A 230,686-nucleotide genomic window follows, 5' to 3' on the forward strand; every position below is an offset into this window, starting at 1 on the left:
CCCTCTGGGAGGACGAACGACTGCGGTTGCTGGTGGGGACCCGGGCGGTGCGTCTGGACCTCCGCTCGCGTGAGGTACACATCGCGGACGGAACCGTCCTCCCCTATGACGACCTGGTTCTGGCGACCGGCTCCGACGCCTCACGGCTTCCCTTCCCGGGCGCCGATCACGCCCATGTCTACCGGACTCTGGAGGATGTGCACCGTCTCAAGCGGAGTATCTCTCAGCTGGGTAGGCGGCTCGGGCGCAAGCCCCGGGTAGTGGTGATCGGCGGTGGCCTCCTGGGGATCGAGGCGGCAGCAGGAGCGCTGGAGCTGGGGGCGGAATCCGCGGTGGTCAATCGCAGCGGATGGCTCATGAATGCGCAATTGGATGAGGGTGCGGGACAGGCGCTCGGCCGGCTGATCGCCGGCAAAGGATTCGCCGTCCACACCGGCACCTCCCCCACAGCGGTGCTGAGCGATGACAACGCGGTGACAGGCGTGCAGCTCGCCGATGGGAGGATCCTGGCTGCCGACCTCGTGGTCGCCGCCGTAGGAATCACGCCACGCGACGAGCTGGCGCGCCGGGCGAACGACGACGCTCTCGGCCTGGGCGAAGAGCAGCCTTTCGGCCTCGGGCCCCGTGGCGGCGTCGTGATCTCCGAGGACTGCTCCACCGGCGTCCCCGGAGTCTGGGCCGTTGGCGAGGTCGCCTGTTACGACGGGGAATGCGTCGGCCTGGTGGCTCCGGCCAACACCATGGCGGAAGTGGTGGCGGACCGTCTGCACGGGGGCACCGCGGTGTTCCCCGGTTTCGACACCGCCACGAAGCTCAAGCTGTCCGGCGTGGACGTGGCGAGCTTCGGCGACGCGTTCGCCACCGCGCCCGGTGCCCTGGAGATCGTGTACGCGGACCCGGCACGGGGCGTCTACCAGAAGATCGTGACCACGGACGATGCCCGGACCCTCCTGGGCGGGGTTTTCGTCGGCGACGCGGAACCGTACCAGGGCCTGAGGCCTCTTCTGGGCCGCGAACTCCCGGCCGAGCCCGGAGCGTTCCTCACGGCCGCAGGCGGCGGCGCCGCCCCCGAGACCGAGTTGCCGGACGACGCCATCCTGTGCTCCTGCAACAACGTCAGCGTCGGCTCGATCCGCGATGTGGTGGGCGGCTGCGGAGCGTGTGAGGGCGTGGCCCCGGTCCAGGAGCTCGGAGAACTCAAGAGCTGCACACGCGCGGGAACCCAGTGCGGTTCCTGCGTGCCGATGCTCAAGAAGCTGCTGGAGAAGGAACTGCACAAGGCCGGTGTGACCGTCTCCAAGGCACTCTGCGAGCACTTCGAACTGTCCAGGCAGGAGCTGTACGATTCGATCCGCGTCCTGCGGCTGATCTCGTTCGAGGACGTGCTGCACCGCTACGGCAGCGGCACGGGATGCGACATCTGCAAGCCGACCGTCGCCAACATCCTGGCCAGCCAGAACAACGCGTACGTCCTGGACTCGGGACGAGGGACTCTCCAGGACACCAACGACCGCGCCCTGGCGAACATGCAGAAGGATGGCAGCTACTCCGTGGTCCCGAGGATCCCGGGTGGAGAGATCACTCCGGAGAAGCTCGCCGTGATCGCCGCCGTCGCCCAGAAGTACAAGCTGTACACGAAGATCACGGGAGGACAGCGGATCGACCTGTTCGGCGCCAGGCTGGAGCAGCTGCCGGAGATCTGGAAGGAGCTGATCGACGCCGGGATGGAGTCCGGGCAGGCGTACGGCAAGAGCCTGCGCACCGTGAAGAGCTGCGTCGGCTCCAGCTGGTGCCGCTACGGTGTGCAGGACTCCGTGGGCATGGCGATCCGTCTGGAGCTGCGTTACCGGGGGCTGAGGAGCCCGCACAAGCTGAAGCTCGGCGTCTCCGGCTGTGCCCGCGAATGCGCGGAGGCCCGGGGCAAGGACGTCGGCGTGATCGCGACGGCTGACGGGTGGAATCTCTACGTGGGCGGCAACGGCGGAGCCACACCGGCCCACGCTCAGCTTCTGGCGCAGGACCTCGACGACGAAACACTCATCAGTTACATCGACCGCTACTTCATGTACTACATCCGGACCGCCGACCGGCTCCAGCGCACTGCACGCTGGCAGGAGGAGCTCGACGGCGGTCTGGACCACGTGCGCCAGGTCGTGGTGGAGGACTCTCTGGGCATCGCCTCCGAACTCGAATCCGCGATGGCCCAGCACGTGGAGTCCTATGAGGACGAATGGGCTGCCACACTGAAGGACCCGGAACGTCTGCGCCGATTCCGTTCCTTCGTCAACGCCCCGGACGCCGTGGACGGTTCGATCGTCCACGTCACGGAACGGGATCAGATCCGCCCGGCCACCGCCTCCGAAAAGGTTTCGCTCGGTGTGAGCATCCCCGTCCGTGCCCCGGGCCGGGGAGCGGAGGCCTGACATGAAACTGGACCTCGACCTCGAAGGGCACCACGTCCTCGTCCTCGGCGGCCACGACGATGCCCGCCAGGCCTTGAGCCGCTACCGGAGGGAAGGCGCGCTGGTGTCTCATTTCCCGGTCCCGGGTGATTTCCTCAGCGCGGAGCTGACGGTGCGGGTGGGACTGGTCGCCGTCGTCGGTGCCCTCGCCCAGCACCCGGAAGACGCCAGCGGCGACTGGCGCGGCATCGTGGAGCACTACCGCGCCGCCGGGGTACCCGTGGTCAGGGAACGCGCCGCCGGCAAGCGCGGCGCCGTCACGTTGGTGGGCGGCGGTTGCGGTTCCGCGGGGCTCCTGACCCAGGACGCCGTCGACGCCCTCCGCGATGCGGACACCGTGCTGTACGACCGGCTCGGCCCGTGGGAGGCGCTGCGTGAGCTGTGCACCGCCGAACTGGTGGACGTGGGAAAGCTGCCCGGCCATCACAAGGTGCCCCAGGAGGACATCAACACCCTGTTGGTGCAGTACGCGCAGGCCGGCCAGAACGTCGTGCGACTCAAGGGCGGTGACCCCTACGTCTTCGGCCGTGGGAGCGAAGAGCTGGCGGCGTGTACTGCGGCCGGCATTCCTGTCCAGGTGATCCCCGGCATCTCCAGCGCCATCGCGGTCCCGTCTGCCGCAGGCATACCCGTGACTTTGCGAGGGGTCAGCCACAGTTTCACCGTGGTGTCCGGTCACGCGCCTCTCACCGACGCCGAGCACCTGCACCTGGCCGGGCTGGGCGGGACGATCGTGGTGCTCATGGGGATGGCCACCCTCCCCCACCTGGCCGCCGGGCTGCGGCGGTCCGGCCTGTCGCCCTCCACGCCTCTGGCCGTCATAGAACGGGGGCACCGTCCGGATCAACGCGTGACCTTGACAGAATTGGGACGGGCGGAGCGGGACACCGGCGGCTGCGGAAATCCGGCCGTGATCGTGATCGGCGATGTGGTCCGGCAATGCGGCACCGCGGACACCGGATTCAAGACCCTGGTGACCGCGCTGGAATCCGTCTGACAATGCAGCCACCCGAACGACAGGACACCATGGACCTCACGCCTCCCGAGCCCTCGGCCTCGGTGGAGCCCTCGCTCAAGGGATTCGCCGTGGGAGTGACCTCGCACCGCCGCTCCGAAGACCTCATCCAGGCCCTGGAACGCCGCGGCGCACGGGTCCTGCATGCCCCGGCGCTGGCGATCGCGCCGGCGGATCAGGACGGCGACTTGATCAGGGACAGCCTAGGGATCATCGAGGCCCGGCCTGATTTCTGCATCGTCACGACCGCCTACGGTATGAGGCGCTGGCTGGAAGTGGCGGACACAGCCGGGCTCGGCGAAGATCTGCAGGAAGTTCTCAGCGCCTCCTCGCTCTACGTTCGGGGGCCCAAGGCGCGCGGTGCTGTCCGGGCCGCGGGCCTTGCGGATGTGGGCATCGCCCATGACGAGACCACGGCCACCCTGGTGGACCTTCTCCTGCATGACTGCGGTGGCCGGCTCGACGGGCGACGGGTGGTGATGCAGTTGCACGGCTATACGGACACCACGCAGCTGGCCCGCCTGCGTGCCGCCGGCGCGGAGTTGCTCACGGTGGCCCCGTACCGTTGGGTGGCACCCGACTCGGGCGACCGGCTGGAGATCCTCATCGAAGCCATCTGCGATGGCACCTTGGACGTCGTCACGTTCACCAGCGCACCTGCGGTGGATGCGCTCTTCAGTACAGCCCACGAACTCGGCCGCTACGACGCCCTCCGCACGGCGTTCCGGGGGCCGGTGGCGACGGCCGCCGTCGGGCCGGTGACAGCAGCCCCGCTGGAGGATGCGGGTCTGTCCCCGTGGGTTCCCGAACGGTACCGCATGGGCGCTCTCATCAAACTGGTGACAGACAACCTGGTTCAGCGACAGGTGAAGACCCTGCTGACCGGCTGCGGCCCCGTGGAACTGAGAGGCCGTTCGGTGAGCGTGGCGGGCGAGGATGTCACCCTCGCGCCGACCGCGCTGCTGTTGTTCCGGGCCCTGTTCGAGGCCGGAGGCGCCGTGGTCTCACGGACCACCTTGGCCCAGCTGCTCGTCCAAGGGGCACCGGGACATGCACTCGACATGGCGGTGAACCGGCTGAGAAACGCCTTGCCTGATCCTTCGCTGGTCCAGACCGTGGTGAAGCGGGGTTACCGACTCCGGGTCTGAGCCGCACCACCCGGTCAGGCGACGGCCTTCTCCTCGACGGGCACCTCGCGCGCACCCTTCGGCAGCTTCAACCGCGCAAACAGGACCGCTCCGGCCAGCACGAAGAAGACCCCCAGCAGGTACGGCGCCACATGGGCGAGCCCACTGTACAGGAGGCCCGCGACGATCGGCGCGACCATCTGGATGGCCGAACCCACGGCCTGGAGCGCACCGGCCACACGGCCCTGCTCGTCGTCGCCCACCGAGCTGGAGATCAACCCGTCCAGCGGGGCCTGGGTCAGACCCTGGGAAGCCCCGAGCATGAGCACTCCCACGATGAGCAACCAGGGCTGGGCGAGCACCGAGGCGAGGATCACCAGCGCCGCGCACCCGACGGCCTGCCCCAGAATCCCGATGATGATCGTCTTCCGTTCACCGATCCTGGGCAGCAGCACGGCCAGCAAGCCACCCTGGACCACGATGTCCAGCACGCCGATGACCGCCACCAGCAACCCGATCTGCGTGGCGTTCCAGCCGACCGAGTCGATGGCCAGCACGCTGAAGTTGTTCGTGAAGAAGGCGAAGGGGATCATCAGCAACGCGAAGACCAGGAGCAGGCCACGCAGCGCGGGACGCCGGAAGGCGTCCGCGATGACCTTCACCGGATGCAGCTCCTCCAGGGCCAGCTTCGGGGAACGGTTCTCCGGGGCCAGGGACTCGGGCAGCAGGAAGATCGAGAGGATCGCCACGATCAGGGCGACGGCGGCCGTGGCGAAGACCGGCAGACGGATGTCGATGGCCGAGAGCAGACCTCCGAGGGCCGGTCCGATCATGAACCCGATGCCGTTGAGGGCGCCAAGGAGACCGAAACGCTTGGCACGGTCCTTGGGCGGGGTGATGTCCGCCGTATAGGCGAAGAGCGCTGGAAGGTCCCCGGCGGTGATGCCCTGGATGATGCGCCCGAGGAGCAGGATCCAGAGGGCCCCGCCGAACCCGAAGACCAGATAGCCGACCACAGCGCCGAAGGACGCGATGATGATGACCGGCCGGCGGCCCACACGGTCTGAGAACCCGCCGAGGAACGGTGCGGCGAGGAAGGCGCACAGGGCATTGACGCCTTCCAGGATCCCCACCCAGATGGCGAGATTCGGGTCGCCGTGCGGGAGGTACTCCTGGACGATGAACGGCATGACGGGAAGGACCACCGTCATGCCGATGACGGTGAGCATGGTCAGGACCACGAGCATGAACCAGGCCCGGCGCGGCGCCTGTGGCGAAGCGGGAAGTGCGGAATCGGAGGACATGAAGTCAGAGTAACACTGAAACTAGAGTCATTCTAGTTTTATAGCGACTATGCTGGATTGCATGGTCGAAACATCAGCCCCCGGACGCCGGGAACGCAAGAAAGCGGCAACCCGCAAGGCGATCGCCGACGCGGCACTCGAACTGTTCCTCGCCCGCGGCTTCGACGGCGTCACCATCAAGGAGGTGGCGGAGCGGGCCGATGTCTCCCTGGCCACGGTCTATGCCCACTTCCCCCAGAAGGAGGCCCTGGTCTACGACGAGGACGACGAGATCCGGGACGCCCTGCTGGCCGCGGTGAGCGACCGGGAACCGGGCATGACCATCTGCACGGCCATCCACCACTGGCTCCGCCAGGTCATGAAGGAACACGAGGAGTACGGCGCCGAGGTGGCCCGGTTCCACGCCATGATCATCGCGGCGCCCTCGCTCCGCGAGTATGAACGGTCCATGTGGATGCGGCACGAGACCGCCCTGACGGCCACGATCGCCGCGGAGCTCGGCCAGCCCGCCTCCCATCCGTTCATTGGCGTCTTCGCGCACTACGCCCTGGAGACCTGGGCCTTCCTGGACCGTACGGAAGATCCCGAGGCCTCCCTGGAGGCCACCTTCGCACTCCTGGAGCCGGGCTGGGCGGCTTTCGAGGAACGCCTCTCCGCGGAGCGCTGAACGAAGAGCACTGAACGAGGAACGCCGAACGGAACGGGTAGTCTGGCCGTCATGATGGGGAATGAGACGAAGAACACGGACGGCGACCCGCGGGAGGCGAAAGCCGAGGGCTCCTTCGGTCCGCTCCTGATCGGCGTCGGGCTTCTGGTGGTCGCCCTGGAGGCTTTCGTGACCAGTGGCTCCCACCCGGGCGTGTACGTCCTGGGAGCGCTCCTGGTGCTGGTGGGCTGCACCGAACGCCTGAGAGGAGCCCTGAGGGGCACACAGGACGCGCAGAGGCCCGCGAAGGCCCCCGCCCGGGAGCCCATCGATCGCTGAGACACCGGTGCCGCACCGGGTCCGGGCAAAGAAAAACCCCGGGTCAGCGGCCATTTCAGGCCGCCCACCCGGGGCGAAAAGCTCCTCCTGCTGGACTTGAACCAGCAACCCTTCGATTAACAGTCGAATGCTCTGCCAATTGAGCTAAGGAGGATCGAAGCGAGTAAGACATTACCAGAGCCCCGGCCCGAACATGAAATCGGCCCGGCGCCACCGGCCCCTCTCAGGCGTTCTGCCGCAAGGACCGGCGCTGCATCTCCAGGCTGAGCAGCTGCCGGTTCAGATCCTGCACCATGGCCGGGTCCGCGTCCGCCCCCATACGTTGCAACTGGCCCAGGAGATCGGCCTTCTGATGGGTGATGTCCAGCTCGAACAGCCGGGCCAGGATGTCCCGGCACGCCCTCAGCAATGCGTCCTCGTCGGCCGCGGGGATCATCGCCACCGCCAGTTCGGAAACCAGCGCGCGCAACGGTTCCGGAACCTCCTCACGGACCGCCTCGACCCACGTGACCGGGTCGGTGGTGCGGGCCGAGCCCACGGCGCGGATGGCGGTGTGGACGGCCTGGTAGGCGGGCACCACGAAGTGCGCCTGGGAGAACATCTGCCAGTGGCGCTCATCCAGGACCTGAGGTTGCTGCAAGGCGACCTCCAGGGCCTGGCGCTCCATGGCGGCCGCCGGGTCCCGCGGATCCGGCCTGCCGTACTGCGCGGAGGCATCCACCGTCTCCACGGCTGCCGCTCCCCCGCTCTCCGGAGACGACGACGGCGCCGCCGAGGCCCGCCGCGCGGCCGTCTGCACCGCGCGGGACACCTCCTCCATGGACATGCCCAGCCAGCCGGCCAGTTCGCGGGTGTACGCGGGACGCAACGACCCGTCCCGGATCCGGGCCACGATCGGCGCGGCCTCCCGCAGGGCCTGGACCCGTCCCTCCACGGTGTTGAGATTGTGCTTCTTCAGGCCCACTCGGATGGCGAACTCGAACAGCGGCCTGCGGCTGTCGATGAGATCCTTCACAGCCTGGTCGCCCCGGTGCTGCCGGAGTTCACAGGGGTCCGCGCCGGACGGCTCGACCGCCACGTAGGTCTGCGCCACGAATCGCTGGTCCTCCTCGAAAGCGCGCAGGGCCGCCTTCTGGCCCGCGGCGTCGCCGTCGAAGGTGAAGACCACTTCGCCGCCCGTGCCGTCGTCCGAGAGGAGACGGCGGACGATCTTGATGTGGTCCCCGCCGAAGGCCGTGCCACAGGTCGCGACGGCGGTGGTGACGCCCGCGAGGTGACAGGCCATGACGTCCGTGTAGCCCTCGACCACCACGAGCTGCCGGCCGCGCACGATGTCCCGTTTGGCCTTGTCGATCCCGTACAGGACCTGGGATTTCTTGTAGAGCGGGGTCTCCGGGGTGTTGAGGTACTTGGGGCCCTTGTCGTCCTCGAAGAGCTTGCGCGCACCGAAGCCGATGACGTCCCCGGTGATGTCCCGGATGGGCCAGATCAGGCGGCCCCGGAAGCGGTCGTACAGCCGGCCGGACCCTTCACGCCCCGTGGAGAACATGCCGGTCTGCACCAGTTCCTCATCGCGGAAGCCCTTGGTGCGCAGATGGCCGAGCAGCCCGTCCCAGCCCTGCGGGGCGAACCCGACGCCGAACGACTCCGCGGCCGCGCGGTCGAATCCGCGTTCGGCCAGGAAACGCCGGCCCTCGATGGCGCCCGGCGTCAGCAGCTGGGTGGCGAAGAACTCCGCGGCGATCTTGTGAGCGTCCAGGAGCTTCTGGCGCTTGCCCACGTCCTCGCGGCGCGGTCCGGTGCCGCCGTCCTCGTAGCGGAGCTCGATGCCGACCTTGGCCGCGAGCTTCTCCACCGTCTCGCTGAAGGAGAGGTGGTCCATCTTCTGCACGAAGGAGATGACGTCGCCGCTCTCACCGCATCCGAAGCAGTGGTACGTGCCCACTTGCGGGCGGACGTGGAAGCTGGGGCTGCGCTCGTCATGGAAAGGACAGAGTCCCTTGAAAGAGCCGATGCCCGCGCTGCGGAGGGTGACGTACCCGTCCACCACCTCTTTGATGTCGGTGCGCTGGCGGACCGCCTCGATGTCTTCCCTTTTGATCAGTCCAGCCACGGTTCCATCCTAGTCCGGCTGGCAAGCCGGGACGGCCGCGGTGGGTGGGACGGCCGCGGCTGGTGGGGCGGCCCGGGGACGGAGACCCGCGGGATCACCAGAGCGACGGCAGACTGCCCACGAGGCGTTCGTGCAGGCTCAGCGCCGATCCGTCCGTCAGCGACGCGACCTGGTCGATGACGACCCGGAAGCGGGCGTCGTCGCTGTCCGCAGCGCGCCAGTCGGCGGCGAACATGGGTTCCAGGTGCTTGTCCCCCGTGGCGGACAACGCGCTCACGAGAGCCCGGAGCACCTCCTGCTGCCGCTCGTAGATCGGCTGACGGTGGTCCGTGGTCATGACGAACGTGGTGGCCAGACCCTTCATGACGGCGATCTCCATGACCGTCTCGTCCGGCACCATCAGCTGACCGTTGTACCGGGTCAGAGGGTCCGGGCCGTAGACGGACCGGGTCGCCTCTAGAGCGCTCTGGCAGAACCGTCCGATCAGCTGGCTGGTCATGTTCTTCAGTGCGGCCATCGACTTCCGGCTGCCGTCGGCCTCCCGCACCCAGACGGCGGTCTTCTCGAGACGGCTCAGCGCCTCATCGACCTCGGCCGGATCGGCATGGGGCAGGTACCACTGCCGGGTGTAGCCCACCACGCGGGCGCGGTGGTCCGGGTTGTCCATCCAGCGCAGCTGGAAATGCCCGGCCACGACAGCGTCCTCCACATCGTGCACGGAATACGAGATGTCGTCGGCCAGGTCCATGACCTGGGCCTCGATGCAGGTCTGGCCTGCCGGGGCGTTGTCCCGGACCCAGTCGAAGATCGGCAGATCGTCCTCGTAGGCGCCGAACTTGCTCGTGCGGCGGCCGTGGATCACGGGCGCGTCGGCGGCCTGCCACGGGTACTTGCACGAGGCGTCCAGGCTGGCGCGCGTGAGATTGAGTCCGGCGGGGGTGCCGTCCGGGGCGAGCACCTTCGGCTCGAGACGGGTGAGAAGCCGCAGGGTCTGGGCGTTGCCCTCGAAGCCCCCGATGTCATGGGCGATGTCATTCAGGGCGGACTCGCCGTTGTGGCCGAACGGCGGATGCCCCAGATCGTGGGAGAGGCAGGCGGTGTCCACGACGTCGGGATCGCAGCCGAGCGCCCTGCCGAGTTCACGGCCCACCTGGGCCACTTCGAGGCTGTGGGTCAGGCGGGTCCGGACGAAGTCGTCCGTGTCCGGGGCGACCACCTGGGTCTTGGCCCCGAGCCTGCGGAGCGCGGAGGAATGGAGCACCCGCGCCCGGTCCCGCTCGAAGTCGGACCGGTAGGTGTTCTTGGCCGGCTCAGCGACCCAGCGTTCTGAGGCGTGGGCCGGGTACTGTGCGTCACTCACGCCCTCAGTCTAGTCAGAGCGGGCCCTTCTCCCCCGGCCCATGACGCCATGACCCACGGATTTTCCGCGGACTTCGTCTCAGAGCGGAACCGGGCCGGGGACCCGGGCCGGGTGACTCAGGTCCGGGCGAGCGTCCCGATGTCCTCCAGGAACGCTTCGCGGACTTCCTCGCTGACGGTCGCCCGGGTGTCGGCGATGGTCTCCAGGTAGTCGCGCGTCGTGGGACCGCGGCGGCCGGCTCCGGCGCCAGCGCCGAGCGCAGCACCGTCCGCGGCCGCGAGGGCCGAGCCGCCGGCGTCGTACACCGCTTTCTCCAGGGCCCGCTGGGACGCGCTGCGCGCAGCGAACTCGATGTCCGCCGGGGAGAACCCCTCGCTGCGGTCCACGAGAGCCTGGATGTCGACGTCCGCCAGCACGGTCGCGGGGATGAACCGCTGCCACATGGCGGTCCGCGCCTCCTCGTCCGGGAGGCCGATCGGGATCACGTAATCGAAGCGCCCGTGCCGCAGGAAAGCCGAGTCGAGGGACCGGATGAAGTTCGTGGCGCACACGAGGAGGCGGCCGGGCTGATCACGGAATGCCGGAATGATCTTGAGCAGTTCGTTCGTCACCCCCTGCAGAGGCGACGGCGGTTCGCCCGAGCGCTGGGCCGCGATCTCCTCCACCTCGTCGATGAACACCACCGCGTGCTCCAGCTCCGCGATCTCCAGGAACGTCTCGCGCAGGGCGCCGGCCAGGCCCGCGGGATCGGCCGCGAGACGGGACGGGAACACCTCCACGAACGGCCATTCCAGCCGGGAGGCGATCGCCTTGGCGAAGGTCGTCTTCCCGGTGCCGGGCGGGCCGAAGAGCACGACGGCGCGCGGTGGCACCACGCCGAACTCCTCCGCGAGCTCGCCTTCCGCCAGGGGCAGCACGAGCCGCCGATCCAGCAGCTGCTTCTCCCGGGTCATGCCCGCGACCTTCTCCCAGAGATCGCGCGGCAGGATCCGGCCGCCGAGCTGCTCAAGGGCCCCGAGCTCGGCGCGCTGGATGGGGATCCGCCGCTCGTAATAGCGCAGATCCGCCTTCACCTGGAAGCCGCGGTTCAGGAACGCCTCCACCCGGGTCTCCTGGGTGGGCATGAGCGCGGAGAGCTTGTTCAGGCCGAGGGACGCCATGCGCTGCTCGACGCCGGCGAGCAGCGAGGTGCCGATGCCCTGCCCGTGCCAGGACTGGAGCGTGGCCAGGAAGACGATCCAGCCCTGGTCATGCGCCGCACGCCCGACGGCGGCCCCCACCACCGTGTCCCCGTGCACGGCGACCACGGCGTGGTCCTTCTCGCAGGACGCGAGCACTTCGGCCAGATCGTAGACGGACTCCACGCCGGACGCCTTGAGGGATTCCCAGAGGTGCAGGATCCCCTCCACATCCGAGGCGTGGAAATCGCGGATCTTCCAGGTGGTCATGACATCAGCTCCTTCGCCGGCCTCTTCGCCAGGGTGCCGACATCATGCCACGGGCCACACCGGCGCGGCCAGAGTCGTTCGGCTAGAGCAACCAACCGTTCTCCGCGGCGATCCGTGCCGCATCACCGCGGGTCCGTCCACCTGTCTTCGCCATGGCCGCCGAAAGGTGATTGCGCACCGTGCCCTCCGAGAGGAACACCTCGCGCGCGATGTCGGCCACCGTCCCACCGCCCGCGGACACCCGGAGCACCTCGACCTCCCGCGCGGTGAGCGGAGATTCCCCCGCCACGAGCGACTCGGCGGCCAGGGACGGAGCGATGACCCGCAGCCCGGCGTGCACTCTGCGGACGGCGTCCGCGAGCTGACGGGCCGGGGTGTCCTTGACCACGAATCCGGCGGCCCCGGCCTGGAGCGCACGCCGGACATAACCGGGCCGGCCGAACGTCGTCACCATGAGCACGCGGCAATGCGGGGCTTCCCTGCGCAGTTGTTCCGCCGTGGCCAGTCCGTCCAGACCGGGCATCTGCACGTCCAGGAGCGCGACGTCGGCCCGCTCCTCCCGCACGGCGACAATCGCTGCTTCACCGTCCCCCGCCTCGGCCACCACCTCGATGTCGTTCTCGAGCCCCAGCAAGGCGGCGAGCGCACCCCGCACGAGGGCCTGGTCGTCCGCGATCACGAGGCGGATCGCACTGTCCTGCGCCATGCTCTACATCACCACCGTCAGGCGGAAGCCGCCCAGTTCCGAAGGGCCCGTGCTGAGGGTCCCTCCCGCCTGCCTGACCCGTTCGGCCAGACCGTCCAGTCCGGTGCCCCGTCCGCTCCAGTGCGACGTCGCAGTGTCCCGGGGTCCAGAGGAGAACGCGCGGCCGTCCCCGGAGGCTCCCGCGGCGACGGCGAGCGCGGGGCGCCACGCGCCGTCGTCGTCCACCTGCACGCCGTCCGCGGACAAGGTGACCCGGCAGCGTGCCGCACGGGAGTGGCGGACCACATTGGTGACGCCCTCGCGCACCACCCAGCCGAACAGCTCGCGGTGCGCCACGGGAACCTCATCCACGGACCCGGGCAGTTCCGCCTCGATGCCTGCGGACGCGAGCGCGCCGCGGGCCTGGGCCAGCTCCGCGACGACGTTCACGCCGCGGTACCCGGCCACCGTGGCCCGCACATCGGCGAGCGCTCCCCGGGTCAGGTCTTCGATGTCCTGCAGCTCGCGGGCGGCGCGGGCCGGGTCGGCTTCCAGCAGCCGGCCCGCGAGCTCGGCCTTCACGGCCACCACGGTCAGGGAGTGGCCCAGGATGTCGTGCATATCGCGCGCCATGCGGTCCCGTTCGGCGGCGACCGCCGCAACCGCGAGGTCCTTCCTGGTGGCTTCGAGCTGCTGCCGGAGCTGGATCTGCCGGGCGAAGGCCATCATCATGAACCCCAGGGACAGCACGAGCGACGCCTGCATGAACCCCGCCTCCGGCTGCCCGCCGGCCGACTGGAGCAGCAGCGAGCCGACGGCCAGGGCGAGGACCGACACCGCACGCCACCGGGCGGGCAGCGGCAGCATGGCTGCGGCGCAGGCCACGAACGTCCACGTCCACAGACCGGGAGGGCCGAGGGTGAGCACGACCAGGGCGTTGCTGGCCAGGAGCACCACCAGGACCACGGCCGCCGTACCGACGCGTTCTTCAGGCTTCTTCCGCGACCAGGCGTACAGCGGGCCGACGGCATAGCAGGCGAAGAAGAGCACGGTCAGTCCGGTGATCAGCAGCTTGTTCCCGAGCGAGTCGGCCGGGTCCGCCCAGACCGTGGCGTAGGTGGGCCACGTCCACAGCAGCAGGGAGAACCCGGCGCCGATGAGCCAGTTCCGGGGCCCGGCCCCGGAACGCCAGCTCACCCATCGGCCGGGTGTCTCCCGCGTCTCTTCCATGAGAACCAATCTAGAGCTCAGACGCGCTTGGTGTCTTTGCGGAAGGCCAGCGCGGCGCCGGTCACGAAGACGGCGAGCCAGACCACGGCGTTCACCACCCAGATCCAGTCCCACGTCTCGGTCAAGGGGCTGCGGGCGATCTGCCCGATCCCGTAGGCGGGAGAGAAGCGCGCGATGTCCGCGAAGGTGCTGCCCATGACTTCCAGGGGCATGAACAGCCCGCCGAGCATGGCCATGATCGCAAGCACCGGCCCGAGGAGCTGCATGACGTTCTGGCTCGGCATCAGATAGCCGACCATGAGGCCCAGTGCCGCGAAGACGAGGGAGCCGAGCCAGGCGGCGAGGCCAGCCACCACCAGGGTCACGCCATCCAAGTGCACGCCGAAGAGGGCGCCGATCACGAACTGCGCGACGACGGCGATCAGGCTCATGGCCAGGGCGGCCGCGGCCTTCACCAGGATGTACGCGCCGGGCCGCAGCGGCGTCAGCCTGAGCTGCCGGGACCATCCCTGAGCCCGTTCGACCGCCACCTGGGACCCGGACGCGGTGGCCGAGGTCATCGCGGCGTACACGGTCAGGCTGATGAGGATGTACTCGCCGTAGCTGTGGGTGCCGCCCGGGAGCATCTGGTTCTTGTTCGACAGGCCGAAGATCGCGAAGAACAGGGCCGGGATGGCGATGGTGAAGATCAGGGTGCGGCGGTTGCGGAGAAGCCGCTTGATCTCGATCCACAGGAAGGTGCCGTTGACGCCTCCCGCTGCGGGCTTGCGGTCGACCAGCTGAATGGCGGCCTGCGGGTCCCGTGCGGTGTCGGTGGTGGCGCTCATGCCTGGGCCTCGTTTCCGGTGAGGGTCGACTCGACGGCGGGTTCGGCGTCGTCGCTGGTGAGGGCCACGAAGGCGTCCTCGAGGTTGTTGGCGCTGACCTCGACGTCATGCGCGTCGGTCTCGGCCAGGAGGAAGCGGAGCACGGTGTCCGAATCCTGGGAGCGGATGGTGACCCGGGCGCCGTCGTACTCCACGGAATCCACCTCGGGGAGCCGGACCAGCCGCGGATCCTCGTGGCTCAGCGCAGCGCGGATGGTGCGGCCGGCGGCAAGGTTCTTGATCTCTGCGGCGGTGCCGTCCGCCACCACGCGGCCCTGGCGGACCAGGACGATCCGGTCGGCGTAGGCGTCGGCCTCGTCCAGGTAGTGCGTGGCGAAGACGACGGTGCGGCCCCGCTGGGCGTCCTGCCGGATGGCGTGCCAGAACTCGCGGCGACCGGTGACGTCCATGCCGGTGGTGGGTTCGTCCAGGATCATCAGCCCGGGGTCCGAGACCAGGGCCATCGCGAAGCGGAGGCGCTGCTGCTGACCGCCCGAGCACTTCTCCACCCGGCGGTCGGCGAGGCTCGTGATGCCGGCACGTTCCAGGACCTCCGCCACGGGACGTGGTGAGTCGAACATGGCGGCTGTGAGCTGGACCGTCTCCTTGACGGTGATGTCCCGCAGCAGGCCGCCCGTCTGCATGACGGCGGCCACCTGCCCCCGGGCGATCGCCTGACGCGGCGTGCCGCCGTAGACCTTGACACTGCCCTTCGTCGGCTCCGAGAGCCCCAGGATCATATCGATGGTGGTGGTCTTGCCCGCGCCGTTCGGGCCCAGGAAGGCCACCACTTCGCCGGGCTTCACTTGAAGGTCCAGGCCGCGGACGGCTTGCACCGTCCCGAAACTCTTGTGGAGGCCCTGGGCGTCCACGGCCAGTAGTTGGCTCATCGTGTTCTCGCATTCCCCGTCTGCCGGATGGATCCGGAAGAGCCTGTGCTCTCCCTCGGTATCCATTCGACCCTGGACGGGGTGCGAGGACCCCGGCCGTGCGTCACGTCCCGGGCATGACATCTGTCATGGCCGGGACGAGGCTGGCCGGGGACCGGGGGTGGCGGGGCGTCAGCCGCCCGAGACGTCCAGTTCGGCCGCCTTGATGGTGGCGCGCTGCTCCTCGTTCAGGCTGCGGCTCTCCAGCCAGCGGTCCGGCAGCGCGGTCTTCTTCGGGGTTCCGGCGCGGCCACGGGGGCCTTCGGCGTCGACTCCCGGGTACGGGGATTCCATGTCCAGCTGGTCGAGCAGCCCGCGCAGCGTCGCCAGGTCCGGCACCGCGGCGAGCTGGGCGCGCAGGTCTCCGCCCACGACGTAGCCCTTGAAGTACCAGGCCATGTGCTTGCGGATGTCTCGCAGGGCCTTGCCTTCGTCGCCGAAGGTGTCGATCATGAGTTCGGCGTGCCGGTACACGGCGTCCGCCACCTCGCGCAGGCCGGGGCGGATGCGATCCTCACGGCCGTCGAACGCGGCCTGCAGATCCCCGAAGAGCCACGGACGGCCCTGGCAGCCACGGCCCACCACCACGCCGTCGACGCCGGTCTGGCGCACCATGCGTTCGGCGTCCTCGGCGCTCCAGATGTCGCCGTTGCCCAGCACCGGGATGTCGGGCAGGGCCTCGCGCAGACGCGCGATCGAGTCCCAGTCGGCCTTGCCGGAGTAGAACTGACTCGCCGTGCGGCCGTGCAGCGCGACGGCGGCCACTCCGGCGTCGCGGGCGATGCGGCCGGCCTCGAGGTACGTGAGGTGGTCCTCGTCGATGCCCTTGCGCATCTTGATCGTCAGGGGGATGTCCCCCTTGGACGCCTCACGGACGGCGGTCTGGACGATCGCGGTGAACAGGTCGATCTTCCAGGGCAGCGCCGAACCACCGCCACGGCGGGTGACCTTCGGGACGGGGCAGCCGAAGTTCAGGTCGATGTGGTCGGCCCGGTCCTCCTCCACCAGCAGGCGGACGGCGGCGCCGACCGTGACGGGGTCCACGCCGTACAGCTGGACGGAGCGGACCTCCTCGTCGTCATCGTGTTCGATGATCCGCAGCGATTCCGGGGAGCGTTCCACGAGAGCCCGGGAGGTGACCATCTCCGCGACATAGAGACCGCCGCCGAACTCACGGCAGAGCCGACGGAAGGCCTTGTTGGTGATGCCGGCCATGGGCGCGAGCACCACAGGGGTGTCCACGGTGATGTCGCCGAGCTTCAGGGGCGGCAGCTCGATTCTGGTGGGAAGTGCTTCAAGGGTCACCCCACCATTCTCCCGCAACGGCGCAAATCGTGCGCGCCGCGCGTTCCTCAGAGGCCGGCGGACAGCCTCCGGAAGGCCTCGACCGCGAGCGACGACGCCGGGTGGCCGGGCTCGCCGTCGCCGTCCCCGGGGGTGGGGGTCACGTCCGCCGCCCAGGCTTCCAGCCCCACCCGGACGGCCGCGGTGGCCGCGGTGGCGTGGAGTCTGAGGAGCAGACTGTTCGCGGCGCCGAACCGGTCCGCCATGACGGCCAGGAGTTCGCGCTCCGAACGGGCGTTCACCACGGCCCACACCCCGGCCAGCTCAGCATCCTCCTCAGCGGCGATCAGGAGATTGCGCACGAGCTCCATCCCGTCCGCGGTTTCCCGGTCCTGAGGCGTGAGCGCATGGCGGATCGCCGCCGTCACGGCTTCTTTGCCGTCCGACCCTGCGGGCACGGCGCGCAACGCGTCCTGCCAACGTTCGGCCCCGATCTCCAGGAGCGGCGCGATGGCCTCTTCCTTGGTGCGGAAGTAGCGGTAGAAGGTGCGCAGGGAGATGGCGGCGCGCGCGGCGATCTCCTCGGCCGTGGTGGCCACGACCCCCTGCGCGGTGAAGAGCTCGGCCGCGGCGGCGGCGAGTTCCCTCCGGGTCTGGGCGCGACGGCGCTCCCTCAGGCTGGGCTGTTCTGTTTCCACCCCGTGATCGTAACCCAGCAACCCGAATGTCGGCACGCAATGCCGTATTGGCACGACGTGCCACAAAGCGTATGCTGACAGGACAGGGCCGGGCTGAGCCGCCCCGCCCACCCAGCGGCGACCGGCGCCCATTTCCCGGCCGCCCGGACCGAAAGGAACATCATGCTTCGTTATGCAGACCGCCGAGCCCTCGTCACCGGTGGCGGTTCTGGCATCGGACAAGCGACCGTGCTGCGCATGCTCTCCGAAGGCGGCGCCGTCGTCGCCGCCGATGTGAGCGAGGCCGGTCTGGCCGACACCGTGGCCAAGGCCGGCGACGCCGCCCCGCGCCTGAAGACCGTGGTCATGAACATCGCCGACGAGGCCTCGGTCAAGGCCGGCGTCTCCGAGGCCGTCGAGTTCCTGGGAGGCCTCGATGCTCTCGTCAACGCGGCAGGGGTCCTGCGCTCCTCCCACACGGAGCAGACCACCCTCGAATCCTTCGAGCAGGTCATCCGCGTCAACCTGGTCGGCACGTTCCTGGTGATCCGGGAGGCGATCCCCGCGCTCAAGGAGGGCACGGGTGCGGCCGTGGTGAACTTCAGTTCCACCTCCGCCGCCTTTGCGCACCCCTATATGGCGGCGTACGCGGCCAGCAAGGGCGGTGTGCAGTCCATGACCCATGCTCTCGCCGCGGAGTATGCTTCGGCGGGCATCCGCTTCACCGCGGTCCAGCCGGGCTCGATCTCCTCCGGCATGACCGACGGCAGCGGCCAGAGCCGTCAGAGCGTGGGCCCCGGCCTTCCGGAGGACGCCGACATGCGCCTCTTCCTGAAGCTCTCCCCCGCACTCGGCGAGGGCTTCGCGGGCCCCGAGACGGTGGCCGGCGTGGTCGCGATGCTCGCGAGCGAGGACGGCGCCTTCATCACGGGCACCGAGATCCGGATCGACGGCGGCACGCACTTCTGAGGCCCGCACCCTCCGCGAGGGCACGCCCCTCGGCCTTGCGTGCTCAGTTGTTGCGGGTGTTCGTCGGAAACACCCGCAACAACTGAGCACGCAACAGGCCGGGCCGGTACGGGGGCTAGCCTTCCAGGGCGCGGCGTTCGCGGCGCGTGAGGGGCTGTTCGGCGTCGACGGCGTGGCGGTGCAGATTGGTCGCCTTGACCACGAGCACCGCCACGAGCGTCGTGAGCGGGATGGCGAGGACCAGGCCGATCGAGCCGATCAAGGTGCGCACCACTTCCTCGGCCAGCTCGGCGCTCGTCAGGGTGTCCAGGAACGGCCGTTCGTAGAGCATCACGATGATCAAAACCGGCAGCGCGGCGCCCGCATAGGCGAAGGCGATCGTGTAGACGGTGGACGCGATGTGGTCCCGCCCGATCCGCATGGCCGAGGCGAACAGCTTGGGCGCCGAGGTGCCGGGAGAGAATTCGTAGAGCTCCCAGACGGCGGACGCCTGGGTGATGGTCACATCGTTGAGCGCGCCCAGGCTCGCCACGATGAGGCCGCACAGGATGACACTCGAGATCGAAATGGTCCCGCTCGTGTTGACCAGGGTGGACGCCTCGTGGCTGCCGATGCCCAGGAGCTTGGCGGCATCGGTCGCCCACAGTGCCAGGCCGGCGGTGACGAGCAGACCGAAGATCGTGCCGAGGAGCGCGGTGGAGGTTCTGGCCGAGAAACCGTGGGCGAAGTACAGCACCGCGATCAGGATGGCCGTCGACGCCGTGAGCGCGAGCGGCATGGCGGGCTTGCCGTCCACGAGACCCGGCAACAGGAAGAACGCAAGCACCAGATACGCCACGCCCAGCCCGAGCAGGGCGCGGAAACCCCGCCAGCGCGCCACCAGGATCACCACGGCCGCGTACAGCACGGCGAGGATCGCGATGGGCGCCGAGCGGACGAAGTCCACGAACACATAGGCCGGCGCATGCCCGGCCGACGCCCCCTGCACCTGCGAAAGGTTCAGGTAGCGGATGCCGTCACCGGGGTGGACGGAATCCGAGGCGGACACCTCCGGGTTGAACACCACCTGGACCGGCGAACCGCCGGCGTCCGGCTGCGTCACCGCCCAGAAGCAGGACGTCAGACGGCTGGCGCCGGGGGTGGAGCCGCTTTGGCCGGAGCCCTGGGAAGGGCTCGGCGAGGGACTCTGTCCCGAGCCTCCCTGCCCTGAATCCTGCTGCGCATCGGGGGAATTCCCGGAGCAGGACGCCTTGGTGACGCTCATGACCTTGCCCGTGTCGAAGCTGACCCCGGGCGCCGTCGAATACGGCGAGCTCAGGCGCAGGTCCTCATGCTTGCCGGAAGGCCACAGGAGCACCATGCCCAGCACCGTGAGCAGGGCGACCGGCCCCAGGATGGCGGCCAGGATCCACCCGGCCCGCCGCCGTGCCGCCGCCGCTTCCGCGGACGGCGCCACGCCGTCGTCGTGCGAGTGGCCCCCGCCGTGTGAATGTCCGGCACCCATGGGTCCGCTCCGCTCCTGTCGGTTCCGCCGTTACTTGTCGCTGACCACCAGGACGTCCGCACCCAGCTGCCGGGCCCCGCCCGACTCCAGGAGGGGCTCGACGGCGGCGCGCAACGCCGTCATCGAATCGTCCACTTCCAGCACCACGGGGTGCTGGTAGGCGATGAGGGAGAGAAGGTCACGGACCGCTTCGGCCGCGTCCTCGGCGTCCAGGGCGGGGTCGTGGCCCAGGAACACGTCGGTGGCGCCCTCCTGGAGCTCCTCCCCCCTGCCCGGTGCCGCGTAACTGATGGCGAAGGCGCGGATCTTCCCCTTGCGGGTGGGTGACACGGTGCTGCCGAACGCCGACTCCGGCTTGGCCCGGAGCACGATCGCGCCGTGGGCCCCGGAGAGGTCGTCGAGGAAGAGCCGCTGGACCGTGCCCAGGGACAGCTCGCCCGGGTCGTCCCAGGAGTGCACCTCCCGGTAGTAGCGGCCCACCACCTGCGTCAGCTCCACGGATCCCGTGGCGAGATCCATGATGATGTCGCTGCCCGCGTCCTCACCTTCCCCGTCGAACACGGGGAGCTTCAGCGCGCCCGCGGAGACCTCCACGAGGCGTGAGCGCTGGATGGGCTCGAGCCCGGCGGACGCCGCGAATCCGGCGCCGTCGGCGCCCACGGCGACCTTGGACCGGAGAGCCGTCACGCCCGACGGCGAGAGCTCGGCCTCACGGCGCAGCATCACCAGGAGGCTCGAACCGATGCCGTGTCCGCGGTGATCACGGGAGACCTCGATGTAGGACCAGAGCCGTTCGCTGTGCAGGGCGGTCTCGTAGACCACGCCCGCGGCGACCGGGATGGCGACACCGTCCACCACGTCCTCGGCCACGATGCACTGGCGCCACGGCTCACCGTTCGCGGTGTCTCCGTCGATGCTGCCCACGGACGGCGCGAAGGACGCCCGGAACTGCCCCGCCGCGGGGGAATCGGGATCCCCCCACAGCTGGAGCAGTTCCAGGTCGTCGCCTTCCCGCCAGGGACGGTACTGGATGGTCATGCTAGGCGCCCAGCAGCTTTCCGGCCAGGTAGGCCTCCAGCTGATCCAGGGAGACGCGCTCCTGGCTCATGGTGTCGCGTTCGCGGATGGTCACGGCGTTGTCCTCGAGGGTGTCGAAGTCGACGGTGATGCAGAACGGGGTGCCGATCTCGTCCTGGCGGCGGTAGCGGCGGCCGATCGCGCCCGCGTCGTCGAAGTCGATGTTCCAGTGCTTGCGCAGCTTGTCACCGAGTTCGCGGGCCAGCGGGGAGAGCTGCTCGTTGCGGGACAGCGGCAGCACTGCGGCCTTGACCGGAGCCAGGCGCGGGTCCAGCTTCAAGACGGTGCGCTTGTCCACGCCGCCCTTGGAGTTGGGGGCCTCGTCCTCGGTGTAGGCGTCGGCCAGGAAGGCCATCATGGAGCGGGTCAGGCCGAAGGACGGCTCGATCACGTACGGGACGTACCGCTCGCCGGAGGCCTGGTCGAAGTAGGAGAGGTCCTGCTTCGAGTGCTCGATGTGGTTCTTCAGGTCGAAGTCGGTGCGGTTGGCGACACCCATGAGCTCGCCCCAGCCGGAGCCGGCGAAGCCGAACTTGTACTCGATGTCGATGGTGCGGTCCGAGTAGTGCGCACGCTCGCCGTCCGGGACGTCGAAGCGGCGCATGTTCTCCGGGTCGATGCCCAGGTCAACGAACCAGTTCCAGCAGGCCTCGACCCATTCCTCGAACGCCGCCGGGGCGTCCGCCGGCGGGGTGAAGTACTCGATCTCCATCTGCTCGAACTCGCGGGTGCGGAAGATGAAGTTGCCGGGGGTGATCTCGTTGCGGAACGCCTTGCCGACCTGGCCGATGCCGAACGGCGGCTTCTTGCGGGCCGCGGTCACCACATTGGCGAAGTTCACGAAGATGCCCTGGGCCGTCTCGGGGCGCAGGTAGTGCTTGCCGGACTCATCGTCGATGGGGCCGAGGTAGGTCTTCATGAGACCCGAGAAGTTCTGGGGCTCGGTCCACTCACCGCGGGTGCCGCAATCGGGGCACACGATGTCGTCCATGCCGTTCTCCGGGGCGCGGCCCTTCTTCGCCTCGTACGCCTCCAGGAGGTGGTCCTGGCGGTGGCGCTTGTGGCAGGAGAGGCACTCGACCAGCGGGTCGGTGAAGGTGGCGACGTGGCCGGAGGCCTCCCAGACCTTGGACGGGAGGATCACGGAGGAGTCCAGGCCGACCATGTCGGCGCGGCCGCGGACGAAGGTCTGCCACCACTGGCGCTTGATGTTCTCCTTGAGCTCGGCGCCGAGGGGGCCGTAGTCCCACGCGGAGCGCGATCCACCGTAGATCTCACCGGCCTGGAAAACGAATCCGCGCCGCTTGGCGAGGGAGATGACCGAATCGAGGGTGGACTTTGCTGCCATATGAACAACTCCAGGGAAAGCGGGCCGCTGGGTGCGGTCCGGGTGCGGATACTCGTGCCGGTCCCCCGCAGGGGACACACGTCTTAGCCTACCGGCAGCACGTACGTCGGGCTGAATGTCCCCACGCCGCCCACCGGGGTGAGATCACCGTCCGGGCCGGGGACGAACACGCTCAGCCGGTGCCCTCGTTCCGCCGCGACGCACAGGTGCGGGGCGCCGTCGTCGTCGCGCGTCCAGGCCAGGTGACGGGGCCACGCGCCGCCGCAGGCAAGTGTCCGGAGCAGCCGCTCCTCCCCTTCTCCGCGCGCGACGACGGCGAGCGTGTCGCTCCCGCGCACGCCCACCACGAGTGCCCGCTCACCGGAGCCGGGGTGGCCGGTGATCTCGCTCGGATAGGCCTGCTCGTGACCGGGAGCCAACGCCACGGGCGCCCCGGCCAGGGTCCACGTGCCGTCCGCGGCACGGACCGCCCGGTGGAGTGCGGCGTCGAGTTCGCCGACGACCCAGAGCACCACCGCGCCGTCGGCGGCGGGCTCCTCCAGCAGCAGATGCCGCGGCCCGGTGCCGGGCGGGAGGTCCAGCCCGCCCACGAGTTCCGGGCCGTCCTCACCCAGGACGTACTCATCCACCCGGTCCCGGCCGAGGTCCGCCACGAGGAAGCGGTCCTCGCCCAGCGCGAGGGTCGAATGGGCGTGCGGGCCTTCCTGCCGGTCGGCCACGGGACCGGCGCCGACCTGCCCCGCGGCCACCTGCCCCACCGTCCACAAGGGTTCAGCACCCCACGGCTCATCCAAAGGGAGACCGGACACGGTGCCCGAGCCGTAATTGGCCACGAGAAGGAGCCCGCCGGCCACACCGAGGTGGCACGGCGACGATCCGCCGCTGCTCACCCGGGCTTTGACCACGAGGGTCTCCGGGTCCAGCTCGACCACCTGACCGGCGTCGAGCTCCTCCACGGCGAAGAGGCGGCCGCCCGGTCCGCGCAGCAGGAACGACGGGTTGCGCACGCCGGAGCTCGTGGCCAGCACCGTCAGCTCCCCTGCCGCCGGGTCCACCGACACGCGCTGCACCCCCTGGCCACGCCCGGAACCGTCCTCGGTGTAGCTGCCGAGATAGAGAGGGATGGTCATGGTTCCTCCGTGGGGTAGGGCATCATGGGGTTATGACTTCTCCTGAGCCGGACGGCATCGACACCATCGAGATCCGGGATTCGATGATCCGCCTGGGTCAGCTTCTCAAGCTCTCCTCCCTCGCCGACGACGGCGTGGAGGCGACCGAGCTGATCAAGAACGGGCTGGTCAAGGTCAACGGCGATATCGAGGACCGCCGGGGCCGTCAGCTGACGACGGGCGACGTGGTGACGGTCAACGGTCAGAGCGTCCGCGTCATCGCTGCGGGCTGAGCACCTCGAAGCCGAGGAACTCGGCGACATGCCCCACTTCCTGAGGGCTGATGCCGTGCCACACGCCGCTGTACTGCACCTTGGTGGCGCGGGCCTTGCCGAGCAGCCAGGCCGCGGTGAAGTCGATCCGGTCGCGTGGGATCACGGGATCCTGCGGGTCTCGGCCCCAGAAGAACGGCGTGCTGCCGTCGAGCTCCGCGTCCCGGAACCAGTCGGCGCCACCCTCCACGGCGAATCCTGAGAGCCCCACGATCGCCGCGAAGTCCCGCGGGCGCCTGCGCCACATGCTGGTGGCCATCGCCATGCCCATGGAGAACCCGAGCAGGCTCACGGAGCTGAACTCCTCGCGCACGCCGTCCAGCCAGTCGAGCACGTAATCGGTCGCGGCTTTCACGGCGTCGAAGGAGTAGTCGAGGGAACCGGTGAGCGGGAACCAGGTGAAGCCCGGACCCATCGTCAGGGGCGCACGCACGCTCGCGACCACGAATTCTTCGGGGAGCTGATCCGCCAGGCCGAACAGATCGGCTTCGTTGGCGCCGTAGCCGTGCAGGAGGACCAGGAGGGGCCGTCCCTGCCGCTGATCTTCGGGGACGGACCAGAGGACCGTGGGTTCGGGGAAGGCGGGGGCGTCAAGACTCATGGCTCGTATTCTGCCATCACGTCCTGATCGGCCCCGCCGAAGAGGACGGCGCGTTCCGGAAGCTACGGTGGCGTAACCGGGCCACGCAGGGGCATGATGGGAAGAATGAGCGACTCCTCTCAGTTATCTTCAGGGCCAGTATTTCCCGCGCCGGCTTCCTCTCCTCAGGCCCAGGAGCCGGGCGACGGCGGCCACCCGTGGTCCCGGTACGTGGCCCTCGGCGACTCCTTCACGGAGGGCATCGGCGATCCGGAGCCTGCGAGCCCGGGCGGCCACCGTGGCTGGGCGGACCGCGTGGCGGAGGAACTGAGCGCCGGACATCCGGACTTCGCGTACGCCAACCTCGCCATCCGCGGCCGTCTCCTGCAGCAGATCATCGATGAGCAGGTGGACCCCTGCCTGGACCTCAAGCCCGATCTGATCACCATCTCCGCCGGCGGCAACGACCTCATCCGCCCGGGCGGCGATCCCGACGCCCTCGCCAACACGCTGGACGCCGCCGTCGGCCGTCTCGCCTCCGAGGGCGCCACGGTGGTGCTGTTCAACGGCCCGGACACGGTGTCGACCGTGCTGAGCCCGCTCCGCGGCAAGGTGGCCATCTACAACGAGAACCTGCGCACCGTGGCCGCGCGCCATGACGCCGTGATCGCGGACATGTGGTCGCTGCGGCAGCTCGCCGGCTCGCAGTACTGGGACCAGGACCGCCTGCACTTCTCGCCGCTCGGCCACCACACCATCGCCACGATGGTCCTGGACGCCCTGAACGTCCAGCACAATCTGGAACCGCTGTCCCCGAAGCCGATGCCGGAGAAGACCTGGCGCACCGCGCGCACCGAGGACTTCCTGTGGGCCCGCGAGCACCTGTTCCCCTGGGTCCTGCGCCGGCTGCGGCACCAGTCGTCGGGCGATGGCATTCAGCCCAAGCGTCCCGTGGCGGGACCGGTGTTCCTGCCGGGTCAGGAGCTCTGACTCAGGACGCGTCCGGGGCCCGATCCTGGTATTGATCGTCCAGGTCCTGGTCCTGGTCCCGGGGCGCGCCCGGCTTCCGGAACGCGGTCCTCATGTGATCGCTCGTGAGGAAGTCGGCGATGCCGATCATGATGAGGCTGAACACGATCTGCTCGGTCACCATCCACAGCGGATACAGTCCGGGGATCGCGGCCATGACGAGCGTGACCACGGGGAAGATCTGCGCGAAGAGCCGGAGCCGCTGGTAAGCCCAGTACCAGCCCTTGGTCGCGCGCCACGCGAAGTAGAACAGGGTGGCCGTCATCCCGACGACCACCACGGTGCGCATCCAGACGGCGAACGGCACCGGCTCGCCGCTGCTCGACAGCACCAGCGCGACGACGACGGCCCCCACTCCCAGCACGAGCTCCAGCGCCAGGAGCCACAGCACCCACGTGAAGGCTCGCCGTGTCTTCGGATGGATCAGCTGCCGCTCCCCGATGCGGACGCCGGACTGGCGGCCTCCGGCGATGCGGTCGAGTCGGAGCAACAGGTTTTCCAGGGCCATGACGGGATTATCCCATCCGGACCTGCGGAGACCCCCTTCATCGACTGCTCCATAGGATGTCGTTTTCCCCGGATTTCGGGACGGAACGACATCCTATGGAGCAGTCGATGGGTTATGCAGGGCGGGTTGGGGCGGGCGGAGGTAGGCCCGCCTCAGGCGAACAGCGTCCGGCCGAGCAACGCGCCGAGCTGGCCGGCCTCCGTGAGGAAGCCGTCGTGCCCGATCTCCGAGGCGATCCGGTGCACCGTGACGTCGCCGGGCAGCGCGGCCGCCAGGGCCTCCGACTGCCGGGGCAGATACAGCCGGTCGGACTCCACCGCGGCCACGAAGAACTCGACCGGGCTGTCCGCCAGCGCCGCCTCCACTCCCCCGCGGCCCCGGCCGACGTCGTGACTCATGAGCGCTTCCGTCAGGGCGATGTAGCTGTTGGCGTCGAAACGGCGGACGAGCTTGCCGCCCTGATGGTCCAGGTAGCTCTCCACCTGATACCGGCCCCGTTCGGCGAGGGCGGAGGCGCTGAGCGGCGACTCGCCCTCCTGGGGTTTGCGGCTGAAGCGGGCTTCGAGCTCCGCCTCGCTGCGATAGGAGATGTGCGCGATCCGGCGCGCCAGGGCCAGTCCCGCCTCGGGCGCCGGGCCGTCGTAGTAGTCGCCGTCCCGGAAGGCCGGGTCCTGGCGGATGGCGAGGGTCTGCGCCTGGGCCAGGGCGATCTGCTCGGCGGTGCTGTGGGCGCCGACCGCGATCACGGCGCATTTCCGGACCCGCTGCGGGAAACCCGCCGCCCATTCCAGCGCGCGAGCGCCGCCCATGGAGCCACCGACCACCGCGAACCACTGCCGGATGCCCAGCTGATCCGCGAGCCGCGCCTCGGCGACCGCCGCGTCGCGGAGCGTGATGAACGGGAACCGGGAACCCCACGGTTTGCCATCGGGGGCGGGGCTGGACGGCCCCGTGCTGCCGTTGCAGCCGCCGATGATGTTCACGGCCACCACGAAGAACCGGTCCGTGTCGATCGCGTGGCCCGGACCGACCAGGCCGTCCCACCAGCCTTCCTCGTCCGTGTCCCCCTGCGCGACGTGCGCGCTTCCTGTGAGGGCGTGCTGGATCAGAACGGCGTTGCCGGCGTCCGGCGCGAGTGTCCCCCAGGTCTCGTACGCGAGGGTGACGTCCGGCAGCTTCCCGCCGGCCTCCAGCTCCAGCGGCCCGACGACGGCGGTGCGCTGCACACCGTGGCGTTCGCCGGCGTCGCGCTCCTCGCGGGTGGTGGTGTCCCGCGCAGTGGACAGTGGACGGGATGCAGCGATGGTCATGGGGCCTCTATTCCTGAGTTTGCCCGCGCCGGCCGGCGCTGGGCCGAGTCTTCACCCGGGGCACCCCACCGCAGGAGGAGGGTTGCCGGCCAGCGAACCGGGGTTTGGCGCTGGCACTCGTGACTCTCGGACCAGTGTAAAGGATCGGGAGAGGCCGTTTCTGAAGATGACGCTTCATGAGACGGCCTCTCAGGATTTATGTTCGCCCAGGAGGCGGCGAGGGCCGCGCATTCCGAAGAATGCGCGGCCCTGTGGATGTCCCGCGGATGTCCCGAAGGGCTCAGACCGCAGCCTTGGCGGCCCGGAAACCGGCGTCCAGATCGGCCAGGATGTCATCGATGTGCTCGATGCCCACGGCGAGACGGACCAGGCCCGGGGTGACGCCCGCGGCGCGCTGTCCGGCCTCGCTGAGCTGGGCGTGCGTGGTGGACGCGGGGTGGATGACGAGGGAACGCACATCACCCAGGTTCGCCACATGCGAGTGGAGTTCCAGCGCGTCCACGAACGCCTTGCCGGCTTCGAGCCCGCCCGCGATCTCGAACGCCACCACGGCGCCGATGCCGTTGGGGCCGTACTTGCGTCCCCGCTCGTACCACGGGCTGCTCGGCAGGCCTGCGTAGGCGACGCGTTCGACGTCGTCGCGCGCCTCCAGGAATTCAGCCACCTTCAGCGCGTTCTCCACGTGGCGCTCGACGCGGAGGCTCAGCGTCTCAAGACCCTGCGCGATGAGGAACGCGTTGAACGGGCTGACGGCGGATCCGAGGTCACGCAGCAGCTGCACGCGGGCCTTCAGGATGTAGCTGAGGTTGGCGCCCAGCGCACCGTCCGCGCCGAGGTCACGGGCGTAGACGAGTCCGTTGTAGCTCTCGTCCGGGGTGTTGAAGCCCGGGAACTTCTCCGGGTCCGCGCCGAAGTCGAACTTGCCGGAGTCCACGATCACGCCGGCGATCGCGCTGCCGTGGCCGCCCAGGTACTTGGTGGCCGAATGCACCACGATGTCCGCGCCCCACTCGAGAGGCCGGATGAGGTACGGGGTGGCAAGGGTGTTGTCCACGATCAGCGGGACGCCGGATTCGTGCGCCACGGAGGCCACGCCCTCGATGTCCAGGATGTCCTGCCGCGGGTTGGAGACCACCTCGGCGAAGAAGAGCTTGGTGTTCGGCCGCACGGCGGCGCGCCAGTGGTCCAGATTGTCCGGATCCTCGACGAAAGTGACCTCGATGCCGAACTTCTTCAGGGTGTTGGCCAGCAGGTTGTAGGTGCCGCCGTACAGGCTGGGGCTGGCCACCACGTGGTCGCCCGCCTCCGCGACGTTGAGGATGGCGAACGTCTCCGCGGCCTGGCCGGAGCTGAGCAGCAGGGCCGCCAGACCGCCTTCGAGACTGGCGATGCGCTGCTCGACGGCATCCTGCGTCGGGTTGCCGATGCGGGTGTAGATGGGCGCCAGCTCGGCGAGCGCGAAGCGGTTGGCGGCGCTCTCGGCACTCGGGAACACGAAGGACGTGGTCTGGTAGATCGGCAGGGCCCGCGCGCCGGTGACGGCGTCCGGCTCCTGTCCGACATGGATCTGGCGGGTTTCGAAGGACCAGTTGTTGGTCATGGCTTTCCTTAGATTTCAAGGGCCAGGAACGGTCTCCCCCACCATCGCGGCGTCAGCCTTCCTGAAGGAGAACCTGAAGGGAAAGAGACGGCGCCCACGGCCCGCGCTTGCGTGCCGGCGTGCATGCCGACCCGCCTGGTCTTCACCCGGGGCACCCCGCCGCGGACGGAGGGTTGCCGGCCAGCAAGCCGGGGCTCGATGCTGGCACTCATGACCTGCAACTCAGGGTAGGGGGACGGACGGAGCGCGGAAAAGGGGGCGCGTCACAGAACGTCCCAGAGGCCGCCGGCTGCGACGGGCAGGGCGGATGGGGAGGTCTGCCCATTCCCCTCCTCAGCGCGGTGGGGTTGACTTTGGACCATCACTCACCCGCACCATCGAGGAGTTTCATCATGGGGATTCAGACACATCAGGCACGGCGGTTCGGCCGGCGCCTCCTGGCGACCGCAGCCGCCGCCGGGCTCGCCCTGGCGGGCCTGCTGGCCTCGAGCGCTCCGGCGTCCGCCGGGACGCTGGAACAGCACGGCCAGGTCGTGAAGCAATGTTCCGGGATCAAGAAGAAAACCTATGCGGTGGCCGGAACCACCGCCACCATCCAGTACTGGTACTCCACCAACAACGGCGGCACGGCCTGCGCCATGCTCTACGACAACAAGGCCGGCGCCACCAACCTCCAGCTCAACATCGCCACGAGCTCGGTGTACTCCCACGACCACGGGATCTACGAGTACTACGCCGGCGGGGTCCAGCTCACGAACATGAGGGGCAAGTGCGTCGGCATCGCGGCCAATGTGTACAACAGGGCCGGGGACAAGGTCCTGGGCTACCGCCACGTCAGGGTCTGCGACTGAGCAAGCTCTGCAACTGCTCTGCAGGGCATCCCCAGCCAGGGACCTCTGCCGCCGGCCCAGCCGCTCCAGCACACCCTGAGCGCGCATTCCGGGCCCAGACACCCGGGCCCGGAACCGGGGATTTTCGCGCGGGCTCCCCGGGATCCGCCGCCGCCGCGTGACTTAGGTAACCCTAAGCTGAGTGCCTACTCACAAAGTGCAAGGATGATGCCATGCGCATGGATCACGTTTCTTACGCTTGTGAACGCGATGGCCTGGAGGCCACGGCGGAGCGCATTTCTGCCGCTCTTGGACTGCACGCGGTGCGCGGTGGGGTACACCCCCGTTTCGGCACCCGCAACATGATCTTCCCCTTGGCCGACCACAAATATCTTGAGGTCGTGGAAGTCCTGGACCACCCCGCTTCGGACAAGGCGCCGTTCGGCCAGGCCGTGCGGGCCCGCTCCGCGATGGGCGGTGGGTGGATGGGCTGGTGCGTCGCCGTGGACGACCTGGCCCCCTTCGAATCACGTCTGGGCCGTGAGGCCGTCCCCGGGAACCGCAAGTTCCCCGACGGCCGCGAGCTCATCTGGAAGCAGATCGGCATCCTAGGTCTCATCGCCGACCCGCAGGTGCCGTACATGCTCAAGTGGGAGGGTGATTCCACCCTCCACCCGTCGCTCGTGTACCCGAGCGACGTCCGGGTCTCCAGCCTCACCATCGCCGGTTCCGCGGAACGCGTGACCGAGTGGCTCGGTGAGGAAGTGGAGAACCCGCTGGAGGATGTCGCCGTGGAGTGGATCGCTCCGCACGGCACCCCCGGCATCATGTCCGTGACCTTTGAAACGGCGAACGGCTCCGTGACCCTCTGAGGCTCGCCCGCTCATGCCGCCTGAAGGCCGTCGTCTCCGCATCGCCCGGGGCGGCGGCCTTCGTCGTACCCTGCTCCGCCACTCTGTGCGTCACGCCCGCTGTCAGGGCGGCCCGTGTTCAGTACGATGAGTCCACCAGCGACGGCGCCACGCGCCGACGAGGGCGGCTCCCCGGAGGTCCGGGGAGCTGCCCACTGATCACGCCACGCTCACCGGCGCGGCGTGGTGTCAGAGCCCAGAGGGAGGGCCCATGAAGAGAACATCACTCGCAGCCGCACTCGCACTGCTGACCGTGCTGGTCACGTCCTGCACTCCCGACGGCGGGCAGCCCGCGCCGTCACCGTCGCCGACGCAGCGGGTCGTCCCGGCCGGCAACCCCGACCGCGACCAAGCCGCCGTCCGACGTCAGCTGGCCGCCGTCGATCCCTGCGCTTTGCTCGAGCCCCGCATCACCGCCGGCTTCGGCCAGAGGCCCGGGCTCGTCAGCACCACCCCGTTCGACTGCCGGGTCCAGGATGAGGGCGTGCAGGCCGTGAGCTACGCGGACAGCACCGCCTCCCAGCGGCACGGTCAGGAGCGGCTCGACCTCGGTGGCGTGGTGGCCTACCGCTCCACCAAGGCGACCGGCCGATGCACGATCAGCCTGCCCGTCGACTTCGACCACGCCATCACCCTCGCCCAGGATCCGACAGGCGCCTACGACTGCACACAGCCCGAGGCGTACGCCAAGGCCGTCGCTCCTCGCCTGCGGGACGATCCGGCGTCGTTCGCACGGAAGGACCCCCGGCCCGGAGTCTCCGTATGCGATGCCCTGTCCTCGGCCCTCGGCCCGCTCCCGACCGGGCAGGCCCTGGCGCCACGGAAGGCCTTCGCCAGCAGCCTCGCCGAATGCGGAGTCTGGCGGGACGCGGCGACCTCGGGCGGTGCGCCCGTCTACACCCGGCAGGCCCTCACGCTGGCCTACCGGCAGCCCCTGGCGGAACTGCGCACCGGGGGCGGCTGGCAGGACAGCGAGGTGCGGCCGATCGCGGGGACCGATGTCCTGTTCTGGAAGGATTCCGGAGCCGGCTGCACGCTCCTCTGGGACGCCTGGCCGAACCAGACGCCCGTGCGCGACCGTGTCGTCCAGGCGCAGGCCGAGGCGGCGACGTGCGCCGACGCCTCCGCGCTCGCGCAGAAGCTCATTCCCGTGCTCGCCAAGGCCGCGCCGCAGACCCTGGCGAAGACGGCCCTCGTGTACTCGGCGACGGAGCCGGACCTCGCTGCGGTCGGGGCGTGCTCCCACGTCGTGGACCAGGACCTCCGGAAGTGCGCGCCCGCCACGGGCGCCGCCGCGCCCTCGGACCCGCGGCAGACGGTCGCGCACGGCGCGGCGGATGCCGACACCCTGTGCACGGCCGCGGCCCCGACGGTCCGGAGGATCGCAGGGTCGACGCTGGAGGCAGTCACCGCCGTCCCGCCGGGCGACGGAGTGCTCAACTCCGGGATCCTCCCGGTGCTGTGCGAATTCGTCGAGCCGAGCCACAGTGTGGTGGTGCGGATCGGCGCCGTGACGGATCTGGCGCTGAACAGCAAGCTGCTCCTCACGCAGACCCGCACCGCCCGCGACACCGACTTCGCCGGGCATGCGGCCAAGACCAGCTCCCGGGAGGCGCTCCGCGGCGCGCCGGACACCCGGAGGACCGCCCTGATCGCGGACACCACGCAAGATGCCCCGGGCCTGCTGCTGGTCGAGATGTCGGCCCTGCCGGACCGCGGCCAGGGCACGGGCACGGTGTCACCGACGGCCCGGGAGCGCTTGAACGGCTTCGACAACCTGGCCACGGCGCTCAGCAAGGAACTGCTCGGCGCCCGCTGACGGCACGGGCACCCGTGCCCGGGCCGGGCGCCCGCGCCTAGCCCAGCCCGATCGCCTTGCCGAACAGGTCGTAGCCCACGAACGCCCCGACATCGAGCAGGGCATGCGCCACCACGAGCGGCATCACGCGCCGCCATTTCAGGTACACCCAGCCGAACACCAGCCCCATCACCACATTGCCGAGGAACGGCCCGAACCCCTGGTACAGGTGGTAGCTGCCCCGGAGCAGGGCGCTGGCCAGCACGATCCAGAGCGGTGAGAAGCGCAGCTGCCCGAGCCGCCGGAACAGGTAGCCGACCACCAGGGTCTCCTCCAGGACACCGTGCCGGATGCCCGACAGCACCAGGACCGGCACCGTCCACCAGTGGGCGTCCAGGGCGGCCGGTATGATCGCCGTCGTGACGCCGAGCGCCCGTCCCGCGGCGTACAGCGCCAGCGTCCCCGCTCCAAGGCCGACCGCGAGCGCCAGGCCGGTCCCGGCGTCGCGCACCGGATGCGCGAGGTCGAAGCCCATCCCCCGCCAGGGCTTCCGCCCGGCGACGCCGCGCCACGGCAGGAAGGTGGCGAGGAGGTAGAAGGCGAGCAGCACCGGCACCAGCGAGAACACGATGTCCAGCAGCTGATACAGCAGATCGAAGAACTCCCGCTGATTCCGGGAGGGGTTCAGGGTGGACGTCGCGGAGGAGAGCGGGCCGCGGCTCAGCTTGTCGGCGAGCTGCACCACCGAGTACACCGCGGACTGCCCCAGGGACAGCCCCAGCACGAGCGCGATCTCCCACCAGAGGCGCCGGCGTCGCCGCTCGTCCGCAAGAGGCTCCCAGTCCAGGGACGACGACGGCGGGGGCGGCTTCAGGCGCGGCATGTCACCACTGTAGTGACGCGTCGCGGACACGCGCACACTCCGCCGATCCCGCGGCGTCCCGTGGCCCGGCGGTGCGCCTAAGCTGGGCCTATGAGTGCGCCGCAGCAAATCATCATGATCCGGCACGGGCAGTCGGCGGCCAATGTGGACACCGGGATCTACAACCGGGTCCCGGACTACCGGATCCCGCTCACCGAGCTCGGAGTGGAACAGGCCCGCCAGGCGGGCGAGAAGATCCGCCGGCAGCTGGACGGCCAGCAGGTCTGCGTCTACGTCTCCCCGTACCTGAGGGCCTATCAGACGCTGGACGCCCTGGGACTGGGCGATCTGACCGAGCGCGTCATCGAGGAACCGCGTCTCCGGGAGCAGGACTGGGCGAACTTCCAGATCGCCGGCGACATCGCGGACCAGAAGGAGCTCCGGAACGCGTACGGCCACTTCTTCTACCGGTTCCGTGAGGGCGAGTCCGGGTCGGACGTCTACGACCGCATCTCCAGCTTCATGGAGACCCTGTACCGCCACTGGTCCAAGCCGAGCTACGCCCCCAACGCGCTCCTGGTCACGCACGGCCTCACCATGCGCCTGTTCTGCATGCGCTGGTTCCACTGGTCCGTCGAGTACTTCGAGTCGCTCAACAACCCGGGCAACGCCGAGATCCGCACCCTCATCCGCGAGGAGCACGGCAAGTACCGGCTGGACGCGCCGTTCAGCCAGTGGACGCAATGCCGCGAGACGGCGACCGTCCTGGACGCGCCGCCGCTGCACTTCTGAGGCGCGCCCACACGTTGTGAGACGCGCCGGCCGCCGCCAGACCCGAGGGCGATCCGGCCCTAGTGGACCGTCTCCTCCTCGGTCGGGACCGACGACGCGTGCCGGTGATCCGCAACGCCGTCCCGGGCCACGAGCACCTTGGTCCCACGGTCCTGGAACGCCTTGAGATCCTTGGCGGTGATCCCCTCGTCCGTGATGAGATTGCGCATCTGGAAGCCGTGCATCGTGGCGAAGGCCCTCTTGCCGATCTTCGAGGAGTCGGCCAGGATGTAGCCCTCCAGCGCCCGCTTGGCCATGAGCGAGTTCACCTGGGCTTCGCCCTCGTCGTTGATGGTGGGGCCGAGGATCGGGTCCACCCCGTTGACGCCGATGAACGCGATGTCCAGCGCGACCTTCTGCATGATGGTGTCCGTGAACGGTCCCACGAGTTCGTAGGAGCGCGGATTCAGGATGCCGCCGGTGACCATGATCTTGATGTTCGGGCGCACGGCGAGCTGCGACGCGATGTTGATGGCATTCGTGACCACGGTCAGCGTCGGCCGGTTGGACGGGGCATTGAGGTCGTCGCGGGTGGCCAGGACCTGCGCCAGGGCCGTGCTCGTGGTGCCGCCGCCCAGGCCCACCACCATGTACGGCTCCACCAGCGAGGACGCGGCGAGGGCGATCTGCTGCTTCGCCTCGGCGTTGTCATCGCGGTTGTAGCGGCCGGGCAGATCATAGGAGACCGAGCCCGTCGTGGCGCCGCCGCGGGTGCGGCTCAGGAGGCGCTGCTTGGCCAGCGAGTCCAGATCACGCCGAGCCGTGGCGGGAGAGACCCCCAGCTGGGTGACGATGTCCTCCACCTCGATCTGGCCACGCTCGGCCAGGAGGTCGAGGATCGCCGTCAATCGGTCTGTCCGGTTCATGAAGTACGCTCCGCAGTGTCGAAGAGAGTCAGAAGCCGGGCCACTTCTGGAATCAGTGCGGCCCGCCCTGCCCCCAGGTATTTCCGGGAATCCACAATATCCGGATGAGCTTCAAGGTACTCGCGCACAGCCCGTGTGAAGAAACCATTAAGGTGTGTCGACACGTTGATCTTCGTCATGCCCGCACGGATCGCCGCCTGGATGTTCGCGTCGGAGACGCCGGAGGAGCCGTGCAGCACGAGGGGGACGTCCAGCGCAGCATGCAGTGCTGCGATGCGTTCCAGGTTCAGCTGGGCGTCGCGGCTGGTCATCGCGTGCGAGGATCCGACGGCGACGGCCAGGGCGTCGACGCCGGTGGCCGCCACGAAGTCCCTGGCCTCCTGCGGGTCGGTCAGCACGCCGGGCGCGTGAGCCCCGTCCTTCCCTCCGACCTTGCCGAGCTCCGCCTCGACGTAGACGCCCGCGGCGTGCGCGTACTCCCGCACGCGAGCGGTCGAGGCGACGTTCTCCTCATAGTCGAGGTGCGCGCCGTCGTACATGATGGAGCCGAAGCCGAGGTCGACCGCCTGCCGCGCCAGATCCTCACTCTCGGCATGGTCCAAGTGCACGGCGAGGTCGACGCCGGCGGCGCGGGCCGCGGACAGGGTCGCGAGGGCGATGGGCTCCAGCCCGCCGTGGTACTTCGCGCAGTTCTCCGAGATCTGGAGGATGAGGGGCAGGCCTGCCTCCTCGGCCCCGGCGATGAGGCCTTCCACGGTTTCCAGGTGGATGACGTTGAACGCGCCCTGACCGCTCCCCCGCCCTGTGGCGCGGTCCATGATGGTGTGGGTGCTGACCAGGCTCATGCAAGTTCCTCCAGGGTGATGATCAGGTGTTGTTCCAGTTCGGTGTGCCGGGACGAGATCTCGCCCGCCCCGGGCATCAGGACCGCGGCCGCCGACCAGGACGTGGCGCGCCGCAGCAGGTCTTCGGGGTCGTCCAGGCCCTCGGCGAGCGCCGTCGCCAGGGCGGAGACCGCGGCGTCCCCCGCCCCGGTCGGATTGCCGCGCAGGGGTTCCGCGAGCCGGGCCCGCCAGCTGTGCCGAGGGTGGTCCGTGGAGAAGAGCCGCATGCCCTCGCTGCCGGAACTCACCACCACCGTGCGGGCGCCCAGTTCGAGGAGGCGCCGCGCCGCCGTGGGGAGATCGTCGCCGTCGAACGCTTCGAGCAGTTCATGGTGATTGGGCTTCAGCACGTCGGCGCCGGCACGCGCGGCGGCCAGGATGCCGGGGCCCGAGGTGTCAATGATGGCCGGGACACCGTGCTGGTGCGCGAGCGTCACCAGGGCCGGATAGAAGTCGCCGGGCGCCCCGGGCGGCAGGCTGCCGGACCCCACCAGGACCGCCGCGTCCTGCAGGGAGTCGACGACGGCGGCCGCAAGCCGCTGCCAGTCGGCGGCGGCCAGGGCGTGCCCGCTTTCGTTGAAGATGGTGGTGTCGCCGAGCGTCTCCTCGACGAAGGCCATGCTCCGCCGGGTCTCAGCCTCGACCGGGACCAGTCGGTGCGGGACCCCACTGGCTTCCAGCTCCTCGGCGAAGACCTCTCCGGTGGCGCCGCCGACCGGGGCGATGGCCAGCGTCGAGCGGCCCTGCTGATGGGCGACCCGCGAGACATTGAGTCCCTTGCCACCTGCGCGGGCCAAGGGCGGAGCGACGCGGTGGCTGGCCCCGTGCTCGATCCGCTCCAGGAAGTAACTCGTGTCCAGTGCCGGGTTCGGGGTGACGGTGACGACGCGGCCCGACGAGTTCCGCGAGTCCCGCGGGTCCGGCGCGTCCGGTGTCAGCAATGCGTCGCTCACGGCAACCGCACCTCCAGAAGACGGGCGCGTGCTTTCAGCGCCGAGCCGAGCATCCCGGCGTCCTGACCGAGTGACGCGGCGCGGATGACCGGGCGGCGCTGGAAGTCGAGGGCGTGATCCACGGCGTGGCGCAGCGGATCCAGCAGGGCCTCTCCGGCGGCGGAGAGGCCGCCGCCGATCACGACGGCCTCCGTTCCCAGGATCGAGACGCACTGGCAGATGCTGAACGCGAGCGCCTCCACCGCCTCGTTCCAGATCCTGAGAGCCTCGGGCTCGCCGGTGAGCGCCCGTTCGAGGACTTCACGGGCCCCGTCCACCGGGGTGCCGGTGAGCCGGACGTAGCGCTTGGCGATGGCCCCTGCGCTGCCGACCGATTCCAGGATGACACTGCCCTGACCCTCGGGGTCCGGCACCATGGAGTGCCCGATCTCGCCTGCGAAGCCGCCGGCCGAGACGGCGCGGCCACCCGTGAAGATCGCCGCGGCGATGCCGGTGCCCACCACCATGACCATGGCATCCTGGAATTCGCGGGCCGCGCCGAGCTCCATCTCGGCCGCACCCGCGCTGGAGACATCGTGGCCGAACGCGACCGGCATGCCGAGCATCTCCTCCGCCCGCTCACGGAAGGGGAAGTTCCGCCAGCCCAGATTGGCCGAGTAGATCCCGATCCCATGGGCCTCGTCCACGAGTCCGGGCACCGTGATCCCGACCGCTTCGAACGTTCCGACCGGGTACTGCCGGCTGTACTCGGCGAAGAGGTCGGCGATCCGCTCGAGGATGGCCTCCCCCGGACGGTCCGGGTCCAGCGGCGTCTTGTGCCGCCGCAGGGCGAGCACCGAGCCCGCGGCGTTGACGACCCCGGACTTCATGTCCGTGCCGCCCACGTCGAAGGCAAGTACCCCTGCGTCCGCGAATCCCAGTGCCATGCTTCCTGCCCGTCCGTCTTCCGACCGTACTGTCCTGCTGTTACTGCGGGGCCCGTGGAGGCCATCCCCGACGGCCCGCGCACCGGGGCGCACGGGCCATGGGACTCAATCCTCAGGCCTCAGGCCTCGTCGAGGATGACCGACCGCGTGAGGTTGCGCGGCAGGTCCGGGTTCAGGCCGCGGACGCGCGCACGCTCCAGCGTCACGCGGTGCACCCGGGCCAGATCGGCGAGGGGGTGCAGGCCCGAGGTGATGTACAGCGCGCCGGTCTTGGCGACGTCGGCGGCCAGGCCCTCCGGCTCCTCGCCGAACAGCCAGGTGACGCGGTTCGGGGCGGCGATGGAGATCGGGCCGTGACGGTACTCCATGGCCGGGTAGGACTCGGTCCAGCCCTGCACGGCCTCGCGCATCTTCAGGCCGGCCTCATGCGCCAGGCCCACGGTCCAGCCGCGCCCGAGGAAGGTGAACTGCTCGGCGTCGAGGAGTTCCTGGGACACCGGGGCGCTCACGGCGTCCTTCGCCTGTTCGATCGCCACGTCGAAGCTCTCGCCCAGGCTCGTCAGCAGGTACACGAGGGCGGTGGTGGCGAAGCGGGTCTGCACCACGGACTGCTCGTCCGCATACGGAAGGCCGATGACGACGTCGGCCAGGTCCACGATCGGCGAGTTGATGTCGCCGATGAGCGCGATCGTCCGGACCTTGCCCTTGAGCTGCGCCAGGACTTCCAGCACCTCGGTGGTGGTGCCGGAGCGGGTGATCGCGACGACGGCGTCATAGCCGCGCTCCGGGCTGTTGCTGTTCAGGAACGCCTCCGACGCTGCGAAGGCGTCCGTGACGCCGTGGCCTGCCGCTTCACGAGCGGTGGCGTAACTCTGCGCCATGAACCAGGAGGTGCCGCAGCCGATGACGGCGATCTTCTGGCCCTTGGCCGGCAGCAGCCCTTCCTCGCGGCTCTGCGCCTGCGCCTGCGCCCAGACCTGGGGCTGCGAGCTGAGTTCCTCGTCCATGTAGGCGCCGAGCACGGGCTCCGTCATCGTTGACTCCTTCTCTGTGGTGTCTCTGTGGTGATCGTCGGTCGGAACGAACCCCGGCATGAGTGGTAATCACCCCACTCATGATCAAACATGCGTGGACCGGGGTTCAATCAATCAGTTTTACGCTACTGCATCGACGCGGAAACGTCCACAGAACGCGCATAACGTTTCGTTCTGCGGTCACGGAGTTTCCGGCCCGATCCCGCGGAACCGCGCGGCGGGAGGGTGCTCGGCAAACAGGGCGCCTCTCCCTCGGGAGGCCGGCGCGACCGGCATCCGACATCGGACCGCGCTTTCGTGACGTCGATGATCACTCTGCAAGCGGCCCGCCGAGAGGTGCGCGAAGGTAAGCATCCTGTGCACAAATCGATCAGAACATGTCACAAACCTCTTGTGATCTGTCGCACATTGAACAATAGTTACCATTACCGCACTTTTTCGCTCAGAGAGGAGCATCCCTTGAGGATTCACAGACCCACGCGGCGGGGCATGGCCTGGTGCATGGCAGGGGCACTGGCACTCCCCCTCACCGGGCTGGCCGGGAGCCTGCCCGCCTGGGGTGACGCGCCGTCGTCGGCCCCCGAGCAGGCGGCTGTCGCCCCATCCGCCAAGACCAGACCGCCCACCCCGGGCAAGGACCAGGAGGTCCTGGTCACCGGGAAGCTCGCCGCGGTCGTGTCCACGACGTTCCCCCAGGTCATCAGCTATCTGGACCGCGACGGCGGCGGCACTCTCGCCGGAACCCGACAGCCGCTCAGCACGCTGAAGATCAACGGCACGGAGCAGAGCGTCACGGTCACCTCGCGCAAGACCGACGACACCACCATGACCTACACGCTCACCGTGCCGGGGCTGCCCGGCGTCGCGCTGGATGCGTCTCTTGGCCTCCAGGGCAACGCGGTCACGTTCCGCATCACGGCCATCCGGGACACGGCGGAGAACAGGGTCTCCACCGTCGAAATCCCGGGTCTCAAGCTCGTCACCGTATCCTCGGCGGAACCCGGGGCGCAGCTCGCCACCACGCGTCTCTCCACCAACCGCAACGCCACCGGCGACACCTTCACCCCCGTCACGGCCACCACGCCCGTCGACGCCAAGCCCAAGGGCTCCGCCTACGCTCTGGCGGGCACGGCGAAACTGGCCGCCGCCGTCGAAAGCAACTCGCTCTATGACGCGTCCTCCGGGCCCGCCAACCTCGACGGCAGCCGCTTCTTCAGCCAGGTCACCGCGGCGCCGGACGGTGGCCGCGAGGCCTCGATCGCAAGTGGCGCCTGGCTCTACCGCGCCGCCGGTTCCAGGACGACCGAAGAGCTCCCGTGGGCCAAGGTGGCGATCACCGCGGACGCCAACGCGGACCACCAGGTCGACTGGCAGGACGCCGCGATCGCGTTGCGCTCCATCGCCGTCCGCCCGAACAAGGGCGAGCAGACCGCGGACAACGTCATCACGCACATCCCTTTCAACTTCGCCTCCCAGGCCACGCACCCGTTCCTGCGCACCCTCGACGACGTCAAGCGGGTCTCCCTCGCGACCGACGGCCTGGGCCAGGTCGCCATGCTGAAGGGCTACACCTCCGAGGGCCACGACTCCGCCAACACGGACTACGGGAACAACTTCAATGAGCGGGCCGGCGGGCTGAAGGACCTCAACACCCTCGCGTCGGAAAGCGCCCGGTGGAACGCCAGGATCGGTGTTCACGTCAACGCCACGGAGATCTACCCCGAGGCCAAGTCGTTCAGCGAGGATCTGCTCAATGCCGACAAGAGCAAGGGCTGGAACTGGCTCGACCAGTCCTACGGCATCAACCAGCGCGCGGACATCAACACCGGCAAGCTCGCCACCCGCATCAAAGAACTCCGCGACGCCACGAACAAAAATCTGGACTTCGTGTATGTCGACGTCTACTACTCCTACGGCTGGGTCGCTCAGAAGATCCAGGACGAACTCGTGAAGAACGGGTTCCGCGTGGGCTCCGAATGGGCGTACTCGCTCAACCGCAACAACACCTGGTCCCACTGGGCCAACGATGAGAAGTACGGCGGCACGGACAACAAGGGCATCAACTCCCAGATCCTGCGCTTCGTGAACAACAGCCAGGCCGACGTCTGGAATCCTGACGTCCGTCTCGGCGGCAGCCACATCGTCGAATTCGAGGGCTGGACCGGCCAGAACGACTACAACGCGTTCACCAAGAACGTGTGGGAATCCAATCTGCCCACCAAGTTCCTGCAGCACCACGAGATCATGCGCTGGACCCCCGAGAGCGTCGACCTCAGCGACGGCGTCTCCGTCACCGGCTCCACGGCCGCTGACCGCACGATCACGGCGGACGGCGTCGCCGTGCTGAAGGGCCGCGACTACCTGCTGCCCTGGTCCTCCAAGGACAACGGCAAGGCCGACAAGCTGTACCACTACAGCGCCGCAGGCGGCTCCAGCACCTGGGCGCTCGGCAAGGGCTTCGCGAACGCCCACGAGCTGAGCGTCTACAAGCTCGGCGACAACGGACGGACGCTCGTCACCACCGTGCCCGTGGTGGACGGGCAGGTCACCCTCACCGCCGAAGCCGGGCAGCCCTACGTGCTCGTGCCGCGCGGCAAGGCGTCGCAGCTGCCCGCCACAGCGCAGTTCGGCTCCGGAACGCCGTTCCAGGACCCCGGCTTCAACGGCTCAGGCCTCGCGGCCTGGAACCCGCAGGGCTCCGTGCAACAGGTCCGGGACGCCAAGGGCCGCCGGTACGCCGAGCTCGGCTCCGGCGCCTCTTCCATCTCCCAGAAGCTCGGACAGCTCGCGACCGGGACCTTCTCCGTGAGCGCCTGGGTGGAGATCGAACCCGGCAAGACCCGGGACACCCGACTCACCGTCGACACCGGTCAGGGCAAGACTCAGGAGTACGCCCTCGACCGCTCCACCGCCCGCAACTACGTGGCGGGTGACGAGAAGAACGGCACGTTCTTCCAGCGCATCCGCGTCCTGGTGGACCTGCCGCAGGGCGGCCGGCCCACGGTCCGGCTTTCGGCGGACGACGGCGACGCGAAGGTCAGGGTGGACGACTTCCGGGCGGTGAAAACGGCTCCCTCGCAGGCCGGTTCGGCACAGACCGGCGCCGTGCTCAAGGAGGACTTCGAGAACGTCGACCAGGGCTGGTGGCCCTTCCTCAAGGGCGACGCCGGCGGCACCACCGACCCGCGCACCCACCTGAGCATCCGGAACGCGCCCTTCACGCAGCAGGGCTGGTACCGCAACACCGTGGACAAGACCCTGAACGGGAACTTCTCCCTGGTGGCGCACGAGGAGAACGACGGCCTGGTCTACCGGACCTCCGACTCCACCGTGAAGCTCACTCCCGGCCACAGCTACCGGGTGTCCTTCGCCTACCAGAACTCCCTGGCCGACCAGTACAGCTGGGTCTGGGGATACGACGCCAAGGCGCCGGTCACGGTCGAGAGCAAGCCCCTCCCCGCCCAGACCAAGACCACCCGCTTCGCGCAGGAGTTCACCGCCGGCAACTGCGGACGGTACTTCACCGGTCTGAGCCGCACAGGTTCCGCGGACGGCGCGGACTTCGTCCTGGACGACTTCCTGCTGGAGGACCTCGGCCCCGCCTCGGCGGTGCCTGCCTGCGCCACGGTGTCCGGCACGCTCGACGCCGACGTGATCCAGCAGGGCAAGGCCACCGAGTTCACCACGGTGCTGGAGAACAACGAACCCGCACCTGTGAGCGACGTGTCCGTCAGCCTCCAGCTCCCCGAGGGCTGGACCGCCGAGGCGAAGACCCCTGCGACGACAGCCACCCTCGCCGCCGGCGCGACGTTCACCACCACCTGGGCCGTCACCGCGCCGGCCAGTGCGGACGGGAGCTATTCGATCGGCGTCAAGGGGACGTACCGGACCACCGCGGATCCTCAGGGGCCACGGACGGCGAGCGCCGCCGTCGCGGTCAAGACACTGCCCAAGCCGCCGCAGCAGGACGTGTACGCGAGCGATCATGACTGGGTCAGTTCCAGCAATGGCTGGGGTCCCGTGGAGAAGGACCAGTCCAACGGTGAGCAGGGCGCCGGTGACGGCACGCCGATCACGCTCAACGGCGTCGTCTACCCGAAGGGGCTCGGCGCGCACGCACCGTCCACGGTGAAGTACTTCCTCGGCGGCTACTGCACCCGCTTCACGGCCGACGTCGGGATCGACGATGTGCAGAAGAGCCGCGGCTCCGTGATCTTCAGCGTCGTGGCGGACGGCAAGGTCAAGGCCGTCAGCCCGGTGATGCGGCCCGACTCGGCCACGGCGAAGCTGGACGTCGATCTCACGGGCGCCCAGTACGTTGAACTCGTGGCGGATCCGACCGCCGACGGCAATGGCAATGATCACGCGGACTGGGGTGGCGCCCGCTTCAGCTGCTCCGATCAGCGCCACGATGCCCCCGCCGCCGAGCTCTCCGGCACCGTCTACGCCTCGGACCTCTCGTGGGTCAGTGAGACGAACGGCTGGGGACCGGCCGAGCGGGACACCGCCAACGGCGAGGAGAACCCTGGCGACGGCCCGGCCCTGACGCTGGACGGCACCCGGTACGCCAAGGGCATCGGCGTCCACGCGGACTCGTCCGTGGTGCTCGACGTGCAGAAGAAGTGCACGGCCTTCACCGCCCTCGTGGGAGTGGACGACAAGAAACTCGGCAAGGGCCTGCAGGGCTCCGTCGTGTTCGTGGTCCTGGTGGACGGCGCGGAGAAGTTCCGCAGTGCGGTCCTCAGCGCACCGGATGCCGCGGTCCCCGTGAAGGTCGACGTCACGGGCGCCTCACGCGTCGAGCTGAAGGCCCTCACCAACGGGGACGACGGCGGCGACGACTGGGGTGACTGGGCGGACGCCCGCTTCACCTGCTGAGCCGTATCCTCCCCCTGCACGCGAAGTAACAGATGACGCCCCTAAAACTCGGTTTTAGGGGCGTCATCTGTTCTCTCGCGGAGGCGGCGCGGGCTCAGACGACTTGCACGCCCGCCTGCCAGACGGCGTGGGTGAGCGGCATGCCGGGACGGTAGGCCAGGTGGGTCGCACTCGGAGCGTTCAGCAGGTGCAGATCCGCGCGGTGCCCGACGGCGATCGACCCGACCGCACGACGCCCGTCGACGTCCTCGCCCACCTCGCGGTGCAGGGCCAGGGCGCCGCCGAACGTCGCGGCGCGCACGGCTTCGTGGACGCTGAGGCCCATCTGGAGCACCGCGGTGGTCACGCAGTAGTTCATGGCACTCGTGTAGCTGGTGCCGGGATTGAGGTTGGAGGCGATCGCCACCTGGACGCCCGCGTCCAGCAGGCGGCGGGCCGGGGCGAGGGGCTCCCGCGTGGAGAGGTCGCAGGCGGGCAGGCACGTGGCGACCGTTCCCCGGGGGCCGCGGCCGCCGTCGTAGGCCGCCCAGCTGTCCGCGAGCGCTGCGACGTCGGCGTCCTCGAGGTAGTTCACGTGGTCGACGCTCGCGGCGCCGAGCTCGACGGCGAGGCGCACGCCGGCGCCCGGGCCGAGCTGGTTGCCGTGCACGCGCAGTCCCAGACCGGCGGCGGCGCAGGCTTCGAGCACGCGGCGCGACTGGGCCTCGTCGAATGCCCCGCGCTCACAGAACACATCGGCCCAGCGGGCGTGCGGGGCGACGGCGGTGAGCATCGGCCCGACCACTTCCTCCACATAGGCCTCCGGCTCGACGCCCTTCGGGACGAGGTGTGCTCCGAGGAACGTGACCTCATCGGCCACCTGCGCGGTCACGCGGGCCAGCGCCTCCTCGTGCTCGGTGCTCAGCCCATACCCGGTCTTGGCCTCGAGATACGTGGTTCCGCCCCGCAGGGCCTCGGCACGGCGCGCCCGGGCGAGTTCGAGGAGTTCCTCATCGGAGGCGGCTCGCGTGGCGTTCATGGTGACGCCGATGCCGCCCGCGCTGTAACTCTCCCCCGCCATCCGCGCTTCGAATTCGGCGGTGCGGTCCCCGGCGAACACGAGGTGCGTGTGCGAATCCACCCAGCCGGGCAGCAGCGCGCGGCCCTCGGCGTCGTACACCTCGTCCGCGGCCGGGGCGTCGGCAGCCTGACCGACCCAGGCGATGCGTTCACCGTCGACGACGACGGCCGCGTCCTTGAGGACCCGGTGCTCGCCGTCCTGGGTCATGAGTTCGGCGATGTTGGTGATCAGGAGGCTCATGGTTCCCATTCTCCCGGGACACACCCGCCCCGTCCCGGACTCGCCTCCACCCGTGTCCGGTATCCCGGACCAAACCCGCCCCCCTTAACCATCGACTGCTCCATACGATGTCGTTTTCCTCGGATTTCCGGGGATTTCGACATCGTATGGAGCAGTCGATGAAAGAAGCAGGCGCGGGTCAGGAAGCCTCGGCCCGGGCTGCCACGAATGCCTGGACGCACGCTTCGACGTCCTCGGCGCTGTGCCGCGCGGAGAGCTGCACGCGGATGCGGGCCGCGCCACGGGGCACCACGGGGAAGCTGAACGCGGTCACAAACACACCGTGCTCCAGCATCGCCGAGGCGACCTTCGCCGCGAGGACGGCGTCGTGGAACATGACGGGGATGATCGCGTGCTCGCCGTCGAGCAGTTCGAAGCCCTCCTCCTGCATGCGACGGCGGAACAGCGCGGCGTTCTCGAAGAGTTTCTCGCGGAGTTCCCCGGAGTCCCGCACGAGTTCGAGCGCCTTGAGCGTCGCGGCGACGATGGCCGGAGCGAGCGAGTTGGAGAACAGGTACGGGCGGGCCTTCTGGCGCAGCATCGCGACGATCTCGGACCGGCCGGAGACGTAGCCACCGGACGCGCCGCCGAGCGCCTTGCCGAAGGTGCCCGTGTAGATGTCCACGCGGTCGCTGACACCGGCGTGCTCGGGGGTGCCGGCGCCCGTCGCACCCATGAAGCCGACGGCGTGCGAATCGTCCACCATGACCAGCGCGCCGTACTTGTCGGCCAGATCGCAGATCTCGCGGAGCGGGGCGAGGTAGCCGTCCATCGAGAAGACGCCGTCCGTCACGACCACCACGCGGCGCGCGGCCGGCTGGCCGGGCGCGTCCGACGTCGCCTCGCGGAGCTTGGCCTCCAGATCCGCCATGTCCTGGTTGGCGTAGCGGAAGCGGCGGGCCTTGGAGAGGCGGATGCCGTCGATGATCGAGGCGTGATTCAGCGCGTCGGAGACGATCGCGTCCTCCGGGCCGAAGAGGGATTCGAAGACGCCGCCGTTGGCGTCGAAGCAGCTCGAGAACAGGATCGTGTCCTCGGTGCCGAGGAACCGGGAGACCTGGCGTTCGAGTTCCAGGTGCAGGTCCTGGGTGCCGCAGATGAACCGGACGCTCGCCATGCCGAAGCCGTGACTGTCCATGGCGTCCTTGGCCGCGGCGATGATCTCCGGGTGATCCGCGAGACCCAGGTAGTTGTTCGCGCAGAAGTTGAGCACCTCGCGGGTGGGCTGGCCGAGCGGGCCGGCGGTGATCCGGTTGGACTGCGCCGAGGTGATGTTGCGCTCTTCCTTGAAGAGGCCGGCGGTGCGGAGATCGTCGAGCTCCGTGGCGAGCTGGTCCTTGATGAGGCCGTACATGATGGTCCTTTCGGCGGTGCCCGCGGGGCGGGCGCCCCCTTGCGAGCTTACGAGGGTGAGGTGCGTGCGGGAAGGCCTGGCGCGGGAAGGCCCGGTCCGCCGAGGACGACGGCGCGCGGAAGCCGTCGCGCGCCGTCGTCGTCAGTCAGCGGCGGGCGGTCAGAGGGTGCGCCAGTCGAGCACGACCTTGCCGCCGTGCCCGCCGCGCGCCGCTTCGAAGCCCTTCTCCCATTCCGTGGCGGGCAGGACGTCGGTGATGACGGCGGAGATGTTCCGGTGCAGCACCGGGTTGGAGGAGAGCATGGCGCTCATGGCGTACCAGGTCTCGAACATCTCGCGTCCGTAGATGCCCTTGAGGGTCAGCATGTGGGTGACGACCTTGCCCCAGTCGATGTCGATCGACTGGCTCGGCAGGCCGAGCATGGCGATCCGGCCGCCGTGGTTCATGTTCTCGATCATCTCGGGCAGCGCCGTCGGGTGTCCCGACATCTCGAGGCCGATGTCGAAGCCCTCGCGCATGCCGAGTTCCCGCTGCGCGTCGCTGATGCGAGTGGTGGAGACGTCGACGGCGAGGTCCACACCCAGGGAGCGGGCCAGTTCGAGGCGGCTCGGCGAGACATCGGTGATGGCGATCTTGCGGGCCCCGGCGTGCCGGGCGACCGCGATGGCCATGAGGCCGATGGGGCCGGCGCCGGTGATGAGGACGTCCTCGCCGACGAGCGGGAAGCTCAGGGCCGTGTGCACGGCGTTGCCGAAGGGGTCGAAGATGGCGCCGAGTTCCGGGGTGACGCTGGGGTCGTGGTGGACCCAGACGTTCTCCTCCGGGATGACGACGTACTCGGCGAAGGCGCCGTCACGCTGCACGCCCACGCTGGAGGTCCGGATGCACATCTGGCGACGGCCGGCGCGGCAGTTGCGGCAGATGCCGCAGACCACGTGCCCCTCACCGGAGACGCGGTCTCCCACCTTGACGTCCCGGACATCCTCGCCGATCTCCACGACCTCGCCGTAGAACTCGTGGCCCGCGATGAGCGGAGCATTGATGGTGCTCGCCGCCCAGGCGTCCCAGGACTGGATGTGCAGGTCGGTGCCGCAGATGCCGGTGGTGTGCACGCGGATCTTCACGTCCCCGGCACCGGTGCCGGGTTCGGGGCGGTCCACGAGTTCGAAGCCGGGCCGTGCCCCGGACTTGTACAGAGCCTTCATGAGTCCCATTACAAGCCGTCAAAAGGCTTAGAACAAGCTCAAGTATCTCATTCCTGAGTTAAGGATTTACTTAACTGTTTTGTCGAGGGCTGGCGGGATCTCTTCACCATGGCGTAACTTTGGTATTCCAAACTTAGTGAGCAGCGCCACACTCACGCCCTTTCCCCAAGGAGACTCCCCATGTGCACCCATGACCACGACAGCGCCGTCCAGCCGCCCAGCGACCTCCCCCGGCGCGGCGTCCTCGCCGGGGCCGCGGCCCTCGCGGGCATCACCGCGGCAGGCATCGCCGCACAGCTGGCGGCGGCGCCCGCGGCCCAGGCCTCCGACCGCCCCGCCGCTCCGGTGCACCGGGGACGCCCCGCGACGCCGGGCGCCGTGATCATCGAGGGCGGCACCGTCGTCGATCCGCTCACCGGTAGCGCGATCGAAGACGGCGTCCTGGTGCTCGACGACGGCAAGGTCGCCGCCGTCGGAAATCGGGATACCACTCGGCGAGCCGTCGCCGCCGTCGCCCGCCGCGCACAGCGCCTCCAGGCGCACGGGCGCTGGGTGGTGCCCGGACTGGTCGACGCACACGTGCACGCGAACGGTCTGGAGGATGTCCGGCTTCATCTGCAGAATGGCACCACGAGCGTCCGGAGCGGCAGCAGCAGCTTCTACCAGGACGTGGCCCTCGCCGCGCTGCCCGAATGGGCGCCGGGCCTGTCCCCGCGCATGCTCGCCGCCGGCTTGTTCGTCTCCCCGGACCAGGGCGATTCCATCCTGGCCGACCCGGATCTGGCGCCGCTGGCCGGACTGAAGAACGGTATCCGGGACGTGCAGGATCTGGCCTACTTCACGAGGGTCAACCTCGCCCGCGGCGCCCGGGTGATCAAGACCCGCGCCAATCCCCGGGCGGGCATCCCCGAGCAGGACCCCCGGGAACTCGTGTACGGGCGGGAGCAGATCGCCGCGATCGTCAAGGCCGCCCGCGGCGCCGGTGTGCTGTGCCACGCCTACAGCGCCGAAGGCATCGACGGCGCCGTGCGGGGCGGCGTGAAGAGCATCGAGCATGGCGTGTACCTGACGGAGGCCACCATCGCGGAGATGGTCCGCCGTGGCACGTACTTCACCCCCACCCTGCAGGCCGTCGACAGCATGGCGACCGACCCGAACCCGATCCTGGCCGCCCGCGGCAAGGAGTACACGCCGATCCACCAGGCCGCCGTCCGAGCGGCCCACGAGGCGGGCGTCACGATCGTGGCAGGCACCGACTCCTTCGGCACCGACGTGACGCCGCTGGGCACCGAAGTGCGGCGCCTTCACGAGGCAGGACTGTCCACGCTCGAATCCCTCCGTGCCGCGACGACCTACTCCGCCCGACTCCTGGGCCTGGAAGGCAAGGCCGGGAGGTTCACCGTGGGCGGCTTCGCCGACGCGGTCGTCGTGGACGCCGACCCGCTCAGCGACGGCACGGCCTTGGAGAAGGTCAACACCGTGGTGGCCCAGGGGGTCGTGGTCCGGAACGGGCTGTGAGGTGTGGCGGGGCGGGGTTCGATTGGGCGGGGGGTGGAACGAGAGGGCCGAGCCCGGAGGTCCACCTGTCCGGTCCCTCCTATGCCGACGTCGCTATCGGGCGCACGTATCCCGCCGACCTCGCTATCCAGGGTCCGAACTCGCTGCCGACAGTCGCGATGTCAGACGCCGGACAGCGAGCTCGGCCCCGGAATGCCGTCTGCCCCGCCCCGCAAGTCGCCGAGTCCGCCGTCCGTGCTGTGAGGTCGCTACATGATGTAGCGACCTCACAGCACGGACAGCGGACTCAGCCGGATCCAGCCACCGCCGAAACAACCACCCTTCAGCGCTCCTTCATCGTCACGCCAAACGATTTAGGATGTGCTCATGGATATCCGTCAGCTTCAGGTCCTGCGGGAACTCGGCGAACTCGGCAGCGTCAAAGCGGTCGCGGAGACCCTGATGGTCACGCCGTCGGCCGTGTCGCAGCAGCTCATGCTCCTGCAGCGCAGCGTGAAGGTGCCGCTGACGCGCAAGGACGGGCGCACGCTGGTCCTCACCGAGGCCGGCGAGGTGCTCGCGGGTGCGGGGGCCGCCGTCGTCGCGGCGATGGCGCAGGCACGTGCGGCGATCGATGCGTTCCAGGAGGCGCCCGACGCCTCCGTGACTGTGAGCGGATTCCACTCCGCGGGCCAGGCGCTGTTCGCACCGCTGGCGCGGGCCCTGTCCGGCGAGGGCCAGCCGCGCGTCCGGTTCACCGACGAGGACGTCGCGCAACAGGACTTCCCCGCACTCACCGCCCGGCACGACCTCGTCCTCGCCCACCGCATGGAGCACAGTCCGCCGTGGCCGCGGGACCGGGTCGCCGTGATCGAGCTGACGCGCGAGCCCCTGGATGTCGCACTGCCGGCGGGCCATCCGCTCGCGGACCACGAGGAGCTCACGGCCACGGACGTGGCGGGGGAACCATGGGTCACAAGTCGCCCGGGCTACTCCCCCGACGACGTCCTGACCGCCGTGGCGGCCCTGGCCAGCACGCCGCTGGAGATCGTGCACCGCATCAACGACTATTCGACCGTCGCAGCCCTGGTCGCCGACGGCGGAGTGCTGGGTCTGCTCCCCCGGTACACCTCGCGCGCGGCGCTGGGGCAGTCGCTGCCGGAGGGCATCGTGCTGCGGCCACTGCAGGGCCTGGACACCCGACGGTGCATCGATCTCCTCGCCCGGCCCGAGGCGCTGGAACGCCGCAGCGTCCGACGCGTGGCCGAGGCGTTCGGCGAGGTCATGGGCTCGCTCGTCGGCTGAAGACGAGCTGGTAGATGAGGCGCCCGGCCCCGAGGACTTGTGTGCTCAGTTGTTGCGGGTGTTTCCGGGAAACACCCGCAACAACTGAGCACACAACGCCTCAAAGGGCAAACATCAGGCCGTCTGACCCCGTTCGAAGTACTCCACCAGCTCCGGGTCGAGCGGCGGCACCGGCAACGCGGAACCGTCGCCGCGCAGCGATTCGGCCGCGAGAATGCCAGCCGCCACCGCCTGACGTGCCGCCACCGGAGACGTCTGGGTCTGACCGCCGTCGCGCACGAAGCGCAGGAACTCCCCGATCAGGAGCGGATCCGCGCCACCGTGTCCGCCGTCGCCGTCGAGGATCTCCACTTCGAGATCCGGCTCCGCGAATCCGTAGCTGGACCGTGTGTTCCAGACCTTGATGGTCTCCCCCGGCCCGTCGCCGAAGTTCTCCAGGCGCCCCTCCGTGCCGATCACGGTGTAGCTGCGCCAGTAGTCCGGCGTGAAGTGGCACTGTTCGTAGGAGGCGAGCACGCCGTTGTCGAGCACCATGTTCATCATGGAGATGTCCTCGACGTCGATCTCCTCGGCGAGGTCCGTCTGCGCCGCGGGCGGCCAGTTGTCCACGGAGAACCAGTCCCCCATGCGCCGGTCGGAGTTGTCCCGCCGGCTCGTGACATCGCCGTAGACCGCGAGCTTGCCGATCGCCGAGACCCGCGCCGTGTACCCGCCGGCGAGCCAGTGGATCACGTCCAGGTCGTGCGCGCCTTTCTGGAGCAGGAGCGTGTTCACGTTCCGGCGCTGGGCGTGCCAGTCCTTGAAGTAGTAATCCCCTCCGTTGCCCACGAAGTGCCGGCACCACACGGCCTTGACCTCGCCGATCAGACCCTGCTTGATGAGATCCCGCATCTGCGTCACCACCGGCATGTGCCGCATGTTGTGGCCGACGTACAGCCGGGTGCCGGTCTCGCGCGCTGTCGTGAGGATCGAGTCGGCCGCCTCCAGCGAGATGTCCAGCGGTTTCTCGCAGAACGTCGCGATCCCGGCCTTGAGCGTCTGGACCGCGACGGCGGCGTGCTGGCTGTCCGGGGTGAGGACCAGGACAGCGTCGACGCCGGAGTCCAGCACATCCTGGAGGTCGCCGGTCACCGTCACGTCGGGAAGCGCTCTGGCGGCGTCCGCCCGGCCCCGTTCGCTCGTGTCGCAGACGATGGTGACGCGCGATCCTTCGCCGGGCTTGTGGGCGTGACGCCACAGGCCGGAGCGCAGGCCGAAGCCGACGACGGCTACGGAGAGATCCATGAGGGTAGTTCCTTTGCTGTTGACCCGTCCCCTTGGTGAGGAGGTGGGTGATGTCGCCGGTCCGCTCAGACCGGCTTTCCTGTTGATGCGCGTTCCCAGACTTCCCAGGGGAAGTCGTGCAGCTCCCCCACGGGGCGCTGGTCCGTGGCGAGCTGCACCATGAGCTCGGCCACGCGGCCCAGCAGATTCCGGGGACCCACACTGGTGAGAGCCGGGCTGAGCCGTTCGCCGGCCAGGGTGTTGCCCACCCCGGCGATCGCGATGTCCTTGCCGACCACGAGTCCCAGACTCTGGGCCGCGTGGACGGCGCTGATGGCGATGTAGTCACTGGTGGCGTAGACGGCGCGTGGCCGGTCCTCCGGAGTCAGGAGCTTGAGGGCTCCGGCATACGCCGACTCCGGGGAGCCGTCGATGTCCGCCAGCCTGTTCTCCGGCGCGGTCCTGCCGCGGTCCGCGAGCGCCGAGTGGAACGCGGCGGCACGGCCGCGGTCCGTCCGGGAGGCGCCGGGACCCAGGCACGCGACGTCGTCCCACCCGTCCAGCAGGTGGTCGACCAGTTCGCGGCAGCCCCGCAGATCGTCCGAGCGGACCACGTCGAATCCATCCGGTTCCACGGTGCTGTCGAAGACCAGGAGTTTCAGCCCGCGGCTCGCCAGACCGGCGAGAGCGCTGCGCTGCGCCGGCTTCACGGCGTCGATGAACACCGCGTCCGCCTGGGTGCGTTCCAGCGCGACGTTCCAGTCGTCGTCCGCCATGATGAGCGGAGTGAGACCGTGGCTGCGCGCCTGGGTGCTGACCGCCTCGACGACCTCCAGAGACCAGGGGTCCTGGAGCATCGTCATGGAGAGCAGCACCGTCTGCGTCTTGCCGGTCCGCACCGCCCGGGCCGCCTGGTTGGGGCGGTAGCCGAGTTCCTCGGCCGCATCCCGGACCCGCCGGGTGGTCTCCTCCTTCACCCCCGGACCCTTGGAGCCGGAACCCCGGCCGGAGAGGACGTAGGAGACGGTGGCCGTGGAAACCCCGGCAAGATCAGCCACCATGCGGATGGTGGGACGGACCGTTGCGGGCGAGGCGTTCCCGGCGCCCGTGGAGGTGTCCGTTCCTGCCGCTGTGCGTTCGCTCATGATCTGACCTCTTCCCCCGGGACATCCCGGAACCGACTCGCCCCGCCCGTGCGGTGGACCTGCGGCAACTCTAGCCACAGGGCCCACCGCCCGGGTGTCACGCCATGCCTAGCGCCGGAAGACCGGCACGTCGGACGGGAGCTGGGACTGGTACTCGTCCCGGATCTTGTCGCCGCCGTCGTTCTTCCAGCGCTTCACCGCGTCCTGCAGATCGCCCACCTTGGCGCGGCCGGTGATGATGTCCACCACCTTGTCCCGCAGCTGCTTGGTGATCTTCGCGCCCACCTTGGAGTTGGTGTCCGAGTAGGTCCCGTTGGTCGGGTTGCGCCAGGCCAGCTCCAGCAGCTTCTTCTCCTGCTGGTAGATGTACTTGGTGTCATCGTCGAAGCCGGGGTTGAAGACGACGTTCTCCGGGCTGGACATGATGTTCAGCGCCGAGGCGAGGCCCGGGATGTTCGTGCTGCCGGACGAAGTGAAGACCGGGTTGCCCTCGCCGTCGACCGTGAAGTCCTGGCCTTCGGCGCCGAAGTTCTTCTGCATGTACTCGGCCGTGCCGAACGGCGCGGAGAGGTAGTTGATGAGGGCGAGCAGTTCGCGGATCTTGCCCTCATCGGCCTTCTTGAACGGCGTGAAGCCCACGGTGCCGTAGCCCATGTCGTAGGTCGGCTTGACCTTGCCGTCCGCGCTGAACGGCACCAGGATGTCGAACGCCTGGTCCTTGTTGAAGGCGCGGTAGGCCTTGAGATCGTGCGGGCCCACGAGGACCTGCGCGGCGACACTGCCGTTGGCGACACGGTTACGGATGTCCGGGACGTTCACGTCCGGGTAGAAGACCCCGGCGGCGAACATCTTCGCCACGAATTCCACACCCGCGTGATACTCGTCCGTCTCGTACAGATGGGTCAGGGTGCGGTCCTTGTTCACCGCCCAGCTGTTCGGGGCGCCGTACCACTCGGTGACCATGTGGAGCACGTTCACGTAGGCGGGCTCGAGGGCGTACTTCTTCTCGCCGGGCCGCGTGAGCTCCTTGGCCTTGGCCAGGAACTCGTCCGCGTTCGCGGCGGTCAGGCCGCCCACCTTGCCCCAGACGTCGCGGCGGCCGGACATGATCTGACCGAACGGCGTGCTCGGGATGGGGGCGCCCCAGATCTTGCCGTTGACGACGGCGGTCTTCCAGGAGTCCGGCTTGAGGGCGGCGAGGTTGGGGTACTCGAGGACGGCGTCACCGGAGAGGTACTTGGTGAGGTCCTGGAACTTCGCCTCCAGCATGGGGCCGACGTTCGGGATGCCCTGGTTCGGCGGGACCCACATCATGTCCGGCAGATCGTCGCTGGCGAGCACCGTGGCGAACTTCGCCGGGTACCCGTCACCGATGTCCTCGGCGATCTGCAGTTCCAGCTCGCCGCCCAGTGCCTGGTTGAGCCGCTGCCAGAAGGCGTTGTCCTTCATGCCGGGGCTCATGGTCTCGAAAGTCTCGGTGAGGCCCGTGACCTTGCCCTTGAGCGGCTTGTCCTTCACGGACACCACCGACTTGGGCAGCTTGAAGAACGCGGCCTGCAGGCCCTTGGCGTCGCCGGCCAGGTCCGGCGTGACGCCGGTGAATTCCTTGTAGGTGGGGAGCTTGACGCCGGCGGAGGCGGCCGCGCCGCCGCTTCCGCTGGAGCTGCCGCCCCCACAGGCCGAGAGACCCACGGTGGCGACGGCCAGGCCGGCCAGGCCCAGGAAACCGCGGCGGCTGACGCCGTGGGATGCGAGAGTGCTCATAGGGGTGCCTTTCGTTGACAGGTGAGCTGGAGAGGGAGGAGGGTCAGCCCTTCACCGCGCCCGTGAGGACGCCCTTGGTGAAGTGCTTCTGGAGGAAGGGGTAGACCATGAGGATGGGCACGAGCGCCACGACCACCACGGCCATCTGGATCGACTGGCTCGGCGGGACGGAGGAGACCCCCAGCCCGTCCGCGGCCCCGGAGCCCTGGACCACGAAGTTGCGGAGCAGAAGCTGGATGGGCCACTTCGCGTGGTCGTTGATGTAGAGGAGTGCGTTGAAGAACGAGTTCCAGAACGCCACCGCATAGAAGAGCCCGACGACGGCGATCACGGCCTTCGACAGCGGCAGCACGATGCGCCACAGGATCTGCCAGTCGCTCGCGCCGTCGATCCGCGCGCTTTCGATGAGCTCCGCGGGGATGTTCATGAAAAAGGAGCGCATCACCACGAAGTTGAAGGCGCCGAAGATGCCGGGCAGGATGAGCGACCACAGCGAGTCCAGCAGTCCGAGCTGCCGGATCATGAGGAAGCTCGGGATCAGGCCCGGGGCGAAGAGCAGGGTGAACAGGACGCCCAGGATCACCGGGCGGCCGAACAGCACGGAACGGCTCGTGGCGTAGGCCATGGTGATGGTCACGAAGAGCGCCAGCGCCGTGCCCACGATCGTGATGAAGGCGCTGACTCCGAGGGACCCGATGACCATGGGTCCGGCGAAGATCGTCTCGTAGGCCTTGATGGTGGGGCGTTCCGGCCAGAGGACGAATCCTCCGGCCTGGGCCAGCTGCTGGTCATCGGCCAGGGACGTGGACACGACCAGCAGGATGGGGATCAGGATGGAGGCGCTGAACAGCACCAGGATGACGGCCTTGACGATCTGGTAGAGCGCCGAGGGGCGTTCCTTCCAGGCGGGCCGGCGGGTATCGCGTTCCGCGGCGGCCCGTGAGCGGGCGGCTCGGCGCACCGCGAGGCTGCCGGGCGTCCCGGCGTCGTCCTGCGTCTCGGTGTTCTGCGAGGTGAGCGTGGTCATCAGCCGACCTTCCTGGCGAAGATCCCGTCCTCGCCGAACTTATGAGCCAGGGAGTTGGCGCCCCAGATGAGCAGGAGGCTGACCAGCCCCTTGGCGAGGCCCGCGGCGGCGCCGGAGCTCCAGCCGCCGCCCACCACGCCGGTGTAGTAGGTGAAGGTGTCCAGCACTTCGGCGGCGCCGGCGCCGACGGCGTCGCGCTGGAGGATGAACTGCTCGAAGCCGACCGAGAGGATGTCGCCGATCCGGAGGATGAGCAGCAGGACGATCACGGGCCGGAGGCCCGGCAGCGTGATGTGCCACATCCGGCGCCAGCGGCCGGCGCCGTCCGCGGCGGCCGCCTCGTAGAGGGAGACGTCGATGCTCGCGAGCGCCGCCAGGAAGATGATCATCGCCCAGCCGGCGTCCTTCCAGATCATCTGGGCGACCACCAGCACGGGGAACGTGTCCGGATTCGTCATGAACGGGATCGGGTCCATGCCGAACTGGCGCAGCGTGTTGTTCACGAATCCGGCCCCGCCCAGCATCTGCTGGAACAGCGCGATCACGAGGACCCAGGAGAGGAAGTGCGGCAGGTAGGCGATGCTCTGGAAGATGCGGCGGACCCTCATGCTCATGAGCGAGTCCACGATCAGCGCGAGCACGAGCGGCACCGGGAAGAGGAACACCAACTGCCAGGCGGCCAGGTAGAGCGTGTTCCAGAGGGCGTGCAGGAAGTCCGGGTTGTGGAACAGATCCACGAAGTTCTGCCAGCCGACCCACTCGCTGTCCGGGATGCCGAGATAGGGCTGGTAGTCCTGGAAGGCGATCACGTTGCCGAAGATCGGGATGTAGAAGAACAGCAGCAGGAAGACGATGCCGGGCACCATCATGAGCAGCATCTGCCGGTCCTGACGGAGTCGGACGCGGAACGGCTTCTTGCCGCCTCGGTCCGGGATCGACGACGGCGGCGGACCCTTTCGCTGGGCTGCGAGTGTCATGGGGCTCCTCGTGAGTCCAGGGCTGCCGGGGGCGCAGCCTGCGTTCTCAAAACGTTGTTAATCGATTAAGTCCTTAATCGATTAACTGATCGTATGTGACGCAGGTCTCAGGCGCAAGAGATGACGTGAAGAAGGTGAAAACGATGCCGCAGCCGCGGGTCACAGCCTCCCGGCGAGGTCCCGTCCGGCCTTCAGACCCGTGAAGATGCAGCCGCCCAGGAAGGTGCCCTCGAGGGCGTTGTACCCGTGAGCGCCACCGCCGCCGAATCCCGCCGCCTCCCCCACGGCGTACAGGCCGGGCACGGGATGACCGTCCTCGCCGAGCACGCGGGAGGCGAGGTCCGTCTGCAGCCCGCCCAGGCTCTTCCGGGTCAGGATGTGCAGTTTCACGGCCACCAGAACGTCCCGCGGATGACCCGCCTCATCGAGGAAGAGATGCGGTCTGGCCACCCGCACCAGCCGGTCCCCCAGGTACCGTCTCGCGTTGTGGACGCTCTGAGCCTGGGCGTCCTTGGAGAACGCGTTCCGGAACTCCGCGTCGCGCTGCCGGATGACGTCCAGGAGCGCGTCCTCGCGGACGGGCGCCTCGGGGGCGATCCGGTTCATGCCCCGTACGAGCGCCGCCACCGAATCCGCGGAGACGAAATCCGGGCCATGATCGACGAAGGCCTGCACCGGTCCGGGGATCCCCCCGCCTAGGCGAGTCTTGAGCAGGAGCTTGCGGTCGCGATGGGTGATGTCCGGGTTCTGCTCCGAGCCGGACAGCGCGAATTCCTTCGCCAGGATGCTCCGGCTGACGATGAACCAGGAGTGGTCGTGTTCCGCGAGTTCCGGGGTGTTGCGCAGCAGCCGCAGCGTGCCGAGGGTGTCATGCCCGGGGAGGCCCGGCGCCGGGAGGCGGCGTCCGAGCGCGTCGAGCCAGAGCGGTGACGGCCCGGGCAGGATCCGGATGCCGTGGGCGGGCCACACCGGGTCCCAGTTCCGTATGCCCTCCGTGTAATGCCACATCCGGTCCCGGTTCACGAGACGGGCCCCGGCGGCCTCGGCCGGCGCGTACATGCTACCGTCCACGTACGCGGGGACGCCCGTGATCATCTCGCGGGGCGGAGTGCCCAGCCGTGCGGGCCAGAACTGGCGCACCAGCCGGTGATTCCCGCCGATCCCGCCGCTTGCGAGCACGACCGCCTGCGCCCTCAGCTCGAACGTCCCCACCGTCCCGTCCGGACTGGCCGCACCGCGCGGCCCGGCGTCGTCGGCCAGAAGATCGCCCTGCACCCCGACGACGGCGCCGCCCTCCACGAGCAGCCCGCGCACCTTGTGGCGGTGCAGCAGCGTCGTTGCGCCGTTCTCGACGGCGGCGTGGGCTGCCGCTGCGAACGGCGACACGACGCCGGTTCCCGTGCCCCAGGCGATGTGGAAGCGCGGCACGGAGTTCCCATGGCCGCCCACACGGCCGTCGCCCCGCTCGGCCCAGCCCACCACAGGAGTCAGTTCGATGCCTGCCTCCCGGAGCCACGCCCGCTTCTCGCCCGTGGCGAATTCGACGTAGGCGCGGCCCCAGCGCTGGGCCCAGGCGTCCTGGTCACCCGGACCGTCCGTCCGGTCCCACGCGGCACTCCCCTGCCAGTCGCTCCAGGCGAGATCGAAGGAGTCTTTGACGCGGAGCCTGCGCTGCTCGGGGCTGTCCACCAGGAAGAGCCCGCCGAAGGACCACCAGGCCTGTCCCCCGAGATCCTGCGGCCCTTGCTGATCCAGGATGATCACTCGCTTGCCGGCCCGCGCGAGCTCCCGCGCCGCGACCAGTCCGGACAATCCGTGGCCCACCACGATGACGTCAGCGTCCATGCTGGCAGTCTACGCCGGGCTCACACCCCCGCGAAGGAACAGTTGGCGCCCTGAAAACGCCAGGATGAGGGCACGATGTGTTCCCTCGCGGCGAGGGTCGCGGCGAGGAGAGGGCGGAGTTCAGTCCAGGGCGGCCGGACGGAGGACGAGGACCGTGGCGTCGTCCGCCACCTCGCCGATCCGGGCCTGTTCGCGCCGCAGTTCGGCCAGGAGTTCCAGCGCCCCGACGGGCGTGCCGACACGGCGCAGGAACTCCTCCGCGGAACCCACGAGCGCCAGATCGACGGCGCGCCAGGCCCCGTCGCTGACGAGTGCCACGAGCGCCGGACGGGGCAGCCGCACGAGTTCGGCGTGCTGCGCGGCCTCGGGTTCGCGCCGCGCCACCCAGAGATTGCCGTCCGTGTTGCGCAGTTCCCGGTCACGGCGCAGCAGGCGGCGGCGTTCCTCGGGGTCCGGCTCCTGCCCGGCCAGGGCCTCGTCGACCCGGTGGTCCGCCTGCTCGGCAACCACCACGGTCACGCCGCCCTCCGAATCCTGGACCAGCACCCGGCAATCGGCCAGCGAGGCGATCTGCACGCCGTCGTCGTCCAGATGAGCGAGCGAGACGGCGGCGCTCGGGAAGCGCAGCCGCTCACCACCGACGAGGGGCTGCGCGACGGCGTCGATCCTCCGCAATGCGGCGGCCAGACGGTCCCGGGCGCTCAGCGAGCCGGACATCTCACCCGTCCCGACCCGCGCGAACGCCGTGGTCAGGGCCTGCATGAGCCATTGCGGATCGGTGGCGGCCGGCAGACCGAGAGGTTCCAGCAACGTGGTGGCACCGTCGATGATCCAGGCGTCCGGCCCGGCGAATCCACAGCCGTCCTCCTGGGGATGGGCGTCGCCCTCAGACTGGACGCGGGTCACGATCTCCCAGGAATGCCTCATGGGTCCATTAAAGGCCTGAGCGGCGCGGCCCCCAGGGGTGCCGCGCCGCTCGGGCCCGCATCAGCCGACTCTTCTCTGCCGGCGCGATCAGCCCTTGACGAGGTCGGGGTGCTGGGCGGCGACGACGTTCGGATGCGCCCGCACGCGGTACCGCAGGGCGTTGTCGCCGTAGGTCTCGAGGATCGGGCTGTCGTTGGGGTCCACCGAAAGGCCACGGGCCTTCTCCTGGAACTCCGGGCTGACGGCGAGCTGAGGCATCCGCGCGTCGAGCGCCGGGTTGTAGAAGAACGGCACTGAGATGCGATCCGTCCCGCGCAGCGGCGAGATGACCCGGTGCAGCGTCGCCTTGAGGTAGCCGTTCGTGGCGAGTTCGAGCATTTCGCCGATGTTGACCACGAAGCTCCCCGGCACCTGCGGCGCGTCGATCCACGTGCCGTCGTGCTCCACCTGGAGGCCGCCCTTGCCCGGCTCCACGAGCAGCAGGGTCAGCACGCCGCCGTCGCGGTGTGAGCCGACGCCCTGCTTGGGGTCCGGGTCAGACTCACCGGGGTAGCGGACGATCTTCAGGACCGGGAAGGCCCGGGAGGCGAAGGCTTCGTCGAAGGTGTCCTCGGGCGCGCCGAGCGACAGCGCCAGGGCACGGAGGAGCTCGAGGGAGATCTCGCTCAGACGGTCCATCCACTCGGTGATGATGCCGCGCATCTCGGGCAGCGCCTCGGGCCAGAGGTTCGGCCCTTCCAGCCGCCAGTAGTCGGCGACGCCGTCGCCTGCGGGGACCGCTTCCCGGTCGACGCCGACGTCGATCTGCTCGCGCCAGTCGACCTCACCGGCGGTCAGCTCGCCGCCCATGCGGGTGTAGCCGCGGAACTGCGGGCTGTGGATGTTCTCCAGCGCGAGCTTCTGCTCCTCGGGCAGTTCGAAGAAACGCCGGGAGATGTCGAGGATGGCGTCCGTCAGCTCCTGCGGGACGCCGTGGCCGGAGAGGTAGAGGAATCCCACCTCGTGCATCGCGTCGCGGAGGTCATCGCGGAAGCGGGCAGCCTCCTCCGGTCCAGCGCTCAGACGGGAGAAATCGAGGATGGGCAAAGTTTCGAGGGCCACCACATAATCCTTTTCGCGTTACATTGCAAGCTGAAGCCTGTATTGGCTCCAATATTACGCTCGCTCCCGGGACCCGCCCATCGGCACGTCACGGAAAGTCATGAAGTTGGCCCCGCCCCGTCCCGGGCGACTTCAGGAGTTCTTGTTAAACGATTGACAAGCGAGTGACGTGCATGACGATAATTCCTCGACGGGCCGAGAACGGTCCGCCGCATCGACAGCACATAGGGAGAAGACATGCGGTTAGCCCTCCACCAACGTCTCAGTGCAGTGATCGCGATCGGCCTCACCGCCGTCGCCGCCGGACCCGGAATCCCCGCCCACGCCCAGACCTTCGGCGGCAACGAGCTGCTGTCCTGGTCGGTCAGCTCGGCGCCGGCCGCGGGACTGAGCTCCGTCACGTTCCCGATCACCGTGGCCCCGGCGACGGCCCGCCGCGCGGGCACCTATTTCGCCATGCAGTACGGCTTCACCGGCCAGAGCGACGTCGGCTACACCGGCCTGCAGCCCCGACCGGACTCCCAGGGCTCGGGCCGGCTGCGCGGCGTCTTCTCCTCGTTCATCTCCGGGACCACCTCGACCGACCCCAACTGCACCCCCGGCGCCGACGGCGGTCCGGGCGTCAGCTGCGGACTGGAGTTCAACGCCGTCTACGGCCACACCTACAACATGGTGGTGCGTCAGACCGGCACGGACACCTGGAGCGGCACGGCCGTGGACACCACCACGGGGCAGAGCACTCACATCGGCAGCTACAAGCTGCCCGCCGGGTCCGGCAACCTCAAGCCGTCCCAGTCCGGATTCGTGGAGTATTACGACGTGCCGAGCTGCACCCAGCAGCAGAAATATGACGTCACCTTCGGGGCGCCGTCCTCCGGATCCCTGAGCGGCAAGGTCGCGTGGGTCAAGGAGTACGGCGACTGCCTCGGGCAGGGCAACACCACAGTGACCACGGTCGGCGCCGGCGTGCGGATCACGCGCGGCACTGTCGGCTGAGCGGACCGTTCCCAGGGCGGCGTCCCGCGACGGCGTCCCGGGAACGCCGACGGCTTGGAACGCAAACGGCCGGTGACCGGAGATCAGATCTCCGGCCACCGGCCGTCGTTCGTTCGGGTCGGGTCTAGCCCTCCACGCCCAGCTTCTCGAGGATCAGCTCGCGGACGCGGCCGGCGTCGGCCTGTCCACGGGTGGCCTTCATGACGCCGCCGACGATCGCACCGATCGCCTGCACCTTGCCGCCACGGATCTTCTCCGCGACATCCGGCTGTGCGGCCAGTGCGGCGTCGATGGCTTCCAGCAGGGGGCCGTCATCGGAGACCACGGCCAGGCCACGGGCCACCACGACCTCCTCCGGGGTGCCCTCGCCGGCCAGGACGCCGTCCAGGACCTGGGAGGCCATCTTGTTGTTGATCTTGCCGGCTTCGACCAGACCGTTGACCTGCACGATCACCTCTGGGGTGATGCCCAGCTCGCCCGGGTCCACCTCGGCGACCTTGGCGCGGCCCACCACTTCACCCATCCACCACTTGCGGGCGGCGGCGGGCTTGAGGCCGGCTGCGACGGTCTCCTCGATCAGGTCCATGACACCGGCGTTCACCACGTCCCGGAACTCCAGATCCGAGTAACCCCAGGCCGCCTTGAGGCGCTTGCGGTGCTCGGCGGGCGGCTCCGGCAGGGTCGCGCGCAGCTCCTCCACCCACTCACGGGACGCGACGACGGGAACAAGGTCGGGCTCCGGGAAGTAGCGGTAGTCGTCCGCGTCGCTCTTGGGGCGGCCCGACGTCGTCGTGCGCGTGTCCTCGTGCCAGTGGCGCGTCTCCTGCACGACCTTCTCGCCCGACTCCAGGACGGCGCCGTGGCGCTGGATCTCGAAGCGGACGGCGTGCTCGACGGCGCGCAGCGAGTTCACGTTCTTGGTCTCGGAGCGCGTGCCGAACTTCTCCTGGCCGATCGGCTTGAGGGAGACGTTGGCGTCGCAGCGGACGTTGCCGCGCTCCATGCGGGCGTCGGAGACGCCGAGGTTCTTCACGATCTCGCGGACGGCCGCCACATAGGCCTTGGCCAGTTCCGGAGCACGCTTGCCCGCGCCCTCGATCGGCTTGGTGACGATCTCCACGAGCGGCACGCCGGCACGGTTGTAGTCCACGAGCGAGTAGTCGGCGCCCTGGATACGGCCCGCCGCGCCACCCATGTGGGTCAGCTTGCCGGCGTCCTCCTCCATGTGGGCGCGCTCGATCTCCACGCGGAACACCTCGCCGTCCTCCAGCTCGATGTCGAGGTACCCGTCGAAGGCGATGGGCTCGTCGTACTGCGAGGTCTGGAAGTTCTTGGGGGTGTCCGGGTAGAAGTAGTTCTTCCGGGCGAAGCGGCACGTCTCGGCGATCTGGCAGTTCAGGGCCAGGCCGATCTTGATGGAGGACTCCACGGCGGCCTTGTTGACCACGGGCAGGACGCCGGGCAGGCCCAGGTCCACCTCGTTGACGTTCGTGTTGGGATCGTCCCCGAACTCGTTGGGGGCGGAGGAGAACATCTTGGTCTTGGTGTTCAGCTCGACGTGCACCTCGAAGCCGAGCACGGGCTCGTACTTCTCGAAGACGGAGTCGTAGTCCAGGATCTCGTCGGCGGACATTACTTGGCACCTCCCAGTACCGGGGCCTGCGCCAGCAGCGGGCCGCCCCACTTCTCTTCCAGCAGCTTCTCCAGGGCGCCGGCGGCGCGGTACAGGCGGACGTCCTGACGGGCCGGGGCGAGGAACTGGATGCCCACGGGCAGGCCGTCCTCATCCGCGAGACCACCGGGGATGGAGATGCCCGGGACACCGGCCATGTTCGCCGGGATGGTCGCGACGTCGTTGAGGTACATCGCCAGCGGGTCGTCGACCTTCTCGCCGAGCTTGAACGCCGTGGTGGGCGCCGTCGGGGAGATCAGCACATCGGCCTGGGCGAACGCGGCGTCGAAGTCACGCTGGATGAGCGTGCGGACCTTCTGGGCCGAGCCGTAGTAGGCGTCGTAGTAACCGGCGGACAGGGCGTAGGTGCCGAGGATGATGCGGCGCTTGACCTCGTCACCGAAGCCGGCGGCGCGGGTGGCGCCCATGACGCGCTCGATGGTCAGCGGGCCCTCTTCGGGGAGGACGCGCAGGCCGAAGCGCACGCCGTCGAACTTCGCCAGGTTGCTGGAGACCTCGGACGGCATGATCAGGTAGTAGGCGCCCAGCGCGTACTCAAAGTTGGGGCAGGAGACCTCGACGATCTCGGCGCCCGCGGCCTTGAGCAGCTCCAGGGACTCGTTGAAGCGGTTCTCGACGCCGGCCTGGTAGCCCTCGCCGTGGAGTTCCTTGATGATGCCGATCCGCATGCCCTTGACGTCGCCACTCGCAGCGGCGGCGGCCAGGCCGGTCCAGGACTCCTGCAGGGACGTGGAGTCGTACGGGTCATGCCCGCTGATGACCTCGTGCAGCAGTGCGGAGTCGAGCACGGTGCGGGACACCGGGCCGATCTGGTCCAGCGAGGACGCCATGGCGATCGCGCCGTAGCGGGACACGCCACCGTAGGTGGGCTTCACGCCGACCGAACCGGTCACCGAAGCGGGCTGACGGATGGAGCCACCGGTGTCCGTGCCGAGGGCCAGCGGCGCCTCGAACGCGGAGACAGCGGCGGCCGAACCGCCACCGGAACCGCCGGGGATGCGGTCCAGGTCCCAAGGGTTGCGGGTGGAACCGTACGCAGAGTGCTCCGTGGAGGAGCCCATGGCGAATTCGTCCAGGTTGGTCTTGCCGAGGATCGGCATCTTCGCGGCGCGCAGCTTCTTGATGACGGTGGCGTCGTACGGGCTGTGCCAGCCCTCGAGGATCTTGGACCCGGCGGTGGTGGGCTGGCCCACGGTCACGATCAGGTCCTTGACGGCGATCGGCACACCGGCGAGCGCGTGGAGGTCCTCGCCGTTGGCGCGGGCGGAGTCCACCTCGGCCGCGACGGAGAGCGCCTCCTCCGTGTTGACGTGCAGGAACGCGTTCACCTCGCCGTCGACGGCTGCGATGCGGTCCAGGTGCGCCTGGGTGACCTCGACGGCGGACAGTTCCTTGGCGGCGAGCTTCTCGGCGAGCTGCGCGGCGGTGGAGTGGATGATCTCCTGGGTCATGGCTTACTCCTCATCCAGGATTGCGGGGACCTTGAAACGGTTCTCGTCGGCGTCGGGCGCACCGGAGAGGGCCTGCTCCGCGGTCAGCACATGCCCCACCACGTCCTCGCGGAACACATTGCTCAGCGGGATGGGGTGCGAGGTGGCGGGCACATCGGCGCCGGCGACCTCACTGACGGACTTGACGGAGTCGACGATGACGGCCAGTTCGCCGGCCATACGATCGAGCTCCTCATTGCTCATCTCAATGTGAGCGAGACGCGCCAGATGCGCGACGTCGTCACGATTGATCGCAGCCATGGATCTCCCCTGCAATTGGTGAAAAGGTTTCTGGTCCAGTTTAGTCACTCCGCCGCGGCACGTCCGACCGCGGCGGGGGTGTGGTGCGGGCGCGGCGGCGGACCCACGGTTTCGGTGTCCGTATTTCCTTTGGGTGCGGCAATTGTGGCACCCAAAGGAAATACGGACACCGAATCAGGAACAACGGGTGAGGAGGTGTGGGCACGCCCGGTTCTCGCAAAAACTGGCGGACTCGCCGTCGTCGTGTCTGAACGCGCCCGAGTTCGCGTTCTGCGCCTCAATGGGGGCGCAGAACGCGAACTGGAGCGCAGAAACCGGGAGAAGCGCGCGGCCTCAGGCCTTCTGCGCGCGGCGGGACGTGCGCAGCACCACCAGCACGACGGCGGCCAGCGTGAGGGCCGTCGCCGCCCACTGGCCGGGCGACGGCCACGGTCCGAGTCCGGCGAGCGCCGCGGCAACCCCGACCACGGGCGGGACCGCGAGCCCGAGCAGCGCCGAGTAGGTGGCGCCGGCCGCGACGAGGATGCGGTGCTGCAGCAGGTACGCCGGCACGTACACCACGACACCGAGGATCACCAGGGAGAGCAGCGCGCCCGGGGAGATCGTCCCTCCGCCCAGGAGGTCCGCCCCGGCCCACACGAGCAACGGGAGGCACCCGAGTCCGAAGATCGGAAGGATCCGGGGCGCCATCGGGCCGGAGTACCCGGCGTTGGCGCGGGAGAAGTGGACGCCGTACCAGGCCATGGACAGCATGCCCGCGACGCCGGCTGCGATGCCGAGCCCCAGCGATTCGCCTTGCTGCCCCGGCGGTTTCTGCACCACGTACAGTGCCGCGCCCGCCACCGCGAGCAGCGCGACACCGAGGAACCACACCCCCGGGGACCGGCGGTTCAGCACCGCCTCGATCACCATGACCGTCAGCGGCGTGCCGACCATGATGAGCGCCGGAACAGCGGCCCCCGCGAAGTGGATCGCCGCCGTGGAGAAGATCGTGTAGGCGCTCACCCCGGTCAGTGCCAGGATCACGGTGGTGCCGCGCCGCATCCTCGGGACGGCGGCGCTGCCATCTGAAGGCCTGCCGCGGGTCACGAGCGCGCTCAGCAGGGCCAGACCCCCGACCGTGAAGACCGTCCGGCCGGCCGACGCCACGGCCACGGAGGTTCCGGTCAGGGTCAGGGCCACGAGAATCCACGTCGAGGCCAGGAGAAGGACCAGCAGAACGGAGTCGACGGCCAGCCGCCACGGCTTCATCGCCGCCTGTCCAGCCACGCGCACCCCTCCCCTGACGATTCGCCGCCGCCCACGACGACGGCGTTCACACCGGCGCCCGCCGGCCCGCCCAGTCAATCACGGGAGGCAGCCCAATCACTGGACGCCGCCGTCGTGGAGGATGCGCCGTCGCGGCGGGAGGGCGGCGAGCCGGCTACCGGTAGTCCGCGGCCCGCTCGCGGGCGACTTCGAGCAGTGTCGACTGGAAGGCGACCTCGGCCGGCGCGTAGACCTTGTCCTGACGCTGCGCCAGGAACACACGGCGGGACGGGGCGCCCGGGCCCAGGCTGATCACCTTGACGTCCGGATGCTGGAGCGCGACGGCGGTCTTCGGCACCATCGCCACGCCCATCCCGACGCTGACCATCGCCTGAGCCTCCTGGTAATCGTTCGCCAGGAACCCGATGGTGGGCTCGAATCCGGCGTCGTGGGCCGAACGCTGGAGCACCTCCACCACCGGATGCGACTCGGCGCGGACGATCCAGGACTCCTTCCTCAGCTCCTCCATGGAGATGACGTCCCGGTCGGCGAGCTGGTGGCTTCGGGACACGAGGAGCACCGTGCTTTCGTCGAAGACCTCGGTGATCCGGATCGAGTCGTCCTCGAACCGGTTCCAGGGGTAGTCCCACAGCAGGCACAGTCCCATGGCCCCCGAATGGAGACCTTTCAGCAATTCGTCGAAACGTGCGCTCCGCACGGACAGGCTGATGGCCGGATACCGCTTCTTGAAAGTCCGGAGGACCACCGGCAGGAAGGACCCGGCCAGCGTGGGGAAGGTGCCGATGGTCAAGGAGCCCCGCTTCAGGCCCGCGATCTCGGCGAGATCCGCTTGCGCCGCCTGCATCTGCGCCACGATCTTCCGGGCGTGGCCTGCCAGGAGCTGGCCGGCCTCCGTCGGCACCACGCCTCGGGATCTCCGGGTCAGGAGCGGCTGCCCGACCTCCTGTTCCAGCTTCCGCAATTGCTGAGAGACGGCAGACGGCGTGTACATCATGGCCTCGGCCGCGGCGGTCACCGATCCCTGCTCAACCACCTCCACCAGAAGCGCCAGGCGGCGGACATCGAACAATTCCTGAAAATCGTCGTTCAGCAATGCTTCACCCTCCTCGAAGATCGGTTCATTCTATACAGCGGACCCGCGCCGCCAGTGGTGACGGGCCCTGTTCTCGGATCGCTTCGATGCGCTTCCCGTCTCTGAGGCACCTCGCTCTCAATGAATGAAGAGACGCTACATAACCCCTCAATTATCCAACATTGTCTTCACATGTGATCTGCGTCAATCTCGAATCACCCGGGATTTCACTGACCACCACTGAAGGCAAGGACCATCTCATGAAGATCGAAGCAGAGTGGATGCGCGGAGGCACCAGCAAATGCTGGGTCTTCGAGAGCGCACAGCTCGGCGCGGCTCCGGCCGGACCGGACGTGCTGCTTCCACGCCTGTTCGGCAGCCCGGACAGTCGCCAGATCGACGGCGTCGGCGGCGCCACGTCGACCACCAGCAAGGCCGTCATCCTGGATCGCCCCGTCGACGGCGACGTGGACGTCGAGTTCACCTTCGCCCAGGTCGGCATCGAGGAGGCCACGGTCGACTGGGGCAGCAACTGCGGCAACTGCTCCGCCGTCGTCGGGCTGTACGCCATCGAAAAGGGCTGGGTGGTGCCCACCGGCGACGTCACCCGGATCGTCACCCGCAACACCAACACCGGGCAGATCATCGTCCAGGACGTGTCCACCCCGTCCGGCGCTCTGCCGATCGTCCCGCAGGCCGAGATGCCCGGCGTGCCGTTCCCGGGGTACCGCGTGGGCCTGGGCTTCCGGGACCCGGCCGGGAAGACGACCGGCGCGCTGCTCCCGACGGGTTCCCCCGTGGACACGCTGACCGTGGCCGGCACACCCTGGACCGTGTCGATGGTCGACGCCGGCGCACCGCTCGTGATCCTCCGCGCCGAGGATCTCGGCCTGGACCACGAGCGCCACGACGGCTGGAGCGCCACGGTCGTCCCGCAACTGGACGTCCTGGACGCCATCCGACGCGAGGCCGCGGTGCGCATGGGCATGGCCCGCACCCCGGAGGAGGCGGCGAGGGCCGTGCCCAAGCTCGCCGTCGTCGCGGCACCTGCATCCTCGGATCCGGACAGTGACCTCAGCGTCCTGATGCTCTCGATGGGCAAGCCCCACCCGGCCCTGGCCATCACCGGCAGCATCGCCCTGACTCTCGCCGCGCGGACGCCCGGCACGCTGCCCGCCGACGCGGTCCGCGCGACCCCCGGCGCCACCCTCCGGCTGCGAACGCCCGCCGGGGTCATCGAAACCTGGTCCGAGGAACGGAACGGCTCGCTGCTCGTCGGCGTCGACCGCACCGCCCGCACCATCGCCAGCACCGTCATCCACCTTCCGGAGGTCCTCGGCAGCGCCGTCGACACCTCCTTCGCCGGCGCCACTCAATGAGGAGAAAGCCATGAGCAACACCGCAGAAAAGACCAGACCCGCCTCCGGTGGGAGCACCCCGCCGACCCGGCCCGACCGGCGTCGCCGTATCCTTCTGGTGACGGTGGCAGCGATCGCAGCCGTGGGCCTGCTCGCCCTCCTGTTCGAAGGTGTCCTCTCCGGCCCCGCGGCGGCCACGGGATCGGAGAAGACCATGACCGCGACGCAGATCATCCCGCTCATCATCCTGGTGGTGATGTTCGTCGTCGCCACCAAATGGCCCCTCAACATCGGCGTGATGGGGCTCGTGGCGTCGTTCGGCGTCGGCTACTTCATGCTCGGCATGAGCGACAAGGAGATCCTCGCCGAATTCCCCGCCAACATCGTCCTGACGATCATCGGCGTCACGTACTTCTTCAGCATGGCCCAGCGGAACGGGACCATCGACATCATCGTCCAGGCCTGTGTGCGGATGGTCCGCGGCAAGACCATGCTCATGCCGTGGGTCTTCTTCCTCATGGCCGCCGCGCTGACGTCGCTCGGCACCTTCTCCCCCGCCGCCGTCGCGCTGCTGGCCCCCGCAGCCCTGGGTCTCGCCTATGAGTCACGCATCCACCCGGTGGTGATGGGGGCGTTCGTCATCAACGGCGCCCACGCCGGAGGCTTCTCGCCGCTGTCCGTGGCGGGCGTGCTGGTCCACGACATCGCCCTGAAGAACGGATTTCCCGTCGCCCAGGAGGCGCTGTTCCTGTCGAGCTTCACCGTCAACGTCATCCTGTCCGCCCTGACGCTCGTGGTCTTCAAGCTGATGGGCAAGCTGCGCGACCATCACGCCAACGGCTACACGGGCCCGGAGACCGGACAGCGCACCCGTCCGCACGGCCAGCAGGTCCTGACGCTGGTGCTGATCTTCGCCATCCTGGTGTGCACGCTGGGCTTCCACCTGCCGATCGGTTTCGTCGCCCTGTCCGCCGGACTCCTGTTGGCCTTCGTGAACATCAAGGAGCACACCACGTTCATCGGCGGTGTCTCCTGGTCCACCGTCCTCCTCGTGGCCGGCATGATCACCTACGTCTCGCTGCTGCAGCACCTCGGGGTCATCGACACCCTGGCCGAACTGGCCCTGGCCCTCGGCGCGCCCCTTCTGGTGGCCCTCGTGCTCTGCTACGTGATCGGCGTCGGCTCGGCGTTCGCGTCCTCGACGGCCCTGCTGACCGCGTTCATCCCGCTGGCCGGGCCGCTCCTGGCGACCAGTTCCCTGAGCGCCTCCGGCACCGTGGCCGCACTGGCCATCGCCGCCACCGTGGTGGATGTCTCGCCCTTCTCGACCGATGGCGCCCTCGTGGTCGCCAACGCCCGGGAAGACGACCGGCAGCGCGTCTACCGCCAGCTCATGATGTACGCGGGTGCCGTCGTCCTCACCGGCCCCGCCCTCGCCTGGGCGCTCCTGGTCCCCACGGGGATTCTGTGATCCAGCAGGCCTTCAACGACGCAGGACGGCGAGCGCATCATGGCACTCGCCGTCCTGTGGTGTTCCCGGAAGGGCCTCAGAGCACCTTGCCCTGGGCCGCCAGGAGCATCCGGGCGCGGTATTCCGGGGAGTCTGCCGGCTCGCTGGTGCCGAAAATGGCCCGGATCCAATGGCCGTCCGTGTTGTTCGGGAAGAGGATGAAGTCACGGCCGAAGCGCTCAGCGTCCTCGGCGGCGAGGGTGCGGCGCTCCTGGACAGACTTCACGTAGTAACGACGGCGGAAGTCGTTCAGGTTGTCACCGAGGAACGCGATGACCTGGTACTTGTCTGCGATGGCCTGTTGGGCCGGTTCCTTGTTGGATGACTCGCGTTGGAAGACGGCGTGCTCGTCATCGGCGAAGGCCAGGCCCGCGTGCCGCAGGTTCGCGACGCCGATCTGCTGGGTGTCCGGGCCCTGATCGCGCTGGGAGACGTAGAAGATCTCGACGCCGCGGCTTTCCGCGTACCGGGAGAATTCGACGGCGCCGGGCGTCGCGGTGGGGCCGTTCTCCCGGACCCAGGCGTCCCACAGTTCGTCGTCGAACGCCTGCTTGCCCGCGGCGATCAGCATCTCCCAGTACGGGTTGGAGGACAGGACGGTGTCGTCGACGTCGGAGATGAAGGCCAGCGGTTTGGCGCCCCGCCGCCGCTGCCCGACTCCCCGGAGGACGTTGTCGAGACGGTCGCGGGCGATGTTGAACGCCTGCCGGTACAGCATGTCGCGCTCGGCGGCGGTGACCCGCCACGCCACGGCCGCAGACAGGATGTTCTGCACTTCCGGCGACGCCTCGGCCTGGGCGGGTCCGGCGGTGAAAAGCGCCAGGCCTCCTGCCACTCCGCTGGCGCCCAGCCCCTTCAGCATGGTCCGGCGTTCAATTCCCATGGGTCCTCCTTGATCACAGTGACGCACGTCACGTCGGCTAGTAAACCAATGTTTATCGGGAGGCACCAGAATCCGCCGGAATATGTCTCACATCGGACCCGGAACCGCGAATGCGGGGTCACTCAAGGCCGGATGACGATGGTTCATCCGGCCTTGAGTGACCCCGCATTTCAGAAGCGAGAGGCTAGTGGCCGATGCCGATGGCCCCCGTCAGGACGCCGACGACCAGCATCACGAGGGACACCACCGCGGCGCGCCACAGGACCTTCTTGTGGTGGTCACCCAGCTCGACCTTGGCCAGGGAGACCAGCAGGAGGATGGCCGGGACCAGCGGCGACTGCATGTGGAACGGCTGACCGGTGATGGAGGCGCGGGCCATGTCCGCGGCGCTCAGGCCGTAGTGACCGGCGGTCTCGCTCAGGATCGGCAGCACGCCGAAGTAGAAGGCGTCGTTGCTCATGAAGAACGTCATCGGGATGCTCAGGAGACCGGTGATGATCGCCATGAACGGGCCCATGCTGGACGGGATGATCGCGACGAGCCACTCAGACATGGCCTTGACCATGCCCGTGCCATTCAGGACACCGGTCAGGACGGCGGCCGCCATGACCATGCTGACCACGGCCACGATCGACTGTCCGTGCGCCACGAGGGCCTTCGCCTGGTCCTTGACGTGCGGGAAGTTCACCAGGAGGGCGATGCCCGCACCGACCATGAAGATGTACGGCAGCGGCAGCACATCCATGACGAGCAGGACCATGATGGCCAGGGTGAGAGCGAAGTTGAACCAGATCAGCTTGGGACGCAGCGTCTCGCGGGTCGGATCCAGGGCGGTCTCGGCCAGGGTGCCGGAACCGTCGGACGAGCCACCGGCGGAGCCGCCGCCCGTGGTGATCTTCTGCAGCAGAGCCGTGCGGGTGCCGATGCGGCCACCGCTCGCCTTGGACAGAGCCGAGCCGTTCTTGACGTCGGCGACGTCGAGGGCGGTGCCGCCGTCGTACGACGCCGCGGCGCCCCAGCGCTCCGGCTCGGCGACCATGAGGCGCTTGCGCTCCATGAGACCCAGGCCCCAGGAGAACACGAGGACCACGACGAGGCCGGCCAGGAGGCCCGGGACCATCGGGACGAAGACGTCGGAGACGTTGATCTTCAGGGCGGACGCGGCGCGGGCGGTCGGACCGCCCCACGGCAGGATGTTCATGGTGCCGTTGGCGAGGCCGGCGACACAGGTCAGGACGACCGGGCTCATCTTCAGGCGCAGGTAGACCGGCAGCATCGCGGCCGTGGTGAGGATGAAGGTGGTGGAACCGTCGCCGTCCAGGGAGACGGCCATCGCCAGGACCGCGGTGCCCAGGACGACCTTGGCCGGGTCGTTGCCGAGCTTGCGGAGGATGAACCGGACCAGCGGGTCGAACAGACCCACGTCGATCATGGTGCCGAAGTAGATGATGGCGAACATGAGCAGTGCGGCCGTGGAGGTCATGGACTTCATGGACGTCATGACCATGTCCCCGATGCCCAGACCGGCCCCGGCGAAGAGGCCGAAGATGGTGGGCACCAGGATGAGCGCCAGCACTGGCGTCATCTTCTTGGTCATGATCAGAACCATGAAGACTGCGATCATGGCGAAGCCGAGCAGGACTAGCATCGCTGCGCTCCTTAGGTGAAAGTGTCGGGTGCGTCACACCGATGTGACGCTCGCCATAGACGCTAAGGTGGCGCGCGTCACGCGTCGGTCTTAAGCGCGCTTGATGCCGCTTGTGCTTGTTGAGCGCGTTCTGCTCATTTAGCTCAGGACGCTTTTGGGGTAGGCTCGCCGCCGAAGGGAGTGCGATGCGAACACTGAAGTTCTCCACGCAGACGCTGCTGCTGCAGATCGCGGTGGTGCTGCTGACGGTCCTCCTCTTCGCCCTGGCCTTCGGCGTCATCATGGTCGAGCGGATCACCCAGGAGGCCGAACAGCGCGCCCTCACCCTCGCCCGCACCATCGCGTCCCAGCCTCAGGTGCGGCAGGAGGTGGCCCGGATCAGCGCGGCCACCGGAACTCCCCCGTCCACCGTCCTGGACCGCGGCCCCCTGGAGTCCATCGCCGAATCGGCGCGGCAGAGGACGTCCGCCCTGTTCGTCGTCATCACGGACGAGACCGGCGTCCGCCTCGCCCATCCCGACCCGCAGCGGCTCGCCGAAAAAGTCAGCACCGACCCGTCCGAAGCCCTGGCGGGCAAAGAGGTCGTCACCCGCAACACGGGCACGCTCGGACCGTCGGCAGGAGCCAAGGTGCCCGTCTACGCTCCGGACACGACGGCGGGCGGGGGCGCCGCCGTCGTCGGCGTGGTGAGCGTCGGCTTCGCCCGGGAGCCGCTGGGCAGCGCGCTGCTCGGAGCGTCCGGACCGGTGATCGTGACCGCGTGCGGCGCCCTCGCCGCGGGAGTGGGCGCGTCGATGCTGCTGCGCAAGCGGCTGCGGCGGCTCACCCTCGGCATGGAGCCGGAGGATCTGACCACCCTGGTCCAGGACCAGGTCGCGGTGCTGGAGACCACGCATGAAGGCGTGATCGGGGTGTCCACGGGCGGCAGGGTGACCGTGGTCAACGCGACGGCGCAGGAGCTGCTCGGGCTCCCGGATCTGCAGGGGACCCCCTGGGCGGACGCCCCTGTCCCGGAGCAGCTGCGTGACCTGACACGGCAGGAGGCCGCCGAGGACGACGTGCTGGAACTCGTGGCCGGCGCGCGCGTCCTCCTGGCCACCGCCCGGAAGGCCGTGCACGACGGCGAGGACCTGGGCTGGGTGGTCTTCCTCCGCGACCGCACGGAGCTGGCCCAGCTCACCCGCCAATTGGAGTCGGTCAGCACCATGAGCTCCGCCCTCCGCGCGCAACGCCATGAGTTCGCCAACCAGTTGCACACCATCTCGGGGCTCCTCGACCTCGGCGACACCGCACGGGCCGCGGAGTACGCGCACCGTCTCGTGGAGACCGGCCCCCTGGAATTCCCGGTCGAGGGCCTGGAACGCCTGCCCGAGCCGTACCTTCAGGCGTTCATCGGGGCGAAGGGCATCCGGGCCCGAGAACGCGGCGTGACCCTGCGAGTCGGCGAGGACACCTTCATCCGGGGTTCGGTCAAGGCGCCGCACGACGTCACCACGGTGCTCGGGAACCTCATCGACAACGCCATCAACGCGGCGGTGTCCGGCACCCGTGTCGGCGCCGGGGGCCCTGGCGCCGACGAGGGCGCCGACGGCGAGCGCTGGGTGCGCGTGGACCTGCTGGACGAACCGGGCCCGGAACCTCTCGACGGCTCTCCGCGGCTGGGGACTCTGCACGCCGTGGTCGCCGATTCCGGGGACGGGGTGGCCGAACCCGACCGGCTCTTCGAGAAGGGCTACACCGCCTCCCGCGTTCCGGGTCACGGGCTGGGCCTGAAACTGGCGCTGGAGCTCGCGCAGCGCCGGGGCGGCGAGGTGACACTTCTCGACGCCGGGGGCCCGGGGCCCGGCTCCGCCTGCGACGGCGGTTCCGCCAGTACCCGTTCCGGCGCGGTCTTCGCCGTCCGCCTGCCCACCGCCATGATGTTCACCACCACGTCCGGGGAGGACACATGAGCCAGGATTTCACCGTGCTGATCGTCGATGACGACTTCCACGTCGCCACGCTGCACTCCAATTACGTCCAGGCCGTGCCCGGGTTCTCGGTGGTCGGCCACGCGGGCAACGCGCAGCAGGCCCTGCAGGCGTTCCACTCGCTGCGCCCGGACCTCGTGCTGCTGGACGTCTATCTGCCGGACGGCTCGGGGCTCGACGTGCTCCGCCAGCTCGATTGCGACGTCATGATGCTCAGCGCCGCGGCCGATCCCCTGTCCCTGCGGATGGCTTTCCGCCGCGGAGCCCTGGCGTATCTGCTCAAGCCGTTCGGCGGGGAGGAACTAGCTCAGCGCCTCCGCGCGTACGCACGGTACCGGCGACTGCTGGAGAAGACGACGGGCCTGGATCAGGAGGCCGTGGAGCGGGCCCGGCGTGCGCTGCTCAGCTCGGACGGGCCGGCGGTATCCTCACCGGCGCGGACGCGCAGCGCCACCGAACAGTCCATCCTGGAGGCCCTCGGCGGCATCGAGGGCGGACCTGCCGGGGAGGCGCTCTCGGCGCTGGAGGTCGCGGAGCGGGTCGGGGTGTCCCGCGCCACGGCGCAACGGTACCTGTCCTCGCTGGCCGACGACGGCGCCGTCGAGATCCAGCTCCGCTACGGCACCACCGGGCGACCGGAACACCGCTACGCGCGGCGGGCGTGAGCGTCGCTCAGGCGACATCCAGGCGGTAGACGAGCAGGCGGGCCTCCTTGTTGGGGGTCCACCAGTCACGCTCGGGGACGCGTTCGAAGCCCATCGAGCGGTACAGGCCGTGTGCGCTCTCCCAGCTCTCGCCCGTGGTGAGGGAGACGGCGGAGATGCCGGGCCGGCGTCGCGCCTCGGCGAGGATGGCCTCGACCATGGCCCGGCCGGCGCCGCTGCGCTGCACGCCAGGGTCCACGACCAGGAGACGGAATTCGAGCTCACCCGCACGGGCGATGTCCGACCAGGCGTCGCCCTCGACTGCCAGCGTGACCGAGCCGATCACGGCGCCGTCGCGCTCCGCCACCCAGATCTCGGCCACCTCGGCGCGCTCCGCGACCTTGCGGATGTGCTGGAGGTAAGGGAACTCGGGATCCGTGAAGTACCCCGCTGCGAGGTAGGCGTCCACCGTGATCCGGGCGATCTCCGGGTAGTCGGCGGGCAGGGCGGGGCGGATCAGAATCTCGGATGGCACCCATCAATGGTAGTCGTTTCATGAAGTGCTCGCTTGACAACCGTGGCTAGGATGGGCCAATGGTGCCCAGTTTCACATTCCGCCCGCCCCTGCCGTCCGACGTCGAAAGCCTCGCCGTCCTTCATGTGCGCTGCTGGCGCGAGGCCTACGGGCACCTGCTCCCCGAGGAGTTCTTCACCGAGGAACGTCTCGAGAGCCGACGCCGGCTCTGGGCGATGCTGACCGCGCCGCCAAGCGAAGCGCCGCAGCCGGGCCAGACCATCAGGGTGGCCGAGGCGGCCGGCGAAGTGGTCGGCTTCGCGGGTGGGGGTGCGCCCCTCGACCCCGAGGAGGCCTCCCTCGGCCAGAACCTCTCGATGCTGTACTTGCGGCAGGACTTCCACGGCAGCGGCGCAGGTCAGGCCCTGTTCGACGCCGTGCTCCCGTCCGGCCCGGCCTTCCTGTGGGTGGCCCAGGACAACCCTCGCGCCCAGGCGTTCTACCGCCGGAACGGCTTCGTCCTGGATGGCGTCGAGGACGTGCTGGAGGACTTCGGCGGCATCACGGAAGCGCGCATGGTCCGTCGCTGAAAGACCCACGGTTCTACGGTTCACCCCCGGAAATTTCCGTGGGTGAACCACGGAACCGTGGGTCGAACGGCGTCAGTCCGGACGGCTGCGGTCCGGTCTGTGGCGATCCGGTCCTAGAGCGGGAAGCGGGCGGCGTCCTCCAGCGCCCCGGCGCACGTCCAGGCTTCGAGCCGTTCCGCGTCCGAGGGGCCGCCGTCGAGAGGGCTGCGGAGATTCGGCCGCCGCACCCAGCAGCCGGCTTCCTCGGCCACGAGCGCTCCGGCGGACCAGTCGTGCTCGTTGAGGCCGCGTTCGCCATAGCAGTCGTGGGTTCCGTCGGCCACGAGACAGAGGTCCAGCGCGGCCGAACCCAGCCGCCGCAGGTCCGCGAGACCGTCCATCAGCTGCGGGAGGGACGCGGCCTGCTCGGCGCGCACACCGGCGTCGTAGGAGAATCCGCTGGCCAGGATGCGGCCGCGGTGGCCCTCCGGCGGCCCGGTGAGACGACGCGGTTCCGGATTCCCGCTCACAGCGTCCAGAAGCCACGCTCCCCCGCCGCGCGTCGCCCAGTACACGCGCCGGAGCGCCGGAGCGTCGACCACACCGGCCACCCAGCTCCCGTCCGGAGCCGCGACGGCCACGCTCGTGGCGAAGTACACGATGTTCCGGATGAAGTTGGTGGTGCCGTCCAGCGGGTCGATGGACCAGCGGTAGCCGCTGGGGCTGTCCGGAGCCGTGGTGCCGTGCTCCTCACCGGTGATGACGTCATGGGGCCGGTGCCGCGTGATGACGGCCCGCACGGCGGCCTCCGCCTGACGGTCGAACTCGGTGACCCAGTCATTGTCGCTGGACTTGTTGTCCGCGCCGCCGGTGACGTCCTCCTGGCTCAGCGTGGCCCGCCGGGCCAGGATGGCGGCGCCGGCTGCGGCGGCTTCCCGGGCGATGGCGAGAAGTTCCTCCGTGGACGGCGGCTCGTGAGGGGTGCCGCCCGAAACGTGCTGCTCACTCATCCCCGGACTCCTCCGAAAGGTCGACGGACGGCGCCTCCTCGGCCGTCTCGGACTCTCCTCCAGGCAAGCCCGCGGGGCCCTTCTCCAGGAGGATCCGGAAGGCATCCTCATCCAGGACGGGGACACCCAGCTGCTCGGCCTTCTCCAGCTTGGACCCCGCCGCCTCTCCGGCCACCACGTAGGAGGTGTTCTTCGAGACCGAGCCCGCGGCCTTGCCGCCACGGATGATGATGGCCTCCTTGGCCTGGTCCCGGCTCAGGGTGGGCAGGGTTCCCGTGACCACGACGGTCAGGCCTTCGAGGGTCTTCGGCATGGATTCGTCCACCTCATCGGCCATCCGCACCCCGGCAGCGGCCCAGGCGTCCACGATGTTCACATGCCAGTCGTCGGCGAACCACTCCTTGACCGCGGCGGCGATGGTCGGCCCCACCCCGTCCACGTTGGCCAGCTGCTCCTCCGACGCCTCGCGGATCGCGTCCATGGACCCGAAGGCGGTGGCCAGGGCCCGGCTGGCCGTGGGCCCGACGTGCCGGATCGACAGTGCCACGAGCACGCGCCAGAGCGGCTGCGACTTCGCCTTCTCCAGCTCGGTGAAGAGCTTCTTGGTGTTGGCGCTCGGCCCGGCCGGCGACTTGGCCGTGCCCTGGGTCCAGAAGTACGGCTTCAGCTCCCAGACGCCGGTGCCCGCACCCTTCACGCGCTTCTCGCGCCAGACCTTCACTTCGCCGAGCGCGGCGCGCAGATCGGCGCCCGCCGTCTCCGAGGCGAGGTCGAAGACCCGTGACTCATCCGTCAGAACGCCAGGCCCGGTCGGCTGGACCAGCCCCCCGGTCCCGGCAGGGTCAGGTCCCGGGCCGGCCGTCAGCGCGAGCGCGGCTTCGTCGCCCAGGGCCTCGATGTCGAAGGCGCCGCGCCCGGCCAGATGCGCCACCCGCTGGCGGAGCTGGGCGGGGCAGGAGCGGGCGTTGGGGCAGCGGAGGTCGACGTCGCCCTCCTTGCCCGGAGCCAGTGGCGTGCCACAGGACGGGCAGGTCTCCGGCATGACGAAGGCGTGCTCGGTGCCGTCCCGCAGGGCGAGGACCGGGCCGACGATCTCCGGGATGACGTCGCCGGCCTTGCGGAGCACCACGGTGTCCCCGATCAGGACGCCCTTGGCCTTCACGACGTCCTGGTTGTGGAGGGTGGCCATCTCGACGGTGGACCCCGCCACCTTGACCGGTTCCATGACGCCGTACGGGGTGACGCGGCCCGTGCGGCCGACGTTGACCCGGATGTCCAGGAGTTTGGTGTGCACTTCCTCCGGCGGGTACTTGTAGGCCACCGCCCAGCGGGGCACGCGGGACGTGTGGCCGAGCTGGCGCTGCACGGCGAGCTGGTCCACCTTGACCACGATGCCGTCGATCTCGTGGATCAGGCTGTGACGCTTCTCGCCGTACTCGGCGATGAACGCGAGGACCTCCTCGAGCGTGTCCAGCACCTTGAAGTACGGACTGGTCGGCAGGCCCCATTCCTGGAGCAGGGCGTAGAAGTCCGACTGGGACGCCAGGTCCAGCCCTTCGTGGCGGCCGATGCCGTGCACGTACATCGACAGCGGACGCTTGGCGGTCTCGGCGGGATCCTTCTGACGGAGCGATCCGGCGGCCGCGTTGCGCGGATTGGCCAGCGGCGCCTTCCCCTGCGCGATGAGGACCTCGTTGTACTCCTCGAACGCCTTGGACGGGATGAACACCTCGCCCCGGATCTCCACCTCAGCCGGGTGCCCCGTGCCGGAGAGCTCCCGCGGGATCTCCTTGATGGTCAGGACGTTGTGGGTGATGTCCTCGCCGGTGGTGCCGTCGCCACGGGTCGCCGCGCGGACCAGTTTGCCGTCCCGGTACAGCAGGTTCACGGCGAGGCCGTCGATCTTCAGCTCCGTGAGCCAGCGCGGCGTCGCCAGTCCGAGGGTCTGCGTGCTGGCGAGCGTCTTCTCGACCCACGCCGTCAGTTCCTCGAGGGAGAAGACATCCTCCAGGCTGTACATGCGGCTCAGATGCCCGACGGCGGCGAACGCCGAGGACACCTCGCCGCCGACTTCCTGCGTGGGCGAGTCATTCGACACCAGTTCGGGGTGCAGCGCCTCGAAGCGCTCCAGGCGCAGATACAGCTCGTCGAATTCGGCGTCGCTGATGAGGGGCTCGTCCTCCTGGTAGTAGGCGTGCCGGTACCGGCGGACCTCATCCGCTAGGACCTGGTACTCCTCACGGAGGGCCTCCGCCGGGGTGCCATCGGAAGGCTCCACGACGTCGTCTTTCATCACGGGTGCCACGGGATTCTCGCTCACCCCTCCATCCTGCCACGCGGCACTGACATCGGAGGAGGGTGTTCGCGGCGGGAGGGGTGGGAGACCCTGACAGCGCCGTTGTCGCGTGGAAACGCCCGCCCGGCGCCCTGTCAGGAATGAACAGGACGCCGGGCGGGCGTTGGAGCGCAGGCGCCGAAGGGTCTCCCACCCCTCCCGCCCCGCCCGTGGCTCCGGGGTCAGGCCTCCGGGGGCAGAGCCACCTGGACCTTGCGGACCTTGCCGCGGGCGATGACGTACCCACGGCCCGGGATGAACTGGTCCTTGATCCGGCCGAGGCTCGTGCTCAGGAGCGAGTCGCCGTCCATGTCTCCCGGGTTGAGCAGGAGGCCGCGGCGGCCGGACTTGAACGGCTGCGCCAGCTGCCACGCGGAGGACCAGGTCGAGGTCTCGGACTCGGCCACCACCCACTGGCCCGACTTCACGGACTCGGTGACCAGACGGGCCAGTCCTGGCTCCGCCATGGAGTCCGTGAACTCGGTGAGGCCCTCGATGAAGAAGGCGACCCGGCCCGGCCGTTCCTGCGCGAACTCGAGCAATTCGTCCACACCCATCTCGACGTCGTCGGTCCCCACGAACGCCTTGTCCCAGACCTTGAGCGAGCCGACGGCGGAGCGCCGGGAGCCGAGGTACACGGCGGTGCCGCCGGGGTTGGCCTTCTTGTAGGCGTGCGCCAGGGTGACCAGGGCCGTGGTACGGCCCGAGCCGGGAGGGCCGGACACCATGAGCGCGCCTTCGGTGGGCACCTGGGCCGGAGTGAGGGTCTCGTTGTCCACGCCGAAGGCCGCCATGCCGGGGCTCGCGACCGGCAGGATGCCGAGGTCGACCGATTCCGGCAGACGCTGGATCCCCGGCGCTTGCTGGATGCCGCGGCGGAGCATCGCCTCGCGGAGCTTCTGCACGCCACGGGCCTGCAGCGCGAGGTTGGGGGTGCCGCCCAGCACGGCCAGCTGCACTTCCAGGCCGTCCAGCATGCCGCGGCCCGGAGGGGACGAGGCGTCCAGGACGTCCTTCGGGGCATCCAGGGTGATGTAGTCATCGACGGCGGACAGGCGCAGGATCAGCCGCTTCTGAATGGAAGCCAGCAATGCGGTGGGCACCGAGCCGGGGCGGTCACCGGTCACCACGAGGTGGATGCCGAGCGGGCGGCCGTCCGTGGCGAGCTGGAGGAAGATCTCCCAGATCCCGGCGCTGCTGGAGTACTCGTAGGAGTCCCGGAACGCGCTGATGCCGTCCACAAGGACGAAAATCCGCGGCTCGTCCGGCCGTTCGGCGAGCTTCCGGTACTCCACGATCGTGGAGGCCTTGACCTCGGAGTAGCGGCGCGCCCGTTCCTCGGAGACGTCCCGGAGCCAGCGGAGCAGACGGCCCACGCGCTCCTCGTCGTCGCCGTCGATCACGGCGCCGACGTGGGGCAGGACCTCGAGCATCGTCAGACCGGCGGAGCCGCAGTCGATTCCGTACACGTGCACGGGACCCCCGCGCGGTGTCACGGCGGCGGCGACGGCGATGCTGCGCAGGGCCGACGACTTGCCGGAACCGCCGGTGCCGAAGATCGCCATGTTGCCGTCGCGGTCGGGCCGGTAGAACACCAGGGGCTGGGTCTGATGGGCCGCGTCGTCGCCGACACCCAGCAGCAGTTCCTCATCGGTGAGCGGGCCCTGCAGCTCGGAGAAGTCGTACGCCGACTGGAGCACTGGAAGCCACGGCTTGCGGGGCGGCTCGATCGCGAGCAGATCCGCGGCGGCCTTGATGGTCTCGGTCATCCGGGCGATGTCGTTCGGACCCGTGGGCTCGGGCTCCGGCTCGCGCAGCCCGGCATCGACCTCCCACACGGCGCCAGCGCCGAAGTTCATCTCCACGATGTCGATCTGAGGACGTGGCGGACGTTCCGTCGTCCAGCCACCGGCGTACCCGGTCTGGAAGCTCTGCAGACGTCCGGGACCGGTCTTGGCGGCGGCACGGCCGGGGATCGCGGGGTCGAAGTACGCCGCCAGCGGCGTGCCGATCACGTCCGTGGCGTCGTCCTCGTCCGCCATGCGCAGCGCGACGCGGAGATTCGTGTTGGCGCGCAGGCTGCCGCGGATCACACCGGACGGCTGCTGCGTGGCCAGGATCAGGTGCACGCCGAGCGAACGGCCACGCGCGGCGACGTCCACGACGCCGTCCACGAACTCCGGCATCTCATTGGCCAGAGCGGCGAACTCGTCCACGATGATGACGAGGTACGGCGGGGCGTCCGGATCGGCCTCGCGCTGCATGGCCAGGAGGTCCTTGGCCTTCTTCCGGTTCAGCAGGTGCTCCCGGTAATGCAGCTCGGCCCGGAGCGAGGTCAGGGCTCGGCGCACCAGGTGCGGCGAGAGATCGGTGACCAGGCCGACGGTGTGGGGCAGCTGGACACAGTCGGCGAACGCGCTGCCGCCCTTGTAGTCCACCAGCAGGAAGCTGAGCCGATCGGGGCTGTAGGCGGAGGCCATGCCCATGATCCAGGACTGCAGGAACTCGGACTTGCCGGCACCAGTGGTGCCGCCGACGAGGGCGTGCGGGCCCTCATTCTTCAGGTCGAGGAACATCGGTTCGGAACCCGTGGAGCCCACGAGCGCGCGAAGGGTTCCGTTGTCCTTGCGGTTGGGGATCGCCGTGCTGTGAATGGAGTTGTTCTCCTTCCACCGCTCCCCCACCGCGTTGGCCGAGTCGAGCAGGTCGCGGCCGAGGAGGTTCACGAAACTGACGCTGCGCGGCAGGTTCGAGTCGTCCTCCACCGGACGTCCGACGTCGACGACGGAGGTCAGCATGCGGGCCAGCTGGGTCGCCAGCTGCTCATCCACGCTCTCGCAGCTCACGGGGTAGCTGTGCCGCCCCAGCCGGACCTGGCCGGTGGTGGCGCCCTGACCGCCGTCGACCACCATGAAGTCGCGGCAGGCCGCGGGCAGCGACTGCACGTCCGCGGCGAGCCACATGATGTGGACGCCGGTGTCCGCGCCGCGCTCCACCAGACGGGTCAGGCGGCCGCGGTCCACGGGGGCGTCGTCCTCGACGACCACCAGGACCTCGGGGACGACGGGTGCCGGCGGGTCGACCAGATCGTCCTTGAGCTCGCCGCGCGGAGACGGGACCGGTTCCTTGCGGCCCGCGGCACGCTCGTCCACGAGGGCCTCGAGACGCTCGAGGAGGGCGGTGCCCGCGGCCTGACCGGCGGCGAGGTGGTCGCCGGAGAGCGGGCTGTGGCCGGAACCGACGTGCGGCAGCCACTTGAGCCACGCCCAGCGGTCCTTCGACCGGGTGGAGGTCATCGCGGCGATGACGACTTCGGCGGGCGAATGCAGACCCACGAGCTGGACGACCAGACCTCGCGCGACGTCGTCCATCACGGCCCGCTCACCGGCCACGCCGAAGGAGCCGGAGTGCCGGAGCTGGGAGACGAGCGGCACGCCGTCGATCGTGGAGTAGTACGCGATCGCCTCCTGGATCTCCCGGGCGTAGACCGCCTCGGTGTCACGGTCCTGCGGCTCCTCGATCTCGACGCGCGACGGCGCCGTCCCCAGTCCGAGCCGCAGCGAGAGGAAGCCGCGGTGTTCGGTGCGGTGGGTCCAGAGCAGCGGACCCAGCCGGTAGATCGCGTCCACCGTGTCCGCGACCGAGGGGGTCTCCTGCAGCCGGACGGACCGTTCCACCTTCTGCAATTCCGTCATCTCCGAGCGGAACTGGTCCATGCCCTCGCGGAACTGCCGCAGCTGTTCCTTGAAGCGCTTCCCGGAGTGCCGCTTCTGCTCCCACCAGTGCCCGATGGCGAAGAGCGGCATGAGCGCCATGAAGACCACGCTCGTGATGTTCTGGGTGATGGCGAACAGCGCCGCGCCCATGAACAGCGGCAGCATCATCATCAGGATGGGGAACGGTTCCTTCTCCCGCGGCTGCGGACCCTTGGGCGGGACCTTCTTCCGCACGGGGAAGCGCGCCACGACGCGCGGTGACCGGTTGAAGTCCACCATGGGCTGGGTGGCGACGGCGGCCTGGTTCCGCTGGACCGTGATGATGGAGACCGTCGTGTCACCGAGCGTGATGGTGTCCGAGGAGCCCAGGACCGCGCGGGTCACCGGCAAGCCGTCCATGAGGAGGCCGTTGGCGGAGTTGGTGTCCACCACCTCCACGGTCTCGCCCACGAGGATGCGGGCGTGGCGCTTCGAGGTGAGCGGGTCGCTCAGCCGGATGTCGCTGTCCCGGCCGCGGCCGATGTAGCTGGTGCCGGAGGGCAGCGGGAACTCGCGTCCGGCGTCGGGCCCTGCCAAGACCCTCAGCGTCGCGACGGCGGGGCCGCCGGCCTGCTGATGGGTCGCGAAGGCCTGGCTGACCGGCGCGATGGAGACGGCGGAGCCGGGCCTCAGACCGGATTCGAGGAGCTTGGCGTCCGGGTCCAGGACCTGCCCGCGCATGGCGCCGCCCACATAGGACTCCTCGACCAGCAGACTCATCCGGCCGGGGTCGGCGGGGTTGGGCCGGTCGGGGTCGGCGAGCCAGAGTTCCCGGGCGATGTCCGAGACGGTCGCGCTGCCGTCGACTGTGACGGCCAGGTCTTTGCTGTCGAGGTCTCCGCGTCGGAGTGTCAGGCGGAGTTTCACTCGCCGGCCTCACCTTTCATCTGTTCGAGCAGGGGCAGGTCCGCGGCGGTCACCAGGTGCGAGGTGACCGCGTGCTCCACGAGGCGGGCGCGGCGGTTCATGGCGAGCTTGCCGCCGCCGCCCCGCAGACCGGCGACGCCCACACGGTCCAGCTTGTCGCACACGTTGTCGAGCTTGCGGTTGAAGCGCGTGAGGGCCCATCCGAGCCGGCGGGCGGCTTCGGCCGAGCTCGGGATCGCACTGAATCCGGTGCCTTCACGGCGCAGCATCGGCTCGGCGAGCGCCACGATGATCGCCTTCTGGGAGTCGGTGAAGACCACCGGGCCGATCGTGGTCTCACCGTCCGCCTCCGGGTCCTTGGCCTGGTGCCGGAACGCCGGGCTGTTCTGGTGCACGGAGAACTCGTACGTGGTGGGACCGGCAGTGAAGACGACCGTCGTGAGACCGAACACCAGCGGGATCCGGGCGCCCGGCGCGAGCCAGGCCTGCATGCCGCCGGACCCGTCCGCGATGGTCGCCGAGATCATGGAGCCCACGTTGCTGAGCCACCAGATCCCGTCGTAGCGGGCCACTTCCAGGAAGCGGCGGTGCAGATACGGGTTGTCATCGATCGCGAGGTCGCCCTCGCGTCCGATCACGAAGACCTCGTCGGGGACCGGTTCGAACCATTCCCCGCAGTAGTCGATGGAGAGTTCCCTCACGGGCTCCTGCCCTGGCTCGATCATCCTGTACTCCTCACGCTTTCAGTCCCCCGCTGCACGTTCACTCCGTCCCGCTCAGGGGACGCAGACCTTCGCCGAATCGGCATCGCCGCTGGAGGCGGTCCCATCCTTGCGGATCACCCTCACCTGGATGCACGTCGGCTGCCCCGCAGTCGGCTTCACCCGGACATTGTTCTGTTCGGCTTTCTGCCACTCCCCCTGTTTGGTGGCGGAGATACTACGCCACTGGTAGCTGTCCCCTTCCTTGGGTTCGGGGTTCGTCCAGGAGAAGAAGAGCTTCCCAGAGCCGTCCGGACTGCCGCTGAGGTTCTTGACGTCGGCCACCGTCCCGTCGCCCAGCGGATCCACCGGCTTGGCCGTTCCGCCTCCGGACAGACCGGAGGTGCTCGACTGGCTGGCCGCGTCCGTGGACCGGTCACGGCCCTTGCCGCCGCCCTGGTTCAGCACGACCACGAGCACGACGCCGAGAGCCAGCAGGAGCGCACCGGCCACCACGCTGATCCACAGCTTCGTGCGGCCACCGCCCTGCGGAGAGCCCTGGGTGCCGCCCTGGGTGTGCGGTGAACCGGTCCACTGCTGACCGGTGTTGAGCTGACCCGTGTGCTGCTGGCCGGTGTTCTGCTGGCCGGTCGAGCCGGACTCCTGGAGCCCGCGGAGCACCGTGGCGCTCGTGGCATCGTCCTCCCGGGTCCGTTCCCAGGCGGCGGGGCCCGCTGGCCCGACGGTCCCGCCCGACGGCGTCGCGGGTGTGCCACCGTGGTAGCCGTACGGGGCATTCCCCTGGGCCGTGCCACCCTGCGACGCCGGGCCGCCAGAGGCGCCCGGGGCCGTGCCCGTGGACCGCATCATGGTGGGGTCCTCGGGCAGCGTCTGGTTCGGCGCCGTGTAATTCGGCGTGGTCCGGTTCGGCGCCGTCCCGTCCCCGGAAGTGCCCGTGCTGCCGGTCCTGCCACTGGAACTGTCCGGGTCGATCACGGAGATCCCGCGGAGCCGGGTGGCCTCCACCTCCTCGTCGGAGTCCGAGTCGTCCTGGATGGGATCGCCCATGACCTCGAAGGGGGTCACGGACAGGCTCAGTTCCGCCTGGATGCGCTGCAGCGCGAGGCCGAACGCGTACGCCGAGGGGTACCGGGCGGCCGGGTTCTTGGCCATGGCCGTGGCGAGCGCCAATTGCAGCGCCTCCGGCACATCGGCGCGCCCCAGCCGTGGCAGGGGCGTGTTGCTGATCCGGTTGATCATCTCCGCGTTGGAGTTGTCGGCGCCCGGGACGGCGAACGGCGAATGGCCGGCCAGCAGCGTGTAGACGGTCGCGCCGAGCGCCCAGACGTCCACCAGGACTCCGTCGGTGGAGCTGGAGGCGAAGCTCTCCGGCGGCGACCACGGCACGGACATGGCGCCGTCGTTGCCATCCTCTTCAGGGTCCCCGCCGATGATGCCGGAGATGCCGAAGTCGGTGAGGGCGGGTCGGTTGTAATCCGTGACCAGGATGTTGGCGGGTTTGATGTCCCGGTGCGCGATGCCGGCCCGGTGGGCCGTCTCCACGGCCGAGGCCACCTGGATGCCGATGGCCAGGGCCTCCTGCAGCCGGAAGCGTTCCTTCCGGTACCGGAGGTCCAGGCTCGGCCGGGAGCAGTACTCCATGGCCAGATAGGAGTGTCCGTCCGGCGTGATGTTCGCTTCGTAGATCGTGACGATGTACGGGTGGGTGGACAGCTGTGCCATCAGGTTCGCCTCGGACTCGAAGGCACGCCGGGCGCCTTCGGTCTTCAGACCCGCATGGAGGACCTTGACCGCCACCTGACGGCGCGGCCTGTCCTGCTGGTACAGGTACACGTCGGCGAAGCCACCGGATCCGAGAACTCGAACGTAGTTGAACCCGTCGATCCGGGGCGGCGGGGCGGCGGGGCGTTTACGGCTCACGGGAGATCCTCGAAGACGATGTAGACCTGATCGCCGAGTTCGGCGACGTCGCCGCTCAGCACGAGCGCCGTCTCCGACTGGCCGAGCCGGCGCGGGGACTGGCCTTCGCGCAGCAGCACCGTGCCGTTGCTCGAATTCAGATCGCACAGCACGACGTTCCAGCCTTCCAGCCGGATCTCGGCGTGCGAACGGGAGATGTCCCGCTTGGGGCTGTCCACCTGGACCAGATGGGGCATGTCCCCGCTGGAGACGCGCGAAACGGACGGCTGACGGCCCAGGATCACATTGCGGTCCAGGACCACGGTCTCGCCGCTGGGCAGCCTCAGACGGCCGAGAGCCGGGCGCGGAACGCTCGCGGCGTCACCGGAGATCAGCTCCTCGCAGCTCATGCAGTGCGTCCGGGTGGGCGGATTGGCGTGGCCTCGCGGGCACATCCGGGCCAGAACCCGGGGGCCGTTGGCCGGCGGAGCCGCGGGAGCCGCCTGCGGGGCGCCCTGAGGGACGCCGGCGGGCAGCTCGCTGCGGAAGACCGTGTGGCCGTCGTGGTCCAGATCATCGCCCTGCGGCGCCCCCGGAGGGAACGACGGCGGGGCGGGTGGCAAGGGCGGCGCGGCGGGTGCCCCGCCGGGTCCCTGAGCCGGGGCCGGCACCGGCGCCGAGCCGACCGCGGGCGCGGCGACGGGAGCCGGGGCCGCGCCGGAAGCCGCGCCGCCGGAACGGGCCCAGGGCACCTCGTCGATGAGCGATTCTCCGTGTTCCGCAGAGGGCAGGAGCGTGTTCTGGGACTCGTCGTGCCCCGCGGGCCCGGCGGGGCCGGAAGAAGGCTCCGGGGTCACGGAAGGCGCAGGCGCCTCGTCGGCGCCACGCCCCTCGTCGGAACTGGCGGGCGCGGTGGTGGAGGCGGGGCCGGTGCCGCCCGGAGTCTCACCGCCACTCTGGGTCCCCGCGCCGTCCGGCGCGGCCGGGACCTGGTCCCAAAGGTGGTCGTAGGTGGTGGTGAGGTCGTTGGGCGCATCGGCATCATGGTGGTGCGCCGGAACGTCCCCGGAGTGCTGTCCGGAGACGGCCGCCGGGTTCTCGTCCGCGTCCTCGTCAGCCGGCGCCTGAGCCTCCTCGTCCGCCGCCACGACGGCGCCTTCCGCAGGGGCGCCTTCCACTGGGGCGCGTTCGCCCCGGGGGGATTCGTCGTCCGCCTCATCCTCGGCCTCGGGCTCATCCTCGGACTCGTCCTCCGAGTCGTCCGGGATGGCCTCGGCGTCCACGGAGTCTCCCGCTCCCGCGTCCTCGCGTGCCGCCCGGGCGCCCAGCAGCTCGGTCGCCAGGCTGTCGGTCTGACCGTCGAGGCTGAAGGCGGGCTCGTCGTCGTCCTCATCATCCTGGGTCGGATCCCAGGACACCGGCACGGCATTGTCGGAAGGCATGCTGTCTGACGGCGGATTCCACGACGGCGCGGGCGCGGCGAAGAGCGGCGCGTCGGCGGTGTCCTCGAGGGGTTTGTCGGCGGGCAGCTCCCCCACCACCAGCACGGACGCCGTCACGACGCCCGCGTCGAGCGGCATCCACGGGTGCTCGTCCTCGTCCCCCGGCTCGCCGCCGCGGATCTCGAAGCTCTCGCTGGAGGGCAGGGTGCGCTCGTTCCAGGTGGTCACTCCGCGCCCGTGCACCTCGTGACCGCTCCCGTCCAGGGTCCGGACCTGGAGATCACCGCGCAGGAACACCCGCAGGGAGTCGCGGTGGTCCACCACGGCGAAATCGGGCAGGCCGGTGACCGAGGTCCCGAACGAGCGGGTGACCTCGTTGAGCAGTTGGTCCACGGAAGGGTTCCGGCCCAGGACCTCCCAGAGCTGCTGGATCCTCTCGGTTCCGGCGTCCGGGTACACCACCACCGCGATCCCATTGCGCAGGACGTACAGCCAGGAGCCCTGCCGGTAATGATTGGTGTTCATTCTTCCTCCCCTGACGCCGCGGTGTCCGCGGCGTTCTCCTCGCGGAGCGCCAGGAGCTCCCGTGGCAATGTGTCCTCAGTCTCCGCGTCGATGCGGGGAGAGGTGGTCAGCTCGCCATCGTGGGCGAACGCGTCGACCACCACCACGCTGACATTGTCGCGGCCCCCGTTGCGCAGTGCGGCCTGGATCAGCGCGTCCGCGGCCTCCTGCGGGTCGAAGGTGTTCTGCAGCGTCCGGCGGATGAACTCGTCCGAGACCTCGCCGGTCAGACCGTCCGAGCAGACCATGACCCGGTCGCCGTCCTCGATGGGCAGCAGCCAGTAATCCGGCGCTCCGCCGTCGCCGCTGCCCAGGGCCCGGGTCACCACATGGCGGCGAGGGTGCCGCAGGGCCTGGGTGACGGAGATGGAGCCGTTGTCGATCAGTTCCTGGACCTCCGAATGGTCCACGGTCACGCGTTCGAACGTGCCCCGGCTGAGCCGGTAGGTCCGGGCATCACCGACGTTGAAGACCAGCCAGTACGGCTTCTGGTTCTGCTCCACCACCGCGACGCCGCTCAGGGTGGTCCCGGCGCGGCCGGAGCCCTGCTGGCGGATGGCCAGGTCGGCCTCCTGGAGGGCCTGCTGCAGACGGGTCACGTCCACGTCGCGGTTGCCTTCCGGGGTGGCCAGGCGCTGGGCGAGCGTGCGGACGCAGATGCCGCTGGCGATCTCCCCCGCTTCATGCCCGCCCATGCCGTCCGCCACCGCGTAGACGGGGTCCTGCGCGATCAGCGAATCCTCGTTCAGCTCGCGGCGGAGGCCCCGGTCCGTGCCGAAGCCGGCGGTCAGGGTCAGAGGCCCGGCGCCGTGGGCCGAGGCGAAATCAGAGGGCACTTCAGAGATCATGGTGTGCTCAGCTTAAAAGTCCGGTCCCCGAATTTCACAGTTGACCCGGGGCGGACGAAACGTGCCTCTCCCGCGACGAGCCGGACCAGGGTGCCATCGGCCAGCATCTCACCGCTGCCGTTGGTCGACTGGCGGTCCGTCACCCAGGCTCCGCCCGAGGCCGGGACCACGAGCAGATGGGTCTTCGAGATGGACCGGCCGGCGTCGTCGAGCGCCAGGAGGCGCAAGCGCTCCTCCCCCGCCCGCGCAGCCGGATTCCGGCCGATCAGTACGCCCTCGTCGAGCGCGACCTGTGCGCCGTCGTCGAACAGGAGGACGAGCGAGTCCTGCTGCCCGGCGGACCCGAACGGCAGATGGGCGCGGAGCATGGTCTCCCCGTGGTCGGCGGGGGCCGACGGCGGAGCGAACTGCTGCTGTGGCGGGGCGAACGGCGCGGGCTGGCCGTACTGCTGAGGCTGGGAGTACTGCTGATCCTGCTGCGGGGCGGGCGGCTGCTGCCCGAACGGCGCGGGCTGACCGAACTGACCGGGCTCTCCAAACTGAGCCGGTTCCCCGAACTGAGCCGGCTCTCCAAACTGGACAGGGAACGGCGCCTGAGGCACCGGCGGGACCTGACGGCCCTGCTGCTGCGGAGCGGCCGGACCAGGCTGCGGCACGACGACGGGCGTCACCGCCTGCGGCTGGGCCTGCTGCTGAGACTGCTGTGCCGGCCGGTTCTGGCCCTGCGCGGCCAGCGGGGACGCCACCGGACGGACGGCCGGCAGGTCGAGGGTTGGGTAGCTGTGGGTGCCCGCGATGCCTTCGGTGGTCACGGGATTCCGGCCGTTCCGGACATCGAACACGAGAGTGCGGGCGACCTTGTCATGCCAGCCCTGCTTGCGCTCGTTGGGGTCCCAGGCGTTGGACACACCCGCCACGATCAGCCAGAGGAAGGACACGATCGAGCCGATGCTCCCCACGATCTGCACCACGCCGGCCGGGGCGAAGAACGCCATAATGCCGCCCACGAGGGAGAACAGGATGTTCGGGGCCAGCAGCACGAGCCAGCGCAGGAACACCGCGCCCGCGCCCGGGGCGAAGCCCTCGAGCTCCGTGGTCCTGATCCCGAAGATCGCATTGCCGAGCGAATTGCCGCTCCGCGCCTCCATGATCCACATGGTCACCACATAGGCCAGCCAGATCAGCACGGCGAGCCCGGACATGACGAGGGCGAACACCACGTCCTCCTGGCTCGGGCCCAGGTTGGCGGACCCGGCCAGGCCGTTCTTCAGCAGCGCGGCCGTGCCCACCGAGAGGAGGACGCCCGCGATGATGCCCGGCACGGCCAGGTCGATCACCTTGGAGAAGAGACGCTTGACGGCGCCCGCGCGGACCACCGGCTGCGTGTCGGGCAGCTGATCGGGATGCTGGGCCACGATGCCCGGGCTGGAGGACTGCCACGGGCCGCCCTGCGGGGCCGCGCCCGGCTGCTGCGGATGCTGCACACCGTTCCTCAGCGCCGCACGGTTGCTCAGGGACGTGCCGCAGGCGAGGCAGAACCCCGCTCCGGGGGTGAGCTGTTGCTGACACTGGGGGCAGCGTTCAACGTTGATGCTCATTGCCCATCTCCTTTACTGCGTCGTACCTTCTCCAGGAGGCCCCGGGGGCCGGACTCCAGGACCGTGCGTGCTTCCACCAGCAACGAGCGAGGCGAGAACCTGGCCCGCTGGCGGCGCCAGAAGCCCATCCCCTCGGTCATGCTGCTCAGGGACTGGTCCACATTCTCCCAGTACGCCCGGACTTCCTCCTCGGCCGGCTCCCCGGCCCCGAACACGGCCGCGTCCGCCCGCTGAGCGAGCAGCACCGTGCCGGGGGCCGCCGTCGGGAAGGCCTCCCCCACCAGGGACGAGGTCTCGCGGCGCGTGGCCTTCGGATCGACGGGTGTCCCCAGGTCCGTGGCCAGACTGACCACTTCGCTCCAGCCACCCGAGAACCGCTGCGCCGGGGGCCCTTCCAAGGCCCTCTTCTTGCGGCGCCGGTTCTTCAGGACGGCGATCAGCACGAGGGGCAGGGCCAGGATCAGGACCGGGATGGCTGCGAGGCCGATCGTAGCGAGGATCGGGCCGAGGACGGACCAGAAGTCGTTCTTCTTCTGATCCGCGTCCGCAGCCTCCGGCTGGGAGTCCGGCGGGAGTTCGGCCGGCTCCTGCGGCGGGGGCGGCGGCTGCAGGACCTGCGGCTTCGGCTTGGAGTTCTTCTCCGGGTCCGGCGGGATCGGGACGTTGTCCTTCGGCGGGGTCGGGTCGAAGGGGATCCAGCCGGCGCGGTCGAAGTTCACCTCGACCCAGGCGTGCACGTCCTTGCCCTTGATCTGGATGTCTCCGCCACCGTTCTGCGGGCTCTTGGGATCCGGGTAGAAGCCCATCACCACGCGCGCCGGCATGCCCAACTGCCGGCAGACGAGCGCCATCGCCGAGGCATACTGTTCGTCGTCACCCAGCATCTGCTTGGCAGTGAACAAGGTGGTCAGACGCGACTCGCCGTGGCCGGACAGGCTCGGGACCTGTCCCTCGGTGACGAGGCCGTTGCTGAACGCCCCCTTGGTCCGGAAGTAGGCCTCGATCTGGCGCACCCGGTCGATGTCCGTGGGCGCGTCCCCGGCGATCTGGTCCGCCTTCTGGGACAGCGCCTGCGGAACGCCGTCCGGCTTCGGCAGTGAGTCCGCCGCCACACGATACTGGGTCAGCTGGCCGTGGCTGAGCGTGGGCGGGACCTGCACCTGGACGGTGTAATGATCCCCCTTGCCGAGGCCGAGCGTGGTGATGGCGGTGTCCGAACCCGAGTTGAAGTAGAGACCGCCGCCCGCCGCGCTCGAAACCGGGAAGTCGAATCCGACCGTCCGGGTGCCTCCGGGCACGAAGTATCCCTGGTAATCCCCCACCGTCACGTCGATCGTGTAGTCGGAGGTGCCGTCGCCCGTGGGCGCCTGCGGGTTCAGCGCGCGGGCGTCGCCCACCTTGCTGAAGTTGCCGGTGCCGTTCGGGTCCACGTTGTAGACCGTGCCGTTGTAGCTGTCCAGGGCGGCGAGGCGCACCCGGCCGTCCTTGGGCAGGCCCTTGACCTCGAAGAGCGTCTTGTCCTTCTGGTCCTTGACCATGGTGCGGAAGCTCGCGAGCGGGGTGATGTAATTGCGCGGATCGAACGGCGGCACGACGACGTCGCGCAGCACCTGCCGCTCGGTGGTCGCCGTCACCGCCGGGGACGCCAGGGCCGTGACGACCACCGCGCCGGCCAGCACCGCGGCGCCGAGCGCCAGGCGGTTGAACCGTGCGCGGCGGACGGCGCCGGCGTCGTGCTCCGCACCCTTGGCGACGATCCTGGCCTCCGCGCCCCGCAGGCGGGAACGGCGCCAGGACGCCCAGACGAGGGCTCCCACACCGAGCGCTGCGCCTCGCGGCACCGTCAGGAAACTCGCGTTGGTGCTGAAGGCGACGCCGACCACGAACAGGGCGAGCACGGGCAGGAGCGGCCACAGCGCGCTGCGCAGCCGCCAGGTCAGCAGTCCGGCCGCCACGGCGCAGATCAGCCCGGCGAGGAACGGCACGATCAGCATGCCGTCCGCCACGCCCACCGGAACGCCGACGGTCAGCATGTCCTTCCAGGAGAAGACGATTCCGAGCAGGAGCGTCCGCAGGGAATCCAGGCTCGGCAGCACGCCGAACAGGGCCTGAGTGGGGGTGGCGAGAGCACTGCCGAAGAGGAAGTACACCAGGACACCGGAGCCCGCCGTGGCCAGCAGACCCATGCGGAGCCGGTGGCTCAGTGCCGCGACGCCGAGGCCGAGGGCGACGCCGCCCAGACCGGCCAGGAGGTACCGCGGGTCGCCGCCGTAGCTGAGGTGGAGTCCGAGGATCCCGAGTCCCAGCAGGACGAACAGCGCCCCGGCGTCGGCGAGGTCCTGCCAGGCGGGGAGCCCGCGCCTGCCGAGGATGCGGGTGGTGGGCGCGGTGCTCATGCGACCGCCTTTCGCAGAACGAGGGCCAGATCGTCGAGACCGCCGAGCGTGAGGACGGTCAGATCGGCGATGGTGGCGCGGGACGGCGCGGCCCCGGGCTGGATGCGGATGGCCATGGCCCGGACACCCGGCAGGACCGAGGCGGCGCAGGAGCGCAGCTGGGCCGGGGTGACGCCACTGCCCACGACGAAGAAGACCACGGATGCGTTCGGGACGCGGTCCGCCAGCCGGCGCGCCAGATCCACGGCATCCCGGCGGCCGGTCATGCCCTGGAGCCGCGTGGCGTCGTCGAGCATCGTCCGGCCGGTGGCGCAGCGGAAGGGGCCACGCTGGGTGAGGATGTCCAATTCGCGCTGTTCGACGAGGGCCTGGCGGCCCACGGAGCACGCGACGGAGATGGCCAGTTCGAACTCGAGCTCCGAGGCGTATTCGTCCAGATTGGCGGAGAGGGCGATCGCCAGGTGCGCGCGGCGGGTCTCCTCGAACTGGCGGACCATGAGGGTGCCCAGCCGGGCCACGGTCTTCCAGTGGATGTGGCGGCGGTCATCGCCCGGTGCGTACTCCCGCAGGGCGTGGAAGGACACGTCCGTGTTGGAGAGTTCCTTGGTGGTCATGCCTTCCAGGTCCCGGATGAAGCCGGCGGCCGGGCTGCCGAGAGCGACCGTGCGGGGATGCACGAAGAGCTCGACCGGCTCGGTCCAGCGGATCTGGCGCTTGAGGAGGTGGAACGGGTCGGCCCGGACGGAGACCGCCGGGCCCACCATGATGACCTGACGGCGGTTCGTGGGGATGCTGAAGAGATCCTCGTGCAGTTCCTGGGGCCGCAGGCGCGGGATGGGGAAACTGGCCACGGCCCGGCCCACGGGAAGTTCCAGGGTGGAGTGCATGACGGGACGCGGCGCCGTGTTGATGACGGAGATGCCACCTACGGCGTTGTCTCCCACCGCCACGCGTGTGCGGGTCAGATCGAGCGTGACCTGGTAGGAGGAGCGCCCCACGATGAACGCGCAGCCCACCACCAGGAGGACTCCCAGAAGGATGCCGAGTGCCGCGGCCTCCTGCCAGCCGAAAGCGGTGGCGAACCACGCCATGCACAGGACCAGCGCCAGGCAGGCCCAGCCCAGCGGCGTGACGACCGAGACCACCGGTCCCACTCTGCGGACGAGGACGTCGCGGACCCTGCCGGTCACGGGACCGCAGACGTCCACGATCACGCGCCACGCCTGCCGGAGCAAGGAGGCCGGCCGTGCCGTGACGGTCCTGAGACCGGCCAGCGGAGCACCCTTCCCTTCGGCCCCGGTCGTCCGCGCAGGCCGGGTGGCCTTGCCGGGGCGCGGAGCCTTATCCTGCCGCGGAACCCTGCCCTGCCGCCGGGCCTTGTCCGGACGCCGGGCGCCGCGAGGCGGGCGCGACGACGACGGCGCGGCGCCGCCTGCCTGAGCGGGCGAACCGGACGGCTGGGCCGGCGGTGCGGACGGCTGGGGCGGGGCCGCCGGGGCGGCGGGCCTCCGGATGGTCCGGTCCTCCCCCGCAGGGGCCGCTTCGCCCTGATCCTGGGCGCGCCGGGCCTCCCGCGCTGCGCGCCGCGATGTGGGGGCGTTCTCACTCATCTGTGGTGTGCCTTCAACTCCGTAGGGACGGTCATGTCGGGGCCGTGTGAACGGCGGAGGGTCAGGCCCTTTGCTGAGGCGCCGCGATCTCGGTCAGCACGCGCGAGATCACCTGCTCCTGGGTCGCTCCGGAGAACTCCGCCTCCGGATCCATGACCAGACGGTGGGTCCACACCACCGGGGCCAGTTCCTTCACATCGTCCGGGAGCACGAAGTTCCGGCCCTGCGCGGCGGCCCACACCTTGGCGGCACGGACCATGGCGAGGGCGCCACGCACGGACACGCCCAGGCGCGTCTGCGGCGCGTTGCGGGTCTCCTCGGTGAGGCGCGAGATGTAGCCGAGCACGGCGGGATCCACGTGGTTGGTGGACGCCAGGTCCGCCATGTCCGCGATCGCCTTGGTGGTGATGATCGGAGTGAGGGCCTTGGAACGGTCCTTGAGGCTGGCGCCGCTCAGCAGTTCCACCGTGGAGTTGTGGTCCGGGTAGCCGATGCTGGTCTTGATCAGGAAGCGGTCCAGCTGGGCCTCGGGGAGACGGTAGGTGCCCGCCTGCTCGATCGGGTTCTGGGTGGCGAGCACCATGAACGGGCGCTTGGCCTCGTAGGTCACGCCGTCCACGGTCACCCGGGACTCCTCCATGACCTCCAGGAGCGCCGACTGGGTCTTCGGCGAGGCGCGGTTGATCTCATCCGCGAGCACGATGTTGGCGAACACCGGGCCCTCGTGGAAGTTGAACTGCTGCGTCTTCTGGTCGTAGATGTTCACGCCCGTCACATCGGACGGCAGGAGGTCCGGGGTGAACTGGATGCGATTGTGCGACCCCTGGACACTCGCTGCCAGGGCGCGGGCGAGGGAGGTCTTGCCCGTCCCCGGGGCGTCTTCGAAGAGCACGTGGCCCTCCGCAAGCATGCTCATGACCGTCAGCCGGATGACGTGCTGTTTGCCCAGCACCGCCTGGCCGACGTTGGCCACGAGTTTCTCGAAGGTCCCTGCGAACCACGTTGCCTGCTCGGTGGTCATCGTCATGATGCTGTGTTCCTTTGTGTCGAGTGAATCTGTCGGGGAGTGCCCGGGGCCCTGTCGGACCCCGGAAGGGATGTCAGCAGCGTGGCGGCGCTCCGCCGTACACGTCCACGGTAGTGGACTTGACGTACCAACCGGCCTTAGGTGACTCCGTCAGCCGGTACCACATGGTCCCGTTGTTGTAGATGGGGTTGGAGCAGTCGACGTTCAGCTTGCCCCAGGTGCGTTCCACCCAACCGGCGCCGCAGCTCGGACCGTTCGGGCTATAGGTGTCCGGCAGACCGGGCTTGCCCGGACAGGTGCGGTTGTCACCGGCCTTGACCTGAATCTGGTGGCTGGGCGGCGGGGTGGGATCGCCGCCGGACCGGGAGACGTCGCCTCCGGCGGGACCGGCCACCACCGTGACCGCGCGGACGTTCAGCCTCTTGGACACGTTGTAACCCCCGGTGCCGTGCGAATAGCTGTGCACGTTGCCGACATTCTGCCAGCCGCCGCCGTCGTAACTGACTTCGTAGTACTGGATGGCGCGGCCATTGTTCGCCGGAGTGTTCCACGTCCAGCTCACCGATTTGTCGCCCTGGCCGGACGTTCTGCCCGAGACCGCGGGTGCATCCGGCGGACCATAGGGATTGCCGGAGCCCACGTTGGTGTCGTTACCGGCCCGGCTGCTCCGCGTCGAGTGCGCCATGATGGTGATGGCGATGTTGCTGCCGTTCACGCCCACGTTGACGTTGCCGCCCCCTGCGGGGATCGACCCGCCCACGCCGTTGCTGGAACGCCAGGTGTAACTGATCTCATCGCTCGTGGAGCCGTTGCGCGCCGGCCCGGTCAAGGGGGAGAACGTGACCTTGAGTTCCCCCGACTGCCCGGTGGGCGCGACGGAGCCGTTCGTCACCTGCCCCGGCTGCCCGGCTGCTCGCACGGCGTTGGACTGGGGGCTGGTGGCGCCCTTGCCCGCCTTGTTCGTGGCGCTCACCGTGAAGCTGTAATCCGCCTCGGAGTTCGGCATGGAGACATTCGTGCTCGTCTGACCGCCGGGAACGCTGAGGGTCTTGACCACGGCCCCGCCCTGGTAGGTGGTGAGGGTGTACGCGGAGATCGCGGCGCCGTTCGGGTCCGGGGCGGTCCACTCGACGGTCAGCTGGCTCTGGCTGCCGACCGAATCGGTGGAGCTCGCACGCGGCGCCTGCGGCTGTGCCGGGACACCGGCCGGGGTCTCGGCCGTGGAGTAGGCACTGAACTCACTGGGCTCCGGGGCCTGGTTGGAAGCCCGCACCCGGAACTTGTACGCCACGCCGTTCTTCAGACCCGTCCACACGGTGCTCGTGCCCTTCAGGCCCGGCTTGCTGGACACCCCGTTCGGGGCGGGCGGGGAGATCTCCAGTTCGTAGGAAGTGACCGGCGAGCCCTTGGTCACCGGCGGCTGCCAGGCCACGGAGACCTGCTGGTCACCGAACTTGGTGGTCGGCGGGTTCGGCTGCTCGGGGCGGGTGTCCGGGCGGACCTCCGCCGACGGCGCCGACGGCTGGGACTCTCCGACGGCGTTGGTCGCCGTCACCGTGAAGTGGTACTTCACGTTGTTGGTGAGGCCCGTCAGCGTGCAGCTGTTCGCGGGGCACTGCTGGGTGAACCCGCCTTCGCCCTTGACGGTGTAACGCTCGATGGGCGCTCCACGGTCCGCGGGCGGACGCCAGGTGAGCAGCGCGGTGCGGTCGCCCACATTGCTGGCGCTCGGAGTGCCCGGCACGTCCGGCTTGTCCCGCACGGTCAGCCTGATCCGAGCGGTGGCCGTCCGGCTCGGATCGTCCTTCTTGTCACGGACCGCGTAGGCCACCACCATGGTGCCGCTGAATCCGTTGTTCGGCGTCACCACCACGTGGTCGCCGTCGATGACCGCCGTGCCGTTGCCGGTCTCCACCGAGGCCGTCTTGATCTTCAGCGGGGTCTCGGGATACGGGTTGACGTCATTGGCCAGCACGGGCACCGAACGGGGCTTGCCCGCATCGGCATCCGCGACCGTGTCGTCGTTCGCCACCGGCAGCGGCCGGACGGACGCCTTGGCCACGAGCGTGAAGGTCGCGACGGCGGTGCCGCCCCGCCCGTCGTCGGCCTTGATCCGCAGTGTGCCGCGCGTGCCCGGCTTCGGTTCGCCCCTGAGCGAGGACTTGAGCGTCGCGCCGTCGACGCCGGCCTCGAAGCCGGCGGGGGCGTCACCCTCCACGGAGAAGCGCAGCTGATCGCGGGCGTCGGGGTCGCTGGCGAGCTTGGACAGGTCCACCGTGGCTCCGCCGTCCTCGGCCACCTCGACGGTGCTGCCGAGGAACCGCGGCGGGTGGTTGCGATCGGGATCGGCGATCACCTTGGTGCGGATGGTGAGGGTGGCTTTGAGACCCTTGGGGTCGTCCGGCGCGTCACCGTCGGTGACCTCGAAGCTCAGCGAGCCCGGGCCCACGTACTCCCGGTTCGCGGTGTAGCGCAGGGAGCCGCCGTTGTCCCGGACGGCGTCCTGGGCGTTGGCGCCGATCATGGTGACGCGGTCCACCTGAGTGATCCGCGGGGTGCGCCCGTCACGGACCTTCACCCATTCCCTGAGCTGGTAGTCCAGGCTGCTGCCGGCCTTGACCTCAAGCACGTCGTCCTTCGCCAGGACGGGGATCTGCTCCCCCACGCCCGGAACCCAGACGATCGCGGTGGCCTTGAGGCCGTCCACGTCCTCGACGGTGTACGGGACGAGCTGCGCGTCCTTGGCCAGGTTGACCGCCAGGCCGCCCTTGCCGTTCGGATGGGCGTTCGGATTCTCGCTGGAGATCTTGAGCTTCTCCCCCACGCCGTCGGGATCCTCGTCGTTGTCCAGGACCGGCACGTCGACGCTCGTCTTGCCGAGCGTCTGCGCCTGGGTCACACGGTCGTCCCGCGCGATGGGCGCTTTGAGCGGCACGTCCTTCCGCGCGATGATCCGCACGGAGGCGTCCGCCGTCGCGCCGCGGGAGTCGGCGATGGTGTAGCGCAGGCTCTCGGTCCCCTCCTCCGGCGGAGCGGTGGCGAGGATCCGGTGGCTCGTGTCGCTCACGGAGGCCTTCAGCGCGGCGTTGGCGTCGAGCCGGTCCTTGAGGATGCCGATGGTGTCGCCGTCCGGGTCCGAGTCGTTGGCCAGCGCCGCAACGGCGACCTCACGCCCGGGCCGGACCGTGACCGAGTCGTCCACGGCGGACGGGCTCTGATTGACCTCGGGCAGCGGCGCCACGCCGACGGTCACGAGGGCGGTCGCGACGGCGCCCTGCCGGTCCTGGATCCGGTACTGGAAGGTGTCAGTGCCGAAGGCGTCCGTGGCGGCCGTGTAATCGATGTAGTTGCTGCCGAGCTGGACCGTGCCCTTCTTCGGAGCGCTTTCGACGCCCACGAGCTGGACCGAGTCGCCGTCGGGATCCACCGCGTCCATGGGGATCGCGATCCGCACCGTGCCGCCCGCGATGACCCTGCTGGTCACGCTCTTGGCCTGGGGCCGGGAGTTCTCGCGGCCCTCGATCGGCAGGATGTGGATGGTCACCGGCGCGGCGCTCTTCTGGCCCTGGGGGTCCACGGCGTTGTAGACGACGCGCACGGTCTTCGGAGTGGGGCCCGCCAGGAAACGCACGGTCTTCTCGGACACCCACGCCTTGCCCTCCGCGGCGTCGGGCAGCTCCGTGAGCTTCTGGTCGACGCTGAGCTCCTCGCCCTGCGGGTGGGTGTCATTCGCCAGGACGGGGATGGTGACGACGTCGTTCACCCGGACGTTGACCTCGTCCGGTTTCGGCTCGGGCGCCTGGATGACCGCCGGGGCCGGCACCGGGATCACCGAGATGGTCCCCGTGGCGGACTTGCTGCCGTTGGAGATGGTGTAACGGATGGTGCTCGGGGCGTTGGCGCCCCGGACGTCGGTGATCCGCAGGACTTCGTGGTTCAGGATGGTCGCGGAGATTCCAGAATCCGGGTCGACGGTGATCGACTGGAGCACCAGGACGCCGCCGGCGGGGTCGTCGTCGTTCTCCAGCGGTGCGACGAGCGCCTGGCCTCCGGTGGGCAGGAGCGCGACGTCGTGCACGGCCGACGGCGCACCCTCCTCGCGTCCGGACGCCACGTCCACGCGGATGAGGCCCACATTGCTCTGCGGGCCGTTGCTGACGACGTAGCTGACGTAGTAAGTGCCCTCGGACTTCGCCAGGAACGTGAACGTCCCGGCGTCGGTGACGGGGCCCAGCTGGGCCTTGCCCTGCGCGTCGACGCTCGCGAGGCGGAGATTGCCGCCATTGGGATCGACGTCGTTCTTCAGCGGGGAGATCGTGGTCGGCTGACCGGCCACGGCGTTCACGTGGTCCGCGTTGACCTGCGGGACCAGCGCGCCGTTGGGCCGCACGTCCACCGTGACACGGCCCGTGGTGGATTCACGGCCGTCCCAGACCGTGATGGTGACGGTCTTGCGTCCGGGGCCTGTGCCCGCGTCCTGGAAGGTGAGCATGCCATCGCGGCGGACCTTGACCAGGTCCTGAGGGTTCTCGGTCTTGGCATCCATGAGCACCAGCTCATCGCCGTCCGGGTCCATCCAGTCGAGCAGGACGTTCTGGCTGACCTGTTTGCCGTTCTCCACCACCAGGGTGGTCCTGCGCTCCGCCTTCAGCCGGGGAACCGCGTTCTCCTGGGGACCCACCACTCGCAAGGTGACCTGGGCGGTGTTCGTGCCACTGCGGCCGTCGTTGGCGGTGTACCGGAAGGTCTCGGTGCCGGGCGCCGCGGAGGCCGGCACCGCGATCTGGAAGGCGGTCTTGCCGTAGATGGGTTCGACCGTGCCCGCCTTGGGCCCGTTGCCTTCCACGGACGCGGTCAGGACGTCGCCGTCGGGATCCGAGTCGTTCTCCAGCACGGGCAGGATCGTGGTCTGGCCGGGTCGCACGCCGAACGTGTCCGGTTTGGCGGTCGGGGGCCGGTTCGGCTTGGTGCGGTCCGGAAGGACGTTGCGGGCCGTGGTGTCCGAGGAGTTGTCGTCCTGGTTGGAGTTGTGGTTCTTCGGAGGGATGACCTCGTCCCAGTTGTCCACGAGCAGCATGTCCTGGTTGACCAGCCAGACGACGCCGGAGTTCACGTCATTCAGCACCACGTTGTCCCGGTTGACGCGGAAGACGTACTGGGGGCTCTTGCTGGCCTGCGGGATGTCCTGCTTCTTGTCATCCGCGGGGTTCTTACACTGGCGGACGTACTTGTTGATCCCGGCCCAGGCGGCGTAGGTGCAGCCGTTCAGCTGCACCGGGGCGGCCGGAGCGCCGGAACCGTCCACCGCGGTCTTGGCGGCCTCGCCGCCGGACAGCGGAACCTTCCACAGTGCGGTCGGGGTCGCGAGTACGACGGCGTCGCCTCCGGAGCTCGGCTGCTGCAGTTTCGCGTCGCGCGAGTCGGGGATGGTGATGCTGGAGCCGTCCTCCCGGATCACCCGGCCGCTCGTCGCTTCAAAGGCGACCACGGTGTCACCGACCGTGGTGAGCTGGAGATCGCCGGTGTCCTTGAGGGCGGTCACGGTCCTGGTCTCGCGGTCGACACCGGATCCCTGGGCGGACTGCCGCAGGTCCGTCAGCTCCCCCTTGGAGCGGTTGAGAGTGTGCACCGTCCCGTCCGGCCCGGTCACGGTGTTCTGGCCGTTGGCGCCCTGGACGGCCACGGGGGTGTTCTCAGGATTGAAGCCGGAGAGCTCCTCCGGGGTCGTCACCCAGACCTTGCCACTGGACACCTCGGTCAGCGCGACCGTCTGGCCACCCAGGGACAGGGAGGTGGTGGGCGGCAGTTTGAAGTCGGGCCCGAGCCGGACGGACGCGGGATCCACCGCGTTCACGCTGCTTCCGGCGCCGTCCTGCACCAGGATGCGACTCGCGTCCTGCTGGATGTCGAAGCGATTGCTGGCAGGCGTGACGGCGCCGTCAAGCACCCGGGAAGCGTAGTTGAGCCGGCCCACCGCGTTGCGGGCGTTGGACGTGACCCAGACGCCGCCGTCGTTCAGGTCGACATCGGCCGTTTTGAAACCCGGATAGGCGATCGCCGCCGCCGCGAGGGAGAGCGAAATGGCTGTCACAGAGGTCACCGCTGTGACGCGTCGGGCTCTCCGCCCGAATCTGGGGAAGCTGCCGGCTGGGCTCACGGTGCGGGTCCTCACGGGTCGTGGTCGGTCAAGGAGAGGGACAGACCTCCCCCATGAGGTCAGTCACATGTGTCGAGTCTGACACTCAGACTCCAGACTCAAAAGTAACTTCGGCGGAATAACCGGTGCAAGCGCCAGGAATGGGGAGGGCTCCCCATTCCTGGCGCTTGCGCACATCGGCCGAGGTCAGCAGCGTGGGATGCCGTTGGTCTCCGGTTCACCCAGACTGGTCCGGCCCGTGATGATGTACCGGCCGGCGTTCCGTCCGGTCTCCATGCGGTACCAGTTGTTGTAGCCGGAGTTCACCACATTGCCGTTCTTGTCGTAGAACCGGTTGTCGAACCCGACATAGCACTTGACGACGAACGTGTCACCCGGGGCCACCCACGGAACGTTCCGGTCGGCGGCGCCGTCGCACTCGAAGGTGCGCTGGTCGTAGCTGATCTTCGAGCTGTTCTCGTACGAGCAGAACCGATGAGGTGCGGGCTCCACGAAGGCGCCGTTCCACGACCCCTGGCCGCTCGTGGCGGTCGCGGAGCGAGCTGCGCCGCGGGTCCCCTTGGAGTTCACATTGCGGACGTCGATCGTCGCAGGCTTCTGATATCCGCCGGTGTTGAAGGAGACGGAGTCGTTGACGCCCGCCGCCTTCCAGGCGCCGTTGTTGATCCTGTACTCCGTGGAGACCACGTCGTTCGCACCCGTGTTATTGGTCCAGCTGAAGGAGACCGAGGTGGATCCGCCTCCGCCGTTCTGACCATTCACCACGGGGCTGCCAGGCGCGCCGTAAGGAACCGTCGACGCCGGATCGCTCGCGTTCGAGCTCGGCGCCACGGACGAGTCGGCCACCACGGTGATCGCCTGGCTCTGCCCGTTGGTGAATCCACCGATGGTCTGCCCCGGCGTGATCGGCCCGGACTGACCGGAGGGGCTCGCGATGTAGTGGTAGCTGACCTCCGAGCTGCTGGAGCCGTTGCGCTGTGTGGAGTTCAACGGTGCGAAGTTCACTGTGATCTGGTGCCCGTTCCCTCCGGTGTTGGCCGGCGTCGCCGTGACATTCGTCGGCGTGGCCAGCCTGCCGGTGGCTCGGCGCGGAGCACTCGGCGCCGAGACCGGGCTCTTGCCGGCCTTGTTCTCCGCCTGCACGGTGAAGGTGTACTCCGTTTCCTGGTTCGAGACCTGGAACTCGGTGCTGAGCGCGGTCCCCGGCACCGTCTTGGTCAGATCGGCCTGGCCGCCGCCGTGTCGGGTCACGTAGTAGTTCTTCACCGGGTCGCCGTGCGGGTCCGGGGCGACCCAGTCGACGGCGACCTGGTTCGTCGTGCCCACGGCGGAGAGCACGCGGGTGGTGGGGGCGGCCGGCTGCGCCGGTGGGGCCGCCGGGTGATCCGACGCGGAGTAGGAACTCCAATCGGACGGCGTGGGCGCCTTGTTGACAGCCTGGACGCGGACCCGGTACTCGGTGCCGTTCGTCAGTCCGGACCAGGTGTAGCTCAGGCCGGTGACGCCGGTCTTGCTCCCCACCCCGCTGGCGGGGGGCGGCGAGATTTCCAGGTTGTAGCTCGTCACCGGCGAGCCCTCCGTCTTGGCGGGGGGCCAGGTGATCGCCATGTTCTGGTTCCCGGCCTTCACCGTGGGTGCGTCCGGCTGGTTCGGCTTCACGTCCGGGCGGACCTCATTGGATTCGGCCGACGGCTTCGAGTCCCCCACCTCGTTGGTGGCGACCACGGTGAAGCGGTACGGGACATCGTTCTTCAGCCCCGTCAGGGTGCACGTGGTGGTGGTGCACTCCTGGGTGAAGCCGCTGTTGGACCGCACCGTGTACTTGGTGATCGGCGCTCCGTTGTCCGAGGGCGGCGACCAGTGCAGCACGGCCGTCTTGTTGCGGACATCCGTGGCGGTGGGCGCGGACGGAGCGTCCGGCGCGGCCCGGACCGTGATCTTCACCCGGCCCGTCGCACGCCGCGACGAATCCTGCGTCTTGTCGTCCACCGAGTAACGCACCACCAGGACGCCGCGGTAGTCCGCTGCGGGCGTGACGGTGATCGAGTCTCCGTTGATCACGGGCGAGCCGCTCGTGCTCCCCGTCTCGACCTGGGCGTCCACGACCTTCAGGGGACTTCCCGGGAAGGGGTTGACGTCGTTCTCGGTGACCTTGACGGTCACCGGCTTCCCGGCGTCGGCCTTGTCCACCACGTCGTCATTGGCGACCGGGAGCGGGCGCGTGGACGCGACCGCCTGGAGGGAGATCTCGGCGCGGACCGGTTCCGAGCGGCCATCGGTCACCGTCACGCCCACCACCTGGCGGGCTCCGGCGGCGGTCCCGGCCTTGCCGGTCGCCTTGAGCTGCGACCCCTCGAGGGAGATCCCGAATTTCTCGACCGACGGCGTGCCGTCCAGGGCGAAGCGCAGCTTCTCCTGATCGCCCTGGTCGACGTCCTTCGCCAGACGGCTGAGGTCCAGGGTGACGGTCTCGCCGTCCGGAACGTCCAGGGGGCTCCCCAGGAACGTGGGCGCGTGGTTGGCGTTGGGGTCCGGGTTGACCTTGGTGAGGATGGTCAGGGTGGACTTGAGGCCGTCGGCGTCGTCCGGACCGCTGCCGTCCGTCACCTCGAAGGTCACCGAACCGGGACCCACGAAGTTCTTCAGGGCCGCATAGTGCAGGGTGGCTCCGTCGGAGCCGAGCACCTTGTCTGCGGAGGCGCCCATGACCTTGATCTTCTCGGCCACGGTGATGCGGGGCGTCCGGCCCGGACGCACGGCGACGTAGTCCGAGAGCTTGAGGTCGACGCTCTGCCCCGCCGTCACCTCGACCACCTGGCTGTTCTTGAGCGCGGGCGGCATCTTGCCCTGGCCCGGCACGTGCATGATGGCGGTGGCGGTCAGTCCGTCCAGGTCCGTGACGGTGTACGGGATGAGCTGGGCGTTCTCCGCCAGCTTCACACGCACCTTGCCGTCCGGTCCCAGGCTCGCATTCGGATTGCCGTCCGGGAAGGTGATCTTCAGATCCTCGGTCACCCCGTCCGGGTCCGAGTCGTTCTTCAGCACCGGGATGTCCACGGCCGTCTTGCCGAGCGTCTCCGCAAGGGTCACGTGATCGTCGTTGGCGATCGGCGCCTTGGGCACCGCCTTCGGATTGACCTTGAGGACGACGACGGCGCTCGCCTGCGCGCCCTTGTCGTCGACGATCGTGTAGCGGATGTTGTGGGTGCCCTCCGCGCCCGGCGCGGTCAGGAGCACGCGCCCGTTCTCGGTGGCGGACGCGTTGAGGCCGGACTCGCTTTCGAAGCGGTCCTTCACGAGCGCGATCGGGTCCCCGTCAGGATCCGAGTCATTGGCCAAGGCATCGACGGCGATCCGTCGGCCGGGCTTGACCTCGGCGTAGTCGTCCACCGCCAACGGCTTCTGATTGACGGACGCAGCCGGGGCCACGCCGACGATCACGGTGCCGGTGTTCTCGGCGCCGATGCGGTCCCGCACCCGGTAGGTGAAGGTGTCCGTTCCGGCCGAGGCGGAACCGGCGATGTATTCGATGACGCCCTCCCCCAGCACGGCAGTGCCCAGGGCCGGGGCCTTGTCCACGCCCACGAGCTCCACGGAGTCGCCGTCGGGGTCGATGCCGTCCAGCGGGATGGCGATCTTGATCTTCATCCCCGCCAGGACCCGCGCCGTGACGTTCTTCGGCTCGGGACGGGCGTTGCGCTCGTCGTCGCGCGCCTTGATCCGGATGGTGAGCTGCGCGGAGTCGGCCTGGCCGGACTCATTCATCACCTTGTACGTCGCGTAGACCGTCTTGGGCGTCGGGCCGGCGAGGAAGCGAACAGTGTTGCCGGAGGTGAAGATGCGGCCGTCGGCGCTGTCCGGCACCTCGGGCAGCTTCGAGTCCAGCGTGAGCTTCCCGCCGTTCGGGTCGACGTCGTTGGCGAGGACCGGGATGGTGACCACGTCGCCCACGCGGACCGTGGCCTCGTCGTCCTTGGCCTGCGGCGCGGGCAGTTTCGATGGTGAGGGGATCACCACGACGGCGATCTCGCCCGTGGCGGACGCCTTGCCGTTGGAGATGGAGTACTTGAGCGTCACGGTGCCCTGGGCGTGCAGATCCGTCACGCGGACGACGCTGTGATCCAGGACGGAGACGCTCACGGGCGCCCCGTTCGGAAGCGTCACCGACTGCACCACCAGGACGCCGCCGGCAGGGTCGAAGTCGTTGCCCAGGACGTCCACCAGGGTGCTGCCGCCGCTCGGCAGCTGCGCGACGTCGCGCACCGCGATGGGCGGTCCGTCCGCGTTCGACGGGACCACGTCCACGCGCACGAGCTGCTGGGCCGCGGCCGGGCCGTTGGTCACGGTGTAGGTCACGTAGTGGGTGCCGACCAGCGTCGAGCTGAACTGGAACGTCTGCTGATCGGCGCCGATCACGGCCGTCGACTGCGCGTCGGGGGCCACCCGGGCGAGCCGGAGGGATCCGCCGAGCGGGTCGACGTCGTTCTTCAAGGGGGCGACCGTGATCTTCTGGCCGGCGGGCACGATCACCGAATCCGCGTTCGCCAGCGGCGGCAGGGCGCTCGGCGGCTTGACGTCGGCCGTCACGCGGATCTCGGCGGTGTCGCGGCCGTCCGAGACACGGAGCGTCAGGGTGCGCTTGCCCGGCGAGGACCCCGCGTCCTGGAGGGTCAGCTGGCCGTCGGGCCGCGTGCGCACGACGTCGCCGGCATTGCTGCTGGTGGCGCCGGTGAGGAACATGTCATCCCCATCCGGGTCCATGAAGTCCGGCAGGACGTTCTGCACCACTTGCTTGCCCTGCTGCAGCACGAGACTGGGCACGCGCCCCGGCTTGAGCTGCGGCTTGCGATTGACCTCGGGCGGGACGACGTCCAGCGTCACCTGGGCCGCGCCCTGGCCTCCTCGTCCGTCATCCGCGATGTACTTGAACTCGGCGCTGCCGTGTTTGTCCGCGGGCACGGAGACCTGGAATCCGGTCCCGCCGTAGATGCTCTCCACTCGTCCGATCGACGGCTGGTTCTCCGCCCGCACTCTCAGCACGTCGCCGTCGGCGTCCGAGTCGTTGTCCAGCACGCTGAGGATGGTGGTGCGGCCCGCGCGCACGCCGTAGCTGTCCGGCTTCGCGACCGGCGGGGTGTTGGGCTTGCTGCGATCCGGCAGCGTGGTCTGCTGGACCTCGTCGGCGGAGTCCTTGTCCGCGTCCTGCGAAGTGTTCTTCGGCGGGATCACGTCGTCCCAGTTGTTGACCAGCAGCATGTTCTGGTTCACCAGCCAGACGTTGCCGGCGTTGATGTCGTTCAGCACCACCAGGTCGCGATTGACGCGGAACACGAACGACGGCGAGGCGCTGGCCTGCGGGACGTCGCGTTGCTGGTCATCGGCCGGGTTCACGCACTTGCGCACATAGCGGTTGCTGCCGCTCCACGCACTGTAAATACAACCGCCTTGCTGCACCGGCGCCGCGGCCACTCCGGTCCCGCCGGCGTCGACCGAGGTGGCCTTGCCGCCGTCGAGCGGCTGGACGATCAGCGCGGTGGGGGTGGCGATGGCCACCTGGTCCGCATCCGGCCCGCTTTGCTGGAGACGGGCGTTCCGGGCGTCCGGCACCGGTACGGTGCGGCCGTCCGGCAGGAAGAGCTTGCCGCCGGCCGGGTCGAGCACCACGGTCTTCTGCCCCAGGACCGCGAGCTGCACCTCGCCGGCGCCCTTGAGGTCCGCCCAGTCCCTGCTGGCGCGGTCCGTGACCGTCCCGGACTCGTCCAGGGAGAACTGCGTGACGGTGCCCTTGGTTGCATCCACCACGGCGACATGGCCGTCGGCGCTGACCGCGGCTCGGATCCCGGCGCTCCCCTTGACCGTGGGTTCGGCGGAGTCCGGCGAGTAGCCGCTCAGGGCCTCGGCCTTCATCGCCCAGACCTGGCCCTTGGACGGATCGGCCACCGCGACGACGTCACCGCCGATCGAGGAGGTGGAGGACGCCGCGAGTTTCTGCTCGCCGCTCAGCCGCACCTTGGCGGGGTCGACCTGGCCGAGAGCCGAGCCCTGGCTGTCCTGCACGAGGACGTTCTGGCGGGACTGGAGGATGTCGAAGGAGTTGCTGGCGGGCGTGACCGCGCCGTCCAGCACCCGGGAGGCATAGTTGAGGCGGCCCACCGCATTGCGGGAGTTCGAGGTGACCCAGACGCCGCCGTCGTTGAGGTCCACATCCGCGGTCTTGAAACCGGGGTACGCGATCGCGGCCGCGGCCAGCGACAACGACACCACCGTCACCGAGGTGATCCCCAGCACGCGCCGGCCGGTGCGGCCGAGGTTGAAGAACCGTCGCTTGCCCCCGGCGCTGAATCCTTGTGGTTTCGTTCCGTCAGGGCTCACGTCAATCCTTCGATGTCATGCAGGAGAATGCGGTGTCGGAGCGGCCCCCGCCCGGACGCTCCTGTCCCCTGAGTTTTTCACGCCGGTGATCCAACTCAAAAGTAACATCGAATGAATAATTGCGGGAGTGTCAGTCCACGACGAGCCCCGGGCCCGCTCCCCGCTCCAGCAGAACCGGCGATATCTCGCCGAATCCGCGCACATTCTCCGGCTCCTGCGGAGTCAGGATGTAGCGCTCATCCCCCGCCAGGACGCTGGCCGTCAGAGAGTCGATCAGCACCGTCCCCGGTTCGGCGAGCGCGGTGAGGCGCGCGGCCAGATTGACGGTGGGACCGTAGATGTCACCCATGCGGGAGAGGATCCGTCCCCAGACCAGGGCCACCCGGGTCTTCGGCAGGATCTCATCGTCCTCGAAGGCCTGGGAGAGCGCCAGGGAGATCTCGGCGCCGGCCGTCGGGGTCTCGGCGACGTAGAGCACTTCATCGCCGATGGTCTTGACCAGGCGGCCACCGCCCACGGAGATGATCTCCGCGCACTTGTTCTCGAAGCGCTGGACCAGCTGGGCCAGGGTGCGCTCGTTCATCCGGCGGGAGAGGCTCGTGTAGGAGACCAGATCGGCGAAGCCCACGGCACGTGCCAACGGCAGCGGGGCGTCGTCCTCGTCGCCTTCGCGGCCCTCCTCGCTCGCCTCGAGGCCGGACGCGGCGCGGACCGAGAGCCGCTGGACCGCGGCGTTGAGCTGACGGCGCCAGGAGTACCGGAGCACCTGCTCGAGCGGGTCGATCAGGGCGGGGAGCACGTCCACGATGTTCTGCCGGGCTTCGGCGTCCGGGATCCCCTGATTGGCCATGAGGTCCTCGACGAGCGCCTCGACCTGCCAGACCACCATGCGGTCGGTCATCTGCCCGATCGAACGGGCGATCGAGATGGCAGTCTCCTCGGTGAGGAGGCCTTCGCGCACCAGTCCGACGATCGTCTCCAGCGCCTGCTGGTCCGATTCGGTGAAGGCTACGTCCTGGTCCCCCCAGTTCGGGAAGCCGAGGGCGCGCCAGATCTTGCGGGCGGAGTGCAGCGACACGCCCACACCGGAGGCGACTTCGCGACGGCGGAGGGTCCGGTCACCGCCGAGGAGTCGGCGCTGCAGTTCACGGACCGAGCCGACCTGAGGAAGCGAGGTGGTGGGCACGGGCACCACGGGGGTGTGTGCGTCGGAGTCCGTCTCGTGCGGGTCGACGGCGGGGGCGGCCTGGCCGGAGGTCTCCTCGCTCACTCTTCACCTTCTCTCAGTTCCCAGGGCAATGCGGGGTCGTGGAAATCGTCGATCGTGTCGTCCGGATAGATGACCCCGTCCGGGAGGTCGTCCAGCGCGTCCTGGATGAAGGACCGGAAGGTCTCCACCTCCGGGACGTCACTCAGCACCCCGAATCCGCCATGCCGCAGTTCCAAGGTTATAGTCCCCGAACGCAGAGGCCGTTGCAGGAGTTCCTGGCGGGTCTGGACCCCTTGGACACTGGCCAGCAGGTACTGCCGCGTGACCTTGGCGAGGACGCCGTTGACGATCAGGATCCGCTGGCTCGTGAGCACGTAGCGGGTGCTGTTCCAGGCGATCACCCGCGGCAGGGTGAAGAGCAGCAGCACGGCCACGCCGAGGATCACACAGGCCAGCGTCAGGTACGGCGCCGATCCCTGCGGCAGCCACGGGAGGAGACGGTTCAGATTGCCCCGGCCCACCCAGGTCGCGGCGAACGATGCCGCGGCGAGGGCCAGGATCCCGGCGGTGACGGGCCAGATGAGACTGCGGGCCTGGGGTCGGGTGGTGCAGATGAGCTGTTCCCCCGGAAGCAGGGCCTTACGCATAGCCGCCGGCGCCGTCGGGTCCGTGCAGGCGCAGATGAACGACGTCCCCGGCCGTCACGGTGTGTTCCAGGCCGTCCTCGGTGAGAAGCACCAGGGAGCCGTGATGATCGAGTCGTTCCGCGCGGCCCACCACTTCGCGGTCTCCGGGAAGGTGCGCCTTCACGGTCCGCCCCAGCGTCACGGTGGACTGCGTCAGACGGTGGTGCAGCGAGGCTCCCCCGGCCAGCCCGGCGTCGGGGTCGCCGTCGGAGTTGCAGTAGTCACGGTAGAGCTGGACGAAGCGGCGCAGATAGGCCGCCACCAGGGCTGTCCGGTCGAGGGGCCGCGCCCCGGCCAGCAGAAGGGACGTGGCAGTGGGAACCGGCAGCTCCTCCGCGGTCAGACTGACGTTCACCCCGGTGCCGAGCACGACGACGGGCGGCTGGCCGTCCGCCGGGAAGTGGAGCTGCGCGAGGATGCCGGCGAGCTTGCGCTCACCGAGGAGGAGATCGTTGGGCCACTTCACCCCCGCGTGGACGCCGCAGATGTCATCGAGCGCCAGGCACCAGGCCTCGGCCGCGAGCAGGGAGAACCAGGAATAGGAGTCGGTCGGCAGGGGCCGGCCCTGGGCGTTCACCGGCCGCAGCACGATGGAGACGGCCAGCGCGGCCCGCGGAGGGGCCTCCCAGTGCCGGTCGAGACGTCCCCGGCCGGTGCTCTGGTGATCGGCGATGAGGACGCTGAGGTCGGGGTACTCGGTGCGGCCCCGGCCCTCCTCGGATCCCAGGGCGGCCAGCAGGTCCGCATTGGTGGAACCGGTGGTGTCCACGTGATCCAGACGGGACAGTCCCAGCGCCTGGACGAGGCCGTTGCGGAGCATGCCGGCGTCGAACGGCTCACGCCCTTCCACCTGCTGAGAGTCCTGTGCGTCCATGGCATCCAGCCTAGTATGTGGTGCGGTGTCGGCGACGCTCTCGCGGCAGTCCATGCCTGGACACGGGAATTTGTAGGGTTCCTACAGCGATGGGCGCGGAACCCCTGGCTAGACTGGCTCTCAGGCTTGTCGAATGTGCACAAGCAACACGTACGCCAGCGGCACAGGACTGTGCCGGACCGGAAGTGAGGACCATGAGCCACGACCTTGCCACCACCGCGGGGAAGATCGCCGACTTCCGGGACCGTCAGGCCCAGGCCCTGGTCCCGTCCGGCCAGGAGGCCGTCGAGAAGCAGCACGCACGCGGCAAGAACACCGCCCGTGAGCGCATTGACCTGCTCGTGGATGAAGGCTCCTTCGTCGAGTTCGACGCCCTCGCCACGCACCGCTCCACCGCTTTCGGCATGGAGAAGAAGAAGCCCCTCGGCGACGGCGTGGTGTCCGGCTACGCCACGGTCGACGGCCGCCTCGTGGCCCTCTACAGCCAGGACTTCAGCGTCTACGGCGGCTCCCTCAGCCAGGTGAACGGCGAGAAGATCGTCAAGGTGCAGGAGTTCGCCCTGCGCAACGGCTGCCCCGTGATCGGGATCAACGACGGCGGCGGCGCCCGCATCCAGGAAGGCGTGGCTTCCCTGGCGATGTTCGCGGACATCTTCCGCAACAACGTGCACGCGTCCGGCGTCGTGCCCCAGATCTCGCTCATCATGGGCCCGTGTGCCGGCGGCGCCGCTTACTCCCCCGCCCTGACGGACTACGTGGTCATGGTGGACAAGACGAGCCACATGTTCATCACCGGCCCGGACGTCATCAAGACGGTCACGGGTGAGGACGTGGACATGGAGACCCTCGGCGGCGCGCGCCAGCACAACGCGACCACCGGCACCTCCACGTACCTGGCGAGCGACGAGGCGGATGCGATCGAGTTCGTCCGTGAGCTGCTCGACTTCCTGCCGAGCAACAACCTCGCCGAGGCTCCGATCCTGGAGCATGGCCAGGAGCTCGAGGTGGATGAGGACGACCTCACCCTGGACACCCTCATCCCGGACTCCGCGAACCACCCGTACGACATGCGCCGCGTGATCGAGAACGTGGTGGATGACGGCAACTTCCTCGAGATGCAGGCGCTGTACGCCCCGAACGTCATGATCGGCTACGCCCGGATCGAGGGCCACACGGTCGGCATCGTGGCCAACCAGCCGATGCAGTTCGCCGGCACCCTGGACATCGCCGCCTCCGAGAAGGCCGCCCGCTTCGTGCGGCACTGCGACGCGTTCAACATCCCGATCGTGACCCTGGTGGACGTGCCCGGCTTCCTGCCCGGCAAGGACCAGGAGTTCCAGGGCATCATCCGCCGCGGCGCGAAGCTGCTCTACGCCTACGCCGAGGCCACCGTGCCGAAGCTGACCGTCATCACCCGAAAGGCCTACGGCGGCGCGTACATCGTGATGGGCTCCAAGAAGCTCGGCGCGGACCTCAACCTCGCCTGGCCCACCGCGCAGATCGGCGTCATGGGCGCCCAGGGCGCGGTCAACATCCTGTACCGCCGCGATCTCGCCGCCGTGCAGGCCGAGGGCGGCGACGTCGAGGCCCGCCGCGCGGAACTGATCCGCCAGTACGAGGACGAGCTCCTCAACCCGTACCAGGCGGCGGAGCTCGGCTACATCGACGCGGTCATCGCCCCCAGCGAGACCCGCACCCAGCTCATCCGTGGCCTCCGGGCCCTGCGGGACAAGCGTGCCGGCCTGCCCGCCAAGAAGCACGGCAACATCCCGCTCTAAGGACGATCATGGCCACCACCACCGACGCACCCCAGGGTGACGCGGAGAACGCCCAGCCGTTCCTCACCGTCACCCGGGGCAACCCCACGCCCGAAGAGCTCGCCGCGCTGACCGCCGTCGTGAGCGCGCTCGCGGCAGGCCAGCCGCAGGAGGCCGCGAGCCCTTCACGGCACTCCGAGCGTTTCTGGCACCGCCGTGCCCAGTTCAACGTGCCGCTGAAGGCCGGTCCCGGCTCCTGGCGCAGGTCCCGGGGCTGAGTCCGTGATCAGGACGCCGGGCGGTACCGCCGCACGGCGCCCTCAGGGACGCTGAACCAGAGCGGTGAACCCGGGCTCGCGTCCATGGCCGCGACCAGGCTGACGTCCGCCTCGGCGTTCACCTCGTGGCCGGCGACCTCTCCGGCCGTTCCTTCGGCGCGCAGCAGCACGGTCTCCCCGCGGGGCTCCAGTGCCCGTGCGGTGACCGGGAAGTGCTGAGCCCCCGAGGGCAGGCCGCTCGCCTCGGCGCCGAGGCCGGGTTCCCGTGCGGACACGACGACGTCGGCGGCGCGGAACGCGAGCGCGTCCTCTCCGGTGCGGATCAGGTTGAGCCCTGCCAGCTTCGCGGCGAAGACGTTCGGCGGGCGGGTGAACAGCTCACGCGTCGGCCCGGAGGCCACCACGCGCCCGTCGTGCAGGATCGCGGTATGGCTGGCAAGCGTCAGGGCGTCGAGGATCTCGTGGGTGATGAGGATGGCGCTCTGACCGGACAGCAGTTCCTTGAGGATGCCGCGCATCCGGGTCGAGGCCGTCACGTCGAGAGCATTGAGGGGTTCGTCCAGGACCAGGAGCCGGGGCTGGGTGGCGAGTGCGCGGGCGAGCGCCACGGTCTGCGCCTGCCCACCCGAGATCTGCCAGGGTTTCTCCCCCGCGAACCCGCGTCCTCCGACCTTCTCCAGCCAGCCGAGCGCCTCTTTCCGCGCCTGGGCTCTGGAGGCGCCTCGGCTGCGGGGGCCGAATGCGACGTTGTCCAGGGCGTCGAGATGCGGGAACAGCATCGGGGCCTGGGCCATGAGCGCCACCGATCGCCGGTGCGTCGGGACGTCGACGCCCCGGGCACTGTCCAGCAGCGTCCGCCCGCCCAGGACGATCCGGCCCTCGGCCTGCCGCCGGGATCCCGGAAGGGTGCCCGTCACGGCCGCCGCGAAGGACGACTTCCCGGCGCCGTTGGGCCCCATGATCGCCAGAGTGTCGCCCTCCCCCAGGCCCAGCCGGAGGTCGAGGCCCCGTGAGGGCACGCGGACGTCGGCGTCCAGGAAGGTGGGCTCCACGCCGACCGCGACGGGGTGGCCGCCGCTCATCGCACACCGGCCTTGCGCCGGACCCAGGGCCCGTGGGCCAGCCCGACCACGAGGACCGCCACCGCCACGAGCAGGAGGGCGAGCGCTGCGGCCGCGTCGGGGTCGCTCTCGCGGGCGAGGTAGATCTCCAGAGGCAGCGTCCGGGTGACGCCTTGCAGATTGCCGGCGAAGGTCAGCGTGGCGCCGAACTCCCCCAGGCACCGTGCGAACGCGAGGACCGCCCCGGAGAGCAGCCCCGGCAGAGCCAGGGGCAGCGTCACCCTCCACCAGGTGGCCGCGGGGCTCGAGCCCAGGGTCGCGGCCACGGTCTCGTAGCGCACGTCGCCGCTGGACAGCGCACCCTCCATGCTGAGCACCAGATATGGGAGCGAGACGAAGGCCTGGGCCAGCACCACCGCGGCGGTGCTGAAGGACAGTTCGACGCCGACGGCACGAAGGGGCGGCCCCAGGAGCCCGAAGCGGCCGAAGGCGTACAGCAGGGCCAGACCGCCCACGACCGGCGGGATCACGAGCGGCAGCAGGACCAGGGCCCGCAGGACCCGCTTGCCGGGGAACCGTGCCCGCGAGAGGACGGCGGCCAGCGGAACCCCGAGCACGATGCAGAGCGCCGTGCTCAGGCAGGCCGTGCGAAGGCTGAGGGACAGGGCGTCCACGGCGGCCTGGCTCGTGACCAGCGGGATGAAGTGCGCCCAGTCGACCTTGAGGGCCATGGCCAGGGGCGGCACCAGGATGAAGGCGAGCCCGAGCACGGCTGCCAGCAGCATCCAGCCCGGCACGCCGTTCAGACGGACTCCGTCACGGAGGCTCCCCCCGACCCTGCTCTGCGGAGCCCGGGTGGCCTCGCCACCCGGGTCACTCACGGCTTGCCGAATCCGGCGTCGGCCAGGACTTTCTGTCCCGGATCCCCGGTGAGAGCGGCCAGGAAGGCCCTGCCGCCGTCGCTGTCGGGGGCGCCTTGGACGAGCGCCCCCGCGTAGGTGTTGACGGCGGCACTGCTCTGCGGGAAGTCGACGGCCTTCACGGCGCCCTTCGAGCCTTGCACATCGGTGCGGTAGACGAGCCCCGCGTCGGCCTCGCCGGAGGAGACCTTGCCGAGCACATCGGTGACGGCGAGTTCCTCGCTGACCGGCTTGATGTCGAGCCCGGCCGCCTTCTCCACCTTGTGGCTCGCCGCGCCGCATGGCACCTGCACCGCGCACAGCACCGTCTTGACACCGGGCTTGGCCAGGTCGGCGAGCGCGGCGATGTTCGCGGGATTGCTCGGCGGAACGGCGATGGTGAGGGTGTTGCTGGCGAAGTTCTGCGCCGCGCCGTCGAGCGAGCCGGCGTCCTTCAGCTTGCCCATGGTCGCCAGGTCGGCCGTGGCGACCACGTCGGCCTTGGCGCCGGCCTTGATCTGCGCCACGAGGTCCTGGGACCCGGCGAAGTTGAACTTGAGGTCCAGCTCGGGGTGCTCGGAACGGAGCTTCTCCGCAAGGCTGGTGAAACTGGACTTGAGGGACGCCGCGGCGAAGACCACCACGGTCTTCTTCCCGGCGTCCTGCGGGGAAGAGCTTCCGGAGGCAGTGCTGCCGGAAGCGCCGGAGCATGCGGTGAGGGCGAGCGACGCCGCCACGAGAGCGACGGCGGCCTTGCCGAGGGGCGCCCGGGACAGGTTCTCACGCTTCATCAGGGACCTCCACGATCACATTGGTCGCCTTGACCACGGCCACGGCGAGCTTTCCTTCACGGATGCCGAGTTCCTCGACGGCCTCCGTGCTCATGAGGGAGACGATCCGATGCGGGCCGCACTGCATCTCCACCTGGGACATGACCTTGTCGGAGACGACACGGGTGACCAGGCCGACCATCCGGTTGCGGGCCGAACGGCCCACCTTCGTCGGGTCGGCGGGCTGCGCCGCCTGTTCCCGGGCCAGTGAGGCCAACGACAAGGCGTCCACCTCGGTCACTCCCCCGCCGCGTTCCACCTTCAGGAGGCCACTGTTGAGCCACCGGCGCACGGTGTCGTCACTGACCCCCAGGAAGGCGGCGGCATCCTTGATCCGGATTCCACTCATGGTGCGAGCATAGCCAAATATTCGCCTTTGCGGTTTTTCAATCGGCCTCGGATCGCAAATGCGACCATTCCGTTCGACTGCGCCGTCCCCTCGTCACGACGGGCAAAGTTTTCAAGCACTCCTTTCAAAAAATGCCTACGCTAGGACTGTGACTGAGACCACCACGCACCCCAAGACGGCCATCGACCATCTCGCCGACAGCTACACCGCACGTTTACTGGAACTCGATCCCGCCCTGGCGACGAGTCTGGGACTGCCGGGTCACGAAAGCGAGTACCCCGACTTCTCCCCCGCCGGTCTGGAGACGTTCGCCCGCCTGGACCAGGAGACCCTCACCGCTCTCGACGGGCTGGAGCCCGTGGACGACGTGGACCGCGTGACCCTGGACGCCATGCGTGAGCGCCTGGGCCTCGCGGTGGAACGCCACGCGAGCGGCTGGACCCTCGCCGAGCTGAACAACATCGCCTCGCCCGCGCAGGACATCCGCGCCATCTTCGACCTCATGCCCACGGACACCGAGGAGCACTGGACCCACATCGCGGGCCGTGCCCACAACGTCCCGGCCGCGATCGACGGCTACATCGAGTCCCTGCGGACCGCCCAGGCTCAGGATCTCGTGTCCGCCGCGCGCCAGGTGAAGATCGTGATCGACCAGGCCACCGGCTACGCCGCGGAAGACGGCTTCTTCGCCAAGCTCGCGCGGGAGGCCGCGACGTCGTCGGGTCCCCTGCCGCAGGAGCTGCAGGCCACGCTCGACGACGGCGTGCGCCGCGCGCGGGAGGCGTACGGCACCCTGATCGACTTCCTCCGCGAGGAGCTGCTTCCCGCCGCCCCGGAGAAGGACGCCGTGGGCCGCCAGCGCTACGCCCTGGCGAGCCGCACCTTCCTGGGCGCCGCGATCGACCTGGAGGAGAGCTACGCCTGGGGTGTCGCCGAGCTGGACCGTCTGATCGCCGAGCAGGAGAAGGTCGCACAGCAGATCAAGTCCGGGGCCACCATCGAGGAGGCCAAGGAGATCCTCAACGCGGACGCCTCCCGCCAGCTCCAGGGCACCGACGCCCTGCGCGCCTGGATGCAGAAGCTCTCCGACGAGGCGGTGGCCGCGCTCGCCGGAACCCACTTCGACATCCCCGGCCCCATGAAGACCCTTGAGTGCATGATCGCCCCCACCCAGGACGGCGGCATCTACTACACCGGCCCCAGCGACGACTTCTCGCGCCCCGGCCGCATGTGGTGGTCCGTGCCGCCGGGAGAGGACGAGTTCACCACCTGGGCCGAGACCACCACGGTCTACCACGAGGGTGTCCCGGGGCATCACTTGCAGGTCGCCACGGCCGTGTACCGCAAGGAGCTCCTGAACGACTGGCGCCGCAACATCTGCTGGGTGTCCGGTCACGGCGAGGGCTGGGCGCTGTACGCCGAGAAGCTCATGCACGAGCTCGGCTTCCTGTCCGACCCGGGCGACCTCATGGGCATGCTCGACATGCAGCGGATGCGTGCCGCCCGCGTCGTCTTCGACATCGGCGTGCACCTCGAACTGGACATGCCGGAGCGCTGGGGCAGCGGACCCTGGACGGCGGAGAAGGGCTACGAGTTCCTGCGCGCCAACCTGCCCATCAGCGAGGGCCAGCTGCAGTTCGAGTTCACCCGGTACCTGGGCTGGCCGGGGCAGGCCCCGAGCTACAAGATCGGTCAGCGCCTCTGGGAGCAGATCCGCGAGGAACTCCAGGAGCGGGAGGGCGAGTCCTTCGACGTGAAGGCGTTCCACTCCAAGGCTCTGAACATCGGATCCGTGGGTCTGGACGTGCTGCGCACGGCGCTGCTCGGCTGACCATCCTGACGACGACGGCGGGCGGTCCCGGAAGGGTGCCGCCCGCCGTCGTCATACCCGGCGGATATTCCCGGATTTGAGGAATCTCTCAGAAATCCGGCGGAAAAGTAACACTGCTCAACGCAAAGTGGAATATTGTTACGCCGATTTCTATTGTCCTGTGGGTGAGTACAGAGACCAACGCACCCAAGGCACCGAGCCGCCTGCCCCGCTGGGCCGGCAACTTCGGCGTCCAGATCATCGCCGCACTGGTGCTCGGCGTCGTCCTCGGCCTGGTGGCCAGGAACCTCGGGGGCACGAAGGATGACCCGAACGGCCTGACCATCACCCTCCAGACCATCGGCTCCAGCTACGTCGCGCTGCTGAAGACCGCCGTGGTCCCCCTCATCTTCACCGCCGTGGTGAGCTCGATCGCCAATCTGCGCGCCGTCACCAACGCCGCCAAGCTGGCCTGGAACACCCTCCTGTGGTTCGCCATCACGGCCCTGATCGCCGTGCTGATCGGCATCGGCCTGGGCATCCTGTTCCAGCCGGGCGCCGGCACGGGCATCAGCGAGGAAGGGGCCAAGTACTCCGGCAGCGCCGGCAGCTGGTGGGCCTTCCTCCAGGGCCTCATCCCCCGCAACATCCTCGGCCTCGAGGTCAGCACCAAGATCACCGACGGCGTGGCCTCCACGAGCGTGAACTTCAACGTCCTGCAGATCCTGGTCCTCGCGATCGCCGTGGGCGTGGCCGCCCTGAAGACCGGCAAGAAGGCCGACAAGTTCCTGGACCTCAACGCGTCCGCCCTGGCCGTCATCCAGAAGGTCCTCTGGTGGATCATCCGGATCGCCCCGATCGGCACCATCGGCCTGATCGGCAACGCGGTGGCCAGTTACGGCTGGGACACCATCGGCGCGCTCGGCAAGTTCACCGTGGCGATCTACGTGGGCCTCGCCCTCGTGCTGTTCGTGGTTTACCCGATCCTGGTCCGCAGCCACGGTCTGTCCATCAAGCAGTACTTCTCCGGCGTGTGGCCCGCCGTCCAGCTGGCCTTCGTCTCCCGTTCGTCCGTGGGCACCATGCCGCTGACGCAGCGTGTGACCGAGCGCAACCTGGGTGTCCCCAGCGGCTACGCCTCCTTCGCCGTGCCGCTCGGCTCGACCACCAAGATGGACGGCTGCGCCGCGATCTACCCGGCCATCGCCGCCATCTTCGTGGCCCAGTTCTTCGGCATCAACCTGGACTTCGGCCAGTACCTGCTGATCGTCCTGGTCTCGGTCCTGGGTTCCGCGGCCACCGCCGGCACCACGGGCGCCGTGGTCATGCTGACGCTGACCCTCTCCACCCTGGGCCTGCCGCTCGCCGGCGTCGGCCTCCTGCTGGCCATCGACCCGATCCTGGACATGGGCCGCACCGCGGTCAACGTCGCGGGTCAGGCGCTGGTCCCCACTCTGGTGGCCAAGCGCCAGGGCATCCTGGACCTTGACCTGTACAACGCACCGCGTCAGGGCGTGGCCTTCTCCGACGACGTCCCCGAGGACGTCGAGGAGGGTTCCGAGAAGGAACTGGTGGGCGCGGATCGCTGATCCCACCCCGGGCTCTCCCCCGCCGCGGAGCCGCCGTGCTCGCGAAATGACAGTTGGCGCCTCTTCCCGTCCTGGGAAGGGGCGCCAACTGCTCTCTCGGGGTCTGCTCACTCAGGGCTGGTCGCTCAGCACCTGCGGGTGGTCAGCGCCAGATGACCTGGGTGGCTCGGCCGGACGACCAGATGATGCTGCCGTGCTGGAAGTCCTGCCGTGTGCTCGTGTCACCACCCCACGACCCCGGGGTCAAGTACTCGTTCGAGGTGGGATATCCCAACCGGCCCCACGCCCAGCCGAGCCGCTCATAGGCCGACTGGATGCCGCCCTGGACTCGATGCGTCCCTGTTCGGGAGGACCACCAGTACACGCCCTTCTCGAACCACTGGAAACAACCGCCACCGGGCCCGGAACACTGCTCGTCGTGTGTCGGAAAACCGATCCCCTGCCCACCGGCGTTCCACGTCGCCCCAATGCCGCCACGCAGCACATGAGCTCCTGTCGCCGGCGTCCACCAGATCTGCCCCTTCTGAAACTGCTGCTGACAGATCGTCGCCACCGGGCAGTCCTCCTGGAACGTGGGATAGCCCAACGGTCCCCACACGGAGTTCAGGGTGGAATACTTCGCCCCGATGGCGCCGTGAGTCACGGTTCCGATCAAGCCGACGATGTCACTCGGCACTTCGGGCAGGCTCCACAGGATCCCGGACTGGAAAACCTGGTAACAGCCCCCGCCAGGACCGGTGCAGCGCATGTCTCCGCGGGGGTACCCGAGTGAGCCCCAGGCCGACCGCCGGTTCTCGTACGTCCAGAGGAAACCGCTGTAGAGGACAGCGGCGGCGCCGCTGCTGGAGGACCACCAGATCTTGCCATTGGCAAACGCTTGATGGCAGCCGCCCTTCGGGTCGGTGCATACTTCGCTTCCCAGCGGACCTCCGAGCTTCGCGGCTCCGAGGCTTTGGTACTTTCCGAGGATCGCGCCCTTGATCTGGAACGCGGGCTTCGGTCCGCCTCCCGCTGACACCCCTTCGGCGATGTAGCCACGGTCGAACTTCTGCTGGTATCCCGCCACGGTCTCGACCGCGTTCCCCACCGGGAATCCCATGGCGCCTTCGCCACCGAGAGCCAGCCACCGCGTCATGATGCCGTCCCGAACCGACACCGTGCCGCCGGAGGGCAGCTTGTAGACGACCGACTGGGTGAACGTCTGTTTGCAGCGCCCGCCTGCCACGCCGCACACCTCGTCGGAGAGGGCCTGGCCCGTCGAAGCGGAACGATAGGGTTCCTGAATCAATCGCGCCACTCCGCGGTACTGAGAGAGGTCGGCGCGTTCAAAGGAGACTCTGCAGTCGGCTCCTGCGCAATTGATGAGCCGGGTGGGAAGACCGAGGGATGAGCCTTCGGCGCCCCGGGACGCATACGCCTTACCGACCGGACTGGCGGGCTGATATCCCCCGAAAACGCCCTTCTGGTCCTTGAGGAACCGCCAGCTTCCACCGCCCAGAGTGAGGGAACAGGAATCCCCCGCGAGGCCGCACGTGGCGGGTGCGTCGGGCAGTCCGAACATGGCGAAGGTCGCCGAGGGGCCTGTCCCGCTCCAGTCGCTCGCGTAGATCCGCGCCCCCTTGATCAGGCCGATCGTGGGATCTGCGCCCGGTGTGAACCCCGCCGCGAACTCCGGACGCCCCGTCGGCGCCACCAGGAAGGCATCACTCAGGTCCGACTTTCTGACGAAACGCTGATACACGCCCCCCGCAATGGTGATTTCATCACTTGCCGGGATGGAGGTCATCGCTCCATTCATCGCGAACCACTCCGGGCCTGTGGTTCCCGCACTCTTGCGCACCACGGACGCTGAGAAAGCCGAATCGGAGTATCCCTGGAACGCAGCAATGGCCCCGCCTTCAAAATTCTGAATGCAGTATCTGTAGCCCATGGTGGCACTGCCCGTCGGCGCACCGAGCGGCCCCGACACCCCTCCTACGGCATTCCATTTCCCCTGGATATTGGCCGGCACCGGATAGGGCACCTGCGGCGACACCGACGCCCCCGCCGTCAGGCAGTTGAGCCCGTCCGCGGACGCCGCCGTGGGAACGACCAGCCCGCCCAGCAGCAGTGCGCCCACCGCCAGAGTGGCCGCCGCACAGCGCGCGAACGTTTTCCGACGGGTCGTGCCGTCGCGTGTGATCCCCATATTCATGACTTTCCCCCGCCAAGTGATAGTGGGCTCAGCATAGACCCGCCCCGTCCATCACGCGAGGGTGCAGTTCGGGCCTCTTCCCGTCCCGGGAAGGGGCGCCAACTGCTCTCTCGCGGGAGGCGATCCCGTATTAGGCTCTAGGCATGCTGATCGTCACCACGAATGAAGTCCCCGGGCACCGCATCGACGCCGTCTTCGGCGAGGTGATGGGCCTGACCGTCCGTTCCCGCGACATCGGGTCCCAGATGCTCGCCGGCTTCCGCTCACTCGGCGGCGGCGAGCTGCCCGAGATGACCAAGGCCCTCTACGAAAGCCGCCAGGAGGTCATGGGCCGCATGGTCAACGAGGCCCAGCAGCGCGGCGCCAACGCGATCGTGGCCATGCGCTTCGACACCTCCGAGATGGGCGGCAACTGGACCGAGGTCTGCGCCTACGGCACCGCCGTCTACATCATCCCCCTCAAGGAGGGTGAGGAAGGCGCCACCGGTCAGTCGGTCTACCTCACGCAGCAGGGCCAGCAGCCGAACGACCAGCCCGGCAACACCCAGCTGTGAGCGGCGCGCCCCGCCTCATCCTCGCGTCGCAGTCACCGGCCCGGGCCAAGCTCCTCACGGAGGCCGGCCTGCGGTTCGACGTGATCGTCTCCGCCGTGGACGAGGACGCGGTCGCCGCGGCGGCCGGGGATCCCACTCCGGCCGAGACCGCCCTGCTCCTGGCCCGCGCCAAGGCGGAGGCCGTCGCGGCGCTCCCCGAGGCACGGGACGCCTATGTGCTGGGCTGCGACTCCGTCTTCGAGTTCGACGGCGAGGCCCACGGCAAGCCGTATGAGCCCGAGGTCGCCATCGAGCGCATCTCGCGCATGAGCGGTCGCGAAGGCGTGCTGCACACCGGGCACTGGCTCATCGCGCCGACCGCGGCGGACTCCCCGGCGCCCGGGTCCGCGCACGACGACGCCGGCCAGGCGCCGTCGTCGACCGCTCCGGCCGGCGCGGGCGCGCCGCAGTCCGGCCTGGGCAGGCTGTCCAGCGCCACGGTGCGGTTCGCCGAGATCGATCCCGCGGAGATCCGGGCCTACGTGGCGACGGGCGAGCCCCTGCACTGCGCCGGTTCGTTCACGATCGACGGGATCGGCGGGGCCTTCATCGAGTCGGTCACGGGCGACCCGCACGCGGTCGTGGGCCTCTCGGTCTCCACGCTGCGGGCGCTGCTGGCCGAGCAGGGTGCGGGCATCACCTCGTTCTGGGTCTGACGGTCCGGCTTCTTTGTAGGACTCCTACAAAGACCGGGCACTCTACGCGCGGAAATCGTCAGTAATCTCGGCGGAACCCGCCAAGAGGTACTAAGGTCGATTGCAATTGACAATTTCGAGGAGTTCCCTGCCATGACCCAGTTGAGCAAGGTGCTGATCGCCAATCGCGGCGAGATCGCAGTGCGCGTCATCCGAGCCGCCCGTGACGAAGGCATCCAGTCCGTGGCGGTCTACGCCGACCCGGATCGCGACGCCCTGCACGTCAAGCTCGCGGACGAGGCGTACGCCCTGGGTGGCAACACGGCCGCCGAGTCGTACCTGGTCATCGACAAGCTCCTCGACGTGGCCCGCCAGTCCGGCGCCGACGCCGTGCACCCCGGCTACGGCTTCCTCGCCGAGAACGCCGAATTCGCCCAGCGCGTGATCGATGCGGGCCTGACCTGGATCGGCCCCTCCCCCGAGGCCATCGACGCCCTGGGTGACAAGGCGAAGGCCAAGCACATCGCCCTCGCCGCCGGAGCACCGCTCGCCCCGGGCCTCAAGGACCCGGTCAAGAATGCCGACGAGATCATCTCGTTCGCCCAGGAGTTCGGTCTGCCGGTGGCCATCAAGGCCGTCTTCGGTGGCGGCGGCCGCGGCCTGAAGGTCGCCCGCACCCTTGAGGAGATCCCGGAACTCTACGAATCCGCCGTGCGCGAAGCCGTCACGGCGTTCGGCCGCGGCGAGTGCCTGGTCGAGAAGTTCCTCGACTCCCCGCGCCACGTGGAGACCCAGTGCCTCGCGGACGCCCACGGCAACGTCGTCGTGGTGTCCACGCGTGACTGCTCGCTCCAGCGCCGCAACCAGAAGCTGGTCGAAGAGGCTCCCGCTCCTTTCCTCACCGAGGAGCAGAACCGCAGCCTCTACGAGTCCTCCAAGGCCATCCTCAAGGAGGCCGGCTATCTCGGCGCCGGCACCTGCGAGTTCCTGGTCGGCCAGGACGGGACCATCAGCTTCCTGGAGGTCAACACCCGCCTTCAGGTGGAGCACTGCGTCTCCGAAGAGGTCTCCGGACTCGATCTGGTCCGCGAGCAGTTCCGTCTCGCCCGCGGCGAGGAACTGGGCTACGGCGACCCGGAGGTCCGCGGGCACTCCTTCGAGTTCCGCATCAACGGCGAGGACGCCGGACGCAACTTCATGCCGGCGCCCGGCACCGTGGAGACCATCAGCTTCCCCAGCGGACCCGGCGTGCGCGTGGACTCCGGCATCCAGGCCGGCGAGGTCATCAGCGGCAACTTCGACTCCATGCTGGCCAAGCTGATCGTGACCGGTTCCAGCCGCAAGCAGGCGCTCGAGCGCTCGCGCCGCGCCCTGGCCGAGCTCGAGATCACCGGCATGCCGACCGTGACGCCGTTCCACCGCGCCGTCGTCTCCGACCCGGCTTTCGCCCCGGAGGAAGGCCCGTTCCAGGTGCACACGCGCTGGATCGAGACGGCCTTCGACAACACCATTCCTCCGTTCGCGGGCGTCCCCGGCGCCGCAGACGACGCCGAACCGCGCCAGAACGTCGTGGTGGAAGTCGGCGGCAAGCGCCTCGAGGTCAGCCTCCCGGCGTCGTTCGCCTCCGTGGCGGCCGGCCCGGCCAAGGCCGCGAAGGCCCGGAAGCCGAAGAAGTCCGGCCGCGGCGGGGCTGCCGGAGCCGCCGCCAGCGGTGACGACCTCACCTCCCCCATGCAGGGCACCATCGTGAAGGTGGCCGTGGCCGACGGCGATGTGGTGGCCGAGGGCGATCTGATCGTGGTCCTGGAGGCCATGAAGATGGAGCAGCCGCTGACGGCGCACAAGGCCGGCACCGTGACCGGTCTGACCGCTCAGCCGGGCGAGACCGTCACCGCGGGGGCCGTGCTGGCCACGATCGCGGACTAACACCCGTTCCGACGCCGAAGGCGCGGCACCCTCAGGGGTGCCGCGCCTTCGGCGTTTCCGGACCTTCGCGCGTTCAGGAACGGTTCAGGTGGCGCCGGTTCAGCTCCGCCAGCTCCTCGTCGCTGAGGTCGTCGATGGCTTGCGCGTCGGCCTTGTCGCTGCGCTGGAACCGCATCATCATGAGGACGATCAACGGCAGGTCCACCACTTCGGCCACGAACCACAGAAGGTCACCGGCGAGCTGCTGATCCCGCAGAGCCCCCGGGAACCAACCGAGCGCGCCGGGCACGGGTTCGGCGAACCCGTCCAGCACGGTGCCGGACAGACGGAGGAGGATCCCCGGCACGGCGTCGGCCAGCAGCTCGATGAAGACGTAGATGAACCCCACCACCATCACGGCACTGCTCGCGGGGCGTTCCTCCCCCTCGACCGCGGGCAGGACCATGAGCAGGCCGATCGCGGGGGCCAGGAGCACCGTCAGCGCGCCCGCCAGCGGATCGGTCCGGAGCAGGTACAGGACAGGCGTCAGGAACGAGGCGAAGACCGCCAGACCCAGCAGCGGCGCGACCACCGGGTGGGACAGCACCCGGACCGGGCGGCTGGCCATGAAGGCGTCCACGCGGCGTCGTCCGTTCTTGCCGAGCGTCTCCCGCGCGAGTGCCAGGGGGCGGCCCGCGGCGAGCAGCAGCGGGACCACGAAGACGTATCCGGCCACTTTAACGGTGAAGACCCACCGCAGAGAGGCGCCGTAGACGCCCGGGAAGCCGCACGACAGGTACAGGAAGAGCAGGATGCCCAGCCCGAAGCTCACGACCCGCCTGACAGGCCAGTGCTCCGCCTTCCGGACGCCCCGGGCATACAGCACCGCGACGACGGCGGCGAGGAGCAGCGCAGGGATGTCGGCGGTCCAGCTGGTGGCGAGAGCGCTCAGAGGGGGCATGGTGCGGAACCTTCCTGATGACGGCGGTCTCCCCGCCCCCAGGGTCCCGCCCGGCCGATCCCGAGTGACCGTCCCATGGTACCGAGACGAGCCCGGGGCTCTTCCCAGGAACGCCGACGGCCCGGCCTCCAGAGGGGGCCGGGCCGTGCGAGCCGCGGGTGCCGAGTCCGTCCGACGGACTCAGGCGACGTTGTTCTCGTAGTCCACGTCCGCCGTCTCACGGGTCAAGAACAGGGCCACCAGGGTCAGCACGGCGGCCAGCGCCAGGTAGACGCCCACCATCCACGTGCTGCCGTGGCCGACCTGCCAGAGGGCGATCGCCACGAACGACGCCGGGGCGGCGCCGATGACGCTGGAGAGGTTGTAGGCCACGGCCGAACCGGTGTAGCGGACGTTCGAGGGGAACAGTTCCGGCAGGTAGGCCGCCATCGGTCCGAAGGTGAGGCCCATCAGCGTGAAGCCGATGATCAGGCCGACCATCGCGGCGCCCGGGCCGGGGCCGAACATGAGCGTCCAGGCGCAGCCGAAGACGAAGATCCCCGACGTGACCCAGATCAGGAACTTCCGGCGTCCGTACTTCTCGGCCAGCGGGCCGGAGACCACGGTGAAGATGCCGAAGAACACCACACCGAGGATGAGCATCCACTGGAAGAGCGTCTTGTCGACGCCGAGACCCGGGACGAAGGCGGCCGGATCGAAGGCCTTCCCGGCCTTCTTCGCGGCGGCTTCGGCCTTGGCGGCGGTGTCGGCCGCGGTCCCATAGGTCAGGGTGAAGCTCGTCATGAGGTAGAAGAGCACGTAGGTGGCCAGCATGATGAACGTGCCGGCCAGGACCTGGCGCCAGTGGAACCGGAAGGTGACGGCCAGCGGGACACGGGCGACCTTGTCCTCGGCGATGACCTTCTGGAAGGACAGCGACTCTTCCAGCTTGAGGCGGACGTACAGGCCGACGGCCACGATCACGGCCGAGAGGATGAACGGAACGCGCCAGCCCCAGTCCAGGAACTGCTGCGGAGTCAGCCACGTCTGGAGGGCGACGAAGATCAGGTTCGAGAGGATGAAGCCGATGGGAGCGCCCAGCTGCGGGAACGTGCCCCAGATGGCGCGCTTGCCCGCCGGGGCGTTCTCGGTGGCCAGCAGCGCGGCGCCGGACCACTCGCCGCCAAGGGCGATGCCCTGTGCGAACCGGAGGACCACGAGCGCCAGCGGGGCCAGGACGACCCAGCCCCCGGCGGCCGGCGGGAGGAACCCGATGAGGAAGGTCGCGATGCCCATGGTCAGCAGCGAGGCCACCAGGGTTCCCTTACGGCCCAGCTTGTCACCGAAGTGGCCGAACAGGATGGAGCCGATGGGGCGGGCCACGAAGGCCACTCCGAAGATGGCGAAGGCGCTCAGGATCGCGTTGATGTCCGTGGCGTTCGGGAAGAAGAGCCGCGGGAACACGAGCACGGATGCCGTGGCGTACGCGTAGAAGTCGTAGAACTCGATCGTGGTGCCGATGAGGCTGGCGAAGATCACGCGTCCGCGCGTGTTGGCGGCGGGCGCCGCCGCTGGTGCCCCCGGAGTTCCCGGGGCAGCCGGTGTGGCTGGAGTGGATGACATGGGTCCGGCTTTCCTTCCGGGCGGCCCGCCCCCTGAAGCGGCCGCCATGCTATGAGACGGCGTTCATCTTAACCACCGAGGTCCATCTACTGGACAACCGTGTCCAACATGTGGAATGACTCGCACGGACAGTTTCAGAAAAGATCCGGCCGCCCCGCCCCCGCCAGGCGGGAGGTCAGCGGGACGCCGCCTCCGCGATGAGGCCGGTGAGCCGCTCCGGGACGGAGAACTGGGGCCAGTGACCCGAACCGATGGTCACGACGTCGAGCGATTTCACGGCCGCCGCCTCGTCCGCGAACGCACCCCACTGGGCCAGCGCCGCGCGGAACTGCTCCTCGTTCATGCCGCCCGAGAGGACGGTCACCGGCACGTCGTACCGTCGCTCGTCCGTCAGGGAGATGGGCCCAGTAGGCACCTGCGCAGGGACGCTGAACGTGGCGTTCGCGGCACGTTCCCGCACCTCCGGGGTGAGGTCGTACACCTCTTCCTCATCGAAGAAGTCCCAGCCCGGGAACGGGATCACGCCGTCCATCACGTCGAATTCCGAGATCATGGCGCCTGGCGGCGGCACGGCGGTGTCGACGAGGATCACGCGCGAGACCTTGTCCGGACGCGCGTCCGCGGCGCCCCACACCACGTTGCCTCCGCCGCTGTGGCCGACGAGGACCACGGGCCCTTCCAGCGCGTCGATCTGCGTGACGGTCGCCGCGACCCAGTCGTCGATGGTGAGGGAGGACGACTCCGCGGCCGGCGCGCCGACGCCGGGCAGAGTGAGGGGATGCGGACGGTGTCCGGCGGCGATGAGCCCCGGGGTCACCTCATCCCACGAGGACGCGTCGAGCCAGAGACCGGGTACGAGGAGGAGATCCATGGGGTCAGCCTACGCTCGCCCTCCGACGATTTTCGAGGGGTCGTTTCGCTGGTGGAGTGTGTGCGGCGCTTAGCCCGACGGCGTGCCCTTCGTCGACCGCGTCCGCGCCCGCAACACGGCGTACAGCACTGCTCCGATCAGTGGGACCGCAAGGATCAGCAGGGCCCACAGCAGACGAGACCGCAAAGGCAGCCGACGATCGGTGAGCGCAACGAGGAAAGCCGCCAGGACGCCTGCAGCGATGACAACACAGGGAATCGAGGCGAGACCCATGTCCCAGTAGTTCGGATTCAGCTCAGATGGTTGGTTCATGACGCTGACGAGCAGGCGGCTCGTCCCCCCATTTCCCTCGGCGGTCGACTGAACCCAGTATCCCAGGAAAAGACCGTTCGACCAGCCTGGAAGAGTGCCCGGCCTCCCACTAGAGTGGCGGGCATGTCTGCTCTCAGTTCCGTCCGGGTGCTCCTCAGTCTCCTCCGGTCGCCGAAGTCCGCTCCTCTGGTCAGCCGTCTGGCCGCCGGAGAAACCGTCAACGCCGAAGAACGCCTCGCCGGGAACCTCGTGCAGAGCGGACTGGCTGTCGCCGACGACGGCGGGCTCAGACTCGCGCCGGACGTCCTGGGGCAGGCCCTCGCGGCTCTGGACCCGGCAGCGCAGCTCGACACCCTGCTCGCCACCCCGAGGATCGCGCTGGCGGGCCGGGCGCCGGGCAGCGTGAACGGCCTCGTCCACGCGGTGGTCACGCGCTGTGTCCGGGACGGTGAGGTGCTCTCCGAAGCCCAGGTCAACGAACGGCTGTCCGTCCTGGTCGAGGATGTCGCGTTCTTCCGCCGGCACGCCGTGGACCTGGACATCCTCCGCCGGAAGCTCGACGGGTCCGCCTACTGGCTCAACCCGCCGTCGTCGTCCTGGATGTCATAGGCGCAGTAGACGGCGCGGTGGCGACTAGCCGTCGTAGTGGTGCACGTGCAGGCGGCGCGCCGCCTCCGCGATGGAACCGGTCAGCGAGGGGAAGACCGTGAAGGTGCTCGCGACGTCGTCCACATGCAGCTTCTTCGCCACGGCGAGGGCGATCGGGAAGATCAGCTCCGACGCGTTCGGACCCACCACGACGCCGCCGATCACGGTGCCCGAGCCCTTGCGGGAGATGATCTTGACGAAGCCGTCCTTGGAGTTCCGCATCTTGGCGCGCGGGTTGGCCTTGAGCGGCAGCATGACGACGTCGCCCTGGTAGCGGCCCGTGGAGAGGTCCTTCTCGGAGACGCCCACCGAGGCGATCTCCGGGGAAGTGAAGATGTTGGAGGCCACCTCGTTGAGCTTGAGGGGGCGGACGCCGTCGCCCATGATGTGGGCCACCGCGATGCGGCCCTGCATGGCGGCCACGGACGCCAGCGCGAACACCCCGGTGCAGTCGCCGGCCGCGTAGAGGTTGTGGGCCGTGGTGCGGGAGACGCCGTCGACCTTGATGTGGCCGGAGTCGGTCAGGGCGACCCCGGCGTTCTCCAGGCCGATGCCCTCGGTGTTCGGGATCGAGCCCACACACATGAGGCAGTGGGTGCCCGTGATGGTGCTGCCGTCGCCGAGGGTGACGAGCACGCCGTCCTCGGTGCGCTCCACCTTCTCGGCACGCGAGCGGGACAGGACGCGGACGCCGCGGCGTTCGAAGACCTCTTCCAGCACGTCGGCGGCGTCGCTGTCCTCACCCGGGAGGACCTGGTCGCGGCTGGAGATCAGGGTGACCTTGGACCCCAGGCCGTTGTACGCGGAAGCGAACTCGGCGCCGGTCACGCCGGAACCGACCACGATCAGTTCCTCGGGAAGCGTGGTCAGATTGTAGAGCTGGGTCCAGTTCAGGATCCGCTCGCCGTCCGGCTTGGCGCTCGGCAGCTCGCGGGGGTGGGCGCCGACGGCGAGGATGATGGCGTCGGCGTCGACCGTCCGCACCGAGCCCGACTTGGTGGTGACCTTGATGGTGCGGTCGTCCTGCAGCACGCCGTCGCCGATCAGGATCTTAACGCCGGCCTCCTCGAGGCTGCGGCGGATGTCGTCCGACTGCTCTTGGGCCAGCTCCATGACACGACGGTCGATGTGCTCCAGATCGGCGACCATGGTCGGCGCGCCGGAGTCCACCTCGAAACGGACCCCCAGGGAGTGGGCCTCCGAGACCCGCGCCATGAGGTCGGCGGTGGCGATCAGCGTCTTGGAGGGCACGACGTCGGTCAGCACCGCGGCGCCTCCCAGGCCGTTGCGCTCGATGACGGTGACCTTCGCACCCAGGGATGCGGCGACCGCGGCGGCCTCGTAACCACCGGGACCACCTCCGAGGACGGCGATACGGGGCGCGGCGAAATCAGGATGCGTGCTCACAAAGGACAATTCTGTCCCATGCACTGCCCCACTGCCAGCCGAGGACCCGTCACGAAGCGGTCACCGGGCCGAAAGTGACGCATCCCACGGAGGCGGCGACGCCCCTGGCAGCCCGTGCTGGGCACGTGCTGTGCAAGAGCGCGGCCCTGCGAGTACGGTTTTCCCGTGACTACCTTGGACTTGAACACGATGGATCCCTTCGAGGCCGCGAAGCTCGCCGCTGAGCACATCGCCCGCGAAACCGGGGTCGAACAGCACGACGTCGCCCTGGTGCTGGGCTCCGGCTGGGGCGGCGCCGCCGACCTCATCGGTGAGACGACCCACACCCTGGACGCCGCGACCGTGCCCGGCTTCCACGCCCCGGCGGTGGTCGGCCACACCGGCACCATCCGTTCGGTCCTCACCTCCGATGGCAAGCGCGCCCTGGTCCTCGGCGCCCGCACCCACTTCTACGAGCGCAAGGGCGTCCGCGCGGTCGCGCACGGCGTCCGCACCGCGGCGGCCGCCGGCTGCAAGACCCTCGTGCTGACCAACGGCTGCGGTGGCCTGAACGAGAACTGGAAGCCCGGCACCCCCGTGCTGATCAGCGACCACATCAACCTCACGGCGGCCTCCCCGCTCGAAGGCGCCACCTTCGTCGACCTCACGGACCTGTACTCCTCCCGCATCCGCGGCCTGGCCCGCGAAGTGGACCCCACCCTGGAGGAGGGCGTCTACGCGCAGTTCACCGGCCCGCACTACGAGACCCCGGCCGAAGTCCAGATGGCCAAGATCATCGGCGCGAGCCTCGTCGGCATGTCCACCGCCTTGGAAGCCATCGCGGGCCGTCAGGCCGGCATGGAGGTCTTCGGCATCTCCCTCGTGACGAACCTCGCCGCAGGCATCAGCCCCGAGCCGCTCAGCCACGCCGAGGTCCTGGAGGCCGGGCAGGCCGCCGGCCCGCGCATCTCCGCCCTGCTCGCCCAGATCATCGGCAAGCTCTGAGCCATGGCCCCGCACAGCACGGCGCACGACGACGCCGCCTCCACTCCCCTGCCCACCGGCCTCGCGCAGCGGGCCCGGGAGTGGGCGTCCACCGACCCTGACAGCGCCACCGCGGCGCAGCTGCTCGCCCTCGTGGACGACGCGGAGCGCGGCTCCGCCACGGCGGCGGCCGAGCTGGAGGACGCGTTCTCCGGGACCCTGCAGTTCGGCACGGCCGGACTCCGCGCCGCGCTGGGCCCGGGTCCGATGCGGATGAACCGCGTGGTGGTGCGCCGAGCCGCGGCCGGGTTCGCGGCCTTCCTCAACGACGCCCTGGGCGCCGACAGCGAGGCCCGTGCGCCGCGCGTCGTGGTCGGCTTCGACGCCCGGCACAATTCGGACGTCTTCGCGCGGGACTCCGCCGCCGTGTTCACGGCAGCGGGCCTGGAGGTCTTCCTCATGCCGTCCGCGCTGCCGACCCCCCTGCTCGCCTACGCCGTGCGGGCCCTGGACGCCGACGGCGGCGTGATGGTCACGGCCAGCCACAATCCGCCGCAGGACAACGGCTACAAGGTCTACCTCGGCGGACGCGCCGTGCCCGAAGGTGCCCGCGGCTCGCAGATCGTGGAGCCGTACGACGCTCGGATCGCAGCGGCGATCGCCGCCGTCGGACCGTCCGAGTCGATCGCTCTGGCCGAGTCCGGCTGGGAGGTCCTCCCGGCGACCATCGAGGACGACTACCGCGCAGCGGTGGTCGCGCTGGCACTGCCCGACCGCTTCCCGGAGCGGGACCTGGACATCGTCCTCACCCCGATGCACGGCGTCGGCGGGCGGACCACCGAGGCGGTGCTGCGCGCGGCCGGATTCCCGTCGGTGACGCAGGTCGCCGAGCAGGCGCAGCCCGACCCCGATTTCCCCACCGTGAGCTTCCCCAATCCGGAGGAGCCCGGCGCGCTCGACCTGGCCCTGGCCCTCGCCGCGGAGCGCGGTGCGGACGTGGTCCTGGCCAACGACCCCGACGCCGACCGCGCCGCCGTGGCCGCTTTCGACCCGGACGCGGACGGCGGCCGTGGCGCGTGGCGGATGCTGCGCGGCGACGAGGTGGGCGCCCTGCTGGGGGCCCACATGGCCGACCGTCTCGCCGGCCGGACCGAGGGCGTCTTCGCGAACTCGATCGTGTCCTCCCGGCTGCTCTCCCGCATCGCGGCCGCCGCCGGCTATGAGCACCGCGAGACCCTCACCGGGTTCAAGTGGATCTCCCGCGTGCCGGGGCTCGTCTACGGCTACGAGGAGGCCCTCGGGTACTGCGTGGCGCCGGAGCTGGCCCGCGACAAGGACGGGATCTCCGCCGCCCTGCTGATCGCGGAGCTCGCGGCCCACGCCAAGGCGCAGGGCACCTCGCTCTTCGGTCTTCTCGACGCGCTGGCCCTGGAGCACGGCCTGCATGCGAGCGATCAGCTGAGCGTCCGGGTGTCCGATCTCAGCCTCCTGGACACCATGATGGCGACCCTCCGCGCGACTCCCCCGGCGGCGCTGGCGGACTCCGCCGTCGTCGTCGCGCAGGACCTGGCACAGGGCACCGAGGAGATTCCCGGCACTAACGGACTCAAGTACCTCAGCGAGGACGGCACGCAGGTGATCGTGCGGCCCAGCGGCACGGAACCGAAACTCAAGTGCTACCTCGAAGTGGTCGTGCCGGTCGACGGCGCGGACGCGCTGCCCGCGGCCAAGCAGGAGGCCCGACGCCGGCTGGACGCCGTGCTGGACGGCATGAGGTCCGCGCTGGGCGTCTGAGCGCCCGGCATGAGATTCTGGGGGATCACCGCACACACCCGGCGCGCCACCACCCCTCGGCCCGCGCCACGACATCAGGCATGCAAAGGAAGACCATGAGCACGAACATCGCCTCTTACATCGACCACACCCTCCTCAAGCCGGACGCGAGCCGCGAGGACGTGCAGCGCCTCTGCGCCGAGGCCGTGGAGTACGGCTTCAAGTCCGTGTGCGTGAACCCTGTCTGGGTGAAGACCGCCGTCCAGGCGCTCAAGGGCAGCCAGGTCCTGTGCTGCGCCGTCGTGGGCTTCCCGCTGGGTGCCACGCCCACCGATGTGAAGGTCTTCGAGGCTCGCGGGGCCGTGGAGGACGGCGCCGCCGAGATCGACATGGTCATCAACATCGCCTCCGCCCGCGCGGACGACAAGGACGCGCTCGTGGAGGACATCGCCGCCGTGGCCGCCGCGGTGCACGACGGCGAGGCGATCCTGAAGGTCATCATCGAGACCGCGCTGCTCACGGACGAGCAGAAGGTCCTCGCCTGCCAGGCGTCCGTCGAGGCGGGAGCTGACTTCGTCAAGACCTCCACCGGCTTCAACGGCGGCGGGGCGACCGTGGAGGACGTGAAGCTCATGCGCGCCACCGTGGGTCCCGATCTGGGCGTCAAGGCGTCCGGCGGAGTGCGGAGCCTGGAGGATGCACAGGCTATGATTGCTGCTGGTGCCACCCGCATCGGCGCGAGCTCCGGCATCGCCATCGTCAAGGGCGAACAGGGTCAGAGCGACTACTGAGAACCCGGGGTCCCCTCACGGGGACCCGAGAGCGAGCCCCTGTCCGGGCCGCCCTGCGGAAGACTGACGACGTCCCAGCGGACGTCACGAGAAAGAAAGTTGGGAGACCATGTCCCGTCCGATCGGCAAAGAGAACAACACCGTCCAGTCCCTGGTGCTGTTCATCATCTGCTTCGCGCTGTTCGCCGGGGCTGTCTACTCGCTGTCCTTCCTGAGCCTGGAGAACACCTGGCCGGCCGCAGTGACCCTGATCCTGTTCGCGCTGGCCTTCGCCATTCCGCAGCACGTCCTCGGCCGCTCCGACACGCTCGCCGAGCTCGAGCGCGCCAAGCAGGACGCCAAGTAACGCTTTTCACCAGCACGAAGGCCCCGGAGGTTCTCCTCCGGGGCCTTCGTCGCTTAAGGGCCGTTGTCGTTCAGGCTGCCTAGTCCTCGAAGATCGCCGCGAGCACGTTGCGCGCCCACTCGAGGACCTGCGCGTCGGCGAGATCCCGCCCACCGACGCGGGCCGTCTTCGGCTTCGGGATCAGCACCGCGTTGAGCGCCGGCTTGATCTGGGAGCCCGGGTACATGCGGCTGAGGCGCATGGTCTTGGACTCCGGCAGCGCCGCCGGGGCGAACTTGATGAAGTTGCCCTGGACCGCGACGTCGGTCAGGCCGACCGCGCGGGCGGCCACCCGGAAGCGCGCCACGTCGAGGAGGTTGACCACCGGGGCGGGCGGCTCGCCGTAGCGGTCCACCAGTTCATCGCGCACCTCGTCGATGGCCGCCTCCGTGTGGGCCGCGGCAAGCTTGCGATAGGCCTCGAGCCGCAACCGCTCCCCCGGCACGTAGTCGTGCGGCAGGTGCGCGTTGATCGGCAGCTCGATCTTCATCTCCGCCGCCGCTTCCTCCTTCTCCCCGCGGTACTCCGCGACGGCCTCGCCGACCAGGCGGATGTAGAGGTCGAAGCCCACCCCCTGGATGTGGCCCGACTGCTCACCGCCCAGAAGGTTGCCCGCGCCGCGGATCTCCAGGTCCTTCATGGCGAGCTGCATGCCGGCGCCGAGTTCGTTGTGGGCGGCGACGGCCTTGAGACGTTCCAGGGCCACCTCGCCCAGCGGCTTCTCCGAGGGGTACAGGAAGTAGGCGTAGGCCCGCTCGCGGCCACGGCCCACACGGCCCCGGAGCTGGTGCAGCTGCGAGAGGCCGTAGTTGTTGGCGCCGTCCACGATCAGGGTGTTGGCGTTGGAGATGTCCAGACCGGTCTCGATGATGGTGGTGCACACCAGCACGTCGAACCGCTTCTCCCAGAAGTCCACGATGATCTGTTCCAGGCGCGCCTCGGTCATCTGGCCGTGGGCCACCTCGACACGCGCCTCCGGGACCAGCTCGCGGATGGACGCGGCCACCCGGTCGATCGAGGACACCCGGTTGTGCACGAAGAACACCTGGCCTTCGCGCATGAGCTCACGGCGGACCGCGGCGGAGACCTGCTTGTCCGTGTACGGGCCGACGTAGGTGAGCACGGGGTGGCGCTCCTCCGGGGGCGTGGCCAGCGTGGAGGTCTCCCGGATGCCGGTGAGGGACATCTCGAGGGTGCGCGGGATCGGGGTGGCGGACATGGCCAGCACGTCCACATTGGTGCGCATCTTCTTGAGCGCTTCCTTGTGCTCCACGCCGAAGCGCTGTTCCTCGTCGATGATGACGAGGCCCAGGTCCTTGAACTCGATCTCCTTGGACAGCAAGCGGTGCGTGCCGATCACGAGATCGACGCTGCCCTCCTTGACGCCCGCGAGCGTCTCCTTGGACTCCTTCGCGGTCTGGAACCTGGACAGGGCACGGACGCGGACCGGGAAGCCGGAGAAACGCTCGCTGAAGGTTTCGTGGTGCTGTTGGGCGAGGAGCGTGGTGGGCACCAGGACGGCCACCTGTTTGCCGTCCTGGATGGCCTTGAACGCGGCACGGACCGCGATCTCGGTCTTGCCGTAGCCGACGTCGCCGGAGACGAGACGGTCCATGGGGATCTCCTTCTCCATGTCCGCCTTGACCTCGTTGATGGTGGTCAGCTGATCCGGTGTCTCGACGTACGGGAACGCCTGCTCCAGCTCACGCTGCCAGGGGGTGTCCTGCCCGAAGGCGTGACCCTTGGACGCCATGCGGGCCGAGTACAGCCGGATGAGCTCCCCGGCGATCTCCTTGACCGCCCGGCGGGCCTTGGACTTGGTGGAGGCCCAGTCGGAGCCGCCCATCTTGCTGAGGGCAGGGGTGTCGCCGCCGACGTAGCGGGTGACCTGGTCGAGCTGATCGGTGGGGACGAAGAGGCGGTCCCCGGGGGCGCCGCGCTTGGACGGCGCATACTCCAGGACCAGGTACTCGCGCACCCCGTCCGAGCCGGCGGTCTTCCGCTGGACCAGCTCCACGAACCGGCCGATGCCGTGCTGTTCATGCACGACGAAGTCACCCGCGTGCAGGGACAGCGGGTCCACGGCGTTGCGGCGCCGGGACGGCATCTTCCGCATGTCCTTGGTGCCGCCACGGGCGCTCGAACGGCCGAGCAGATCCGCTTCCGTCAGGACGCCGAACTTCAGCCCGTCCAGCACGAAGCCGTGGCCGGCCTCGGCCGTGGTGATCTCGATGATGCCGGGAGCCGGCGCGTCCGCCAGGCGGTCAACCCGGGCACAGGGCACGTCGGCGTCGTGGAACAGCTCGGCGAGGCGCTGCGCCGGGCCCGGGCCGTCCGTGACGACCACGAGCCGCCAGGAGTCCTTGATCCGGGAGGAGATGAACTCCAGCATCTCCCCCACATCGCCGCGGTATCCGCGCGGTTCCCTGGCCCGCAGCGCCAGCACGTCGACGTCGTGCCCCAGCTCCTCGTCCACGCCCAGGGTGGAGACGTCCCACCAGGAGACGCCCGCCGACTGCGCGTCGGTCCGGGTGTCCGCGAGCGTGCGGAAGCTGGCCTCGTGCAGGAGGGCCTCCGGGTCCAGGCCGAGATCGAGCGGGGCGGCGCCCCCGTCCGAGGCAGTGGACCACGCGGCGGCGAGGAATTCCTCGTTGGTCGCGATGAGGTCGTGGGCACGGAGCCGGACCTTCTCGGGTTCGATCATGAAAGCGATCGAGCCCTCGGGCAGGGACGAGACGAACGGCACCATCGAGTCGACCAGGACGGGCGCCAGGGACTCCATGCCCTCCACCGTGATCCCGCCCGCGATCTTCTCCAGCATGTCCGCGGCGCCAGGCATGCTCTTCTGCAGCTTCGCGGCGCGAGACATGACGGACGGAGTGATGAGCAGCTCGCGGCACGGCGGAGCCCACAGCACCTCGGGGTGGACCACACCGTCGCCCGCGGAGAGGGAGCGCTGGTCGGCGACCGCGAAGTAGCGCATCTGCTCCACCTCGTCGCCGAAGAACTCGATGCGGATGGGATGGTTCTCGGTGGGCGGGAAGACGTCGAGGATGCCGCCGCGGACGGCGAACTCGCCGCGGTGCGTCACCATGTCCACGCGGGCATACGCCGCGGCGGCGAGCCGCCGGACGAGGTCCTCGAACGGCTCCTCCGCGCCGACCCTCACAGTGACCGGCTCCAGATCGCCGAGGCCCGCCACGACCGGCTGGACGACGGCGCGCACGGGCGCGACGACGACACGCAGCGGAGTGGGGAACGCCTCCGGGTGGGCCAGGCGGCGCAGCACGGTCAGGCGGCGTCCGACCGTGTCGGAACGGGGCGAGAGCCGCTCATGAGGCAGCGTCTCCCAGCTGGGGAACTCGACGACCTCGTCCTCGGGAAGATAAGCGCGCAGGGCGGCCGCCAGGTCCTCCGCCTCGCGGCCCGTGGCGGTCACGGCGAGCACGACGGCGGGCGCCGCGCCCACCGCGGTCCCGGCGCCGGCGTCGGGCGTCTCGGAGTCCAGCTCCTTGAGCCCGTCCACCAGCTCGGCGATCACCACGGGGTTGAGGCCGCTCGGCGCGCCCAGGTGGAAGTCGTCACTGCGCCGGGTGCCCTGGGCGGCGGACACCCGGACGTTGCCGAACGCCGGATCTTCGGCCAGGACGGTGCGGATGCCCGCAAGCTGCGCCTGGAACACGGCGGGATTCTGGGAGGAGGTGGCGGATGCGGTGCGAGGACTCATGCGGGCTGCTGCTTTCCTGGCGGGCTCGGTGAAGGGGGTCGCCACGGACCACACCGGGCAACACAAACACCCGGGACTTCTGAAAGTACCGGGTGTTTCCAGTGTAATCCGCCACGCGTGATCCCTCCCGGCCCCGATCTCTCACGAGGGGCGGGCCGGAAGGGATTCCGCGCCGGAAAGCCTGCGGATTACTCCGCGGGGATCTGCAGTTCCTGACCCGGGAAGATCAGGTTCACGTCGGTCACCGTGTTCGCGTTGGCATCGGCCAGGAGCTCCCAGCCGCCCTTCAGACCGAGCTTCTGCGCGATCTTGGCGAGGGTGTCGCCGGCCTCGACCGTGTAGGTCTTGCCGGTCACGGGGACCTCGGCCGCGTGACGCGGAGCGGGCTGAGCCTGCTGGACGGGAGCCTGCTGAACCGGGGCCTGCTCCACGGGAGCCTGCTGCGGGGCCTGCTGCTGGGTGTACTGACCCTGAGCCTGGACCTGCGTGTTCTGCGCCGGAGCCGGAGCCGGAGCCGCGGCGGCGGAACCGCCGCCATTGCCCGAGAGGCCGAGCTGGGAGGAGCAGGACGGCCAGGCGCCCCAGCCCTGGTTGGCCTGAACCTTCTCGGCGACGGCGATCTGCTGGGACTTGGAGGCCTGGGCAGCGGAACCGGTGCCGCCGTAGGCCTGCCAGGTGCTCTGGTCGAACTGCAGGCCACCGTAGTAGCCGTTGCCCGTGTTGATGGACCAGTTGCCACCGGACTCGCACTGAGCCAGTGCGTCCCAGGTGGACTCGCCGGCCGCGTTCGCCGCGGGAGCCGCGAGTGCGACTCCTCCCAGGAGTGCGCCGGATGCGGCGACGACTGCAAGAGAGCGACGGGTAGCCAGGGAGATTGCGTTCTGCTTCATGATTTCCAAATGCTCGGGGCTCCACCGGTACTCATTCCGTCCCCGGAAATCCTCGTACGCCACCGGCCCCTGACGTCTTGAGGTCAGGACGTGGTCACGGCACAGACGGTGGCGGTCGGTGGACGGCAGTGACCCGGCATATTCAGCCCATGGACAGGGAGTCCTCGTGGGCGTTGTCTCCGCCGGGATCAGATCTCCGGCGGCGGGGTTCGTTATCAAACCTTTATAGAGCGTAGGCCATCCACGCCGATCTGGCCAATCTCCTGCGCCTGTGAATCGCCTGAAAACCCGGAATCACAGGAACCCGCCTACCATGGTGGAGGCCCCCGCAGACCGCGCGGGCTCACCCGACCTTGGAGGATCCATGGCCCTGAACGCTTCGACCACCGTGCCCTTCGGACTGCCGGAGGTGGCGGCCGTCCTGGTCGACGAGAACTTCGTCCGCCACGTGAGCGAACTCGTGGGCGGCACCCTGGAGAGTTTCACGATCGACGGTGACACGGCCGCGGCGTTCACCGCCACCGTGGTGCGCACCGTTCCGACCACGCGCCTCCCGGACATCGCCCGCAAGGTCGTGGGCGAGGCCCTCACCGTCACGCAGCGCGAGTCGTGGACCGCTCCCCTGGAGGACGGCAGCCGTCAGGCAGACATCCAGATCTCGATCAGCGGCGCTCCCGTGAGCGCCTCCGCTCTGCAGAAGCTCGTCCCCGTGGACGGCCAGACCCGGATCGACGTCGAGGGTGAAGTGACCTCCTCCATCCCGTTCCTGGGCGGCAAGATCGCCGGCGCGGCCGAGCCGCTGGTCGGCAAGGCCCTCAACCTGCAGGCTCAGCAGGCGCAGTCCTGGCTCGAAAGCCACTGATTCCCGAACGGCCCTGAGGTTCCCGGCTGAGGTTTCGTGCCTGAGGTTCCCGGCCCCCTTCCGCTGAAACAGTGAGTTCCCGTCGAAACCGTGTGTTTAACGCACGGTTTCGACGGGAACTCACTGTTTCAGCGGTGGCGCCGGCTCAGCCGAGACTGATCTCCGGGACGTTCCGCTCCCGCCAGCGCGTGCGCAGCCAGCGGTCGTGGGTCGCGATCACGACGGCCCCGGCGAAGGACTCCAGGGCCTCCTCCAGTTCCTCGACCAGTGCCAGCGACAGATGGTTGCTCGGCTCGTCCAGGAGCAGCACCCGCGGAGGGTCCGCCACGAGGGCCGCAAGCGCCACGCGCCGCTGCTGCCCGATGCTGAGCTCGCCGAGAGCCCGTCCGGTGTCCCGCTCGGGAAGCAGCCCGAGGGTCGCGAGCGGCGTGCTTTCGGCCCGTTCGAAGCCCACGGCGCGGGCATACCACGCCGCTGCGCTCAGCCCGGGGTCCTCGAAAACGGTGTCCTGGGCCAAATAGCCCACGGTGGCATCCTCAGCCCGGAGGATCTCGCCCTCGTGCTCGACCCGCCCGGCCAAGGCTTGGAGCAGCGTCGACTTCCCGCTGCCGTTGGCGCCCGTCAGGAGCAGTCGTCCCTGCGGGCCGAGCCCGAAGGAGACCGGCTCCAGACGCCCGGGGACGGACACGCGATGGGCTCGGAGCACCGCCTCGGCGGCTGCCGCGCTGCGCTCGGCTGCCGCACCCCGCTCCGCAGCCCCGCCCGACGACGCCGGCCCGGCCGCCGTCGTCGAGTCCGCCGCCGTCGTCGAGTCGCCTAGCGCCGTGGAGACAGGGTCGAAGCCGGCGAAGCGCAGAGGCTCCGGCGGGCGCCGGACCCGGCTGCTCTCCAGCGTCTCGAGGCGGACCCTCGCGTTGCGCGCCCGGCGTGCCGTGACCTTCGCGTCCTTGTCGGTGTAGAACTTCAGAGAAGCCCTGGCCTCGGTCCGCGGCTCATTCCTGCGGTTGACGTTGCGGGAGCCCACCTCGATCTCGTGCCGCAGCGCGAGAAGTTCGGCCTGCTCAGCGGCATAGCGGTCACGCCACTGCCGCATGAGGTCCCGGCGCGCGCGGAGGGCACTGCTGTAGTCGCCCCCGAAGTGCCGGACCCCCAGCCCGCTGCCGCTGTCGGAGGTCGTCTCGCCCTGCTCCGCTCCCACGGCTCCGGCGGCCCCCTCCGGCCGTGAGATGCCGGAGGGACCATCAGGAGAGACCGGGGCGACGGCGTCGGCCAGCACCACGGCCGGCACCGGCAACGGGTCCAGGTCCACGATTCGTGTGGCCACCCGGTCCAGGAAGGTGCGGTCGTGACTGGCGAAGAGCACGGGGCCCTTCCAGTCGCGCAAGGCGGATTCCAGATACGCCACGGCGGCGTCGTCCAGATGATTGCTCGGCTCGTCGAGCAGCAGCGCGTCAGGCTCCTCCAGGAGGAGGGCCGCGAGCGCCAGCCGCGAACGCTGTCCGCCGGACAGCCGTTCCACGGGCGTCCGTTCGTCCAGACCCGAGAGTCCCAGCCCGGCGAGGACTTCCCCGCGCCGGGCCTGAGCGCTCCAGGCGCCCAGCCGTTCGGCGTCGTCGAGAGCCTGTGCATAGGCGTCCACGTCCTGGCTCTCCAGCGCGGCGAGCGCGTCGAGAGCCGGGCGCTGGGCACGGTCCAGCACCTCCCCGGCGGTACTGCCGGGAGGTGCGTCGAGTTCCTGGGCGAAGTGACCCAGGCGGTCCGGCCGGAGCACCAGCCCCGCATCCGGGCGCTGGGCACCGGCGGCGATGCGCAGCACGGTGGATTTGCCGGAACCGTTCTCCCCGATCAGACCCACCCGCTGTCCGGGAGGGACGGCGAAGGTGATGTCGCTGAGGACACGGCGTCCGGCGTAGCGCTGGGAGATGCCGTCCAGCGCCAGATGTTGAAGAGTCAAGGCGTGCATGAGAGTCCTTCCGTCAGAACGAAAGTCCCGCCGGCCATGCCACGCTTCACAAACCAGGACATCCTGACGGCCGGTGACGGAGAACGCCACGGACGGCGGCCCTGGAGCAAGGGCCGGCACGAGAACCTGGGAAGGGGAGGTGAGACGCAGCCACCGCGCATTCGCCGAGTGCATCCTCCGTTAACGTCCGGAGGGCGGCAGGCGCGGGAATCATCGGCACAGGATGTCAGCGGGACAACGGGCAAGGTGGCCAGCTGTCAGCAGGCTGCGTCAGTTCTTCACCTCTCCAGGGTATCAGGCTTTTCGCTCCCCCTCCCGCCGGGGGTCCCCCGCTGCTAGGGTCGGCGGCAGGGGGACGGCGCATCGGAGCGGCATTCCCGGCACATCAGTGCACGATCCGCCGACCATCGGAAGGGCCGCGATGAACGAGATCTGGGACGTCGTCCACGAAGAGCGCCGCGCGCTCGCGGACGATCTGGCAGAGCTGGAACCCGACACCTGGGACACCCCCTCCCTGTGCCCGGGATGGACGGTCCATGACGTGGTGGCCCATCTCGTGAATGACGCCAGGACCACCTGGGCCGGCTTCGCCGGAGAACTGTTCAGGGCCCGTTTCGACTTCGACGCCCTGAACGAGCACGGTGTCGCCCGGGAGCGCCGACCAGACTCTCGGGAGACGCTGGAGAATCTCCGAAGCGTGAGCGGCCGCACCAGCAGCGCTCCCGCGCCCCTGGTCACACGCCTCGTGGAGGCGTTCGTCCACGGAGAGGACATCCGCCGTCCGCTCGGGATCAGCCGCTCCTATCCTGTGGGGCCCCTGCTCGACGCCCTGAAGCACCAGCTGGCCACCTCCACCGGCTTCGGCGGCGGCAAGGAAAGAGCTGCGGGCGTGGTCCTGCAGGCGACGGACACGGACTTCCACTGGAAACCGGCGAAGCCCATGGTGAACGCCGCACCTGTCGTGCGGGGCAGCACACTGGCTCTCCTGCTCGCCGTGTCCGGGCGCCCCGTCCGGCCCGGAGAGCTCGACGGCGACGGCGCGGCAGCGTTCGCCGTCACCGCCGGGGACGGCTGAGCGGGCCCGATGGCACCGCGTCTGCGGTAAAATGGACTCTGGTGTGCCGGGAAGTCTGGTCGGCCCACTGCCTCCCGGGACGACCCCGGACGTGCGGCAGTGGTCAGGAACCGACGACCCCTCAGGAATTCATGCACCAGACATCCACCACCCGCCGCCTGATCCCGGAGCGCCTGCGCGTGACGCGCCTGCTTCGCAACGAAACCACCGGCGGTTTCCTGCTCCTCGCCGCCACCGTGATCGCCCTGCTCTGGGCCAACTCCCCGTGGGGCGCGTCCTATTTCGAGCTGCGGGACATCCAGGTCGGGCCCGAGAGCCTGCACCTGAATCTGAGCTTCGGCACCTGGGCGGCGGATGGCCTCCTCGCGGTGTTCTTCTTCCTGGCCGGGCTGGAACTGAAACGCGAGCTCCTGCAAGGTGAGCTGAGCGACCCGCGCAAGGCCCTGGTGCCGGTCGCCGCGGCGGTGGGCGGCGTCGTCGTCCCGGCGCTGCTGTACGTCCTCGTGAATGCCGGGAACCCGGAGGGCCTGGCCGGTTGGGCCATCCCGACGGCCACGGACATCGCCTTCGCCCTGGCCGTGCTCGGCGTGGTCGGCTCCCATCTGCCCGCGGCGCTGCGGACGTTCCTCCTGACGCTCGCGGTGGTGGACGACCTGATCGCGATCGTCATCATCGCCCTCTTCTACGGCGGCGCCCTCCAGATCGGCTACCTCCTGGCGGCGCTGCTCCCCCTCGCGGCCTTCGCGGCGCTCGGACGGGTTGCGGGCGGACGCTGGGCGCGCTGGTGGACGCTGCTCCCCCTCGCCCTGCTCACGTGGGTGCTCGTGCACTCCTCCGGCGTCCACGCCACGGTGGCCGGGGTGCTGCTGGCCTTCACCATCCCTCTGGGCCGCTCGGCGGCGGAGGCTCCCGCGAACGGCCTCGCAGACCGGCTCGAGCACGGCTTGCGGCCCTTCAGCGCCGGCTTCGCCGTGCCGCTGTTCGCCTTCTTCGCCGCAGGGGTCGCTCTCGGAGGGTTCGACGGCGTGCGGTCGGCCGCCACCGACAGCGTCGCGGTGGGGATCGTCGTGGCCCTCGTCGTGGGCAAGTTCGTGGGCGTGCTCGTAACGTCCTTCGCCCTGACGCGACTGCCCGGCGTGGCGCTGGACAAATCGGTGCGCTGGCTCGACATGGTGGGCGTCGCCCTGCTCACCGGGGTCGGCTTCACGGTGTCCCTGCTCGTCGCGGATCTCTCCTTCGGCGGGGGTCACGGCGGTGAAGGGTCCGCGCACGGCGAGCACGCCAAGGTCGCCATCCTGGCGGCCTCGGTGGTCGCGGCGGTGCTCGGCGCCGTCGTGCTCCGGCTCCGGAACCGGCATCACCGCCGCCTGAAGGAGCGCCGTCGCCCGCAGACGGGCTGAGAAGCCCGAGGCGGGACGGCGCGAGAGGAACGTGGCGCGTCAGGCCGCGGTGGACACGGCCTGACGCAGCGCGTCCTCCGCCGCCACCCAGGCGAGCATGGCGCATTTGACGCGTGCCGGGAACTTCGAGACGCCGGAGAGCGCGGCGGCGTCACCCAGCTCTTCGGGATCGCCCTCCACGGTGCCGCGGGAGCGCAGTACGGTGCGAAACTCCTCGATCAGCGTGGCGAGCTCGTCCACCGAGGAGACCTCACCGGCCAGATCGGTCAGCATCGAGGCGGACGCCATCGAGATGGAGCAGCCGTTGCCGAGCCATTCGAGGGATTCGATGCGGCGCTCACCCTCGGCGCCGCTCACGGAGAGGCGCAGCGTGATCTCGTCGCCGCACACCGGGTTCAGCTGGTGGCACTGACCCGTGCCCGCGGGCCAGGAGGTCTCACAGGCGGCGACTTCGCTCAGGCTCCCGCCGTGACGGGCCTTGGCGTGTTCCAGGATGGTCTGCTGGTACAGCGATTCGAGGGAACTCATCACTTCACTCCGAAGAAACCGCGGACACCGGCGACGCCCTCGAGGAAGGCGTCCACCTCGCCCTCGGTGGTGTACAGGTAGGCGCTGGCGCGGGTCGACGCCGAGAGGCCGTAGCGCCGGTGCAGGGGCTGCGCGCAGTGGTGACCCACGCGGACGGCGATGCCCTGGGCGTCCAGGTACTGGCCGACGTCGTGCGCGTGCACGCCCTCGACGTCGAAGGAGACCAGGGCGGCGCGCTCGACGCCGGCGGCCGGGCCGAGCGTGCGGACGCCGGGGATGCGGGCCAGGCCCTCAAGCATGCGCTGCGCGAGGACCTCCTCCCGCGCATGGACGCGGTCCATGCCGGTCTCCATCAGGTACCGCGCGGCCGCGGCCATGGCGATGGCCTGCGAAACGGGCTGCGTGCCCGCCTCGAAACGCTGCGGAGCCGGGAGGTATCCCGAGTGCTCCATGGTCACGGTGGTGATCATGGAACCGCCCGTCGTGACGGGCGGGAGCGCGTCGAGGAGTTCCTGGCGGCCGTAGAGGGCGCCGATGCCGGTGGGGCCGAGCATCTTGTGGCCGGAGAAGACCGCGAAGTCGACGTCCAGGGCCTTCACATCGAGCGGCAGGTGCGGCGCGGACTGGCAGGCGTCCAGGACCACCAGGGCGCCCACCGCGCGGGCCAGGCCCACGAGGTGCGCCACCGGATTGATGGTACCGAGGACGTTGGAGACGTGGGTGAACGCGAGGACGCGGGTCCTGGCGTTGATCACGCGGGCGGCCTCGTCCAGGTCCAGCGTGCCCTCGTCGGTGAGCGGGATGTACCGGAGCGTGGCGCCGGTCCGGCGGCAGAGTTCCTGCCACGGCACCAGATTGGCGTGGTGCTCCATCTCGGTGACGACGATCTCGTCTCCGGGGCCGAGCGCGAAGCGGCGCGCCTCGGGGGCGACCTCCCCCACGCTCGCGTTGGAGAAGGCGTAGGCGAGGAGATTGAGACCGGCGGTGGCGTTGGAGGTCCAGACGATCTCCTCCTCGCGGGCCCCGACGAACTCCGCCACCGTGGCGCGGGCGTCCTCGAAGGCGAGCGTGGCGTGGGCCGCCAGGGTGTGGGCGCCGCGGTGCACCGCGGAGTTCCGCTGTTCGTAGAACTCCTGCTCGGCTTCCAGCACGCTCAGGGGGTTCTGGCTCGTGGCACCCGAGTCGAGGTAGACGAGCTCCCGCCCGTTCACCGGATGCGCCAGGAGGGGGAAGTCGTTCCGGATCCGGAGGACTTCCACATCAGTCAGAGGGACGCCGTTGTTCACGTTCCCACCTCCGCCTTATTTAGGAAACATTTGCCTGGTCTATTCTCGCACCACCGGGGCCCGGGGCGCTTCCCAGGACTACCTAAGTACCCGGCACCCCGAATTGCGTAGTCCCTACTCGGGCCTGGCGCCCCGGCGGCCCGTAGCGTGCAGACATCAGCAGGAATCGCTAAGGAGCAGGGACATGGCGAGACGTGCGTTCATCGCTGGAATCACGGGTCAGGACGGGTCTTACCTGGCCGAACTACTACTACTCAAGGGCTACGAGGTCCACGGTCTCATCCGGCGCACCTCCGCGTTCAACACGGCCCGCATCGACCACCTCTACGTGGACCCCCACGAGAGCGACGCGCGCCTCTTCCTCCACTACGGGGACATGGACGACGGCGCCCGGCTCGTCACGCTGCTGGCACAGATCCAGCCGGACGAGGTCTACAACCTGGCGGCCCAATCACATGTGCGGGTCTCGTTCGACGAGCCGATCCACACCGGCAACACCACCGGTCTGGGCACCTCCCGCTTCCTCGAAGCCGTACGGCTCGCCGGGGTGGACACCCGGTTCTATCAGGCGTCCACCTCCGAGATGTTCGGGGCCTCGCCGCCGCCGCAGAACGAGGAGACGCCGTTCTATCCGCGCTCGCCCTACGGCGCCGCGAAGGTCTACAGCTACTGGATGACCCGCAACTACCGCGAGGCCTACGGCATGTTCGCCGTCAACGGGATCCTGTTCAACCACGAATCCCCGCGCCGCGGCGCGACCTTCGTGACCCGGAAGATCACCCGGGCCGTCGCGTCCATCGCCTCGGGCACGGCGGAGCGCCTCTATCTGGGCAATCTGGACGCCATCCGCGACTGGGGCTACGCCGCCGAGTACGTCGAGGGCATGTGGCGGATGCTGCAGGTCGACACCCCGCAGGACTACGTCCTCGCCACGAGCACGCCCACCACGGTCCAGCAGTTCCTGGAGTACGCCTTCGGGAGCGTCGGGCTGAACTGGAGGGACCACGTCGAGTTCGACGAGCGGTACCTCCGGCCCACCGAGGTGGACTCCCTCATCGGCGATCCCACGAACGCCCAGGTGGACCTCGGGTGGAAGGCGTCCGTCGGCGCGGAGGACCTGGCCCGGCTCATGGTGGCCCATGATCTGGCCGAGCTCGGCAGCCCCCGCGGGCACGTGGTGGACCAGGTGACCCTTCCCTCGTGGAACGCCAGCCTGGAACTGACATGAGCACCCGGACAGCCATGAGCGCTGGGGAGACGGTGGTCGCCGATGACGCCGCGCAAGCCGACACCGGCATCCTGGACCGGGACGCGCCGTTCTACGTGGCCGGGCACCGCGGGCTCATCGGGTCGGCGATCTGGCGCCGCCTGGAACGCGCCGGCTTCACACAACTGATCGGAGTGCCCTCCTACGACCTCGATCTGCTGGACCGGACGGCGGTGGAGGACTTCTTCGCCGAGCACCAGCCGCGCCACGTGGCCCTGGCCGCCGCAAAAGTGGGCGGCATCCAGGCCAACAACGACTTCCCGGTGGACTTCCTGAGCGAGAATCTCCGGATCCAGGGGAACGTCATGGACAGCGCGGTGCGGCACCGGGTCCACAAGCTCCTCTTCCTGGGATCGAGTTGCATCTATCCGCGGTTCGCGCCGCAGCCGATCCCCGAGGACGCGCTGCTCACCGGCAAGCTGGAGGTCACCAACGACGCGTATGCGGTGGCCAAGATCGCCGGGATCCAGTACGTCAAGGCCGTCCGGCGGCAGTACGGGCTGCCCTGGATCAGCGCCATGCCCAGCAACCTCTACGGCCCCGGGGACAACTTCCGGCCGGGCGTCTCCCATGTGCTGCCGGCGCTGATCATGCGGTACCGCCAGGCCCGCGACGACGGCGCGGCCACCGTCACGAACTGGGGCACCGGCACGCCGCTGCGGGAGTTCCTCTACGCGGACGACTGCGCGGACGCCTGCCTCTTCCTCCTGGACAACTACGACGGCGGCCGCCACCTCAACGTCGGAACCGGCGCCGAGATCAGCATCAAGGACCTCGCGGCCCTCATCGCGGACGTCGTCGGCTACGAGGGCGAGACCGTCTGGGACGCCACGAAGCCAGACGGGACCCCGCGGAAGATGATGGACGTCTCCCGCCTCAGCGGCCTCGGCTGGCGGGCGCGGACGGGTCTGCGGGAAGGCGTCGAGCGCACCGTGCAGTGGCTCGAATCGCACGAGGAGGAAGCACGGACGGCCTGAGACCGAGCGGTCCCAGGCCGTCCGCGGCGTGCCGGCCGCCGTCGTCGTGTGCTCACCGGCCGGGCGGCCAGGCGGCGTGGCGCCGCTCAGGTCCGGCCGAAGCCGGAGAGTTCGCGGTACCACTTCGGCAGCGCCAGGCACAGGAAGAGCACATTGCACACGAAGAGGGCGAGGTAGACCCAGTGGAACAGCACCGGCCAGCCCCACAGCACGAACACGCAGGCCAGCACCCCGTACTCGGTGGGCAGCACGGCCAGCGAGTACAGCACGGAGGAGCTCCCCTCCCCCGCCAGGCGCATGCCGCTGGACCCGCGATGCGCCCGGCGCAGCTGATCCGTGAGCATGATGGTGCAGAAGAAGAACGCCGCCAGGAAGGCGTACGCCCCGGGCAGGACCAGCCACAGCCCGGATTCCGTCCCGGTCCGGGCCCACGCGAACAGCACCACGAGGTGGAACAGGGACATCTTGGCGGCATCCACCACGTGGTCCAGCCACTCGCCGGCGAAGCTCCCACCCCCGCGCAGGCGGGCCAGCTGACCGTCCGCCGAATCGAAGGCGTAGCCCAGGATCAGCAGCACCGCCACCAGCAGGCCCGTGAGCGGAGTGACCGGGGAGAACGCCAGCACGGCGAGTCCCCCGAAGGTCGCCAGCGCACTGATGGCGGTGACGATGTTGGGCGTCAGGCCCAGCCGGTGAGCCACCGCCGCCAGCACCCGTCCGAAGGGACGGTTGAAGAACCGGACGTAGGCGGAGGCACCCTTTGAGGTCTTCTGCTTGCCTTTCAGGATCTGCAAGGACGCGGCGATCCCGCGGTCCTCACCCCTGCCGGACTGCGTGTCCTGGAGTCCCATGGACAGCCCCTCACTCCCGCTGGCTCACGGTCACCGCACGGCGCCCGGAAACCGCCACCCCGAAGGCTTTGTCAGCGAAGGTACGCCACACTGGCGGTGGAGTCGAACCCCGCGCTCTTCCAGCCAGGATATGTGACGAGTGCGTTGATGCTGTTGAAGCCCTTCTGCGCGCTGGTGGTCAGCGTGTAGGAGTTCCGGCTGAACGAGATCCCGGCCGAGGACGCGGTGAGGATGCGGTCCTTGGTGGTCACCACACCGGTGGTGGCCGTGGCCGGGGAGCCGGTCCCCATGTCGACCGTGTTCCCGGAGACCGTCACCTTGCTGAGCAGGTACGTGCCCCAGGAGCTGGTCCCGCGGTTCCGGGCCTGCAGGCTGATGCCGTTGAGGTTGGAGCGCAGCGCGTTCCCCGTGATGGTGACGTCGGACGAGGTGTTCACATCGATCCCGGCGCCCGACCAGAGACCCGTTCCGCCGCCCCGGCCCATTCGCTTCGCGTTGTCCGTGACGGTGTTGTTCGTGATGACGCCGCGACGGCTGATCTCATAGCGGATCCCGTCCGCGTAGTTGCCGGTGATGGTGTTCGCGTCGACCGTGATCCCGTCCGACTGCACATCGGCCCAGACACCGACGCCCAGGTTCCCGGACACGGTGTTCCGCTGGATCAGGGCGCTCGAGTACGTGGTCTTGATGCCGCCCGACTCCCAGTCGGCGATCCAGTAGCCCGCCGTGTTGTTGCCGTTGACGGTGTTGCCCGTGACGGTGGCGCTGCTGGTGCGGTAGAGGGTCACTCCCAGCTGGCCATTGCGGATCACCGTGTTGTTCAGGATCTGCGGCCGCACCGCCTGATCGGTCAGGATCCCGACGCCGTGATTGTCGCTCACCGTGTTCCCGGTGACCTTCCAGTCGGAGCCGGACACCACGACCGCGCCACGCTGGGACCGGTTGGCGAAGTGCTGGACCGTCAGGCCGGTGAGCTTCACCCCGGCTTGGGTCGAGGAAATGGCGGTCTGAAGCCGGGCCATGCGGATGCTGTGGGACACCGGGGTGTTGGCGATCGTCAGGGTGTTGCTCGCGTAGTCGGCGAAGAACGTCCCGGGCACGACGGCGGCCAGGCTGTTCACGCGACGCAGCCGCGCGCCGTCGTAGAACAGGTCCTCGGCGAAATTGCAGCTGGTGCTGCCCGCGGTCTCACACTGTCCAGGGCCCGTGTACGCGGCGGGGAGGTTGCCGCGCGACTGCCAGCGGGCCGGCTGACCGGTCACCTGGTACGCGGTCCAGGACTTGAGCGGCTTGGCGCCGTCAACGATCGAGCCGGGGAGACCCCTCAGCTCCTGCTGGGCCTTGGGGGCGATGGTGCGGTTGAGGATGTGCCGGCCCGCCGCGAGGCAGATCACGGCCCCTTGGGGCTGCGCGTTGACCGCGTCCGCGATCTCGGCGCCGGGTGCGACCGTGACGGTGCACGCCGGGACGGCCGCTTCAGCGGCGCCTGGCGCGGAGACGGCCAGCAGACCCCCGCCCAGAAGCCCGGCGAGGGCGAGGACGGCGGGGATGCGGCGTCGGGGGGCGCGGTGCTTTCCGCGCTGTTCCCGGGTCTGCGGGGAGGTGTTCAGGGCATGGTTCGATGAACGGTTCGCCATAGGCTCTCTTTGGTGACGGGCGGAGACCGGCGCCCTGGTGTTGTATGAAGTTGGACTCGCCCCTGACAAGTCAAAGGCCGATTCTAGTGAAGATACTGGTAGCTCACAATTACTATCGCTCGGCGCAGCCGTCCGGCGAGGATTCCGTGGTGCGCCAGGAGATGGCCCTGCTGGAGGCCGCCGGGCACCGGGTGGGACACTTCGCACGGCACTCCGACGACATCGCCCGGATGCCCGTGACACGCAAGGCCCTGGTGCCGCTGGGCGTGGTGCATTCCCCGTCCGCACGCCGCGATCTGGCGGGCGTCCTGGAGCGGGAGCGGCCGGACGTGCTGCACGTCCACAACACGTTCCCCCTGCTCAGCCCGTCGATCCTGCTCGCCGCCCGGGACGCGCGCGTGCCCGTGGTCATGACCTTGCACAACTACCGCATGTTCTGCGCCGACGGAACGTTCCTGCGGGACGGGAAGCCGTGCACGGACTGCCTCTCCGGCGCCGGTCCGCTCCCCGGACTGCGCCACGCCTGCTACCGGGGTTCGGCGGCGGCGACTCTTCCGCTCACCGTGAGCATCGGGCTTCACCGGGCGCTGGGCACGTGGACCCACGGAGTGACGAAGTTCGTGGTCATGAGCGCTTTCGCCCGAGATCTGTTCGCGTCCCAGGGGCTGGATCCGGACCGGATCACCGTCAAACCGCATTTCGTGCCCGCCGCGGCCCCCGAGGACGTGAGTGTTACGTCAGATGACGCGCCCGTGGTGTACCTCGGGCGCCTCTCGCCGGAGAAGGGGCCCGACGTCCTGCTGGACGCCTGGCAGGACTCCTTCGGCCCCCTGATCCTGATCGGCGACGGCCCGCTCCGCCCCGCGCTGGAGGCGCAGGTGGCCCGGCGCGGGCTGCGCACCGTGACGTTCCTGGGAGCACTGCCCCGGCCGGAGGCCATGGCACGCCTGGGCCGGGCCCGCCTGCTTGTGAACTCCTCCCGGGTCTTCGAGACCTTCGGCCTGAGCGTGGTGGAGGGCTTCGCGCACGGTCTGGGCGCCGTGATCCCGGACCAGGGCGTCTTCCCGGAACTGACCGGCGACGACGGCGCCGCGGTCACCTTCCGCTCCGGGGACGCGGACTCGCTCTCCCGGGTGCTGGCCGGCGCGCTGGAGCCCGGCGCCGCCCGCCGCATGGGCCGGGCGGCGCTCCGCCGGCACGCGGACCACTACGGCGCCGAGGACAATCTGCGGCGGCTCGAAGCCGTGTACACCGAGGCCGTCGCGGCGGGAATGCCCGCCTGACAGGGCACCGTGCGCTGAGCCGGCTGCGCTTCAGGGGGCTGCGCTTCAGGGGGTCGCGGTTCAGGGGGCTGCGGTTCAAGGGGCTGCGGTTCAAGAGGCCGTAAGCACCGCGACGTCGCGGAAGCGGACCGTCTGCGGCTTCCGGTAGCCCTTGACGAGGGCGAGGTAGCCCCCGTGCGAGCCGCTGTCCTGCACGGTCGTCTTCCAGGACGGATCGCCGTCGCGGGACAGCGTGATCCCGGAGGCGGTCACCTCGAGCCGGAGGGTCGCCCACTCGCCCCGCTTCAGCGCAGCGGTCTGCACCGACGCGAGCACACGGTCGGAGCCTGCCGAGCCCTGACGCAGCAGCAGGGTGAGCTTCCCCTGGGGGCTCAGCTGTACCAGGTAAGCGGCCGCGGCAGGCCCGGAGACGAGAGCAGGATCGTCCTGCGCCAGGCCGAGAGCCAGCCCCGCGCCGTCGTCGGGCCCCGGCAGGTCCTCCGGCCAGCAGAGACTGACGGCGCAGCCGTACGACGGTCCGGTCACGGGCCCCAGGGACCCGAGGACGTAACTCGCGAGCGAGGCGAACGCCAGATCCAGGCCGCGGGACTCCTGGTCGAACCGCGGCTGGTACTTGGGGGCCAGGATCCACGGAAGATCTCCCGTGGCGCGGCGGCCCGTGCCGAAGTCGTCCTTGACGGCGAGCGCGGTGGAGGACGTGACGTACAGGTAGTTGGAGCACATCAGGCCGCGCACCCCGAGGGCCAGCACCCGCCGGCGCATCGCCCGGGTGTGGATCTCCCAGCAGATCACGGGCTTGCCGAAGGCCACGAGTTCCCGCATGGCCTGGTCGGTGGCGCCGTGGTAGATGCCCAGGAGGTCGAAGCGGTCCTGGTACCGGTCGAACTGGTGGTCGGCGCCGTCCATGAAATACCCCCACAAGGTGTACCCGCGACGCCGGGCCTCCTTATAGGAACCCGAGGCCGCCGTCTGCTTCCACACCATGTGGGAGGTGGAGCCCGGGTAGAAGTCCATCAGGTCCAGGACCTCCTTGGCGTGCTCGCCGGACTTGTCCTCGATGAAGAGCACCGTCCGGTGCGCGAGCGCGTCCAGCACGTCCCGGAAGGCCGGGATGGGCTCGAGAGGCGTGGCCGGGCCGAGCCAGGCCCGGGCGTCGTTGCGGATGACCGCGAGTTCCTCGAAGGTCAGGTCTTTGATGTCGCGGTCCACACCGGTCATGCGGGACAGGTTGGTGTCGTGGTGGCAGACCAGGACGCCGTCCTTGGTCATGTGCACGGAGACCTCGACCGCCATGGCGCCCGCGGCGACGGCCTCCGTGTAGGCCCGCAGCGTGTGCTCGGGCCAGGTGTCGCCGGACCCCCGGTGGGCGATCGCGAACACGTCCTGGGCGAGGAGTTCGTCCAGCGTCGTGGTCGTGCGGGTGGGCGTCGGGGTGACACCCGGAGGCACGACGGCGCCCGCCGAGCAGGCGGTGAGGAATCCGGTGGCGCCGAGGGCGGCGAGCTGCAGGAAGCGCCGCCTGCCGAAAGCCGCCTCCTCACGGGGTGACATGATCCGCCATCCTCTGCGGGTGGTCCGCCCGGGCGGCGAGCGCCCTGTGGTACCAGTCGCCGACGCGTGCCGTGAAGGCACCCTGGGTCCAGGACGCAGGATCCGGGAGTGGCCACGCGGCGCCGCCGTTCAGGCCGGGCCGCCGGGTGTCTAGACCCAACGTGTCAAGGCGCAGCGTGTCCAGGCGCTCGCACAGGTCCGCCACGATGTTCCGGCTCACGGGGACGGCCTGGCTCCGCTCGGCGAGGAACGACGGCGGGCCGCCCAGGTCCACGCACACCACCGGAAGGCCGTGGCTCAGGGCCTCCCCCACGACCCAGCCGCAGGAGTCGTGCAGGGACGGGAAGAGCAGCGCATCGGCGAGGCCCATGAGACGGAGGACCTCCGGGCGCTCCACCTGGCCCAGGAAGTGCACCCGCTGTTCCACGCCCCGGCGGCGCGCCATGGCCTCCAGCCACTCGCGTTCCGGGCCGTCCCCCACGAAAGTGAGGGACCACTGCGGGCTTTCCGCCACGGCGGCCAGGGCCAGCCGGACGCCCTTCCAGGCGACGAGCCGGCCCACGAACAGGGCGTTCAGCTCCACGGGCGCCCCGTGGCCGCCGGGTCCGCGGGCTGCGGCGGTGCCGTCGCGGTGGGCCGGCGTCGCGGCCGTGGCGGGAGAACCGCCGGGTTCCGGTTCCCCGAGCACGACGTTCGGCGCGATCAGCACCTCACCCGCACCGTGGAAGCGGCGCGCCGTGTCCGCGTTGAGGGCCACCGTGACGGCGGCGCGGGCCGCCGTCGTCCCCGTGGAGAGGCGCCGCACGGTGCGCGTGGCGGCGCTCCGAAGCAGTTCATGGACCGTGCCGCGGACTCCGAGCCAGCGCCACAGCTCCGGCGGCACATAGCTCGCGCCGCCCACGGGACCCCAGACGAGAGGGACCTCGCGGGCCAGGGATGACAGTCCGCACGGCATCCAGTCGACGGCGAACGTGGCGTGATGCAGCAGCGTGAAGTGATGCTCGCCGTGCAGGCGCCGGGCCACCCGGGCGGCTTCGCGCTGCCACAGGGGGTAATACCAATAGACGTCCCGGTGCCGGCGCTTGGCGCGCAGGTACCGGTCCGGGAGGTCGACGTACACCGGCCTCACGCGGGAGGCCAGGAAGCTGTCGGCCGCCAGGGCCCGGGCGATCGCAGGCGCGAACCGCTCCCGCGTCATGACCCAGACCCTGGCGTGGCGTGCGGCGGCCTGAACCACCGCCCACCCCGCCCCGGGCTCGGATCCGAGCCCGGGGCCACAGGCGTAGGCGCTGATGAGCACCCGTGGCAGCCCCTGCCCTGCTGGTGCACTCATGGTCTTGCTCCTTCGCGATCGAGCGGTCAGCGCGGCGTGGTGACCAGGTAGTCCGTCACGCGCGCCTGGACGGGTGCATTGGTGGAGGAGCCGGACAGCGTGGTCCGCAGTGCGGGCGTGCCCGCCGCCTGCAGGCCGGCCGTGCCGTCCGTGGTGCTCAGCTGCCATGCGCCGGGTTCGGCGGCACTGCTGTCCCAGGCTTTCGCCTTGAGCGTCGTGGTGCCGGAACCGGAGACCAGGAACTTCACCTGGAGCGTGTTGCCCGCGGCCGGGGTGGCCGCCAGGACCTGGGTCTCGGGGACCAGGACGGTCTCCGTTCCCGCGCTGTCCACCCGGATCAGCGAGAGGTACACGCGACCCGCCGCGATGTACCGGACCTTGGCACGGTAAGCGCCCTGGCCTGCGATGGTCCGGGAGTCCACGCTCACGTAGACGCCACCGCCCGTCGCCGGCTTGTCCAGGGACAGACCCAGGCTGACCTCCGTGTCCTGCGCGGAGAAGGAGTTCAGCGCCGCGCCGGTCTGGTTGCCCGCCGTCAGCATGGTCAGGGTGCCCTGTCCGCCGCTGACCGCGTACCGGCTGGCCGTGCCGCTCACCGTCCAGGCGCCGCCCTTGTCCGCCGTGCCCCAGCCATTGGTGACGGTCCGTGCGAAGGTGTCCTTCGCCAGGACCGTGCCGGCCGGGACGACGTTGCTCAGATCCAGCTGCTTGCTGGCGCTGGCCGTGCGTCCGCGGTTGTCCGTCACGGTGACGGTGGCGGTGTACACCCCGGGAGCCGAATACGTGTGGCTCGGCGTGACGCCGGTGCCCGTCGTGCCGTCCCCGAAGGTCCAGGCGTAGGAGACGATGCTCCCGTCCGGATCGTTCGAGGCCGAGGCGTCGAACGTGCAGGCGAGCTGCGTGCAGGACGCGACGGCACTCGCGACGGGCGGCTGGTTGGCCGGCTGCGGCGCGACGGTGACGGTGGTTCCGGCACTGTTCTGCGCGCCGTCGTTGTCCGTGACCGTCACGGTGGCCGTGTACGTTCCGGCCGCGGCGTAACTGTGCTGCGGTGTGGCGCCGGCGCCCGTCGTGCCGTCCCCGAAGGTCCAGGCGTAGGAGGCGATGGTGCCGTCCGGATCGCTCGAGGCCGAGGCGTCGAAGGAGCAGACCAGATAGGTGCACGACGACGTCGCGCTGGCCACCGGCGGCTGGTTCGGCGCCGTCGTGGTCACCGTCTGGCTGGTCACCGTGGTGGCCCCCAGATTGTCGGTCACGGTCAGGCGCACATTCCAGGTGCCCGCCGAGGCGTAGTTGTGACTCGTGTTCACCCCGGTCCCCGTGGCTCCGTCGCCGAAGTCCCACGCGTAGGAGGTGATGGTGCCGTCCGGGTCGTTCGACGCTGAGGCGTTGAACGAGCAGGCCATCAGCGTGCAGGACGGCGTGAAGGCCGCCACGGGCGCCTGATTGCCGCGGCCCAGAGAGTTGTGCCAGGCCACCTGCGAGGCGTCCAGGGCCGAGGAGTACACGGCCACCTGGGACACGCGTCCCACGATGCCCTGGTTCAGCGGCTGGTTGGGCCAGGCGCCGAGGTTGTTCGCTCCGATCCGCCAGTACCCGGTGTAGCCCTCGGCACCGGCCGCCGGGGACGAGCCTTGACTGACGCCGTCGACGTAGAGCGTCGCGTTGCCGCCACCGAGCGTGCCGACCAAGTGGTGCCACTTGCCGTCGTTGACGGCGCTTCCGCCGCGGACGGTGACCACGTAGCCGGGGTAGACGCCGAAGACCGGACGCCCGCCGCTGTCCACGTAGAGGTGACGGTCGTACTGACTGCTGCTCCCGCTCGACGTGTTCCCGAAGCCGACGACCTTGCCGCCCAGGAGACTCGTGGTGTTGATCCACGCCTCGACGGAGAACGTGTTCGGTCCGGAGAGCTGCACCGAGCTGTTCAGGCTCGCATTCGAGTTCTGGATGTTCACGGACTTGGAGGTGGCGTTCGGGCCGGCGGAACCGAGCTGGGTCCGGTTGCTGCCGGTGAGGTTGTTGCCGGCGATCGCATCGTGGGCGGACGTGCCGCTGCTCTCATCCGTGGGCCAGAAGTACTGCGCCCCATCGGCCACCACATTGTCCGAGTAGCCCGCGTTCTGGCTGGCCACGGTGATGTAGGGGGTCCAGTAGGACGTGACCACATTCGTGCCGTCGGTGACCTCCACCCGGTACGCGACCTGGCTGCCCGGGGTCAGCCCCGGGTCCGTGATGCGGTAGCTGGGGATGTCCCAGAACCGGGAGCGGACCGTGCGGACGTCCAGGGGGGTGCTGGAGCCGTTGCGGAACACCTTGTAGTTCAGGTATTCGTCGTCGTTGTCCACGGTCGCGGTGACCCGGACGTCCACCTGGCCCGCCCGGAGGCTGGCGGCCGACGGCGTGGCGGGCTTCTTCGGCGGGGCGTCGCTCTCCGAGCCGAACATGGTCAGGCCCTGCTGCCCCTCCCCGTTGACCGTGGTGAAGTCGCCGCCCACCCAGAGGTGCTGGCCGTCCGTGGCCATGTCCCAGGGTCCGACGTAGGTGCTGGGCCCGGCGTTGGTCTGCGGGTACCAGCCCTGCACGTCACCGGTGTCCGGGTTCTCCGCCAGGAGGAACCGGTTCGGGCCCTGCGGGAAGCCGCCCACGGAGCTGCAGTCGTGGGCGTGGGAGCCCTTGTAGAGCCATTCGCCCACGAAGACGATCGCCTCCGTGGCGCCCAGGCACGTGTTCTTCCAGTTGAGCTGCCCCGTGCTGATCGATGCTGACCAGGTGCCGTCGAAGCAGCCGCCGCCGTCGCCGGCGTTGGCGAAGTACACGTTGTCACCGTGGGTGATGATGTCCTCCACCTTGGTCCAGCAGGAGCCGGTCCGGTCCGGCAGCGTCGACGCCGCGGGGAACGGGAGCAGCGCGCCTTGCTGCGCGTCCACGAGAGCCACGCTCTCGCGGTGCACGCTGCCCACGTAGGCGAACTTGCCGCCGAGGTAGACCTTGCTGCCGTCCGGGGAGGCCTTGACCGAGTTCACGTCGGCGTCGGGCGCGGGATTCCAGGGCAGGAGCGCGCCGTCACTGGCCTGCACGGCCGCGGCCCTCGGGCGGTCGATGCCGGCCACCTGGGTGAAACTGCCACCGAAGTAGATGGTGGGGCCGGCGACGTCGATGGTGCTGACGCGGTACGCCACGTAGGGCTTGAAGGCAGAGCGCAAGGTGAGACTCGCCGTGTCGATGGCGGCGATGCGGCCGCGGGCCGCCCCGTAGATCTGGGTGAAATCACCGCCCACGTAGACGGTGGTGCCGTCCGCGGAAGCGGTCAGCGACCAGACCTTGCCGTTGGGCTGCGGCGCACTGCCGAGCAGGTTTCCGGTGGTGGCGTCGAAGACGGCCAGATACGTCCGTGAGGTCTCCGAGACCCCGGCGGCGGCGCCCGGCGGGCGCACCGTGGTGAACTCGCCGCCCACGAAGACCTTCCCGGCCGCATACGCGACGGCACGGACCGTGGCATTCGTCTGCCAGGTCGGGGTGGACAGCGCCGACAAGGTGGTCTGCTTCGCCCACGCGGGGGCGGCGGTCATGCCCAGGACCACGGCCACCGCAGCGATTCCCACGGCCAGACGCCTGAGGATGCTTTTCATGATGGATCACTTTCTCCCCGAGAGGATGCTGAACCTGGGACCCCGGGACACGTCACCGGCCGGGAGGCCCTTGGTGTGGAACCTCCCGCACAGCGAGAGCTGCGCGGAGGCCAGGAGCAGGAGCGTCATGGATGACAGGTCACACAGTCCGCTCTCATTGATGGATGCCACGAGGACGTAGCCGCACAGGAAGGCGGCGACGGCGCGGGCGCCAGGCTCCGGGGTCCGGAGCGCGTAGACGAGCGCGGCGAGGGTCGCCGCCACGATGAGCACCAGACCCACCAGGCCGGATTCCCAATAGGAGTCCAGCCAGCTGTTGTCGATGGCCATGTAATTGATGTCCCCTTCGCCGCGACGCAGGAGGATCCGCTTCTCCCCCAGCCCGTGCCCGAACCAGCGGGTGAGGTCCGTCATGGGCTGCGAGAGGATGAAATCCCAGACCAGCGTGCGCCCGCTCAGGCGTTCCAGCTGGCTGGTGTCCTGGCCGCGGAGGGCCCAGGTCGAAATGGTGCCCAGGAAGGGCGCGGCCGCCACACAGGCGGCGAGGAACACGGCGGCGATCCGCCGGGCGCCGTGATGCCGGCGCAGCGCCAGCGCGGCCAGAGCCAGCCCCGTGACGGCGGCCAGGGGCGCCGTGCGGGTGCGGCTGAGCACGATCAGCGCGGCCCCCAGCGCGACGGCGGCGAGGGCCACCGGCAGCGGGAGCAGCCGCAAGGCCCAGAGCAGGATGCCGAGGCCCAGGACGATAGCGCCGATCTCCCCCACCCGTGGAGGCATCATCGGCATGATCGCGCCCATGAGCCGGCCGCCCTGAGCGAAGTTCCGTCCGTCCAGCCACGCTTGCGAGGGCAGGAGCACCATGCCGGCGAGCACGCTGAACCCCAGCACCAGGTGGACGCCGAACATGATCCGCACGAAGGTGTGCGCCCGTTCCTTGATGAGTGGGAACAGCAGCACCAGCACGGCGATCCCGGCCATGAACCGGCCGGCCCGGACCATGATCGTCAGGCTCGACGGCAGCAGCAACGAACTCAGGATGACCGCCACGGTGAACAGCAGGTAGATCCGGAAGACCGGTGGGACCGCCAGCCGGGTCCGCGGCGGCGTGAACACCACGAGCCCGAGAAGGCAGGCGAGCAGAACCACGCCCTTGAGCAGGCTGCTGCTGTCCGTGCCGCCCAGGGAGTCCGAGCGGGACCACGGCTGCACGCTGAGCTCCAGGAGGAGCCACACGAGCGTCACGACGACGGTCGCGGCCACCGGGCCCAGGACGGTCCGGTCGCGGGCCGCCCCGCGCGGATCGGCCAGGCGCCGGCGGTCCGGAACCGTCACGGTGCTCATGACCGCGCCCTCGCCGGCGTGCGGCCCGGCATCCGGGCTTTTCCGGCCGCGGCGGACGCCGGACCGGCCCCGTGACCGGAGTCCTGCCCGGGTTCACGGCCCGCCCCGGCGGAAGGCTCAGTGTCGGACGACACCGCGGTCAGCCCAGCCCTCTTCGGACTCCGGGGCTTCCGGCGGGCGTGGAACCACCGGAAGCGGCGCGGCGCCTTGGTGAGCACGACGGCGGCGACATCCAGTCCGGACATCCGGAGCTGGTCCACCGCGTCGAACAGACCGTCCGCACTGTCCGTGCCTTCCTCGACGGACAGGAGGACCGGCCCGCCGAAGTGCTCGGGCAACGACGCGTGCCCCTCAGCGGAGGAAGTGAACGGGTCCCCGACCACGATCGTGACCATGTCACCCTGCAGCGTCCGCGAACTGGACGCCAGGTAACTCGCCTGGTTCAGCGACAGTCCGTTGACCCGGCGGCGCGCCGCGCCATCGAGTTCCTCGAGGCCCGCCGCGGACACGGCGTCGGCTCCGCTCAGCTTCCCCGCGGCCTCCCCCGACTCCGTGTACAGGAGCAGCGAATGCCCGGCATGGGCCGCCGCTTCGGCCACGGCGGTCGCGGCCCGCAGGCCCGACGCCGGACTGGACAGGGCCTGGACGGCGACCACGCGGCTGCCCGTCTGGCTCTGTCCGAGGGGCAGGATGCGGGACAGGGTCCGCCAGAGCAGCGGTCCCAGGGCCGGATCCCCGGCGCTTCGTTCGGCAAACACGGCGACTCCTTCAAGGGTGCGGACGATGTCCAGACGATCGGTGATGCGGGGCGAGACCTGACGGCGCACGGCCGCGGTCACGATCCCCAGGCCCAGGCCACCGGCCAGTCCCAGGAGCCCGTAGACCACGAGACTCAGGGAGCGGCTGGTCTTGTCGGCGCTGGCCCTTTCGAGGACGGATCCGCCGCCCTTGAAGTCCAGGGCCATGGCGGTCAGGGAGGCCGCGGTGCTCCGCGCCTGCTCGGCCTGCTTGAGCAGTTCCTGCTGCCGCGCCACCAGGGACGCGCCGGTGGTGGTGTTCGCCCCGCCGGCGCCCTGAATGTTCTTGTCCAGGGCCTTGGCGGCGCTCGCGGACGCATCGGCCTGCTCGGTGTACTGGCCGGCCAGCTTGTTCATGCTCGCCTTCCCCAGTTCGGCCCGGTAAGCGAGGTAGGAACTCGCGACCGCGTTGGCATAGTCGGCGGCCTCCTTCGCCGAGGGGCCCTGGGCCGTGATGGTGAAGGAGTTGTCCGTGGCCGGGCTCGCCTTCACGGATTCGGCCATGTCCCGGGCCGCCGTGCCGTCCACCCCGAGGGCGTCCGAGGCGGCGTTCGTGATGACGGGGCTGGCGATGATGATCGCCTGCGTCTCGGCCGGGAGTTCCAGGGCCAGCGGCCCCGTCTTGTCGATCACGCCCTGGATGCCGATGTTGCTGGGCAGGCTGTAGGTCCCGGTCACCACGCTCGTGCGGGCGGTGAACGTGACCGGCTGCTTGTACCCGTACCCGAGCCCTCCGAGCACCCCTGCCAGGGTGATCAGGAGGATCAGGAGATATTGCGTGGTGAACAGTTTCCTGAGCGCGTAGACCACGGACCATCCGCCGTTCATCTCAGGCCCCCTTTCCCATCAGGACGGTTCCGGGAAGCGCCGCGGACGCCGCCTCGGCACACCCTCTCCGGTACTGCACGGCCCAGAGCCACGCGGAGAGCGCGGCCGCCACCGCCATCGACCAGGCCGCACCGTCGGCCGCCGCGAGCACGGCTCCGAGCAGGCCGGCCACGGCCGAGAGACCCGAGGTGACCGCCCGGGTCACGAAACCCCGGTGGGCCTGCCCCATGGCGCGCAGCATCACGGCGTCCCCGGTCCGCAGGCCGTTGCCCACCTGGACCAGGACGAGCGGCAGCACGAGCACGGCCGCGGCCGGCCATTGCGGGCCGAGCAGCGCCGTCGTCCATGTCATCGGCAGGAGCAGCAGGACCAGACCCCACGCGGCCGCGCCCTCGGCGACCAGACCGGACGACCCGTGCCGGACGCGGTTCACGCTCTCCCGGCCGGCCCGGAGCGCGCGTGCCGCCTCCGGGACGGCCACCACCCCGACGCCCTGCACCAGGACGAACACCGGCCCCAGCGCCACCATGGCGAGCTTCAGCTGGCCGAGGGCCGCCATGCCCGCCACGGCCGCGATGGCGGCGAAGAGGATCTGCTGTGCGCCGTTCACGGCGAGGTTCTCCCCCAGATACCGGGTCCACAGGGCGCGGTGCTCCCTGGCCCAGGCAGGCATCTTCGCGGGCCTGGGCCAGAGCCTGGCCTGGAGGAGTCCGCAGACCGCGGCGGCGGTCCCGGCCAGCCCCCAGGCGAGCACGTAGGCGGCGACGGAGTGGGAGTCGGAGAGCAGGAGCCCGGCGAATCCCGGGATCATGAAGAGGAGCCAGAGGAGGTCGTTGAGGAATGCGCTGGAGCCGCGAGCCCCGCTGAAGAACACCTGCCGCCAGGCGTCCTGGAGCATGAGTCCGGGCAGGCTCACCGCGAGCGCGAGGGTCAGAGGGCGGGTCCCTGCGTCCAGGAACGGCGTCGCCGCGGCGACCAGCGCCGCCAGTCCTATGCCGAGCACCAGTGCGGTGCCCGTGCTGCGCCCCGCCGCGGCGCGCGCCGCTTCGCCGTCGACGGCGGAATACCGCACCGCGTACGGCTCCGTGGACAGCGACCGCGAGATCCCCAGCGCCAGGGAGTAGCCGGCGAACGCCAGGGCGTAGGCGCCGAAGTCCGCCAGAGGGACGGCGCGCGCCACGACGATCCCCATCGCGAAATTGCCGGCACTGTTGAGCACCTGATCGGCGATGCCCCAGCTTGCCCTGTGCCAGAGTTTCACGGTTCCCGGGGCCCCTGCCCCCGGATGCGCTGTGCTGTGTCGAGACCTGGTGTTCATGTCAGGGTGTCCTTGCTCCTGGGTCCCGGGACGGGCCGGTCAGCAGATGCGGCGGGTCCCCCACGATCCCCGCCAGGAACCGTGGGATCACCTTGCTGTACCGGGGCCAGAGGCGCTTGGGCTCCTGCAGGAGCCGGTAGCTCCATTCGAGGCCGCTGCGCTGCATCCAGCGCGGCGCCCGGCCCACGGTTCCGGCGTTCATGGCGAACGCGCCGCCGACGCCGAACGCGACCGGCACGGTGAGCCGGTGGTTGTGGCTCCCAAGCCATGCCTCCTGCTTGGGGGCGCCGAGGCCCACCCAGAGGAAGGTGGCCCCCGAGGCGTTGATGTCCTGGACGATCCGCTCGTCCTCCTCCTCACTCAGGGCGCGGAACGGCGGGCAGTGCCAGCCCGCCACCTGGAGTCCCGGGATGTTCTCCTCCAGGCGGCCGATGAGCGCCCGCATGGTCGCCTCGTCGCCGCCGAGGAAGTAGTTGGACCAGCCGCGCTCGGCGGACAGCCGCAGCACGGCCGGCATGAGCTCGGGCCCGGGGACTCGATCGATCACCTGCGAGCCCGCCCAGCGGCCCGACCACACGAGCGGCATCCCGTCCGGCACCGTCAGCAGCGAGTCGTTGAGCACGCCCCGCAGGGCGCCGTCGTCGCGGGCGTGGAGCAGGGCGTTGGCGTCGCTCACGCAGACGTAGCCGTGCCGTGAGCCGTCGACGCACTCCTCCACGAGGGAGACCGCCCGCCGCATGTTCACGCAGCTGATGTGCACGCCCATGATGTCCACGCGCGAGTGCGTGCGGTTCACGAGGCCGTGCGGGGCCGGCGTCCGGTGCTGTGCCGGCGTCAGGTGCTGTGCTGAAGTCCGATGCTGTGCAGGAGTCATCGCGGGGGTCTTCCGTTCGGTGTGTACGACGCCGCGCGGCTCGGTGGCGCTCATGGCGTCACCTGGCCGATCGGCAGCTGGGCTGGGGCCGGGGCCGCGGAGCCGTCCAGGAGGTCGAGGGCCCTGCGGAGCGTCGTGCTCGACGTGTGCAGGGTGTACGGGAGGTAGACGATTTCGACGCCGAGAGGCTCGAACAGCTTCTCCAGGGCCTCCCCCGCCGGGGTGCCCTGCCAGTCATCGCCCTTGAAGATGGCGTCGAAGCGGACCTGCTCCCACACTTCGGTCTTGCTCGGGACCGCTTCGAGGATCGCCTGATCCACGAGGTCCAGCGAGGAGACGATGTCCAGGCGTTCGTGCTCGGGGACCACCGGCGTGAAGCCTTTCCGTTCCCGGACGAGGTCGTCGCTGACGACGCCCGCCACGAGGTATTCGCAGTGCCGGCGGGCCTGCCGGAGGAGGTTCAGGTGCCCCACGTGGAAGAGGTCGTAGACCCCGGGGACGTAACCGATCCGATGGATGACGGGCATGTCAGTACGCACCTTCCGCTGAGACCATGGCTTTCGCGGTTCGCCACATGATCATGAGGTCGCCCATGAGCGACCAGTTCTCGACGTAGTAGAGGTCCAGCCGGACCGATTCCTGCCAGGACAGATTGGACCGCCCGCTGATCTGCCATAGTCCGGTGATCCCTGGCTTGATGAGTAGCCGGCGGTGCGCGGGCTGTTCGTAGGCCTCGACCTCCCGGCGGAGCGGCGGACGGGGTCCCACCAGGCTCATCTCGCCGGTCAGGACGTTGAACAGCTGGGGCAGCTCGTCCAGCGAGTAGCGCCGCATCCATTTCCCGCACCGGGTGACCCGGGGGTCGTCGCGCAGCTTGAAGAGGGGGCCCGAGCCCTGGTTCCCGTCGCTCAGCTCCGCGAGGCGGAGGTCGGCGTCGGTGGTCATGGACCGGAACTTGTGCATCCTGAACGTGGTGCCGTTGCGGCCGATCCGTTCCTGCGAGTAGAAGACCGGCCCGGGCGAATCCGCCTTCACCACCACGGCCAGAAGCAGCAGGACCGGCGCGAGGATCACGAGCGCCAGGATGCCGAGCGTGAGGTCCACGAGGCGCTTGAGGAGGTGGCGGGTGCCGGTGAACTGTGGCAGCTCCACATGCATGAGGGGCATCCCCTCCACGGGGCGGTAGTGGACGCGCGGCCCGGCGATGTCCGTGAGCCGGGAGGCCAGGACCAGCTCGGTGGAGAGGTCCTCGAGCCGCCAGCCGAGTTCGCGGAGGCGATGCGAGCCGCCCGGCAGCGTTCCCGCCACGATCACCATGCTCGCTCCGGAGCGGCGGACCAGCTCTTCGATGTCGTCCAGGGTGGACATCACCGGAATCCGGTACCAGGGCTTGCCGTAGGAGGCTTTCCTCGGCAGCGAGTTGAGCGCCACCCCGGCCACCCGGTAGCCGACCGCCGGATTGTCCTGGAGCTGCACGATCACGGACTCGACATCCTTGGTGCGTCCGATCACCACCACGTCCTGCAGGTACTCGCCGCGGCGCCGATGGCCGTTGAGATCGCGGCGCCACAGCCAGCGGGACATGAGCAGCAGCAGCAGGCCGCACGGGAAGGCGGTGAGGAAGAAGCCGCGGAGGACACCGCCCTGCACCACGATCAGCACCGCCGCAGCGAGCACGAAGACGCGGGTCGCGGAGTGGGCCAGGGCCTTGTACTCCGAGGCGCCGAGCCCGAGGATGCGCGGGTCCCGGCTGTGCCCGAACTCCAGGTCCAGGCACCACAGGACGATGATGCCGAGGCTGACCCAGAAGTACGTGTCCCCGAGTTCCCAGGCGTCGAATCCCCAGCGGATCGTGTGGGCCAGGAACACGGCGGCCACGATGCACGCCCAGTCGCTGATCCTCAGCTTCTTCCTCAGACCGCTCTCCCAGGCGCGGGCGCCTGCCGCGGCGAGGGGCCGCCCGGCCCTGCGGGTGGTGGCGCTCTTCACGACGCCGGCCGGCGCGTCGAGTCCTTCCAGCCCACCGCCTGCGCTCACGCGGTGAGCGGTGGCCCGGTGCGCGGCCGCGCGGTTCGCCAGGGCCTGGTGAGCTGACGCCCAGGGGGTGGTGCGCCCTCGGAAGAGTGAGGGGGCCGACGGTGGCAGGGGGGTAGCCTCGGTCTCGGAAGGCTGTTCCACCGCCGACCCCGCATGTGGAGCCCGCGCCTGACGGCCGGGCAGTGTGATCGCACCACCGCTGCTGTCGATGGACCGCACAGGGCTGACCCGGGACGGGTTCTCGCCACGATGCGCCACCGGGGATGAAGACCGGGACATTGAGACCTCATTTGTGGTTCTTGAACTGCCCTTTCAGTCAAGTACCCCGGCCGCGTGCAGGCCCGCGGAGCGACTACCTGCATCTGACTCCGGTCTCCCCGCCACGGCCCCCGGAGGATCTCCGGGATTACCCGAGTAGTGCCCGCACCGGGTGCTGCCGGTCCCCCGGATCCCCGTGGTCCTACCTGCTTCCGGGCCGTGCTGTCGCCGACTACTCAGGTACACCGCGGGGAGCGCATGGTTCGGGGCGGTTCGGAACGGGGCCGGGGCGGTTCGGACCCAGCGGGGGTCCGCCCCAGGGCGACCGGTCAGTCTTTGAAGACGTCCGCCAGCTGGCGCCGTGACGAGACGCCGAGCTTCCGGTACGCGCGGCTGAGATGACCGCCGACCGTCCGGACGGAGAGGTGCAGGAGCGCGGCGATCGTCTCATCCGAGTGCCCGTCCCGCGCCAGCCTGGCGATCTCCTGCTCACGTCCCGTGAGTCGCGGCGCCCCCGGTTCGTCCGGCATCCCGCCGTCACCGGACAGCTCGGCCACCGTGCTGAGCGCCTGGCGGGCGTGGTGGGCGGTGACGCCGTCGCCGTTCCGCCGTGCGGTGTCCGCCGCCGTCCGGTACAGGGACCGCGCGAGCGCCGTGTGGCCGCGCACGTCGAGCGAACGGCCCGCCTCGAGGATCTGCTGGGCGTCCGGGACCTGCGCGGCCTCCAGGAACCGGGCCATCGCCTCCGCCCAGGGACCGGTGAGCCCGGAGATGATGGCTTCCAGGCGCTCGCGGGCTCCGGGATGCCCGAGACCCAGCAGCATGGACCAGGCCGGAGCTGCCAGACCGAGGAAGCCCTCCCGGGCCATGGCCTCGGCCGTTTCGACCATGGCCGCCGCGCCGGGCCCGTCCGGGTCGAGCTCCGCGTCCCCGCACGCCAGCATCAGCGACGACATGACCTGGCCGTAGTAGAAGGTGCAGCCGGGTTCGTAGCTCTCCCGCAGCTCCCGGGCCAGCTCGACCCGGCCCGTCTTGGCCGCCGCCATGTAGGCCTGCGCCACGAAGAAGCCGCGCAGCCGCTGGGGATCGTTGAGCTTCAGATTCTCCAGGCCGGCCAGCAAGGGCTCCAGGCTCGCGGCGTACTCCCCCTGCAGCCCGAGAATGGCGCCCGTGATCAGGCTCGTGCCGCCGCCGAACGCCATCGCGGCGCCCGTCGCGTCGATCCGGGTCAGCGCCACGAGTTCCAGCGCCGCCTGGGGACTCCCGGCCGCAAGAGAGACCATGAGCGCCGTGACGATCACGGTCTCCGGCAGGAAGAACACGTCGAGGCTCTCGTCGTGCCGGAGGGCGAAGGCCTCCCCGGCACGACGCAGCGCCGCCTCGGAATCGCCCAGGACCGTGAGGCGTTCCGCGTCGAGGGACAGGGCCAGGGCGCGGTCGATCAGGGCCTGCGGCGAGTCATCCCCCGCGGTGGCCTCGAGGAGGGATCCGATCAGTCTCTCAAGTTCGGACAGACGGCCCTGCTGGTTGGCGGCCAGAGCCTCCAGCACCTCGGCGCGCCGCAGGAGCGCCGCGCGGGTGGCGCCGGCGTCGTCGTCCCCGCCCTCCGCGGCGGCCAGCGCACGGAGTCTCCGCGCCTGCCCGCTGATGCCCGACGACGGCAGCCCGGCGGCGATGGAGGTGGCCGCCTCCAGGAGGGACACCCGCAGCTGGGCCTCCTGATCGGCGAGGAGCCAGGGCGCGGCGAGACGCTCCCGGATCCCCCGGTACTCGCCCTCGTTGAAGTCCAGCCGGGCCCTCACGGCCTCCGTCCACGCGGCGTGGGACCTGGCGGGCACGGCGCTCAGGAACCGCTCGGCCAGGTCCGCGTCGAAGTGCTTGCACGCCAGGGTCGCCGCCCGCAGCAGCTGCTCCGGCGGCACGGCCATCCCGGAGTCGAGCAGCCAGCGGGTGCGCTGGAGCAGCACGAGGGGCACGTCCACGTCCCCCTCAAGGTTCTCCAGGTCCTCCAGGATCGCGCGGCTCAGGCTGTGTGGGATCAGGGAGCGGACCACCTCCCCGTACACCGGGTTGGTCATCCGGACCCGTTCGGGGTCGCCGTCCTCGCAGCGGATGAACCCTTCGTCCAGCAGGGTCTGCAGCGCCTCCGTGCCGAAGCGGGCCTCGAGCACCTCGAGCCGGAGCGTGCCGCCCAGCGCGACGGCATTGAGCGCATGATGCGATTGCAGGCTCAGACTGGCGAGCCGTTCCTCGACGATCGCGTGCAGCCCTTCGCCGGACCAGGGCTCTTTGGCGGTGGCCACCCACACATCGCGGCGCAGCGCGATGCCCCCGTTGCTGCGCGCCTCGGACAGCAGCAGATGCAGGAGCATGGGGCTCCCGCCCGAGTCCTGCCAGAGCTTCCACTCCAGACCCGGCAGCAGCGGAGCGCCCAGAGCCTCCCGGGCGTAGCTGCGCGTGCGTTCGCGGTCCAGCGGTTCGAGTCCCACCTCCTCGGCCAGGCCCATCCCCCAGAGTTCGCTGAGCGGACCCGCCAGAGGGCGCCGGGCGTCGTAGGAGGCCACGAGCGCGATGTCGCCTTCCATCACCAGGGAGGCGAAGAGGTCGCTGCTGGCCGGGTCGAGGGAATCCGCTTCATCCACGACCACCACGGGAGGCGGCACGTCCGCGTCCCCGCCGAGTGCCTGGCGCTGGGCCCGGAAGTGCGCCCGGAGCACCTTGAGGGCGGGAGTGGGGTTGAGCGACAGGGCGCCCATCGAGTCCATCCCGCGCAGCACGGCGAGGACCCCGTAGTTGACGAGGGTGAGGGCGGGCGTGCCGTGCAGCGAGAGCACGGGGCGCGTGGCGGAGAGGGTTCCGAAGAGCCGGCGCAGCAGGGTCGTGACGCCCATGCCGGGTGCGGCGGCCACGAAGACGGCGGGCACCTCGTCAGAGGTCAGGAGCCTGAGCACCTCTGCCAGTTCCGGACCCCGGCCGAACGGCCGCGCGATGTCATTCATGATCAGGCGCTGGCTGTCCTGCGGGGGTGGTGTCCGACAAGGCGGCGGACAAGGAGTCGAGTTGCTGTCGTGAGGTCACGCCGAGTTTGGCGAAGGCTTGATAGAGATGGCCTTCCACCGTGCGGACCGAGATGCCGATCCGGCGGGCGATGTCCCGGTTGCCCAGGCCTTGCTCGGCCAGCCGCGCCACCTGCAGTTCCCGGTGGGTGAGGTGGCCGCCGTGACTGACGGAGACCAGCGTCCTGTTCACGAGCCCGCCGCTCTCGGCCGATTGCAGATGGGCCCGCGCCGACGCGACAGAGACACTGCTGGCGTTCTCCTTCGCCAGCTCCAGCGCGACGGCGGCGCACCGGTACTCCACCGCCTGCAGCTGGAGCTTCTCGGCGGCCGTGGCCGCTTGCAGCGCCTGCTGCGGGTCACGGTTCAGGACCGCGGACGCCCAGCCCGCGGTGATGGCGCCCATGGCCCCTTGCCGTGGCGTCCCGGACTCCCGGACCGCCTCGATCTCGCGGTGATTGTTGTAATACTTGGCGCCGAACAGGCTGAGCGACGCCGCCGTGAGACGTCCGTTCTCAAGGTCCTCCAGACCGGAGCGGACCAGCGTCCGTGCCGCCTCGAGGTCGTTCATCGCGAGGCGGGCCATCTGAACGAAGAACCCCGTCATGAACCTGTTGGTCCAGCTCATCGCCGCTTCGAGCCGTCCCAGTCGCAGGAGCAGATCCTGGGCGGCCTCCTCGTTGCCGGCCGAGGCCTGGGAGAAGGCGAGCGCTGCGAGTGCCACGCACAGGTATCCGTTGGGCCGCTCCGCCTCCAGCTGCGCGATCGAGGACGCGAGGATCTCGATGGACTGATCGGACTTCCCCGCGAAACAGTAGGCCAGACCGACGCCCAGTTCCATGACGCCGCCGCGGAACATGGCGTCCTGGCCACTGGCTTCCAGGAGTTCCTGGAGTTCGTCGACGCACTCCACCCACCGGCCGCTCCAGATCAGGGCGAGCACGCGGCCCTCAAGGTGGAGCTCCCGGACCTTGTACTCCTGCGGAGCCCTGCGCAGGCGCTCCGCGACCTCTCCCGAGAGGCGCACGGCGTCGTCCTCCCGGCCCATCACCGCATGGCACATGACCAGGAAGCTGCCGCAGACCAGGCGCAGTTCCTCGCTGCTCGCGGGCGAGACCCACAAGGCCTCCAGTTGGGGTCCGACGGCGCGGAAGTCCCCGCTGTGGAAACGGATCTCCAGGCCGGCCAGCAGGAGACGTTCGACGACGCTCAGGTGACTCCCGTCGCCGGCCGCCCGGGTCCAGCCGGTGCGGTTCTCCTGTTCGACGCGGCTGATGAGCGCTTCGAGCGTGGCGACCTCGTTCCAGGCGGCCTGATGGTCCCCGAACAGTTCCAGGTGGCACCGCACGCGCGCCTGCTGGACCATCGCCGCGACGGCCAGGGACTCGGGGCCCGGGGCGGTGGCCATGAAGGCCTCCACATCGATCGGGGCGATCACCGCCCACGCCTTCTCGGCTTCGGCCAGGGCGAAGTATGCGGTGGCCCTGAGGAAGCGGGCCTCCACGGCCCGCGGGTCGTCGTCCGGGAAGTCCCGCAGGACCCGCACCGTGAGGAGGGGCCGTGCGTTGGCCAGTGCGTGATCGGCGATGCCGAGGCGGAGCCCGGTGTCGAGCTCCTGCCCTGAATCGAGAAGCCACTGTCCCAGCACCAGGAGCTCGGAGGACTCCAGCTCCATGAGCGAGCCGCCGGCTGCCAGGTTGATCTCGGAGAGCAGCTCCCCACTGGCCTTCTCGTGATTTCCGACCCTGATGGACTCGGCCAGGAAATAGTCCTTCAGGCTCACATGCCGGTCTCTGGAGGTCTCGACGAGCAGGTGCCCACGTTCTTCGAGTTCCACGAGGGTCTTCACCCCGACCACCGCGGCGGCCAGCCGCCACGGCGCCCGGTGGAGCAGTGCGATCTTGACCAGGGCCCTCTGAAGCTCTGCGGGCTCGCGCTGGAGGCGCGCCGCCATGAGCCGTGCCACGGGGCCCCGGGGTTCGATGGCCAGGGGATGGGTGGAGATCCAGTGTCCCGACTGGAGTTCGATCCGGCGCTGCTCGACCTGTTCGCCGAACAGCGCCTGCATGGTCAGCGCGGAACGGCCGTGGTGCTGCAGAAGCGAGCTCAGAGCCGCCTCGGAGATCGGATGCCCGGTGGACTGGAGGATCAGCTGCCGGGATTCGCTCCGGTTCAGGGGCGCCATCCGGTGCTGGAGGATCAGCCCGTCCCGGATGAGCCAGCCGAGGCTCGCGTTCACCTCTTTGCCGCGCGGGGCGGTGGCGAGAAGCTTGCTCCGTCCGGAGAGCACCAGGTGCACGATCACGGAGAGCGAGGCGCTGTCGATGCGGTGGATGTCATCCACGAACAGCAGGGTCGTGCGGCCCCGGGCGTCTTCCGCGATGGCCTGGCTCAGCGGCGGGATGACTTCGGCAGGCACCCGATCGGAACCATCAGGTTCGGTGCTGTCCGGGATGCGGTCCAGATATTTGAGGAACACCCCCAGCGGCTTGCTGCGCAGTGCCTGCGTGCCGGAGAGGATGACGACGTGGATGTCCGGCCGGGACCGCGCGAATTCGTACCCGAGAGAGGATTTACCGCTGCCTTCGGGGCCTTCCAGGAGCATGCCCCGCAGATCGGGGTCCTGGATCATGGCCTCCACCGCGGGGATCAGGCGCCGGTGAGCCACACCGGACCATTTCCTCCGCTCGACCGCGCCGAGGACTTTCCTCCATGTGGAGGGAGCTGCGGACAACGCCAAGGTTGGCGTGTGGGCAGTACCGAATGTACTCACCTTTGACACCTCTCATGAGCAGTCGCCCCCTGAAGACCTGCGACTGACCACGATGCCCCCTGCTCGTTACGTTGAACGATACCAGCGAGCCCGGAGGAGGAGAAGGGACTTCAGCCCCGTATTTCCGGTGTCTACGACGGCGAGTGGAACCTCTGCTGAGCGGCCACCAGACCGGAGCCCACGAGCTCCTCCACGGCGTCCGCGGCGGAGTCCAGGAGGAATGGCAGATCCTTGCGTTCGGTGGCGGTGAAATCCTTCAGGACGTAGTCCGCGGTGTCCATGCGGCCCGGTGGACGGCCCACGCCGACCCGGACGCGCAGGTAGTCCTTGGTGGCGAGTGCCTTGCTGATGTCACGCAGGCCGTTGTGCCCGCCCTCTCCACCGCCGAGCTTCAGTTTGACGGTGTTGAAGGGGATGTCGATCTCATCGTGGACGGCGATCACGTGATCCGGCTCAATGCCGAAGAAACGGCTCAGGGCGGAGGTGGCGCCGCCGGAGAGGTTCATGTAGCTCATCGGTTTGGCGAGCAGGAGCTTCGGGCCACCGATGCCGAGGCGTCCCTCAGCCAGCTGGGCGCGGCTCTTGTGGACGCTGAAGCGCGCGCCCATCCGCTGAGCCAGCTCGTCCAGGACCATCTGGCCCACATTGTGCCGGTTGCCCGCATATTGCGCCCCCGGATTGCCCAGTCCGACCACCAGCCATGTTTCGCTCACCGGAATATTTTACGTGCCGTCGGCGCCCGGCACGCACGAAGGGCCGGACCCCGTGGGGTCCGGCCCTTCTCAGCGAACATCATCCGGCCATCGGCCGGAGGGGATCACTCAGCGGCGGGAGCGGCTTCCTCAGCGGCAGCCTCGTCCTCGGTCTCCGAGACGGTGGCCTCGGAGAGGTTGACGACCAGAGTCTCCGGGTCGCTCAGCAGGAGGGAGCCCTTCGGCAGCACCAGGTCGGAGGCGTGGACGTGCGCGCCGGCCTCGCGGCCTTCGATGTCGAACTCGATGGCGTTCGGCACGTGGGTGGCCTCGGCCTCGACGGAGACGGTGCTGGCTTCCTGGTTGGCGACGACGCCCGGAGCGGCTTCACCGGTGACGTGAACGTGAACGTCCACGGCGACCTTCTCGCCCTTCTTCACGGTCAGCAGGTCCATGTGCTCGATGATCTGCTTGATCGGGTCGCGCTGGATGTCCTTGACGATGGTCAGGTGCTCGGCACCGTCGATCACGAGGTTCAGCAGGGCGTTCGGGGTGCGGACGGCGAGGGTGGTCTCGCGGCCCGGCAGGTTGACGTGCACGGGCTCTGCGCCGTGACCGTAGATGACGGCGGGGATCTTGCCGGCGGCGCGGGCGCGGCGGGCGTAGCCCTTGCCGAATTCGGTGCGCAGTTCGGTATCGAGCTTGGTCTCAGACATCTGAGGCTCCTCTCAGTAGTCGGCCGACGGCGTTCCTCCGGGGAGGACAGGCCGGGCCTGATGGGCGGCGGGACAAGTCCGGCCACCCGGCGGCCGTGAGGCCGGCTTGGGAGCCCAGGACCCAGTCGATCACGGAACCGGAGAATCGGTTCCCTCGCCAAGGTGACGGTCCAGCTTATCAGGAGTGTGGTCTCAGCCGGAAAACGAACGGACCCACGGATTCGTCGCAGACCCCCGGAAATGTCCGTGGGTCTACGACGAATCCGTGGGTCCGGACGCCGATGAGGTGAAGATCAGGCCTTGCCGTCGAAGAGGCTGGTGACCGAGCCGTCGTCGAACACTTCGCGGATGGCGCGGGCGATCAGCGGAGCGATGGACAGCACCGTGAGGTTCGGGAAGCGCTTCTCGGCCGGGATCGGCAGGGTGTTGGTCACCACGACTTCGCGGGCGCCGGACTCGGCGAGACGCTGGGAGGCCGGCTCGGACAGCACGGCGTGGGTGCACGCGATGATGACGTCCTTGGCGCCGGCGTTCTTCAGCACCTGGACGGCGCCGGAGATGGTTCCACCGGTGTCGATCATGTCGTCGATCAGGACGCAGGTGCGGCCCTCGACCTGGCCCACCACGGTCTTGGAGACGGCCTGGTTCGGGACGGTGAGGTCGCGGCTCTTGTGCACGAAGGCCAGCGGGGCGCCGCCCAGGCGCTCGGCCCACTGCTCGGCGACGCGCACACGGCCGGTGTCCGGGGAGACGACCGTGATGTTGTCGGCCTCGACCTTGGTGCGGATGTAGTCGGCCAGGAGCGGGATGGCCATGAGGTGGTCCACGGGTCCATCGAAGAAGCCCTGGATCTGGCTCGTGTGCAGGTCAACGCTCATGATGCGGTCCGCGCCGGCGGTCTTGTAGAGGTCGGCCACCAGACGGGCGGAGATGGGCTCGCGGCCACGGCCCTTCTTGTCCTGGCGGGCGTAGGGGTAGAACGGGGACACCACGGTGATGCGCTTGGCGGAGGCGCGCTTGAGCGAATCGATGAGGATCAGCTGCTCCATGAGCCAGTTGTTCATGGGAGCCGGGTGCGACTGGATCACGAAGGCGTCCGTGCCGCGCACGCTCTCGGCCGGGCGGACGTACAGCTCGCCGTTGGCGAAGTCATAGGCGTCCACGGGAAGAAGGGAGGTGCCGAGCTCGCTGGCGATCTCCTGTGCCAGCTCCGGGTGGGCCCGTCCGCTCGCCAGGACCAGTTTCTTCTCGCCGTGCGCGGTGATTGCGGACATGATTATTCGCCTTCTGTTGTGGGGTCGCTCTGGGTGGAAGTCTGTGCGTCCACGGCGGCCTGCGCAAGTTGCGCGGAAATGCTACCGGGCCGGTTGGCGATCACCCATTCCTGGGCATTGCGCTGGGGTGAGGCGTTGATGGCGAGGGCGCCGGCCGGGACGTCCTTGCGGATGACCGCGCCGGCTCCCGAGTAGGCGCCGTCCCCGACGGTGACGGGAGCCACGAAGACCGTGTTGGATCCGGTCCGGACGCCCGAGCCGATCACCGTGCGGTGCTTCTTCTCGCCGTCGTAGTTGGCGGTGATGTTGCCGCAGCCGATGTTGGTGTCCTCGCCGATCTCCGCGTCCCCGGCGTAGCCGAGGTGGGACAGCTTGGAGCCGGCGCCGATGGTCACGTTCTTGGTCTCGTAGAACGCGCCGATCTTGCCCTTCTCCCCCAGGACCGTGCCGGGGCGGAGGTAGGTGAACGGGCCGACCGAGGAGCCGGCCTTGATCTCCGAGCCGGAGCCGTGCGTGCGGGTGACCTTGGCGCCTTCGCCGATGATCACGTCGGTGAGCGTGGAGTCCGGGCCGACGACGGCGTCGCGCGCCACCCGGGTGCCGCCGTGCAGCTGCGTGTTGGGCAGGAGGGTGACGTCCTCCTCCAGCTCGACGGTGCCGTCGATCCAGGTGGTGCTGGGGTCGACCACGGTCACACCGGCGCGCATCCAGGCCTCGACCGTTCGGCGGTTCAGCTCCGCGCCGAGAGCGGCGAGCTGGACGCGGTCGTTGGCGCCCTCCACCTGCCAGCGGTCCTCGGTCACGACGGCGGCCACGCGGCCCCCGCGGGAGCGGGCGATGGCCAGCACGTCCGTCAAGTACTTCTCGCCCTGGGCGTTGTCCGTGGTGACCTCGCCGAGAGCCTCCCGCAGCACGGCGGCGTCGAAGGCGTAGATGCCGGAGTTGATCTCGCGGATGGCCCGTTCCTCGTCGCTGGCGTCCTTGTGCTCGCGGATGCCCAGCACGGAGCCGTCCTCGGCGCGCAGGATGCGGCCATAGCCGGCAGCGTCGTCCAGCACGGTGGTCAGCACCGTGACGGCGTTGTCCTGCTCCTGGTGAGCGGCGAGGAGTTCGCCGAGCATGGCGGAGGTCAGCAGGGGGACGTCACCATAGGTGACGATCACGGTGCCCTCCACCGCGCCCGTGGCGTCCAGCGCCGCCAGGCCCTGCTCGACGGCGCGGCCGGTGCCCGGGACCTCGTCCTGGTCCACGATCAGGGCGTCCGGGGCGATCTCGGCGATGTGGCCGGCCACGAGGTCGCGCTGGTGGCGGACCAGGACGGCCAGACGTTCGGGGTCGATCCCCCAGGCGGCGTCGAGGGCGTGGCCCACCATGGACTTTCCGCCGATGCGGTGCAGGATCTTGGGGGTGCGGGACTTCATCCGGGTGCCGGCGCCAGCCGCCAGGACGATGACTGCGGCGGCGCGGTTCTCGGCATTGCTCACGGATGGAACTCCTCATCTGCGATTCTGACTCGCGGTGTCAGGATGCGCCCGGACTGGCGACCGGGCTGGTCAGTCATCCGCCGGGCTCACGCCGTGGGATGCCGTTCCGCCCATAGGATTCGAACCTATACTCCAAGGCTCCAAAGGCCTGGGTGCTGCCGTTACACCAGAGCGGACCGTGCCGGAAAGGCCGGGGCCAAGGCCGGACACAAAAGTCCATTCTGCCACGCGGAAAGCCGAGGTGCGAGCTGAGCGCAGGCCGTCCGGAAGCCGGGCAGGGCCCGTCACCGGGACCGTGCGGCGTGCGCCACACGGCGCGCAGACGAACCGGGTAAGGCATGATGGAGCGGTGACTTCGGGGAGAAACGGGTGCCGGTGACGACCAGTGGACGGACGGGTCCCCGGCGCACCCGGATGGCCGCGGTCGAGCGGCGCGCGCAGCTGACGTCGGTGGCCCGCGCGCTGTTCTCTGAGAAGGGCCTCGGCGGCACCAGCATCGAGGAGATCGCGGCGGCCGCCGGAGTCTCCAAGCCTGTGGTCTACGAACACTTCGGCGCGAAAGAGCGGCTCTACGCCGCCGTCGTCGAGGAGGAGTCCGCCGCGCTGCTGCGGGACATCACGGAGGCCCTGGCCGAACCGGCGCCGGCCCGCATCCTGCTCGAGCGCGCGGCGCTGGCCCTCCTCGGTTACATCGAGGGACACACGCAGGGGTTCCGGATCCTGGTCCGGGACGCGCCACCATCGGACTCGACGGATTCCACCGCGAGCTATTCCACGATCCTCGGCGCCGTCACCCGGCGCGTGACCCACATCCTCGCCGCCGAGTTCGCCCAGCGCGGTTATGCCGAGCGCGACGCCGCGCTCTATGCGCAGATGCTCGTGGGCATGGTGGCCTCGACGGGGCAGTGGTGGCTGGACGCCCGCACCGCGGAGGCCGGGCCGGGCACTCCCGCGGCACCGGGCAAGGACGAGGTCGCCGCGCACATCGTGAACCTCGCGTGGAACGGCCTCACGCGACTGTCGGCGGAACCGGGGCTGCGAGTGCGACGGCGTGACGTGCCCGAGAGCGACGACGGCGCGACCGCTCAGTGATCCTTCGGGTCCATCAGCATGTTCGTGATCCGGGCCGTCGCGAGCAGCCGGCCTTCGCCATCCGCGATCACCACCTGGTACGTCGCGATCCGTGAGCCGGCGTGCAGCGGGGTGGCGGTGGCGACGATCTCGCCGTCGCGGGCGCCACGATGGTGCGTGATGTTCAGGTCCACGCCCACGCAGACCTTGCCCCGGAGACTCGCATGGATCATCCCGGCCCAGGATCCGGTGGCCTCCGCGAGCGCCGCACTCGCGCCGCCGTGCAGCCGGCCCAGGGACTGCGTGTTGCCCGCGACCGGCATGGTGGTCACCACGCGGTCCGCCGACTGTTCGAGCACCCGGATCCCGAGCTTCTCATCCAGCTCCCCCAGGTGAATGGTCCACGGCTCATGCCTCTCGTCCACGCTCATGCTGCACTGCCTTCCTCACGCCCGTCCCCCGGGCTGCTAGATTTCAAAGACCTACCGACCGGTCGTTCACGCCGCACACGCCGTGGCCCCGCACCCTTCGAGGAGACACTATGACAGCCGAGGCCACTCCCCGCCGCGGACGCCCGGGATACGACCGGGCTCAGGTGCTGCGCATCGCCGTCGAGCTCTTCAATGAGCAGGGCTATGACGCCACCTCCGTCGCGGATCTCGCGCAGCGTCTGGGTCTCTCCAAGTCGGCGCTCTATCACCACTTCGACTCCAAGGAGCAGCTCCTGAGCCTCGCTCTGGAGGACGCGCTCACCGGGCTCGAAGCCGATCTGGAGGACGCGGCACGCCGGGGCGGGTCCGCCGCGGAATCCCTGAACCTGCTGATCCGGGCCGCCGTGCTGACCCTCACCCGCCAGCAGCCCCAGGTGACACTGCTCCTGCGGCTGCGCGGGAACAGCCCCGTGGAACTCGCGGCTCTCGAACGGCGCCGCGCCTTCGACGCCCGCGTCACCGCGCTGGTCCGGGAGGCGCAGTCCGACGGGCAGCTGCGGGCCGACCTCGACGCCGGGATCGCCACCCGCCTCATCTTCGGCATGGTCAATTCGGTCGCCGAGTGGTACCGGCCGGGCGGGAGCATCGAGCCGGAACAGCTGGGCCGCGAAGTCATCGCCATCGCCCTCGACGGGCTGCGGCCGCGCTGAGAACTGTCCCTGAACACTGCCACGGCCCCTTCAGGCTCCTGCTCATTCCCGTCATTCGCCGCTGAAAACGGGCCGCTCCCGCGCAAGGAAGGCCGCCACGGCTCCTGCGTGGTCGCGCGTCGACCCGCAGCGGGCCTGGGCCGCGGCTTCGGCGTCCAGTGCGGCGTCGAGTTCGATTCCGGAGCTGCCCAGGAGGAGCCGTTTCGTCTCGGCGAACGCCAGCGTGGGCCCGGCGGCGAGGGCCGCGGCGAGTTCGCGGGCCTTGTCCAGCACCGTGCCCTGCCTGTCCGCGGCGTCGACCGTCTCCCCCGCGATGCCCCAGGAGATGCCCTCCTCGGCGGTGAAGACCCGGGGGAAGAGCATGAGTTCGCGGGTCCGGGCGTCGCCGACGGCGCGGGGCAGGGTGAAGGACAGCCCGGAGTCGAACGTCAGCCCGATCCCAGTGAACGCGGTGCCGAGCTTCACCCCGGCCGCGAACACCCGGTAGTCCGCGGCCAGCGTGAGCCCCAGTCCCGCTCCGACGCACGTCCCGGCGATGGCGGCGATGACAGGCTTCGGCATGGTCAGGAGTGAGCGGATGATCGGAGAATAGTGCTCCCGGACCGTGGCGAACGCGGCGTCGCCTCCCCCGCGGAGCGCGACGGCGTGCTCGGCCAGGTCCTGCCCGACGGAGAACGCGGGCCCCTCGGCCGCGAGCACGACGGCCCGCACCCCGCCGTCGTCCGCCACCGCGGCGAGGGCGTCGCGCAGGGCCGTCTTGAGCTCCACGGTGAGCGCATTGCGCTTCTCCGGAACGTTCAGGGTCACGACGGCGACGCCGCCCTCCCGCTCGATCCGCACGGGTCCGGTGGTCATGGGGTCTCCTCGAGGATGGGACGGCCGAGCGACCGGCTGCGGCCACGGAACAAGGCGACGACGGTGTCCCCGCGTCGCACGGTGACGTCGTAGATCCCGGAACGCCCGCGCAGGACGACCTCCCGGCCGTCGGCCCGCAGCACGTCTCCGAGGTGTGCGGACTCGAGGAAGTCGATCTCGAAACCGGCGGCCACCGTCACCACGTTGCGGGTGTTGCACGAGAACGCGAAGGTGCTGTCCGCCAGGGTCGAGATGAACCCGCCGTGACAGATGCCGTGCCCGTTGACCATGCCCGCGCGGACCGTCATGGAAAGGACTGCGCGTCCGGGCTCCACCCGTTCCAGGGTCATGCCGAGGCCCTTGCTGGCCTGATCGGTGCTCCACATGGCGTCCGCGCAGGCGCGCGCCAGCCGCTGGTCGTCCAGGAGCGTCACCATGAGTAGAACCCCTGTCCAGTCTTGCGTCCCAGTTCCCCGGCCGCCACCTTGGCCCGCAGCACCTGCGGCGGGGCGAACCGTGGCCCGAGTTCCCGTTCGAGGTGCTCGGCGATGTTGAGCCGCACGTCCAGCCCCACGATGTCGGTGGTCTTCAGCGGTCCCACCGGATGGCGGTAGCCGAGGGTCATGGCGGTGTCGATGTCCTCGGCACTGGCCACGCCCTCCTCGAGCATGCGCATCGCCTCGAGGGCGAGGGCCACGCCGAGGCGGCTGCTCGCGAAGCCAGGAGCGTCCTGCACGGTGATGGCGGTCTTGCCGAGGCCGGCCACCCAGCCGCGGGCCTCCTCGACCAGGGCCTGCGGGGTCTGCTCGCCCACGACCACCTCGACCAGATCGCTGACCGGCACGGGGTTGAAGAAGTGCAGTCCGATCAGCCGGGACGGATCCTTGAGCGTCGCAGCGAGCGCGGTGATGGACAAGGAGCTGGTGTTGCTGCCGATCACGGCATCCGGCGCCGCGTCTTCGATCCTCGCGAGAACCGCTTTCTTGAGGTCTGCCAGCTCCGGCACGGCTTCGACCACCAGGCGGCAGCCGGACAGGGCCGCAGGATCGGTGACCACGGCGACGGAACCGGTGGCCTCCGCGCCTTTCTCCGCCGACTTGGCGAGGGACGCGGCGATCCGCTCGCGCGCGGAGGAGGCGGAGGCGTCGTCGTTCTCCACGACCGTCACCGCGGCGCCCGCGAGCGCGAAGGCGTGGGCGATCCCCCCGCCCATCCGGCCTCCGCCATAGACGCCCACTGTCTCGGGAACCGTGCTCATTCCTTCTCCTTGCGTCGGTTCAGGAACGCGGTCATCCGGTCCTGCTTCTCCTGGGTCTCGAACAGGACCGCCTGCGCCACATTGTCGATCAGAGGGTGCGCCTCGCGCGGCGCGTGGAAGGCGGCCTTGCTCAGCCGCACCGCCAGCGGCGCCTGCCGGGCGATCCGGTCGGCCAGGAGATGTCCCGCGGCCTCCAGGTCCTCCGGCTCCGCCAGCTCGTTCAGCAGCCGGACCTCGCGGGCCTCCTCACCGCTCAGGATGCGCCCGGCCAGGAGGACCTCCTTGGCCAGCGGCTCGCCGACGAGTTCCCGCAGCCGCCACGCCCCACCCGCGGCCGCCAGGATGCCGAGGCCCGGCTCCGGGTTGCCGATCTTCACGGTGGGCGTGCCGATCCGGAAATCGCAGGCGTAGGCCAGTTCGGCGCCGCCTCCCAGCGCGTACCCGTCGAGCAGGGCGATGGTCGGCATCGGCAGGCGGTGGATGCGGTCGAAGATCCCGGAATTGATGCCGGCCAGGGCATCGGTGAGCCGCCGTTCCCGCAGCTGGGCGATGTCCGCCCCGGCCGCGAAGGTGCCCCCGGAACCGATGAGGAGCGTGACGCGCGGCTCCCGTTCCAGCAGGGCGCAGGCCTCGTGCAGGGCGTCCACCATCGACTGGTCGATCGCGTTGCGGACCTCGGGCCGGTTGAGACGGATCAGGACGCGGTCCTCCCGCTCCTCGATCAGCAGCGGACCATCCGTCCGCGGCGCGGTCATGCCCGCTCCAGCAGCAGCGCGGAACCCTGGCCGACGCCGACGCACATGGCAGCGAGGCCGCGGCGGCCGCCGTCGTGCTCCAGACGGCTGAGCAGCGTCAGGGCGATCCGCGCGCCGGAGCAGCCCAGCGGATGCCCCAAAGCGATGGCGCCGCCCCAGGCGTTGACCGTCGCCTCGTCCAGGCCCAGCTCCCGGATGCAGGCGAGCGACTGGGAGGCGAACGCCTCGTTCAGCTCGACCGCGTCCAGGTCATCCACGCTCCACCCGGCACGGTCGAGGACCTTGCGGCTGGCGGGGACCGGGCCGATGCCCATGATGTCCGGGGCGACCCCGGCATTGGCGCCGCCCACGACGCGGGCCCGTGGCGTCAGGCCCTGGGCGAGCGCGAACCGTTCGCTGACGAGCACCAGGGCGGCCGCGCCGTCGTTCAGGGAGCTGGAGTTCCCGGCCGTGATCACGCCGCCCGGGCCGTGGAGGGGCCTCAGCGCCGCGAGCTTCTCCGCGGTCGTGTCGGCACGTGGGCCCTCATCCTGCGCGAAGTCCCCCACCGGCACGATCTCCCGCGCGAAGAGACCGTCCCGCTGGGCGGCGAGCGCCCGTTCGTGAGAGCGGAGCGCGAACGCGTCCAGCTCCTCGCGGCCCAGGCCCCAGCGCTCGGCGACCCGCTCGGCCGTCTGCGGCATCGAGAGGGTGGTGTCCGCGTCGAAGCGCGGGTTGGTGAAACGCCAGCCGATCGAGGTGTCCCAGCTCTCCCCGGGCTTCGCCCACGCCCGGGACGGCTTCCCAGTGACCCACGGCGCGCGGGTCATGGACTCCACCCCGCCGGCCACGACGACGTCGGCGTCCCCCGCGGCGATCATCTGACGCGCCGTGGTGATCGCCGTCATCCCGGAGGCGCACAGCCTGTTGACCGTGAAGCCGGGGATGCTGTCCGGAAGTCCCGCGAGCAGCACGGCCATGCGGGCGACATTCCGGTTGTCCTCGCCGGCCTGGTTCGCGGCGCCCAGGATGACCTCGTCGATGGCCTCCGGATCCACCCCGCTTCGCTCGACGGCGGTGCGCACCGTCAGCGCGGCGAGATCGTCCGGCCGGTGACCGGCCAGCGATCCGCCGTACCGGCCGATCGGGGTGCGGACCCCGTCGAGAAGGAAGACCTCGTTCATCGTGCTCCTGTCGTGTTCCGGGTGTTTGCTGGGGCGGGCGTTTGCTGTGGCGGGTTCAGGGGGCCGGGGCGGCGTGGGCGCCTCAGGCGTCGAAGTCCACGGTGAGCTCCTCGCTCACCGGGTAGCTCTGGCAGGTGAGGACGAAGCCGGCCGCGATCTCGGCGGGCTCCAGTGCGTAGTTACGGACCATGTCCACCTCTCCCCCGCAGAGCTTGGCGCGGCAGGTCCCGCAGACCCCGCCCTTGCACGCGAACGGCAGATCGGTCCGGACCAGCTGCGCCGAGTCCAGCACGGACATGTCGCGCTGCATCGCGGTCGTGGTGGTGCGTCCGTCAAGGACGACGGTCACCTCACTCGTGACACCCTCGGCCACACGGTCGGCGTGCCGGAGCTGGGGCGGCGGCTCGTCCACGTAGAACAGTTCGAAGTGGATCCGCTCCCGGGGCACCCCGAGTTCTTCGAGCACCTCCCGGGCCTCGGTGAGCATCGCGAACGGCCCGCACAGCCACACGTGGTCCATGTCCTGCACCGGCACCAGCACGCTGAGGAGCCGGCGGAGGCGTTCGGCGTCGAGCCGTCCGGAGAACAGCTCCACATCCCGCGGCTCCCGGGACAGGATGTGGATGAGATCCAGCTGCCTCGGATGGGCGTCCTTCAGGTCGGAGAGCTCCTCGGCGAACATCACGGAGTTGGTGGTCCGGTTGCCGTAGAGCAGGGTGACCTCGGAGTCCGGGTGGGTGAGGATCGTGGCCGCGATGGACAGCATCGGGGTGATCCCGGACCCCGCCGCGATGCAGAGGTGTCTCCCGGCGAGCAGCGGATCGGCCCGGAAGCTCCCGCTCGGGGGCTGCACCTCGACGGTGTCGCCGGGGCGCACCTGGCGCACGAGCCACGATGAGAACAGCCCGTCCGGGATCTCCCGCACGCCGATCCGGGGCGCGGCGCCGGCCGGAGAGCAGATCGAATAGGTCCGACGGTGCTCGACTCCGTCGATCACCCGGCGGAGCGTCAGGGACTGGCCGGCGTCGAAGGCGAACAGCTCCCGCAACTCCTCCGGCACGGCGAACGTGACGGCCGCGGAATCGTCCGTGAGCGCTTCGACCGAGGAGACCGTGAGCGGACGGAAGGCAGTGCGGCTCCCGGTGTCCGGGTCGGCGATGAGCGTCATGTCAGATCTCCTTCACGTGGTCGAAGGGCTCCAGGCAGGCCCGGCAGCGGTACATGGCCTTGCAGGCCGTGGAGCCGAACTCGGAGCTGAGCTCGACGTCGGCGCTCCCGCACTGCGGGCAGTGCACCGCGCGGCGGGTGGGCAGAAGGCTGATGGTCACGGGTCCGCTGCGGCGCGGCGCGGTCCCCGGGGGCGAGATCCCGGCGGCGGCGAGTGCCGTGCGGCCTTCGGGGGTGATCCAGTCCGTGGTCCACGCCGGTTCGAGGGCCACCCGCACCCGGGCGTCCGCCAAGCCGGCGTCCTGGAACTCGCGCAGCAGATCGTCCCGCATGGCGGCCATGGCCGGGCACCCCGAGTAGGTGGGGGTGATCGCGGCGACCACGGCGCCGTCGTCGTCCACCGCGATGTCCCTCAGGACGCCCAGGTCGATCAGCGTGAGCATGGGCAGCTCGGGGTCCACCACGCGGGCGGCAGCCGCCCAGGCCCGTTCGAGGGTGTCCACGGCGATCACCAGCGTCCCTCCGGGTGGGCGCGCGCCACCACCTGCATCTCGGCGAGCATCCTGCTGAGCGCCTCGGTGTGCATCCCGTCGCGGCCGAGACGGCCCTGAACCCCGGCCAGCGAACCGCTCTGCGGGACCGGCACCCGGGCCGCGTCGAAGACGTGCTCCAGGACCCCCATCACCTCGGCCTCGACCTCGGAGGGATCGACGCCGGTTCCCGCCGCGGCGAGCGACCGCTCCACGGCGTGCGGAGTGAACAGTTCGCCGGTGAACGGCCAGAGGCCCTGGAGCGCGGCGAGCAGCCGGCTCCGGGACTCGTCCGTGCCCTGGGCGAGGACCAGGAACCAGCGGCCCACGTAGTCCCGGTGGTAGCTGAGTTCCTTGACACCCTTGGCGGCGACGGCGGCCAGCACGGCGTCGCGGCTGCGGCTCAGGCGCTCGAAGAGGGCCAGCCGCCAGGTGGCGAAGAGCAGCACGCGGACGATGATCTCCGCGAAGTCATCCGTGGGAAGCTCCGCGAGCCGGACGTTGCGGAACTGCTGGTCGTCGCGGAAGTACGCCAGCCGGTCCTCATCCGGCACCGGCGAACCCTCCGGCAGACCGGGCACCCCGTCGGGGTCCGCGGCAGCGGCCCGGGCCAGCAGCAGCCGGGACTGGCCGAGGAGATCCAGCGCGAAGTTGGCCAGGGCGATGTCCTCCTCCAGATCCGGGGCGTTGCTGCACCACTCGGAGAGCCGCTGGGAGAAGACGAGGGCGTCGTCGCCGAGCATGAGGCAGTATGCCGCGAGTTCCGCGGGGTCCACGCCGTCCGGCACCGTGGTGTCGACACCGGCGAGCGGGTCCTCGAAGTCGGTCCCGAACGCCCAGTGGGAATCGTTGACCAGGAGACCGGCGTAGGCGTTGTCATGCTCGCCTTCGGGCTGGATGTGCACTTCGCTCATGAGCTGTCCTCCTCCCCTCACATGTGGGGGACGTTGTCCGGGATGTCGTAGAAAGTGGGGTGCCGGTAGGCCTTGTCACCGCTCGGGGCGAAGAGCGGGTCCTTCTCCTCCGGGCTGGAGGCGATGATGTCCGCGGAGGGCACCACCCAGATGCTCACGCCTTCGTTGCGGCGGGTGTAGACGTCCCGCGCGTGGCGCAGGGCCATCTGACCGTCCGGGGCGTGCACGGAGCCGACGTGGACGTGGTTCAGGCCGCGCTTGCCGCGGATGAACACCTCGTAGAGCGGCCATTCGGCGCGGATCTGCTCGGTCATCGCTGTGCCTCCTGGGCTCCGTCGGTCTCAAGGGCTCCGTCGGCTTCCTTGGCGGCGAACGCCAGGGCGGCCTCCCGCACCCAGGCGCCGTCGTCCCAGGCCCGCTTGCGGTGGGCCAGGCGCTGGGCGTTGCAGGGCCCGTCGCCCTTGACCACGGACCAGAACTCGTCCCAGTCGGGCTGGCCGAAGTCGTAGTGCCCGCGTTCCTCGTTCCAACGCAGCTCCGGGTCCGGGAAGGTCACGCCGAGCGCCTCGGCCTGCGGGACGGACATGTCCACGAACTTCTGGCGGAGTTCGTCATTGGTGTGGGTCTTGATGCCCCAGGCCATGGACTGCGCCGTGTTGGGGGACGCGTCGTCGGGCGGGCCGAACATCATGAGCGCCGGCCACCAGAACCGGTTCACGGACTCCTGGACCATGGCCCGCTGTTCCTCGGTGCCGCGCATCATGGTCATGAGAAGCTCGTAGCCCTGACGCTGGTGGAAGGACTCCTCCTTGCAGATGCGGATCATCGCGCGGCCGTAGGGCCCGAAGGACGTCCGGCAGAGCGGCACCTGATTGCAGATGGCGGCCCCGTCCACGAGCCAGCCGATCGTCCCCACATCGGTGTAGGAGAGCGTCGGGTAGTTGAAGATCGACGAGTACTTCTGCTTGCCGGAGATCAGCAACTCGGTCAGCTCGTCGCGGGAGATGCCCAGGGTCTCGGCGGCGGAGTAGAGGTACAGCCCGTGGCCCGCCTCGTCCTGGACCTTGGCCAGCAGGATCGCCTTGCGGCGCAGGGACGGCGCGCGTCCGATCCAGTTCCCCTCCGGCTGCATGCCGATGATCTCCGAATGGGCGTGCTGGGCGACCTGACGGATCAGGGTCTTCCGGTACGCGTCGGGCATCCAGTCCCGGGGTTCGATCCGGTCCTTATGGCCCACGATGGCTTCGAATTCCGCCTCAAGCTGCGGCTCGGCGACTGCGGATGACATGGCACCTCCTGGAGGGTTCGCTCTATTTACTGACCGAACATTCTGTACTACTGTGGCACAGGACACACCCCTTGCGCAATGGTCCCGGAAGGGCGGGGCGAGGGCACGTCGAGAGCATCGCCGGATCACGAGAGGACCTCCCATGAGCCCATTGCTGGAGAGCTACGCCGCAGGACACTGGTTCCGCGCCGACGACGCCGGGAAGCCGCTGCTGGACGCGGTCACCGGGGAGGAAGTGGCACGGGTGTCCACCACGGGCCTCGACTACGCCGCGATGGTGCGCCACGCGCGCGACGTCGGCGGACCGGCCGTGCGGCGCCTGACCTTCCACGAACGGGCCCTCCTCCTCAAGGAGCTGGCCCTGCACCTCGGCGGGCTCAAGGACGAGTTCTATGCCCTCTCCTTCCGCACCGGAGCCACGAAACGCGACTCCTACGTGGACATCGACGGCGGAATCGGCACCCTCTTCTCCTACGCGAGCAAGGGCCGCCGCGAGCTGCCCAATGACACCGTGATGCTCGACGGCGGCGTGGAGCCCCTGAGCCGCAACGGCACCTTCGTGGGCCAGCACCTCTACACGTCGCGGACCGGCGTCGCGGTCCAGATCAACGCGTTCAACTTCCCCGTCTGGGGCATGCTCGAAAAGCTCGCCCCCGCGTTCCTGGCCGGACTGCCGAGCATCGTGAAGCCGGCCAGCCAGACCTCCTACCTGACCGAGGCCGTCGTGCGCCGGATCATCGAATCCGGCATCCTGCCCGATGGGTCGCTCCAACTGGTCAGCGGCTCCGCGGGCGACCTTCTCGATCACCTCGGCGAGCAGGACTCCGTGGACTTCACCGGCTCCGCGTCCACCGCGGACCTCCTGCGCCGCCATCGCGCCGTGCTGGAACGCGGCGTGCGCCTCGGCGTGGAGGCCGATTCCCTGAACTGCTCCATCCTGGGCCTGGACGTCACGCCCGAGGACCCCGAATTTGACCTCTTCATCAAGGGCGTCGTGGCGGAGATGACCGTCAAGGCGGGCCAGAAGTGCACCGCGATCCGCCGGGCGATCGTGCCCGAGCACCTGGCGGACGCCGTCATCCAGGCGCTCAGCGGCCGCCTGGCGAAGACCGTGGTGGGCGACCCGGCCGACGAGTCCGTGCGCATGGGCGCCCTGGCCAGCCGCGAACAGCGCGACGAGGTCCGGAAGGCGATCGACGAGCTGCGCCGCGGGGCCGACGTCGTGTTCGGCGATCCGGACCGGGTGGACACCGTCGGCGCCGACGCCGAGGCCGGTGCCTTCCTCTCCCCCGTCCTCCTGAAGGCGCGCGAGGGCGCGAGCGAGCCGCACGACGTCGAGCCCTTCGGTCCCGTGAGCACGGTGCTGACGTACCGGACCACGGAGGAGGCGATCGCCCTGGCAGCGCGTGGCAAGGGCAGCCTGGCGGCGTCACTCGTGACGCACGATCCGCGGATCGCCCGCGAAGTCACGCTGGGCCTCGCGCCGTGGCACGGCCGCGTGCTGGTGCTGGACCGCGACGACGCCGGCGAGTCGACGGGGCACGGCAGCCCCCTGCCGGTGCTGGTCCACGGCGGTCCGGGTCGCGCGGGCGGCGGCGAGGAGCTCGGTGGCATCCGCGGCGTCCTGCACCACATGCAGCGCACCGCCATCCAGGGCTCGCCCGACATGATCACCGCCATCACCGGGCGCTGGACCACCGGTTCCCGGCGCGAGGTGGGCGAGGTGCACCCGTTCCGGAAGAGCCTCGCGGAGCTGAAGATCGGGGACGGCATCAGCTCGGCGCCCCGCACCGTGACGCTCGAGGACATCGACCACTTCGCCGAGTTCACGGGCGACACCTTCTACGCTCACACCGATCCGGAGGCCGCGGCGGCCAACCCCCTGTTCGGCGGGATCGTGGCACACGGGTACCTGGTGGTGTCGCTGGCCGCGGGACTCTTCGTGGAGCCGAACCCGGGCCCCGTGCTGGCCAACTTCGGCGTGGACCACCTGCGGTTCCTGACGCCGGTCAAGGCCGGGGATTCCATCGCCGTGGACCTCACCGTCAAGCAAATCACGCCGCGCAACTCCGCCGATTACGGCGAGGTGCGCTGGGACGCCGTGGTGCGGAATCAGGACGGCGAGAACGTGGCCACGTACGATGTGCTGACGCTCGTGGCGAAGGAACTCACGCCCGCCGCCGGCTGACGCGGCGCCGTGGGAAGATGATCCGATGCGCACCCAGGACACCCTCGAGGAGAGGGCCCTCGAGGAGAGGACGGCGGAGAGGAAACCGGCGGCTCGCGAGCCCTACACCCTGGACCGGCTCCTGGACGTGGCGGTGCGGGTCTTCACGGAACGCGGCTACGACGGCACGAGTTTCCAGCACCTCTCCCAGGCGTCCGGGCTCTCCAAGTCCTCGATCTATCACCACATCGAGAGCAAGGAACAGCTGCTCCGGCTCGGCCTCGAGAGAGCGCTCGAACCGCTCATGGCCACGATCGCCGAGCCGGAGGCCACCACCGGCCCGGCGATCGACCGGCTGCGCTTCCTGATCCGCCGCAACATCGAGATCCTGACGGAGCGCCTCCCCTATGTGACGCTCCTCCTGAACGTGCACGGCAACACCGAGACGGAGCGCTGGGCACTGGAACAGCGGAGGACGTACAACCACGCGGTGGCCGCCGTGGTCCAGGAGGCGATCGACCAGGGCGGCGTCCGCTCCGACGTCGACGCCAAGACGACGGCGCGCCTCGTCTTCGGCATGATCAACTCGGTGCGCGAGTGGTACCGCCCGGAGCGCGGCGAGGGCGCGGGGTTGAACGACGACGCTGGGTTGAACGACGGCGCTGTGCAGAACGCCGGCGCAGTGCCGAAAGACGGCGCGGGGCGGCTGGCGAACCAGGTGCTGTCGCTGCTCCTGGACGGGATCCGGACGCGATAACTGGGCCGGGCCGAGTGCGATGACCGGCCCGCGCCGTTGACCTTGCACTTTCTCGGGCTTCCAGGCCTCCAGCCCCGAGAAACTGCAAGGTCAACGGCGGCCCCGCAGGCTTTCCTCGCGAGCTCGGTACTTTGTGCCCCCGTTTCAGCCCGGATTCGTGCGGCGCGTACGTCCCGTTTCGTAGACGAGAACACCTTGCGCTTCAAGGAAAGCCAATCGATCAGCAACCGCTTGAGAGTCACTCCGCCCAGACGACAGGGCAACGAGGCGCGGCGTGAGCACGTCCACAAGGCATCCCCGCTGTGCGAACTCCTCCGACAGAGGGCGCCACATCGATTCGTCCTCCGCGTTGCACAGGAAAAACCGATACGTGTCGTTACCCGCATCATGCACACGTCCTGTGGCGACCCAGGAAGCATCTCCGTTCTCTACGACGGAGACCCGGTCTCCCAGATTGAGGTCATACACATACGCCGGTACGCCCAGGACGGTGGCACTCCCGTCTCCTTCGATCCGGCCATTCAGTCCCTCCCAGGAATCGGCATCGCCATCCTGGCCGGGCTGGAAGAACCATACAGTTCCCGTCGCGGTCAGGGCCTCCGGCCAGGGCAGAAGCGCCCCACCATCCCAGGCTGTTACCCGACTCGGGTGAGTTCTGTAGTGGTCCACGACCCCTGAGCCTACGGGATCGATCAGCACCGCCGCGAGGGTCGACCTTCGTCGAAGGACCACGGGACTTCACTTCGCCGTTGACCTTGCACTTTCTCGGGCTTGCAGGCCTCCAGCCCCGAGAAACTGCAAGGTCAACCTGGAACTCTGGCCCCAAGGGGTGCCGCGCCCACGTGCGCCGGTCGTAGCATGGCGACTATGACCGCACCACGGAAGTTCAACCGGCTCGCCTATGTGGTGAGCATGGGGCTCTACGGCGCGTCCTGGGGACCACTCGGTTTCGTCAACGGGTTCCTGCTCGCCTGTGCTGGATTCGTCGTCGTCGTGCTCTGGCAGAGGTCCGTCCGCCGCCACGCCCCCGAGCTCGACGTGATCCCCGGCCTGACGACACAGCGCCGCCGTTGACCTTGCACTTTCTCGGGGATGCAACGCCCACATCCCCGAGAAAGTGCAAGGTCGCGCGAACTACCTCTTCGGGCGGCTGTCCACGATCCGGCGCATCTTGCCGTTGGAACGTTCCATGCTGCCCGGGATCACGACATCCACGGCGACCGTGACGCCGATCTTGCTCTTGACCAGCCGCTTCAAGGTCATCGCCGCAGCGTGCGCGGCCTCGGGGGTGACGCCGTCGCGCTGTTCGACCCGCACGGTCAGCTCGTCCAGCATGCCCTGCCGCGAGAGGTGGCACTGGAAGTGCGGTGACAGCTCCGGAGTGTGGAGGATCAGCTCCTCGATCTGGGTGGGGAAGAGATTCACGCCGCGCAGGATGATCATGTCGTCGGTGCGGCCGGTGATCTTCTCGATCCGGCGCATGGTGCGCGCGGTGCCCGGCAGCAGGCGGGTCAGATCGCGGGTGCGGTACCGGATGATCGGCATGGCCTGCTTGGTCAGGGAGGTGAACACCAGTTCGCCCTCCTGGCCTTCCGGCACCGGCTCCAGCGTGATGGGATCCACGATCTCCGGGTAGAAGTGGTCCTCCCAGACCGTCAGGCCGTCCTTCGTCTCGACGCATTCGCTGGCCACGCCCGGGCCGATCACCTCGGACAGCCCGTAGATGTCCACGGCGTGCATGTCGAGGCGCTCTTCCATTTCGCGGCGCATGTCGTTGGTCCACGGTTCGGCACCGAAGATGCCGACCTTGAGGGAGGTCGAGCGCGGGTCGATGCCCTGACGTTCCATCTCCTCGATGACCGCGAGCATGTAGGACGGGGTGACCATGATGATGTCCGGCTTGAAGTCCTGGATGAGCTGCACCTGGCGCTCGGTCATGCCGCCGGAGACGGGAACCACGGTGCAGCCCAGGTGTTCGGCGCCGGCGTGTGCGCCGAGACCGCCCGTGAAGAGGCCATAACCGTAGGCGTTGTGGAGCATGTCGCCCGGACGTCCGCCGGCCGCCCGGATGCTGCGCGCCATGACCGTGGCCCACATGGCCAGATCGTCCTTCGTGTAACCGACCACGGTCGGGCGCCCGGTGGTCCCGGACGAGGCGTGCACCCGTGCCACCTGCTCGCGCGGCACGGCGAGCATGCCGAAGGGGTAGTTCTCCCGGAGGTCGGCCTTGCTGGTGAAGGGGAAACGGGCCAGGTCCTCCAGGGACGTCAGGTCCTCGGGATGGACCCCGGCCTCGTCGAAGGCCTTCCGGTAGTGCGGGACGTTGTCGTAGGCGTGACGGAGCGTCCATTTCAGGCGGTCCAGCTGCAGCGCCCGCAGCTCGTCGACGGAAGCGGTCTCGATGGGGTCCAGCTCATCGGGACGCGGAGTCAGGTCCTGCATGCTTCACTCCTCCAGCTCAGGGGCGCGCAGTATTACTTACCGAACATTCGGTACTATAGCGTGTTCCACGTCACACCGGTAGGCCCGTCCACTCCCCCGGGAACGCCGAAGGACCCGCCCGGGCACCGGACGGGTCCTTCACAGACGACGCGCGAGGGCTCAGGACACGGCGCTCTTAAGAGACCCTGCGCCCTTGAAAGACCCGGTGCCCTTGAACCGCCGCAGCCGCAGACTGTTCCCCACTACGAACACGCTGGAGAAGGCCATGGCCGCCCCGGCGATCATCGGATTCAGCAGTCCGAGCGCAGCCAGCGGGATCGCCGCCACGTTGTAGGCGAACGCCCAGAACAGATTGACCTTGATGGTGCGCAGCGTCGCCCGCGAGAGCCGGATCGCGTCGACGGCTCCGAGCAGGTCCCCGCGCACCAGGGTGAGGTCGGACGCCTCGATGGCCGCGTCCGTCCCGGTCCCCATCGCCAGGCCCAGATCGGCGGCCGCGAGCGCCGCGGCGTCGTTGACCCCGTCGCCGGCCATCGCCACCACGCGCCCCTCGGCCTGCAGACCGCGGACCACGTCCACCTTGTCCTGCGGCAGTACCTCGGCCACCACCCGTTCGATCCCCACCTCGGCGGCGATGCGCCGCGCCACGGCGTCGTTGTCACCGGTCAGCAGCACGGGTTCGAGGCCCAGCCCCTTGAGCCGGCGGACGGCTTCGGCGCTGCTCGGCTTGAGCTGATCGGCCACGGTCAGGACCGCACGCGCCTCCCCATCCCAGCCGACGACGACGGCGGTCCGCCCCTGCGCCTCCGCCTCGGCTTTGGCGCGGCGGAGTTCCCCGGGCAAGGTCAGCCCCTCCGCGGCCAGGAACGCTTCGCGACCCGCCAGGACGCCGACGCCCTCGACGGTTCCGCGGACACCGAGCCCCTGCTCATTCCGGAACCCGGAAACCGTCGGGAGTTCCTCCACCTCCGCCTGAGCGCCGCGGACGATCGCCCGGGCGATCGGGTGCTCACTCGCGTGTTCCAGGGCTCCGGCCAGGCGCAGCGCGGTCAGGCGGTCCGCCGAGTCCCCGCCCACCGTCAGGACCTGGTCCAGCTCCATCTTCCCGGTCGTGACGGTGCCGGTCTTGTCGAGGACCACGGTGTCGACGCGGCGCGTGCTCTCAAGGACCTCCGGGCCCTTGATGAGGATGCCGAGCTGCGCGCCACGCCCTGTGCCGACCAGGAGCGCGGTCGGCGTCGCGAGACCCAGGGCACACGGGCAGGCGATGATCAGGACGGCGACCGCGGCGGTGAACGCTGCGGCGACGGGCTGGCCCAGCAAGAGCCAGGTGACGAGCGTGAGCAGCGCGATGCCGATGACCACCGGCACGAAGACCCCGGAGATCCGGTCCGCCAGGCGCTGAACCTCGGCTTTGCCGGACTGCGCGTCCTCGACGAGCCGGGCCATCTGGGCGAGCTGGGTGTCGTTGCCGACGCGCGAGGCTCGGACCACCAGGCGGCCCGAGGTGTTGACGGTGGCCCCGACCACGGCGCCGCCGGGCGCGACGTCCACGGGGACGGATTCGCCGGTGATCATCGAGGCGTCGACGGCCGAGACGCCGTCCACCACCGTGCCGTCGGTGGCGATCTTCTCGCCGGGCCGGACGACGAACTCATCCCCCACGCGGAGTTCCGCCACGGGGATGCGGTGCTCGCCGCCGTCGCGCAGGACGGTCACCTCCTTGGCGCCCAGCTCCAGGAGGGCCCGCAGGGCCGCGCCCGCCTGGCGCTTCGACCGCTTCTCGAAGTAGCGCCCGGCCAGGAGGAACATGGTCACCCCGGCGGCGACTTCCAGGTAGATGTTGCCGGCGCCGTCGCTGCGCTGGATGGCGAACGAGAACTCGTGGCGCATCCCGAGCATGCCGGCGTGGCCGAAGAAGAGTGCATAGAGGGACCAGAGGTAGGCCGCCAGGGTGCCGACGGAGACCAGGGTGTCCATGGTGGCTGCGCCGTGGCGGAGGTTGGTCCAGGCCGCCCGGTGGAACGGCCACGCGCCCCAGAGGATGACCGGCGTGGCCAGGACGAGCGACACCCACTGCCATCCGGTGAACTGGAACGCCGGGACCATCGACAGCACGATCACCGGGACGGCCAGCACCACCGAGGTCCAGAGGCGGCGGCGCAGGGAGTTCAGCTCCGAGTCGTCTTGCGGGGCCTCCTCCTCGTGAACGGTGGCGCCGTAGCCGGCCTGCTCCACCGCGCCGATGAGCAGCGCGACGTCGAAGCCCCCGGGTGCTGTGACGCGCGCCTTCTCGGTGGCGTAGTTGACCGTGGCCTCGACCCCGTCGACCTTGTTGAGCTTGCGCTCGATGCGGTTGGCGCAGGAGGCGCAGGTCATGCCGGTGATATCGAGTTCGACCTCGGTGGCGGTGCTGCTCATGTGGTTCCCCTTTCACAACGATCATACCCCCTGGGGGTATCTCCAGTTCAACATACCCCCAGGGGGTATGTATCCGCAAGGACGCCCTTTCACAGTGCACGTTTCGTGCACTATGATGCACTTATGGATGAAGCGGCGGAATCACTGGCGCAGGCGATCGGCGCCCGGGTCCGGCAGGAGCGCAAAGCCCTGGCCTGGACCCTGGATCAGCTCGCCGACGCCGCGGGCGTGAGCCGCCGCATGGTCGTCAACGTGGAGCAGGGCTCCGTGAACCCCAGCGTCGGCACGCTCCTGCGGCTCAGTGACGCACTTGGCGTCGGGCTCCCCGCGCTCGTCGAGCCGCCCGCGACCCGCGCGGCGAAGGTGACGCGGCACGGGGAGGGGGCGGTCCTCTGGACCGGAGCAGCCGGTGGCCGGGGTGTGCTGGTCGCCGGGACACAGCCACCGGACGTGGTGGAGCTCTGGGACTGGACCCTGGCGCCCGGCGAACTGCACGTCAGCGAAGCGCACTCCGAGGGCACCCGGGAACTCCTGCAGGTGCAGGTGGGCGCGATCGTCGTGACCGTGGACGGGCAGACGTACGAGCTCGGCCCCGGCGACGCCCTCTCCTTCTTCGGCGACTCGGACCACTCCTACCGGAACCCTCACACGGACCCCGCCCGGTTCCTCCTCACGGTCCACGAGCCCGGGGTCGGCACACCCCGGACACTGGACGCCGAGACCGGCTGACGGCAGCCGTCACGGTGCCGTCCCGGTTGCGCTTCAGCGGGCCGGCGACCACTGCGCGTTCTCCGCACGGTGTGCTTTTCACCGACTTTCACCACTCGAACCACCCCTGAACCTTCACCACTGAACCTTCACCACTGAATGGAGCACCATGACCACCCGGAACGGCACCGTGCGGATCCCCGCCTGGTCCATGGCGATCGCCGCCATGCTCATGATCCAGGTCTCGAACGCGCTGTCGGTCGGGGTCATCGAGCACATCGGACCGGGCGGCACCGCCTGGCTGCGTATGTGTTTCGGGGCCGTCTTCCTGCTGCTCATCGCGCGCCCCTCCTTCCGCTCGATCACCCGGCAGGATGTCCCGAAACTCGTGGCACTGGGCGTCGTCACCGGCTTCATGACGACGTTCTTCCTCGCGGCCGTGGAACGGATCCCCCTGGGAACCGCGGTGGCGATCGAGTTCCTCGGCCCGCTCACGGTTGCCGGGCTGGCCGGCAAACAGCGCAAGGCGCTCATCTGGCCCGTGATCGCGTTGCTCGGCGTCGTCCTGCTCACCGAGCCCTGGCACGGGGGCGTGGACCTGCTGGGCGTCGGGTTCGCCCTGCTGGCGGGGGCCTGCTGGGGACTGTACAACGTGCTCACTCAGCTGGTCGGCGACCGGTTCTCCGGCATCAGCGGCCTGGCGCTCACCATCCCGGTCGCCGCCGTCGCGACCACCGCCGTCGGGCTGCCGCAGGTGCTCTCCGGCGACATCGACTGGGTGCTGCTCCTGGTCATCGCGGGGATCGCGCTCATCACGCCGGTCATCTCATTCGCTCTGGAGATGCTCGCCCTGCGCCGCATGAACCACACGGCGTTCGGCACGCTCCTCGCGATCGAGCCGGCGTTCGGCATCCTGATCGGTCTGCTGATCCTGAGCCAGATGCCCACGGTGATGCAGATGCTCGGGATCGCACTCGTGGTGTTCGCCGGTGCGGCGGCTCAGCGCGGTGGTGGTCGGACGCTGGAGGACCCGGTGTCCGGCACTCCCGATCTGGCGGAGCAGCAGCGCTGAGGCTGAGCCGCCCGGCTCAGCCGAGGACCGCGGCGGACATGAGCGCCGTGGCGCCGCCCATGAGGAGATACTGACCGCGCACCGCGGGCTCGGCGTTCCGCGCGACACCCCACACGGAACCCGCGACATGGCACAGCACCAGCGCTCCGCTCAGGACGCCCAGCAGCCCTCCCGCGGACGCGTGGCCCGCGTGCGCCGTCGTGGCGGGAACGCCGTGCCCCGTCGCCGGGTGCATGAAGGGAAGCAGCACGGCCATGACGATGAGCCCGAGGCTGTCGTGCAGGCGTGCGACGCAGCCTGACGGCTCCCGCCGGCTCTGCGCCGACAGCGCGATGGCCGACAGCACGAGCACCGGCACCCAGACCACGACGCTCAGCAACCCCAGATAGGCCACGTCCACCATTGCGACGAGCATGAGGACGCAGCCGGTCAGTCGGGGAAGCCGCGGCCGGTCACGCCAGCCCGGATGCACCCCGACCGCGACGGCGGTGAGCACCACCGCGGCCACGTGCAGCAGATCATGGAACGGCACGGCCCTCCCCGGAACTCGGATCCGGCCCGCTTCCGGCCGGACGTGTCCCTCAGCCTAGGCAGCGTCCCGGGTCTTCACCGCCGCTCCCCGGGACCTCTCTCGCGCCCGGTCAACCCCGGCCCCGATCCGTTCCCGGAGGTCCAAGTCTGGTCTTTAAACGATCGACCGCTCCGTAGGATGCTGTTTTCCCGAGTTTTCGGGAGATTTCGACATTCTACGGAGCAGTCGATGTGAGAGAACGGCGCTACTCCCCCAGGACCTCGGCAGCTTCGAGCCACTCCATCTCGAGGGTCTCCTTCTCTTCGAGCACCTCGTTGAGCTGGGTGTTCAGCCCGCCGAGGGTGTCGAAGTCACCCTTCTCGGAGGCCGTGGCCATCTGGCCGTGCAGCTTCTCCTCCTGCTGGGCGAGCTTGCCGAGCTGGCGTTCGATCCGGTTGATGTTCTTGCGCGCCTCGCGCTTCTCCGCCTCGCTGGCCCCCGACGACGGCGCGCCGCCGTCCTGTGTGCCCGCCGCGCCGGAGCCGCCGGCCGCCGTCGGGCCGCTCGCCTTGGCGGACGAAGCGGCCAGTGCCGCCTCGCGCAGCTCCAGATACTGATCGACGCCCCGTGGAAGCCCACGGATCTTGCCGTCGCCCAGGAGCGCGATCTGGTGATCCGTCACGCGTTCGAGCAGATACCGGTCGTGGCTGACGACCACGAGCGTGCCGGGCCAGCCGTCCAGGACGTCCTCCACCGCGGCGAGGGTGTCCGTGTCCAGGTCGTTGGTGGGCTCGTCGAGCATGAGCACATTGGGCTCCCCCACCAGGAGACGCAGGAGCTGGAGGCGTCGCCGCTCGCCGCCGGAGAGGTCCCGGATGGGCGTCCACTGACGGGCGTTCGTGAACCCGAGCTGCTCCACGAGCTGCCCGGCGGTGAGGTCCTTGCCGCCCACGCTGAAGGACCGCTTCTCGCGCTCGATCAGCTCGACCACGCGGAGGTCATCCACCTCACGCAATTCGTGGACTTCCTGACTCAGCACAGCCGGGACCACGGTCTTGCCGCGCTTGACCTTGCCGCTCGTAGGCACGACCTCCCCGGACAGCAAGCGCAGGAGCGTCGACTTGCCGGCGCCGTTCACGCCGACCAGACCCACACGTTCACCCGGGGCGAGGCGCAGGGTGATGTTGTCGAAGAGCGGCGCACCACTCTGGTCCTCGGCTTCGCCCGGAGCGGGGCGGCGGTCCAGGGTGACGTTCTCCAGGTCGATGACGTCCTTGCCCAGGCGGGCGGTGGCCATCTTGCTGAGCGCCAGCGTGTCACGGGGCGCGGGCACATCCTCGATGAGGGCGTTGGCCGCCTCGATCCGGAACTTCGGCTTGGAGGTGCGCGCCGGGGCGCCACGGCGCAGCCAGGCAAGTTCCTTCTTCACGAGCTGCTCGCGCTTCGCTTCCACGACCGACGCCATGCGGTCCCGCTCGGCACGGGCCAGGACGTACGCCGCGTAGCCGCCCTCGAACGGGTCCACCACACCGTCGTGGACCTCCCAGGTCTTGGTGCAGATCTCGTCCAGGAACCAGCGGTCGTGGGTGACGACCAGGAACGCACCCTCAGTGGCACGCCAGCGGTTCTTGAGGTGACGGGCCAGCCACGCCACGCCTTCGACGTCGAGGTGGTTGGTGGGCTCGTCGAGCATGATGACGTCGTGGTCGCCGATCAGGAGCTTCGCCAGCGCAACGCGGCGCTTCTGCCCGCCCGAGAGGCTGTGGACGTTCGAGTCCCAGTCCACGTCCCCCACCAGGCCGCCCATGATCTCGCGGATCTTCGGGTCCGCGGCCCATTCGTGGTCCGCCATGTCCCCGACGATCGCCTGGCCCACCGTGTCGTCCCCGTCCAGCACGTCCTGCTGGTCCAGGTACCCGACCCGCAGGTCGCGGCGCTGCGTCACGCGGCCGTCGTCGGGCTGCGCGCGCTGAGCCAGGAACCGCATGAGCGTGGACTTGCCATCGCCGTTGCGGCCCACGATCCCGATCCGGTCGCCGTCCTCGAGTCCCACCGTGACGCCGTCCAGGACGGTGCGGGTGCCGAAAGACACGGCGAGGTTCTCGCCGCCCAGAAGATGTGCCATGTGCTGCTTTCGTCGGTGTGTCCGGTTCAGAGGGCCGTGCCGTGCGGATCCGGAAGACCCGCCCTCACGGCGCGCTGAACCTGTCTATCGTAGGCGGATCGGGGAGTCCGTGCCCGACGCCCTCTCATTGATGCACATAGGCGCCCGGCGACGGGGCCGTGAGCACGAAGGACCCCAGGCCGCGGTGGCTGAAGCCGTCCGCGAGGGCGCGGGCCGCCGTCGTGTCTTCACAGAGGAACGCGACGGTGGGGCCGGAGCCGGACACGATCCCCGCGAGGGCGCCCAGGGACTCCCCCAGGCCGAGCACGTCGCGCAGCTCCGGGGCCAGGTCCAGGGCGGCGCGCTGAAGGTCGTTGACCATCAGGGTGGACAGCACGTGGCTGTCCGGCGTGCGGAGGGCCGCCAGGATCGCGGCGTCCACGGAGTCCGGTTCCGGTGCGGCGTAGCCCTCGGCCTCGCGGAGCGCGTCGAGACGACGGAACACCTCGGGGGTGGAGAGACCGAACGCGGCCGGGACCACCACCCAGTGGAGTTCACCATGCACCAGGGCCGTGGTGAGTTCATCGCCCACGCCCAGGCCCACCGCCGCTCCGCCAAGGAGGCAGAAGGGCACGTCCGCCCCGAGCCGGCTCCCCAAGGCGGCCAGTTCCTCCCGGCTCAGTCCGCACTCCCACAGCGCGTTACAGGCGACGAGGGCCGCGGCGGCGTCGGCGGATCCTCCCGCCATGCCACCCGCGACGGGGACCCGCTTCACGATCTCCAGGCGCACGGCGGGCTCCAGGCCGCAGTGCGAGGCGAGGAGTGCGGCCGCGCGGTGGACGAGGTTCCGGGCGTCCAGAGGGATGGTCTCGGGATCCACGTCGAGCGTGCTGTCCGGTGAGAGGACCACCTGGATGCCCGGTTCGTCCAGGAGTGACGCCCGCACCTCTTCCCGCAGGGACACCGCGAGGAAGACGCTCGCCAGCGAGTGGTATCCGTCCTCCCGGAGCGGTCCGACGTGCAGGGAGACGTTGATCTTCCCCGGCGCGGAGGCCGTCACGGAGTTGCCGCGGCGCATCCTCAGGCCTCCAGGGGGATCCGGGCCTCGGCGATGCGGGTGAAGGCGCCGATGTCCAGGGTTTCGCCGCGGGCACTCGGATCGACGCCCGCCACGTGCAGGAGGCGCTCCGCTTCGGCGCCGTTCCCGGCCCAGCCGGACAGGGCGGCGCGGAGGGTCTTACGGCGCTGCGCGAACGCCGAGTCGATCACGGCGAAAACCTCTTCGCGGCTGGCGCGGGACGTGGTCTCCTCCTCGTGGCGCTCGAACGCGACCAGCCCGGAGTGGATCTTCGGCGCCGGCCAGAAGACGTTCATCCCGATCACCCCGGCCTTGCGCATGGTGCCGTACCAGGCGGCCTTGACCGACGGCACGCCGTAGATCTTGGAGCCCGGCCCTGCGGCAAGACGGTCCGCGACCTCGTCCTGCACCATGACGAGGCCGTGGCGGATGGTCGGGAAGTGCTCGAGGAGGTGGAGCACCACCGGCACCGCGACGTTGTAGGGCAGATTGGCGACGACGGCGGTCGGCTGATGCGGCAGCTCGGTGACCTTGAGAGCGTCCTGGTTGATGAGGGTGAAGCGCTCGGCCGCGCCCGGCCGGAATTCCTCGACGGTGGTGGGCAGACGGCCCGCCAGCACGGGGTCGATCTCCACGGCGACCACGCGGGCGGCGGCGTCCAGGAGTCCGAGGGTGAGGCTGCCGAGGCCCGGGCCGACCTCGAGCACGGTCTCCGACGGGTCCAGTTCGGCGGCGGCAACGATCCGGCGGATGGTGTTCCCGTCGATCACGAAGTTCTGCCCCAGGGTCTTGGTCGGCCGGACGCCGAGCTCCTCGGCCAGACGGCGGATGTCCGCGGCGCCCAGCAACGGGGTGGGGTTCGTCGCGGCGTCGGGGTTCTGGGCTGCATCACTCACCCGACAATCCTACCGACCCGGCGGTCACAGCCCACTCCCGGTGGACGGCGGGGACCGGTCACGTCCACGGACCGGTCCCCCACCGGGCTGAGTCCGCTATCCGCGGTGTGAATCCGCTACATCTGGTAGCGGATTCACACCGCGGATAGCGGACTCAGCCACAGGGGTTCAGTCAGAGGAGTTCAGTCAGAGGGTTTCAGTCAGACGCGGCCGGGCTCGGAGGGCTGCTCCGGCGGCGCGACGACGGCGGACACGACGACGGCGGCCGGCGACCTCCGTGGGAAGGTCACCGGCCGCCGTCGTTCAGCTGGTGAAAGGAGCACCGCTTATCCGGCAGCCCAGCCGCAGCCCCAGGGGGACAGCCCGCGCTGGGCGTAGACGCGGTTGGCGATGTCGATCTGCTGTTCGCGAGTGGCGAGGCTGGCGTTCGGGGCGTACGCGCCGCCACCGGCGCCGAGCCAGGTCCCGATGTCGAACTGCAGGCCGCCGTAGTAGCCGTTACCGGTGTTGATGGACCAGTTGCCGGTCGACTCGCACTGGGCGATGCGGTCCCACATGCCGGCGTTCACAGCGGCCGGAGCCGCGGCGCCGGTGTTGGATCCGCCGGAAGCAGCCGGGGCGGCGGGGGCCACGGGGGCCTCCTTGGTGCCGACGTCGACACGCTCCGTCACGGGCTCGGCCGTGACCTTGCTGGTGACGAGGGTGCGGGTCGCTTCCTTGCCGTCCACGATCACGAGGCGGAAGGTCTTCTCGACCGAACCGGCCACGCCCTCGGTGGTGACCTTCTCCACGCCCTTGTCGAGCTTGGCGGAGTCGGTCTTCACCACGTCGAAGGGGATCTCTTCCTTCACGGTGGCCGTGCGGCTCTTGTCGATGTTGCTGACCTTGACGGTCATGTTCGCGGTCACCGGAGCGGTGGCCGGGAGGGCCGAGACGTCATTCTTGCCGAGGACGACCTTGGCTTCCTTCAGGACGTCACCGACGGTGGCGGCGGTGGTGGTCAGCTTGCTGCCCTTGCCGCGGACGATCAGGTTGACATGCTTCGGGGTGGAGATGGTGAGGCTGGTGCCCTTGACGTCCAGGTTGGCGTCGGCCGGCAGGGACACGCGGGAGGTGTCCTTCACGCCGAGTTCCTTCACCAGGCCGGCGACGGTGCTCTCGTGAGTGTCGACCTCACGCGCCGCGCCGTCCAGGACCACGGAAACCGACTTGGAGCGGTTGATCCGGACCTCGGTGCCGTCCTGCACGCCACTGTTCAGGGCGGGAACGACCTTGTCCTTGTCGGCGATGTCGATGTTCGCGCTCTTCACGACCTGCTCGACATTGCCGCCGAAGGTCTGGACGGAGCTGACACGGCCGTCGAGGTTGATTTTCACGGTCTTGTTGTTGACCACGAAGGCCAGGAGGCCTCCGACGAGGGCCAGGATCACCGCGAGCTGCACGCCCACCTTGACGGGACTGATCTTTCCGTCAGTTGCGAAGATTTTGTTCACTACTACCCAAACTACTGGTGCGTCCGGGCACGGGGAACGGGGGCCTCGCAAGGCAAGGCCTGATGGTCGCCCGGCGCCTCTCGGCACACGGGTGTCCATGGTTCACAACGAAGTGTCATTCGTCCGCAGGCCTTCCCCGACCCCGGCTATCTGTCATCCACTGTAACCGAAGCGTTATAAAACAGCCAAGCCCTGAATGCCGTGTGCGACACGCGAAGTCGCGCAGATGCCGGCTGTCAGGTACGGTACGCGCCCGTCGCGCGGGCGAGCCTTCAGAATGTCAGCCCAGTTCAGCGGGCGGTTTGCGTCTCAGTCCCAGGTGCCGTACGCGGCTTCCGTGTTGCGTGCGACGTCGGCGCACAATTCATCGAGATCGGTCGCCAGCGCTTCGGCCATGGAGCGCATCGTGTACGGGATCATGTAACTCGCGTTGGGCCGCCCGCGGTACGGATGAGGCGTCAGGAACGGCGAGTCGGTCTCCACCATGATCAGGTCCCGTCGGGCCGTCGTCAGGGCCTCCCGCAGGTGCCCGTTCGCCTTGAACCCGACCGGCCCGGCGAACGACATGTACCAGCCGTGCTCGTTGCAGATGGCCGCGAGCTTCTCGTCGCCGGAGAAGCAATGGAAGACCACCCGCTCCGGCTGTTCCTCCTCGAGCAGGATCCGGACGACGTCGTCGTGCGCGTCCCGGTCGTGGATCTGCAGCGTGAGGCCGAGCCGGCGGGCGATGTCGATGTGGCGGCGGAAGGAATAGTGCTGAATCGCCTGCTCCTCCTCCCCCTGGGTGCGGAAGTAGTCCAGGCCGGTCTCGCCGATGCCCCGCACGCGCGGATGCGCCGCGAGGTCTTCGATCTCCTGCAGAGCGTCCTCCAGCTCGCCGCGCGCCGCGTAGAGCGGGGCGTCGTTCGGGTGGATGGCCAGCGCGCCCAGCAGACGGCGGTCCTCGTCGAGGGCGCGGACCGTGAAGCGGGCGGACTCGAGGTCGCAGGCCACCTGCACGGCGGCCTTCACGCCCACCGCCTCGGCGGCGTCGAGGGCGTCCTTGACCGAGACCTCTACGAGGCCGTCGCGGAAGTTCAGGTGGGTGTGGTTGTCCATGACGGGGATCCGCAGCGGTTCCGGCGCCGGAGGGTAATCCAGCTTCCGCTTGCGGCCCGCTTCGTCCTTGGTGGACCGCGCCGAATCCGCGGGGCCCTCTTGCCCGTTCTCCGGAGCTTCCTCGGGGCGGCGATAGGCGAACGGGGTCTCGGGAGCACACATGCTTCCAGCGTAGTACGCACCCACACCCGAGTCCGGCGGGCGCCCACCACCCTATGACGGAGCGGCGGCGATGAGTAGGCTGTGAGGAAGTGAGCCACGTTACACCACGTCAGACTCGGCTTTTGGGGGCTCGCGCCGGGTGAAGGAGAGGTCGGCCGTGTCAGATCCGGGTTTCATCGAGGGCCCAGGCCCGGGAGGGGTCGCCACCGGGCTGCCCGGCTCCCAGCAGGCGGTTCCCGAGCCCTTGTCCCCTGAGGTGTTCTCCTCGGCGGCGCGAGCGATCCTCGACGCGGTCAACGGGGTGATCGACGGCAAGCAGGAGACCGCCCGCACCGCGCTCATGGTGCTCCTGGCCCAGGGTCACCTGCTCCTCGAGGACGTCCCCGGCGTCGGCAAGACCATGCTGGCCAAGACCCTGGCCCGGGCCATTCACGGCAGCGTCTCCCGCATCCAGTTCACGCCCGATCTACTGCCGTCCGATGTGACCGGCGTGTCCATGTACAACCAGGCCAGCGGGGAGTTCGAATTCCGTCCGGGGCCCGTGTTCGCGAACCTGGTGATCGGGGACGAGATCAACCGCGCCTCGGCCAAGACGCAGTCCGCCCTCCTCGAATGCATGGAGGAGAGCCAGGTCAGCGTGGACGGACAGGTGTACCCGCTGGGTGCGCCGTTCATGGTCCTCGCCACCCAGAACCCCGTGGAGATGGAGGGCACCTTCCCCCTCCCCGAGGCGCAGCGGGACCGCTTCATGGCCCGGATCTCCATGGGCTACCCGGACCGCGCGGCCGAGCTCGACATGCTCGAGGCGCACCAGGGCCGGTCGCCCCTGAACGATCTGCGGCCCGTGGTGGACACCGCGCTGCTGCGCCGGATGATCGCTACCGTGCAGGCCGTCCACGTCGCCGGACCCGTCAAGGAGTACGTGGTGGACCTCGGTCAGGCCACGCGCAGCCATCCGGACATCGTCCTCGGCGCCAGCCCCCGTGCGCTGCTGCACGTCCTCAGGGCGGCCAAGGCGCACGCGGCCCTCGCGGGACAGGACTTCGTGCTCCCGGACGATGTCGCCGTCGTCGCGCCGGACATCCTGGCCCACCGGCTCCTGCTGGACCGCCGCGCCGTGCTGAACGGCAAGGATGCGGCGAGCATCCTCGCGGGCATCCTGGAGCGGCTTCCCGTGGACACCGCGGCGTCCCGGGCGGCGGCCCGCCGGGCCGCCTCCCCGGCGTCCGACGGGCCGTCCCTGAGCTCCGCGGGCCTCTCCTCGCCCGGAGACCAGGCCCGGGTGCCATGAGAGCCCGGCCGCTGAGCAGGCTGTCCCCCGCGAAGCTCCTCACCCGCCGGGGTCTGGGCTTCGTGCTGGTGGCCCTCCTCTGCCTGGCCGGAGCCTGGATCCTGGGGCGCCGCGATCTGCTCACGCTCTCCGTCTTCCTTCTCGCGCTCCCCGTCCTGGCCGTGCTGGGAGTGCGCAACCGTCACGAGCGCTTTCTCGTGCGCCGCGAATTCCATCCCCTCCCGGTGCAGGAGGGCACGACGACGACCGTCCACCTCTTCATCAGCCCCTCCGCCTCCGCGCCGGCCGGGTCGGCCGGGTCGTCCCACCCGGGCCGGCGGGCGCCCTGGGCCCGCTTGCGGGGCGGCGGATCCCTGGCCGAGTCGACGATGGTGGAGCAGCTGCCGGCCGACCTCGGTGGTTCGCCGCGGTTCCGCTACCCCTCCCGGGCCTCGCGGGGCGGAACGGTTTCCGCCTACGAGTACCGGGTGGCCCCACCGCATCGCGGGGTCTTCCCCGTGGGTGGGGTCACCGCGGAATTCCGGGACCCCTTCGATCTCGCCTGGAAACGCCACACGGTGGATCCTGGCACCGAGCTCCTCGTGACACCACGGCCCGGAGAACTCGCCCCCGGTCTGCTCGACCTGGTGCGGGGCCACGCCGGGATCGGAGTCGGCGGCAGTCAGACGACCAGCTGGGTCGCGAGCGCGAGCGAGAACGATGTGATGGTCCGCGAGTACCGGCACGGCGACGCACTGCGCCGGGTCCACTGGCCCTCGACGGCGCGGCGTGGTGAGCTCATGGTCCGGCACGAGGAAGGCGGCGCGCTCCCCCGCATCACTTTGGTGCTGGATCAGCGCACCGCCGTCCACAGCGGCGGCGAACTGGCACCGTTCCCCGTCCCCGGGGCCGCCGCCTCGCTGCGCACCACGGTGTCGTTCGAATGGCAGCTCAGGACGTTCCTCTCCGTCGCACTGGGTCTCGCCGGACTGGGCCACGAACTGCGTCTTCAGGATCATGCGGGAGAGCCCGCCTTCCAGCGGTCCCGCAGCGCGCCGCACCCCGAGCTGGAGGTGATGGCGGCCGGGGAGGCGCCGGAGCTGCTTCCCGAATGTCTGGCGGCCCTCGAACTGACGGAGCACCCCGCCCCACTGGCCCTTTCGGGGACCGGCGGGCTGCTGGTGACCTTCACGGGCCGGCTGGGGCTCGACGACGCGCGGCACCTCGTCAGCGGCACGCTGAGCGGTGCGGGGACCGCCGCATCCTGGGCCGGCTCCCGCGGGACGCCCCAGGCGACCGTGATCAGCTGCTGGCCCACCAGCCCGGGCGCCGACGTCCGCGACCTGCTGGAGACTGCCGGCTGGCGCGTCCTGTGGGCCTCACCCGGCGACTCCCCGTCCCGGCTCCTGGAACGCTGGGCGGGCGCCACCGCGACCGCCGCGGCCCCGGCGCACGCGGCCGGGCACGGCGCCATTCACACACCCGCGCACGCGGCCGGCCACCCGGCCAGGCACACCGCAGCCGGTGGTGACGCGGCATGACCACCGCCCCGGAACGGGTGCCGGGCCCGAGCCGGCCCGGGGGGATCCTCCTGCCCGTCACGGCCTGCGTCTGCGCCCTGCTGGCTTCCGCGGCGGCAGGGCTCTCCGGCGTCATCTACGGATGGTCCTGGTTCCTCCCTGTGCTCATCGCGGTCCAGGTGACCGGGACGGCGCTCGTCGTTCCCCGTTTCTTCACCCGCAGCGCCTGGGTCCCCTACGCGACGGGAGCGGTGGCACTCGGCCTGATCCTCAACGCGCTGTTCCTGTCCGACCGGGCGTTCCTGGGCATCCTGCCGAGCCCGGCGGCCTGGGGCGGCTTCTGGGACCTCATGGCCGAGGCCCAGAACACCGTGCAGCACGAGTTCGTCCCGGTCAATCCGGGACCCGGGATCACCTATCTCGTCTCGGGGTGTCTGGGTCTGCTGGTGCTCATCACGGACTGGATCGTGGTGCGGGCACGGCACCCGCTCGCGGCGGCCGGCCCGGTCCTCGCCGTCCTTCTGGTGCCCGCACTCCTCAACTACACGAGCGTGGGCGCGTGGCCCTTCGCGGCGACGGCGTTCTTCTTCACCATCCTTCTCGCGATCTCCCGGCGCGCCCTGCGCGCCGCCCAGGAGGCCGAGAACCCGGCGGAGATCACCCGCGGCGCCGCCCAGAACAGCGCATCCCGCGGACTCGGCCGGGCCACCGTGCTCGGCTCCGCCGCCGTCGCGCTGGCGCTGGTGATCCCCGCGCTGGTCCCGGGATTCACCGAAGGCCTCTTCCCGCAGGGCTCGCGGCTCGGATCGCTCGGCAAGAGCAACGGTCTGAACCCGGTGCTCTCCCTCAGCAGCAACCTCCGCCAGCAGGGCACCGGCACCGTCATCAGCTACGTCACCGATGCCTCCTCGCCGCCCTATCTGCGGCTGACCACGATCGACTCGTTCACCGGCGACCGCTGGGAACCGGAGAAGTACAACGGCGGCTACCTCGGCTCCGTCCGGCAGTTCGACGACGGCAAAATGCACCTGACGCCGGAGAAATCCACCGGACCGCTGTTCTTCTCCACCGTGATCAGCACCCACGACTTCTCAAGCCCCTACCTCCCGATGGTCACGAACCCCGCGGTGGTCGAGGGCGCCAAGGGCGATTGGGGCTACGACGCGGACAATCTCACGGTCCGGAGCCGCAGCGGGGACTCCACGAGCGCCAACGAGGTCTACACGGTGCGCTCCTTCAACCAGGACTGGACGGCAGAGGAGCTCCGGCGGCCCGCCACTCTCCCCCTGCAGGTCATGGAGAAGTTCCGCGAGCTGCCGGCCACCTTGCCCCGCGTCATCGGGGAGACCGCACTTCAGGTCACGCGCACCGCCGACACGCCGTTCGACAAGGCGATGGCCTTGCAGCAGTACCTGCGCGGCCCGGCCTTCAGCTACTCGGTCACCGCCCCGGCGGACCACGGCTACGACGGCACCGGCATGGAGGTCCTGGCAAAGTTCCTGGACGCCAAGAGCGGGTACTGCATCCACTACGCCACGGCGATGGCCGTCATGGCCCGGGCGATCGGCCTCCCGAGCCGTGTGGCGGTGGGCTTCGCGCCGGGCCGTGCCACGGGGGTCACGCAGGCCGGCGAACAGGGCGGGCCCACCCGGACGGAGTATGCCGTAGCAGCCCAGGACGCCCACGCCTGGCCCGAGATCTACCTGGAGGGCCCGGGCTGGATCCCCTTCGAACCCACCCCTTCGCGCGGCATCGTGCCCGGCTACGCCGTCGACCCGTCCGCCACCAACGTCCCGGATTTCGACCCCGAGGGGCTCCGACCCCGGGCCACCAGCACCGTCACCTCCACCCCGCAGGCCTCCGCGTCGGCCACCACCACCCCGGTTCCGCAGGCCGCGCCCAGGGCGACCCCGCCGTGGTGGGAGTCGCTCGACTGGGGACACCTGATCTGGGGCGTGGCCGTCGTCGTCGTGCTGGGGATCGCCTCCGTCCTGCCGCAGGCCCTCCGCGGACGGCAGAGGGCGCGCAGGCTCTCCCCCGCGCAGAGCGGCGCCGGGGTGAGGATCGGCGCGATGGAAGAGCTGCTCGCCACCGCGGAGGACCACGGCGTTCCCGCCCGCGACGCCGAGACGCCCCGGGCCTTCGCCGCCCGGCTGGAGGACGGCCTGCCCGAGCCCGGCCGCGTGGCCGTGCAGGCTCTCGTGAGGGACTACGAGTCCGCCCGGTACGGCGACCACGACGACGGCGCCGGGCCGGAGTCCACGGCGCAGGCGGCCCGGGCGCGGGTCGCCGCCGTCGAACGATCCCTCGGCGACCGCGAAGGACGCCTCGCGCGGTGGCGCGCGCGCTGGGTCCCGCCGTCGCTGAGGCGTGCTGGTCCGTGGCGCGGTGGTCAGGGGCACGGGGGTCGGCGGCACTGACGACCGCCGGAAGCCCGGTCAACACGACGGCGCCCGTCCGCTGCCCCGGAGGGCGGCGGACGGGCGCCGTGGCGGTCCCTCAGGGGACCAGGGGCACTGCCGTCGGTTGCGAGAAGGCGGCGGCGCCGTGGATCAGTTGGCGTACGGGTCGGCGATGCCGATGTACTGGGTGGTGGTGTATTCGGCGATACCCTCGGCGCCGCCTTCACGGCCCAGACCGGACTGCTTCACGCCACCGAACGGAGCGGCGGCGTTCGAGATGACACCGGCGTTGAAGCCGACCATGCCGAACTCGATCTGCTCGGCCACACGGAACATCCGCGCGTAGTCGCGGGTGTAGACGTACGAGGCCAGGCCGTACTCGCTCGCGTTGGCCAGCTTGATGGCCTGCTCCTCGGAGGAGAAGGTGGTCACGGGGGCCACCGGGCCGAAGATCTCGCTGCGGAGGATGTCGGCGTCGTTCGGGACGTTGGAGAGGACGGTGGGGGCGTAGAAGTAGCCCTCGCCCTCCACCGGTGCGCCGCCGGTCGCGACGGTGGCGCCGGCCTCGACGGCTGCCGTCACCAGAGCGTGGACGTCGTCACGGGCGCCGGAGTCGATGAGCGGTCCGACGTTGGTCTCGGATTCGGTGCCGCGGCCCGTGCTGAGCGCGGCCATGGCGGTGGAGAACTTCGCGGTGAACTCCTCGGCCACGGACTCGTGGACCAGGAAGCGGTTGGCGGCGGTGCAGGCCTCGCCCATGTTGCGCATCTTGGCGGCCATGGCGCCCTCGACGGCCTTGTCCAGATCGGCGTCCTCGAAGACCAGGAACGGGGCGTTGCCACCGAGCTCCATGGAGGTGCGGAGCACATTGTTGGCAGCATCGGCGATCAGGCGCTTGCCCACGGCGGTGGAACCGGTGAAGGACACCTTGCGGAGGCGGGAGTCCTTCATGATCGGGCCGGAGATCGAGGAAGCGCTGGAGGAGGACACGACGTTCACGACGCCGGCCGGGACACCGGCCTCGACCAGGGTGGCCACGAAGAGCTGCGTGGTGAGCGGGGTGAACTTGGCGGGCTTGATCACCATGGTGCAGCCTGCGGCGATCGCCGGGGCGATCTTGCGGGTGGCCATGGCCAGCGGGAAGTTCCACGGGGTGATGAGCAGGCAGGGGCCGACCGGCTTGCGCTGCACGAGGATCTTGTTCTTGCCCTCGGGAGTGGTGAGGTAACGGCCGTAGTCACGCACGGTCTCCTCGGAGAACCAGCGCAGGAACTCGGCGCCGTAGGTGACCTCGCCGCGGGCCTCGGCCAAGGGCTTGCCCATTTCGAGGGTCATCAGGAGGGCGAAGTCATCGGCGCGCTCGGTGACCAGGTCGAAGGCGCGGCGCAGGATCTCGGCGCGCTCACGCGGAGCGGTGCGGGCCCATTCGGCCTGCACGGCGTCTGCCGCGTCGAGCGCGGCCATGGCGTCCTCGCTGGTGCCGTCGGCGATGCTCAGCAGCACCTTGCCGGTGGCCGGATCCTCGACGTCGAAGGTCTTGCCGGTGGAGGCTGCACGCCACTCACCGTTGATGAACAGGCCGGTGGGGACCTTGGCGAGCAGCTCTGCCTCGCGCTCGGCGGTGATCGCGGAAGTCATGGCGACTCCTTCGTGCTTGGGGGTACTGGGGTCAGCGGGCCTTCCAGGAAGACCCTTCCCAGCCAAGTTATCGCCGCGTTGTGACGCACGTCTACGCGGGGGTGCACTAGGGATCCCCTGGTTCACTGTGCACCTGCACAGTCCTGCGGACTGGCGAGGATCAGCTCCGTGCGGCGAGGACCGCCTGGTACAGCTCGCGCTTGCTCACGCCCTGAGCCTCCGCGACGACGGCGACGGCCTCCTTGAGCCGCAGGCCCTCAGCCGTCAGGGCGGAGACGGCCTCGATGTGGTCCTCTGGGCGGCTTGGCTCAGGCTCCCCCGCTCCCCCGACCACGACGGCGATCTCACCGCGGACCTCGCCCGACGCGGCCCAGGTGACGAGTTCATCGAGCGATCCTCGGATGACCTCTTCATAGGTCTTGGTGAGCTCGCGGCAGACGGCGGCCTGGCGGTCCGTTCCGAACACCTCGCGCAGAGCGGTCAGCATGACCTCGAGCCGGTGCGGCGCCTCGAAGAACACCATCGTGCGGCGCTCCTGAGTCAGCTCGCGGAGCGCGCCCAGGCGGTCGCCGGTCTTGCGGGGCAGGAAACCTTCGAAGGTGAAGCGGTCGGTGGGCAGACCGGACAGGGCGAGGGCGGTGAGCACGGCGGACGGCCCCGGGACCGCGGTGACCAGCACCCCGGCGTCGACGGCGGCAGAGACCAGGCGGAAACCGGGATCCGAGACCGCGGGCATGCCGGCGTCGGACACCACCAGGATGGTCTGCCCCTCCGCGACGAACTCCAGGAGTTCCTCGGCGCGTTCGCGCTCGTTGTGCTCGTGGTAGCTGATGACACGGCCGGAGACCGTCACGCCGAGCCCCTGAACGAGGCGGTGCAGGCGCCGGGTGTCTTCGGCCGCGATCACGTCCGCGGTCTCCAGGAGTTCCCGCAGCCGGGGCGAGGCGTCCCCGAGGTTGCCGATCGGCGTGGCCGCGAGGACCACACGCCCTTCACCCTGCACCACTCGCTCAGCCATGGCGACAAGCCTATCCCCAGACGCACCGCCCGGTAGCATGACTACGTGACCCAGACCGAAGAGGCCGCGCTGGACGGCGGCACCGCCAGTGCTTCCCCGGCTGATGCGTCCCCGGGGGGACCCCGGCACGGCGGAATCCCTGCGACGGTCCGGAAACGCCGCCTCGCGCAGGGCAAGGCCTCCTGGGTCCTGGACCCGAAGGTGGCCTACACCCGGGAAAGTCTCCTGGAACGGCTGCTGGGCCCCGTCCAGTCCTGGCGCGACTTCACCCCCACCCTGCGCCTCTGGTTCTGGCTCGGACCCCTCCTGACCGCCGTCCTCGGCGGCGTGCTGCGGTTCGTCCGGCTGGGTGAGCCGCGGTCACTGGTCTTCGACGAGACCTACTACGTCAAGGACGCGTACTCGCTCCTGCAGTCCGGCTTCGAACGCAACTGGGCCAAGGACGCGAACGCCGCCTTCAACCAGGGCGACCCGAGCCAGATCCTCGACACCGGCGAATACGTGGTCCATCCGCCGCTCGGCAAGTGGATGATCGCCTGGGGCATGGACCTCTTCGGCCAGGGCGACACCTTCGGCTGGCGCTTCTCCTCCGCCGTCGTGGGCACGCTGTCCATCCTCATCCTGGCGCTCGTGGCCCAGAAACTCTTCAACTCCGTCACCCTCGGCGCCATCGCGGGCCTGCTGCTGGCGGTGGACGGCACCCATCTGGTCATGTCGCGGATCGGCATCCTGGACATCTTCATCGAGTTCTGGGTGCTGCTCGCCTTCGCGTTCCTGCTTCTGGACCGCAGCGACGGACGACGGCGGCTCGCCACCCGGCTGTCCGCCCTCGCCGCCGCGTCGCCGGACGGCGTCCCGTCCGAGGCCGCGCTCCGCTGGGGCCCGGGTCTCGGCTTCCGCTGGTGGCGCCTGGCCGCCTCCGCCTCCATGGGCGCCGCCGTCGGCATCAAGTGGTCCGGGCTCTTCTTCGTGGCCGTGTTCGGCCTGCTCATGGTGTTGTGGGACATGAACGCCCGGCGCGTTGCCGGGATCCGGAACTGGGCCGTGGCCGGGATCGTCCGGGACGGCGTGCCCGCGTTCTTCCTCTTTCTGGGCACCGCCACGGTGGTCTACCTCTCCACCTGGACCGGCTGGTTCCTCAGCAACGACGCCTACAACCGCCACTGGGCCGAACAGAACCCGGGCAAGGGCGTGCAGTGGCTTCCGCCTGCGCTCCGCTCCCTCTGGGATTTCCACGTCCAGGCCTACACCTTCCACCAGGGCCTCAGCTCGGACCACCCGTACAAGGCGAGCGCCTGGACCTGGCTGGTCCTGGGCCGCCCCACCTCCTTCTACTACCAGTCACCGCAATGCGGTCCGAGTGCCCAGGAGAAGTGCTCCGACGCCATTCTGAGCGTCGGCAACCCCCTCATCTGGTGGGGCGCCACGATCGCCCTGCTGGTGGTCCTCTTCTACTGGGCAGGTCGCCGCGACTGGCGCGCCGGGGCCATCCTGGCGGGCATGGCCGGAGGGTATCTCCCCTGGTTCATGTATCCGGAACGGACCACGTTCTTCTTCTACGCCGTCTCCTTCGAGCCCTTCCTGATCCTCGGGCTCTGCTACGCCCTGGGCCTCATCCTCGGCCGGCAGGGGGATCCACCGTGGCGGCGCCGCTCGGGCTTCCTGGTGGTGGCGTGCTTCCTCGCGGCGGTGCTCCTGCTCTCCGCGTTCTTCTACCCCATCTGGACCGCCGAGACCATCAGCTACAACGACTGGCGTCTGCGCATGTGGATGCCTTCCTGGATCTGACCCGGATCCGAGACGACAGGAACTGGAACCCCCGTCATGAGCACCATCACCGAGTACACCGAGCCGCTGCTCTCCGAGCTCGACCCGGCGTCGAACGTCACGGACGTCCTGCTGGCCCGCGCCACCGCGACGCCGGACCGTCCCGTCTACGCCCTGCGCGCGCCGTCGTCGTCCGCAGCGACCGCCGGAACCGGAGCGCCCGGCGCCCTGCCCGGCTGGGACCTGCTCACGGCCGAGGGGTTCCTCACCCGGGTGAAGGCCCTCGCCAAGGGCCTGATCGCGGGCGGTCTGCAGCCCGGCGACCCGGTGGCCGTCATGAGCCGCACACGTTTCGAGTGGACCCTCGCGGACTTCGCCATCTGGTACGCCGGCGGTGTCACGGTGCCGATCTACGAGACGTCCTCCGCCAGCCAGATCGAGTGGATCCTGGAGGACTCCGGAGCCCGCCGGGTGTTCGTCGAGGACGCGGCGAAGGCGGATCTCGTCACCGCGGTGGCCGAGGGCTCGGAGCTGCTGGGCAGTGCTCCCCTCCAGGTCATCCGGATGGACGACGGCGGCGCCGTGCCGAACATGGTCAGCGTCGCGAACGCCGGCGCCGGGGTCACCGAGGCGGAGCTCGAGCGACACCGCACCTTCGCATCCCTGGCCGACACCGCCTCGGTCGTCTACACCTCCGGCACCACGGGCAAGCCGAAGGGCTGCGAGATCAGCCACGCCAACTTCGCCCTCGTGGCGGAGAACATCGTCCCGGCGCTCGGGGCGTTCACCCTGGTCCCGGACGCCCGCACGCTCATGTTCCTGCCGCTCGCCCACGTCCTGGCCCGCGCCGTGCAGGTCATCTGTCTCCATGCCGGGATCCTGGTGGGCCACAGCAGCTCCGCCTCGGAGCTCATGGCGGACATGCAGACCCTCAAGCCCACATTCCTGCTGGCCGTGCCCCGCATCTTCGAGAAGGTCGTGGCGGGCGCCCAGCAGAAGGCGGAGGAGTCCGGCAAGGGGAAGCTGTTCGCCCGTGCCTACAGCACCGCCGTCGAGTACGCCCAGGCCACCCAGCGGCACGAGCAAGGCCTCGGGGACGCCCCCGGGCTGGTCCTGCGGCTGCGGCACCTCCTCTTCGACCGGCTGCTCTATCCCCGGGTCCGGGCGGCCTTCGGCGGCCACATCACGCACACCGTCTCCGGGGCCAGCGCACTGAACCGGCACGAATCGGAATTCTTCCTTGGAGCCGGTGTGCCGATCTTGGAAGGCTACGGCCTGACCGAGACGACGGCTCCGGCGGCCGTGAACCGACCGGGCCAGAACCGGCTGGGCACTGTGGGGCGCCCTGTCCCCGGCACGTCGATCCGGATCGCGGACGACGGCGAGGTCCTGATCAAGGGCATCGGCGTCTTCAAGGGCTACCACAACAACCCGCAGGCCGACTTCGACGCGTTCGTGGACGGCTGGTTCGCCACCGGTGATCTGGGCACGCTCGACCAGGACGGCTTCCTGACCATCACGGGCCGGAAGAAGGACCTGATCGTGACGGCGGGCGGCAAGAACGTGGCCCCGGAACCGCTCGAGGAGACCATCCGCCAGAACCCGCTCGTGGAGCACGTGGTGGTGCTCGGCGAGGGCCGGCCGTTCGTCTCCGCGCTCATCGGGCTCGACCCCGAAGCCGTCGAGGCGTGGGGCCGGCAGCACTCCCGCCCGGGCCTGACCCCGGCGGAGGCAGCCCGGCTTCCCGAGGTCCTCGACTCCCTGCAGCGGTCCGTGGATCAGGCCAACACCCAGGTCTCCAAGGCGGAGAGCATCCGCAAGTTCGCCATCCTGGACGCGGAACTGTCCGTGGATTCGGGCCACCTGACGCCGTCGCTCAAGCTGCGCCGCAACGCCGTCGTGACCGACTTCGCCCCGCAGATCGACCAGCTCTACCGCGGCTGAACGGCTGGGCGACTGAACGGCTGAGGCCCGCTGGGCCTCACCCTCCGGGACCCGCTCCCCGGACACGGAAAAGCCCGCCCCTCACCGGGGGCGGGCTTTTCCGTGTCAGCCGGGTCGCCCCGAGCCGGGCGCCGGGATCACTCCCCCGCGACGGCGGCCTGCTGAGCGGCCAGGCGGCCCGCGATGACGGCCTTGCGGGCTTCGCGGCGGCGCTTGGTGGGCCAGGTGCAGATGAGCGTAATCAGGGCCGTGAGGAACACCAGACCGGCGATGGTGACGGCCGAGTCGATCCAGAACTGCCCCGGGAACAGGCGGATCAGCGTGTCCTGCAGCGTGAAGGTCCAGGTCCCGTTGGCGAAGAAGATCTCGTGGAAGCCGGTGAAGAAGCTGTCCCAGCCCAGGAAGCCGACGACGCCGAGCGCCACGATGATCACGAGCGTCACCACGGAGGCGGCGAAGAAGGCGTGCCGCAGCGAGCCGTCGCGGCGGCGTCCCAGGTACCAGATGGCCACGAGGGCCAGCACCGCGAGCAGGGCGCCCACACCCCACGTGCTCATGGTGACCATCTTGACGTCGGCCATGTGGGAGATCTCGGGGTCGCGGAACAGCTTGGTGCCGCTGGCCGTCACCAGGTCACCGAGGTACCTCGGCCCGGCGAAGTTGCTCAGGTAATCCACGGCGTACGAGCCGTACGTGAGCCGGTCCTCCTGGCTGAAGCCGTAGCCGTCGCCCGGGAAGCCGGGCCGGAAGTACTCGATCCAGAGGAACAGCGGAGTGGCCACCACGCGGACGGCGGCGATCACGAGCAGGAGCGGCAGGAAGATCGCGCTCAGGATCTTCACGACGCGCGGGCCCACAGGCTTCGCGGCCAGCGCGGCGTCGCGGGCGGCCTGGCGCTTCTGCACCTCCTCATCGGGGGCGCGCACCGTGAGCGCGCTCGTGGGAAGGCGTTCCTGGATCACGGTGGCCGGGGCTCCGGCAGTTGCCTTGTCCTCGTCCGCGGCGCGGGCTGCGGACTCGTCGCCGGCCATCTCGGCCTCCGGCGCTGCCGGCTCGGAAGTCGCCGGCTCAGCAGTCACAGGCTCACTGGCATCAGCGTCCGGCGTGACAGGCTCAGGCGTGACAGGCTCCGGCGTGACGGGCTCGGGGCTCGCGGTGCCGAACGCCTCCGTGCGGGCAGAGTCGCCCAGGATGGTCGGGCGGGCGGCGTCCGATGCGGCGGGCGCGGACAGGCTTTCCGCCACGACCGGGGTGTCCTCCGGAGCACTGGACGGCTCGGAGCCTTCGCGGGCGTCCGGGGCAGGGGTTCCGGCGGAGCGGGCCGCACTGGCCTCCGGGTCCCAGGGGGCGGGTTCCTTGAGGCCGTCCGAGGAGGAGGTCTCTGCCTCCCCGGCGCCATCAGGCTGCGTTCCGGGGGCGGTCTTCTCCGTCTCCTGGCGGGCGTCGCCCTCGGAGGCATCCGCCGCCGTCGAGCCCTTCATCCATTCGAATGCGGGTTCGTCGGAATCGTGGGGGCTGTCCCACGCCGGGTCATTGGGCTTCTTGTCGCTCACGGTCATCCACTTCTCGTCCGGCCTGGCGCCAGGCTGCAACGGGCATTCGGTTCTCCCTGTGACAGTACCCGTCAACACCGACAGCCGGACGGAAATGCGCGGCGTGGTCCCGGATCAACCGCCGGATTGTTGCCGGAGCGTTATCCGCACGGTCTCATGAGCCGCGCGGTCCGCCTCTCCCGCGGTTCCTCCGCACCGCTCAGGCGTTGCCGTACTGGGCCCAGGGGATGTTCCAGTCGCCGAAACCTTCGTCCGCACGGATGGGCGGCCCGGCGGTGTTCTTGAACTGCACCACGTCACCCGGCTTCATGTGTTCGAAGAACCAGGCGGCGTCCTTCGGCAGCAGGCCGACGCAGCCGTGGGAGATGTTGGTGTTGCCGATGAACTGGGTGCCCCCCGGCAGGGTCTCGTGGACGTACACGCCGCTCCAAGTGAGGCGGTTCGCGTAGTTCACGTCGGTCGGAGCGTAGTAGAGCGGGTCGCCCGGCTTGAGGCCGATGCTCTCCGCCCGGAAGTGGGAGACGCGCTGCTGCTCCAGGATGATGGCGGAACCGGATGGCGAGGGCATCTCGGGTCCGCCCATGCCGGCATCCGCCGAGTACACGAGCTGGCCGTCCTGGTAGACGCGCATGGTGTGCGCGGCGCCGTCCATGACGGCCACGCGCTGCGGACCGACCTTGAACGTGGTCGTCTTGCTGAAGCTGCCGATCTGGCCGTTGCCGAACGGCACGCCGAAGAGCTGCTGGTCCAGGGTCACGGTGCTGCCGGACTTCCAGTACGACTCCGGGCGGATCCGGGCCATGGTGTCCGAGTACCAGTGCCACTTGACTTTCTGACCGGCGCTGGAGGTGACCTTGACAGCCTTCTCAACACCGGCCTTGTTGGCGTCCAGGACCGGTTCGGAGAACGTCAGCTGGATGGGCTGGCCCGCACCGATCTGATCGCCCAGGGTGCCCACCACGAGCGTCGTGTTGGCCTCGTTCTTGGTGAGCACGGTGGTGAAGCTGCTGGTGCGCTGGGTTTCCCCGCCCGCCTCGTCCACCGCGGTGTAGCTGAGGGTGTAGGTGGTGTTGAACGCCAGTTTCCCGGTGGCCTTCCACTGGGCGTTCCCGGCGTCGTACTCACCCTCGACGGCGGCGCCCTTCGCGGGAGCCAGACGGACGTCCTTCACGGTGCCGTTGACGGCCTTCACGACAGGCGCCGTCACCGGGTTCACTTCCTTGGCGCCGTTGAGGGGCGCGACGGTGAGCTGCACGGGCTTGGCCGGCGGGGCCTGGGTGGTTGGGGCCTGGGAGGACCCGGCAGGTGAGGTGGTGTTCACGGCACCCAGCCACTGCGGAGCCGTGGCGGCGCCGATCCCGCCGAGGACGATGACGGCCCCGGCTGCGGACAGCGCGACGATCTTGACGGCCCGGCTCTTGCGGGTGCTCGGTTTCATGGTGTTCCCTCAACGGGCTGTGCCGGGGCTGAACCCCGGCACAGCGCCCTGCTCTTCGTGGCAAATCAGTTGAGGCCATTTTATCCCCGGCCACCAGGGAAAAGCCTGAACCCGGCACTTCGGCGGCGCCGGGTTCAGGCTTCAGCGGTACTGCGGTTCAGCGCTCAGTAGCGGTAGTGGTCGGCCTTGTACGGGCCGGCCACGTCCACATCCAGGTATTCGGCCTGTTCCTTGGACAGTTCGGTGAGCTCGACGCCGAGAGCGTCCAGGTGGAGACGCGCGACCTTCTCGTCCAGGATCTTGGGCAGGACGTAGACCTGGTTCTGGTACTCCTTCTCCTCGCCCTCCTGCTCGTGCTTGGTCCAGAGCTCGATCTGGGCGATGGTCTGGTTGCTGAAGGAGTTGCTCATCACGAACGACGGGTGACCCGTGGCGTTGCCCAGGTTCAGCAGGCGGCCCTCGGAGAGGACGATGATGGAGCGCTCCTTCTCGGTGCCCTCGTCGAAGACCCACTCGTGCACCTGGGGCTTGATCTCCACGCGCTTGACGCCCGGGACCTTCGCCAGGCCGGCCATGTCGATCTCATTGTCGAAGTGGCCGATGTTGCCCACGATCGCCTTGTTCTTCATGGCAGCCATGTCCGAGGCCATGATGACGTCCTTGTTGCCCGTCGTAGTGATGAAGATGTCGCCCTCGGAGAGGACGTTCTCCAGCCGTGCGACCTGGTACCCGTCCATGGCGGCCTGCAGGGCGCAGATCGGGTCGATCTCCGTCACGATCACGCGGGAGCCCTGCCCGCGCAGCGCCTCCGCGGCGCCCTTGCCGACGTCGCCGTAGCCGCAGACGACGGCGACCTTGCCGCCCATCAGCACGTCGGTGGCGCGGTTGATACCGTCCGGCAGGGAGTGACGGATGCCGTACTTGTTGTCGAACTTGCTCTTGGTGACCGAGTCGTTGACGTTGATGGCCGGGAACAGGAGGCGGCCCTGCTCGGCCAGCTGGTACAGGCGGTGCACGCCCGTGGTGGTCTCCTCGGTGACGCCCTGGATGCGGGAGGCGATCCGGGTCCACTTCTGAGGATCGGCCGCCAGATTCGCGCGGAGCACGTCCAGGATGATCCGGTACTCCTCCGGGTCCTCCTCGGTGGCGCCCGGCACGGCGCCGGCGGCCTCGAACTCGACGCCCTTGTGCAGCAGCAGGGTGGCGTCGCCGCCGTCGTCGAGGATCATGTTCGGGCCGAGCTCAGGGTTCTGGTCCGCGCCGGGCCAGCTCAGGATCTGCTCGGCGGTCCACCAGTACTCCTCGAGGGTCTCGCCCTTCCAGGCGAAGACCGGGACGCCCTGCGGGTCTTCGGGAGTGCCCTGGCCGACGACGATGGCGGCCGCGGCCTCGTCCTGGGTGGAGAAGATGTTGCAGGAGGCCCAGCGGACCTCGGCGCCGAGCGCCGTGAGGGTCTCGATCAGCACGGCGGTCTGCACGGTCATGTGCAGCGATCCGGCGATCCGGGCGCCCTTGAGCGGCTGGCTCTCGCCGAACTCTGCGCGCAGCGCCATGAGGCCCGGCATCTCGTGCTCGGCCAGGCGGATCTGGTGGCGTCCCGCCTCGGCCAGGGAGATGTCAGCGATCTTGTAATCGAACGTCATGTTGCTCTGGTTTCCGATCTGGTGTGGGGCCGGGGCTCAGTTGGCGGTGCGGGAGGCGTCACGCAGGGAGGCGGGCAGCAGCAGCGGGATGCCGTCCTCCACGGGATAACGGACGGCGGACTCCCCCGTGCCGGCGACGAGCTCGTCGCCTTCCTGGTGCAGGGGCGCGCCGGTCTCGGGGCAGCGGAGGATGCTCAGCAGTTCTGGGCTCAGCGAAGGCATGGAAGGCTCCAAACATCGGGCCCCGGAAGGCCGGGGCGGCGTGACCACCTTCCAGCCTACCGCCGTCGCCGGCTCGCGACGGAACCGTCAGGGTTCGCGCAGGGCCCGCAGATGGCCGCGGCGCGTGCCTTCGGCGCCGACGGGAGGTTCGAGGAGCGGCGGGCGGAGGCGCTGCGGGATCCCGGTGGCGGGTTCGGCGTCGTCACCGGCGGCCTGGCGCTCTTCCCGCACGGCGTCGGCCAGGGCGGAGAGCTCATCGCTCTCCGGGCGGGTGACCCGGCGCTCCGCTTCGGCGGACGCGGGCAGGGCGATCCGCAGGACCTCCCAGCCGCGGGGCACGGTCAGCCGGTCCGCATGGTGCACGCAGAGGTCGTAGCTGTGGGGCTCGGGATAGACGGCCAGAGGCCCCAGGACGGCGGTCGAATCCGCGTACACGTACGTCAAAGTGGCCACCGCGGACTCACGGCAGGCCGAACGCGAACACATCCTCATGGCACCCACAACGCACCAGATTACCGTCTGGCAGCCCGTTTTCGTCGCAAGGGCGGGAGCGGGTCTAGAGTCGATCTATGCAGTCCGGACCCAACGAACCCTCGGCGACGTTCTCCTTCCCGGAGACGAAGGAGGAAACGGCGGCCGGCCGTGACTTCCGGCACCGCCGCAGGAACCGCCACGGACGCGGCCAGCGCGGGGACATGATCCTGCCGACGCTCCCCGGACACCGCAACCGTGCGGAGCGCTTCGACGATCTGGTGCTGGACACCGCGCAGCGGCTCCACGATCTGCAGGGCCATCTCCTGGACGGCGTCCTCTTCGCCGTGGAGGAGATCCCGCCGGGGCTGGAGGAACTGCTGGCCAGTGGTCTGCCCGCTCCCCTGGGTCTCAGCACCCCGGCACGCGGCGATCTGGCGCCCCGCGTGACCGTGTACCGGCGCGTGGTGGAACAGAACTGCCCGGTCAAGGAGCAGCTGCCGGATCTGGTGCACGACGTCGTGGTGGAACACACCGCGCAGCTCCTCGGCGTCGCGCCCGAGACCCTCGACCCGTACTACCACCGCGGTCTCTGAACCCCGGCGTCACGTGGGCGGGCCCGCCTGTCGAGTTCGCTATCGGGGGTGTGAGTCCGCTACATCTGGTAGCGGACTCACACCCCTGATAGCGTATTCAGGCCCGGGGCGGGACCGATTCGGACGAGCGAGCCGGACGAGCGAGCCGTCAGGATCGGCGCCCGTTCAGTGCCCCAGGCGCACCGGGAGCTTGTCGAGGCCGGAACCGGTGACCGGCACCGAGAGGACGCTCAGACCCGGGCCCTTGTCCTCGGTCTGGACCACCGCGGCGTAGGCGGGTTCGCCCGAGGCGGAGAGCAGGTAGCCGACCACGTCCGATCCCCCGGCCTTCGCTGGGATCTCGACCGACGCCGTCGTGCCGGCCGCCAGAGTCGCCTTCGCCGCCGGCTGGATGGCGCCGTCGGCCGTGATCGCACGGTAACTGATCTCCGCGCGGCCGCTGGGCGCCCCGAACTGGAGCCTGCTCGTGCCACCCACGGGGACGGCCATGACCTGGGACGTGCTCAGAGGAGCCGACGCCGGCACCCAGGCGAAGTCGGACGGGTCCTTCGCGGTGGTCCCTCGCGTCGCCCGGACGGCGGCCGTCACCGAGACGTCGGAGCTGACCGCGATGGTGTACTCGCCGTCCGGCAGGCCGGAGAGCGGAACCTGCGTCACCGTGCCGGCGGGGGCGTTCACCACGCCCTTGTCGAGGGCCTGCTGACCGCTCTTGCCGTACACCCGGACCTGGACCACCGCGTCCTGCGCGCCGGGGACGGCCAGCGCCAGGGTGGGCTCGGCGTCCTCGAAACCGGATCCGAGCTTCGCCGCTGCGGCGCTGCCCTTCAGCGAGACGCCCGGGACGACCTGACGGGTGCCGGGCTGGCCGGTCGGGCCGAGGTAGTCGACGCCGCCGGGCGTCAGTCCACGGAGCACACTCTGCTGCACCGTGGCCGTGACCGGGCCACCCGTGCTGCTCACGTGCACGGCCAGGGCCGCCTGCTGCGGAGCCAGGCCCGCGAGCACGAGCGACCGGGACTGACCTGCGCCGATCGAGAGCCCGCGGCTGCCCGGGGCCTTGATCTGGCCCTTGTCGCCGTAGAGCTCCAGATTCACCGTGGCCGGGGTGGTGCTGGGATTGGAGAGATTCAGCACGGAGGTGCGTCCCACCAGGGTCGATGCGCCCACCAGCCATTGGTCGCTGCTCGGCGCCTGGCAGGTGACCGCTGCCAGGCCGCGGAGGTCGCCGTCGGCCGCACGGTAGGACAGAGCGGCCGCGCCCGTGGAGTCCTTGCCGTCCAGGGTTCCGACCCGCAGCACCTCGGGCCCGGACGGGGTCCGCGACGGGATCGCCGCGACCTTCAGGTCCGGCAGACCGGGGACGCCCTCGTCGGTCTTGGGGCTCGCCTTGGTCAGCCCCTGGAGGGTTTTGCCGTCCAGCGACTGCACACCGCTGGCGGGCATCCGGCCGTTCGGATCGCTCAGGGTCAGACCGCGGAACACCGTCGTCGCGGTGCTCGACTCCGGCCGGAACTGGGCGTCCGTGCCGTCACCGGCACCGGCCAGGAGCCGCGGAGCAGCGGGGCAGACCGAGAGGGAATCGCCGGCGGGAACCTCAGCCGCGACGGCGGCCAGCTGGCCACCCGCCGACCGCGGCGCCGCGGTGCCGCCCGCGGCGACGGCACCGAGCAGAGCGATCGATGCGACGCCCGCCGTGCCCGCCGCGATGGCCTTCGCGATCTTCCGGGCGGCCCGCGGATTCTTCACGGGCGTGGCGCCCTCTGACGCCGGGGAGGCAGACGCCGCAGGCAGTGCGACGCCGGCCTCGGCCTTCAGCTTCTTACCCGGTTTTTTCGCCGCCGCCTCGCGCTGAGCTTCGGCCTTGGCTGCCTTCGCGGCGGCTTTGCCGGCCCGCGCCTCTGCTTTTGCGGCGCGCGCCGGTGACTTGGCCGCTCCCCGTGTCGCGGGGTCGCCGGTGACGGCTCCAGCGGCGGGAGCCACCGGGGGCTCCGGGGCCTTGGCAGGCTCCGGCTGCTTCACCGGCTCGGGCTGCTTCACGGGCTCCGGGGCCTTGGCCTCGGACGCCGGGCTCTCCGGACCGTTGCCCTCCACCGCGCCGGTCTCGGCGCGCTCGTCCTTGTTGTCCTCAGTCATGTCCGGCCTTCCTCAGGCTTGCCTCGTCCCGGACCATGCGGACCTTCCCGGGACGTTCGGGAATGGGCACTGCGAGCAGCGCGGTCACGATGAACACCACCCAGGTGATGACCCGGACCCAGGGGATCCACGGATCGCTGTGGGCCACCACGAGGTGCCCCCCGCCCGCGGGCAGGTCGAAGGCCTGCTGCCAGCCGACCGTCGTCGGATTCAGCCGCTTGCCGTCCAGGCTCGCGGTCCAGTTCGCGTCGCTGCGCTCGGCGAGCACCAGCTTGCGGCCCTCGGCCCCGGAACCCAGCGTGGTGTCGACGCCGACGGTGCCGCTGGGAAGCTGGCTCTCCACCTTCCCGGACCGGTCGAGGACGCGGACCCGGTTGATGGTGTCGGAGTCCTTCAGCGGGGGCTGATCCAGGGCGCGCACGCGCCAGAGCCATCCCGCGTCGGTGGGCCCAACGGCGGCGAGGCCCGGCACGGCGTCGATGCGGCTGGCGGTCAGCCCGGCGGCGTCGTTGGCGCCCTTGAGCACCACGAAGCCCGCGCCGAGCTTTTCCAGCGTCGGACGGGGGTCCACGCCCTGGCCGGCGACGATCGTGGCGACCGCGGTGCGGATGCCCGCCGACGCGTCGTCATCCGCCGCCGGAGCATCGGAATCGTTGCGGATGCCGTGCACGGCGGCGAGTGTGGACAGGGCGTCCAGCGTCGTGCCGGAGCCGCGCACGAGCGCTGCGGTGTAGCTGCCGTCGCCGAGTTCGGTGATGACCAGCGTGCGGGTCTGCTCCGGACCCCGGCCCCGGTCCACCGCGGTCGCGGGGATCTGAGGCTTGTCCTGAGTCTGGAAGAGCTTCGCGGCGCCGTACCGGGGACCGTCGGCGACCGTCCCGACCCCGAGGTTGGAGGCCAGCCAGGTCCACGAGCTCAAGGCCGGGCCCAGAAGAAGGACCACGACCGCAATGGACACGACGCCCACGCGCCACGGGGCGCGCCGGGTGCGGGAGGCCTTCCGGCGCTGCAGCGCACGGTCGGCGCCGACGACGGCGGAGACCAGCACCGCGCAGAAGGCCACCGAGACGGCGGGACCGGTGAAGGGGGTCACCACGGCGTCCACTCCGGCGGCCACGGCGATGCCCGGAATGACCCAGCCGACGGCCAGGAACAGGGCTGCCACGAGGAGCGCCACGGTGCCGGTCCGGCCGCGTCGCCCGGGCACCAGAGCGCCCCACACCGCGAACAGCAGCACGGGAGCAGCCAGGACGAGCATCAGGATGAACGCCCACGGGATATCACCCGGAAGCCAGCCGAGGCCCGGGACCGCGGCGTGAAGATCCACGGCGATCGGCTGGCCGAGAAGCTGCTGCCACAGGGGGGCGGCGCCGAAGGCCAGCGGAACCCCGGGGTCGGCCAGGAAGGCACGGGGCTGGGTGACCGCGGTGAAGGCGAACGGCAGGAAGAGCGCGAGCGGCGGGGTGAGGCTCCACCAGAGGGCGCGCCCGCGGCGCCGCAGCAGGAGGGCCAGGAGAACCACCGACACGAGGGAGGGCACCAGGAGCACGGGGGCGCTGGCCGTCACGGCGGCCAAGAGCAGCCCGGCCCACGCGGCGGCGGTCCACGAGATCGTGCCGCCCACACCCGCCCTGCTGGTGACCGGCGCCTGCGGGGGCAGCCCGTCGGCCCGTGCCTCGAGCCGGCGGTCGCGGGCGGATCCGGTGGCACGGACGAGAGCGAGCACGAGCCAGGGCGTCAGCACGTGCACGAGGATCGCGCCGAGGCGGCCCTGGTTGAGGCTCGTGAAGAGCGCCGGTGCCGTGCCCCAGATCAGTGCCGCGAGGAACCAGGTGCGGCGGTGCCTCGTCAGTGAGGCGGCGAGGAACCAAGCGCCTGCCGCGGCCAGGGGCATGGCGCCAAGGAGCGCCGACTGCACCACGAGCGACGGCTGACCGCCGTTGAGCACCGAGAGCATCCAGAGCACCAGGCCGAACGGATCACCGTGACCCGGGTAGCCGGCTTCGAGGGTCACCCAGCTGCGGGTGGCGTTGTCCCACACTTCGCCGAGCGTGGTGGACAGCGGCAGCAGGCCACCGCCGGACTGGGCGCCTCCCAGCACCGGGAAGAAGCCGACCACGGCGATTCCCGCGGTGATCAGCACCGAGGCGATGAGGCCCCAGCCGGCGAAGGCGCGGGTCGGGGCGGCGAGGGCGGAGAAGTCGTCCTGGTTGTCGCCACTCGGTTCCGAGGCCAGACCGGTGGAGCTGTACGACGCGTCCAGGAGTTCGTCGGCTCCGAGCGCCTCCATGAGAGACCGTCGGTGCGCCCAGACCTCCTCGCGGGAGGTCTGGAGCCGGCGGATGGTCTTGCGGGGGTTCTTCCGTGTCCGGGCCGCCACCTTGCGTCCCCGGGCCAGAGCCACGGGGCGGGAGACGCCACGGATGGTTCCGGCGAGCTGCTGGAAGCCGTAGCCCGGGTCCTTCATGGCCACGGCCAGCAGGAACCGCCCGACCGAGGCGATGAGCGTCCCGAGCACCAGGAACGGGATCTTCCACCAGCTCGTGTGCTTGAGCCGGAGGTACACCTGCGAGGTGCGGGCCGCGGCCGGGGTGCCGAGGGCGTGCGGCCGGTTCTGGACGTGGTAGATCCGGGTCTGTGGCACGAAGGCCACGTTGTTCCCGGCGAGCCAGTTGCGCCAGCAGAGGTCCACGTCGTCGCCGGTGCCGGGCAGGGCGGGGTCGAAGCCGCCCATCGCGTCCCAGACGTCGCGGCGGACCAGCATGCCCGCGGAGTTGACGGCGAAGCGGTCCCGGAGCTGGTCGTACTGCCCCTGGTCGAGCTCATCCGCTTCGATGAGCGTGAGGCGCTCGGCCCAGGTGCTCACGGCGAGGCCGGCATCCACGAGCTTGCGCTGCGAGTTCCAGTCCAGCTGCTTGGCCCCGGCGATCGTGACGTTGGATGACCGCTCCACGGCTTCGAGCAGACGCTCCAGAGCGTCCGGCGCCGGAGCGGAGTCGTCGTGCAGAAGCCACACCCACTGCTGGTCTGCGGAGAGCGCCGCGGCGTCGCCGGAGCTCAGCCGGTCCGCCGTCGCCAATCCGGCCTGCACGGCCGCGCCGAAGCCCAGCCGGGGGTGGCGGAACAACGTGACGTTGTCACTGCCGAAAGCATCCTCCAGCAGCCGGGCGGAGCCGTCCGAGGAGGCGGCGTCGACGCCGATGCAGACGTCCGCTGCACGGCTCTGCCGGGAGAGGGCGGCCAAGGTCCTGGGGAGGTAGGCACTGCCCTGGTGGGAGACCACCACGGCCGTGACCCGTGCTTGGGGGTGAATCAGACTGCTCGCTTCCTCAGTCGGCGGCGCTCCCGCTCGGACAGTCCGCCCCAGATGCCGAAGCGCTCGTCGTTGGCGAGAGCGTACTCCAGGCACTGCTGCCGGACGGTGCACGCGGCGCACACCTTCTTGGCGTCGCGGGTGGAGCCGCCCTTCTCCGGGAAGAACGCCTCCGGGTCCGTCTGGGCGCACAGGGACTCGGCCTGCCAGCTGAGTTCGGACTCGTCGCCGACCTCCCGGCCCGGAAGGATGGTGAAGGCCGCGGCCAGTCCGCTCGGCTCGGGGCGCGCGAACAGCTCGAGTGGCGGGTCCAGCTCGTCCTCGGGCGAGGCGGGCTCGGCCTCCGCGGGCTCATGCGCCGTGAGGAAGGCGGTGGCCTGGTCCTCGAGGCTGCGGGCGGCGTCCTGCCGGAAGCGCTGCGCGCGCTCCGGATCGGCCGGGTCCAGGAACCAGTCCTCCGGCACGGTGCGGGCGGCCTGGTACGCGGCCTGGCCCGGGGTGAAGTTTTCGTCTTGGATACGCTCTGTCTGCCCCATTGCGCCTCTCCTCGATCTGAATGGCTGCCGCCCGGATGGCACGTGGGGAGCCCTGAGGCGCACCTCCGGACCATGCCTTGGCGGTCTGCAATTACTAATTACACGCGTGTAACTAGGGTGAGGTCAAGCGGGCAGGGATAATACTCAGGACACTTGCTTTTTTCCCGATGCGCCACGCCGGGAGCTGAGCGGCCGCTCGCAGGAAGGATCGAACCGCCCCATGGACCTCGTCATCAGGACGCTTCTGAAGGACTTCCGAGAGGGCTTGAGCCTCCCACCTGGGGCTCCTCGTCTCACCTGGTACGGGCCGGACGGCGAACGGGTCGAGCTGTCCGGCAAAGTGCTGGACAACTGGGTGGCCAAAACCGCGAACTTCCTCCAGGACGAACTCGACGCGGCGCCCGGCGGGAGCATCGCACTGGACCTGCCGGGTCATTGGAAGTCATCCGTGCTGGCACTCGCTGCGCTGAACCTGGGCCTGACCGTCCGGCCCGGCGTCCCGGGGAACGACGAGGAGCTCTCCGCCTCGGACCTCGTCGCCACGGCTGACGCCGGCCTGCTGGAGCGGGCCGGCGACGTGGACACCCAGCTCATCGCGGTGTCCCTGGGCGCGCTCGCGCCGCGCTGGCCCGGTGCGCTGCCGGCCGGCGTCGTCGACTACGCGGCGGAGGTCCGCAGCCACGGCGACGTCTTCCTGCCGTGGATGGATCCGACCGGACAGGAGATGCTGCTCGTCTCGGAGGACCAGGCGTACGACGACGCCGGGCTGGCAGCCTTCGCCACGCCCACTCCGGAGGGCGCACGGGCGCTGGTCCACGCCACGGACGGCCTCACCACGGTCCTCGCCCACTCTCTGGGGGCCTGGCTGGCAGGTGGCTCCGTGGTCCTGGTCCACGAGAGCGTGCCCGTGACCGAAAGGCTGCTGGAGTCCGAACGCGTGACGTCCGGCGGCGCGCGGGACGCCTAGCCCGGACGACCAGCCCAGAACGCGTTCCGCCTTGCAAACAGCCTTGTAAACAGCGGCAGGGCCGGTCTCCACGAGACCGGCCCTGCCGCTTTTAACGATGAGCCCGGGCTCCGCGGGCCCGGGAGAAGAATCAGTTCTTGCCGGCCTTGCCGCTGTCGATCAGCTCGTGGTCGTGGTCGTAGCCGGGCTCCTCGTCCAGCTCCTTGTTGAACACGAGGAAGCGGTACGCGAAGAAACGGACCACCGTGGCGACCAGGATGCCGACGACGCCCGCGAGGAACAGCAGGTTCTTGTCCTCGATGTGCATCCAGTACTTGGCGATCGCCGTCAGGCCAGTGGAGATGCCGATGCCGATGCCGTTGATGATGACGAACATCACGAACTCGCGCACCACATTCGGCTGGCGGCGGTGCCGGAACGTCCAGAAGCGGTTGGCCAGCCAGGAGAAGATCGTGGCCACGGTGGCGCCGACGAAACGGGCCTTCGCCTCGGAGTCGTCCATGATGCCGTGCATCAGCCAGTAGGTCAGCCCGTTGTCGATGACGAACGCGATCCCGCCAACGGCCCCGAACTTGGCCACCTCACGCCAGAACAGCGAGGCGAGCCCCCGGATGCGATCAGCGAGTTTGTTCACGATGTATTCCTCCACGGCCAACTGACGATGTGTAGACGACCCAGGGGCCAGTGGTACATCTTAGCGCCGTTGTCTTTGCCCGGCTTCAGCGGATGCGGAGAGTCCGCCGTGTGACGGGGCTCCGTGGACCGCGACGCGCCGCGGGCGCCGGACCCCGTCCCGGGCGGTCACGTAGAGGCGCGCGAAGGTCACGCTGGGTGCCGGCTGAGGGCGGGTCCGGCCGTGTTCGGTAGTCTTAGGGGCGTGACTTTCCCTGTTGTTGGTGTGATCGGTGGCGGCCAGCTGGCCCGGATGATGGCCCCGGAGGCCATCGAACTCGGCGTGGAACTCCGCGTCCTGGCCGAGGGCCCGGACGTCTCCGCGGTGGCCGCCGTCAAGACGACCCCGATCGGTGACTACCGTGACCTCGAGGCCCTGCGCGCGTTCGCCCGGGACGTCGACGTGATCACCTTCGATCACGAGCACGTCCCCACCGAGCACCTGCGGGCCCTGATCGCCGAGGGCGTCAACGTCCAACCCGGCCCGGACGCCCTGGTGCACGCCCAGGACAAGATCGTGATGCGCACCGCCGTCGACCGTCTCGGCCTGCCCAACCCCGAGTGGGCGGCGGTCGATTCCGTCGAGGCCCTCGTGGAGTTCGGTGACCGGATCGGCTGGCCCGTGGTGCTGAAGACCCCGCGCGGCGGTTACGACGGCAAGGGCGTGCGGATCGTCGACGACGCCGCCGACGCCGCGGACTGCGCCTCCTGGTTCGAGACCATGTCCCCGCTGCTCGCCGAGGCCAAGGTCGGCTTCTCCCGCGAGCTCTCCGTCCTGGTGGGGCGCACGCCGAGCGGCGAAGAGCGGGTCTGGCCCGTGGCACACACCATCCAGGTGGACGGCGTCTGCGACGAGGTGATCGTTCCCGCGCCCGGCCTGGACCCCGCCGTCGCGCAGGCCGCGGAGGCAGCGGCGCTGACCCTCGCCGCGGAGCTCGGCGTGACCGGCGTGATGGCGGCGGAGCTGTTCGAAACGCCCGGCGAGGGCGCCGGCTTCCTGATCAATGAGCTGGCGATGCGGCCGCACAACACCGGCCACTGGACGCAGGACGGCTCCGTGACGAGCCAGTTCGAACAGCACCTGCGGGCGGTCCTGGATCTTCCGCTCGGCGCCACCGATGTGCTGGGCGGCGTGGCCGTCATGAAGAACTTCCTGGGCGGCGCCAATCAGGACATCTATTCCGCCATGCCGGCCGCCCTCGCGGCCGCACCGGGCGCCAAGGTCCACAATTACGGAAAGTCCGTCCGTCCGGGACGCAAGATCGGGCACGTGAACATCGTCGCCCAGGATCCCTCTCAGGCCGAGGAGCTGCGCGAGCAGGCCGGCCGGGTGGCGTCCATCCTGCGCGACGGCGCCGGCTCCTGACCATCGCAACACCCTGACCGCTGAATCCCCAGACAACGATCGGACACGCATGAGCAGCAACACCACTCCCCTTGTAGGACTCGTCATGGGTTCGGACTCCGACTGGCCCGTCATGGAGGCCGCCGCCGAGGCCCTGCACGAGTTCGGCGTGCCGTTCGAAGCCGACGTCGTCTCCGCCCACCGCATGCCCACCGAGATGATCCGGTACGGCCAGCAGGCC

At 69.7% G+C, this 230,686-nt stretch carries 177 protein-coding genes, 2 tRNA genes and 2 riboswitches (2 of these 181 running past the window's edge); of the genes, 55 read left to right on the forward strand and 124 right to left on the reverse strand.

Translation table 11 applies throughout. The features are described from left to right. The 3 genes in view from nirB to AB6732_RS09620 are tightly spaced (at most 29 nt apart) and all read left to right on the forward strand, a layout consistent with a single transcriptional unit that may run on beyond the window. On the forward strand, positions 1-2,423 hold the 3' portion of the coding sequence (gene nirB, locus AB6732_RS09610) for a nitrite reductase large subunit NirB (protein WP_370959757.1). Its footprint begins 229 nt before the window's first position; 2,423 of the gene's 2,652 nt are visible here — the last part of the coding sequence; its start codon lies beyond the left edge, outside the window; it ends in the stop codon at positions 2,421-2,423. Position 2,424: 1 nt separating this feature from the next. Beyond that, positions 2,425-3,459, forward strand: a complete 1,035-nt coding sequence (cobA, locus tag AB6732_RS09615; RefSeq protein WP_370959758.1) for a uroporphyrinogen-III C-methyltransferase — start codon at positions 2,425-2,427, stop codon at positions 3,457-3,459. Between the two features lie 29 nt (positions 3,460-3,488). Next, positions 3,489-4,625 carry a uroporphyrinogen-III synthase gene (locus tag AB6732_RS09620; RefSeq protein WP_370959759.1) on the forward strand — a complete coding sequence of 379 codons (1,137 nt, stop codon included), beginning with the start codon at positions 3,489-3,491 and terminating at the stop codon, positions 4,623-4,625. A gap of 14 nt (positions 4,626-4,639) precedes the next feature. Here the strand turns inward: AB6732_RS09620 and AB6732_RS09625 are convergent, their stop codons facing one another. Then, on the reverse strand, positions 4,640-5,908 hold the full coding sequence (locus tag AB6732_RS09625; RefSeq protein WP_370959760.1) for an MFS transporter: 1,269 nt from the start codon (positions 5,906-5,908) through the stop codon (positions 4,640-4,642). 61 nt (positions 5,909-5,969) lie between these two features. Between AB6732_RS09625 and AB6732_RS09630 the strand changes: the two genes are divergently transcribed. Together AB6732_RS09630 and AB6732_RS09635 are read left to right on the forward strand one after the other, a co-directional pair. Next, on the forward strand, positions 5,970-6,575 hold the full coding sequence (locus tag AB6732_RS09630; RefSeq protein WP_370959761.1) for a TetR/AcrR family transcriptional regulator: 606 nt from the start codon (positions 5,970-5,972) through the stop codon (positions 6,573-6,575). 51 nt (positions 6,576-6,626) lie between these two features. Then, positions 6,627-6,893 carry a hypothetical protein gene (locus AB6732_RS09635; protein WP_370959762.1) on the forward strand — a complete coding sequence of 89 codons (267 nt, stop codon included), beginning with the start codon at positions 6,627-6,629 and terminating at the stop codon, positions 6,891-6,893. 81 nt (positions 6,894-6,974) lie between these two features. On the opposite strand, the gene AB6732_RS09640 is transcribed toward AB6732_RS09635, so the two are convergent. The 10 genes from AB6732_RS09640 to AB6732_RS09685 all read right to left on the reverse strand — a co-directional run bounded on the left by AB6732_RS09640 (position 6,975) and on the right by AB6732_RS09685 (position 17,506). Beyond that, a tRNA-Asn gene (locus AB6732_RS09640) sits at positions 6,975-7,047 on the reverse strand. A gap of 69 nt (positions 7,048-7,116) precedes the next feature. Beyond that, complete coding sequence (dnaG, locus tag AB6732_RS09645) at positions 7,117-9,006, reverse strand: DNA primase (protein ID WP_370959763.1); 1,890 nt, start codon at positions 9,004-9,006, stop codon at positions 7,117-7,119. Positions 9,007-9,100: 94 nt separating this feature from the next. Next, positions 9,101-10,366: a deoxyguanosinetriphosphate triphosphohydrolase gene (locus AB6732_RS09650; RefSeq protein ID WP_370959764.1), complete on the reverse strand. Its 1,266-nt coding sequence runs from the start codon at positions 10,364-10,366 to the stop codon at positions 9,101-9,103. A 116-nt stretch (positions 10,367-10,482) separates the two neighbouring features. Then, on the reverse strand, positions 10,483-11,814 hold the full coding sequence (locus AB6732_RS09655) for an ATP-binding protein (protein ID WP_370959765.1): 1,332 nt from the start codon (positions 11,812-11,814) through the stop codon (positions 10,483-10,485). An 82-nt stretch (positions 11,815-11,896) separates the two neighbouring features. Beyond that, entirely contained in the window at positions 11,897-12,520 is a 624-nt protein-coding gene (locus tag AB6732_RS09660) for a response regulator (protein WP_370959766.1), read from the reverse strand. Between the two features lie 3 nt (positions 12,521-12,523). After that, positions 12,524-13,729 (reverse strand): sensor histidine kinase, encoded by a 1,206-nt coding sequence (locus AB6732_RS09665; RefSeq protein WP_370959767.1) that lies wholly within the window; start codon positions 13,727-13,729, stop codon positions 12,524-12,526. 17 nt (positions 13,730-13,746) lie between these two features. Continuing rightward, complete coding sequence (locus AB6732_RS09670; RefSeq protein WP_370959768.1) at positions 13,747-14,556, reverse strand: ABC transporter permease; 810 nt, start codon at positions 14,554-14,556, stop codon at positions 13,747-13,749. Continuing rightward, on the reverse strand, positions 14,553-15,485 hold the full coding sequence (locus tag AB6732_RS09675; RefSeq protein WP_370959769.1) for an ABC transporter ATP-binding protein: 933 nt from the start codon (positions 15,483-15,485) through the stop codon (positions 14,553-14,555). The genes AB6732_RS09670 and AB6732_RS09675 overlap by 4 nt, the downstream gene beginning before the upstream one ends. Positions 15,486-15,656: 171 nt before the next feature. After that, positions 15,657-16,829, reverse strand: coding sequence for a tRNA dihydrouridine synthase DusB (gene dusB / locus AB6732_RS09680; RefSeq protein ID WP_307496371.1), 1,173 nt, complete (start codon positions 16,827-16,829; stop codon positions 15,657-15,659). Between the two features lie 47 nt (positions 16,830-16,876). After that, on the reverse strand, positions 16,877-17,506 hold the full coding sequence (locus AB6732_RS09685) for a TetR/AcrR family transcriptional regulator (protein ID WP_370959770.1): 630 nt from the start codon (positions 17,504-17,506) through the stop codon (positions 16,877-16,879). A gap of 162 nt (positions 17,507-17,668) precedes the next feature. Here AB6732_RS09685 and AB6732_RS09690 point away from each other — a divergent pair, with 162 nt between their 5' ends. Further along, entirely contained in the window at positions 17,669-18,454 is a 786-nt protein-coding gene (locus tag AB6732_RS09690) for an SDR family NAD(P)-dependent oxidoreductase (RefSeq protein WP_370959771.1), read from the forward strand. 115 nt (positions 18,455-18,569) lie between these two features. On the opposite strand, the gene AB6732_RS09695 is transcribed toward AB6732_RS09690, so the two are convergent. From AB6732_RS09695 to AB6732_RS09710, 4 genes are all read right to left on the reverse strand, one after another. Then, a complete protein-coding gene (locus AB6732_RS09695; RefSeq protein ID WP_370959772.1) occupies positions 18,570-19,958 on the reverse strand; it encodes a YibE/F family protein in 1,389 nt (462 codons plus the stop codon). A 30-nt stretch (positions 19,959-19,988) separates the two neighbouring features. Further along, the gene (locus AB6732_RS09700; RefSeq protein ID WP_370959773.1) at positions 19,989-20,996 is read right to left on the reverse strand and encodes a GNAT family N-acetyltransferase; all 1,008 of its coding nucleotides are present in this window, start codon (positions 20,994-20,996) and stop codon (positions 19,989-19,991) included. A 1-nt stretch (position 20,997) separates the two neighbouring features. Beyond that, on the reverse strand, positions 20,998-22,383 hold the full coding sequence (locus AB6732_RS09705; protein WP_370959774.1) for a glycine--tRNA ligase: 1,386 nt from the start codon (positions 22,381-22,383) through the stop codon (positions 20,998-21,000). Between the two features lie 83 nt (positions 22,384-22,466). Then, positions 22,467-23,513 carry a lactonase family protein gene (locus tag AB6732_RS09710; protein WP_370959775.1) on the reverse strand — a complete coding sequence of 349 codons (1,047 nt, stop codon included), beginning with the start codon at positions 23,511-23,513 and terminating at the stop codon, positions 22,467-22,469. Positions 23,514-23,545: 32 nt separating this feature from the next. On the opposite strand from AB6732_RS09710, the gene AB6732_RS09715 reads away from it, so the two are divergent. Then, positions 23,546-23,785: an RNA-binding S4 domain-containing protein gene (locus AB6732_RS09715; RefSeq protein WP_370959776.1), complete on the forward strand. Its 240-nt coding sequence runs from the start codon at positions 23,546-23,548 to the stop codon at positions 23,783-23,785. Here AB6732_RS09715 and AB6732_RS09720 read toward each other — a convergent pair. Further along, the gene (locus tag AB6732_RS09720) at positions 23,769-24,425 is read right to left on the reverse strand and encodes an alpha/beta hydrolase (protein ID WP_370959777.1); all 657 of its coding nucleotides are present in this window, start codon (positions 24,423-24,425) and stop codon (positions 23,769-23,771) included. The genes AB6732_RS09715 and AB6732_RS09720 overlap by 17 nt on opposite strands. 105 nt (positions 24,426-24,530) lie before the next feature. Here AB6732_RS09720 and AB6732_RS09725 point away from each other — a divergent pair, with 105 nt between their 5' ends. Next, complete coding sequence (locus AB6732_RS09725; protein WP_370959778.1) at positions 24,531-25,394, forward strand: SGNH/GDSL hydrolase family protein; 864 nt, start codon at positions 24,531-24,533, stop codon at positions 25,392-25,394. Position 25,395: 1 nt separating this feature from the next. Here AB6732_RS09725 and AB6732_RS09730 read toward each other — a convergent pair whose 3' ends face one another. The 3 genes from AB6732_RS09730 to AB6732_RS09740 all read right to left on the reverse strand — a co-directional run bounded on the left by AB6732_RS09730 (position 25,396) and on the right by AB6732_RS09740 (position 28,851). After that, complete coding sequence (locus AB6732_RS09730; protein ID WP_370959779.1) at positions 25,396-25,941, reverse strand: hypothetical protein; 546 nt, start codon at positions 25,939-25,941, stop codon at positions 25,396-25,398. A gap of 152 nt (positions 25,942-26,093) precedes the next feature. Beyond that, the gene (locus tag AB6732_RS09735; RefSeq protein WP_370959780.1) at positions 26,094-27,251 is read right to left on the reverse strand and encodes a homoserine O-acetyltransferase; all 1,158 of its coding nucleotides are present in this window, start codon (positions 27,249-27,251) and stop codon (positions 26,094-26,096) included. 10 nt (positions 27,252-27,261) lie between these two features. Continuing rightward, a riboswitch (SAM riboswitch) is annotated at positions 27,262-27,376 on the reverse strand. A gap of 155 nt (positions 27,377-27,531) precedes the next feature. After that, positions 27,532-28,851 (reverse strand): bifunctional o-acetylhomoserine/o-acetylserine sulfhydrylase, encoded by a 1,320-nt coding sequence (locus AB6732_RS09740; RefSeq protein ID WP_066215128.1) that lies wholly within the window; start codon positions 28,849-28,851, stop codon positions 27,532-27,534. A gap of 98 nt (positions 28,852-28,949) precedes the next feature. Continuing rightward, positions 28,950-29,067, reverse strand: a riboswitch (SAM riboswitch). Between the two features lie 176 nt (positions 29,068-29,243). Between AB6732_RS09740 and AB6732_RS09745 the strand changes: the two genes are divergently transcribed. The 3 genes from AB6732_RS09745 (at position 29,244) to AB6732_RS09755 (ending at position 32,411) form a co-directional block, all read left to right on the forward strand. Next, entirely contained in the window at positions 29,244-29,702 is a 459-nt protein-coding gene (locus AB6732_RS09745; RefSeq protein WP_370959781.1) for a hypothetical protein, read from the forward strand. Positions 29,703-29,914: 212 nt separating this feature from the next. Then, positions 29,915-30,553, forward strand: coding sequence for a VOC family protein (locus tag AB6732_RS09750; protein WP_066215123.1), 639 nt, complete (start codon positions 29,915-29,917; stop codon positions 30,551-30,553). 250 nt (positions 30,554-30,803) lie between these two features. Continuing rightward, positions 30,804-32,411, forward strand: coding sequence for a hypothetical protein (locus tag AB6732_RS09755; protein ID WP_370959782.1), 1,608 nt, complete (start codon positions 30,804-30,806; stop codon positions 32,409-32,411). 37 nt (positions 32,412-32,448) lie between these two features. On the opposite strand, the gene AB6732_RS09760 is transcribed toward AB6732_RS09755, so the two are convergent. Next, positions 32,449-33,273 carry a CPBP family intramembrane glutamic endopeptidase gene (locus tag AB6732_RS09760; RefSeq protein WP_370959783.1) on the reverse strand — a complete coding sequence of 275 codons (825 nt, stop codon included), beginning with the start codon at positions 33,271-33,273 and terminating at the stop codon, positions 32,449-32,451. A 90-nt stretch (positions 33,274-33,363) separates the two neighbouring features. Between AB6732_RS09760 and AB6732_RS09765 the strand changes: the two genes are divergently transcribed. Beyond that, a complete protein-coding gene (locus tag AB6732_RS09765; RefSeq protein ID WP_278268580.1) occupies positions 33,364-34,044 on the forward strand; it encodes a histidine phosphatase family protein in 681 nt (226 codons plus the stop codon). 59 nt (positions 34,045-34,103) lie between these two features. On the opposite strand, the gene AB6732_RS09770 is transcribed toward AB6732_RS09765, so the two are convergent. The 5 genes from AB6732_RS09770 to AB6732_RS09790 all read right to left on the reverse strand — a co-directional run bounded on the left by AB6732_RS09770 (position 34,104) and on the right by AB6732_RS09790 (position 38,746). Next, positions 34,104-34,949: a DeoR/GlpR family DNA-binding transcription regulator gene (locus tag AB6732_RS09770; RefSeq protein ID WP_370959784.1), complete on the reverse strand. Its 846-nt coding sequence runs from the start codon at positions 34,947-34,949 to the stop codon at positions 34,104-34,106. Beyond that, positions 34,946-35,794 carry a ketose-bisphosphate aldolase gene (locus tag AB6732_RS09775; protein ID WP_370959785.1) on the reverse strand — a complete coding sequence of 283 codons (849 nt, stop codon included), beginning with the start codon at positions 35,792-35,794 and terminating at the stop codon, positions 34,946-34,948. The genes AB6732_RS09770 and AB6732_RS09775 overlap by 4 nt, the downstream gene beginning before the upstream one ends. Further along, positions 35,791-36,786 (reverse strand): 1-phosphofructokinase family hexose kinase, encoded by a 996-nt coding sequence (locus AB6732_RS09780; RefSeq protein ID WP_370959786.1) that lies wholly within the window; start codon positions 36,784-36,786, stop codon positions 35,791-35,793. Before AB6732_RS09780 ends, AB6732_RS09775 begins: the two co-directional genes overlap by 4 nt. Next, positions 36,783-37,712 carry an ROK family protein gene (locus AB6732_RS09785; RefSeq protein WP_370959787.1) on the reverse strand — a complete coding sequence of 310 codons (930 nt, stop codon included), beginning with the start codon at positions 37,710-37,712 and terminating at the stop codon, positions 36,783-36,785. Before AB6732_RS09785 ends, AB6732_RS09780 begins: the two co-directional genes overlap by 4 nt. A gap of 119 nt (positions 37,713-37,831) precedes the next feature. Next, positions 37,832-38,746 carry an SIS domain-containing protein gene (locus tag AB6732_RS09790; protein WP_066215109.1) on the reverse strand — a complete coding sequence of 305 codons (915 nt, stop codon included), beginning with the start codon at positions 38,744-38,746 and terminating at the stop codon, positions 37,832-37,834. Positions 38,747-39,247: 501 nt separating this feature from the next. On the opposite strand from AB6732_RS09790, the gene AB6732_RS09795 reads away from it, so the two are divergent. Next, on the forward strand, positions 39,248-43,624 hold the full coding sequence (locus tag AB6732_RS09795) for an endo-alpha-N-acetylgalactosaminidase family protein (RefSeq protein ID WP_370959788.1): 4,377 nt from the start codon (positions 39,248-39,250) through the stop codon (positions 43,622-43,624). 94 nt (positions 43,625-43,718) lie between these two features. Here the strand turns inward: AB6732_RS09795 and hutI are convergent, their stop codons facing one another. The 3 genes from hutI to tdh all read right to left on the reverse strand — a co-directional run bounded on the left by hutI (position 43,719) and on the right by tdh (position 47,523). Beyond that, complete coding sequence (gene hutI / locus AB6732_RS09800) at positions 43,719-44,924, reverse strand: imidazolonepropionase (RefSeq protein ID WP_370959789.1); 1,206 nt, start codon at positions 44,922-44,924, stop codon at positions 43,719-43,721. A 178-nt stretch (positions 44,925-45,102) separates the two neighbouring features. Beyond that, positions 45,103-46,317, reverse strand: a complete 1,215-nt coding sequence (locus tag AB6732_RS09805; protein ID WP_370959790.1) for a glycine C-acetyltransferase — start codon at positions 46,315-46,317, stop codon at positions 45,103-45,105. Between the two features lie 159 nt (positions 46,318-46,476). Then, positions 46,477-47,523 (reverse strand): L-threonine 3-dehydrogenase, encoded by a 1,047-nt coding sequence (gene tdh / locus AB6732_RS09810; RefSeq protein ID WP_370959791.1) that lies wholly within the window; start codon positions 47,521-47,523, stop codon positions 46,477-46,479. Between the two features lie 180 nt (positions 47,524-47,703). Here tdh and AB6732_RS09815 point away from each other — a divergent pair, with 180 nt between their 5' ends. Together AB6732_RS09815 and AB6732_RS09820 are read left to right on the forward strand one after the other, a co-directional pair. After that, positions 47,704-49,041 (forward strand): amidohydrolase family protein, encoded by a 1,338-nt coding sequence (locus AB6732_RS09815; RefSeq protein WP_370959792.1) that lies wholly within the window; start codon positions 47,704-47,706, stop codon positions 49,039-49,041. 366 nt (positions 49,042-49,407) lie between these two features. Beyond that, complete coding sequence (locus tag AB6732_RS09820) at positions 49,408-50,325, forward strand: LysR family transcriptional regulator (protein ID WP_370959793.1); 918 nt, start codon at positions 49,408-49,410, stop codon at positions 50,323-50,325. 114 nt (positions 50,326-50,439) lie between these two features. Here the strand turns inward: AB6732_RS09820 and AB6732_RS09825 are convergent, their stop codons facing one another. The 8 genes from AB6732_RS09825 to AB6732_RS09860 form a co-directional block, all read right to left on the reverse strand. Further along, positions 50,440-51,609, reverse strand: coding sequence for a Gfo/Idh/MocA family protein (locus tag AB6732_RS09825; RefSeq protein ID WP_370959794.1), 1,170 nt, complete (start codon positions 51,607-51,609; stop codon positions 50,440-50,442). 65 nt (positions 51,610-51,674) lie between these two features. Then, positions 51,675-52,733 carry a LacI family DNA-binding transcriptional regulator gene (locus AB6732_RS09830; RefSeq protein ID WP_370959795.1) on the reverse strand — a complete coding sequence of 353 codons (1,059 nt, stop codon included), beginning with the start codon at positions 52,731-52,733 and terminating at the stop codon, positions 51,675-51,677. A 108-nt stretch (positions 52,734-52,841) separates the two neighbouring features. After that, entirely contained in the window at positions 52,842-54,497 is a 1,656-nt protein-coding gene (locus AB6732_RS09835) for a sugar ABC transporter substrate-binding protein (RefSeq protein WP_370959796.1), read from the reverse strand. 43 nt (positions 54,498-54,540) lie between these two features. Then, positions 54,541-55,524 (reverse strand): carbohydrate ABC transporter permease, encoded by a 984-nt coding sequence (locus AB6732_RS09840; RefSeq protein ID WP_370959797.1) that lies wholly within the window; start codon positions 55,522-55,524, stop codon positions 54,541-54,543. After that, the gene (locus tag AB6732_RS09845; RefSeq protein ID WP_370959798.1) at positions 55,524-56,501 is read right to left on the reverse strand and encodes an ABC transporter permease; all 978 of its coding nucleotides are present in this window, start codon (positions 56,499-56,501) and stop codon (positions 55,524-55,526) included. The genes AB6732_RS09840 and AB6732_RS09845 overlap by 1 nt, the downstream gene beginning before the upstream one ends. Before the next feature lie 159 nt (positions 56,502-56,660). Further along, a complete protein-coding gene (locus AB6732_RS09850; protein ID WP_370959799.1) occupies positions 56,661-58,346 on the reverse strand; it encodes an FAD-binding dehydrogenase in 1,686 nt (561 codons plus the stop codon). Positions 58,347-58,466: 120 nt separating this feature from the next. Continuing rightward, positions 58,467-59,273: a hypothetical protein gene (locus AB6732_RS09855; protein ID WP_370959800.1), complete on the reverse strand. Its 807-nt coding sequence runs from the start codon at positions 59,271-59,273 to the stop codon at positions 58,467-58,469. Between the two features lie 87 nt (positions 59,274-59,360). Further along, the gene (locus tag AB6732_RS09860; protein WP_370959801.1) at positions 59,361-60,374 is read right to left on the reverse strand and encodes an isopenicillin N synthase family dioxygenase; all 1,014 of its coding nucleotides are present in this window, start codon (positions 60,372-60,374) and stop codon (positions 59,361-59,363) included. A 237-nt stretch (positions 60,375-60,611) separates the two neighbouring features. Here AB6732_RS09860 and AB6732_RS09865 point away from each other — a divergent pair, with 237 nt between their 5' ends. Further along, the gene (locus AB6732_RS09865) at positions 60,612-61,370 is read left to right on the forward strand and encodes a DUF3472 domain-containing protein (protein ID WP_370959802.1); all 759 of its coding nucleotides are present in this window, start codon (positions 60,612-60,614) and stop codon (positions 61,368-61,370) included. Positions 61,371-61,494: 124 nt separating this feature from the next. On the opposite strand, the gene gatB is transcribed toward AB6732_RS09865, so the two are convergent. The 5 genes from gatB to AB6732_RS09890 all read right to left on the reverse strand — a co-directional run bounded on the left by gatB (position 61,495) and on the right by AB6732_RS09890 (position 67,176). Next, the gene (gene gatB, locus AB6732_RS09870) at positions 61,495-63,003 is read right to left on the reverse strand and encodes an Asp-tRNA(Asn)/Glu-tRNA(Gln) amidotransferase subunit GatB (RefSeq protein WP_370959803.1); all 1,509 of its coding nucleotides are present in this window, start codon (positions 63,001-63,003) and stop codon (positions 61,495-61,497) included. Beyond that, entirely contained in the window at positions 63,003-64,514 is a 1,512-nt protein-coding gene (gene gatA / locus AB6732_RS09875; RefSeq protein WP_107002105.1) for an Asp-tRNA(Asn)/Glu-tRNA(Gln) amidotransferase subunit GatA, read from the reverse strand. The genes gatB and gatA overlap by 1 nt, the downstream gene beginning before the upstream one ends. A 3-nt stretch (positions 64,515-64,517) precedes the next feature. After that, entirely contained in the window at positions 64,518-64,814 is a 297-nt protein-coding gene (gatC, locus tag AB6732_RS09880) for an Asp-tRNA(Asn)/Glu-tRNA(Gln) amidotransferase subunit GatC (RefSeq protein ID WP_107002106.1), read from the reverse strand. Between the two features lie 333 nt (positions 64,815-65,147). Further along, positions 65,148-66,083 carry a hypothetical protein gene (locus AB6732_RS09885; RefSeq protein WP_370959804.1) on the reverse strand — a complete coding sequence of 312 codons (936 nt, stop codon included), beginning with the start codon at positions 66,081-66,083 and terminating at the stop codon, positions 65,148-65,150. Positions 66,084-66,237: 154 nt separating this feature from the next. Continuing rightward, positions 66,238-67,176, reverse strand: a complete 939-nt coding sequence (locus AB6732_RS09890) for a LysR substrate-binding domain-containing protein (RefSeq protein WP_370959805.1) — start codon at positions 67,174-67,176, stop codon at positions 66,238-66,240. 239 nt (positions 67,177-67,415) lie between these two features. Here AB6732_RS09890 and AB6732_RS09895 point away from each other — a divergent pair, with 239 nt between their 5' ends. Together AB6732_RS09895 and AB6732_RS09900 are read left to right on the forward strand one after the other, a co-directional pair. Next, on the forward strand, positions 67,416-68,534 hold the full coding sequence (locus tag AB6732_RS09895) for a PrpF domain-containing protein (RefSeq protein ID WP_370959806.1): 1,119 nt from the start codon (positions 67,416-67,418) through the stop codon (positions 68,532-68,534). Between the two features lie 10 nt (positions 68,535-68,544). Continuing rightward, positions 68,545-69,984, forward strand: a complete 1,440-nt coding sequence (locus tag AB6732_RS09900) for an SLC13 family permease (RefSeq protein ID WP_370959807.1) — start codon at positions 68,545-68,547, stop codon at positions 69,982-69,984. Between the two features lie 76 nt (positions 69,985-70,060). Here the strand turns inward: AB6732_RS09900 and AB6732_RS09905 are convergent, their stop codons facing one another. Together AB6732_RS09905 and AB6732_RS09910 are read right to left on the reverse strand one after the other, a co-directional pair. Then, positions 70,061-70,906 (reverse strand): 5'-nucleotidase, lipoprotein e(P4) family, encoded by an 846-nt coding sequence (locus AB6732_RS09905; protein ID WP_370959808.1) that lies wholly within the window; start codon positions 70,904-70,906, stop codon positions 70,061-70,063. A gap of 184 nt (positions 70,907-71,090) precedes the next feature. Beyond that, on the reverse strand, positions 71,091-72,554 hold the full coding sequence (locus AB6732_RS09910; RefSeq protein ID WP_370959809.1) for a CitMHS family transporter: 1,464 nt from the start codon (positions 72,552-72,554) through the stop codon (positions 71,091-71,093). A 185-nt stretch (positions 72,555-72,739) separates the two neighbouring features. On the opposite strand from AB6732_RS09910, the gene AB6732_RS09915 reads away from it, so the two are divergent. Both AB6732_RS09915 and AB6732_RS09920 read left to right on the forward strand, forming a co-directional pair. Next, a complete protein-coding gene (locus tag AB6732_RS09915) occupies positions 72,740-74,506 on the forward strand; it encodes a Spo0B domain-containing protein (protein WP_370959810.1) in 1,767 nt (588 codons plus the stop codon). Then, a complete protein-coding gene (locus AB6732_RS09920) occupies positions 74,503-75,189 on the forward strand; it encodes a response regulator (protein ID WP_370959811.1) in 687 nt (228 codons plus the stop codon). Before AB6732_RS09915 ends, AB6732_RS09920 begins: the two co-directional genes overlap by 4 nt. 7 nt (positions 75,190-75,196) lie before the next feature. On the opposite strand, the gene AB6732_RS09925 is transcribed toward AB6732_RS09920, so the two are convergent. After that, positions 75,197-75,703: a GNAT family N-acetyltransferase gene (locus tag AB6732_RS09925; protein WP_278268550.1), complete on the reverse strand. Its 507-nt coding sequence runs from the start codon at positions 75,701-75,703 to the stop codon at positions 75,197-75,199. A gap of 59 nt (positions 75,704-75,762) precedes the next feature. Between AB6732_RS09925 and AB6732_RS09930 the strand changes: the two genes are divergently transcribed. Next, the gene (locus tag AB6732_RS09930) at positions 75,763-76,272 is read left to right on the forward strand and encodes an N-acetyltransferase family protein (protein ID WP_370959812.1); all 510 of its coding nucleotides are present in this window, start codon (positions 75,763-75,765) and stop codon (positions 76,270-76,272) included. Between the two features lie 113 nt (positions 76,273-76,385). On the opposite strand, the gene AB6732_RS09935 is transcribed toward AB6732_RS09930, so the two are convergent. The 16 genes from AB6732_RS09935 to AB6732_RS10010 form a co-directional block, all read right to left on the reverse strand. Then, entirely contained in the window at positions 76,386-77,261 is an 876-nt protein-coding gene (locus AB6732_RS09935) for an inositol monophosphatase (protein ID WP_370959813.1), read from the reverse strand. Continuing rightward, the gene (gene ligA / locus AB6732_RS09940; protein ID WP_370960114.1) at positions 77,254-79,554 is read right to left on the reverse strand and encodes an NAD-dependent DNA ligase LigA; all 2,301 of its coding nucleotides are present in this window, start codon (positions 79,552-79,554) and stop codon (positions 77,254-77,256) included. The genes AB6732_RS09935 and ligA overlap by 8 nt, the downstream gene beginning before the upstream one ends. A 224-nt stretch (positions 79,555-79,778) precedes the next feature. Then, positions 79,779-84,218: an FtsK/SpoIIIE domain-containing protein gene (locus AB6732_RS09945; RefSeq protein ID WP_370959814.1), complete on the reverse strand. Its 4,440-nt coding sequence runs from the start codon at positions 84,216-84,218 to the stop codon at positions 79,779-79,781. Then, on the reverse strand, positions 84,215-84,919 hold the full coding sequence (locus AB6732_RS09950; protein ID WP_370960115.1) for a hypothetical protein: 705 nt from the start codon (positions 84,917-84,919) through the stop codon (positions 84,215-84,217). Before AB6732_RS09950 ends, AB6732_RS09945 begins: the two co-directional genes overlap by 4 nt. A 75-nt stretch (positions 84,920-84,994) precedes the next feature. Further along, on the reverse strand, positions 84,995-86,860 hold the full coding sequence (locus AB6732_RS09955) for a serine/threonine-protein kinase (protein WP_370959815.1): 1,866 nt from the start codon (positions 86,858-86,860) through the stop codon (positions 84,995-84,997). Next, positions 86,857-88,806, reverse strand: a complete 1,950-nt coding sequence (locus AB6732_RS09960; protein WP_370959816.1) for an FHA domain-containing protein — start codon at positions 88,804-88,806, stop codon at positions 86,857-86,859. Before AB6732_RS09960 ends, AB6732_RS09955 begins: the two co-directional genes overlap by 4 nt. Beyond that, entirely contained in the window at positions 88,803-89,693 is an 891-nt protein-coding gene (locus tag AB6732_RS09965; protein WP_370959817.1) for a PP2C family serine/threonine-protein phosphatase, read from the reverse strand. The genes AB6732_RS09960 and AB6732_RS09965 overlap by 4 nt, the downstream gene beginning before the upstream one ends. Beyond that, on the reverse strand, positions 89,690-91,291 hold the full coding sequence (locus tag AB6732_RS09970) for an RDD family protein (RefSeq protein ID WP_370959818.1): 1,602 nt from the start codon (positions 91,289-91,291) through the stop codon (positions 89,690-89,692). The genes AB6732_RS09965 and AB6732_RS09970 overlap by 4 nt, the downstream gene beginning before the upstream one ends. After that, on the reverse strand, positions 91,288-93,687 hold the full coding sequence (locus tag AB6732_RS09975) for a transglutaminaseTgpA domain-containing protein (protein WP_370959819.1): 2,400 nt from the start codon (positions 93,685-93,687) through the stop codon (positions 91,288-91,290). The genes AB6732_RS09970 and AB6732_RS09975 overlap by 4 nt, the downstream gene beginning before the upstream one ends. Then, positions 93,684-94,895 carry a DUF58 domain-containing protein gene (locus AB6732_RS09980; protein ID WP_370960116.1) on the reverse strand — a complete coding sequence of 404 codons (1,212 nt, stop codon included), beginning with the start codon at positions 94,893-94,895 and terminating at the stop codon, positions 93,684-93,686. Before AB6732_RS09980 ends, AB6732_RS09975 begins: the two co-directional genes overlap by 4 nt. A 463-nt stretch (positions 94,896-95,358) precedes the next feature. Further along, positions 95,359-96,324, reverse strand: coding sequence for an AAA family ATPase (locus AB6732_RS09985; RefSeq protein WP_370959820.1), 966 nt, complete (start codon positions 96,322-96,324; stop codon positions 95,359-95,361). Between the two features lie 73 nt (positions 96,325-96,397). Further along, the gene (locus AB6732_RS09990; RefSeq protein WP_370959821.1) at positions 96,398-102,424 is read right to left on the reverse strand and encodes an Ig-like domain-containing protein; all 6,027 of its coding nucleotides are present in this window, start codon (positions 102,422-102,424) and stop codon (positions 96,398-96,400) included. Positions 102,425-102,667: 243 nt separating this feature from the next. After that, on the reverse strand, positions 102,668-108,853 hold the full coding sequence (locus AB6732_RS09995; protein WP_370959822.1) for an Ig-like domain-containing protein: 6,186 nt from the start codon (positions 108,851-108,853) through the stop codon (positions 102,668-102,670). A gap of 130 nt (positions 108,854-108,983) precedes the next feature. After that, the gene (locus AB6732_RS10000) at positions 108,984-110,048 is read right to left on the reverse strand and encodes an adenylate/guanylate cyclase domain-containing protein (RefSeq protein ID WP_066216948.1); all 1,065 of its coding nucleotides are present in this window, start codon (positions 110,046-110,048) and stop codon (positions 108,984-108,986) included. A gap of 71 nt (positions 110,049-110,119) precedes the next feature. Next, positions 110,120-110,710, reverse strand: coding sequence for a PH domain-containing protein (locus AB6732_RS10005; RefSeq protein WP_370959823.1), 591 nt, complete (start codon positions 110,708-110,710; stop codon positions 110,120-110,122). After that, on the reverse strand, positions 110,703-111,623 hold the full coding sequence (locus AB6732_RS10010; protein WP_370959824.1) for a biotin--[acetyl-CoA-carboxylase] ligase: 921 nt from the start codon (positions 111,621-111,623) through the stop codon (positions 110,703-110,705). Before AB6732_RS10010 ends, AB6732_RS10005 begins: the two co-directional genes overlap by 8 nt. A 194-nt stretch (positions 111,624-111,817) precedes the next feature. Here AB6732_RS10010 and AB6732_RS10015 point away from each other — a divergent pair, with 194 nt between their 5' ends. Together AB6732_RS10015 and AB6732_RS10020 are read left to right on the forward strand one after the other, a co-directional pair. Continuing rightward, positions 111,818-113,401 (forward strand): acyl-CoA carboxylase subunit beta, encoded by a 1,584-nt coding sequence (locus AB6732_RS10015; protein ID WP_370959825.1) that lies wholly within the window; start codon positions 111,818-111,820, stop codon positions 113,399-113,401. Positions 113,402-113,409: 8 nt separating this feature from the next. Further along, positions 113,410-113,658, forward strand: coding sequence for an acyl-CoA carboxylase subunit epsilon (locus AB6732_RS10020; RefSeq protein WP_370959826.1), 249 nt, complete (start codon positions 113,410-113,412; stop codon positions 113,656-113,658). Between the two features lie 8 nt (positions 113,659-113,666). Here AB6732_RS10020 and AB6732_RS10025 read toward each other — a convergent pair whose 3' ends face one another. The 4 genes from AB6732_RS10025 to AB6732_RS10040 all read right to left on the reverse strand — a co-directional run bounded on the left by AB6732_RS10025 (position 113,667) and on the right by AB6732_RS10040 (position 116,797). Then, positions 113,667-114,740 (reverse strand): sulfate/molybdate ABC transporter ATP-binding protein, encoded by a 1,074-nt coding sequence (locus tag AB6732_RS10025; RefSeq protein ID WP_370959827.1) that lies wholly within the window; start codon positions 114,738-114,740, stop codon positions 113,667-113,669. Then, entirely contained in the window at positions 114,737-115,504 is a 768-nt protein-coding gene (locus AB6732_RS10030; RefSeq protein WP_370960117.1) for an ABC transporter permease, read from the reverse strand. The genes AB6732_RS10025 and AB6732_RS10030 overlap by 4 nt, the downstream gene beginning before the upstream one ends. A 92-nt stretch (positions 115,505-115,596) precedes the next feature. After that, positions 115,597-116,409: a molybdate ABC transporter substrate-binding protein gene (gene modA / locus AB6732_RS10035; protein ID WP_370959828.1), complete on the reverse strand. Its 813-nt coding sequence runs from the start codon at positions 116,407-116,409 to the stop codon at positions 115,597-115,599. After that, the gene (locus AB6732_RS10040) at positions 116,399-116,797 is read right to left on the reverse strand and encodes a molybdopterin-binding protein (RefSeq protein WP_370959829.1); all 399 of its coding nucleotides are present in this window, start codon (positions 116,795-116,797) and stop codon (positions 116,399-116,401) included. The genes modA and AB6732_RS10040 overlap by 11 nt, the downstream gene beginning before the upstream one ends. 148 nt (positions 116,798-116,945) lie before the next feature. Here AB6732_RS10040 and AB6732_RS10045 point away from each other — a divergent pair, with 148 nt between their 5' ends. Further along, positions 116,946-118,628, forward strand: coding sequence for a DUF885 domain-containing protein (locus AB6732_RS10045; protein ID WP_370959830.1), 1,683 nt, complete (start codon positions 116,946-116,948; stop codon positions 118,626-118,628). Between the two features lie 164 nt (positions 118,629-118,792). After that, positions 118,793-120,196, forward strand: coding sequence for a dicarboxylate/amino acid:cation symporter (locus tag AB6732_RS10050; protein ID WP_370959831.1), 1,404 nt, complete (start codon positions 118,793-118,795; stop codon positions 120,194-120,196). A gap of 142 nt (positions 120,197-120,338) precedes the next feature. Here AB6732_RS10050 and AB6732_RS10055 read toward each other — a convergent pair whose 3' ends face one another. Then, positions 120,339-121,982, reverse strand: coding sequence for an LGFP repeat-containing protein (locus tag AB6732_RS10055; RefSeq protein ID WP_370959832.1), 1,644 nt, complete (start codon positions 121,980-121,982; stop codon positions 120,339-120,341). A 551-nt stretch (positions 121,983-122,533) separates the two neighbouring features. Here AB6732_RS10055 and AB6732_RS10060 point away from each other — a divergent pair. From AB6732_RS10060 to AB6732_RS10070, 3 genes are all read left to right on the forward strand, one after another. Continuing rightward, the gene (locus AB6732_RS10060) at positions 122,534-122,944 is read left to right on the forward strand and encodes a YbjQ family protein (protein WP_066216897.1); all 411 of its coding nucleotides are present in this window, start codon (positions 122,534-122,536) and stop codon (positions 122,942-122,944) included. Next, the gene (locus AB6732_RS10065) at positions 122,941-123,639 is read left to right on the forward strand and encodes a nucleoside triphosphate pyrophosphatase (RefSeq protein ID WP_370959833.1); all 699 of its coding nucleotides are present in this window, start codon (positions 122,941-122,943) and stop codon (positions 123,637-123,639) included. Before AB6732_RS10060 ends, AB6732_RS10065 begins: the two co-directional genes overlap by 4 nt. Before the next feature lie 132 nt (positions 123,640-123,771). Then, on the forward strand, positions 123,772-125,544 hold the full coding sequence (locus AB6732_RS10070) for a biotin carboxylase N-terminal domain-containing protein (RefSeq protein ID WP_370959834.1): 1,773 nt from the start codon (positions 123,772-123,774) through the stop codon (positions 125,542-125,544). 73 nt (positions 125,545-125,617) lie between these two features. Here the strand turns inward: AB6732_RS10070 and AB6732_RS10075 are convergent, their stop codons facing one another. From AB6732_RS10075 to AB6732_RS10090, 4 genes are all read right to left on the reverse strand, one after another. Next, complete coding sequence (locus tag AB6732_RS10075; protein ID WP_370959835.1) at positions 125,618-126,484, reverse strand: cytochrome c oxidase assembly protein; 867 nt, start codon at positions 126,482-126,484, stop codon at positions 125,618-125,620. A gap of 180 nt (positions 126,485-126,664) precedes the next feature. After that, a complete protein-coding gene (locus AB6732_RS10080; RefSeq protein ID WP_370959836.1) occupies positions 126,665-128,086 on the reverse strand; it encodes an MFS transporter in 1,422 nt (473 codons plus the stop codon). 175 nt (positions 128,087-128,261) lie between these two features. Continuing rightward, positions 128,262-128,957, reverse strand: coding sequence for an alpha/beta fold hydrolase (locus AB6732_RS10085; RefSeq protein ID WP_370959837.1), 696 nt, complete (start codon positions 128,955-128,957; stop codon positions 128,262-128,264). Positions 128,958-129,026: 69 nt separating this feature from the next. After that, positions 129,027-129,269, reverse strand: coding sequence for a PLDc N-terminal domain-containing protein (locus tag AB6732_RS10090; RefSeq protein WP_370959838.1), 243 nt, complete (start codon positions 129,267-129,269; stop codon positions 129,027-129,029). Between the two features lie 123 nt (positions 129,270-129,392). Here AB6732_RS10090 and AB6732_RS10095 point away from each other — a divergent pair, with 123 nt between their 5' ends. Beyond that, on the forward strand, positions 129,393-129,878 hold the full coding sequence (locus AB6732_RS10095) for a DUF2087 domain-containing protein (RefSeq protein ID WP_370959839.1): 486 nt from the start codon (positions 129,393-129,395) through the stop codon (positions 129,876-129,878). 24 nt (positions 129,879-129,902) lie between these two features. On the opposite strand, the gene AB6732_RS10100 is transcribed toward AB6732_RS10095, so the two are convergent. Next, entirely contained in the window at positions 129,903-131,324 is a 1,422-nt protein-coding gene (locus AB6732_RS10100) for an NAD(P)H-quinone dehydrogenase (RefSeq protein ID WP_370959840.1), read from the reverse strand. Between the two features lie 189 nt (positions 131,325-131,513). Here AB6732_RS10100 and AB6732_RS10105 point away from each other — a divergent pair, with 189 nt between their 5' ends. The 4 genes from AB6732_RS10105 (at position 131,514) to AB6732_RS10120 (ending at position 135,197) form a co-directional block, all read left to right on the forward strand. Beyond that, complete coding sequence (locus AB6732_RS10105) at positions 131,514-132,308, forward strand: purine-nucleoside phosphorylase (RefSeq protein WP_107002134.1); 795 nt, start codon at positions 131,514-131,516, stop codon at positions 132,306-132,308. A 3-nt stretch (positions 132,309-132,311) separates the two neighbouring features. Further along, on the forward strand, positions 132,312-134,081 hold the full coding sequence (locus tag AB6732_RS10110) for a phospho-sugar mutase (RefSeq protein WP_370959841.1): 1,770 nt from the start codon (positions 132,312-132,314) through the stop codon (positions 134,079-134,081). Between the two features lie 95 nt (positions 134,082-134,176). Then, positions 134,177-134,851, forward strand: a complete 675-nt coding sequence (gene deoC, locus AB6732_RS10115) for a deoxyribose-phosphate aldolase (RefSeq protein WP_370959842.1) — start codon at positions 134,177-134,179, stop codon at positions 134,849-134,851. Positions 134,852-134,960: 109 nt separating this feature from the next. Beyond that, a complete protein-coding gene (locus AB6732_RS10120) occupies positions 134,961-135,197 on the forward strand; it encodes a hypothetical protein (RefSeq protein ID WP_307496291.1) in 237 nt (78 codons plus the stop codon). Between the two features lie 79 nt (positions 135,198-135,276). Here the strand turns inward: AB6732_RS10120 and mfd are convergent, their stop codons facing one another. Beyond that, entirely contained in the window at positions 135,277-138,963 is a 3,687-nt protein-coding gene (gene mfd, locus AB6732_RS10125; protein WP_370959843.1) for a transcription-repair coupling factor, read from the reverse strand. Between the two features lie 188 nt (positions 138,964-139,151). After that, the gene (locus tag AB6732_RS10130; RefSeq protein ID WP_370959844.1) at positions 139,152-139,853 is read right to left on the reverse strand and encodes a transglycosylase family protein; all 702 of its coding nucleotides are present in this window, start codon (positions 139,851-139,853) and stop codon (positions 139,152-139,154) included. Between the two features lie 364 nt (positions 139,854-140,217). Between AB6732_RS10130 and AB6732_RS10135 the strand changes: the two genes are divergently transcribed. Continuing rightward, positions 140,218-140,715, forward strand: a complete 498-nt coding sequence (locus tag AB6732_RS10135; protein ID WP_370959845.1) for a DUF2505 domain-containing protein — start codon at positions 140,218-140,220, stop codon at positions 140,713-140,715. A gap of 145 nt (positions 140,716-140,860) precedes the next feature. Here AB6732_RS10135 and AB6732_RS10140 read toward each other — a convergent pair whose 3' ends face one another. Then, positions 140,861-142,678: an ATP-binding cassette domain-containing protein gene (locus AB6732_RS10140; protein WP_370959846.1), complete on the reverse strand. Its 1,818-nt coding sequence runs from the start codon at positions 142,676-142,678 to the stop codon at positions 140,861-140,863. Between the two features lie 421 nt (positions 142,679-143,099). On the opposite strand from AB6732_RS10140, the gene AB6732_RS10145 reads away from it, so the two are divergent. Together AB6732_RS10145 and nhaA are read left to right on the forward strand one after the other, a co-directional pair. Beyond that, positions 143,100-143,753 carry a maleylpyruvate isomerase family mycothiol-dependent enzyme gene (locus tag AB6732_RS10145; protein ID WP_370959847.1) on the forward strand — a complete coding sequence of 218 codons (654 nt, stop codon included), beginning with the start codon at positions 143,100-143,102 and terminating at the stop codon, positions 143,751-143,753. A 131-nt stretch (positions 143,754-143,884) separates the two neighbouring features. Continuing rightward, positions 143,885-145,153, forward strand: coding sequence for a Na+/H+ antiporter NhaA (gene nhaA / locus AB6732_RS10150; protein WP_370959848.1), 1,269 nt, complete (start codon positions 143,885-143,887; stop codon positions 145,151-145,153). 39 nt (positions 145,154-145,192) lie between these two features. Here nhaA and sufU read toward each other — a convergent pair whose 3' ends face one another. Both sufU and AB6732_RS10160 read right to left on the reverse strand, forming a co-directional pair. Continuing rightward, entirely contained in the window at positions 145,193-145,681 is a 489-nt protein-coding gene (gene sufU / locus AB6732_RS10155) for a Fe-S cluster assembly sulfur transfer protein SufU (RefSeq protein WP_278268517.1), read from the reverse strand. Then, complete coding sequence (locus tag AB6732_RS10160; RefSeq protein WP_066216850.1) at positions 145,681-146,967, reverse strand: SufS family cysteine desulfurase; 1,287 nt, start codon at positions 146,965-146,967, stop codon at positions 145,681-145,683. The genes sufU and AB6732_RS10160 overlap by 1 nt, the downstream gene beginning before the upstream one ends. A 184-nt stretch (positions 146,968-147,151) precedes the next feature. On the opposite strand from AB6732_RS10160, the gene gmd reads away from it, so the two are divergent. Continuing rightward, entirely contained in the window at positions 147,152-148,195 is a 1,044-nt protein-coding gene (gene gmd / locus AB6732_RS10165) for a GDP-mannose 4,6-dehydratase (RefSeq protein ID WP_370959849.1), read from the forward strand. Positions 148,196-148,209: 14 nt separating this feature from the next. Then, complete coding sequence (locus AB6732_RS10170) at positions 148,210-149,211, forward strand: GDP-L-fucose synthase family protein (RefSeq protein WP_370960118.1); 1,002 nt, start codon at positions 148,210-148,212, stop codon at positions 149,209-149,211. An 86-nt stretch (positions 149,212-149,297) separates the two neighbouring features. On the opposite strand, the gene AB6732_RS10175 is transcribed toward AB6732_RS10170, so the two are convergent. Beyond that, positions 149,298-150,062 (reverse strand): CDP-alcohol phosphatidyltransferase family protein, encoded by a 765-nt coding sequence (locus AB6732_RS10175; protein ID WP_370959850.1) that lies wholly within the window; start codon positions 150,060-150,062, stop codon positions 149,298-149,300. 71 nt (positions 150,063-150,133) lie between these two features. Beyond that, positions 150,134-151,699: a right-handed parallel beta-helix repeat-containing protein gene (locus AB6732_RS10180; protein ID WP_370959851.1), complete on the reverse strand. Its 1,566-nt coding sequence runs from the start codon at positions 151,697-151,699 to the stop codon at positions 150,134-150,136. Positions 151,700-151,785: 86 nt separating this feature from the next. Between AB6732_RS10180 and AB6732_RS10185 the strand changes: the two genes are divergently transcribed. Then, the gene (locus tag AB6732_RS10185) at positions 151,786-152,982 is read left to right on the forward strand and encodes a glycosyltransferase family 4 protein (protein WP_370959852.1); all 1,197 of its coding nucleotides are present in this window, start codon (positions 151,786-151,788) and stop codon (positions 152,980-152,982) included. 90 nt (positions 152,983-153,072) lie between these two features. Here AB6732_RS10185 and AB6732_RS10190 read toward each other — a convergent pair whose 3' ends face one another. The 16 genes from AB6732_RS10190 to AB6732_RS10265 form a co-directional block, all read right to left on the reverse strand. Continuing rightward, complete coding sequence (locus AB6732_RS10190; RefSeq protein ID WP_370959853.1) at positions 153,073-154,533, reverse strand: glycerophosphodiester phosphodiesterase; 1,461 nt, start codon at positions 154,531-154,533, stop codon at positions 153,073-153,075. Continuing rightward, positions 154,520-155,866 (reverse strand): glycosyltransferase, encoded by a 1,347-nt coding sequence (locus tag AB6732_RS10195; RefSeq protein ID WP_370959854.1) that lies wholly within the window; start codon positions 155,864-155,866, stop codon positions 154,520-154,522. Before AB6732_RS10195 ends, AB6732_RS10190 begins: the two co-directional genes overlap by 14 nt. A 26-nt stretch (positions 155,867-155,892) precedes the next feature. After that, complete coding sequence (locus AB6732_RS10200; RefSeq protein WP_370959855.1) at positions 155,893-159,498, reverse strand: PKD domain-containing protein; 3,606 nt, start codon at positions 159,496-159,498, stop codon at positions 155,893-155,895. 6 nt (positions 159,499-159,504) lie between these two features. Continuing rightward, positions 159,505-160,839 (reverse strand): O-antigen ligase family protein, encoded by a 1,335-nt coding sequence (locus AB6732_RS10205; RefSeq protein ID WP_370959856.1) that lies wholly within the window; start codon positions 160,837-160,839, stop codon positions 159,505-159,507. After that, positions 160,836-162,464 carry a hypothetical protein gene (locus tag AB6732_RS10210; protein WP_370959857.1) on the reverse strand — a complete coding sequence of 543 codons (1,629 nt, stop codon included), beginning with the start codon at positions 162,462-162,464 and terminating at the stop codon, positions 160,836-160,838. Before AB6732_RS10210 ends, AB6732_RS10205 begins: the two co-directional genes overlap by 4 nt. Before the next feature lies 1 nt (position 162,465). Further along, positions 162,466-163,725 carry a hypothetical protein gene (locus tag AB6732_RS10215; protein WP_370959858.1) on the reverse strand — a complete coding sequence of 420 codons (1,260 nt, stop codon included), beginning with the start codon at positions 163,723-163,725 and terminating at the stop codon, positions 162,466-162,468. Positions 163,726-163,783: 58 nt separating this feature from the next. Next, positions 163,784-164,710, reverse strand: a complete 927-nt coding sequence (locus AB6732_RS10220; RefSeq protein WP_370959859.1) for a WecB/TagA/CpsF family glycosyltransferase — start codon at positions 164,708-164,710, stop codon at positions 163,784-163,786. Then, positions 164,707-165,183 carry an adenylyltransferase/cytidyltransferase family protein gene (locus tag AB6732_RS10225; RefSeq protein ID WP_370959860.1) on the reverse strand — a complete coding sequence of 159 codons (477 nt, stop codon included), beginning with the start codon at positions 165,181-165,183 and terminating at the stop codon, positions 164,707-164,709. Before AB6732_RS10225 ends, AB6732_RS10220 begins: the two co-directional genes overlap by 4 nt. 1 nt (position 165,184) lies before the next feature. Further along, positions 165,185-166,693, reverse strand: a complete 1,509-nt coding sequence (locus AB6732_RS10230; protein ID WP_370959861.1) for a sugar transferase — start codon at positions 166,691-166,693, stop codon at positions 165,185-165,187. Positions 166,694-167,280: 587 nt separating this feature from the next. Next, positions 167,281-169,950, reverse strand: a complete 2,670-nt coding sequence (locus AB6732_RS10235) for a LuxR C-terminal-related transcriptional regulator (protein WP_370959862.1) — start codon at positions 169,948-169,950, stop codon at positions 167,281-167,283. Then, positions 169,943-172,675 carry a LuxR C-terminal-related transcriptional regulator gene (locus AB6732_RS10240; RefSeq protein ID WP_370959863.1) on the reverse strand — a complete coding sequence of 911 codons (2,733 nt, stop codon included), beginning with the start codon at positions 172,673-172,675 and terminating at the stop codon, positions 169,943-169,945. Before AB6732_RS10240 ends, AB6732_RS10235 begins: the two co-directional genes overlap by 8 nt. Positions 172,676-172,911: 236 nt before the next feature. Continuing rightward, positions 172,912-173,493: an aminoacyl-tRNA hydrolase gene (gene pth, locus AB6732_RS10245; RefSeq protein WP_066216807.1), complete on the reverse strand. Its 582-nt coding sequence runs from the start codon at positions 173,491-173,493 to the stop codon at positions 172,912-172,914. Between the two features lie 104 nt (positions 173,494-173,597). Further along, complete coding sequence (locus tag AB6732_RS10250) at positions 173,598-174,188, reverse strand: 50S ribosomal protein L25/general stress protein Ctc (RefSeq protein WP_370959864.1); 591 nt, start codon at positions 174,186-174,188, stop codon at positions 173,598-173,600. Between the two features lie 293 nt (positions 174,189-174,481). Then, positions 174,482-175,462, reverse strand: a complete 981-nt coding sequence (locus tag AB6732_RS10255; RefSeq protein ID WP_066216800.1) for a ribose-phosphate diphosphokinase — start codon at positions 175,460-175,462, stop codon at positions 174,482-174,484. Between the two features lie 2 nt (positions 175,463-175,464). Beyond that, on the reverse strand, positions 175,465-176,946 hold the full coding sequence (gene glmU, locus AB6732_RS10260; RefSeq protein WP_370959865.1) for a bifunctional UDP-N-acetylglucosamine diphosphorylase/glucosamine-1-phosphate N-acetyltransferase GlmU: 1,482 nt from the start codon (positions 176,944-176,946) through the stop codon (positions 175,465-175,467). A 104-nt stretch (positions 176,947-177,050) separates the two neighbouring features. Further along, a tRNA-Gln gene (locus AB6732_RS10265) sits at positions 177,051-177,122 on the reverse strand. Between the two features lie 199 nt (positions 177,123-177,321). On the opposite strand from AB6732_RS10265, the gene AB6732_RS10270 reads away from it, so the two are divergent. Then, on the forward strand, positions 177,322-178,038 hold the full coding sequence (locus AB6732_RS10270) for a TetR/AcrR family transcriptional regulator (RefSeq protein WP_370959866.1): 717 nt from the start codon (positions 177,322-177,324) through the stop codon (positions 178,036-178,038). Here AB6732_RS10270 and AB6732_RS10275 read toward each other — a convergent pair. After that, positions 178,032-178,448, reverse strand: a complete 417-nt coding sequence (locus AB6732_RS10275; RefSeq protein WP_370959867.1) for a PaaI family thioesterase — start codon at positions 178,446-178,448, stop codon at positions 178,032-178,034. The genes AB6732_RS10270 and AB6732_RS10275 overlap by 7 nt on opposite strands. A 110-nt stretch (positions 178,449-178,558) precedes the next feature. On the opposite strand from AB6732_RS10275, the gene AB6732_RS10280 reads away from it, so the two are divergent. Beyond that, positions 178,559-179,158 (forward strand): TetR/AcrR family transcriptional regulator, encoded by a 600-nt coding sequence (locus tag AB6732_RS10280; RefSeq protein WP_370959868.1) that lies wholly within the window; start codon positions 178,559-178,561, stop codon positions 179,156-179,158. 51 nt (positions 179,159-179,209) lie between these two features. Here AB6732_RS10280 and AB6732_RS10285 read toward each other — a convergent pair whose 3' ends face one another. The 10 genes from AB6732_RS10285 to paaA all read right to left on the reverse strand — a co-directional run bounded on the left by AB6732_RS10285 (position 179,210) and on the right by paaA (position 187,088). Continuing rightward, the gene (locus tag AB6732_RS10285; protein ID WP_370959869.1) at positions 179,210-180,013 is read right to left on the reverse strand and encodes an enoyl-CoA hydratase/isomerase family protein; all 804 of its coding nucleotides are present in this window, start codon (positions 180,011-180,013) and stop codon (positions 179,210-179,212) included. Beyond that, on the reverse strand, positions 180,010-180,450 hold the full coding sequence (gene paaI / locus AB6732_RS10290; RefSeq protein WP_370959870.1) for a hydroxyphenylacetyl-CoA thioesterase PaaI: 441 nt from the start codon (positions 180,448-180,450) through the stop codon (positions 180,010-180,012). The genes AB6732_RS10285 and paaI overlap by 4 nt, the downstream gene beginning before the upstream one ends. Next, complete coding sequence (locus AB6732_RS10295; protein ID WP_370959871.1) at positions 180,444-181,271, reverse strand: 3-hydroxyacyl-CoA dehydrogenase family protein; 828 nt, start codon at positions 181,269-181,271, stop codon at positions 180,444-180,446. Before AB6732_RS10295 ends, paaI begins: the two co-directional genes overlap by 7 nt. After that, complete coding sequence (locus tag AB6732_RS10300) at positions 181,268-182,026, reverse strand: enoyl-CoA hydratase/isomerase family protein (protein WP_370959872.1); 759 nt, start codon at positions 182,024-182,026, stop codon at positions 181,268-181,270. Before AB6732_RS10300 ends, AB6732_RS10295 begins: the two co-directional genes overlap by 4 nt. Then, on the reverse strand, positions 182,023-183,189 hold the full coding sequence (locus AB6732_RS10305; RefSeq protein ID WP_370959873.1) for an acetyl-CoA C-acyltransferase: 1,167 nt from the start codon (positions 183,187-183,189) through the stop codon (positions 182,023-182,025). Before AB6732_RS10305 ends, AB6732_RS10300 begins: the two co-directional genes overlap by 4 nt. 82 nt (positions 183,190-183,271) lie before the next feature. Next, positions 183,272-184,357 (reverse strand): 1,2-phenylacetyl-CoA epoxidase subunit PaaE, encoded by a 1,086-nt coding sequence (paaE, locus tag AB6732_RS10310; protein WP_370959874.1) that lies wholly within the window; start codon positions 184,355-184,357, stop codon positions 183,272-183,274. 1 nt (position 184,358) lies between these two features. Then, a complete protein-coding gene (paaD, locus tag AB6732_RS10315; protein WP_370959875.1) occupies positions 184,359-184,868 on the reverse strand; it encodes a 1,2-phenylacetyl-CoA epoxidase subunit PaaD in 510 nt (169 codons plus the stop codon). Next, the gene (gene paaC / locus AB6732_RS10320; protein ID WP_370959876.1) at positions 184,865-185,800 is read right to left on the reverse strand and encodes a 1,2-phenylacetyl-CoA epoxidase subunit PaaC; all 936 of its coding nucleotides are present in this window, start codon (positions 185,798-185,800) and stop codon (positions 184,865-184,867) included. The genes paaD and paaC overlap by 4 nt, the downstream gene beginning before the upstream one ends. Positions 185,801-185,817: 17 nt before the next feature. Then, complete coding sequence (paaB, locus tag AB6732_RS10325) at positions 185,818-186,114, reverse strand: 1,2-phenylacetyl-CoA epoxidase subunit PaaB (protein WP_066216764.1); 297 nt, start codon at positions 186,112-186,114, stop codon at positions 185,818-185,820. Further along, on the reverse strand, positions 186,111-187,088 hold the full coding sequence (paaA, locus tag AB6732_RS10330) for a 1,2-phenylacetyl-CoA epoxidase subunit PaaA (RefSeq protein WP_370959877.1): 978 nt from the start codon (positions 187,086-187,088) through the stop codon (positions 186,111-186,113). The genes paaB and paaA overlap by 4 nt, the downstream gene beginning before the upstream one ends. A gap of 142 nt (positions 187,089-187,230) precedes the next feature. On the opposite strand from paaA, the gene paaZ reads away from it, so the two are divergent. Then, positions 187,231-189,276 carry a phenylacetic acid degradation bifunctional protein PaaZ gene (paaZ, locus tag AB6732_RS10335; protein ID WP_370959878.1) on the forward strand — a complete coding sequence of 682 codons (2,046 nt, stop codon included), beginning with the start codon at positions 187,231-187,233 and terminating at the stop codon, positions 189,274-189,276. Positions 189,277-189,301: 25 nt separating this feature from the next. Further along, a complete protein-coding gene (locus AB6732_RS10340) occupies positions 189,302-190,012 on the forward strand; it encodes a TetR/AcrR family transcriptional regulator (RefSeq protein WP_370959879.1) in 711 nt (236 codons plus the stop codon). 144 nt (positions 190,013-190,156) lie between these two features. Here AB6732_RS10340 and AB6732_RS10345 read toward each other — a convergent pair whose 3' ends face one another. Next, the gene (locus AB6732_RS10345; protein ID WP_370959880.1) at positions 190,157-190,681 is read right to left on the reverse strand and encodes a DUF4265 domain-containing protein; all 525 of its coding nucleotides are present in this window, start codon (positions 190,679-190,681) and stop codon (positions 190,157-190,159) included. Positions 190,682-190,879: 198 nt separating this feature from the next. Between AB6732_RS10345 and AB6732_RS10350 the strand changes: the two genes are divergently transcribed. Then, positions 190,880-191,086, forward strand: a complete 207-nt coding sequence (locus tag AB6732_RS10350) for a hypothetical protein (RefSeq protein ID WP_370959881.1) — start codon at positions 190,880-190,882, stop codon at positions 191,084-191,086. 60 nt (positions 191,087-191,146) lie between these two features. Here the strand turns inward: AB6732_RS10350 and paaK are convergent, their stop codons facing one another. Together paaK and AB6732_RS10360 are read right to left on the reverse strand one after the other, a co-directional pair. Then, positions 191,147-192,454 carry a phenylacetate--CoA ligase PaaK gene (gene paaK, locus AB6732_RS10355; protein WP_370959882.1) on the reverse strand — a complete coding sequence of 436 codons (1,308 nt, stop codon included), beginning with the start codon at positions 192,452-192,454 and terminating at the stop codon, positions 191,147-191,149. Positions 192,455-192,613: 159 nt separating this feature from the next. Next, entirely contained in the window at positions 192,614-194,875 is a 2,262-nt protein-coding gene (locus AB6732_RS10360; RefSeq protein ID WP_370959883.1) for a heavy metal translocating P-type ATPase, read from the reverse strand. A gap of 123 nt (positions 194,876-194,998) precedes the next feature. Here AB6732_RS10360 and AB6732_RS10365 point away from each other — a divergent pair, with 123 nt between their 5' ends. Continuing rightward, positions 194,999-195,604 carry a helix-turn-helix domain-containing protein gene (locus AB6732_RS10365; protein ID WP_370959884.1) on the forward strand — a complete coding sequence of 202 codons (606 nt, stop codon included), beginning with the start codon at positions 194,999-195,001 and terminating at the stop codon, positions 195,602-195,604. 148 nt (positions 195,605-195,752) lie between these two features. Further along, positions 195,753-196,655 (forward strand): DMT family transporter, encoded by a 903-nt coding sequence (locus tag AB6732_RS10370; RefSeq protein ID WP_370959885.1) that lies wholly within the window; start codon positions 195,753-195,755, stop codon positions 196,653-196,655. 16 nt (positions 196,656-196,671) lie between these two features. Here the strand turns inward: AB6732_RS10370 and AB6732_RS10375 are convergent, their stop codons facing one another. The 6 genes from AB6732_RS10375 to AB6732_RS10400 all read right to left on the reverse strand — a co-directional run bounded on the left by AB6732_RS10375 (position 196,672) and on the right by AB6732_RS10400 (position 203,997). Continuing rightward, positions 196,672-197,187, reverse strand: coding sequence for a hypothetical protein (locus AB6732_RS10375; RefSeq protein WP_370959886.1), 516 nt, complete (start codon positions 197,185-197,187; stop codon positions 196,672-196,674). A gap of 244 nt (positions 197,188-197,431) precedes the next feature. Continuing rightward, positions 197,432-199,291 carry an ABC-F family ATP-binding cassette domain-containing protein gene (locus AB6732_RS10380; protein ID WP_370959887.1) on the reverse strand — a complete coding sequence of 620 codons (1,860 nt, stop codon included), beginning with the start codon at positions 199,289-199,291 and terminating at the stop codon, positions 197,432-197,434. Positions 199,292-199,415: 124 nt separating this feature from the next. Beyond that, entirely contained in the window at positions 199,416-200,348 is a 933-nt protein-coding gene (locus AB6732_RS10385) for a 4-(cytidine 5'-diphospho)-2-C-methyl-D-erythritol kinase (protein WP_370959888.1), read from the reverse strand. Positions 200,349-200,350: 2 nt separating this feature from the next. Beyond that, entirely contained in the window at positions 200,351-201,244 is an 894-nt protein-coding gene (gene rsmA, locus AB6732_RS10390) for a 16S rRNA (adenine(1518)-N(6)/adenine(1519)-N(6))-dimethyltransferase RsmA (protein WP_370959889.1), read from the reverse strand. 326 nt (positions 201,245-201,570) lie between these two features. Further along, positions 201,571-202,737: a transglycosylase family protein gene (locus AB6732_RS10395; protein WP_370959890.1), complete on the reverse strand. Its 1,167-nt coding sequence runs from the start codon at positions 202,735-202,737 to the stop codon at positions 201,571-201,573. A gap of 309 nt (positions 202,738-203,046) precedes the next feature. Next, the gene (locus AB6732_RS10400; RefSeq protein ID WP_370959891.1) at positions 203,047-203,997 is read right to left on the reverse strand and encodes a TatD family hydrolase; all 951 of its coding nucleotides are present in this window, start codon (positions 203,995-203,997) and stop codon (positions 203,047-203,049) included. 244 nt (positions 203,998-204,241) lie between these two features. Between AB6732_RS10400 and AB6732_RS10405 the strand changes: the two genes are divergently transcribed. The 3 genes from AB6732_RS10405 to AB6732_RS10415 are packed head-to-tail and all read left to right on the forward strand — an operon-like array spanning position 204,242 to position 209,207. Then, positions 204,242-205,288: an AAA family ATPase gene (locus AB6732_RS10405; RefSeq protein WP_370960119.1), complete on the forward strand. Its 1,047-nt coding sequence runs from the start codon at positions 204,242-204,244 to the stop codon at positions 205,286-205,288. Next, a complete protein-coding gene (locus AB6732_RS10410) occupies positions 205,285-206,808 on the forward strand; it encodes a DUF58 domain-containing protein (RefSeq protein ID WP_370959892.1) in 1,524 nt (507 codons plus the stop codon). Before AB6732_RS10405 ends, AB6732_RS10410 begins: the two co-directional genes overlap by 4 nt. Next, a complete protein-coding gene (locus AB6732_RS10415; protein ID WP_370959893.1) occupies positions 206,805-209,207 on the forward strand; it encodes a DUF3488 and DUF4129 domain-containing transglutaminase family protein in 2,403 nt (800 codons plus the stop codon). The genes AB6732_RS10410 and AB6732_RS10415 overlap by 4 nt, the downstream gene beginning before the upstream one ends. Before the next feature lie 132 nt (positions 209,208-209,339). Here the strand turns inward: AB6732_RS10415 and AB6732_RS10420 are convergent, their stop codons facing one another. Beyond that, complete coding sequence (locus AB6732_RS10420) at positions 209,340-210,827, reverse strand: NAD-dependent succinate-semialdehyde dehydrogenase (RefSeq protein WP_370959894.1); 1,488 nt, start codon at positions 210,825-210,827, stop codon at positions 209,340-209,342. A 160-nt stretch (positions 210,828-210,987) separates the two neighbouring features. Then, positions 210,988-211,845 carry a 16S rRNA (cytidine(1402)-2'-O)-methyltransferase gene (rsmI, locus tag AB6732_RS10425; protein ID WP_370959895.1) on the reverse strand — a complete coding sequence of 286 codons (858 nt, stop codon included), beginning with the start codon at positions 211,843-211,845 and terminating at the stop codon, positions 210,988-210,990. A gap of 45 nt (positions 211,846-211,890) precedes the next feature. Here rsmI and AB6732_RS10430 point away from each other — a divergent pair, with 45 nt between their 5' ends. Both AB6732_RS10430 and AB6732_RS10435 read left to right on the forward strand, forming a co-directional pair. Continuing rightward, positions 211,891-213,633 carry a dolichyl-phosphate-mannose--protein mannosyltransferase gene (locus tag AB6732_RS10430; RefSeq protein WP_370959896.1) on the forward strand — a complete coding sequence of 581 codons (1,743 nt, stop codon included), beginning with the start codon at positions 211,891-211,893 and terminating at the stop codon, positions 213,631-213,633. A gap of 45 nt (positions 213,634-213,678) precedes the next feature. Continuing rightward, entirely contained in the window at positions 213,679-215,556 is a 1,878-nt protein-coding gene (locus tag AB6732_RS10435) for a long-chain fatty acid--CoA ligase (RefSeq protein ID WP_370960120.1), read from the forward strand. A gap of 137 nt (positions 215,557-215,693) precedes the next feature. Here the strand turns inward: AB6732_RS10435 and AB6732_RS10440 are convergent, their stop codons facing one another. The 5 genes from AB6732_RS10440 to AB6732_RS10460 all read right to left on the reverse strand — a co-directional run bounded on the left by AB6732_RS10440 (position 215,694) and on the right by AB6732_RS10460 (position 220,913). Beyond that, positions 215,694-217,109 (reverse strand): TIGR01906 family membrane protein, encoded by a 1,416-nt coding sequence (locus tag AB6732_RS10440; protein ID WP_370959897.1) that lies wholly within the window; start codon positions 217,107-217,109, stop codon positions 215,694-215,696. 199 nt (positions 217,110-217,308) lie between these two features. Then, a complete protein-coding gene (locus tag AB6732_RS10445; RefSeq protein ID WP_370959898.1) occupies positions 217,309-218,547 on the reverse strand; it encodes an Ig-like domain-containing protein in 1,239 nt (412 codons plus the stop codon). Between the two features lie 164 nt (positions 218,548-218,711). Further along, entirely contained in the window at positions 218,712-220,190 is a 1,479-nt protein-coding gene (ahcY, locus tag AB6732_RS10450) for an adenosylhomocysteinase (protein ID WP_370959899.1), read from the reverse strand. A gap of 36 nt (positions 220,191-220,226) precedes the next feature. Beyond that, positions 220,227-220,412 (reverse strand): Trm112 family protein, encoded by a 186-nt coding sequence (locus tag AB6732_RS10455; RefSeq protein WP_066214594.1) that lies wholly within the window; start codon positions 220,410-220,412, stop codon positions 220,227-220,229. A gap of 87 nt (positions 220,413-220,499) precedes the next feature. After that, a complete protein-coding gene (locus AB6732_RS10460; RefSeq protein WP_370959900.1) occupies positions 220,500-220,913 on the reverse strand; it encodes a DUF3499 domain-containing protein in 414 nt (137 codons plus the stop codon). Positions 220,914-220,981: 68 nt separating this feature from the next. Here AB6732_RS10460 and AB6732_RS10465 point away from each other — a divergent pair, with 68 nt between their 5' ends. Beyond that, entirely contained in the window at positions 220,982-221,479 is a 498-nt protein-coding gene (locus AB6732_RS10465; protein WP_370959901.1) for a metallopeptidase family protein, read from the forward strand. A 165-nt stretch (positions 221,480-221,644) separates the two neighbouring features. Here the strand turns inward: AB6732_RS10465 and AB6732_RS10470 are convergent, their stop codons facing one another. From AB6732_RS10470 to AB6732_RS10480, 3 genes are read right to left on the reverse strand one after another with little or no spacing between them, the layout of a single operon-like run. Further along, positions 221,645-223,612 (reverse strand): DUF5719 family protein, encoded by a 1,968-nt coding sequence (locus AB6732_RS10470; RefSeq protein WP_370959902.1) that lies wholly within the window; start codon positions 223,610-223,612, stop codon positions 221,645-221,647. Beyond that, on the reverse strand, positions 223,605-226,898 hold the full coding sequence (locus AB6732_RS10475) for a glycosyltransferase (protein WP_370959903.1): 3,294 nt from the start codon (positions 226,896-226,898) through the stop codon (positions 223,605-223,607). The genes AB6732_RS10470 and AB6732_RS10475 overlap by 8 nt, the downstream gene beginning before the upstream one ends. A gap of 26 nt (positions 226,899-226,924) precedes the next feature. Continuing rightward, entirely contained in the window at positions 226,925-227,461 is a 537-nt protein-coding gene (locus AB6732_RS10480) for a WhiB family transcriptional regulator (RefSeq protein ID WP_370959904.1), read from the reverse strand. 220 nt (positions 227,462-227,681) lie between these two features. Here AB6732_RS10480 and AB6732_RS10485 point away from each other — a divergent pair, with 220 nt between their 5' ends. Continuing rightward, complete coding sequence (locus AB6732_RS10485) at positions 227,682-228,428, forward strand: TIGR03089 family protein (protein ID WP_370959905.1); 747 nt, start codon at positions 227,682-227,684, stop codon at positions 228,426-228,428. Between the two features lie 130 nt (positions 228,429-228,558). Here AB6732_RS10485 and AB6732_RS10490 read toward each other — a convergent pair whose 3' ends face one another. Then, the gene (locus AB6732_RS10490; protein ID WP_066214669.1) at positions 228,559-229,065 is read right to left on the reverse strand and encodes a GtrA family protein; all 507 of its coding nucleotides are present in this window, start codon (positions 229,063-229,065) and stop codon (positions 228,559-228,561) included. 240 nt (positions 229,066-229,305) lie between these two features. Here AB6732_RS10490 and AB6732_RS10495 point away from each other — a divergent pair, with 240 nt between their 5' ends. Both AB6732_RS10495 and purE read left to right on the forward strand, forming a co-directional pair. After that, on the forward strand, positions 229,306-230,466 hold the full coding sequence (locus tag AB6732_RS10495; RefSeq protein ID WP_370959906.1) for a 5-(carboxyamino)imidazole ribonucleotide synthase: 1,161 nt from the start codon (positions 229,306-229,308) through the stop codon (positions 230,464-230,466). 49 nt (positions 230,467-230,515) lie between these two features. Further along, positions 230,516-230,686 carry the 5' portion of a 5-(carboxyamino)imidazole ribonucleotide mutase gene (purE, locus tag AB6732_RS10500; protein WP_370959907.1) on the forward strand. 405 nt of this gene lie beyond the right edge of the window, so 171 of the gene's 576 nt are visible here — the first part of the coding sequence; its start codon is at positions 230,516-230,518; its stop codon lies off the right edge, out of view.

The sequence above is a fragment of the Arthrobacter sp. RCC_34 genome (assembly GCF_041360795.1).
Taxonomy (GTDB): Bacteria; Actinomycetota; Actinomycetes; order Actinomycetales; family Micrococcaceae; genus Arthrobacter_E.

Bases quoted from the DNA above. Each gene is read 5' to 3' on its own strand.
- AB6732_RS10025 (WP_370959827.1), bottom strand. From the start codon at position 114,740: ATGAGCGGCGGCCACCCCGTCGCGGTCGGCGTGGAGCCCACCTTCCTG.
- AB6732_RS09815 (WP_370959792.1), top strand. From the start codon at position 47,704: ATGTGCACCCATGACCACGACAGCGCCGTCCAGCCGCCCAGCGACCTC.
- AB6732_RS09845 (WP_370959798.1), bottom strand. From the start codon at position 56,501: ATGACACTCGCAGCCCAGCGAAAGGGTCCGCCGCCGTCGTCGATCCCG.
- AB6732_RS09930 (WP_370959812.1), top strand. From the start codon at position 75,763: ATGGTGCCCAGTTTCACATTCCGCCCGCCCCTGCCGTCCGACGTCGAA.
- AB6732_RS10210 (WP_370959857.1), bottom strand. From the start codon at position 162,464: ATGAACGGCGGATGGTCCGTGGTCTACGCGCTCAGGAAACTGTTCACC.
- AB6732_RS10090 (WP_370959838.1), bottom strand. From the start codon at position 129,269: ATGAACCAACCATCTGAGCTGAATCCGAACTACTGGGACATGGGTCTC.
- AB6732_RS09735 (WP_370959780.1), bottom strand. From the start codon at position 27,251: ATGACCATCGCTGCATCCCGTCCACTGTCCACTGCGCGGGACACCACC.
- AB6732_RS10120 (WP_307496291.1), top strand. From the start codon at position 134,961: ATGTCCCGTCCGATCGGCAAAGAGAACAACACCGTCCAGTCCCTGGTG.
- AB6732_RS09795 (WP_370959788.1), top strand. From the start codon at position 39,248: ATGGCAGGGGCACTGGCACTCCCCCTCACCGGGCTGGCCGGGAGCCTG.
- AB6732_RS09915 (WP_370959810.1), top strand. From the start codon at position 72,740: ATGCGAACACTGAAGTTCTCCACGCAGACGCTGCTGCTGCAGATCGCG.
- ligA (WP_370960114.1), bottom strand. From the start codon at position 79,554: ATGAAAGACGACGTCGTGGAGCCTTCCGATGGCACCCCGGCGGAGGCC.
- paaC (WP_370959876.1), bottom strand. From the start codon at position 185,800: ATGAGCGAAGTGCACATCCAGCCCGAAGGCGAGCATGACAACGCCTAC.
- AB6732_RS09775 (WP_370959785.1), bottom strand. From the start codon at position 35,794: ATGAGCCTGGTCAGCACCCACACCATCATGGACCGCGCCACAGGGCGG.
- mfd (WP_370959843.1), bottom strand. From the start codon at position 138,963: ATGAGTCCTCGCACCGCATCCGCCACCTCCTCCCAGAATCCCGCCGTG.
- AB6732_RS09655 (WP_370959765.1), bottom strand. From the start codon at position 11,814: ATGACCACCTGGAAGATCCGCGATTTCCACGCCTCGGATGTGGAGGGG.
- AB6732_RS09855 (WP_370959800.1), bottom strand. From the start codon at position 59,273: ATGAGGCATTCCTGGGAGATCGTGACCCGCGTCCAGTCTGAGGGCGAC.
- paaE (WP_370959874.1), bottom strand. From the start codon at position 184,357: ATGACGCTCATCGCCGACCCGGACACCGGGAGCCGCACTGCCTTCCGT.
- AB6732_RS10040 (WP_370959829.1), bottom strand. From the start codon at position 116,797: ATGAGTGGAATCCGGATCAAGGATGCCGCCGCCTTCCTGGGGGTCAGT.
- AB6732_RS09620 (WP_370959759.1), top strand. From the start codon at position 3,489: ATGGACCTCACGCCTCCCGAGCCCTCGGCCTCGGTGGAGCCCTCGCTC.
- AB6732_RS09785 (WP_370959787.1), bottom strand. From the start codon at position 37,712: ATGGCACTGGGATTCGCGGACGCAGGGGTACTTGCCTTCGACGTGGGC.
- AB6732_RS09805 (WP_370959790.1), bottom strand. From the start codon at position 46,317: ATGTACGGCCTCATCAAGGACCAGCTCGCCACGGAGCTCGACGATCTC.
- AB6732_RS10205 (WP_370959856.1), bottom strand. From the start codon at position 160,839: ATGAGCACCGTGACGGTTCCGGACCGCCGGCGCCTGGCCGATCCGCGC.
- AB6732_RS10385 (WP_370959888.1), bottom strand. From the start codon at position 200,348: ATGCGCCGCGGCAACTCCGTGACGGCCTCCGCGCCGGGGAAGATCAAC.
- AB6732_RS10070 (WP_370959834.1), top strand. From the start codon at position 123,772: ATGACCCAGTTGAGCAAGGTGCTGATCGCCAATCGCGGCGAGATCGCA.
- AB6732_RS09985 (WP_370959820.1), bottom strand. From the start codon at position 96,324: ATGACGATGACCACCGAGCAGGCAACGTGGTTCGCAGGGACCTTCGAG.
- AB6732_RS09630 (WP_370959761.1), top strand. From the start codon at position 5,970: ATGGTCGAAACATCAGCCCCCGGACGCCGGGAACGCAAGAAAGCGGCA.
- AB6732_RS10470 (WP_370959902.1), bottom strand. From the start codon at position 223,612: ATGACTGAGGACAACAAGGACGAGCGCGCCGAGACCGGCGCGGTGGAG.
- AB6732_RS10190 (WP_370959853.1), bottom strand. From the start codon at position 154,533: ATGTCACCCCGTGAGGAGGCGGCTTTCGGCAGGCGGCGCTTCCTGCAG.
- AB6732_RS09730 (WP_370959779.1), bottom strand. From the start codon at position 25,941: ATGGCCCTGGAAAACCTGTTGCTCCGACTCGACCGCATCGCCGGAGGC.
- AB6732_RS10020 (WP_370959826.1), top strand. From the start codon at position 113,410: ATGGCCACCACCACCGACGCACCCCAGGGTGACGCGGAGAACGCCCAG.
- AB6732_RS10175 (WP_370959850.1), bottom strand. From the start codon at position 150,062: ATGGGACTCCAGGACACGCAGTCCGGCAGGGGTGAGGACCGCGGGATC.
- AB6732_RS09635 (WP_370959762.1), top strand. From the start codon at position 6,627: ATGATGGGGAATGAGACGAAGAACACGGACGGCGACCCGCGGGAGGCG.
- AB6732_RS09665 (WP_370959767.1), bottom strand. From the start codon at position 13,729: ATGGAAGAGACGCGGGAGACACCCGGCCGATGGGTGAGCTGGCGTTCC.
- AB6732_RS10480 (WP_370959904.1), bottom strand. From the start codon at position 227,461: ATGGGGCAGACAGAGCGTATCCAAGACGAAAACTTCACCCCGGGCCAG.
- AB6732_RS10420 (WP_370959894.1), bottom strand. From the start codon at position 210,827: ATGACTTCCGCGATCACCGCCGAGCGCGAGGCAGAGCTGCTCGCCAAG.
- AB6732_RS10225 (WP_370959860.1), bottom strand. From the start codon at position 165,183: ATGCCCGTCATCCATCGGATCGGTTACGTCCCCGGGGTCTACGACCTC.
- AB6732_RS09675 (WP_370959769.1), bottom strand. From the start codon at position 15,485: ATGAGCCAACTACTGGCCGTGGACGCCCAGGGCCTCCACAAGAGTTTC.
- AB6732_RS10105 (WP_107002134.1), top strand. From the start codon at position 131,514: ATGGATCCCTTCGAGGCCGCGAAGCTCGCCGCTGAGCACATCGCCCGC.
- AB6732_RS10015 (WP_370959825.1), top strand. From the start codon at position 111,818: ATGAGCCACGACCTTGCCACCACCGCGGGGAAGATCGCCGACTTCCGG.
- cobA (WP_370959758.1), top strand. From the start codon at position 2,425: ATGAAACTGGACCTCGACCTCGAAGGGCACCACGTCCTCGTCCTCGGC.
- AB6732_RS10415 (WP_370959893.1), top strand. From the start codon at position 206,805: ATGACCACCGCCCCGGAACGGGTGCCGGGCCCGAGCCGGCCCGGGGGG.
- AB6732_RS09695 (WP_370959772.1), bottom strand. From the start codon at position 19,958: ATGGGTGCCGGACATTCACACGGCGGGGGCCACTCGCACGACGACGGC.
- AB6732_RS09960 (WP_370959816.1), bottom strand. From the start codon at position 88,806: ATGAACACCAATCATTACCGGCAGGGCTCCTGGCTGTACGTCCTGCGC.
- AB6732_RS09835 (WP_370959796.1), bottom strand. From the start codon at position 54,497: ATGAGCACTCTCGCATCCCACGGCGTCAGCCGCCGCGGTTTCCTGGGC.
- modA (WP_370959828.1), bottom strand. From the start codon at position 116,409: ATGAAGCGTGAGAACCTGTCCCGGGCGCCCCTCGGCAAGGCCGCCGTC.
- AB6732_RS09905 (WP_370959808.1), bottom strand. From the start codon at position 70,906: ATGGGAATTGAACGCCGGACCATGCTGAAGGGGCTGGGCGCCAGCGGA.
- AB6732_RS09750 (WP_066215123.1), top strand. From the start codon at position 29,915: ATGCGCATGGATCACGTTTCTTACGCTTGTGAACGCGATGGCCTGGAG.
- AB6732_RS10220 (WP_370959859.1), bottom strand. From the start codon at position 164,710: ATGAGCGCCACCGAGCCGCGCGGCGTCGTACACACCGAACGGAAGACC.
- AB6732_RS10455 (WP_066214594.1), bottom strand. From the start codon at position 220,412: ATGCCTTCGCTGAGCCCAGAACTGCTGAGCATCCTCCGCTGCCCCGAG.
- AB6732_RS10410 (WP_370959892.1), top strand. From the start codon at position 205,285: ATGAGAGCCCGGCCGCTGAGCAGGCTGTCCCCCGCGAAGCTCCTCACC.
- AB6732_RS10130 (WP_370959844.1), bottom strand. From the start codon at position 139,853: ATGAAGCAGAACGCAATCTCCCTGGCTACCCGTCGCTCTCTTGCAGTC.
- AB6732_RS10300 (WP_370959872.1), bottom strand. From the start codon at position 182,026: ATGACCGCGCCGCGGACGGATGGTCCGCTGCTGATCGAGGAGCGGGAG.
- ahcY (WP_370959899.1), bottom strand. From the start codon at position 220,190: ATGACGTTCGATTACAAGATCGCTGACATCTCCCTGGCCGAGGCGGGA.
- AB6732_RS09975 (WP_370959819.1), bottom strand. From the start codon at position 93,687: ATGAGCACCGCGCCCACCACCCGCATCCTCGGCAGGCGCGGGCTCCCC.
- AB6732_RS10255 (WP_066216800.1), bottom strand. From the start codon at position 175,462: ATGTCCGCAATCACCGCGCACGGCGAGAAGAAACTGGTCCTGGCGAGC.
- AB6732_RS10465 (WP_370959901.1), top strand. From the start codon at position 220,982: ATGCAGTCCGGACCCAACGAACCCTCGGCGACGTTCTCCTTCCCGGAG.
- AB6732_RS09725 (WP_370959778.1), top strand. From the start codon at position 24,531: ATGAGCGACTCCTCTCAGTTATCTTCAGGGCCAGTATTTCCCGCGCCG.
- sufU (WP_278268517.1), bottom strand. From the start codon at position 145,681: ATGAGTTCCCTCGAATCGCTGTACCAGCAGACCATCCTGGAACACGCC.
- AB6732_RS10195 (WP_370959854.1), bottom strand. From the start codon at position 155,866: ATGAGTGCACCAGCAGGGCAGGGGCTGCCACGGGTGCTCATCAGCGCC.
- AB6732_RS09670 (WP_370959768.1), bottom strand. From the start codon at position 14,556: ATGAGCGCCACCACCGACACCGCACGGGACCCGCAGGCCGCCATTCAG.
- AB6732_RS09690 (WP_370959771.1), top strand. From the start codon at position 17,669: ATGCTTCGTTATGCAGACCGCCGAGCCCTCGTCACCGGTGGCGGTTCT.
- gatC (WP_107002106.1), bottom strand. From the start codon at position 64,814: ATGGCTGCGATCAATCGTGACGACGTCGCGCATCTGGCGCGTCTCGCT.
- AB6732_RS09700 (WP_370959773.1), bottom strand. From the start codon at position 20,996: ATGACCATCCAGTACCGTCCCTGGCGGGAAGGCGACGACCTGGAACTG.
- AB6732_RS09755 (WP_370959782.1), top strand. From the start codon at position 30,804: ATGAAGAGAACATCACTCGCAGCCGCACTCGCACTGCTGACCGTGCTG.
- gmd (WP_370959849.1), top strand. From the start codon at position 147,152: ATGGCGAGACGTGCGTTCATCGCTGGAATCACGGGTCAGGACGGGTCT.
- AB6732_RS10235 (WP_370959862.1), bottom strand. From the start codon at position 169,950: ATGAATGACATCGCGCGGCCGTTCGGCCGGGGTCCGGAACTGGCAGAG.
- AB6732_RS10350 (WP_370959881.1), top strand. From the start codon at position 190,880: ATGACCGCACCACGGAAGTTCAACCGGCTCGCCTATGTGGTGAGCATG.
- AB6732_RS10250 (WP_370959864.1), bottom strand. From the start codon at position 174,188: ATGTCTGAGACCAAGCTCGATACCGAACTGCGCACCGAATTCGGCAAG.
- AB6732_RS10275 (WP_370959867.1), bottom strand. From the start codon at position 178,448: ATGAGCGTGGACGAGAGGCATGAGCCGTGGACCATTCACCTGGGGGAG.
- AB6732_RS09830 (WP_370959795.1), bottom strand. From the start codon at position 52,733: ATGAGCGAACGCACAGCGGCAGGAACGGACACCTCCACGGGCGCCGGG.
- AB6732_RS09790 (WP_066215109.1), bottom strand. From the start codon at position 38,746: ATGACGGAGCCCGTGCTCGGCGCCTACATGGACGAGGAACTCAGCTCG.
- AB6732_RS10400 (WP_370959891.1), bottom strand. From the start codon at position 203,997: ATGTGTGCTCCCGAGACCCCGTTCGCCTATCGCCGCCCCGAGGAAGCT.
- AB6732_RS09720 (WP_370959777.1), bottom strand. From the start codon at position 24,425: ATGAGTCTTGACGCCCCCGCCTTCCCCGAACCCACGGTCCTCTGGTCC.
- AB6732_RS09865 (WP_370959802.1), top strand. From the start codon at position 60,612: ATGCGGTTAGCCCTCCACCAACGTCTCAGTGCAGTGATCGCGATCGGC.
- AB6732_RS09705 (WP_370959774.1), bottom strand. From the start codon at position 22,383: ATGGCAGCAAAGTCCACCCTCGATTCGGTCATCTCCCTCGCCAAGCGG.
- AB6732_RS10445 (WP_370959898.1), bottom strand. From the start codon at position 218,547: ATGAAACCGAGCACCCGCAAGAGCCGGGCCGTCAAGATCGTCGCGCTG.
- AB6732_RS10180 (WP_370959851.1), bottom strand. From the start codon at position 151,699: ATGGCGAACCGTTCATCGAACCATGCCCTGAACACCTCCCCGCAGACC.
- AB6732_RS09900 (WP_370959807.1), top strand. From the start codon at position 68,545: ATGAGCAACACCGCAGAAAAGACCAGACCCGCCTCCGGTGGGAGCACC.
- hutI (WP_370959789.1), bottom strand. From the start codon at position 44,924: ATGAGCCTCCTGATCACCAACATCGCCGAACTCATGACCCAGGACGGC.
- gatB (WP_370959803.1), bottom strand. From the start codon at position 63,003: ATGTCCGCCGACGAGATCCTGGACTACGACTCCGTCTTCGAGAAGTAC.
- AB6732_RS10170 (WP_370960118.1), top strand. From the start codon at position 148,210: ATGAGCGCTGGGGAGACGGTGGTCGCCGATGACGCCGCGCAAGCCGAC.
- AB6732_RS09895 (WP_370959806.1), top strand. From the start codon at position 67,416: ATGAAGATCGAAGCAGAGTGGATGCGCGGAGGCACCAGCAAATGCTGG.
- AB6732_RS10305 (WP_370959873.1), bottom strand. From the start codon at position 183,189: ATGAACGAGGTCTTCCTTCTCGACGGGGTCCGCACCCCGATCGGCCGG.
- AB6732_RS10380 (WP_370959887.1), bottom strand. From the start codon at position 199,291: ATGGCACATCTTCTGGGCGGCGAGAACCTCGCCGTGTCTTTCGGCACC.
- paaB (WP_066216764.1), bottom strand. From the start codon at position 186,114: ATGACCGAGCAGATCCGCGCCGAATGGCCGCTCTACGAGGTGTTCATC.
- AB6732_RS10145 (WP_370959847.1), top strand. From the start codon at position 143,100: ATGAACGAGATCTGGGACGTCGTCCACGAAGAGCGCCGCGCGCTCGCG.
- AB6732_RS09770 (WP_370959784.1), bottom strand. From the start codon at position 34,949: ATGAACCGGACAGACCGATTGACGGCGATCCTCGACCTCCTGGCCGAG.
- paaK (WP_370959882.1), bottom strand. From the start codon at position 192,454: ATGCAGGACCTGACTCCGCGTCCCGATGAGCTGGACCCCATCGAGACC.
- AB6732_RS09715 (WP_370959776.1), top strand. From the start codon at position 23,546: ATGACTTCTCCTGAGCCGGACGGCATCGACACCATCGAGATCCGGGAT.
- AB6732_RS10080 (WP_370959836.1), bottom strand. From the start codon at position 128,086: ATGTCATCCACTCCAGCCACACCGGCTGCCCCGGGAACTCCGGGGGCA.
- deoC (WP_370959842.1), top strand. From the start codon at position 134,177: ATGAGCACGAACATCGCCTCTTACATCGACCACACCCTCCTCAAGCCG.
- AB6732_RS10280 (WP_370959868.1), top strand. From the start codon at position 178,559: ATGACAGCCGAGGCCACTCCCCGCCGCGGACGCCCGGGATACGACCGG.
- paaA (WP_370959877.1), bottom strand. From the start codon at position 187,088: ATGTCATCCGCAGTCGCCGAGCCGCAGCTTGAGGCGGAATTCGAAGCC.
- AB6732_RS10295 (WP_370959871.1), bottom strand. From the start codon at position 181,271: ATGAGCACGGTTCCCGAGACAGTGGGCGTCTATGGCGGAGGCCGGATG.
- AB6732_RS10110 (WP_370959841.1), top strand. From the start codon at position 132,312: ATGGCCCCGCACAGCACGGCGCACGACGACGCCGCCTCCACTCCCCTG.
- AB6732_RS10285 (WP_370959869.1), bottom strand. From the start codon at position 180,013: ATGACCACCGGACCCGTGCGGATCGAGCGGGAGGGCGGCGTCGCCGTC.
- AB6732_RS09970 (WP_370959818.1), bottom strand. From the start codon at position 91,291: ATGAGCATCAACGTTGAACGCTGCCCCCAGTGTCAGCAACAGCTCACC.
- AB6732_RS10085 (WP_370959837.1), bottom strand. From the start codon at position 128,957: ATGGATCTCCTCCTCGTACCCGGTCTCTGGCTCGACGCGTCCTCGTGG.
- AB6732_RS10140 (WP_370959846.1), bottom strand. From the start codon at position 142,678: ATGCACGCCTTGACTCTTCAACATCTGGCGCTGGACGGCATCTCCCAG.
- AB6732_RS10485 (WP_370959905.1), top strand. From the start codon at position 227,682: ATGGACCTCGTCATCAGGACGCTTCTGAAGGACTTCCGAGAGGGCTTG.
- AB6732_RS09660 (WP_370959766.1), bottom strand. From the start codon at position 12,520: ATGGCGCAGGACAGTGCGATCCGCCTCGTGATCGCGGACGACCAGGCC.
- AB6732_RS10135 (WP_370959845.1), top strand. From the start codon at position 140,218: ATGGCCCTGAACGCTTCGACCACCGTGCCCTTCGGACTGCCGGAGGTG.
- AB6732_RS10010 (WP_370959824.1), bottom strand. From the start codon at position 111,623: ATGGACGCACAGGACTCTCAGCAGGTGGAAGGGCGTGAGCCGTTCGAC.
- AB6732_RS10075 (WP_370959835.1), bottom strand. From the start codon at position 126,484: ATGCCCCCTCTGAGCGCTCTCGCCACCAGCTGGACCGCCGACATCCCT.
- AB6732_RS10055 (WP_370959832.1), bottom strand. From the start codon at position 121,982: ATGACCTCCATCCCGGCAAGTGATGAAATCACCATTGCGGGGGGCGTG.
- AB6732_RS10360 (WP_370959883.1), bottom strand. From the start codon at position 194,875: ATGAGCAGCACCGCCACCGAGGTCGAACTCGATATCACCGGCATGACC.
- nhaA (WP_370959848.1), top strand. From the start codon at position 143,885: ATGCACCAGACATCCACCACCCGCCGCCTGATCCCGGAGCGCCTGCGC.
- AB6732_RS09710 (WP_370959775.1), bottom strand. From the start codon at position 23,513: ATGACCATCCCTCTCTATCTCGGCAGCTACACCGAGGACGGTTCCGGG.
- paaI (WP_370959870.1), bottom strand. From the start codon at position 180,450: ATGGTGACGCTCCTGGACGACCAGCGGCTGGCGCGCGCCTGCGCGGAC.
- AB6732_RS10095 (WP_370959839.1), top strand. From the start codon at position 129,393: ATGTCTGCTCTCAGTTCCGTCCGGGTGCTCCTCAGTCTCCTCCGGTCG.
- AB6732_RS09850 (WP_370959799.1), bottom strand. From the start codon at position 58,346: ATGGACGCTGACGTCATCGTGGTGGGCCACGGATTGTCCGGACTGGTC.
- AB6732_RS09910 (WP_370959809.1), bottom strand. From the start codon at position 72,554: ATGCTAGTCCTGCTCGGCTTCGCCATGATCGCAGTCTTCATGGTTCTG.
- paaZ (WP_370959878.1), top strand. From the start codon at position 187,231: ATGAGCCCATTGCTGGAGAGCTACGCCGCAGGACACTGGTTCCGCGCC.
- AB6732_RS09825 (WP_370959794.1), bottom strand. From the start codon at position 51,609: ATGGATCTCTCCGTAGCCGTCGTCGGCTTCGGCCTGCGCTCCGGCCTG.
- AB6732_RS10005 (WP_370959823.1), bottom strand. From the start codon at position 110,710: ATGCGTAAGGCCCTGCTTCCGGGGGAACAGCTCATCTGCACCACCCGA.
- AB6732_RS10365 (WP_370959884.1), top strand. From the start codon at position 194,999: ATGGATGAAGCGGCGGAATCACTGGCGCAGGCGATCGGCGCCCGGGTC.
- AB6732_RS09625 (WP_370959760.1), bottom strand. From the start codon at position 5,908: ATGTCCTCCGATTCCGCACTTCCCGCTTCGCCACAGGCGCCGCGCCGG.
- AB6732_RS09965 (WP_370959817.1), bottom strand. From the start codon at position 89,693: ATGATCTCTGAAGTGCCCTCTGATTTCGCCTCGGCCCACGGCGCCGGG.
- AB6732_RS09765 (WP_278268580.1), top strand. From the start codon at position 33,364: ATGAGTGCGCCGCAGCAAATCATCATGATCCGGCACGGGCAGTCGGCG.
- AB6732_RS09820 (WP_370959793.1), top strand. From the start codon at position 49,408: ATGGATATCCGTCAGCTTCAGGTCCTGCGGGAACTCGGCGAACTCGGC.
- AB6732_RS09840 (WP_370959797.1), bottom strand. From the start codon at position 55,524: ATGACCACGCTCACCTCGCAGAACACCGAGACGCAGGACGACGCCGGG.
- AB6732_RS10030 (WP_370960117.1), bottom strand. From the start codon at position 115,504: ATGCTGCTGGCAGCCGTGCTCGGGCTCGCCTTCATCCTGGTGCCGCCC.
- AB6732_RS09920 (WP_370959811.1), top strand. From the start codon at position 74,503: ATGAGCCAGGATTTCACCGTGCTGATCGTCGATGACGACTTCCACGTC.
- AB6732_RS09745 (WP_370959781.1), top strand. From the start codon at position 29,244: ATGGGGATTCAGACACATCAGGCACGGCGGTTCGGCCGGCGCCTCCTG.
- rsmI (WP_370959895.1), bottom strand. From the start codon at position 211,845: ATGGCTGAGCGAGTGGTGCAGGGTGAAGGGCGTGTGGTCCTCGCGGCC.
- AB6732_RS10060 (WP_066216897.1), top strand. From the start codon at position 122,534: ATGCTGATCGTCACCACGAATGAAGTCCCCGGGCACCGCATCGACGCC.
- gatA (WP_107002105.1), bottom strand. From the start codon at position 64,514: ATGACCCAGGAGATCATCCACTCCACCGCCGCGCAGCTCGCCGAGAAG.
- AB6732_RS10200 (WP_370959855.1), bottom strand. From the start codon at position 159,498: ATGAAAAGCATCCTCAGGCGTCTGGCCGTGGGAATCGCTGCGGTGGCC.
- tdh (WP_370959791.1), bottom strand. From the start codon at position 47,523: ATGAAGGCTCTGTACAAGTCCGGGGCACGGCCCGGCTTCGAACTCGTG.
- AB6732_RS09740 (WP_066215128.1), bottom strand. From the start codon at position 28,851: ATGACCAACAACTGGTCCTTCGAAACCCGCCAGATCCATGTCGGACAG.
- AB6732_RS09935 (WP_370959813.1), bottom strand. From the start codon at position 77,261: ATGAGTGAGCAGCACGTTTCGGGCGGCACCCCTCACGAGCCGCCGTCC.
- AB6732_RS09760 (WP_370959783.1), bottom strand. From the start codon at position 33,273: ATGCCGCGCCTGAAGCCGCCCCCGCCGTCGTCGTCCCTGGACTGGGAG.
- AB6732_RS10340 (WP_370959879.1), top strand. From the start codon at position 189,302: ATGCGCACCCAGGACACCCTCGAGGAGAGGGCCCTCGAGGAGAGGACG.
- AB6732_RS10370 (WP_370959885.1), top strand. From the start codon at position 195,753: ATGACCACCCGGAACGGCACCGTGCGGATCCCCGCCTGGTCCATGGCG.